The sequence below is a fragment of the Methanohalophilus euhalobius genome, from assembly GCF_900215215.1.
In the GTDB taxonomy this organism is placed as follows: domain Archaea; phylum Halobacteriota; class Methanosarcinia; order Methanosarcinales; family Methanosarcinaceae; genus Methanohalophilus; species Methanohalophilus euhalobius.
This window is the reverse complement of sequence record NZ_OBDR01000001.1, coordinates 172,738-403,423: the sequence shown is the minus strand read 5'-3', so window position 1 is coordinate 403,423 and position 230,686 is coordinate 172,738. Positions and strand designations below refer to the sequence as shown.

238 protein-coding genes, 8 tRNA genes and 6 pseudogenes (1 of these 252 cut by a window edge) are annotated in these 230,686 nt (G+C 41.6%); 144 read left to right on the top strand and 108 right to left on the bottom strand.

Features of this window, described 5'->3' with window-relative positions; genetic code table 11:
• From glyS to CP947_RS02090, 3 genes are all read right to left on the bottom strand, one after another.
• Nucleotides 1–1,464, bottom strand: partial view of a glycine--tRNA ligase gene (gene glyS / locus CP947_RS02100; RefSeq protein WP_096711587.1) — the 5' portion only. It extends 288 nt beyond the left edge of the window; the window shows 1,464 of its 1,752 coding nt (coding positions 1–1,464); the start codon lies at nucleotides 1,462–1,464; the stop codon falls past the left edge of the window.
• Between the two features lie 285 nt (nucleotides 1,465–1,749).
• Nucleotides 1,750–2,541, bottom strand: a complete 792-nt coding sequence (locus CP947_RS02095; RefSeq protein WP_096711586.1) for a 2-amino-3,7-dideoxy-D-threo-hept-6-ulosonate synthase — start codon at nucleotides 2,539–2,541, stop codon at nucleotides 1,750–1,752.
• Between the two features lie 45 nt (nucleotides 2,542–2,586).
• Complete coding sequence (locus tag CP947_RS02090; RefSeq protein WP_096711585.1) at nucleotides 2,587–3,105, bottom strand: deoxyuridine 5'-triphosphate nucleotidohydrolase; 519 nt, start codon at nucleotides 3,103–3,105, stop codon at nucleotides 2,587–2,589.
• 246 nt (nucleotides 3,106–3,351) lie between these two features.
• Between CP947_RS02090 and CP947_RS10355 the strand changes: the two genes are divergently transcribed.
• The 7 genes from CP947_RS10355 (at nucleotide 3,352) to CP947_RS02055 (ending at nucleotide 8,305) form a co-directional block, all read left to right on the top strand.
• Nucleotides 3,352–3,582 carry a hypothetical protein gene (locus tag CP947_RS10355; RefSeq protein ID WP_128753961.1) on the top strand — a complete coding sequence of 77 codons (231 nt, stop codon included), beginning with the start codon at nucleotides 3,352–3,354 and terminating at the stop codon, nucleotides 3,580–3,582.
• Nucleotides 3,583–3,698: 116 nt separating this feature from the next.
• On the top strand, nucleotides 3,699–4,064 hold the full coding sequence (locus CP947_RS02080) for a prefoldin subunit beta (protein WP_072562211.1): 366 nt from the start codon (nucleotides 3,699–3,701) through the stop codon (nucleotides 4,062–4,064).
• Between the two features lie 64 nt (nucleotides 4,065–4,128).
• Complete coding sequence (locus CP947_RS02075; protein WP_096711583.1) at nucleotides 4,129–5,094, top strand: DHH family phosphoesterase; 966 nt, start codon at nucleotides 4,129–4,131, stop codon at nucleotides 5,092–5,094.
• Between the two features lie 68 nt (nucleotides 5,095–5,162).
• Nucleotides 5,163–6,467, top strand: a complete 1,305-nt coding sequence (locus CP947_RS02070; protein WP_096711627.1) for a phenylacetate--CoA ligase family protein — start codon at nucleotides 5,163–5,165, stop codon at nucleotides 6,465–6,467.
• Between the two features lie 49 nt (nucleotides 6,468–6,516).
• Complete coding sequence (locus CP947_RS02065) at nucleotides 6,517–6,954, top strand: ACT domain-containing protein (protein ID WP_096711582.1); 438 nt, start codon at nucleotides 6,517–6,519, stop codon at nucleotides 6,952–6,954.
• Nucleotides 6,955–6,995: 41 nt separating this feature from the next.
• A complete protein-coding gene (locus tag CP947_RS02060; protein WP_096711581.1) occupies nucleotides 6,996–7,322 on the top strand; it encodes a DUF2103 domain-containing protein in 327 nt (108 codons plus the stop codon).
• An 8-nt stretch (nucleotides 7,323–7,330) separates the two neighbouring features.
• On the top strand, nucleotides 7,331–8,305 hold the full coding sequence (locus tag CP947_RS02055; protein WP_096711580.1) for a methanogenesis marker 12 protein: 975 nt from the start codon (nucleotides 7,331–7,333) through the stop codon (nucleotides 8,303–8,305).
• A 3-nt stretch (nucleotides 8,306–8,308) separates the two neighbouring features.
• On the opposite strand, the gene CP947_RS02050 is transcribed toward CP947_RS02055, so the two are convergent.
• The 4 genes from CP947_RS02050 to radC are packed head-to-tail and all read right to left on the bottom strand — an operon-like array spanning nucleotide 8,309 to nucleotide 12,239.
• Nucleotides 8,309–9,091 carry a nitrilase-related carbon-nitrogen hydrolase gene (locus tag CP947_RS02050; RefSeq protein ID WP_096711579.1) on the bottom strand — a complete coding sequence of 261 codons (783 nt, stop codon included), beginning with the start codon at nucleotides 9,089–9,091 and terminating at the stop codon, nucleotides 8,309–8,311.
• 11 nt (nucleotides 9,092–9,102) lie between these two features.
• Nucleotides 9,103–10,602, bottom strand: coding sequence for a thiamine pyrophosphate-dependent enzyme (locus CP947_RS02045; protein ID WP_096711578.1), 1,500 nt, complete (start codon nucleotides 10,600–10,602; stop codon nucleotides 9,103–9,105).
• A complete protein-coding gene (gene mmp11 / locus CP947_RS02040; RefSeq protein WP_096711577.1) occupies nucleotides 10,599–11,510 on the bottom strand; it encodes a methanogenesis marker protein 11 in 912 nt (303 codons plus the stop codon). The genes CP947_RS02045 and mmp11 overlap by 4 nt, the downstream gene beginning before the upstream one ends.
• A 39-nt stretch (nucleotides 11,511–11,549) precedes the next feature.
• Entirely contained in the window at nucleotides 11,550–12,239 is a 690-nt protein-coding gene (gene radC / locus CP947_RS02035) for a RadC family protein (protein WP_096711576.1), read from the bottom strand.
• Between the two features lie 111 nt (nucleotides 12,240–12,350).
• Here radC and CP947_RS02030 point away from each other — a divergent pair, with 111 nt between their 5' ends.
• Entirely contained in the window at nucleotides 12,351–13,175 is an 825-nt protein-coding gene (locus CP947_RS02030) for a molybdopterin synthase (protein WP_096711575.1), read from the top strand.
• Nucleotides 13,176–13,187: 12 nt separating this feature from the next.
• Here the strand turns inward: CP947_RS02030 and CP947_RS02025 are convergent, their stop codons facing one another.
• Nucleotides 13,188–14,432: a nickel-dependent lactate racemase family protein gene (locus CP947_RS02025; protein ID WP_096711574.1), complete on the bottom strand. Its 1,245-nt coding sequence runs from the start codon at nucleotides 14,430–14,432 to the stop codon at nucleotides 13,188–13,190.
• A 168-nt stretch (nucleotides 14,433–14,600) separates the two neighbouring features.
• On the opposite strand from CP947_RS02025, the gene CP947_RS02020 reads away from it, so the two are divergent.
• Nucleotides 14,601–15,728 carry a DUF2117 family protein gene (locus CP947_RS02020; protein ID WP_096711573.1) on the top strand — a complete coding sequence of 376 codons (1,128 nt, stop codon included), beginning with the start codon at nucleotides 14,601–14,603 and terminating at the stop codon, nucleotides 15,726–15,728.
• 228 nt (nucleotides 15,729–15,956) lie between these two features.
• On the opposite strand, the gene CP947_RS02015 is transcribed toward CP947_RS02020, so the two are convergent.
• Nucleotides 15,957–16,493 carry an ammonia-forming cytochrome c nitrite reductase subunit c552 gene (locus tag CP947_RS02015; RefSeq protein WP_241645789.1) on the bottom strand — a complete coding sequence of 179 codons (537 nt, stop codon included), beginning with the start codon at nucleotides 16,491–16,493 and terminating at the stop codon, nucleotides 15,957–15,959.
• On the opposite strand from CP947_RS02015, the gene CP947_RS10465 reads away from it, so the two are divergent.
• Nucleotides 16,431–16,736, top strand: coding sequence for a hypothetical protein (locus CP947_RS10465; protein WP_164908979.1), 306 nt, complete (start codon nucleotides 16,431–16,433; stop codon nucleotides 16,734–16,736). The genes CP947_RS02015 and CP947_RS10465 overlap by 63 nt on opposite strands.
• Nucleotides 16,737–16,739: 3 nt before the next feature.
• On the opposite strand, the gene CP947_RS02010 is transcribed toward CP947_RS10465, so the two are convergent.
• From CP947_RS02010 to CP947_RS02005, 3 genes are all read right to left on the bottom strand, one after another.
• On the bottom strand, nucleotides 16,740–17,012 hold the full coding sequence (locus CP947_RS02010) for a hypothetical protein (protein WP_096711571.1): 273 nt from the start codon (nucleotides 17,010–17,012) through the stop codon (nucleotides 16,740–16,742).
• Nucleotides 17,013–17,024: 12 nt separating this feature from the next.
• The gene (locus CP947_RS10345; protein WP_105460541.1) at nucleotides 17,025–17,243 is read right to left on the bottom strand and encodes a multiheme c-type cytochrome; all 219 of its coding nucleotides are present in this window, start codon (nucleotides 17,241–17,243) and stop codon (nucleotides 17,025–17,027) included.
• Nucleotides 17,244–17,642: 399 nt separating this feature from the next.
• Nucleotides 17,643–17,719 (bottom strand) — tRNA-Val (locus CP947_RS02005).
• 101 nt (nucleotides 17,720–17,820) lie between these two features.
• Here CP947_RS02005 and CP947_RS02000 point away from each other — a divergent pair.
• The 3 genes from CP947_RS02000 to CP947_RS01990 all read left to right on the top strand — a co-directional run bounded on the left by CP947_RS02000 (nucleotide 17,821) and on the right by CP947_RS01990 (nucleotide 20,270).
• Nucleotides 17,821–18,438 (top strand): magnesium transporter, encoded by a 618-nt coding sequence (locus tag CP947_RS02000; RefSeq protein WP_096711570.1) that lies wholly within the window; start codon nucleotides 17,821–17,823, stop codon nucleotides 18,436–18,438.
• On the top strand, nucleotides 18,435–18,995 hold the full coding sequence (locus CP947_RS01995) for a magnesium transporter (RefSeq protein ID WP_096711569.1): 561 nt from the start codon (nucleotides 18,435–18,437) through the stop codon (nucleotides 18,993–18,995). Before CP947_RS02000 ends, CP947_RS01995 begins: the two co-directional genes overlap by 4 nt.
• A 72-nt stretch (nucleotides 18,996–19,067) precedes the next feature.
• Nucleotides 19,068–20,270 (top strand): potassium channel family protein, encoded by a 1,203-nt coding sequence (locus tag CP947_RS01990; protein ID WP_096711568.1) that lies wholly within the window; start codon nucleotides 19,068–19,070, stop codon nucleotides 20,268–20,270.
• 1 nt (nucleotide 20,271) lies between these two features.
• On the opposite strand, the gene CP947_RS01985 is transcribed toward CP947_RS01990, so the two are convergent.
• From CP947_RS01985 to mbhE, 9 genes are all read right to left on the bottom strand, one after another.
• Nucleotides 20,272–20,511 carry a hypothetical protein gene (locus CP947_RS01985; RefSeq protein ID WP_096711567.1) on the bottom strand — a complete coding sequence of 80 codons (240 nt, stop codon included), beginning with the start codon at nucleotides 20,509–20,511 and terminating at the stop codon, nucleotides 20,272–20,274.
• A gap of 6 nt (nucleotides 20,512–20,517) precedes the next feature.
• Entirely contained in the window at nucleotides 20,518–21,576 is a 1,059-nt protein-coding gene (locus CP947_RS01980; RefSeq protein WP_241645721.1) for an L-threonylcarbamoyladenylate synthase, read from the bottom strand.
• A 61-nt stretch (nucleotides 21,577–21,637) separates the two neighbouring features.
• The gene (gene mnhG, locus CP947_RS01975) at nucleotides 21,638–22,018 is read right to left on the bottom strand and encodes a monovalent cation/H(+) antiporter subunit G (protein WP_279387840.1); all 381 of its coding nucleotides are present in this window, start codon (nucleotides 22,016–22,018) and stop codon (nucleotides 21,638–21,640) included.
• Nucleotides 22,019–22,041: 23 nt separating this feature from the next.
• The gene (locus CP947_RS01970; protein ID WP_096711564.1) at nucleotides 22,042–22,311 is read right to left on the bottom strand and encodes a cation:proton antiporter; all 270 of its coding nucleotides are present in this window, start codon (nucleotides 22,309–22,311) and stop codon (nucleotides 22,042–22,044) included.
• Nucleotides 22,308–22,802, bottom strand: coding sequence for a Na+/H+ antiporter subunit E (locus tag CP947_RS01965; protein ID WP_096711563.1), 495 nt, complete (start codon nucleotides 22,800–22,802; stop codon nucleotides 22,308–22,310). The genes CP947_RS01970 and CP947_RS01965 overlap by 4 nt, the downstream gene beginning before the upstream one ends.
• Entirely contained in the window at nucleotides 22,799–24,337 is a 1,539-nt protein-coding gene (locus CP947_RS01960; protein ID WP_096711562.1) for a proton-conducting transporter transmembrane domain-containing protein, read from the bottom strand. Before CP947_RS01960 ends, CP947_RS01965 begins: the two co-directional genes overlap by 4 nt.
• A complete protein-coding gene (locus CP947_RS01955; RefSeq protein WP_096711561.1) occupies nucleotides 24,334–24,753 on the bottom strand; it encodes an NADH-quinone oxidoreductase subunit K in 420 nt (139 codons plus the stop codon). The genes CP947_RS01960 and CP947_RS01955 overlap by 4 nt, the downstream gene beginning before the upstream one ends.
• The gene (locus CP947_RS01950; RefSeq protein ID WP_096711560.1) at nucleotides 24,750–25,166 is read right to left on the bottom strand and encodes a monovalent cation/H+ antiporter subunit B; all 417 of its coding nucleotides are present in this window, start codon (nucleotides 25,164–25,166) and stop codon (nucleotides 24,750–24,752) included. Before CP947_RS01950 ends, CP947_RS01955 begins: the two co-directional genes overlap by 4 nt.
• Nucleotides 25,163–27,532, bottom strand: coding sequence for a hydrogen gas-evolving membrane-bound hydrogenase subunit E (gene mbhE / locus CP947_RS01945; protein ID WP_096711559.1), 2,370 nt, complete (start codon nucleotides 27,530–27,532; stop codon nucleotides 25,163–25,165). The genes CP947_RS01950 and mbhE overlap by 4 nt, the downstream gene beginning before the upstream one ends.
• A gap of 309 nt (nucleotides 27,533–27,841) precedes the next feature.
• Between mbhE and CP947_RS01940 the strand changes: the two genes are divergently transcribed.
• From CP947_RS01940 to CP947_RS01930, 3 genes are all read left to right on the top strand, one after another.
• Nucleotides 27,842–27,915 (top strand) — tRNA-Val (locus CP947_RS01940).
• 57 nt (nucleotides 27,916–27,972) lie between these two features.
• Nucleotides 27,973–28,049 (top strand) — tRNA-Phe (locus CP947_RS01935).
• An 11-nt stretch (nucleotides 28,050–28,060) separates the two neighbouring features.
• Nucleotides 28,061–28,132: transfer RNA gene (locus tag CP947_RS01930), tRNA-Gly, on the top strand.
• A gap of 259 nt (nucleotides 28,133–28,391) precedes the next feature.
• Here CP947_RS01930 and CP947_RS01925 read toward each other — a convergent pair.
• The 4 genes from CP947_RS01925 to tnpB (CP947_RS01910) form a co-directional block, all read right to left on the bottom strand.
• Nucleotides 28,392–31,181: a DEAD/DEAH box helicase gene (locus CP947_RS01925; RefSeq protein ID WP_096711626.1), complete on the bottom strand. Its 2,790-nt coding sequence runs from the start codon at nucleotides 31,179–31,181 to the stop codon at nucleotides 28,392–28,394.
• Nucleotides 31,182–31,271: 90 nt separating this feature from the next.
• Nucleotides 31,272–33,197 carry a hydantoinase/oxoprolinase family protein gene (locus CP947_RS01920; RefSeq protein ID WP_096711558.1) on the bottom strand — a complete coding sequence of 642 codons (1,926 nt, stop codon included), beginning with the start codon at nucleotides 33,195–33,197 and terminating at the stop codon, nucleotides 31,272–31,274.
• 127 nt (nucleotides 33,198–33,324) lie between these two features.
• The gene (locus CP947_RS01915) at nucleotides 33,325–33,780 is read right to left on the bottom strand and encodes a DNA polymerase ligase N-terminal domain-containing protein (RefSeq protein WP_096711557.1); all 456 of its coding nucleotides are present in this window, start codon (nucleotides 33,778–33,780) and stop codon (nucleotides 33,325–33,327) included.
• A gap of 97 nt (nucleotides 33,781–33,877) precedes the next feature.
• Complete coding sequence (tnpB, locus tag CP947_RS01910) at nucleotides 33,878–34,990, bottom strand: IS200/IS605 family element RNA-guided endonuclease TnpB (RefSeq protein WP_096711556.1); 1,113 nt, start codon at nucleotides 34,988–34,990, stop codon at nucleotides 33,878–33,880.
• A 196-nt stretch (nucleotides 34,991–35,186) separates the two neighbouring features.
• Between tnpB (CP947_RS01910) and pap the strand changes: the two are divergent.
• Nucleotides 35,187–36,698 (top strand): annotated as a pseudogene (pap, locus tag CP947_RS01905) (polyphosphate:AMP phosphotransferase).
• On the opposite strand, the gene CP947_RS01900 reads toward pap, so the two are convergent.
• The 3 genes from CP947_RS01900 to CP947_RS01890 all read right to left on the bottom strand — a co-directional run bounded on the left by CP947_RS01900 (nucleotide 36,699) and on the right by CP947_RS01890 (nucleotide 41,363).
• A complete protein-coding gene (locus tag CP947_RS01900) occupies nucleotides 36,699–37,586 on the bottom strand; it encodes a Ppx/GppA phosphatase family protein (RefSeq protein WP_096711555.1) in 888 nt (295 codons plus the stop codon).
• Nucleotides 37,583–39,655, bottom strand: coding sequence for a polyphosphate kinase 1 (gene ppk1, locus CP947_RS01895; protein ID WP_096711554.1), 2,073 nt, complete (start codon nucleotides 39,653–39,655; stop codon nucleotides 37,583–37,585). Before ppk1 ends, CP947_RS01900 begins: the two co-directional genes overlap by 4 nt.
• Nucleotides 39,656–39,764: 109 nt before the next feature.
• The gene (locus CP947_RS01890; RefSeq protein ID WP_096711553.1) at nucleotides 39,765–41,363 is read right to left on the bottom strand and encodes a CHAD domain-containing protein; all 1,599 of its coding nucleotides are present in this window, start codon (nucleotides 41,361–41,363) and stop codon (nucleotides 39,765–39,767) included.
• 206 nt (nucleotides 41,364–41,569) lie between these two features.
• On the opposite strand from CP947_RS01890, the gene CP947_RS01885 reads away from it, so the two are divergent.
• Nucleotides 41,570–41,944, top strand: a complete 375-nt coding sequence (locus CP947_RS01885) for a hypothetical protein (RefSeq protein ID WP_096711552.1) — start codon at nucleotides 41,570–41,572, stop codon at nucleotides 41,942–41,944.
• 16 nt (nucleotides 41,945–41,960) lie between these two features.
• On the opposite strand, the gene CP947_RS01880 is transcribed toward CP947_RS01885, so the two are convergent.
• A complete protein-coding gene (locus tag CP947_RS01880; protein ID WP_096711551.1) occupies nucleotides 41,961–43,004 on the bottom strand; it encodes a phosphate signaling complex PhoU family protein in 1,044 nt (347 codons plus the stop codon).
• Nucleotides 43,005–43,402: 398 nt separating this feature from the next.
• Here CP947_RS01880 and psmB point away from each other — a divergent pair, with 398 nt between their 5' ends.
• Both psmB and CP947_RS01870 read left to right on the top strand, forming a co-directional pair.
• Nucleotides 43,403–44,035 carry an archaeal proteasome endopeptidase complex subunit beta gene (psmB, locus tag CP947_RS01875; RefSeq protein WP_096711550.1) on the top strand — a complete coding sequence of 211 codons (633 nt, stop codon included), beginning with the start codon at nucleotides 43,403–43,405 and terminating at the stop codon, nucleotides 44,033–44,035.
• 78 nt (nucleotides 44,036–44,113) lie between these two features.
• On the top strand, nucleotides 44,114–46,027 hold the full coding sequence (locus tag CP947_RS01870) for a beta-CASP ribonuclease aCPSF1 (protein ID WP_096711549.1): 1,914 nt from the start codon (nucleotides 44,114–44,116) through the stop codon (nucleotides 46,025–46,027).
• A gap of 4 nt (nucleotides 46,028–46,031) precedes the next feature.
• Here CP947_RS01870 and CP947_RS01865 read toward each other — a convergent pair whose 3' ends face one another.
• Nucleotides 46,032–46,700: an HAD family hydrolase gene (locus CP947_RS01865; RefSeq protein ID WP_096711548.1), complete on the bottom strand. Its 669-nt coding sequence runs from the start codon at nucleotides 46,698–46,700 to the stop codon at nucleotides 46,032–46,034.
• Nucleotides 46,701–46,786: 86 nt separating this feature from the next.
• On the opposite strand from CP947_RS01865, the gene CP947_RS10895 reads away from it, so the two are divergent.
• On the top strand, nucleotides 46,787–46,912 hold the full coding sequence (locus CP947_RS10895; protein ID WP_258082578.1) for a hypothetical protein: 126 nt from the start codon (nucleotides 46,787–46,789) through the stop codon (nucleotides 46,910–46,912).
• 169 nt (nucleotides 46,913–47,081) lie between these two features.
• Here CP947_RS10895 and CP947_RS01860 read toward each other — a convergent pair whose 3' ends face one another.
• From CP947_RS01860 to CP947_RS01840, 5 genes are all read right to left on the bottom strand, one after another.
• The gene (locus CP947_RS01860) at nucleotides 47,082–47,444 is read right to left on the bottom strand and encodes a transcriptional regulator protein (RefSeq protein WP_241645728.1); all 363 of its coding nucleotides are present in this window, start codon (nucleotides 47,442–47,444) and stop codon (nucleotides 47,082–47,084) included.
• 460 nt (nucleotides 47,445–47,904) lie between these two features.
• Nucleotides 47,905–48,276 carry an IMPACT family protein gene (locus CP947_RS01855; RefSeq protein ID WP_096711546.1) on the bottom strand — a complete coding sequence of 124 codons (372 nt, stop codon included), beginning with the start codon at nucleotides 48,274–48,276 and terminating at the stop codon, nucleotides 47,905–47,907.
• 183 nt (nucleotides 48,277–48,459) lie between these two features.
• Nucleotides 48,460–48,672, bottom strand: coding sequence for an adenine nucleotide alpha hydrolase family protein (locus CP947_RS01850; protein WP_181079267.1), 213 nt, complete (start codon nucleotides 48,670–48,672; stop codon nucleotides 48,460–48,462).
• 143 nt (nucleotides 48,673–48,815) lie between these two features.
• Nucleotides 48,816–49,616, bottom strand: coding sequence for an ABC transporter permease (locus CP947_RS01845; protein WP_096711545.1), 801 nt, complete (start codon nucleotides 49,614–49,616; stop codon nucleotides 48,816–48,818).
• Complete coding sequence (locus tag CP947_RS01840; RefSeq protein ID WP_096711544.1) at nucleotides 49,609–50,253, bottom strand: ABC transporter ATP-binding protein; 645 nt, start codon at nucleotides 50,251–50,253, stop codon at nucleotides 49,609–49,611. Before CP947_RS01840 ends, CP947_RS01845 begins: the two co-directional genes overlap by 8 nt.
• Nucleotides 50,254–50,660: 407 nt before the next feature.
• Here CP947_RS01840 and mtaA point away from each other — a divergent pair, with 407 nt between their 5' ends.
• The 10 genes from mtaA to lysA all read left to right on the top strand — a co-directional run bounded on the left by mtaA (nucleotide 50,661) and on the right by lysA (nucleotide 58,400).
• Complete coding sequence (mtaA, locus tag CP947_RS01835) at nucleotides 50,661–51,677, top strand: methylcobamide:CoM methyltransferase MtaA (protein WP_096711543.1); 1,017 nt, start codon at nucleotides 50,661–50,663, stop codon at nucleotides 51,675–51,677.
• A 42-nt stretch (nucleotides 51,678–51,719) separates the two neighbouring features.
• Nucleotides 51,720–52,778 (top strand): CobW family GTP-binding protein, encoded by a 1,059-nt coding sequence (locus tag CP947_RS01830; protein ID WP_096711542.1) that lies wholly within the window; start codon nucleotides 51,720–51,722, stop codon nucleotides 52,776–52,778.
• A 56-nt stretch (nucleotides 52,779–52,834) separates the two neighbouring features.
• The gene (locus CP947_RS01825) at nucleotides 52,835–53,098 is read left to right on the top strand and encodes a hypothetical protein (RefSeq protein ID WP_096711541.1); all 264 of its coding nucleotides are present in this window, start codon (nucleotides 52,835–52,837) and stop codon (nucleotides 53,096–53,098) included.
• A gap of 151 nt (nucleotides 53,099–53,249) precedes the next feature.
• Complete coding sequence (locus tag CP947_RS01820) at nucleotides 53,250–53,471, top strand: sulfurtransferase TusA family protein (RefSeq protein WP_072357887.1); 222 nt, start codon at nucleotides 53,250–53,252, stop codon at nucleotides 53,469–53,471.
• A 14-nt stretch (nucleotides 53,472–53,485) separates the two neighbouring features.
• Complete coding sequence (locus tag CP947_RS01815; RefSeq protein WP_096711540.1) at nucleotides 53,486–53,905, top strand: DsrE/DsrF/DrsH-like family protein; 420 nt, start codon at nucleotides 53,486–53,488, stop codon at nucleotides 53,903–53,905.
• 8 nt (nucleotides 53,906–53,913) lie between these two features.
• Nucleotides 53,914–55,080 carry a cysteine desulfurase family protein gene (locus CP947_RS01810; protein WP_096711539.1) on the top strand — a complete coding sequence of 389 codons (1,167 nt, stop codon included), beginning with the start codon at nucleotides 53,914–53,916 and terminating at the stop codon, nucleotides 55,078–55,080.
• 10 nt (nucleotides 55,081–55,090) lie between these two features.
• Nucleotides 55,091–55,726, top strand: a complete 636-nt coding sequence (locus tag CP947_RS01805; RefSeq protein WP_096711538.1) for an iron-sulfur cluster assembly scaffold protein — start codon at nucleotides 55,091–55,093, stop codon at nucleotides 55,724–55,726.
• Complete coding sequence (locus CP947_RS01800) at nucleotides 55,723–56,349, top strand: flavodoxin family protein (RefSeq protein ID WP_341539160.1); 627 nt, start codon at nucleotides 55,723–55,725, stop codon at nucleotides 56,347–56,349. Before CP947_RS01805 ends, CP947_RS01800 begins: the two co-directional genes overlap by 4 nt.
• 141 nt (nucleotides 56,350–56,490) lie before the next feature.
• A complete protein-coding gene (locus CP947_RS01795; protein WP_096711536.1) occupies nucleotides 56,491–56,952 on the top strand; it encodes an arsenate reductase ArsC in 462 nt (153 codons plus the stop codon).
• Nucleotides 56,953–57,137: 185 nt separating this feature from the next.
• Entirely contained in the window at nucleotides 57,138–58,400 is a 1,263-nt protein-coding gene (gene lysA, locus CP947_RS01790) for a diaminopimelate decarboxylase (RefSeq protein ID WP_096711535.1), read from the top strand.
• A 43-nt stretch (nucleotides 58,401–58,443) separates the two neighbouring features.
• Here the strand turns inward: lysA and CP947_RS01785 are convergent, their stop codons facing one another.
• Nucleotides 58,444–61,476, bottom strand: coding sequence for a tetratricopeptide repeat protein (locus CP947_RS01785; protein ID WP_165868957.1), 3,033 nt, complete (start codon nucleotides 61,474–61,476; stop codon nucleotides 58,444–58,446).
• Nucleotides 61,477–62,144: 668 nt separating this feature from the next.
• Between CP947_RS01785 and CP947_RS01780 the strand changes: the two genes are divergently transcribed.
• Genes CP947_RS01780 through CP947_RS10890 form a run of 3 tightly spaced genes read left to right on the top strand, consistent with a single transcriptional unit; the run spans nucleotide 62,145 to nucleotide 64,075 of the window.
• A complete protein-coding gene (locus CP947_RS01780) occupies nucleotides 62,145–63,467 on the top strand; it encodes a DUF92 domain-containing protein (RefSeq protein ID WP_096711533.1) in 1,323 nt (440 codons plus the stop codon).
• 39 nt (nucleotides 63,468–63,506) lie between these two features.
• On the top strand, nucleotides 63,507–63,902 hold the full coding sequence (locus tag CP947_RS01775) for a Mov34/MPN/PAD-1 family protein (protein WP_096711532.1): 396 nt from the start codon (nucleotides 63,507–63,509) through the stop codon (nucleotides 63,900–63,902).
• A gap of 47 nt (nucleotides 63,903–63,949) precedes the next feature.
• Nucleotides 63,950–64,075, top strand: a complete 126-nt coding sequence (locus tag CP947_RS10890; RefSeq protein ID WP_277749672.1) for a hypothetical protein — start codon at nucleotides 63,950–63,952, stop codon at nucleotides 64,073–64,075.
• 9 nt (nucleotides 64,076–64,084) lie between these two features.
• On the opposite strand, the gene CP947_RS01770 is transcribed toward CP947_RS10890, so the two are convergent.
• A complete protein-coding gene (locus CP947_RS01770) occupies nucleotides 64,085–64,276 on the bottom strand; it encodes a hypothetical protein (RefSeq protein ID WP_128753999.1) in 192 nt (63 codons plus the stop codon).
• Nucleotides 64,277–64,286: 10 nt separating this feature from the next.
• The gene (locus CP947_RS01765) at nucleotides 64,287–64,613 is read right to left on the bottom strand and encodes a hypothetical protein (protein WP_132130891.1); all 327 of its coding nucleotides are present in this window, start codon (nucleotides 64,611–64,613) and stop codon (nucleotides 64,287–64,289) included.
• A gap of 148 nt (nucleotides 64,614–64,761) precedes the next feature.
• On the opposite strand from CP947_RS01765, the gene CP947_RS01760 reads away from it, so the two are divergent.
• Both CP947_RS01760 and CP947_RS01755 read left to right on the top strand, forming a co-directional pair.
• A complete protein-coding gene (locus CP947_RS01760) occupies nucleotides 64,762–65,484 on the top strand; it encodes a PAS domain-containing protein (protein ID WP_165868956.1) in 723 nt (240 codons plus the stop codon).
• Nucleotides 65,485–65,532: 48 nt separating this feature from the next.
• The gene (locus CP947_RS01755) at nucleotides 65,533–66,228 is read left to right on the top strand and encodes a DUF1614 domain-containing protein (RefSeq protein ID WP_096711528.1); all 696 of its coding nucleotides are present in this window, start codon (nucleotides 65,533–65,535) and stop codon (nucleotides 66,226–66,228) included.
• On the opposite strand, the gene CP947_RS01750 is transcribed toward CP947_RS01755, so the two are convergent.
• Both CP947_RS01750 and CP947_RS01745 read right to left on the bottom strand, forming a co-directional pair.
• Nucleotides 66,205–67,113: an RAD55 family ATPase gene (locus CP947_RS01750; RefSeq protein WP_096711527.1), complete on the bottom strand. Its 909-nt coding sequence runs from the start codon at nucleotides 67,111–67,113 to the stop codon at nucleotides 66,205–66,207. The two genes, CP947_RS01755 and CP947_RS01750, sit on opposite strands and share 24 nt — an antisense overlap.
• A 72-nt stretch (nucleotides 67,114–67,185) precedes the next feature.
• Complete coding sequence (locus CP947_RS01745; protein ID WP_096711526.1) at nucleotides 67,186–68,553, bottom strand: dihydroorotase; 1,368 nt, start codon at nucleotides 68,551–68,553, stop codon at nucleotides 67,186–67,188.
• A 166-nt stretch (nucleotides 68,554–68,719) separates the two neighbouring features.
• On the opposite strand from CP947_RS01745, the gene CP947_RS10460 reads away from it, so the two are divergent.
• From CP947_RS10460 to CP947_RS01690, 11 genes are all read left to right on the top strand, one after another.
• The gene (locus tag CP947_RS10460) at nucleotides 68,720–68,875 is read left to right on the top strand and encodes a hypothetical protein (protein ID WP_165868955.1); all 156 of its coding nucleotides are present in this window, start codon (nucleotides 68,720–68,722) and stop codon (nucleotides 68,873–68,875) included.
• A 305-nt stretch (nucleotides 68,876–69,180) separates the two neighbouring features.
• Nucleotides 69,181–70,068, top strand: a complete 888-nt coding sequence (locus CP947_RS01735) for a PstS family phosphate ABC transporter substrate-binding protein (RefSeq protein ID WP_096711524.1) — start codon at nucleotides 69,181–69,183, stop codon at nucleotides 70,066–70,068.
• A 178-nt stretch (nucleotides 70,069–70,246) separates the two neighbouring features.
• Nucleotides 70,247–71,155 (top strand): PstS family phosphate ABC transporter substrate-binding protein, encoded by a 909-nt coding sequence (locus CP947_RS01730; RefSeq protein WP_096711523.1) that lies wholly within the window; start codon nucleotides 70,247–70,249, stop codon nucleotides 71,153–71,155.
• A gap of 33 nt (nucleotides 71,156–71,188) precedes the next feature.
• Nucleotides 71,189–72,082 (top strand): phosphate ABC transporter permease subunit PstC, encoded by an 894-nt coding sequence (gene pstC, locus CP947_RS01725; protein WP_096711522.1) that lies wholly within the window; start codon nucleotides 71,189–71,191, stop codon nucleotides 72,080–72,082.
• On the top strand, nucleotides 72,083–72,934 hold the full coding sequence (gene pstA / locus CP947_RS01720; protein ID WP_096711521.1) for a phosphate ABC transporter permease PstA: 852 nt from the start codon (nucleotides 72,083–72,085) through the stop codon (nucleotides 72,932–72,934).
• Between the two features lie 17 nt (nucleotides 72,935–72,951).
• Nucleotides 72,952–73,719 (top strand): phosphate ABC transporter ATP-binding protein PstB, encoded by a 768-nt coding sequence (gene pstB, locus CP947_RS01715; RefSeq protein WP_096711520.1) that lies wholly within the window; start codon nucleotides 72,952–72,954, stop codon nucleotides 73,717–73,719.
• A 4-nt stretch (nucleotides 73,720–73,723) separates the two neighbouring features.
• On the top strand, nucleotides 73,724–74,374 hold the full coding sequence (phoU, locus tag CP947_RS01710) for a phosphate signaling complex protein PhoU (RefSeq protein WP_096711519.1): 651 nt from the start codon (nucleotides 73,724–73,726) through the stop codon (nucleotides 74,372–74,374).
• Between the two features lie 106 nt (nucleotides 74,375–74,480).
• Nucleotides 74,481–75,608, top strand: coding sequence for a methanogenesis marker 9 domain-containing protein (locus CP947_RS01705; RefSeq protein WP_096711518.1), 1,128 nt, complete (start codon nucleotides 74,481–74,483; stop codon nucleotides 75,606–75,608).
• 11 nt (nucleotides 75,609–75,619) lie between these two features.
• Nucleotides 75,620–76,540, top strand: coding sequence for a triphosphoribosyl-dephospho-CoA synthase (locus tag CP947_RS01700; protein WP_096711517.1), 921 nt, complete (start codon nucleotides 75,620–75,622; stop codon nucleotides 76,538–76,540).
• Nucleotides 76,540–77,163, top strand: coding sequence for a DUF447 domain-containing protein (locus tag CP947_RS01695; RefSeq protein WP_096711516.1), 624 nt, complete (start codon nucleotides 76,540–76,542; stop codon nucleotides 77,161–77,163). Before CP947_RS01700 ends, CP947_RS01695 begins: the two co-directional genes overlap by 1 nt.
• On the top strand, nucleotides 77,120–77,617 hold the full coding sequence (locus tag CP947_RS01690) for a nucleoside deaminase (protein WP_253247319.1): 498 nt from the start codon (nucleotides 77,120–77,122) through the stop codon (nucleotides 77,615–77,617). Before CP947_RS01695 ends, CP947_RS01690 begins: the two co-directional genes overlap by 44 nt.
• 6 nt (nucleotides 77,618–77,623) lie before the next feature.
• Here the strand turns inward: CP947_RS01690 and CP947_RS01685 are convergent, their stop codons facing one another.
• On the bottom strand, nucleotides 77,624–78,490 hold the full coding sequence (locus tag CP947_RS01685) for a tetratricopeptide repeat protein (RefSeq protein WP_165868954.1): 867 nt from the start codon (nucleotides 78,488–78,490) through the stop codon (nucleotides 77,624–77,626).
• Nucleotides 78,491–78,555: 65 nt separating this feature from the next.
• On the opposite strand from CP947_RS01685, the gene CP947_RS01680 reads away from it, so the two are divergent.
• The 12 genes from CP947_RS01680 (at nucleotide 78,556) to CP947_RS01625 (ending at nucleotide 87,782) form a co-directional block, all read left to right on the top strand.
• A complete protein-coding gene (locus tag CP947_RS01680; RefSeq protein ID WP_096711514.1) occupies nucleotides 78,556–79,035 on the top strand; it encodes a DNA-deoxyinosine glycosylase in 480 nt (159 codons plus the stop codon).
• Between the two features lie 142 nt (nucleotides 79,036–79,177).
• Nucleotides 79,178–81,700: a PAS domain-containing protein gene (locus CP947_RS01675; RefSeq protein WP_096711513.1), complete on the top strand. Its 2,523-nt coding sequence runs from the start codon at nucleotides 79,178–79,180 to the stop codon at nucleotides 81,698–81,700.
• 72 nt (nucleotides 81,701–81,772) lie between these two features.
• A complete protein-coding gene (locus tag CP947_RS01670) occupies nucleotides 81,773–82,648 on the top strand; it encodes a hypothetical protein (protein ID WP_096711512.1) in 876 nt (291 codons plus the stop codon).
• A gap of 214 nt (nucleotides 82,649–82,862) precedes the next feature.
• Nucleotides 82,863–83,225: a 50S ribosomal protein L7Ae gene (rpl7ae, locus tag CP947_RS01665; RefSeq protein ID WP_096711624.1), complete on the top strand. Its 363-nt coding sequence runs from the start codon at nucleotides 82,863–82,865 to the stop codon at nucleotides 83,223–83,225.
• A 29-nt stretch (nucleotides 83,226–83,254) separates the two neighbouring features.
• A complete protein-coding gene (locus CP947_RS01660) occupies nucleotides 83,255–83,470 on the top strand; it encodes a 30S ribosomal protein S28e (protein WP_013037328.1) in 216 nt (71 codons plus the stop codon).
• A 6-nt stretch (nucleotides 83,471–83,476) separates the two neighbouring features.
• Nucleotides 83,477–83,665, top strand: a complete 189-nt coding sequence (locus tag CP947_RS01655) for a 50S ribosomal protein L24e (RefSeq protein ID WP_072357968.1) — start codon at nucleotides 83,477–83,479, stop codon at nucleotides 83,663–83,665.
• Between the two features lie 14 nt (nucleotides 83,666–83,679).
• The gene (ndk, locus tag CP947_RS01650) at nucleotides 83,680–84,129 is read left to right on the top strand and encodes a nucleoside-diphosphate kinase (protein ID WP_096711511.1); all 450 of its coding nucleotides are present in this window, start codon (nucleotides 83,680–83,682) and stop codon (nucleotides 84,127–84,129) included.
• Nucleotides 84,130–84,173: 44 nt separating this feature from the next.
• On the top strand, nucleotides 84,174–85,949 hold the full coding sequence (infB, locus tag CP947_RS01645; RefSeq protein WP_096711623.1) for a translation initiation factor IF-2: 1,776 nt from the start codon (nucleotides 84,174–84,176) through the stop codon (nucleotides 85,947–85,949).
• 28 nt (nucleotides 85,950–85,977) lie between these two features.
• Nucleotides 85,978–86,382 carry a 30S ribosomal protein S6e gene (locus tag CP947_RS01640; RefSeq protein WP_096711510.1) on the top strand — a complete coding sequence of 135 codons (405 nt, stop codon included), beginning with the start codon at nucleotides 85,978–85,980 and terminating at the stop codon, nucleotides 86,380–86,382.
• Nucleotides 86,383–86,533: 151 nt separating this feature from the next.
• Complete coding sequence (locus CP947_RS01635; protein ID WP_207891984.1) at nucleotides 86,534–86,878, top strand: DUF4389 domain-containing protein; 345 nt, start codon at nucleotides 86,534–86,536, stop codon at nucleotides 86,876–86,878.
• 181 nt (nucleotides 86,879–87,059) lie between these two features.
• On the top strand, nucleotides 87,060–87,452 hold the full coding sequence (locus CP947_RS01630; protein WP_164908986.1) for a helix-turn-helix transcriptional regulator: 393 nt from the start codon (nucleotides 87,060–87,062) through the stop codon (nucleotides 87,450–87,452).
• Between the two features lie 18 nt (nucleotides 87,453–87,470).
• Entirely contained in the window at nucleotides 87,471–87,782 is a 312-nt protein-coding gene (locus tag CP947_RS01625) for a transcriptional regulator FilR1 domain-containing protein (protein WP_096711508.1), read from the top strand.
• A 7-nt stretch (nucleotides 87,783–87,789) separates the two neighbouring features.
• Here CP947_RS01625 and CP947_RS01620 read toward each other — a convergent pair whose 3' ends face one another.
• The 5 genes from CP947_RS01620 to CP947_RS10680 all read right to left on the bottom strand — a co-directional run bounded on the left by CP947_RS01620 (nucleotide 87,790) and on the right by CP947_RS10680 (nucleotide 91,089).
• Nucleotides 87,790–88,197 (bottom strand): pyridoxamine 5'-phosphate oxidase family protein, encoded by a 408-nt coding sequence (locus tag CP947_RS01620; protein ID WP_096711507.1) that lies wholly within the window; start codon nucleotides 88,195–88,197, stop codon nucleotides 87,790–87,792.
• A 76-nt stretch (nucleotides 88,198–88,273) separates the two neighbouring features.
• Complete coding sequence (gene pdxT, locus CP947_RS01615; protein ID WP_096711506.1) at nucleotides 88,274–88,873, bottom strand: pyridoxal 5'-phosphate synthase glutaminase subunit PdxT; 600 nt, start codon at nucleotides 88,871–88,873, stop codon at nucleotides 88,274–88,276.
• Between the two features lie 19 nt (nucleotides 88,874–88,892).
• The gene (gene pdxS, locus CP947_RS01610; RefSeq protein ID WP_096711505.1) at nucleotides 88,893–89,789 is read right to left on the bottom strand and encodes a pyridoxal 5'-phosphate synthase lyase subunit PdxS; all 897 of its coding nucleotides are present in this window, start codon (nucleotides 89,787–89,789) and stop codon (nucleotides 88,893–88,895) included.
• Between the two features lie 217 nt (nucleotides 89,790–90,006).
• Nucleotides 90,007–90,939 (bottom strand): RNA-guided endonuclease InsQ/TnpB family protein, encoded by a 933-nt coding sequence (locus tag CP947_RS01605; RefSeq protein ID WP_241645739.1) that lies wholly within the window; start codon nucleotides 90,937–90,939, stop codon nucleotides 90,007–90,009.
• Between the two features lie 12 nt (nucleotides 90,940–90,951).
• Nucleotides 90,952–91,089, bottom strand: a complete 138-nt coding sequence (locus CP947_RS10680) for a helix-turn-helix domain-containing protein (protein ID WP_241645742.1) — start codon at nucleotides 91,087–91,089, stop codon at nucleotides 90,952–90,954.
• Between the two features lie 53 nt (nucleotides 91,090–91,142).
• Here CP947_RS10680 and tnpA point away from each other — a divergent pair, with 53 nt between their 5' ends.
• The gene (tnpA, locus tag CP947_RS01600) at nucleotides 91,143–91,559 is read left to right on the top strand and encodes an IS200/IS605 family transposase (RefSeq protein ID WP_096711504.1); all 417 of its coding nucleotides are present in this window, start codon (nucleotides 91,143–91,145) and stop codon (nucleotides 91,557–91,559) included.
• 206 nt (nucleotides 91,560–91,765) lie between these two features.
• Here tnpA and gyrA read toward each other — a convergent pair whose 3' ends face one another.
• Together gyrA and gyrB are read right to left on the bottom strand one after the other, a co-directional pair.
• Nucleotides 91,766–94,240: a DNA gyrase subunit A gene (gene gyrA, locus CP947_RS01595; RefSeq protein ID WP_096711503.1), complete on the bottom strand. Its 2,475-nt coding sequence runs from the start codon at nucleotides 94,238–94,240 to the stop codon at nucleotides 91,766–91,768.
• 11 nt (nucleotides 94,241–94,251) lie between these two features.
• Nucleotides 94,252–96,156: a DNA topoisomerase (ATP-hydrolyzing) subunit B gene (gene gyrB / locus CP947_RS01590; RefSeq protein ID WP_096711502.1), complete on the bottom strand. Its 1,905-nt coding sequence runs from the start codon at nucleotides 96,154–96,156 to the stop codon at nucleotides 94,252–94,254.
• 254 nt (nucleotides 96,157–96,410) lie between these two features.
• On the opposite strand from gyrB, the gene aspS reads away from it, so the two are divergent.
• Both aspS and rpiA read left to right on the top strand, forming a co-directional pair.
• On the top strand, nucleotides 96,411–97,742 hold the full coding sequence (gene aspS / locus CP947_RS01585) for an aspartate--tRNA(Asn) ligase (RefSeq protein ID WP_096711501.1): 1,332 nt from the start codon (nucleotides 96,411–96,413) through the stop codon (nucleotides 97,740–97,742).
• A gap of 12 nt (nucleotides 97,743–97,754) precedes the next feature.
• Nucleotides 97,755–98,447: a ribose 5-phosphate isomerase A gene (gene rpiA, locus CP947_RS01580; protein ID WP_096711500.1), complete on the top strand. Its 693-nt coding sequence runs from the start codon at nucleotides 97,755–97,757 to the stop codon at nucleotides 98,445–98,447.
• On the opposite strand, the gene CP947_RS01575 is transcribed toward rpiA, so the two are convergent.
• From CP947_RS01575 to CP947_RS01560, 4 genes are all read right to left on the bottom strand, one after another.
• Nucleotides 98,448–99,767: a signal recognition particle protein Srp54 gene (locus CP947_RS01575; RefSeq protein ID WP_096711499.1), complete on the bottom strand. Its 1,320-nt coding sequence runs from the start codon at nucleotides 99,765–99,767 to the stop codon at nucleotides 98,448–98,450.
• Nucleotides 99,768–99,853: 86 nt separating this feature from the next.
• Nucleotides 99,854–100,705: a DMT family transporter gene (locus CP947_RS01570; RefSeq protein ID WP_096711498.1), complete on the bottom strand. Its 852-nt coding sequence runs from the start codon at nucleotides 100,703–100,705 to the stop codon at nucleotides 99,854–99,856.
• A gap of 104 nt (nucleotides 100,706–100,809) precedes the next feature.
• Nucleotides 100,810–100,884 (bottom strand) — tRNA-Met (locus CP947_RS01565).
• Nucleotides 100,885–100,946: 62 nt separating this feature from the next.
• A tRNA-Met gene (locus tag CP947_RS01560) sits at nucleotides 100,947–101,021 on the bottom strand.
• A gap of 131 nt (nucleotides 101,022–101,152) precedes the next feature.
• On the opposite strand from CP947_RS01560, the gene CP947_RS01555 reads away from it, so the two are divergent.
• From CP947_RS01555 to CP947_RS01540, 4 genes are all read left to right on the top strand, one after another.
• Nucleotides 101,153–101,851 carry a phosphoribosyltransferase gene (locus CP947_RS01555; RefSeq protein ID WP_096711622.1) on the top strand — a complete coding sequence of 233 codons (699 nt, stop codon included), beginning with the start codon at nucleotides 101,153–101,155 and terminating at the stop codon, nucleotides 101,849–101,851.
• 15 nt (nucleotides 101,852–101,866) lie between these two features.
• Nucleotides 101,867–102,727: an S-methyl-5'-thioadenosine phosphorylase gene (mtnP, locus tag CP947_RS01550; protein ID WP_096711497.1), complete on the top strand. Its 861-nt coding sequence runs from the start codon at nucleotides 101,867–101,869 to the stop codon at nucleotides 102,725–102,727.
• Nucleotides 102,728–102,788: 61 nt separating this feature from the next.
• Nucleotides 102,789–103,217, top strand: a complete 429-nt coding sequence (locus CP947_RS01545; protein ID WP_096711496.1) for a Zn-ribbon domain-containing protein — start codon at nucleotides 102,789–102,791, stop codon at nucleotides 103,215–103,217.
• Between the two features lie 27 nt (nucleotides 103,218–103,244).
• The gene (locus CP947_RS01540; RefSeq protein WP_241645746.1) at nucleotides 103,245–104,006 is read left to right on the top strand and encodes a heparan-alpha-glucosaminide N-acetyltransferase; all 762 of its coding nucleotides are present in this window, start codon (nucleotides 103,245–103,247) and stop codon (nucleotides 104,004–104,006) included.
• On the opposite strand, the gene dinB is transcribed toward CP947_RS01540, so the two are convergent.
• Nucleotides 103,967–105,097 carry a DNA polymerase IV gene (gene dinB, locus CP947_RS01535; protein ID WP_096711494.1) on the bottom strand — a complete coding sequence of 377 codons (1,131 nt, stop codon included), beginning with the start codon at nucleotides 105,095–105,097 and terminating at the stop codon, nucleotides 103,967–103,969. The genes CP947_RS01540 and dinB overlap by 40 nt on opposite strands.
• Before the next feature lie 138 nt (nucleotides 105,098–105,235).
• On the opposite strand from dinB, the gene CP947_RS01530 reads away from it, so the two are divergent.
• The 6 genes from CP947_RS01530 to CP947_RS01505 all read left to right on the top strand — a co-directional run bounded on the left by CP947_RS01530 (nucleotide 105,236) and on the right by CP947_RS01505 (nucleotide 111,775).
• The gene (locus CP947_RS01530) at nucleotides 105,236–106,288 is read left to right on the top strand and encodes a M42 family metallopeptidase (protein ID WP_096711493.1); all 1,053 of its coding nucleotides are present in this window, start codon (nucleotides 105,236–105,238) and stop codon (nucleotides 106,286–106,288) included.
• Nucleotides 106,289–106,486: 198 nt separating this feature from the next.
• Nucleotides 106,487–107,968, top strand: coding sequence for a (R)-citramalate synthase (locus CP947_RS01525; RefSeq protein ID WP_096711492.1), 1,482 nt, complete (start codon nucleotides 106,487–106,489; stop codon nucleotides 107,966–107,968).
• A 34-nt stretch (nucleotides 107,969–108,002) separates the two neighbouring features.
• Nucleotides 108,003–109,703, top strand: coding sequence for an acetolactate synthase large subunit (locus CP947_RS01520; protein WP_172425441.1), 1,701 nt, complete (start codon nucleotides 108,003–108,005; stop codon nucleotides 109,701–109,703).
• A complete protein-coding gene (gene ilvN, locus CP947_RS01515) occupies nucleotides 109,700–110,185 on the top strand; it encodes an acetolactate synthase small subunit (RefSeq protein WP_096711490.1) in 486 nt (161 codons plus the stop codon). The genes CP947_RS01520 and ilvN overlap by 4 nt, the downstream gene beginning before the upstream one ends.
• 29 nt (nucleotides 110,186–110,214) lie before the next feature.
• On the top strand, nucleotides 110,215–111,222 hold the full coding sequence (ilvC, locus tag CP947_RS01510; protein ID WP_096711489.1) for a ketol-acid reductoisomerase: 1,008 nt from the start codon (nucleotides 110,215–110,217) through the stop codon (nucleotides 111,220–111,222).
• A 34-nt stretch (nucleotides 111,223–111,256) separates the two neighbouring features.
• On the top strand, nucleotides 111,257–111,775 hold the full coding sequence (locus CP947_RS01505) for a nitroreductase family protein (RefSeq protein WP_096711488.1): 519 nt from the start codon (nucleotides 111,257–111,259) through the stop codon (nucleotides 111,773–111,775).
• A 3-nt stretch (nucleotides 111,776–111,778) separates the two neighbouring features.
• On the opposite strand, the gene CP947_RS01500 is transcribed toward CP947_RS01505, so the two are convergent.
• Nucleotides 111,779–112,222 carry a GIY-YIG nuclease family protein gene (locus tag CP947_RS01500; protein WP_096711487.1) on the bottom strand — a complete coding sequence of 148 codons (444 nt, stop codon included), beginning with the start codon at nucleotides 112,220–112,222 and terminating at the stop codon, nucleotides 111,779–111,781.
• Between the two features lie 9 nt (nucleotides 112,223–112,231).
• Nucleotides 112,232–114,562, bottom strand: coding sequence for a DNA topoisomerase I (locus CP947_RS01495; RefSeq protein WP_096711486.1), 2,331 nt, complete (start codon nucleotides 114,560–114,562; stop codon nucleotides 112,232–112,234).
• A gap of 224 nt (nucleotides 114,563–114,786) precedes the next feature.
• On the opposite strand from CP947_RS01495, the gene CP947_RS01490 reads away from it, so the two are divergent.
• From CP947_RS01490 to CP947_RS10455, 3 genes are all read left to right on the top strand, one after another.
• On the top strand, nucleotides 114,787–116,745 hold the full coding sequence (locus tag CP947_RS01490; protein ID WP_096711485.1) for a PAS domain S-box protein: 1,959 nt from the start codon (nucleotides 114,787–114,789) through the stop codon (nucleotides 116,743–116,745).
• Between the two features lie 112 nt (nucleotides 116,746–116,857).
• Entirely contained in the window at nucleotides 116,858–118,138 is a 1,281-nt protein-coding gene (thiC, locus tag CP947_RS01485) for a phosphomethylpyrimidine synthase ThiC (RefSeq protein ID WP_096711484.1), read from the top strand.
• A gap of 219 nt (nucleotides 118,139–118,357) precedes the next feature.
• Nucleotides 118,358–118,498 (top strand): hypothetical protein, encoded by a 141-nt coding sequence (locus CP947_RS10455; RefSeq protein WP_164908987.1) that lies wholly within the window; start codon nucleotides 118,358–118,360, stop codon nucleotides 118,496–118,498.
• A 3-nt stretch (nucleotides 118,499–118,501) separates the two neighbouring features.
• Here CP947_RS10455 and CP947_RS01475 read toward each other — a convergent pair whose 3' ends face one another.
• A complete protein-coding gene (locus CP947_RS01475) occupies nucleotides 118,502–118,783 on the bottom strand; it encodes a MarR family transcriptional regulator (RefSeq protein WP_096711482.1) in 282 nt (93 codons plus the stop codon).
• Between the two features lie 142 nt (nucleotides 118,784–118,925).
• Here CP947_RS01475 and CP947_RS10675 point away from each other — a divergent pair, with 142 nt between their 5' ends.
• The 8 genes and pseudogenes from CP947_RS10675 (at nucleotide 118,926) to CP947_RS01440 (ending at nucleotide 121,873) form a co-directional block, all read left to right on the top strand.
• A complete protein-coding gene (locus CP947_RS10675; RefSeq protein ID WP_241645751.1) occupies nucleotides 118,926–119,225 on the top strand; it encodes an AsnC family transcriptional regulator in 300 nt (99 codons plus the stop codon).
• The gene (locus CP947_RS10670) at nucleotides 119,222–119,437 is read left to right on the top strand and encodes a response regulator transcription factor (RefSeq protein WP_241645754.1); all 216 of its coding nucleotides are present in this window, start codon (nucleotides 119,222–119,224) and stop codon (nucleotides 119,435–119,437) included. The genes CP947_RS10675 and CP947_RS10670 overlap by 4 nt, the downstream gene beginning before the upstream one ends.
• 87 nt (nucleotides 119,438–119,524) lie before the next feature.
• A complete protein-coding gene (locus CP947_RS01465) occupies nucleotides 119,525–119,866 on the top strand; it encodes a hypothetical protein (RefSeq protein WP_096711481.1) in 342 nt (113 codons plus the stop codon).
• Nucleotides 119,867–120,019: 153 nt separating this feature from the next.
• Nucleotides 120,020–120,289: pseudogene (locus CP947_RS01460) on the top strand (IS5/IS1182 family transposase); the annotation flags it as partial.
• 49 nt (nucleotides 120,290–120,338) lie between these two features.
• Nucleotides 120,339–120,848: a hypothetical protein gene (locus CP947_RS01455; RefSeq protein ID WP_096711480.1), complete on the top strand. Its 510-nt coding sequence runs from the start codon at nucleotides 120,339–120,341 to the stop codon at nucleotides 120,846–120,848.
• 46 nt (nucleotides 120,849–120,894) lie between these two features.
• On the top strand, nucleotides 120,895–121,203 hold the full coding sequence (locus CP947_RS01450; RefSeq protein WP_096711479.1) for a hypothetical protein: 309 nt from the start codon (nucleotides 120,895–120,897) through the stop codon (nucleotides 121,201–121,203).
• 12 nt (nucleotides 121,204–121,215) lie between these two features.
• Nucleotides 121,216–121,530 (top strand): LysE family transporter, encoded by a 315-nt coding sequence (locus CP947_RS01445; RefSeq protein ID WP_096711478.1) that lies wholly within the window; start codon nucleotides 121,216–121,218, stop codon nucleotides 121,528–121,530.
• 58 nt (nucleotides 121,531–121,588) lie between these two features.
• Nucleotides 121,589–121,873 (top strand): nucleotidyltransferase family protein, encoded by a 285-nt coding sequence (locus tag CP947_RS01440; RefSeq protein ID WP_241645759.1) that lies wholly within the window; start codon nucleotides 121,589–121,591, stop codon nucleotides 121,871–121,873.
• Nucleotides 121,874–122,126: 253 nt separating this feature from the next.
• Here CP947_RS01440 and nadA read toward each other — a convergent pair whose 3' ends face one another.
• Entirely contained in the window at nucleotides 122,127–123,032 is a 906-nt protein-coding gene (gene nadA, locus CP947_RS01435; RefSeq protein ID WP_373420709.1) for a quinolinate synthase NadA, read from the bottom strand.
• A gap of 88 nt (nucleotides 123,033–123,120) precedes the next feature.
• Between nadA and CP947_RS01430 the strand changes: the two genes are divergently transcribed.
• The 8 genes and pseudogenes from CP947_RS01430 to CP947_RS01395 all read left to right on the top strand — a co-directional run bounded on the left by CP947_RS01430 (nucleotide 123,121) and on the right by CP947_RS01395 (nucleotide 131,492).
• Complete coding sequence (locus tag CP947_RS01430) at nucleotides 123,121–123,321, top strand: heavy-metal-associated domain-containing protein (protein WP_096711475.1); 201 nt, start codon at nucleotides 123,121–123,123, stop codon at nucleotides 123,319–123,321.
• A complete protein-coding gene (locus tag CP947_RS01425) occupies nucleotides 123,302–126,058 on the top strand; it encodes a heavy metal translocating P-type ATPase (protein WP_243641477.1) in 2,757 nt (918 codons plus the stop codon). Before CP947_RS01430 ends, CP947_RS01425 begins: the two co-directional genes overlap by 20 nt.
• A gap of 2 nt (nucleotides 126,059–126,060) precedes the next feature.
• A complete protein-coding gene (locus CP947_RS01420; RefSeq protein ID WP_096711473.1) occupies nucleotides 126,061–126,270 on the top strand; it encodes a hypothetical protein in 210 nt (69 codons plus the stop codon).
• Between the two features lie 173 nt (nucleotides 126,271–126,443).
• The gene (locus CP947_RS01415) at nucleotides 126,444–126,995 is read left to right on the top strand and encodes a helix-turn-helix domain-containing protein (RefSeq protein ID WP_096711472.1); all 552 of its coding nucleotides are present in this window, start codon (nucleotides 126,444–126,446) and stop codon (nucleotides 126,993–126,995) included.
• Nucleotides 126,996–127,024: 29 nt separating this feature from the next.
• Nucleotides 127,025–128,704 carry an AMP-binding protein gene (locus CP947_RS01410; protein WP_096711471.1) on the top strand — a complete coding sequence of 560 codons (1,680 nt, stop codon included), beginning with the start codon at nucleotides 127,025–127,027 and terminating at the stop codon, nucleotides 128,702–128,704.
• A 60-nt stretch (nucleotides 128,705–128,764) separates the two neighbouring features.
• On the top strand, nucleotides 128,765–129,004 hold the full coding sequence (locus CP947_RS10665; protein WP_096711470.1) for a 4Fe-4S dicluster domain-containing protein: 240 nt from the start codon (nucleotides 128,765–128,767) through the stop codon (nucleotides 129,002–129,004).
• 3 nt (nucleotides 129,005–129,007) lie between these two features.
• Nucleotides 129,008–130,065: pseudogene (locus tag CP947_RS01400) on the top strand (3-methyl-2-oxobutanoate dehydrogenase subunit VorB).
• Nucleotides 130,066–130,067: 2 nt separating this feature from the next.
• Nucleotides 130,068–131,492, top strand: coding sequence for a 2-oxoacid:acceptor oxidoreductase family protein (locus tag CP947_RS01395; protein WP_096711469.1), 1,425 nt, complete (start codon nucleotides 130,068–130,070; stop codon nucleotides 131,490–131,492).
• Nucleotides 131,493–131,930: 438 nt separating this feature from the next.
• On the opposite strand, the gene CP947_RS01390 is transcribed toward CP947_RS01395, so the two are convergent.
• The 4 genes from CP947_RS01390 to lonB all read right to left on the bottom strand — a co-directional run bounded on the left by CP947_RS01390 (nucleotide 131,931) and on the right by lonB (nucleotide 137,456).
• Nucleotides 131,931–132,755 carry an ATP-binding response regulator gene (locus CP947_RS01390; protein WP_096711468.1) on the bottom strand — a complete coding sequence of 275 codons (825 nt, stop codon included), beginning with the start codon at nucleotides 132,753–132,755 and terminating at the stop codon, nucleotides 131,931–131,933.
• A gap of 132 nt (nucleotides 132,756–132,887) precedes the next feature.
• A complete protein-coding gene (locus CP947_RS01385) occupies nucleotides 132,888–134,204 on the bottom strand; it encodes a TldD/PmbA family protein (RefSeq protein ID WP_096711467.1) in 1,317 nt (438 codons plus the stop codon).
• Complete coding sequence (locus tag CP947_RS01380; protein ID WP_096711466.1) at nucleotides 134,204–135,538, bottom strand: TldD/PmbA family protein; 1,335 nt, start codon at nucleotides 135,536–135,538, stop codon at nucleotides 134,204–134,206. Before CP947_RS01380 ends, CP947_RS01385 begins: the two co-directional genes overlap by 1 nt.
• A gap of 25 nt (nucleotides 135,539–135,563) precedes the next feature.
• Complete coding sequence (gene lonB, locus CP947_RS01375; protein ID WP_241645762.1) at nucleotides 135,564–137,456, bottom strand: ATP-dependent protease LonB; 1,893 nt, start codon at nucleotides 137,454–137,456, stop codon at nucleotides 135,564–135,566.
• A gap of 281 nt (nucleotides 137,457–137,737) precedes the next feature.
• Here lonB and CP947_RS01370 point away from each other — a divergent pair, with 281 nt between their 5' ends.
• A complete protein-coding gene (locus CP947_RS01370; protein WP_096711465.1) occupies nucleotides 137,738–138,451 on the top strand; it encodes an RAD55 family ATPase in 714 nt (237 codons plus the stop codon).
• Between the two features lie 58 nt (nucleotides 138,452–138,509).
• On the top strand, nucleotides 138,510–139,358 hold the full coding sequence (locus tag CP947_RS01365) for a methanogen output domain 1-containing protein (RefSeq protein ID WP_096711464.1): 849 nt from the start codon (nucleotides 138,510–138,512) through the stop codon (nucleotides 139,356–139,358).
• A 4-nt stretch (nucleotides 139,359–139,362) separates the two neighbouring features.
• Here CP947_RS01365 and CP947_RS01360 read toward each other — a convergent pair whose 3' ends face one another.
• The 12 genes from CP947_RS01360 to trmY form a co-directional block, all read right to left on the bottom strand.
• The gene (locus CP947_RS01360; protein ID WP_096711463.1) at nucleotides 139,363–139,755 is read right to left on the bottom strand and encodes a 5-(carboxyamino)imidazole ribonucleotide mutase; all 393 of its coding nucleotides are present in this window, start codon (nucleotides 139,753–139,755) and stop codon (nucleotides 139,363–139,365) included.
• A gap of 14 nt (nucleotides 139,756–139,769) precedes the next feature.
• A complete protein-coding gene (locus CP947_RS01355; RefSeq protein WP_096711462.1) occupies nucleotides 139,770–140,054 on the bottom strand; it encodes a chorismate mutase in 285 nt (94 codons plus the stop codon).
• Nucleotides 140,055–140,075: 21 nt separating this feature from the next.
• Nucleotides 140,076–140,933: a shikimate kinase gene (locus CP947_RS01350; protein ID WP_096711461.1), complete on the bottom strand. Its 858-nt coding sequence runs from the start codon at nucleotides 140,931–140,933 to the stop codon at nucleotides 140,076–140,078.
• A gap of 18 nt (nucleotides 140,934–140,951) precedes the next feature.
• Nucleotides 140,952–141,497, bottom strand: coding sequence for a hypothetical protein (locus tag CP947_RS01345; RefSeq protein WP_096711460.1), 546 nt, complete (start codon nucleotides 141,495–141,497; stop codon nucleotides 140,952–140,954).
• A gap of 56 nt (nucleotides 141,498–141,553) precedes the next feature.
• The gene (locus tag CP947_RS01340) at nucleotides 141,554–143,503 is read right to left on the bottom strand and encodes a hydantoinase/oxoprolinase N-terminal domain-containing protein (protein ID WP_096711459.1); all 1,950 of its coding nucleotides are present in this window, start codon (nucleotides 143,501–143,503) and stop codon (nucleotides 141,554–141,556) included.
• Nucleotides 143,504–143,688: 185 nt separating this feature from the next.
• Nucleotides 143,689–144,282, bottom strand: coding sequence for a HemK2/MTQ2 family protein methyltransferase (locus CP947_RS01335; RefSeq protein ID WP_096711458.1), 594 nt, complete (start codon nucleotides 144,280–144,282; stop codon nucleotides 143,689–143,691).
• Complete coding sequence (rsmA, locus tag CP947_RS01330; RefSeq protein ID WP_096711457.1) at nucleotides 144,282–145,085, bottom strand: 16S rRNA (adenine(1518)-N(6)/adenine(1519)-N(6))-dimethyltransferase RsmA; 804 nt, start codon at nucleotides 145,083–145,085, stop codon at nucleotides 144,282–144,284. The genes CP947_RS01335 and rsmA overlap by 1 nt, the downstream gene beginning before the upstream one ends.
• An 11-nt stretch (nucleotides 145,086–145,096) precedes the next feature.
• The gene (locus tag CP947_RS01325) at nucleotides 145,097–145,693 is read right to left on the bottom strand and encodes a DUF655 domain-containing protein (RefSeq protein ID WP_096711456.1); all 597 of its coding nucleotides are present in this window, start codon (nucleotides 145,691–145,693) and stop codon (nucleotides 145,097–145,099) included.
• Nucleotides 145,694–145,763: 70 nt separating this feature from the next.
• Nucleotides 145,764–146,117: an RNA polymerase Rpb4 family protein gene (locus tag CP947_RS01320; protein WP_072361120.1), complete on the bottom strand. Its 354-nt coding sequence runs from the start codon at nucleotides 146,115–146,117 to the stop codon at nucleotides 145,764–145,766.
• 134 nt (nucleotides 146,118–146,251) lie between these two features.
• Nucleotides 146,252–146,545, bottom strand: coding sequence for a 50S ribosomal protein L21e (locus CP947_RS01315; protein WP_072361122.1), 294 nt, complete (start codon nucleotides 146,543–146,545; stop codon nucleotides 146,252–146,254).
• Nucleotides 146,546–146,583: 38 nt separating this feature from the next.
• On the bottom strand, nucleotides 146,584–147,876 hold the full coding sequence (locus tag CP947_RS01310) for a tRNA pseudouridine(54/55) synthase Pus10 (protein ID WP_096711455.1): 1,293 nt from the start codon (nucleotides 147,874–147,876) through the stop codon (nucleotides 146,584–146,586).
• Between the two features lie 25 nt (nucleotides 147,877–147,901).
• The gene (trmY, locus tag CP947_RS01305) at nucleotides 147,902–148,504 is read right to left on the bottom strand and encodes a tRNA (pseudouridine(54)-N(1))-methyltransferase TrmY (RefSeq protein WP_096711454.1); all 603 of its coding nucleotides are present in this window, start codon (nucleotides 148,502–148,504) and stop codon (nucleotides 147,902–147,904) included.
• 137 nt (nucleotides 148,505–148,641) lie between these two features.
• Here trmY and CP947_RS01300 point away from each other — a divergent pair, with 137 nt between their 5' ends.
• Together CP947_RS01300 and CP947_RS01295 are read left to right on the top strand one after the other, a co-directional pair.
• Nucleotides 148,642–149,400, top strand: a complete 759-nt coding sequence (locus tag CP947_RS01300; protein ID WP_096711453.1) for a TIGR00266 family protein — start codon at nucleotides 148,642–148,644, stop codon at nucleotides 149,398–149,400.
• A gap of 9 nt (nucleotides 149,401–149,409) precedes the next feature.
• Complete coding sequence (locus CP947_RS01295) at nucleotides 149,410–150,060, top strand: metallophosphoesterase family protein (RefSeq protein WP_172425440.1); 651 nt, start codon at nucleotides 149,410–149,412, stop codon at nucleotides 150,058–150,060.
• A 2-nt stretch (nucleotides 150,061–150,062) separates the two neighbouring features.
• Here CP947_RS01295 and CP947_RS01290 read toward each other — a convergent pair whose 3' ends face one another.
• Nucleotides 150,063–150,824, bottom strand: coding sequence for an MBL fold metallo-hydrolase (locus tag CP947_RS01290; protein WP_096711452.1), 762 nt, complete (start codon nucleotides 150,822–150,824; stop codon nucleotides 150,063–150,065).
• A gap of 101 nt (nucleotides 150,825–150,925) precedes the next feature.
• Here CP947_RS01290 and CP947_RS01285 point away from each other — a divergent pair.
• Nucleotides 150,926–151,010, top strand: a tRNA-Leu gene (locus CP947_RS01285).
• Between the two features lie 199 nt (nucleotides 151,011–151,209).
• On the top strand, nucleotides 151,210–154,257 hold the full coding sequence (locus CP947_RS01280; protein ID WP_096711451.1) for a DUF2254 family protein: 3,048 nt from the start codon (nucleotides 151,210–151,212) through the stop codon (nucleotides 154,255–154,257).
• 62 nt (nucleotides 154,258–154,319) lie between these two features.
• On the opposite strand, the gene CP947_RS10450 is transcribed toward CP947_RS01280, so the two are convergent.
• On the bottom strand, nucleotides 154,320–154,475 hold the full coding sequence (locus CP947_RS10450; protein ID WP_165868952.1) for a hypothetical protein: 156 nt from the start codon (nucleotides 154,473–154,475) through the stop codon (nucleotides 154,320–154,322).
• A gap of 156 nt (nucleotides 154,476–154,631) precedes the next feature.
• Between CP947_RS10450 and CP947_RS10660 the strand changes: the two are divergent.
• From CP947_RS10660 to CP947_RS01260, 3 genes and pseudogenes are all read left to right on the top strand, one after another.
• A pseudogene (locus CP947_RS10660) lies at nucleotides 154,632–154,739 on the top strand (CRISPR-associated protein Cas1); the annotation flags it as partial.
• 27 nt (nucleotides 154,740–154,766) lie between these two features.
• Nucleotides 154,767–155,252 (top strand): Csac_0668 family 2Fe-2S cluster-binding (seleno)protein, encoded by a 486-nt coding sequence (locus CP947_RS01265; RefSeq protein WP_096711449.1) that lies wholly within the window; start codon nucleotides 154,767–154,769, stop codon nucleotides 155,250–155,252.
• 64 nt (nucleotides 155,253–155,316) lie between these two features.
• Nucleotides 155,317–155,694 (top strand): DUF2283 domain-containing protein, encoded by a 378-nt coding sequence (locus tag CP947_RS01260; protein ID WP_096711448.1) that lies wholly within the window; start codon nucleotides 155,317–155,319, stop codon nucleotides 155,692–155,694.
• A 527-nt stretch (nucleotides 155,695–156,221) separates the two neighbouring features.
• On the opposite strand, the gene CP947_RS01255 is transcribed toward CP947_RS01260, so the two are convergent.
• A complete protein-coding gene (locus CP947_RS01255; RefSeq protein ID WP_096711447.1) occupies nucleotides 156,222–158,372 on the bottom strand; it encodes an ATP-binding protein in 2,151 nt (716 codons plus the stop codon).
• Between the two features lie 515 nt (nucleotides 158,373–158,887).
• Between CP947_RS01255 and CP947_RS01250 the strand changes: the two genes are divergently transcribed.
• The 4 genes from CP947_RS01250 to CP947_RS01235 all read left to right on the top strand — a co-directional run bounded on the left by CP947_RS01250 (nucleotide 158,888) and on the right by CP947_RS01235 (nucleotide 165,840).
• A complete protein-coding gene (locus CP947_RS01250; RefSeq protein WP_096711446.1) occupies nucleotides 158,888–159,106 on the top strand; it encodes a transposase in 219 nt (72 codons plus the stop codon).
• Between the two features lie 341 nt (nucleotides 159,107–159,447).
• Nucleotides 159,448–161,490: a type I restriction-modification system subunit M gene (locus CP947_RS01245; protein ID WP_096711445.1), complete on the top strand. Its 2,043-nt coding sequence runs from the start codon at nucleotides 159,448–159,450 to the stop codon at nucleotides 161,488–161,490.
• On the top strand, nucleotides 161,487–162,857 hold the full coding sequence (locus CP947_RS01240) for a restriction endonuclease subunit S (protein WP_096711444.1): 1,371 nt from the start codon (nucleotides 161,487–161,489) through the stop codon (nucleotides 162,855–162,857). Before CP947_RS01245 ends, CP947_RS01240 begins: the two co-directional genes overlap by 4 nt.
• Complete coding sequence (locus CP947_RS01235) at nucleotides 162,850–165,840, top strand: type I restriction endonuclease subunit R (protein ID WP_096711443.1); 2,991 nt, start codon at nucleotides 162,850–162,852, stop codon at nucleotides 165,838–165,840. The genes CP947_RS01240 and CP947_RS01235 overlap by 8 nt, the downstream gene beginning before the upstream one ends.
• 36 nt (nucleotides 165,841–165,876) lie before the next feature.
• Here CP947_RS01235 and CP947_RS01230 read toward each other — a convergent pair whose 3' ends face one another.
• Genes CP947_RS01230 through CP947_RS01225 form a run of 3 tightly spaced genes read right to left on the bottom strand, consistent with a single transcriptional unit; the run spans nucleotide 165,877 to nucleotide 167,213 of the window.
• The gene (locus CP947_RS01230; RefSeq protein WP_096711442.1) at nucleotides 165,877–166,776 is read right to left on the bottom strand and encodes a hypothetical protein; all 900 of its coding nucleotides are present in this window, start codon (nucleotides 166,774–166,776) and stop codon (nucleotides 165,877–165,879) included.
• Nucleotides 166,777–166,792: 16 nt separating this feature from the next.
• A complete protein-coding gene (locus tag CP947_RS10885) occupies nucleotides 166,793–166,921 on the bottom strand; it encodes a hypothetical protein (protein ID WP_279387814.1) in 129 nt (42 codons plus the stop codon).
• Nucleotides 166,914–167,213, bottom strand: a complete 300-nt coding sequence (locus CP947_RS01225) for a nucleotidyltransferase family protein (RefSeq protein WP_096711441.1) — start codon at nucleotides 167,211–167,213, stop codon at nucleotides 166,914–166,916. Before CP947_RS01225 ends, CP947_RS10885 begins: the two co-directional genes overlap by 8 nt.
• Before the next feature lie 371 nt (nucleotides 167,214–167,584).
• Here CP947_RS01225 and CP947_RS01220 point away from each other — a divergent pair, with 371 nt between their 5' ends.
• Nucleotides 167,585–168,484, top strand: a complete 900-nt coding sequence (locus CP947_RS01220) for a hypothetical protein (RefSeq protein WP_132130888.1) — start codon at nucleotides 167,585–167,587, stop codon at nucleotides 168,482–168,484.
• The gene (locus CP947_RS01215) at nucleotides 168,481–169,116 is read left to right on the top strand and encodes a hypothetical protein (RefSeq protein WP_096711439.1); all 636 of its coding nucleotides are present in this window, start codon (nucleotides 168,481–168,483) and stop codon (nucleotides 169,114–169,116) included. Before CP947_RS01220 ends, CP947_RS01215 begins: the two co-directional genes overlap by 4 nt.
• Before the next feature lie 15 nt (nucleotides 169,117–169,131).
• Here the strand turns inward: CP947_RS01215 and CP947_RS01210 are convergent, their stop codons facing one another.
• The 5 genes from CP947_RS01210 to CP947_RS01190 form a co-directional block, all read right to left on the bottom strand.
• Nucleotides 169,132–169,311 (bottom strand): hypothetical protein, encoded by a 180-nt coding sequence (locus CP947_RS01210; protein ID WP_096711438.1) that lies wholly within the window; start codon nucleotides 169,309–169,311, stop codon nucleotides 169,132–169,134.
• Nucleotides 169,312–169,370: 59 nt separating this feature from the next.
• A complete protein-coding gene (locus tag CP947_RS01205; protein WP_207891983.1) occupies nucleotides 169,371–169,640 on the bottom strand; it encodes a hypothetical protein in 270 nt (89 codons plus the stop codon).
• A 29-nt stretch (nucleotides 169,641–169,669) separates the two neighbouring features.
• Entirely contained in the window at nucleotides 169,670–169,909 is a 240-nt protein-coding gene (locus CP947_RS01200; protein WP_096711437.1) for a minor capsid protein, read from the bottom strand.
• A gap of 18 nt (nucleotides 169,910–169,927) precedes the next feature.
• Entirely contained in the window at nucleotides 169,928–170,314 is a 387-nt protein-coding gene (locus tag CP947_RS01195) for a hypothetical protein (protein WP_096711436.1), read from the bottom strand.
• 66 nt (nucleotides 170,315–170,380) lie between these two features.
• Entirely contained in the window at nucleotides 170,381–170,701 is a 321-nt protein-coding gene (locus CP947_RS01190; RefSeq protein WP_128754049.1) for a hypothetical protein, read from the bottom strand.
• Between the two features lie 110 nt (nucleotides 170,702–170,811).
• On the opposite strand from CP947_RS01190, the gene CP947_RS01185 reads away from it, so the two are divergent.
• Together CP947_RS01185 and CP947_RS01180 are read left to right on the top strand one after the other, a co-directional pair.
• Nucleotides 170,812–171,306, top strand: a complete 495-nt coding sequence (locus tag CP947_RS01185; RefSeq protein WP_096711434.1) for a winged helix-turn-helix domain-containing protein — start codon at nucleotides 170,812–170,814, stop codon at nucleotides 171,304–171,306.
• 9 nt (nucleotides 171,307–171,315) lie between these two features.
• The gene (locus tag CP947_RS01180; protein ID WP_096711433.1) at nucleotides 171,316–171,648 is read left to right on the top strand and encodes a DUF3467 domain-containing protein; all 333 of its coding nucleotides are present in this window, start codon (nucleotides 171,316–171,318) and stop codon (nucleotides 171,646–171,648) included.
• A 217-nt stretch (nucleotides 171,649–171,865) separates the two neighbouring features.
• Here the strand turns inward: CP947_RS01180 and CP947_RS01175 are convergent, their stop codons facing one another.
• The 3 genes from CP947_RS01175 to CP947_RS01165 form a co-directional block, all read right to left on the bottom strand.
• Nucleotides 171,866–172,243, bottom strand: coding sequence for a hypothetical protein (locus CP947_RS01175; protein WP_096711432.1), 378 nt, complete (start codon nucleotides 172,241–172,243; stop codon nucleotides 171,866–171,868).
• 333 nt (nucleotides 172,244–172,576) lie between these two features.
• Nucleotides 172,577–173,623, bottom strand: coding sequence for an arsenite methyltransferase (arsM, locus tag CP947_RS01170; protein ID WP_279387813.1), 1,047 nt, complete (start codon nucleotides 173,621–173,623; stop codon nucleotides 172,577–172,579).
• 200 nt (nucleotides 173,624–173,823) lie between these two features.
• A complete protein-coding gene (locus CP947_RS01165) occupies nucleotides 173,824–174,552 on the bottom strand; it encodes a redoxin domain-containing protein (RefSeq protein WP_096711619.1) in 729 nt (242 codons plus the stop codon).
• A gap of 198 nt (nucleotides 174,553–174,750) precedes the next feature.
• Here CP947_RS01165 and CP947_RS01160 point away from each other — a divergent pair, with 198 nt between their 5' ends.
• The 9 genes from CP947_RS01160 (at nucleotide 174,751) to CP947_RS01125 (ending at nucleotide 183,284) form a co-directional block, all read left to right on the top strand.
• A complete protein-coding gene (locus CP947_RS01160; protein WP_207891982.1) occupies nucleotides 174,751–174,960 on the top strand; it encodes a hypothetical protein in 210 nt (69 codons plus the stop codon).
• Nucleotides 174,961–175,492: 532 nt separating this feature from the next.
• Complete coding sequence (locus tag CP947_RS01155; protein ID WP_096711430.1) at nucleotides 175,493–176,080, top strand: TetR/AcrR family transcriptional regulator; 588 nt, start codon at nucleotides 175,493–175,495, stop codon at nucleotides 176,078–176,080.
• Between the two features lie 144 nt (nucleotides 176,081–176,224).
• Nucleotides 176,225–177,277 (top strand): MBL fold metallo-hydrolase, encoded by a 1,053-nt coding sequence (locus CP947_RS01150; protein ID WP_253247317.1) that lies wholly within the window; start codon nucleotides 176,225–176,227, stop codon nucleotides 177,275–177,277.
• A gap of 119 nt (nucleotides 177,278–177,396) precedes the next feature.
• Nucleotides 177,397–177,552: a hypothetical protein gene (locus CP947_RS10620; RefSeq protein WP_207891981.1), complete on the top strand. Its 156-nt coding sequence runs from the start codon at nucleotides 177,397–177,399 to the stop codon at nucleotides 177,550–177,552.
• Between the two features lie 3 nt (nucleotides 177,553–177,555).
• Nucleotides 177,556–178,566, top strand: coding sequence for an iron-containing alcohol dehydrogenase (locus CP947_RS01145; protein ID WP_207891994.1), 1,011 nt, complete (start codon nucleotides 177,556–177,558; stop codon nucleotides 178,564–178,566).
• Between the two features lie 410 nt (nucleotides 178,567–178,976).
• A complete protein-coding gene (locus tag CP947_RS01140) occupies nucleotides 178,977–180,179 on the top strand; it encodes an aldo/keto reductase (protein WP_096711428.1) in 1,203 nt (400 codons plus the stop codon).
• 155 nt (nucleotides 180,180–180,334) lie between these two features.
• On the top strand, nucleotides 180,335–181,126 hold the full coding sequence (gene larB / locus CP947_RS01135; protein WP_096711427.1) for a nickel pincer cofactor biosynthesis protein LarB: 792 nt from the start codon (nucleotides 180,335–180,337) through the stop codon (nucleotides 181,124–181,126).
• Nucleotides 181,127–181,131: 5 nt separating this feature from the next.
• Complete coding sequence (larC, locus tag CP947_RS01130) at nucleotides 181,132–182,322, top strand: nickel pincer cofactor biosynthesis protein LarC (protein ID WP_096711426.1); 1,191 nt, start codon at nucleotides 181,132–181,134, stop codon at nucleotides 182,320–182,322.
• Nucleotides 182,323–182,999: 677 nt separating this feature from the next.
• Complete coding sequence (locus tag CP947_RS01125; RefSeq protein ID WP_096711425.1) at nucleotides 183,000–183,284, top strand: hypothetical protein; 285 nt, start codon at nucleotides 183,000–183,002, stop codon at nucleotides 183,282–183,284.
• 62 nt (nucleotides 183,285–183,346) lie between these two features.
• Here the strand turns inward: CP947_RS01125 and CP947_RS10650 are convergent.
• Nucleotides 183,347–183,883, bottom strand: a pseudogene (locus tag CP947_RS10650) (GNAT family N-acetyltransferase).
• A 118-nt stretch (nucleotides 183,884–184,001) separates the two neighbouring features.
• Here CP947_RS10650 and CP947_RS01110 point away from each other — a divergent pair.
• Complete coding sequence (locus CP947_RS01110; RefSeq protein ID WP_096711422.1) at nucleotides 184,002–184,565, top strand: class I SAM-dependent methyltransferase; 564 nt, start codon at nucleotides 184,002–184,004, stop codon at nucleotides 184,563–184,565.
• Nucleotides 184,566–184,617: 52 nt separating this feature from the next.
• On the opposite strand, the gene CP947_RS01105 is transcribed toward CP947_RS01110, so the two are convergent.
• On the bottom strand, nucleotides 184,618–185,175 hold the full coding sequence (locus CP947_RS01105) for a flavodoxin family protein (protein WP_096711421.1): 558 nt from the start codon (nucleotides 185,173–185,175) through the stop codon (nucleotides 184,618–184,620).
• A gap of 217 nt (nucleotides 185,176–185,392) precedes the next feature.
• Here CP947_RS01105 and CP947_RS01100 point away from each other — a divergent pair, with 217 nt between their 5' ends.
• The 4 genes from CP947_RS01100 to CP947_RS01090 all read left to right on the top strand — a co-directional run bounded on the left by CP947_RS01100 (nucleotide 185,393) and on the right by CP947_RS01090 (nucleotide 187,833).
• Nucleotides 185,393–185,800 carry a GerW family sporulation protein gene (locus tag CP947_RS01100; RefSeq protein WP_096711420.1) on the top strand — a complete coding sequence of 136 codons (408 nt, stop codon included), beginning with the start codon at nucleotides 185,393–185,395 and terminating at the stop codon, nucleotides 185,798–185,800.
• Nucleotides 185,801–185,887: 87 nt separating this feature from the next.
• On the top strand, nucleotides 185,888–186,451 hold the full coding sequence (locus CP947_RS01095; protein ID WP_207891980.1) for a DUF2953 domain-containing protein: 564 nt from the start codon (nucleotides 185,888–185,890) through the stop codon (nucleotides 186,449–186,451).
• Nucleotides 186,452–186,512: 61 nt separating this feature from the next.
• Complete coding sequence (locus CP947_RS10880; RefSeq protein WP_277749676.1) at nucleotides 186,513–186,644, top strand: hypothetical protein; 132 nt, start codon at nucleotides 186,513–186,515, stop codon at nucleotides 186,642–186,644.
• 112 nt (nucleotides 186,645–186,756) lie between these two features.
• Nucleotides 186,757–187,833, top strand: a complete 1,077-nt coding sequence (locus CP947_RS01090; RefSeq protein ID WP_096711418.1) for a (Fe-S)-binding protein — start codon at nucleotides 186,757–186,759, stop codon at nucleotides 187,831–187,833.
• A 2-nt stretch (nucleotides 187,834–187,835) separates the two neighbouring features.
• On the opposite strand, the gene pyk is transcribed toward CP947_RS01090, so the two are convergent.
• From pyk to CP947_RS01075, 3 genes are read right to left on the bottom strand one after another with little or no spacing between them, the layout of a single operon-like run.
• A complete protein-coding gene (pyk, locus tag CP947_RS01085) occupies nucleotides 187,836–189,269 on the bottom strand; it encodes a pyruvate kinase (RefSeq protein ID WP_096711417.1) in 1,434 nt (477 codons plus the stop codon).
• Between the two features lie 34 nt (nucleotides 189,270–189,303).
• A complete protein-coding gene (locus CP947_RS01080) occupies nucleotides 189,304–189,501 on the bottom strand; it encodes a hypothetical protein (protein WP_096711416.1) in 198 nt (65 codons plus the stop codon).
• On the bottom strand, nucleotides 189,494–191,446 hold the full coding sequence (locus CP947_RS01075) for a diphthine--ammonia ligase (RefSeq protein ID WP_164908991.1): 1,953 nt from the start codon (nucleotides 191,444–191,446) through the stop codon (nucleotides 189,494–189,496). The genes CP947_RS01080 and CP947_RS01075 overlap by 8 nt, the downstream gene beginning before the upstream one ends.
• Before the next feature lie 445 nt (nucleotides 191,447–191,891).
• Here CP947_RS01075 and mpgP point away from each other — a divergent pair, with 445 nt between their 5' ends.
• The 3 genes from mpgP to CP947_RS01060 are packed head-to-tail and all read left to right on the top strand — an operon-like array spanning nucleotide 191,892 to nucleotide 194,498.
• Nucleotides 191,892–192,716, top strand: a complete 825-nt coding sequence (mpgP, locus tag CP947_RS01070) for a mannosyl-3-phosphoglycerate phosphatase (RefSeq protein ID WP_096711414.1) — start codon at nucleotides 191,892–191,894, stop codon at nucleotides 192,714–192,716.
• A 22-nt stretch (nucleotides 192,717–192,738) separates the two neighbouring features.
• On the top strand, nucleotides 192,739–193,269 hold the full coding sequence (locus tag CP947_RS01065; RefSeq protein WP_096711413.1) for a hypothetical protein: 531 nt from the start codon (nucleotides 192,739–192,741) through the stop codon (nucleotides 193,267–193,269).
• A gap of 5 nt (nucleotides 193,270–193,274) precedes the next feature.
• A complete protein-coding gene (locus CP947_RS01060; RefSeq protein WP_096711412.1) occupies nucleotides 193,275–194,498 on the top strand; it encodes a glycoside hydrolase family 15 protein in 1,224 nt (407 codons plus the stop codon).
• A gap of 84 nt (nucleotides 194,499–194,582) precedes the next feature.
• Here the strand turns inward: CP947_RS01060 and CP947_RS01055 are convergent.
• The 4 genes and pseudogenes from CP947_RS01055 to CP947_RS01040 form a co-directional block, all read right to left on the bottom strand.
• Nucleotides 194,583–196,007: pseudogene (locus tag CP947_RS01055) on the bottom strand (ribulose-bisphosphate carboxylase).
• A 61-nt stretch (nucleotides 196,008–196,068) separates the two neighbouring features.
• The gene (locus tag CP947_RS01050; protein WP_096711618.1) at nucleotides 196,069–198,894 is read right to left on the bottom strand and encodes a DEAD/DEAH box helicase; all 2,826 of its coding nucleotides are present in this window, start codon (nucleotides 198,892–198,894) and stop codon (nucleotides 196,069–196,071) included.
• On the bottom strand, nucleotides 198,894–199,730 hold the full coding sequence (locus tag CP947_RS01045; protein ID WP_096711411.1) for a metallophosphoesterase: 837 nt from the start codon (nucleotides 199,728–199,730) through the stop codon (nucleotides 198,894–198,896). Before CP947_RS01045 ends, CP947_RS01050 begins: the two co-directional genes overlap by 1 nt.
• Complete coding sequence (locus CP947_RS01040; RefSeq protein WP_096711410.1) at nucleotides 199,731–200,144, bottom strand: hypothetical protein; 414 nt, start codon at nucleotides 200,142–200,144, stop codon at nucleotides 199,731–199,733.
• A gap of 232 nt (nucleotides 200,145–200,376) precedes the next feature.
• Here CP947_RS01040 and CP947_RS01035 point away from each other — a divergent pair, with 232 nt between their 5' ends.
• The gene (locus tag CP947_RS01035) at nucleotides 200,377–200,676 is read left to right on the top strand and encodes a hypothetical protein (RefSeq protein ID WP_096711409.1); all 300 of its coding nucleotides are present in this window, start codon (nucleotides 200,377–200,379) and stop codon (nucleotides 200,674–200,676) included.
• A 120-nt stretch (nucleotides 200,677–200,796) separates the two neighbouring features.
• Nucleotides 200,797–200,870 (top strand) — tRNA-Val (locus CP947_RS01030).
• An 8-nt stretch (nucleotides 200,871–200,878) separates the two neighbouring features.
• On the opposite strand, the gene CP947_RS01025 is transcribed toward CP947_RS01030, so the two are convergent.
• Nucleotides 200,879–201,529, bottom strand: a complete 651-nt coding sequence (locus tag CP947_RS01025) for a YggS family pyridoxal phosphate-dependent enzyme (RefSeq protein ID WP_096711408.1) — start codon at nucleotides 201,527–201,529, stop codon at nucleotides 200,879–200,881.
• 418 nt (nucleotides 201,530–201,947) lie between these two features.
• Here CP947_RS01025 and CP947_RS01020 point away from each other — a divergent pair, with 418 nt between their 5' ends.
• The 6 genes from CP947_RS01020 to CP947_RS00995 all read left to right on the top strand — a co-directional run bounded on the left by CP947_RS01020 (nucleotide 201,948) and on the right by CP947_RS00995 (nucleotide 206,897).
• Entirely contained in the window at nucleotides 201,948–203,726 is a 1,779-nt protein-coding gene (locus tag CP947_RS01020; RefSeq protein WP_096711407.1) for a thiamine pyrophosphate-dependent enzyme, read from the top strand.
• 88 nt (nucleotides 203,727–203,814) lie between these two features.
• On the top strand, nucleotides 203,815–204,159 hold the full coding sequence (locus tag CP947_RS01015; protein ID WP_096711406.1) for a hypothetical protein: 345 nt from the start codon (nucleotides 203,815–203,817) through the stop codon (nucleotides 204,157–204,159).
• Between the two features lie 147 nt (nucleotides 204,160–204,306).
• The gene (gene thiM / locus CP947_RS01010; protein WP_096711405.1) at nucleotides 204,307–205,098 is read left to right on the top strand and encodes a hydroxyethylthiazole kinase; all 792 of its coding nucleotides are present in this window, start codon (nucleotides 204,307–204,309) and stop codon (nucleotides 205,096–205,098) included.
• A gap of 27 nt (nucleotides 205,099–205,125) precedes the next feature.
• Complete coding sequence (gene thiE, locus CP947_RS01005) at nucleotides 205,126–205,797, top strand: thiamine phosphate synthase (RefSeq protein ID WP_096711404.1); 672 nt, start codon at nucleotides 205,126–205,128, stop codon at nucleotides 205,795–205,797.
• A gap of 58 nt (nucleotides 205,798–205,855) precedes the next feature.
• Entirely contained in the window at nucleotides 205,856–205,993 is a 138-nt protein-coding gene (locus CP947_RS01000; protein WP_132130885.1) for a thiamine S protein, read from the top strand.
• On the top strand, nucleotides 205,983–206,897 hold the full coding sequence (locus CP947_RS00995) for a TIGR00269 family protein (RefSeq protein WP_096711402.1): 915 nt from the start codon (nucleotides 205,983–205,985) through the stop codon (nucleotides 206,895–206,897). The genes CP947_RS01000 and CP947_RS00995 overlap by 11 nt, the downstream gene beginning before the upstream one ends.
• Nucleotides 206,898–206,943: 46 nt before the next feature.
• On the opposite strand, the gene CP947_RS00990 is transcribed toward CP947_RS00995, so the two are convergent.
• The gene (locus CP947_RS00990) at nucleotides 206,944–207,429 is read right to left on the bottom strand and encodes a LabA-like NYN domain-containing protein (protein WP_096711401.1); all 486 of its coding nucleotides are present in this window, start codon (nucleotides 207,427–207,429) and stop codon (nucleotides 206,944–206,946) included.
• Between the two features lie 215 nt (nucleotides 207,430–207,644).
• On the opposite strand from CP947_RS00990, the gene tnpB (CP947_RS00985) reads away from it, so the two are divergent.
• A complete protein-coding gene (gene tnpB / locus CP947_RS00985; protein WP_096711400.1) occupies nucleotides 207,645–208,757 on the top strand; it encodes an IS200/IS605 family element RNA-guided endonuclease TnpB in 1,113 nt (370 codons plus the stop codon).
• Between the two features lie 324 nt (nucleotides 208,758–209,081).
• Here the strand turns inward: tnpB (CP947_RS00985) and CP947_RS10335 are convergent, their stop codons facing one another.
• Nucleotides 209,082–209,312, bottom strand: coding sequence for a hypothetical protein (locus CP947_RS10335; RefSeq protein ID WP_132130884.1), 231 nt, complete (start codon nucleotides 209,310–209,312; stop codon nucleotides 209,082–209,084).
• A gap of 266 nt (nucleotides 209,313–209,578) precedes the next feature.
• Here CP947_RS10335 and CP947_RS00980 point away from each other — a divergent pair, with 266 nt between their 5' ends.
• Nucleotides 209,579–210,424, top strand: a complete 846-nt coding sequence (locus tag CP947_RS00980) for a YihY/virulence factor BrkB family protein (protein WP_096711399.1) — start codon at nucleotides 209,579–209,581, stop codon at nucleotides 210,422–210,424.
• 33 nt (nucleotides 210,425–210,457) lie between these two features.
• Here CP947_RS00980 and CP947_RS00975 read toward each other — a convergent pair whose 3' ends face one another.
• The 3 genes from CP947_RS00975 to CP947_RS00965 all read right to left on the bottom strand — a co-directional run bounded on the left by CP947_RS00975 (nucleotide 210,458) and on the right by CP947_RS00965 (nucleotide 212,343).
• The gene (locus tag CP947_RS00975; protein ID WP_096711398.1) at nucleotides 210,458–210,778 is read right to left on the bottom strand and encodes a hypothetical protein; all 321 of its coding nucleotides are present in this window, start codon (nucleotides 210,776–210,778) and stop codon (nucleotides 210,458–210,460) included.
• A gap of 106 nt (nucleotides 210,779–210,884) precedes the next feature.
• Entirely contained in the window at nucleotides 210,885–211,064 is a 180-nt protein-coding gene (locus CP947_RS00970; RefSeq protein WP_096711397.1) for a PLDc N-terminal domain-containing protein, read from the bottom strand.
• A gap of 79 nt (nucleotides 211,065–211,143) precedes the next feature.
• A complete protein-coding gene (locus tag CP947_RS00965) occupies nucleotides 211,144–212,343 on the bottom strand; it encodes an MFS transporter (protein WP_096711396.1) in 1,200 nt (399 codons plus the stop codon).
• A 337-nt stretch (nucleotides 212,344–212,680) separates the two neighbouring features.
• On the opposite strand from CP947_RS00965, the gene CP947_RS00955 reads away from it, so the two are divergent.
• Nucleotides 212,681–213,982 (top strand): phenylacetate--CoA ligase family protein, encoded by a 1,302-nt coding sequence (locus CP947_RS00955; protein ID WP_096711394.1) that lies wholly within the window; start codon nucleotides 212,681–212,683, stop codon nucleotides 213,980–213,982.
• 16 nt (nucleotides 213,983–213,998) lie between these two features.
• Nucleotides 213,999–214,847: a methanogenesis marker 8 protein gene (locus tag CP947_RS00950; protein ID WP_096711393.1), complete on the top strand. Its 849-nt coding sequence runs from the start codon at nucleotides 213,999–214,001 to the stop codon at nucleotides 214,845–214,847.
• Between the two features lies 1 nt (nucleotide 214,848).
• Here the strand turns inward: CP947_RS00950 and CP947_RS00945 are convergent, their stop codons facing one another.
• Genes CP947_RS00945 through trxA form a run of 5 tightly spaced genes read right to left on the bottom strand, consistent with a single transcriptional unit; the run spans nucleotide 214,849 to nucleotide 217,758 of the window.
• Entirely contained in the window at nucleotides 214,849–215,247 is a 399-nt protein-coding gene (locus CP947_RS00945) for a molybdopterin dinucleotide binding domain-containing protein (protein ID WP_308736806.1), read from the bottom strand.
• Nucleotides 215,244–216,485 (bottom strand): formylmethanofuran dehydrogenase subunit B, encoded by a 1,242-nt coding sequence (locus CP947_RS00940; RefSeq protein ID WP_096711392.1) that lies wholly within the window; start codon nucleotides 216,483–216,485, stop codon nucleotides 215,244–215,246. Before CP947_RS00940 ends, CP947_RS00945 begins: the two co-directional genes overlap by 4 nt.
• A 16-nt stretch (nucleotides 216,486–216,501) precedes the next feature.
• A complete protein-coding gene (locus CP947_RS00935) occupies nucleotides 216,502–216,963 on the bottom strand; it encodes a (Fe-S)-binding protein (RefSeq protein WP_096711391.1) in 462 nt (153 codons plus the stop codon).
• A gap of 32 nt (nucleotides 216,964–216,995) precedes the next feature.
• On the bottom strand, nucleotides 216,996–217,316 hold the full coding sequence (locus tag CP947_RS00930; protein ID WP_096711390.1) for a ferredoxin-thioredoxin reductase catalytic domain-containing protein: 321 nt from the start codon (nucleotides 217,314–217,316) through the stop codon (nucleotides 216,996–216,998).
• Between the two features lie 16 nt (nucleotides 217,317–217,332).
• The gene (gene trxA, locus CP947_RS00925; protein WP_207891979.1) at nucleotides 217,333–217,758 is read right to left on the bottom strand and encodes a thioredoxin; all 426 of its coding nucleotides are present in this window, start codon (nucleotides 217,756–217,758) and stop codon (nucleotides 217,333–217,335) included.
• Nucleotides 217,759–217,904: 146 nt separating this feature from the next.
• Here trxA and hdrA2 point away from each other — a divergent pair, with 146 nt between their 5' ends.
• The 7 genes from hdrA2 (at nucleotide 217,905) to CP947_RS00890 (ending at nucleotide 230,290) form a co-directional block, all read left to right on the top strand.
• Nucleotides 217,905–220,259, top strand: coding sequence for a CoB-CoM heterodisulfide reductase HdrA2 (gene hdrA2 / locus CP947_RS00920; RefSeq protein WP_096711389.1), 2,355 nt, complete (start codon nucleotides 217,905–217,907; stop codon nucleotides 220,257–220,259).
• Nucleotides 220,256–221,569, top strand: a complete 1,314-nt coding sequence (locus CP947_RS00915) for a 4Fe-4S binding protein (protein WP_096711388.1) — start codon at nucleotides 220,256–220,258, stop codon at nucleotides 221,567–221,569. The genes hdrA2 and CP947_RS00915 overlap by 4 nt, the downstream gene beginning before the upstream one ends.
• A gap of 51 nt (nucleotides 221,570–221,620) precedes the next feature.
• Nucleotides 221,621–223,522 carry a Glu-tRNA(Gln) amidotransferase subunit GatE gene (gene gatE / locus CP947_RS00910; protein WP_096711387.1) on the top strand — a complete coding sequence of 634 codons (1,902 nt, stop codon included), beginning with the start codon at nucleotides 221,621–221,623 and terminating at the stop codon, nucleotides 223,520–223,522.
• A gap of 8 nt (nucleotides 223,523–223,530) precedes the next feature.
• Nucleotides 223,531–224,628 carry a TolB family protein gene (locus CP947_RS00905; RefSeq protein WP_096711386.1) on the top strand — a complete coding sequence of 366 codons (1,098 nt, stop codon included), beginning with the start codon at nucleotides 223,531–223,533 and terminating at the stop codon, nucleotides 224,626–224,628.
• Between the two features lie 94 nt (nucleotides 224,629–224,722).
• Nucleotides 224,723–225,820, top strand: coding sequence for a glutamine-hydrolyzing carbamoyl-phosphate synthase small subunit (gene carA / locus CP947_RS00900; protein ID WP_096711385.1), 1,098 nt, complete (start codon nucleotides 224,723–224,725; stop codon nucleotides 225,818–225,820).
• Nucleotides 225,820–229,056 (top strand): carbamoyl-phosphate synthase large subunit, encoded by a 3,237-nt coding sequence (carB, locus tag CP947_RS00895; protein ID WP_096711615.1) that lies wholly within the window; start codon nucleotides 225,820–225,822, stop codon nucleotides 229,054–229,056. The genes carA and carB overlap by 1 nt, the downstream gene beginning before the upstream one ends.
• A gap of 49 nt (nucleotides 229,057–229,105) precedes the next feature.
• Complete coding sequence (locus tag CP947_RS00890; RefSeq protein ID WP_096711384.1) at nucleotides 229,106–230,290, top strand: argininosuccinate synthase; 1,185 nt, start codon at nucleotides 229,106–229,108, stop codon at nucleotides 230,288–230,290.
• Nucleotides 230,291–230,304: 14 nt separating this feature from the next.
• Here the strand turns inward: CP947_RS00890 and CP947_RS00885 are convergent, their stop codons facing one another.
• Nucleotides 230,305–230,628: a DMT family transporter gene (locus CP947_RS00885; protein WP_096711383.1), complete on the bottom strand. Its 324-nt coding sequence runs from the start codon at nucleotides 230,626–230,628 to the stop codon at nucleotides 230,305–230,307.
• Between the last annotated feature and the right edge of the window lie 58 nt (nucleotides 230,629–230,686).

Sequence of the window (230,686 nt, the reverse complement as noted above, 5' to 3'; positions counted from 1 at the left end):
ATCACTGTTTTTCATAAGTGGCAGGACTGCTACCTGGATTGGGGCGATTTCGCTTTTAAATTTGAGAAGAATGCGCTCCTCTTCCTTTTCGTCCTCAGCTGTAGGGGCCATTTCGGTTTCATAAGCATGTTCCAGTAATGTGTAGAATATCCTGTCGATTCCATAGGACGGTTCGATCACATGGGGTACCACAGTTTCCCCGCTTATTTTTTCTTCCACTTCTTCAGCTGAAACAACATCTTTTGGTACTGAAACTTCTTCGCCGTTGACTAATACTTTTATATCGTCATCTTTTTCGAGTTCTTCAGGCCCGAGTTGCTTGAGGGCTTCTGCAACATCCTTTGCTTTTTTCCTGAATAGGGGGCCTAGTTTTCCCATATCCGGTTTTACAGCAAATTTTTTCACCATTTTAGGTTCATCATATTCAATATAGACAGCCAGCTCATTTTTGCTCATTTTTGTATGCGCATTCAGGTCATAGTCGGTCCTGTCAGCAATACCCACTGTTTCTATCCATCCAAAACGAGATGTCTTGATTTCGCCATCCCAGCAATCGATTGCATAATGTGCCATTTCATCTTTTTTATGCTGGCGGAATCTCAGTTTATCAGGAGATATACCAATACGTTTGAGGAAACGGTTGGTAAGAGCGATATGGTATGCAAGGAATTCATGGGCAATGATATTATTGTCAATTGCTTCCCGGATTGTCATTTCCTCCAGTTCCCCTCTTTCCTGGGCTTTATCGGAATAAAGTATTATCAGGTCATTCTCCACTGCAGTAATTTCTGGATGTGTTTTTTCTTGTGGATGGATGAATATTTCAGCTTCAGCCTGGGTAAATTCCCTGAGTCTTATGACACCCTGCCGCGGGGATATCTCATTACGATATGACTTACCGATCTGGGTTACACCAAAAGGCAGTTTTTCCCTGTAATAACGCGCCAGCCTCTGGAAATCAATGAAGATTCCCTGAGCGGTTTCCGGACGCAGGTATCCGGGTTTGCCATTGCCGGGTCCTATACTCGTCTCAAACATCAGATTAAATTCCTTGGCCTTTCCGAGTTTCCCCTCGCATTCCGGGCAGCAAATATCATATTTGCTGATCATCTCATCTACTTCTTCATTGGTCAATGCATCCGCAACCGCTACATAGTCTTCAATCAGGTGATCTGCCCGGAATGCCTCTCCACATTGTTCACACTCACACAGAGGGTCGGAGAAACCACCTACATGACCGGAAGCCACGAAAATGTCCTCAATGCCGATGGTGGGAGTTTCGATTTCCATGAAACCTTCCCGGACGACATAGAATTGTCTCCAAATGTTTTCTATTCTGCGTTTCAGGGTACTTCCCAGGGGTCCGTAGTCATAGAATCCGGCAGTACCTCCATATAATTCAAAAGAGTTCCACAGGAATCCCCGTCTTTTTGCCAGTTCTATAACCTGCTCATATTTGTCCATAATTGAATCCTCGATAAATGGGATAATATATCTATGAAAGTGATCTCATTCTCCATATTTCCATGACATTTAATTCTATCGAACTATTTCAAAATTGCACTATAATTATGAACAGAACAATTAAAGCCCAGTAACATTTATTCATTTATTGGGGATGTGTGACCTGTCTATAGAGGACTATATATACACTATCATATACAAGACCATTTTCATATCGTACCACTACCTAACATATCTTCATTTGGCCATATCACTCACATGGTCTTGCTCTCTTCTTTTCAAATATTATCTATTGAGGACTTCTTCTACAGATTCTCCCCCATGTACAATGCGGGATATTTTAGATACGGTAACAACCGGGTCTTCGGACTGGAATACATTTCTGCCGATTGCAACACCTCTGCCGCCTGCCTCCAGTGAATCATGTATCATTTGAAGGAGATCTTCTTCGGTTTCCATCTGGGGACCACCTGCTATAACAACAGGTACCGGGCAGCCTTCCACGACTTCTTTGAATGAATCAATATCTCCTGTGTAATTTGTTTTTACGATATCTGCTCCCAGCTCGGCACCCACTCTTGCAGCATGTTTCACATACTCTGCATCATGTTCTGATGCTACGCGGGGTCCTCTGGGGTACATCATTGCAAGAAGGGGAATTCCCCATTCATCACAGCCCTTTGCAATTCTACCAAGGTCCTGCAACATTTCTGCCTCATCATCTGCACCTATATTTATGTGGACTGATACTGCATCAGCGCCCACCTTTATGGCTTCCTCAATGGTGGTAACCAGTACCTTGTGGTTTGGATCAGGGCCAAGGGATGTTGAACCGGAAAGATGAATTATCAATCCCACGTCCTTTCCATATCCTCTGTGGCCATGTTTGGGAAGACCCATGTGCCCCAATACTGCGTTTGCACCACCTTCAGCGACTTTATTTACAGTAGTGGGCATATCTGTCAGTCCTCTTAGAGGCCCGGCCCCGACTCCGTGGTCCATTGGTATTATTATTGCGTTTTGTGTATTACGATCGAATATGCGTTCTATCCTTACGGATTTGCCAATTTCACTCATGTGTCCTCTCCTGTACATATATGCACATGTATTTTTTATAAAAAATTATTGTAAGCAGGTATTCTCATTCTGGTATTTACCATTGTATCCTTCATCCACTTCTGTGTGCAGAGTATAAAACACAAGTTGTATAAGACGCGCATTTTTTTGCAGTTTCAGGCCATCGGGGTTATATACAACAAGTAAACATTCGCTTCTGCCCCGGTATCCGGCATCCCATACAGCAGTTTCCAGAGTCGCTCCGGCACGTATCAGGCTTGACCTTGGTGTTGCGAGTGCTGCAATATTTTTGGGAATATTAACGATTTCGTTGAAGATAATTTTGTATATGCCCTTTTCAAGATCAATCCATTCCTCATAAAAATCAAGAGGTATACTTTCAGGAATTTGCCTTTTTGAATTATCAAAATCGATGGTACCCTCTCCATTTAGTCTGTGCACACTCTCAAGTGTAAGTTCGATACCATTGGGTTGCACCTGAAATTCTTCATCCACAAAACCTTCTACAAGAGGCTGCTCACCCTCCAGTAGTTTGTTAAGTTCTTTCCTTGATAGCATTGCCATATGTTATATACCTCTTTTTTGCATTTCTATTGTAAGACAGTCTTATATCATTCTGTTCCAATCTTCAGTAAGACACTTTGGAGGGGATATTTTATGTTAAACCTTATTTTTCAAACAATTCTGATAACTATTATACTTGTTTCAGTATATCTTGTTCGTAATAATAAAACTAAACTCCATTGTCGTATAATGGGTTTTGCTTTGTTTGCACAGCTTTTGTCGACAGTATTTTTTATGTACCCCGCTATGTCTGGTGTAAGATCTACTTATTACTTTAACACGTTTTTCAATATTGAACTGCTTTTCCATCATGGGTTGGGCCTTTTTATCCTTCTTTTGGGCCTTTATGTAGAATTACTTTTTATGGGCAGGGTCAAGGATATTCTCAATAGGTTAATTGCAATGAAACTCATAGCTGCATTATGGTTCCTTTCTTATCTGCTGGGGGTACACATCTATCTTGTGATGTACTATTGAATCTCAGGTTGCTTGGACTCTCTTCCAATAAACAACTGCAGACATCTTTTCAGGTGAATGAACCATAGAAACATTAAAATCATTTTAGGTTTATTGGATGCTCAGGTGAAACTAAAATGAGTTCAGAACTACCCCCACAGGTCCAGAACCAGCTGGCACAGTTGCAGCAGGTTCAACAACAGGCCCAGACACTTGCTATGCAAAAAAATCAGATCGAAAGTACACTGAAAGAAACGGAAAATGCTCTGGAAGAACTTGAACAGTTATCAGGAGATGCAGTTGTCTACAGGACTGTTGGGGATATGCAGATCCGTACGACCAAGGATGATGCTATCGAAAAGCTCAAAGAGAGAAATGAAACCCTTTCCCTGAGATTGCAGTCTATTTCTCGTCAGGAAGAACGCATATCCAAACGTTTCAACCAGCTTCAGGAACAGGTCAAACAGGCTATGGGTACCCAGGGCGGTTATCAGGCACAGTGAGCCTGACCTGCCTGCCAACTATCATTTGCCGGCACAATTGCGGGTAGTGATAGTAGAGGTTGAAATGAAAGTAGATGAAGAGGGATTCTACAACAAACTTCTTGACTACCATAATATCCTGTATCTATGTCATCGCAATGCTGACCCCGATGCTGTAAGCAGTGCCTTTGCTCTATCTGAAGCTATTGGAGGCAAAGTAGGGCTGGTTGATGGTTGCAATCGTGTTGCTTCTTTGCTGGTTGACAAACTTGAGATTGATGTTGTGGAAAACCCAAACCCCGAAGCCTACGATCTTACGGTTGTAGTAGATACTTCAACAATTGCACAATTAAATGATATTGAATTATGTCACTATGGCGTGATTGATCACCACGCCACAACTGCTCTTACAGAGAATGCAGCATTTTATCTGCACCGCAATAAGACATCTGTTGCAGAAATAGTTTATGATGTACTGAAATGCATGGGTGCCCCTATTATGAACCGTACTGCTGTGGGGCTCATGACAGGGATAGTGACCGATACCGGGCATTTCAAACATGCAACAAGTGATACTTTCCGCACATTTTCTAATATTATTGAAAGCAGCGGTGTTGAATATGCGGAAGTACTGGAGCTGATGGCTTCCACTCCACAGGATGTGTCTATGCGTATTGCCATGCTAAAGACGGCCAATCGTGCGGAGATTGAAAGAGTGGAAAGTTGGCTTGTGGCTACCTCTCATGTAAGCTCTTTTGGAGGTTCTGCTTCTTCAATGCTGATCAATATAGGTGCTGATGTTGCATTTGTAGGTACGTTGAAAGAAAACTCTATCCGGGTTAGCGGAAGGGCAAAGAGAGATGCTGTAAATGCCGGAGTAAATCTGGGTCAGATCATGGAAGATGTGAGTGCTGATTACAATGGCACAGGTGGAGGACATGCAGGTGCTGCGGGTATCGATGTAGTTGCCGATATGGATGAGATACTTTGGGCCTGCAAACAAAAGGTTATTGAAGTTCTCCGGAATAAGAAGAATCCGTCTAGTTTATAAATCTTAATTTCAAATATTATATATAATGATGTACTTTGTACATGACAAAATATCTGTTATGTGATAACATGATCGAATACTGGAACCCACAGATTGAAAGAATGCCCCTTGATGAGCTGGAACAGATTCAGGAGGAGCGGTTGCGCCATCTTGTAGACTATGTCTATACTCACTCTCCTTTTTACAAAAAACGTTTTGATGAAGCCGGGGTGAAACCGGAAGATATCAGGACTCTGGAGGACCTGCAAAAGCTTCCGTTTACCTATAAACAGGACCTCAGGGATAATTATCCTAAAGGAATGTTTTGTGTACCTGATACACAGCTTGTACGCTATCATGTTTCTTCAGGTACCACTGGCAAACCTACTGTTGTGGGTTATACCAAAAATGACATTCATGAGTGGGCAAAGTCCCTGGGAAGAGCATTAACATCAATTGGTGTGGGCCGTGGGGATGTCCTTCAGGTAAGTTATGGCTACGGTCTTTTTACAGGTGGACTCGGACTGCATTATGGTGCTGAAGAAGTGGGTTCCACCGTCCTGCCGATTAGTGTTGGTAACACCGATAAACAGCTTGAACTGATGCAGGATCTTGGTACCACAACGCTTGCATGTACTCCTTCTTACTTCCTTTACATGGCAGAAGAAGCAAAGGATAAGGGTATTGATTTCCAGGAGGATACCGGCCTGAAAACCGGTATATTCGGAGCCGAGCCCTGGACTGAGGAAATGCGCAAGCGTATGGAAGACGCTACAGGCATAAAGGCATATGATGTGTTTGGTACCTCTGAACTCAGTGGGCCACTTTTTACTGAGTGTACTTGCCAGGATGGAATTCATATCTGGGGCGACCAGTTTATTGTGGAAATAATCGATCCTGAAACTGGAGATACTCTACCAGAAGGAGAAAGGGGAGAACTTGTAATAACCACTCTTAAAAAAGAAGCCCTGCCTCTTATCCGATACAGGATAGGAGATTGTACAATTCTGAACAAGCAACCCTGTGAATGCGGGCGCACACATCCCAGAATAATGAGGGTGACCGGACGTGTGGATGATATGCTGATTATCCGTGGAATCAACGTATTCCCGGGACAGGTAGAATCCGTGCTTATGAAAATACCCGAAGTTGAAGAACATTTCATGATACATGTGGATCGTATCAATGAAATGGATACAATGAAAATACAGATTGAAATGAATGATGAAGCATTCAGTGACAAGGTCAATGACATAATCTCACTGGAGAAAAAAGTTGCCTCTGCTCTAAAGAGTGTGCTCAATCTTTCTGTTGGTGTCGAACTTGTAGAACATGGGACAATTCCGCGGTCTATTGGTAAATCCAAAAAGATAATTGATAATAGAAAGCTATAAAGAATTTCAGGATAATTTATAGACCATAACACCACAGGTTGATGATTCCATGGATGAGAAATTTATCAAACAAATATCACTCTTTGCAGAGAATAAGCCAGGCCACCTTGCAAATATTGCATCCAGCTTCAAAGAGGCATCCGTCAATATAAGGGCATTTACTATCGCTGAAGCAGGGGATTTCGGAATTATAAGGATGGTAGTAGACAAGCCGGAAAAAGCACATCGTGTATTGCATGATGCAGGTTTTACAGTTTCCGAAACAGATGTTCTGGGTATACAAATGGAAGATGTACCCGGCCAGCTTGCAACAATAGCAGAGGTACTTGGCAAAAAAGGTGTCAACATCGATTATGCTTACGCTTTTGTTACAAAAACAGAAAAGGCGTTTCTCATAATACGCGTTAATGATTTGAAAACCGCTGTTGAAACGCTTTATGAACAAGGAATTTCATTGCTGGATATGGGTGATGTGCAAAGCATCTAATCTTTCTTTTTTTTTGAAAAGTAAAACCACGGCTCCTATATATGACTCCTAATTCAACCTTACAAAGCAAGCTTGGGGGTTCGCATTCCACCATCATAGGTGGTAGACATGGCAAGAAACTGCTCAAAATAATCAGTAATCATCCAGATGTCAAAAGAATAATCCCTTCAGTAATTACTGTTAAAGGAAAGAGTGCACCCGGGGGGAAGATAGATGTAAAACTTCTTCGTCCGGATAGTAGAGGCAATTTGAGGGCTCTCCTGACACATGGTACTTCTTCCCAGGAGGTAAGAATCGTTACAAGCGTTGGGAAAGAAGAAGAAGGGGAAAGAATAATGCAGGAAATAAATGCAATGTTTATGGAGTGATCCCGGGTATGTATCTGGGTATTGATCACGGCACAAATGCAATGCGTTTTGCAGCTCTTGATAAACATGGAAAATCCTTCTATTTTGAAGTTCCCCGAACAGACATGAAGGAAATGGAAGACAGTCAAATTCTTGAATTAATCCAAAAGCAATTCAATATCAATATCAAACAGATTGAAATGATTGCCCTGACTTATTCTATGGGAGATGGAATTGTCAATATTATGGATATACAGGATGTCCACAATCGTGGAGTAAGAAGTATTGAAGGAGTCGGTAAAAAGACCGGTGCGGGAACTCTGGTGTTTGATACTATCAAGAAGGCACAAATCCCCACAGTTGTAATACCCGGGATACATTCACAAAGCCATACTGATTCTCGAATGAACGTATTTTCTCATTCCACAAGCCCTGAAAAACTTGGAATTGCCTATGATGCATTATCCAGGGGTATTAATAATTTCATTGTATCAGATATCAGTTCAAACACTGTAACTCTGGCTGTTGCAAACGGCGTGGTTATAGGTGCCCTTGATGCCTGTATTTTCGCACCCGGTACCGTACACGGCCCTCTTGATCTTGAATCAATAAGGCAGGTTGATGCCGGGACATGTGGTGCGAATGAGGCTTTCATGAACAGTGGTGTGGTGAAAAATACATCTTATAAAAACACTGCAGATTTGCTTGATGGATTAAAAGATAATGAAGATCAGGCAAAATTTGCAATTGATACTCTTGCTCTTTTTGCATCCATGGAAATAGAAGCTATGAAAGTTTTGCTAAAGGATTATTCAACATGTGATTGTCTTTTTCTTGCAGGTTCTATGGCAGAAGTGGATCCTCTTGTGGAAAAAATACATCACTATCTGGATATGAAACCCTGGATTCTGGGAAAATGGAGTGCAGCTACTGGATGTGCCCGAATGGCCAGGGATATTGCAAAAGGCAAAAAGCAAATCCTGGGTATCGAAGTTAGTATCTGAATTTCAATTGGAATACAGATCTCTCCTACGGTCTTCCAGTACAGGTATTTTACTGGATAGTTCTTTGGCAAGTGAGAGGTCGATGTCTGCTATGATTATGCATTCATCGCGGCCGGAATCTGCAAGAGTATTCCCCAGGGCATCAATAATCATGGAACTTCCAGGGAACGATTTGGTAGGGTCTTTTCCTGTGCGGTTACACATCACATGAGGAATCTGGTTTTCCACTGCCCTGGCAGGACCCAGGATTCTCCAGTGATTGCCCCGCGGATCCGGAAATTGGGCAATAGTCACCAGTAAGTCGGCTCCTTCAAGCACAAGTTTGCGTGCCACTTCAGGAAACCTTATCTCGTAGCATATTTCCAATCCGATACATATATTCTCAAGTTTTATGGGCTGAATGGAATCACCCGGGGTAAAGTGACCTTTTTCTTCCCCGAAGGGGTGAATTTTGTGATAGGTTCCCCGAATTATACCGCTTTCAATACAGAACCCAAGATTGGCATAGGGTTTGGTTTTAGCATCCAGTTCTTCCACTATTGAACCGATAAGGATGCATTTATTTTTTTTTGAAAAATCCGCAAGTTGTCCTACTGTGGGGTAGGGGGACTTTTCAGCCAGTTTATCCATCTGTTCATAACAGAAACCTGTGGAAAACACTTCCGGGAATACAATTATTTCAGCACCCATGGCAAGGCCCCGATTAGCCATAGCGAGGGCTTTTTCAATGTTTGTTTTCTTATTACAATGCTCAATGTCCATCTGGATACAGGCAACTTTTACCATAGAGTATCTCCTCAGTATTTGGGACATGTACCTTTTGCAAGTATTATGGATATTCCTTTTTTTTCCATTTTTTCCATCAGAAGGGCCTGCAATTCTCTTTCTTTGATTTTTTCTGCAAAATCTACCACTTCAATGTCATCATGAAGTGCTTCAAGAACATGAGTAAGGTCCGCTACATCCTGTCCTCCCGTCATAGCTGCAACATCATTTTGCAGTATAATAACCAGCAGGTCAAAACCGTTGGATTTTGCATTGATCAATCCCTGCATTCCTGTATGTGCCAGACCAAAATCCCCGATGACTGCAATACCTTTTCCTTTGAAACCACAGGCGACCGATATGGCAGAGCCAAGTGCAAAACCTGTATCCACGGCCTGAAGAGGTGCAGAAGTACTTAATATGGAACAGCCCATGTCCCCTGCAATTGGTTTATCTATTGTACCAAGCACTTTGTAGAGAGGCAGATAGGGGCATGTATCACAGATAGAACGTGGCCCTCTCTCTTTAATAGTCTCGGGGTTGACCACTTTATCCATATGTGTTTTTTTGATATTTTCAAGAGCATGCAGTATATGTTCTTTTTCTATTTTACCATGGGGTATATGTCCTGTGGATTTGCCCTTTATGGTGTCTTCGATTGAAATATGAGATTCGATGTAATCTTCTGTTTCCTCAACCACAAGCACATATTCATGGTGATCAATAAATCTTTTCAATTTTTTAATTGGCAGTGGATAAACCATGTCCAGAGCCAGATGTGAAATCCGGGAATTGCTTTCTTCAATGAATTTTTCCACAAGGCAGGCAGGATAACCTGAGGAAATAATGCCTGTTTTTGTTGTATCGATATGACACAGACAATCCTGTGATTGGGAATAATCTCCCATTAAAGGGTATGACATTGAATGGAAACGCTGATGCTTCCCCTTCATGGTGTAGTCCCATACAGACCTGTCAAATTCAGGTGGTACCGATCCTTTTGGTCGCAATAAAGCACTTTCACAAAACGATTCCAGAAGACGGGAAGTTACTCTGACTATAACGGGAATACTTGCCTTTTCCGAAAGTTCGATTGCTTCTTTCAGTGAATCAAACAACTTTTCAGGAGTTGCAGGATCAAAGACAGGTACTTCGGCCAGGGGTCCGAAATAGCGTGAGTCCTGTTCATTCTGGGAGGCTTTTGCGCCGGGGTCATCCCCTGCGATTATCACTAAACCTGCGCCTATTGTATGGGTGGCGGATGTAACCAGAGGGTCACAGAGTACATTCATGCCCACATGTTTTGTCAGGACAAAAGACCTGCGTCCGGCAACCGAGGCCCCCAGGGCAGTTTCAAGAGCCACTTTTTCATTAATCATCCAGAAAGTATTGTCTGCCCAAAAATCATCATTTCTGAATAGATTCACAATCGAAGTAACAGGATAGCCGGCAACCGCACTGACCAGCTTAACTTCCAGCAGGCCGGCAGCCTTTAATATCACATCTTTGCCGCTTATTTGACGCTCATTCATGGGAGTTCAGCATCCATTATTACCGAATCATCCGGTCTGGCAAACCAGGGTAGGGCAGCAAGGGCACCTATTACGCCTTTACCATCAATCCAGACATCCACACCATGATTTTCAGCATACTCCATTGCAAACTCATAGGTCAGCTCAGCAGACCTGCACAATCTGCTGTATTCCTTAATGCTGGAAGCATTAAAGGAGTCGAGGACAACCATTCCCGTATCCTTTGATACACTGTACTTTTCCAGTGCACTGCGGATATTTTCAAGGAGTGCATTCTGTGCCCTTTCATTCACACATCCAAATTCCAGGACTGTTGAAACACAGTTCTGGGTTTTTGCCGATACAGGGAAAAGTTGCACCAGGGAGTGGGAGAGGTACACACTTTCCACACAATCCAGTTCTTTTGCGATGTTGTGGGTCAGACACCAGGTAGCACCTGTTTCTTTGTTGTCAGTATCATCAATTCCCACGAGTACACGCTTGCGTTTTGGGACAATGATGGTACCTTTTGCCGCCTTCCCACCTCCAGAGGGAGTAGTTTCTGAGTGTAGGACCCCGGCTGCCTGTGCACGACAACGCGTGGCACCGACGCCTCCCCCACCCAGTCCGGCATAGGTAATTGCAACCTCATTATCTTTGATTTCCACCGCTTCAATACCTGCAGCGGCAGACGATGGCTTTAGTTCAAGGGGTACATTACCGGTTTTTACAAGATAGCGAGTCATATTTCCCAGTGTCCTTACCTGCCGGACAATAGGGGAGTGGGAATAATGGTGCCTGGCCCATGCAGCACCACCATAACAATTACTATGTTCAATTATCTCCGCACATTCATCCGTTTCATCACATATGGCATAGATTGCCCTGTAAGGGATGGAGTATGGTTCATCAAGTTCTATCTCTTTCATTCGGCTGGATAATTGTCGGAAAATGCTTTAAATCTTTTGTCAGGAAATATATCCTTCATCCTTCAAACTCACAAATTTTCCTTCCCCGATTATCACATGATCCAGTACATCAATTCCGAGTATTTTCCCTCCGTCTACGAGTTTACGGGTAATATTTATATCTTCCCTGCTTGGTGTGGGATCTCCCGATGGATGATTGTGTGTAAGAATTACAGAGGCTGCTGATTCCAGAAGGGCTGATTTGAATACCTCCCTTGGATGAACAATATTGGCATTGAGGCTGCCTATTGATACCACATCTTCCCGTAGGACCTGATTTTTGGTGTCAAGGTGAAGGGTTGTAAGATGTTCTTTTTTCTGGCACCTCAACTGGGGATACAGGAGTTTGTACACATCATCCGGGGAACGGATACGTGGCAGTGGCTCATCTGAATGTTTCTCAAGCCTGCGAGCCAGTTCGAATATAGCAGAGATCTGGGAAGCCTTTGCAATCCCTACTCCATGGATTTCGGTCAGCTTTGTGATATTGGCCTGACTTAAATTTTTGATAGAATAATTTGCAAAAATACGACTGCACAGGTTGATCACATTTTCCTTCGCTGTACCGGTTCGCAGGATTATTGCAAGCAATTCCGTATTGGAAAGGTTCGAAGGCCCATATTTTGCAATTCTCTCCCTTGGCCTTTCTTCCAATGGCATATCCTGTACCCTTAATTTCTGCTCATCCATACATTGAGTAAATAATCCTCTTATATATAAATAATACGTAATATTTCTTAATTATCAAATTATGTCAGTCTATCCAATGCCTACTTATATTTATAATTCCATGCCATAATTATGAAAGTCGTAGCTGTTATTGGTTACAAAAATACCGGCAAGACAACTTTTGTTTGCAGGCTGGTGGAAAAACTTGCTTTGAAGGGTAAAGTTGGTACTGTCAAAATCATGCATGATCATCGCTTTGATTCCCCAAAAAAAGATACGGGTAAACATTTCGATTCTGGCGCTGAAAACGTGACTGCAGTCTCAGAGGAAGGTATGGTTTCTATTCAGCGTGGGGCAGGCCTGGATGAAGCTCTTGAAGTCCTTGCAGGCAGAGGGATGGATTACGCTATCGTGGAAGGCGCTACAAATAGTGATTTGCCCAAAATAATGCTGGGAGAGATGGATGAGGAAGCAGGGAATGTTGTACTCAGGCTTGCTCCTTGTTCGGACTGGGATATGGACGAAGTTGCAGGAATTGTACAGCAAACATCGGAATTCGTAACCCTGAACAGTATGATTGACAGAATACGTCATATGCCTGAATTTCCTCTGACTGGAAGTATCGGTACTTTCACCGGTGTGGTAAGAGGGGAGACAGATGATATCAGCACAAAAATGCTCGAATTTGAAAAATATGAGAGTGTTGCTGATGAACGTATAGAAAAGATATGTAATGACCTCAAACAAAGAGAAGGAATTATCGAAGTGTTAATCCATCACAAAAGTGGCCGACTAATGCGGGGAGAGGATATTGTGTATATTGCTGTAGCATCGGCCCACAGACAGGAGTTATTTAAAGCCCTGAGTGATGCGATTGAAAGAGTAAAGTCAGAGGTGCCCATATGGAAAAAAGAAGTTACCATGGAAGGTGATTTCTGGGTACATGATCACGCATAAGTAAGCAGTCTCTTAAATTCTCGACTTTTGAATCGGCAGGGTACTCTGGCCATGGGGCATGAAATGGATTCTCACGGCCGGATTTTTTGCAATGATTGAATCAATCGCCTGCTGGATGTCTGGTACAGGCTTGAAAAACACGTCCTGTACATCCTTTTCAGGCATTTCTGAATACATGAGCAAATCATGTTTCATTGCAAGCTGTGCTATAAATGCCGCTTTATGTCCCCCAAACTCAAAATTTGAGTTGAATTTTTCAATTGTTTCCACAGGACAACTGCATTGTCGGCTCCAGCGCTCAAATATTTCATGACCAAACCCTTCCCTGCATGGGGCTGCAAGCAGGATGGTGCCTCCGTCAATAACTGCCATTTTTGCATTGTCCAGCGGTTTGTATGCCTGATAGAGGTTCATCCCTTTTGAGACATCGGTTGCTGTAATGACAACATCTGCAGGTTTCACTTCCACCTTGTACATCTTATCCACACAGTCAACTCCTTTTCGGTGGGCATCTATAATATCACCGGCTACAGCCCTGACGATTTCCTTTTTGCTGTTGAGGACCACATTGAGTAAAAAATCCGGGCCGAATATTTGAGCCGCTTCCTCCATATCCTGTCTTACAGGACTGTCGATATTGCCGGTAGTTGCCTCTTCAATAGTCATCATCTTATGGTTTGTAATAACAGAATTATTGGAACTCACCCCGGGAAGGATTGCTTTTGCACCTCCACTGTAACCTGCATAATAGTGGAATTCAATATTACCGGTACACACTACTATATCAGACTCATAAACTTCTTTGAATATTTCGACCGGAGTCCCTCTGGAAGTTGTTCCCACCTTTACACAATTTTCTTTATTATGTTCAACAAATCTGACGTTTCCATAAAGAGGGCCCAGTATTTTTTTAATCTCTTCTTCAGTTTGCTGGCGATGAAGTCCCAGAGCACAGACCACCGTTACATTTTCTTCGGTACATCCTCCGGATTTCAATTCTTCAAGAAGTGTTGGGAGCATTGTTGCAGAGGGGGATGGACGGGTAATATCACTGACTATGATGGCTACATTGGAATTCGGTGTTACGATTTCTGAAAGTTTTTTGCTGTTTACCGGATTTGCAAGAGCATTTTTTACAAGTTCCTCAGGGGTAGATTCTACTTCCATTTCACAGGGCATCAGGATATCACCCATATTGGAATCCGGAATGTTGACATCAATACTTTCGTTACCATAGGGTACAGTGATTACGGTCATTTTGTCGGTCCTCATTTATTTGCAATGAAGACAAAAGTCGCATATGAAGGTAAAACGGAGGGGATGGATATTACTCAGAATAGACCGACTTTTGTCAGGTTGATGGTTTGAATCGATAAGATATAAATTTATCTTCACTTATGAGACATTAAGTATAAGGATGACAGGATGAAATATGGAATTATAATACACGGCCCGGAAATAATAGACAGTGGCTGGGCAGGGAAAATAATACAACTTCTTTCAGCAAGAGCAGATGTGTATGCCGTAGCCGCCGGGACTATGTGTAAACTGGCCGTGCTGGATTCCTTTCTTGAAGATTTAATCGACATCTGGAGTTTGAGCAAACCCAGTGAGGCGATCACTGAACTTGCAAAAGAGTGTGACTGTGTATTCCTGCTAAATCATGGTAAAACCATTGAAAGCGGGATTGTTTTTGGAAATATGGTGGCGGATAGAGTGGATATTGAAGTCCCCCTTGTACATGTTGAAAGACCCGGGAATTTGGATGGGAAAGTTATTCACAGGGGACAAAATGTAAACTCCGATGTATACTGGCTATGCAGGAAATTGGGTATGCCACTGGTGTACCCTGAAATTGCAAGGCAACCATCTATCAGAAAAAACGATAATAAAACGATACGTATGATTTCAGGGGTCCTGCCCGGAGAATCCATAATGGTCAACGGCCTTGTAATCGGTTACGCCAATACTGAGGATGTGGAATTAATATTTGAGGATGGGATTATTATTGCTATCAAGGGCGGACAATTGAAAAAACATGGTGTGGAAAAACTTGCTTCATACATCGGTAAGATTGACCCTGAAAATGCGTGGATAAAAAGTGGAAATTTACGCCGCACTCCTGTTCTGGAATCAATGAACAGGGAAAGAATTGATGTTCATAAGCACCAGTTATGTAGGGCCGTAATTATTAACCATGAAGCGGAAAGGACATTCGAACTTGCAAGAAAAGCGGACCTAGCAATTTCAGTTGGGGATGACACAACGGCTATTGCAGGAAGCATCCTGAAACGTCTGGAAATACCATTGATAGGAATTACTGATGGGGACAGGGATAATGTGCTTGTTGATGCTGAATATTGCGAAGGTTCTACGATAATACAGGTTGAAAGAGGTTGTGACGATATAGTGGGAGAACAAATAAAGGATTCATTCTTTCCTACATCCCTCCCCGAATTTCCCTCTAAATCTTATCTGGAAGAACAGATTCTTGATCTGGCAAAATTTCACATAAGGCATGTGATCTTCTATCCAATTGAATCTAATTATTAATCTGTATCCCTCCAGGTATTTCCAGATAGTTACATACACTTATTACTGAAGATATTTTATTTTTATTAGGGAGTTTTGGAATTGCCAGCTTGAAATGATGTGAAGCCGGCGTATAAAATGCCCTTTACAGGTGATATAATGGTGAGGGTTGAAAAAGACACAGTAGGTATTAAGGCACTCAGAGAGCAAATTGAAAAGAACAAAGAAAAGTAAAAGTTAAGGGATAATTCAATCCCTTTTCTTTGCTATCCAGAACATAAACATCAGGCCAAAGACTGCAACAATTGCTTCAAATCCGGGTTGCTCAACAGGCTCTTCAGTTTCAGTTACAGAATTGAATAATTTTTCTGATTTGTCCAGATATTCATTGGCCTTTTCCATGTTGTGAATGCCAAGACATCCGTCCTCTTCAACAAAATGCATGTAAAAGACTGCATTGTTGTAGTCTTCAAGTTTTGTCTCATAGGAAGCCGTACCATTGAGATTTTCCAGAGCAACACTGGCATTGTTCTGTACACTTTTAAGTTCTTCAATCCTTTGCGCAATCAAATCCTGTCTTGTTTCAATAACTTCTGCAAATTCTTCATCATGGCAATCATAACATTCCCCGGATGATTCCAAACTGAATAGCAGTTCGGGTTCATAATCGAAGGTATGCCCGGCTATTTCATGTGTGGTGTCATTATACTCCCTTGAAGCCATATGACAATCCAAACACCCGACCTCAGGGTGGTTGCCTGTGTTATAGATGGAATCGTTATACATCTCCCAGTTGGGATGGTGGATTTCCGTAGTCATGCCATCTGCCGTGGCACCCATGCCGTTATGACAATTCCCACAAAGAAGAGCCCCCTCTATACGGTATTCAGCGGAATGTGGTTCATGGCAGGCTACACAGGTAACACGCCATTCTTCTACATCTTCAGGTTGTGGAACTTCATCCAGGTTCAGACCATCGATACTTTCATCTTCCAGAGAAACAATGGCACCATCGGTGCTTTTGAATGAGACTCAGGAATTATCCCTTTCAAGAATGAAGGTTTCCGCCACATCAGTGGGTTCGGAATGACTTGCCATCGATTCCATATCAAATTTTTTGTAGGAATACTCATCCCATTCATCAATAATAGGATGATGTGAATCCGTATGGCAGTTGCCACACATCCCGGCGGAAAGATTCACTTTTGGTATATGGCTGGACGGATTGTCAATATGTGAATCATAACCTGTTTCAGGAGGCCGATGGCAGACTTCACACGTAATTGGCTCAATAGTTGTCTCCACATCTTCTCTTCCCTATGTTTCCTTTATTGAGGATTCAACGTGGCATTCCGTGCAACTTTCAATGTCAACAACCGACCCTCCTGCCGCTTTCAGGGAATCCGCGTGTGCCGAAGAATTCCATATAATGTATTGTTCATTGTGACATTGCTTGCATGTCTCCGGTTGCCAGGCCCCTGTCATGCCTGCTGATAAGAATAACAAAGTTAGTGCTACAATTACAATTTTGATCAACTAATACTCCCACGTTAATCTTTTGATAAGATTAGCTATGATTGTATTTAGTATAATCGGGTAAAAAAGTATTCTATTTGTTGCGATTTTAGTATTGGTGTGGAGCTTTTGGGATTCCACTCCTTATTGTAGATTTTTATCATCGGGGCTTAAGGGAAGGTTGAATCCGAATATACTGTATTTGCCGTATTGACTTTCTACCCACACATTTCCGCCATGTAATTCAATCAGTTGCAACAAAGGCACTCCATTATTCATAATCTCGCTGGACGAAGATTTTGATAGTGAAATAGAAGTTATACAACCAACTACCAAATCTGACCTCACGACAAGAGTAGAAAATCTGGAAAATAAGCTTAAAAATCTTGAAAAATCAATACCATAAGACGATAAAAGGTCTGGTGGGCCCGCTGAGATTCGAACTCAGGATCCTCGCCGTGTAAAGGCGATGTCATGACCGGCTAGACCACGGGCCCCAGCCTGTGTTTGCATCCCGTAAATGTTACAAGTTGTATATATCATTTTTGATGTATGGAATGCCATTCTTTTTATAATAGTAAGATTTGATTAGGTTTTGATGGATTCAGACCCTGAAAATTATGAATATGAAGAAGATATAGAAGCCTATTATCTCGGGGATTATGCAAGTATCGGTTCGATTGTAAGGGAAGTTCTTCCCTTTGAGCTTCTTGCTACTGTAGGAGGTGTTGTTGCAGGCCTCATTCTTTCCGGTATGACAGAAGAACTTCAGGTAATTCCCGGGCTGTTAGTGATAACTCCGGCAGTGCTTGGAATGCGGGGTAACATCTCCTCTACCCTGGGCTCCCGTCTGGGGAGTGCAATACATATGGGTCTGATTACAAAAATAGAGCGCAACCCCGAATTGCTCAACAATATTGGCGGTTCTCTTTTGCTCAGTTTGTTGCTCTCTTTTGTACTGGGTTTGTTGGGTCATTTTATGACAGTTGCTCTGGGTCTGGAAAGTGCAGGTGCCTTTACCCTTACATTAATAGCCGTTATAGCAGGTTTGTCTTCAGGTTTAATTCTCTCTGTAATAGCAACGTTTTTTGCCATAGGTATGTTCAGGTTTGGTTTTGACCCGGATAATGTAGTCACACCCTCTATAGCAACTATAGGTGACATCGTATCCATGTTCATGCTGTTTCTTTCCGCAAAGGTGGTGTTGGCAATATGAGCTATTATTCCATTGGAAGTATAGTGAAAAGCAGTGCACCTATCCTTTTCCTGACTTCTTTCATCGGCCTTTTTGCAGGTCAGATCATGAACTCGCATCTGGATAGTTTGATCTCATATCCCATCCTTTTACTCCTGATACCCGCATTGATAAAAATAGGAGGAGATACAGGCAGCATGCTTGGAGCAAGGCTGGCCTCGGCATTTCATATGGGTCTTGGTACCACACGTATCCATAAGAATCCTGTTGTACGCAATAGTCTGGTAGCTGCTTTTATTGTAGGTATTATCGCTTCCTGCTTCCTGAGTGTAGTGGTATGGATTGTGGGGATGATTGTTTACAATGGTATAGAGTTTACAAGTCTTTTCAGTATCTCTGTAATGGCATGCGTGATAGAATTGGTCATAGTATATGCAGTAACACTGGTTGTAGCAGTTGCCTCTCACAAATTCGGGCTTGACCCGGATGATACCGTTATTCCTATAATTGCAACTATCGGTGATGTTGTAGGGATCTCTGCCATATTTGGAGTTATAGCATTGTTGGAGTTTGTCTGACACTAATAATGATTAAATGATTATGTTTTTATATTCGCGAATTAGTTTAAGTTAACAAAGGTAGAACGAATCATGTGTCCCAAAGAGATCAAATATAGCCCTACTAATCTCAAAGATCTTCTTATTCAAATGAAAGACACCTCAGAACTTATGGTAGATCTTGCTTACTCTGCTATGGTTTATGATGATGAGGATATTGCTGAGGAAGTCCTCCGCTTAGAAGAGAGGATGGATACTTACTACTATCACATGAACATGGCTGCAATGTTAAGTACCCGTCGTGTTGAGGAAGCCGAAGAAATGACGGGGGTGCTTCAGGTAGCTTCATCTTCTGAAAAAATCGCAAATGCAGCTGCTGATATCGCCCAAATTGTCCTGATGCAAATGGGTATTCCGCTGGAACTAAAAATGGCACTCAGAGAAGCTGAAGAAACCATTTTAAGGGTAACAGTAAGCGATGATTCCAGCATGAATGGTTATACACTGGGCGATCTTGAACTGGATACTGAAACAGGGATGTGGATTATTGCTATCCGACGCCAGAATGATTGGATATACGATCCAGATCACTCAACACGCATACGTTCTGGAGATGTCCTGTTTGCACGAGGGCATGATGAAGGGGTACCTCTTCTGATCAAACTTGCCACCAACAAAGAGTATGTTTTACGGGATAATTCACACGAGCGACTATTAAAAGACCTGGAAAAGGCCGTAGATATCATCGTAGACATGAAAAACATGGCTGAAATGTCTGTAGGACTTGCCTATTTTGCAATACTCTATGACAATAATGATATAGCAGAAGAGGTGCGTGCCATTGAGTCTGAGATGGATGTCATGAAATATGATCTCCAGCACTGGGTACTTGAAACCGCAAAACATGTCTCTGATGTTGACGAACTCAAGGGTCTATTACATCTTGCCAATGCATCTGAAGCCATCTCTGATGCTGCGTATGGTATTGCTGATACGGTGCTCAGGGATATAGAACTGCACCCCATAATTACTCTTGCTGTTAGAGGTTCGGATGAAGTTATCACGAGGGTTGTAGTGGAAGACTGTTCCCCGATTGTCGGTGATACGCTCGGAGAATTGCAGCTTGCCACTGAGACAGGGGTCCACATAATGGCCATAAAAAGAGCCGGGAGATGGCTTTACAGTCCAAGTGCCCGCACTCGTATTGAGGGAGGAGACATCCTTATAGGACGAGGTTCTCGCACCGGGGAAGAGGCTCTGCTGGAAATGTGCGCCTGCCCCGTGAGAGAGGATTGATTCACTTTGGCTGGTGCTTTTGCATTTCTTTTTTTGCCAACATGTTGGAGCCGAACGTATACAGAAGGATTACAATTCCCAGCCAGATAAAATGCTCTCCGATATCCGGTCTGCCTATATATTTTAATGCAAGACCTGTAGCCAGGACAAACATGTTTGCCAGGCCGATTTTCTTGTTTCTTTTAACGGTACTTTGATACATCTGCTTGTGTACAAGATATTCTTTTTTCTCATCCTTCATAGGTGTTCACATCCGTGGTGTAGTTATAATCATATCAGCTGCTTTTTGCAGTCTCTCAAGGACTGCAGTTCCAATCCCTTTTTCAGTAAAAGACCCGTCTACAATTATCAAATCCATACCCTTTGAATCCATCTCTCTTAATCCTGCAAAAATACGCTTTGCTGCTGTCTCGGGTTTAGTTGCCTGGCCTATAGATAATTTTTCTTCCAACAGGAAATCGTTTTGGATCTCTTCTGTAAGTAACAATCCTGCCCTTTCCTGTTCCTTTTTAGTCTTTCCAACAAGGTATGCAATTTTTGCAGATACGTCTTTTGCTTTTCCCTGCACAAGTATAACCTTTGCAGAAGGTGAATAATGGGTATATTTCATGCCGGGTGAAAGGGGTTTTTTCGTATGATCCATTTTTGCATATCCAATACATACTTCTGAATTTGTGCATTGCTGTATATCTTCGGCAGAAATCTTTCCCGGGCGCAATATCACCGGGACCTCTCCGCGTGCATCGACTACAGTAGATTCTACACCAATTTCTACTTCCCCTCCGTCCACAATTGCATCGATTCGGCCTTTAAGGTCTTCCTCGACATGGGACGCAGTTGTAGGACTGGGCCTACCGGAAAGGTTTGCGCTGGGGGCAGCAATAGGTTTGCAGGCTGCCTCTATAATATTTTGGGCAATCTGGTTTGCAGGCATGCGGATTGCTACGGTTTCAAGTCTTCCCGTAGTTATATAAGGCACCATATCTGTTTTTTCGAGAATTATTGTCAGGGGTCCTGGCCAGAAGCATTCTGCAAGTTTTCTAGCAATAGGGGTAAAAGTGCTCACAAGTTGTCTGCATTGATCCTGATTTGATACATGGACTATAAGAGGATTATCAGCAGGCCTGCCTTTTGCTATAAATATTTGCTCTACAGCTTGTGGGTTAAGTGCATCGGCTCCCAATCCATAAACCGTTTCTGTAGGAAAGGCAACAGTTTTGCCTTCTCGCAACAACTTTCCTGCCTCTTTGAATATATCGTCTGCTGTCTTTTCAGCAATCCTCATTATCTCTGTTTTTTTTTGCATACGGGATACTTGTTCCATTCCTTCACTATATCAGGACAGGCTTATCTTATATCTTTAACTTTCACATCTTCTCATGATCATCTTCAATAGTTTCTTCATGTTTAACCGGGCAGCTGGAATTTATTATACAATAGGTTTTACCGTAGTCATCTACAGTTGATTCTTCACAAAGTCCAACTCCGTGCCTGTGAGCAGCCCTGCTTATCATGTGAGCTGCTACGGGAGCTGTTAACAGAAGAAAAAGACCAACAGTAATTGCTTTGATTCCCATGGGTCCGAACCCAAGTTTTACAACGATTCCCATCATTACTCCAAAGGCTCCAAGTGTTCCGATCTTGGTTGTTGCGTGAAGCCGGTTGTATACATCAGGGAGCCGATAAAGTCCCAGCATTCCCAGGAATACAAAGAACATTCCCGCGAAGAAGAAAAAATTGCTAAGAATATCCTGTATAAATGTTATGTTATTCAGAATACCACTCCCTCATCCAGATATTTTGCGATTGTGACAGTTCCAACAAAGGTTATAATAGAAATCACAAGAGCTACATCCATAAAAAACACAGATTCATGGACAAAAGAATAAACACCCAGCATAACCGCAATTACTGTTGTAAGGGCATCCACCGCGATTACTCTGTCTGGAATTGTAGGACCTTTGATAATCCTGTAGATACAGGGAATAATTGATAATACCATAAATACAAGCGCTATGTCAAGCAAATGGATTGTGTTCATTCGAAGGCCTCCAGTACATATTCTTCCAGATCGTCCCTTATAGAATCACGTATTTTTTTTGCATCGTCGATGTCGATACAGTGTACATACAATGTAGATTTGTCATTAGATATATCAATAGTAAGGGTCCCGGGCGTCAGGGTGATGGTGTTTGCGATAGCTGTAATACCAACATCTGTTTTTGCCCTGATGGGAACTGCTATAATTCCGGGTTTTATATCGATTTTTGGTTGCAGTACGATTTTTGCTACAACAATACTTGCCTTTACAATCTCAACTATGAGTATGGAGAGATAATGTATCTGTTTTGGTATGCGGTTTAATTTATCCCTGTATGAAATTTCCTCTCCGAAATTATAGAGTTCCTTAAATGGCCTGATCAGGAATGGTCCGATCATGGCACCTATGAGGAAATTGCTCAGGTTTACGACACCGTGAACAAAACACCAGACAAAACCAAGTGCAATTGAATACAGAACATATCTTTTCATCTTACGCTCCCTCCCAGGACTGCGTTAATGTATGGTTGCGGATTAAGAAGCTGATTTGCAATCTCACTTGAAAGGGATATCAATGGTTCTGAATACACACCAAGGATGAGTACAGCTGCTGCAAGTATAATTATTGGTACTGTTATCATTGGTGAAGGCCCATGTGATGAATAAGGGCCATATTTTTCAAAATCCCTTGCTTCACCCCAGAACATGAGTAACCATGCCCTGAACATGTAGAATATTGTAAAAACTGCGAATGCAAATCCTATAAGCACTGGCAAATAATATTCTCCCAACATAGCCGCGTCAAAAAGGACAAATTTTGCTATAAAACCTCCCAGTGGCGGCATTCCTGCAATGGACATCGCTCCTATAAGGAACATGCTACTCATTAGAGGTGCACTTTTGACCATTCCTCCCATATGATGCATATCCCTTGTTTTGGCATGGTGAATAATCCCTCCGGATGTCAGGAAAAGCATGGATTTGGCAATTGCATGATTAACAAGATATACCAAAGAAGCTGCAAGGGCATAAGCTGTTCCCATTCCAATCCCCAGGAAAACATAACCTATCTGGCTGACACTGGAATAGGCAAGGAGGCGTTTGACATCTTTCTGGCCGACAGCAGCAATGGCCCCTATTGCTATGGTGATCAATGCAAGCAGGATAATAATTGGTTTTAGTAAAAACAGTGCATCTTTAAAGACCAGGAAATATACCCGGAGAATTCCGTATGCTCCCACCTTGATCATAACACCGCTAAGCATGGCACTTATGGGTGATGGGGCTGTCGGGTGGACATCCGGCAGCCAGTAATGAAGAGGGAATATGGCTGCCTTATTACCAAAAACGATGAGAAATAATAAAGCAATGAAATAGATATGCCAGGGCATAGTTCCTGCATCACTCAGTGCGGATATTTTCACTGAAAGGTCTGCCATATTCAGGGTTCCCATTGTTGCATATAGAGAAGCGACTGCAATCAGCATTACCATTGAACCGATCATATTCAAGATGAGATACTTGAATGTCGCCTCCATTTTATCGGAAATTGTAGTGACACCTCCGTTTTCCGAAGCTACTACCAGTCCGCATGATGAAAGCAGCAGTATTTCGAAAAACACAAACATATTGAAAATGTCCCCTGTGAGGAATGTTCCATTTAAGCCTGCAACAAGCAAGTTAAAAAGAGAATGATATGTTGTGTTCAGGGACTTGCCTTCGATGTAATCCAGGGAATATATAAGCGCAAGCAGGGATATCCCTGAACTCAATACAACCATCCCGGAGCCCAGCAGGTCGGCAACGAGTATTATTCCATATTTACCCCATTCCCCAACTTCGTAAACCAGTATTCCGCTGTTCCATACTTGCAAGAGGAGAATAATACTCATCAATAATATGGAAGCTGATACAATTATGTTGAGGGTCTTCTGGAAAGTTGGTCTGGAACGCAACATTATCATTAATGCTGACATAAGTATGGGTATTGCAACCAGTAGTATTGGGAGGTGTTCCTGAATATTCATCCCCTCAGCCTCCTGAGTTTCTTTACATCGGTGGTACCGTATTCTTCATGGATGCGGTAGGCCAGTATAAGTATAAATGCAGTAGTCGCAAGGCTGATTACAATAGCTGTTAACACAAGAGCCTGGACAAGGGGGTCTACGAAAGGGGTTTCCGTTCCAGGAGGCACTATTGGTGCAAGTATACCTTCAGATAATTTATCTGTAAAAATTATCCCGCTGCCAGAACCATGATAGCCCTCTGCTATTATAGGAGCTTTTTCACCATCAAATACTCCGGTTGAAACTATTAGCATATTTACTGCATGAGAGATGAGGGACAAGCCGATGATGATTTTTATGATATCCCTGCGTAGGATTAAAAATGTCCCAATTCCAAATATAAGGGCTATTGTTATTGATAATATTGTATTGTTCATTCGTCTTCACCCACGTTTTTGAATATGTATAGCAAAGTGCCGATTACGACAAAATATACACCAATATCAAAAAGAGCAGCTGATACCAACTCTATTTCACCGTAAAGTGGTATCTCTACAAATTTGATTAAACTCCTAAAGAAATTATGTCCATATACAATTGCCCCAAAAGCAGTTAGTGAAGAAAGAAGTAATCCAAAACCGAACCATTTATCCCATGAAGGGTTAAAGAAGGATTTGATATATTTCAAACCAAAAACAACATAGGTCAGGGAGATTACCGAAGCAAACATTACGCCTCCTATAAATCCTCCCCCCGGATTATTATGTCCTGCAAGTAAGAGGGATATTGAGAACAGGATAACAAGGGGAATGCAGATCTTGGTAATTGTTTTTGTAATTAATGTTGTCATTTTCCTTCACCTCTGCTGTGTATTAAGTTATAGACTCCCAGGGCTGCCAGACATAACACTGAAATTTCTCCCAACGTATCATAACCACGGAAATCTACAAGGATTACATTTACAACATTATGCCCTCCTGCAAGTGGAACACTGTTTTCCAGGAAATAATAGGAAAGCGATTCAAAGGGTGAAACAATACCTTGGGTTGCATTGAGAAGCAAGATCAGCACTGTAACTGCGACAGCAGATGAAATTACTAAATCCCTTGCCAGAATGGTTTTTGGTATTTTTTCCTTGAATGTCTGGGGAATCTTTGCTATTACAAGCAGGAATATTATTGTGGAGAGGGTTTCCACAAGCACCTGTGTAAGAGCAAGATCGGGTGCTTTGAGATATATAAATACCAGACTGACAAAGTACCCAACCGCCGAAAGTGCGATGACAGCAGCCAGGTATCTGTGAAGGGTTGCTGCTGCAATTGCTGCGATGATCATGAGGATCAGTATCAGTGCCTCGTAAAGGGGAATATCAAAATTAAGGTTGGCAGGGAACACCTGTGTTGCCATCATGAATGCTGGTATGGCAAACAGTATGACCATTAAAAATAATATAGCATAGATGTAGAGCTTTATGCTACCGGGCTGGGCAAAATTGGCAAATCCTTTTGCACTTCCCTTTGCTCCATCAACAATCCTGTCATAGTAATAGTTCACACTTACCCGGGGGTATTTTACATTAAACCTATCCTGCCAGGCCGCTATACTATCATAGCGTGTGTAAATTGTCAGGCCTGCTATGAAAGTGATTACTGTCATGAGAAGGGCCGGTGTAAGACCATGCCAGAGTTTGACATGCAGATGTACTTCCTCGAGCACGATTCCTGCGGTTGCGGGTTCAATTATATTATGGATCGGAATCGAAGGGACAAGGCCAAACAGGATGACAAGACCTGCAAGGAATGCTGCAGGAATAAGCATTGTATACGGTGGTTCATGTATATGCTCGGGCAGGAGATCATGGTGTTTTTCCCCCAGGAATATCCCGTCGATAAGTTTGATGGAATAAGCAAAGGTAAACACACCTCCCAGTACTGCTGCTGCCGGTATCAGGAATGTGAACGGTCCTCCGAGAATATGTCCCATCTCAACTGAGGTTTCATAGAACATTTCCTTACTAAGGAAACCATTGAGAGGTGGAATTCCTGCCATTGCAAGGGCTGCTATGGATGCAATGATAAAGGTAATAGGCATGTCTTTTCGCAAACCACCGAGTTTGCGTATGTCCCGGGTGGCTGCTTCGTGTGCAACAATGCCTGCTACCAGGAAAAGACACGCTTTGAAAGTTGCGTGATTGAGAAGATGGAAAGTTGCTGCTGCCACTCCTAAACCGGGTTCGTGGTAGGATGTGTAACCATACATTGTCATCATGTATGCCAGCTGGCTGATAGTTGAATATGCCAGGATTGCTTTGATGTCTGTCTGGCGGAATGCCAAAAATCCCGCAAGCAGCATTGTGAATATGCCAATTCCACTTACTAAGATAAACCAGGCTTCTGTACCTGAAAATATGGGGTGTATCCTGGCTACCAGATATATTCCGGCCTTAACCATTGTTGCTGAATGCAAAAAAGCACTGACTGGTGTGGGAGCCTCCATTGCATTTGGAAGCCATATGTAAAAGGGCCCCTGTGCGGATTTGGCAGCTGCACCTATCAGGATAAGTATCAGTGTTATTAAGAAGAAAGGATGAGCTTTGATGTTTTCAATCATCGCGGGGTTCTGGAGAATAGTAGCGATATCATAGGAACCTGTAATAGTATGTAGCAGGATAAATCCTGCCAGCATGAAAAGACCGCCACCTGCTGTGAGCAGCAGGGATTTTGTGGCTCCGTAGATGGAAGCGGGTTTATCTCTCCAATAACCGATAAGCATGAATGATGTGATACTGGTAAGTTCCCAGAATATGAAGAGCTGGAGTGTATTCCCTGCAAAGACCATACCGATCATGGACCCCATGAATAAGAGCAAGTACTGGTAATAACGGGGGAGGTCTTCCTTGTGGGACATGTACCCATTGGAATAGGACATTATAATTACACCGATACCGGATGCTATGAATCCGATCATCATAGCCAGTCCATCGGCATAAATGCTGAATTCTGCACCGATGCTTGGCATCCACTCAATTGAATGTTGTATTATATGTCCATGAATTATTTCGGGAGCTACTATACCTATTAATGCAAAGCTCAGGAAGGCAATTCCTGCTGCAAACCAACCGATCCTGTGCTTCAGGAACTTTTCCAGCAGCGGTATGAATATCGCCGCGGCAAAGGGTAAAAATATAGCCAGTATGATTACCGTAAAGGAGTCCATGTCTCTCCTTAATTAAATTCCAATATATAACTGTTGTTCATGATCAATAAATATTTTTATTAAGTCCATTTGATCATATTTATCTATTGTTCTTCTTCGTTTGTTATTTGTTCAAGTCAGACCGCGGTTCTTAATCATTATTCATTTTGCTTTGTCAGATTTTATGGCCTGGCGGCGCTGTCTTCTTTACATATACCTCTCTAGGGGGCAACAAAATATATATAGGTTTAATCTGTATAGGGAGAGTGCTTCAGGGTGGCCCTGAGGTACAGGGCGTCTGCGTTTTTGTAGATGTCTGATAAACAGAATGGGCCCGTGGTCTAGTAGGTTATGACATCGCCTTGACATGGCGGGGATCCTGAGTTCGACTCTCAGCGGGCCCACTTCCGAAATTGCGATATACTTAAATAAAAAAACCGCATGTATGTGGTGCTCCCAATGCCCAGGTAGCTCAGTTTGGGAGAGCGCTGCCCTGAAGAGGCAGTCGTCCCCGGTTCGAGTCCGGGTCTGGGCACCAATTCAGTATGAACATCAGTAGTGTAGTGGTTATCACCGGGCGTTGCCAACGCTCGAACCCGGGTTCGAATCCCGGCTGATGTATAACTATTTTTTTCTTTTATCCTTTGGCCTTATTTGATATATCGTCCTTCAAATTACCGGGTGTAATTTTTTCTACTATAATGTATTTTAGTATACTTTTTGAAGTTGTATACCAGGATTTTGCTATCAAGTCATTTATCCACGGATAAAAATATACTTCAGGGTGAATGACTATCTACTAAAAATATAAAGGTGAATGATATAAATTTTTATATGCATAAATAGCCAGATGATAAAATAATGTTCGAGATCCCCATTATCAGCCATTTACGCTCTTTCGTGCCTTCCCAAGCAACTCCTGAATCCGCTTTATATCATCTTTATCTTTTGGATGCAATCCAAGTGCCTGTTTGTACATCTGTATGGCCATACCGTAATTGCACATTCCATGAAAAGCCCGCCCCTTCATTTCCCAGATTACCGGTTTGTTCATGCCTTGCTGCACAAGGGTATCAAAACACCTGTTTGCCTGTGAATATTTGCCAAGCTGTATACAGGCCACTCCTTTGTTAAACAGGGCATTCTTGTTGGACGGTTCCATCTCCAGTGCTTTGCTGAACAATTCATAGGCTTTTTTGTGGTCTGTCCTGCATTCCTGGCCCTGTATTATCAGTTCTTCAACACTCGCTTTTTTCTTATTCCGCAATTTACTTCGGGCACGGTTTAATGCATCTGTGTTGCTTGTATTATTTGTAGAAAGTTTGCCCTGCGATTTTGAGACGGTTTTTCTTTCCTTCTTTGCAGGTGGTATGTATTTCTCCAATCCAAGTATTTCATGCATTATCATTATAGCTGCATGTTTATCCAGTGGCTCATTGTTATTGCCACATTTCGGGGACTGGATACATGAAGGACATCCCTCTTCACAGGGGCATCCCTTGATTGCTTTTAAGGTAACATCAAGCATTTCTTCAATTTTGTCAAAACCGTTCTCTGCAAAACCAACACCTCCTTCATGACCATCATAGATGAATATCCCGCTTCTTCCCTCCAGGTCTCCATGTGATGGCGTGGATACTCCTGCGACATCGTTGCGATCTGCAAGCAGATGTACCGGATACATTGCTATCATTGCATGTTCAATTGCATGCAGGCCACCGGCAAAATCCCGCTTCTGTTTACTCACCATCTCCTCATAGCCTGCAGGCAGGTCTATCCACAAACTTTCGGTTTCAAGGGATGAAGGGGGCATTTCTATTTCCTTCCTGCCCATCTCTTCATCCGATCCGTGCCGTATTCTCCGGAAACCTGTCACCTGTTCGACAACTTCGACCCTTCCCAAACCGACGGTAATATCGTCCAGTTTCCCGGGTTTTTTTTCTTCGTACTTTTCCCTCAGGAATATCTCGGAAGCAACCATTGGTTTGGTATAATAATCAGCTTTACCTTTCTCAACAAGGATTTCTTTCTTGCTGTGGTTCATCATTTGCACAACATAGGGATTTCCCATATGGATATAGATGGCTCCTTCAAATGCTTCCCTGAAAGCCATTGAGCGTTCCAGGTCTTTTTCAATAATCTTCCTCTTGCCACCTGTGGTATCTATAAGGCAATATCCGTTCCTACCGGCTCCCCTTATGTTCACCTGTCCATGGGGATGGTTATCAAGACAGATTGTACCCTTTTCATTTTCTGCAAGCAATTTTTCTTCCTTCAGGACTCCAATAACATCCCGTATTCCGCTACCGAAATACTTCTCGTCCTCCTGTTGCAGGGGTAATTCTTTTGCTGCACACAGTATATGTCCCGTTTGTATGTAGGTATTTTCAGGATTAATGACAGCATCTTCGCAGGATTTTGCAAAAAATTTCTCTGGATTGCGCATGTAATATTGGTCCAGGGCATTCTGGCCGGCCACAAGTACCACCATGCTTTCGTTCTCTCCTCTGCCGGCCCTTCCGGCCTGCTGTCGGGTGCTCATTATAGTGCCGGGAAATTCATCAAGGATACAACCATCGAGTCCTCCGATATCAATTCCGAGTTCTAAGGCATTTGTTGAAAGGACGCCTTTAAGAGTACCATTCTGCAATTGTTTTTCTATGAGAATCCTGTCTTCTGGACTATATCCACCGCGATAAGGGGCGATCCTTTCTTTCAACCCCCGGTTTTGCAGTTCCTTTTTTGATTGGAGGTACATTCTCTCCATTTTCTGGCGGGAACGGGTAAAAAGAATAGTTTGCAATCCTTCCTGTATTAATGTGGTAAACAACCGGTTTGAATCTGCAAAACTGCTTTTGCGCAGGAAGTAACCCTTTTTGTTATAGTATGCCGGCGGGTTCCAGAATACAAACTTCTGTGCTCCCCTGCCTGAACCATCCCTGTCAATGACCTCCATGTTTTTTCCAGTCAGGTTGCATGCATGTTTGCCGGGATTGCCAATGGTGGCGCTGCAGCATATGTATTGGGGATTGGATCCGTAGTGATCGCATATTCTCTGCAGCCGGCGCAAAAGATTTGCCATGTTGCTGCCGGTGACTCCGGTGTAATAATGGCTTTCATCGAGGATTATGTATTTCAGGTTGGATAATACTCTGTACCACTGCTGTTTCCAGCCCAGTACACTCATATGCAGCATTTCGGGATTGGTAAAAATAATATTTGCATCGGCTTTTGCCTGCCATCTCTCTTCTTTAGAGGACGGCCCTACAAAACGGCCAATGTCAATCCTTTCACCCAGTATATCTCTCAATTTCACAAAATTTGAATACTGATCATTGGCAAGGGCATTTAGAGGTGATATATAAAGGACAGTAGAGGCAGGATGGTCCATTATTTCTTCAAAAACAGGTATTGTATATGCCAGGGATTTTCCGCTGGCCGTACTGGTTGCCAGTACGATGTTTTTACCACTTCTGATCTTCTCAATGGCTTCTGTCTGATGGGAATATAGTCTTTTAATTCCTCTTTCATGCAGGGCAAACCTGAGCAATGGCTTGATATCAACATTATCATACTTTCCCTGTCTTTCTTTTATGGATTCACTGTGTACGATTTGCCCTTCGTAGCCCCTGGATGATGTTATTTTGGAAAGTATTTTTTCGATATCCATTGTTTTTTCCTCTTCCATGCCCCTGAATAAATGTGTATATCCTGACGGCAAACTTGTTGGGGTCGTATAGAGGATTGTTTATTCTTATGTTTATCCGATGTTTGGGGTACCTACACCCATCACTATCAGGCGTGTTTCCATTGGTGGGTGATGCCAGCCATCCGGGACCACAGTTTTCTTTTCAAACGTGATTTTCACCCTCTCAGAATCTATACGGCATTTGTTCATGTATCCTTTAACAATACTCTCTCCGGTTTTTCTTGCAAAATCCAGGGCATCCACATATTTCTTGAACTGCTTTCTTTGCCCGGGTGCAAATACAAGAAAATTCTCTTCGGGCCGTTGCAGGGAATGTGGCCGGATCATAATATCCACGCGTTTGATCCCTTTTCCCATAAGTGCTCCTACCGCATTACCAACTTCAAAATTTTCAGGTACCTTTATGTCTGCGATCAATATTTTTTGTATTTCATCCACGTAAGCCTTAACAGGTCCCCCAACCAGGGCTACAGGAATATCCAGATTCAAACGTGCCGGATATTTGCCGTTAAGTATGTCCGTGATCACTTTTTCATCAACATCCGGCAGCAGGAAGTGAATAAGTTCTTTTGACATATTTTTTGCAAACATTTCTTTGATATTTTTACAAAACTCTATCTTGTTCTTCCTGAGAAGTTTTGAAAGCATCTCTGCCCCTTTTTCAGAAGCTTCTGCATTCCACTCCGTATAATCTCCCAGTACATGCAGGGCATCTGTCGGAGTGAATCCTATTGCCTGGACAATTCTTTTCTGTATCAGGGAATCCAGTACATTGGCAGAAGGTATCCCATTTAGTTGATGAGAAATAGTCTGTATGGAAACCGGCTGTTCACCCAGTAAGTCCAGGATTTCTTTCTCTTGTGGATCAATATGCTGGTGGTCCGATTGATTCTTTATAAAAAAGCGGGTTGGCTGGAAATTTTCATTTTCCATTACACGGAAAGTAGGTGCCTGTTCGCTCAGGATTTCCATAAGTTGTGGGTGATGTGTAGCAGCCATACATAGAGGTATTACTCTTCTGGGTCCGATATTTATGCTCTTTTTAGTAACCCAGATGTGACTGTCTCCTCCCATAGCAGAAGTTTCCATGTCGATTGCTTTGACCCTTGTTTTCCAGCCACCAACTGTAGCCCCTTCTGCTTTTAACTCCGGTAGTCCTTTGTAGATAGCAGAAACATCGGTGCTTGTGCCTCCAACATCCATAACGGCACATGTATCCAGGTTTGCTAGGTATGAAGCACCCACAAGACTTGCTGCAGGTCCGGAAAAAATAGTTTCGATTGGCCGATGCAGAGCATCCTCTATATTGACCACAGATCCATCACAACGCAACATCAGCATTTTTTCCTTTATTCCGAGTTTTTCGATTTCATGGATGACTGACCGGATGAATTTTGTAGTAACAGGAATAAGCTGGGCATTGAGGAGGGCAGTGACAGCTCGTTCATAGGCTCCGAGTTCCTGGGAAAGTTCATGGCCGCATACAACCGGTTTGCCGGTAAGTTCGAGGATTTTATCCTTTACTTTAAGTTCATGTTCCGGATTACGGGTTCCAAAATAGGCAGAAACTGCGAATACCGAAACCCTGCCTTGAACTTCTTTGATATATTCTTCCACTTTTTTCATGTCCAGGGGTGTCGACTCTTCACCGTTTTGGTCGTGTCCTCCGGCTATGAATACATAATTCTCTGCAGCAAGTTCTCTTTCCAGGGGATGGTCACCGATCAGGATTAGGGAGGCGGATGCACCGGTTTTTTCCAGAAGGGTATTTGTGGAAAGTGTTGTGGATACGGACACCAGGTTTATGTTTTCCATATATTCCCGGTTCAACAATTCCAGGACGTTATGTATGCCCATAATGAGGTCCGGATAGGTAGTAAGGGATTTAGCCCAGTCTACGACTTTCCCATCCCGGTTACGGATAAAAACTGCATCTGTGTACGTTCCGCCAGCATCAATTCCCAGACTGTATTGCATTTTCCTTTCACTCCAAAACGAGATTTTCCGGTTGGTATAAATGCTTTTGTATTTAACTTCAGGGTTCAATGCGTTTTTATAGCCGGGATGGGTGTATTTTATGATTATTTGTATGGGATACCCGGATTCAGTTATCTGCTTTCTTCTTGAAAAATAACCAGCCCTTATCGTTCTTGCCGTACTTCGTCTTAATAAGAACATAGTCGCCAGTCAATTGTTTTCCTTTTAGTGTGACGATGATTTCCTTGTCTTCAATCTTTATTGCTTTGTAGTTTCCCCTGTCCCATATTTCAACTTTGCCGGCTCCGTATTGTCCTTCAGGTATTTCTCCCTCAAAATCGGCATATTCCATTGGGTGGTCTTCCGTCTGTATGGCAAGTCTCTTGATTCCGGCTTTTTTTGGAGGTTGTTTGGGAACTGCCCAGCTTTTCAGTACGCCATCAATCTCTAGCCTGAGATCATAATGCAGATTGCTGGCATCATGTTTCTGTATTACAAAAATAGGCTCATCGGATCTGGAAGTCTCTTTGGCTTCAGGTTCAGATGTCCTGTTAGAATCTCTTTTTTTCCTGTATTCTTCCAGCGTGAACTACCACCCTCTGAATAGGGTGGCTTCCTGCTTCATAGCCCTTCCCATTGAAAACAACTCCACAGGCTCTCCCCGTAGTTCCTACGGTGCTTCAAATACCTATCAAATTCTGTTTATTTAAAGCAAACTTCTTAATATTAATTGCAGCATTGACATCTCTGTCATGGGATGCACCACAATCAGGACATTGCCATTGTCTTTCTACAAGTGTAATGTTGTTGTTATGATACCCACAGACATTGCATATTTTCGTGGATGGTTCAAATTGTCCAATTCTCAATATGCTTTTCCCATACCATTCTGCTTTATATTCCAATTTGGTTACAAAAGAACTCCATGATACATCACTAATGGATTGTGCAAGTTTATGATTTTTCAACATTCCAGATACGGTTAATGTTTCCAGTGCAATAGCTTGGTTTTCGCTAATTAATCTGGAAGTTAATTTATGCTGAAAATCATTTCTCTGATTTGCTATTTTCTCATGAAGTTTGGCTATCTGCTGTTTTGCTTTATCTCTATTTTTTGAACCTCTTTGTTTTCGTGAGAGACGCTTTTGTAATACCTTCAGTCTTTTCACTGAATTATTAAGATGCCTGGGGTTATCTATTTTTTCACCGTTAGACATGATGGCAAAATCTTTGATACCAACATCAATACCAACCGCACTATTTTCATCAAAATCCTGTTTATCAGGTAATTCTTTACCATCATCTACAAGAATGCTGATGAAATATTTACCAGACGATGTTTTTGATACTGTTGCGGTTTTCAAGTTACCATCAAAGTGCCTGTGCAACTTAGTTTTAATCCATCCAATTTTGGGAAGTTTGACTTTATTCGTCTCAAAATCCACTTTATAATATTGTGGAACAGAAAATGATTGTACTGGATTTTTCTTTGATTTAAATTTGGGAAAACCCGTTTTCTCACGGAAAAACCTGGTAAAAGCATTATCCAGATTAAGAGTAGCTCCACGTAAAGATTGTGAATTGACTTCTTTCAGCCATTCCATATCTTTATACAATGTTGGAATTGTTTTATTCAATGTAAATCTGGAAATTGCTTTTCCGTCTTGCTCATAGGATTTAATTTTTTGTTCTAAGGCCCAATTATAGATTACCCTCACACAACCAAAATGCTTGCTAAACATTTCTTCTTGCTGTTTTGTTGGATACATTCTATATTTGTAGGCTTTCAACATATATATCCACCTATGCACTTGACACTATTTATACTTTGTGCCAAAACCACAAAAAGACGCATTCATCTCCTGCCTTATGGAAGGAGTCTTCTGCTTATTTAGGTAATTCATCCACCGTTTGAAAACGGTGGTCTTCTTACTCTATCATGATAAATAAAAATATGAGTAAAGAGCTATAATAGGATATTGCAATTATATGGGGTTTTCAATGCTGGAAAAAGTTGATCTCTCAAAAAGAATAGACGATAAGGAGTACAAGGATTTAGTCGATAAACTTGAGATCAAAATGGGGGAATTACAGCGCAAAAGCTGGAAAATGCAGGTTCCCATAATTGTTGTCTTTGAAGGCTGGCATGCTTCGGGTATGAGTGATATAATAAATCGTTTCATTCTTCCCATGGACCCCAGGGGTTTCCGTTTCCATACAACTACCAGTCCCACAGATGAGGAAAAACTCCGACCTCTTTTGTGGCGTTTCTGGACCAAAGTTCCTGCCCGCGGCCAGGTAGCAATCTTCGATCGCAGCTGGTACAGGCGAGCGATTATAGAACATATTGAAAAAAATAATGGAAAAGGACTTGAAAGATGCCTGCAGGGAATCAGGAGTTTTGAGAGGCAACTTGCAGACGATGGTTACCTAATAATCAAGTTCTTCCTCCACATAAGCAAAGAGAAACAGCAACAACGGTTTAAAGAACTGGAAAAGAATAATGGGGATCTTTTTATTGTGGGGGAAGATGAAGTGGATTATGCAAGTGAATATGAAGCCTATCTTCACACCGTAGAAAAAATCCTGGAAAACACGGATTCTTTCAGGGCTCCCTGGACAATTGTGGAATCAAATAACAGGAATTTTGCCACTGTCAAAATAATGACGGCTTTTATAAATGCAATAGAGGATAAACTCAAAGAGGTAGACCATAAATCCGTTACTGAAACTACTGTGGACCTTTTCCCTAAAGAGGATTTACCGGGAATACCATCCCTTAAAACTTCTATACTGGCACGCATTGATATGAATAAAACGATCGATAAAAAAGAATATAAAAGTAAGAAAAAAGAGTATCAGGAACGTTTGAGGCATTTGCAATATGAATTGTTCAAGCGTCAGATCCCTGTGGTTATTGTTTATGAAGGCTGGGATGCATCAGGTAAAGGGGGTAATATCCGAAGGCTTGCGCGCCGGCTCAATCCACGTCTCTATTCGGTAATTCCCATTGGCGCTCCCAATGATTATGAAATCTCACATCATTATCTCTGGAGATTCTTAAAGGAAATTCCACCTGCCGGTAGAATTGCTATTTTTGACCGTAGCTGGTATGGCAGGGTCATGGTAGAACGGGTAGAACAGCTATGCACTGAAAACGAGTGGAAACGCGCTTATAGGGAGATTAATGAATTTGAAGCGATGCTTACTGACTGGAATGCTGTAGTTGTCAAATTCTGGTTGCATATAGATTAGGATACCCAGTTTGAAAGGTTCCAGAAAAGGAGTGAAACACCTCACAAACAATGGAAAATCACTCCAGAGGATTGGCGAAACCGTGAAAATTGGGATGCCTATCGTGAAGCTGTAGATGAGATGCTTGAAAAAACAAGCACTACTTATGCCCCATGGACAATTGTAGAAGCTAACGATAAAAAATATGCCCGTATAAAGGCCCTGAAAACCGTCACAGAAGCAATTGAAGAAAAACTTAAAAGTTAATCAGACAAAATTTTCTTTATGTTTTTTGTACATTACATGTACCATACCATCTACAAGCCCAATCTTTGGGACATAGATTTTATTGATATTTCCCCACTTCATAGCTGATAGGTAAACCTTTGATGCCGGTACGATTACATCAGCACGATCTGGTTTCATATTGAATTTTATTATGCGCTCTTCAACAGTAAACTTGCCCATGTAGTTTGCCGTTGTTTTGAGTTTTTTATATTTCAGAGGTTTGCCTTCCTTTTTTCCGGCATGTTTGAATAACTTGTTTATATTTCCTCCAGTACCGATTGCGCAAACATTTTCTTCCCCTTCAAGAGTGTCTTTGATCCATTTTTTCATTTTCTTCCAATTCCTCTTTGGCACCAACCCTTCTTTTATACGGATTGTTCCAATGTTAAAAGAGCGGGATCTTATCGCATGTTTTCCCTTGAAAAAAGTAATTTCAGTACTCCCGCCGCCTACATCTATATAAAGGTAGGATCCATTCCTGTCCAGCATTTTTTCTATATGATTGGAATAAATTACTTTTGCTTCCTTTTTTCCTTCAATGACCTGCAGATCGATATCACATTCTTTTTTGATCCGGTTTACTATTTTTTTGTGATTTTTAGCCTCGCGCATTGCTGAGGTTGCATAAGCCATGTATTCTATAGGCTGGTAGACATTTATGAGGTGCCTGAAAGCCTGCATTAATTCTACAAGTTTGTCGGCTTTTTCTTCGGATATCTTCTTGTTGATGAATGCATCATCTCCCAGCCTAAGGGGTATCCTGAGTAAGGATACCTTTTCAAAAAAGGGTTGGCCGGTTTGGTCCTCCACTCGTGAAAACAGGAGTCTGATAGCATTGGATCCTACATCAATAGCAGCAAATTTCATTTATTAGCCTGCCCTGTCTTTCTGGCCAGATAATCATATATTTCGTCCTGGCATCTGACTTCTTTATCGTCAACACTTATCAGGTAGGGATTGTCCTGTTTCTCATTGATTATCCTTGCTTTTTTCCTGTCATTGAACTGCATTTTTATGAAGTCCCGGATTTCTTTCTGTATATCCGGATCATATATGGGGGTGGCAACTTCTACTCTTTTGTCAAGATTGCGTACCATCCAGTCAGCAGATGAAATGTAGTATTTAGTATCTCCCTCATTGCAAAATACAAAAATTCTTGAATGTTCAAGATATTTATCTACAATACTAATGGCATTGATGTTTTCGCTCTGTCCTTCAACTCCGGGGACAAGGGAGCAGATACCTCTAATTATCAGATCTATCTTAACGCCTGCATTATTTGCTTCATAAAGTGCATCTATCATTTCCTTGTCCACAAGACTATTCATTTTTGCACAGATGAACGCTTCCTTTCCCATGGATGCATTTTCTGTTTCCTTTCGAATAAGGTTCAAATATTTCTTTCTAAGCTGGTGGGGAGCTACCAGCAAATGCTGGTAATCATAAACTTTGTAGTTATGTTCAAAAAACTTAAATAAGTTGTTAATTTCTTCATTGATTTGACTGTTAAAGGTAAAAAGACAGTGGTCACTGTATAATTTCGCGGTTGATTCATTGAAATTACCTGTTGCCACGGCACTATAAAATACAGATTCATTCCCTTCTTTGCGTTCTATCTGGCAGAGTTTGGCATGCACCTTCAATCCCGGGACACCGTCGATTAAGATAGCACCAGCATCTTCCAGCATTTGTGTCCAGTAAATATTGGCCTTTTCATCGAACCTGGCCTGTAATTCCATTACTACTGTTACGTTTTTGCCGTTTTTGATGGCGTTTGTCAGGGCATTGATAACTTTTGAGTTCTTTGCAACCCTATACAGGGTAATTTTTATCGAGGTGACCATCGGGTCAATAGCCGCTTCCCTGAGCAGGTCTATCATATAATCAAAAGAGTGGTATGGATAGTGAAGAAGAATATCTTTTCTTTTGATTGCTTTTAAGATACTTGTATGTGCCTCGATCGAGGGGTGTGTCAATGGAGGCGAATTCGGGTATCCAAGTTCTTTCATTCCCATGCGCGGGAAATCCATAAAATCTCTGGCGTTATGGTAGCGACTTCCGGGAATCAGGTTTTCAAAATTATTCATTTTGCTTTTTCTGAGGATAAAGTTAAGCAAGTGCTCGGGAATTTCCCTATCGTATACAAATCGTACAGGCAGTCCACGTTTTCTTTCTTCCAGACTCTTCATCACTTTTTCAAAGAAACTTTTTGTTACATCTTCTTCAAAATCGAGCTCAGCATCCCTTGTAAGTTTTATTGTATAAGCGTCGATCCTGTCATAGTTAAATATTGCAAAAACATCTTTCAGGCCAAACCTTATGATATCATCCAGAATTATAACATACTTCTTGTCATCTTTTGAAGGCAGGCTGATATATCGGGGTAAAATATCAGCAGGAACTTCTATTAGGGCATATTTATAATCAGCAGGATCCTCTTTCCTGTACATGTGAATTGCAAGATATATTACATGATTTTTTAGGTAGGGGAACTTTTTGTTTTCATTGAGCATTAAGGGAACAAGCAAAGAGTGAATCTTTTGTTTGAAATACTCTGAAATGTAGTCTTTATGGTAATCCTTGAGGTTTTTTTCATCAAGTATGTATATCTTATTCTTCTGGAGTTCCTTACTAATTTCCTTGAATACATCATCAAAATCATTTTGCAAAGTCAGAACTGTACTCTGTATTTTTTGCAACACTTCTCTGGGAGATCCTCCAAACATCACTTTTTCTTTAATGTCGGCATCAATCATTCTTCTGATTGTTCCCACACGTACACTGAAAAATTCGTCAAGGTTTGATGAAAAGATGCCCAGGAACTTGAGCCTTTCCATCAGGGGTACCCGGGTATCGGCAGCTTCTTGCAATACTCTTTCATTGAAGGATAGCCAGCTAATTTCCCGATTGATATATTTAAGTGATTCTCTTTTCATGGTATCCCATTGTATACAATTCCGAATGTATCTGTTTGTGGCATTTTAGTGGTCGGAGAATATATATCAATTTTGTATGGATTCTATATATTAGTACTAAAAATATTAATCAAATATTCTTTGAATACATTCCTGCAATGGATTCTGCAAACATCTTCCCAAATTCCGGTTCGGTAATACTTTCCCATTCAGCAGGGAATTTATCCCGCAGTTTTTTTATTTCTTCTTCTTTGTAATGGATGAATGCATCAATGTGGCCATCAACAGCATTGTTTTCCTTTTCTCCCCATGAGGTACTTTTGTCTCCCCAGTGTCCACTTTCCTTGAACCCGTTCAGAAGTTCGACAGCAACGGCTGCATCGTGCATGTCTCCCAAATTATCCTGAAGACTCTTCAGCCGCTTTATTGTCTGTTTGGCTTCGTCTCCCAGGACTTCCTGGAAGAATTCAAAGGTATAACGCAGGATTTTCACATCTATACGTAATCTGTGCAGTACTTCCAGGGGTGCTTCATGGGGGTCAGGACCTACTTTGTCTTCATAAGCAAGAACATTTGCATATTGGCCATAAACAAGTGTGGGAAATACTTCTCGTACACTGGTAGGACGGGGAGTTCCTTTGCTATTTTCATCTTCCATCTTCCAGTAATTCTTTTTCCCCAGGGCATCCTCAAACTTTTTCTTGAACCTGTTGTACCTTTTGCTATCCAGGTATTCCAACATATTCCCTCTTTCTTTGGCCCTTTCTATCTCGATGTTATCTTTCAGGAAATCGAGTTCCCTTTTACGTTTTTCTGGTAACTCTTCACAATAATGGTCAATACGTTCAAGGAATACGTCCATGTCCCTTACATTACCTAGTGCTTTACGGGTGCGTTTTATTCCTTTGAGGTATCGGCCAAGTTCTTTCATATCAAGGTAGGGATTGAGAACTTCAAAACCGGCTTTGATACGCATTGCAGCCACCCGCATGTCATGTAGCTCTTCTATGTCCCTTCCAACTTTTGTTCCCGTTTCATGCTTTTGCATTTTCTTGAAATGTTTCTGGAAGATCTTCCGAGCGGCTTCGGCCATTGTGTCATCGGTTTGGATTTCAATCTTCTTTTTTGATTTTTTGTTATCTTCTTTTTCTTCTTCAGGAGCGGCTTCTATCTGTTTTTCTTTCAGTTCCTCTGTAACTTTTAGTTCTTCGTCATCCTGATTCATAATGTATTCTCCCCCAATCTTGCTTTGGTATTCTTCCTCTTGATTACCTGTAAGTTCCATCATTATAAGTTGGGCCAGGGCAATAAAAAATGAATTATTTTTAGAGTTGTTTTTTAATTTATTGATCTCTAAAAGATGATTAAGCATTTCTTTGAAGATCCTTGTTATAAGAAAGAGTGTAGTGGCTAGATACCCCAGTGCAATATAGGACACGTTTGGATATATCCATTTTTCAGGATAGAGGGAAATAAACCCGCCTATAATGATTGCATATAAGATGGCACTTATCAGGGTGTAACCGTTTTCCTGTTTTATTAATAGATTCAATCCCAGCATTATGAGTGCTAGCCCTGTTGCAAATGCACCCATGGTCACCAGTATTTCCCCTGCCGGAGAATAACGGTTCAATTCCATCAACATAAGGGCCACAGCGCCCCCGATCCCCAGTGTTGCGCCTGCTATTACTGCAAAAAGACCAATTATCAATGATTTGCCCGAGCCCATGATGCTCTATGTATATTTGATTACTTTAAAAACTTCCCATCGTAATCAGAACTATTTTCGATGCAGGTTTGAATTTCATGGCCTTGTTGTAGGTCGATATTTGTGTGCTCATTCGTTTGTATGGTTTTTTTTGTAAATTTCATGAACATTATTACTTAAATGTGTGTACATCAAGTTAATAGCAATGTACATGCAAGCTTTTATTTATGGAATTCCCGTACCGGTCTACCTTTAAGTATCCAGAAAAGGATTTGATTGTTTTCCTTTCTGACATCAAATATATTATCCTATTCTATGTCTTCGGGGATTTCCTAACCACCATTGGAGCCTTGAATTTTGGGGTCGAGCAAAACGGATTTATAGCATTCGTACTGGCGGAATTTGGCCTGGGAGCCTTTTTGCTTTTGAAACTTCTCTTTATTGTGGCGGTTTATTTGAACTACAAACTCATCAGGCAATCCGGCCTGTCCTGGAGTTCATTTCTGTGGAATACCTCCAAATTTGCGATTGCTTTTTTGGGTGTTGTACTTGTAGTAAATAATTTGATGATTATGCTGAACCAAACCAGTTTAATCGTCTAATTCCTGAAAAAGTAAATTATGTGTTCAAATCCTTTGTACTCATATTAATGGAAATTTCTGCAATATCACCACTGTATTCAGCAATCCTTTGCAGGCTTTCCACAATGAAGCCAAATTGGTGTGAGTTGGTGTCTGCCTGCCTGTTCTTGTATAATGCAGTACCTCCCCGGGAAATATTCTTTGCATTCTTTATGACCATGTTTGCTTCCATGGGATCGAGATTTGAAAGCAGGGCTATGGACTGCTTGAAGATAGTCTGGACATCTTCTGCCATCTTGAATATGGGGTCATCAGGTTCCACTTCGTTTTCCATTTCAATCAGGTTCTTTGCAATCCTGACCACATGGTCTCCGATTCTTTCCATGCTTTTAGTAACAAGCCGATAGCCCAGGCACTCCCCGGGTCTTTCGATACCAATCTTTTTTGAAAGGTTGCGGTCTTCAATGGCTGCTTTCAACTGTCTTACAGTTAAAAGGTAAAACCTGTCAACTTCGTTGTCCCTGAGTATTATATCCTGGGCGACTTCTTTATCATTTTTCTCAATTGCTTCCATTATGTCGCTTAACATTGAGGTTAATAGGCCGGACATATTTTGCAGAGCCCTATGGAGGGAAAGGTCCCTGTAATTGAGCAGGCTTTGCAGCACAAGTTCATGGTGGCTTTCTTCCACCACTTCAAGACCTACAAGCCTTTTGCGGGATGCATCTTTTATGAATTTACGATCGGCTGCACTGAATCCCTCTTTTGACTCCATTTTGATTATATCATAGCCAGCAAGATAATGGGAAATGAGTATCCTGAAAATGTCTTCCGGCTCGGCTACAGGAGGCTGATTATACATTTTTCCTTTGTTAGGGATCAGGCGATTAATTTCAATTTTGGTTTCGTATCTTTGATTCTTGTTGAGTGTATCAGAGGATATCAGGAGTGAGCTTTTATTCTGTGGTGCAAGGATTACGCTATCTCCAGCTTCAAGACCGGCCCCCCTCACCCAGTTTATGGGGAGGGATACTATAAAGGTGGAGCCTCCCGTGAGTTGTACTTTTCTTCTTTCAGACATGATAGTTTCCTTTGATTTTCATAAAAATATTTTTCAATTAATAATAGTAAGTGTTTTTTGATATAATGGTTGATTTGCCTGAGTGTTGTTATTGTTGGTTAGAAATATCTCAATGTGTATTCATATGGTTAGTAAATTATATATTTTGTCAATATATAATATATATTGATATTTTGTATATGTATTTTAATTACATAACACTAATACCTGTGTTTCTGGGGGTCAGTAGCAGTTGAGCAATTACTATTGGTTCATCTGTGCGATAAACTAAATTATAAGTGCAATATCTCTTCAACAGAAACTCTTATATAGCTAAATTGCCAATCATTTACTGTATTACCCTATACCATAGGTGTGTTTTTACAAATTAATTTCTCGTTTTTTGCTGAGGTATACTGATGGATAATGACAAACATTTAAAAGGCACGACCACTGTAGGCATAGTTTGCAGTGATGGAGTTGTTCTTGCCACTGAAAAAAGGGCAACTATGGGCAACTTCATAGCCAGCAAGACCGCAAAGAAGATTTACCAGATCGATGACCTGGTCGGGATGACCACTGCTGGCTCGGTAGGTGATGCCCAGCAACTTGTGCGGATGATTAGTGTGGAATCCAAACTCTATAAAATGAGGAGACAGGAATCAATAACCATCAAAGGCCTCACAACTTTACTCTCCAACATCCTTGGTGGGCAACGCTATTTCCCTCTAATGGTCCAACTCCTGGTAGGTGGCGTAGATAAGAATGGACCTGCCATATTTTCACTCGATGCGATGGGTGGAAATATTGAGGAGACAAAAGCCGTTGCTACGGGCTCTGGTTCACCGATGGCTTATGGTGTTCTTGAAGACCGCTATCATGAAGGTATCAATGTCGAAGAGGGTATGGAACTTGCAATCCGTGCTCTTTACAATGCCATGAAAAGAGATTCAGCTTCTGGAAATGGTATCGATGTTGTCAAAATAACTGCGGATAGCTATAATAGGCTTGATACCGGAGAGGTGGACAAAATACTTGAAAATCTGAAATAAGCTACCTTATTCATCTTATTTTTTAAAATACTCTTTCCCACATTTTCTACTTTTTTATAATACAGGAAGGCATTTTTAATGGTCATAGAAGATATCCTAGAAGGATTAAAGAAAAAAATCGAGAAGAATCTTCCGGCTGGCACTACAATTTCAAATGTAGAATTTGAGGGTCCTCAGCTTGTGGTATATACAGAAGAACCCCGGAAATTTGCTGATAATGGAAACATCGTACGGACCCTGGCCAAAAATTTAAGGACCAGAATAGTTGTTCGTCCTGATCCAAAGGTACTTTTGGCACCAGAAGAATCTATCGACCTTATCGATCAAACAGTTCCCGAGGATTCAGGAGTCACAAATTATGATTTTGCTCCGGATGTCGGGGAAGTGATAATTGAGGCGGAAAAACCCGGCCTTGTAATAGGCAAGCATGGGGAAACCCTTCGTGAAATAACCAAGAAGATAGGCTGGACCCCGAAAGTTGTCAGGACTCCGCCGATAAAATCCCGTACTGTGAAAAATATACGGGAATTTATGAAAAAGAACCATTCCGATAGAAAGAATATCCTTAAAACAATTGGGAGGAAAATTCACAGGGAATGTACTTCCAAGGACCAATGGGTACGTCTTACGTCCCTTGGTGGCTGTCGTGAAGTGGGTAGAAGTTGTTTCCTGCTCTCCACTCCGGAATCCAAGATTATGATCGATTGCGGTGTCAATGTAGGTTCCGACGATGACATGACTCCTTATCTTTACATTCCTGAAGTACAGCCCCTAAATCAGATTGATGCGGTTGTTATTACCCATGCACACCTTGATCATCAGGGTCTTGTGCCTCTTCTCTATAAATATGGTTATGATGGGCCAATTTATTGTACCCACCCAACCAGGGATATGATGGTCCTGCTTGAACTGGACTTTATCGACGTGGCTGCCAAAGATGGAAAGCGGGTCCCATATGAATCTGCGGATGTACGTAATGCACTAAAGCACAGCATCGTACTGGAATACGAAGAAGTGACTGATATTGCACCTGACATCAAGCTTACGTTCCACAATGCAGGCCATATTATTGGATCTGCAATATCCCATTTCCATATAGGGGACGGTTTGCATAATGTGGTAATAACCGGGGACTTCAAGTATGGGCCGACACGCCTTTTCAATCCTGCAGTAAACAAGTTCCCCCGGGTTGAGACCGTTATTACGGAATCAACTTATGGTGCCTCTAATTCTATGCAGCCTGCATTAAAAGATGCCGAAAAGAACCTGCAAAAGATTATCAAGGAAACTATAGATCGACAGGGTGTTGTGCTTATTCCTGCATTTGCTGTGGGAAGAAGCCAGGAGGTTATGATTGTCATAGAGGAAGCTATCAGGAAAGGAATTATTGATGAGGTTCCGGTTTATCTCGATGGTATGATATGGGAAGCAACTGCCATCCATGCTACCTATCCGGAATATCTAAATAATGATCTGAGACGCCTGATTTTCCAGAAAGGACAGAATCCATTCCTCTCTGAATGTTTCAAACCTGTGGATTCTAATGAACTCAGGAGAAATATTATTGAAAATCCACATCCATGTGTGATCCTGTCCACTTCCGGTATGATGAGCGGTGGGCCGGTCATGGAATATTTCAAAGCCTTTGCACCGGGTGAAAGAAATACTTTAGTGTTTGTTGGTTATCAGGCCGATGGAACTTTGGGTCGCCGTATCCAGAAAGGCTGGAAGGAAATCCCCCTGTCTTCCGGAGGCAAGGGTTCAGAAACTGTGCGAGTGAACATGGATGTTGAGATTGTGGATGGTTTTTCCGGTCACTCGGACCGCAGGCAACTCATGGAATTTTTCAAGCGCATGAAACCACAACCAGAACATGTGTTCACAGAGCACGGCGATGAACGTTCGTGTATAGACCTTGCAAGTTCTGTCCATAAAAGAAAGAAAATTGATACAAGAGCTCTTACCAATCTGGAAACTATAAGACTGGTATAAAGCTTTAATCAAGGAGACTGCGGAGGTACTCTACAAGTTCCCTGTGGTCTCTTACAACAATATCTGCCTTGTGGAGATGATCAGCGCTGACATAGGTTGGAACTGCAATGCAAAACAATCCTGCATTCTTTGCGGCTTCAACTCCCAAGGGTGCATTTTCCAGGACAATACATTTATCTTTTTGTACTGCAAGCCTTTCCACAGCAGTCAAATAAGGCTCGGGGTCAGGTTTGCCTTTTTCTACATCTGTTCCTGCAATCATTGTATTGAATATTTTGGGATAGAATTTTCTCATCAGCGTTTCTACAATGGCACGGTCGGATCCTGAGACTACTGCAAGTTTGAACTTTGCTTGCAGGGATTTGAAAGTTTCATCCATTCCATCAAATACACATGCTTTCTGGTTCTTGAAAAAAAGTTCTTTTTTCCGTTCATGTATCTGCTCAATATCCTCTTCAGTAGGCACCATTCCTTGCTTTTCAAATATTTTTTCTATAATCCCTCTGTGATTTGATCCTTCGAGAATGTATATTTCTTCTTTTTCGATATCTATCCCTGCTTCTTTGAAGGACGTTTTCCAGGCATGTGCATGGAATGGCATCGAATCTACCAGCACTCCATCGACATCTGATATGATTGCCTCTAAGTTTTCAGGTATTGCAGTTTTATCCATGACGGTTGAGTACTATTTTAGCTTATTAAAAGGTTGTTCGAAAAGATTATAACGATACAGGTCCCATGTTATTATGGTGAATTCGCATGTCTAAGTTCAACAAAAGGGATACAGAGAGAAAGGGTGCGAAAAAAAATGAAAACCTTGAAGAAAAACTCATTCAGGAAAATCTGAATGACCTTAAATCGGAAGGTGATGATTTTTCGGAATAAAAGCTTTTTTGGTGTGAGGTTATCCCTTTTGCAGTCTGTTATCTGCATTTCAGGATGGCCTGTGAAAAGTAGTTGAACATTCTTGACATATATCAAGAAACATTATTGATTCAAAAAAAGCCCAACCGGCCACTTATGGGCCGGTTGCCTCTCTACTAAATATAAAAAATTAGTCTTTGGAAAGTGATCTCAGCCTCTTGACGAGGGTGATCCTTGCATCGTTTTCTTCTTTAACTTTCTCTTCAAAATGTCTGACGATCTTGTTGAGAGGAGCTGCAAGACTGTAAATCTTTGTAGGCCTTCCTTTGCCGTTTAGTTTTTTGCTGCTTTCCTCTATCCAGTTATTCTTTCTCATGGAACGCATTGCAACACTTACTTCAGGTTGTCGCAATCCTGTGTTCATTTCAATATCCTGAGATGAAGCTTCGTCAACATTTTTTAAGTAAGCAATAGTAGTTGCCAGGTTTCTTGAAACTCCAAGGCCTCTAAATGCTTCTATCATCTCTTCATCTGACTCGTTTATTCTTGTCATGTACATCTTTAATCCTTCCTTTCATATCATTTGTCGAAGAGTCATACCCTACGGTAATTGGAATATTTTATTCTTCGATACCACCACTTCTATATAAATACTATATTACACATAGTTTATATATTTTACGTTAAATTGGCATTCATATAAAAAATTTAATGAGAAACGCAATTTGAATATTTCATCTCTGCGTTTGATCCCAACAGGCGGATAGCCTTTGTCTACTCATCCTGCTATTCATATACGATGATAGCATCGTATGCATGTATACATAGCAGTAAAAAAATTGTATGGATATTATAACATAATCCTGGGTGCTGGATTATTTGCCAAATGTTGGTTGTAGATCTATTATAGAGGAATTTAGTAATTATTGTTCTTCAAATAAGAGTTTGTATTTCCTTTTTATGGGTGAATTTATTTTCTTTTAAAGTCGGGTTATCTAAGTGTCTGGAATTTTCTAATTAATCAGTTTTTCCAATTCACCAATTTTGTCTTCTGCAACAGCAACTACTATTTCCACTATATCAGAATAGTGTTCATTCAGGATTGTGGCACAATTTTCAAGCATATGTTTTACAAACTGAATATTCCCATAGTCCACTATGATTTTCATTTCCTTTGTGGGCCTCTGCTCAACAACCCCGGCATCGTCTATAGCCTCAATAGCGGTTTGTTTGTAAGCACGGGATAGTCCGCCAAAGCCAAGTTTGATTCCACCAAAATACCGGCTGATTATAACCACAACATTATCAAGCCCCTTCAGTTCAAGGACTTTGAAAACAGGTTTACCAGAACTTACTGAAGGTTCTCCGTCATCATCATATTTCATAATCAGGTTTCCGTCACCTGTGATAGGTATGCAAATACATTATGGTTGGCGTCGGGATATCTTTGTCTGATGTCTTTCACAAAACGCTGTGCTTTAGTTTCGTCTGCAACCTTATAGTGCTTACACGTACGGCTTTTGGAATATAAGGAAGAAAGTCAAGAAGTCCCAACATTTATACTTTTTTTAAAGCATATCCCTGAACTTAACCCATCTGCGAGTCATGATAACAGTTTTATCAGTGCCACGAATGACCTGTTCAGGGAAAACATCCTTCATGAAGTTCTTGAAGAATGGGTGGGTAGTTGAGCCCAAATAAATCACATCATGATTCTCTGCTTCTTCATCGATAACAGAGACTGCATCATCACCAACAATAAACTTGCTTTCTGTTTCCACTCCCGATAAATGAGTGAAAACTCCCTGAAATACCTTGAAGAGAAAGGAGAAATACTGGGTAAGATTTTCTCTTTATGTGTTTGTATTGTTCGATAACAGAGGATAACTGATATCGATTTTTCAACTTTTCCATACAGATTTCTTCATGAAACATCCGGTGTATTTCGGAACACCTGATCATTCAATATCCCGTATTCATCAAAACAAATACGTGATGTCAGGAAAATTGCAAGTGTCACACATGTAACAGTGGATACATAAACAGAAACCATTACTGCAATCTGGTACTTGATTGCCAGGATCGGTGATGCTCCGGCTATCAACTGGCCACTCATCATGCCGGGGAGGTGAACTATTCCTATAGTAGAAATATCTCCTACAGCCGGTTTCAGGGAAGAACGGAGGCCTTTTCTTACATAGGGCATAAGTGCCTCATTCATTCCGGCACCAAAAGAAAGTCTGGATACATAGCGGTTTTCATTCCTTTTCAGGCTGCTGTAAAAATTTCCTACACCAATGATAGTTCCGCCAAGGGAATTACCAAGCAATATACCACCTATGGGTATGAGGTAAGGGGCTTCAAATACATTGGCCAGGTCAATTACAAAGAGGTTCACATACATAAGAATCAGGAACGTACCTCCCAGGAAAGCGCCAAGTGTAGGAATATAAAGGGATTTGAGATCCATTTCCTGACGCTGGACGGACTCAAATGCTGCAAATGAAACCATCAGGAAAAACCACAACAAATTCAATACAGGATTGTTCATATCAAACACAAATGTCAGGAATAGACCGGCAAGGAAAAGCTGTATCGTCATCCTGAAAATAGCTGTAAGGGATTCTTTACCCATATTCAGCCGTACATATCTCATTATCAATAAAGGAATAATGAGCAGAAGAAAACCAAAGAATAAACCTGTGTAGGAAATCTCATCAGGCATTTATTTCACATCCGTCAACAAATATTTCATCCATAGCTACTCTGTCCCATGTGTTGTCGTGGGACACAACAAGAAGTGTCCAGTCTTCATTTTCAAGAAAAAAATCCACAACTTTTTCCTTAAGTTCGGGATCCAGTGCCGATGTAACTTCATCAAGCAGGAAAATCTCCTTGCCCAGTAACACAGAAATTATTATGCATATTCTCTGTTTCTCCCCGCCTGAAAGATCCTCAAACTTCTTGTACACAATGGACCTGTCCAGCCCAAAGTATTCAATCAGGGAATTACGCTTCCTGTGATACTTTCTTCCCCGGTTATGGTCGAAAGAAAATATTTCGTTGATCAAATCCTTAACAATTCCCTCACCGATATCAGTATCCTGTGATACATATGCGATTTCTTTCCTGATGTCCCATATGTTAGAGGCCGAAACTTTCCTCCCCCTGTAAAAAATCTCCCCATCGTCGACATGTAAAATTCCCAAAAGTATTTTGAGAAGAGTTGACTTACCGCTTCCTGACCGCCCTTTAAGTATCAATTTATCACCCTGATTGACAATCAGATTAAATTTAGAAAAAAGACGAGAACCATGAAAATCAACACATATATCCTTATAACGTATCAGTTCTGAACTCATTTATAAGCACCTCGCTCAAAAATCCTCCTTTCAGTAACACTTAAATCATAAATTGGAAACTTAATCATTCAATACAACATACCTATTACTTCTGCCATACATTTTGTTTTTTGTAAATTCGAACAATTAAATCCACTTTATTTGTTTTAATAATTAGATCATTTCAATTAAGAACCTATTATGCGCACATTAAATATGAATCTTGTTGATTATTTTTAACACGAAAGTTGTACTTGATTCTAAAAGAATCCATTATAATAACACCCATATTCCACATCGACAAAATACTGTCAATGAAGCTAAAAACAAAAAGATTGAAGGATAACACTGAAGTACTAACCAAACTAAATCTAAAGGAAATAGAGAATAGAATAACTAGAATAGAATAACTTATACAAAGGTCAACCATGCAACAAAAACAGAGAATCATCAATGCACTGGAACGTAAACCAGTAGATAAAATTCCTGCAGGATTGTTCACAACCGCTGCTCCGCTGGAAATTATGGATTCATGTGGTGTTGCCAGACCCGAAGCTGACTTTGATGCTGAAAAGATGGCTGAGCTGGCAATAGCCACCCAGAGTATCCTTGGATTTGAGACTATACGCTACCCCTTTGACTTAACAGTGCTGGCAGAAAGTTTCGGCTGTAAGATTCACAGGGGATCAAAGGACATACCTCCTGCTGTACTCGAAGGACCGGAGATCAACATTGAAGGCATAGAAGTCCCTGAAGATTTGATGCAAAGAGGAAGAATGCCTGCAATTCTTGAAGCCACACATATTATAAAAAGGCAAGTCGGGAATGAAGTTCCACTTATATGTGGTTTTGCCGGTCCTGTGGACCTTGCTGTTAATCTGATGGGCATGAAGCCATTCCTGTTAAAAATACTGAAAGAACCACATAAAATAGAAAGATTAATGGAAGCCACTAGCCGGGCATGCATAAAAGCTGCTAATGAAAGCCTGGAAGCAGGAGCAGATGTAATATGTTTCGGAGAAGCAGTTGTTTCCCCTGACATTGTTCCACCGGCTATGTTTAAGTCCGTCATAAAACCATACTATAGACAACTTGTAGATTCTGTTAACGGTAAATGTGTAATCCATGTATGCGGAAAATCTGATCCCGTAATAAAAGATATTGCCGAATGTGGATTTTGTGGTATAAGTGTTGAAGAAAGTGTTGAAGATCTGCAATACGCCATAAAAATGGCACATGAAGGCGGTGCTGCACTGATAGGCAATGTTTCAACTTCCACTACCATATACAATAAAAATGCTGAAGAAGTAAAAGCAGAAGCTTTGAAATGTCTGGAGGTAGGCGTGGACATCCTGGCCCCAGGTTGCGGAATCGCACCACAATCACCCATAAAAAATATGCAGGCCCTTACACAGGCACGGAATGGATTCTGCGGGGAAAAGTAAAAGGGATCAAGAAGTAACTTACTTTTTCAAAAGGTGTAATAAATGAAAGTAATAATCATTGGCGGATTTCTGGGCAGCGGTAAAACTACTACCCTGCTTAAGCTGGGAAAATATCTCAATGATAAAGGCGAGAAAATCGCTATTATCGTAAATGAGATAGGTGAAATCGGAGTTGATGGGACAACACTGGATATAGAAGGAGTGGAAACCAGGGAAATCACCAACGGATGTATTTGCTGCACTTTGAAAATCGATATGGAACAGGCGCTTGACTCCCTTGCCGAGGAATATGGACCGGACACGGTAATTATTGAACCTACAGGTGTTGCGTTCCCCCGGCAGATCAAAGAAGAAATTGAATTGATGAAAATTGCAGATATGGAGTTTTCCCCAATAATAAACCTGATCGATGGCAGCAGGTTCGATCTGGAAATAGAACAGGTTCCAATATTCATAAAGACCCAGATAGAGGATGCAGACATCCTGGGCATTAACAAGATAGACGTCGCGACAGATGAACAGATCAGTAAAGTCAAAGCGTTATTGCAACACTATAATACTGATGCAAGAATTCTGGAATTTTCTGCAAAGGAAAATGAAGGAAATTTTGAAGAATTAATAGAAACCATAAGTGGAGAAGGAAAACAAAGAGACCATTCTATAAAACAAAATTCTATTGCCGAATCAAATGTATCATCACATGCTATTGAATTTGCAATTGAGACAAATGATCTGGAAATCAAGAAAGGGCACAAACTGGCAAATGAAATTGTTGATTCCATACATAGCCAGTTCATTCAATTGAATCCGGATTTTATAGGCCATATAAAGATGTCCATGGACCTACCGAAAACTTTCCTGAAAATCAGCCTCACATCCTCTACAAACAAACCTGAAATAGAAATTTTTGAGAGGGAAAATGTTGCAAACCAAAAAGTTAGAGCATTGGCAGCTGTGACAAATATCAGACAGGATGATGTAGTCAAAATACTGGAAAACACTATTGAGGAAATGTTTGCGGAAACAGGAATTGATCTTCAGAGACTTCAGCAACATACAGACACAAAAAATATCATTAACCTGTGTGATATTTCTATATAAACAGAACCGGGGGTCTAATAATAACTGATAACAAATCGGAGCAAAATCAGAGAGTGATGCCTATATGGGTATCTGCAGGATCTATTGCGGGTGCACTCTACGGCAACCTGTTACTTGGACCGTCTATAGGAAGCGTGGGGCTTGGCACTATAATGGGTATAGCAATAGGGTCACTTGGTGGTGTTTCTTTCGGATTATCACAGATACGAAAGCAGGAAGGAGATGATAAATATGCCTTTGAAGGTGAAGAAAATCTCATGAAGATCATGGGAGCGGTCGCTATCATCCTTTTTGTAATTACTCTTGCTATGTTGTTCTGACCAGAAGAATGCCGATAAGGGTGATCGACATTCTTCAAATGAGCCATGCAGCCTGTTATGCTATGCGAGAAACTTATATATCATTTGCAAACATATAAACATGTTAACAATTGTGAAATTGCAGATATGATAGATATTCAGGGGAAAAGAAATGACAAAAATAGAAGTAGATACAAGGGGAGAGACCTGCCCGGTACCGCTAGTTGAATGCAGGAAGGCACTGAGAAAAGCTACACCGGGAGACGAAGTCATAGTCACCGGCACACATCCAGCTTCAAAGAAGGAGATACCAATGGCCTGTGAATCCATGGGGCTTGAAATTATAGGTATCGATGAAGAAGCTGATGAGTGGAAAATCAGAATTAAGCGTTAAAAGGGTTGGTTTCTGTGAGCAATAAAACCGTCATAATAGTCCATAGCGGAGACATGGACAAACTGTACAGTGCACTCATTATTGCAAATGGTTCACTGTCGATGGGAATGGAAGTTTCCCTGTATTTTACTTTCTGGGGCCTTGAGCGGTTGAAAAAAGGAGGACTCGAAAAGGGTCCCTTCTCCAAAATGAATTTCCTGGGGCTTGGAAAATGGATGGTCAAAAGCAGGATGAAAAAGGCCAATGTAGCTCCTCTTGAAAAAATGATGACCGATTTCAAGGAACTGGGGGGTAAAATAATTGCCTGTGAAATGACCATGGAAATTATGGGAATCAAACAAGAACAGCTACGTACCGAATGGATTGATGAATATGGTGCTGTGGGCACCTATGTCCATGAAGCAAAAGATGCAGAGATTACATTGTTTATCTGAGGAATTGTATGGAAGACAAAACTGCTTATTTTGATAATTCCGCAAGCACACGGTTGGATGAAAGAGTGTTTGAGGCAATGAAGCCGTATTATTTTGATACTTATGCAGTGGCAACATCAGAGTTTGCCTATTCGATGGGTATTGATGCAAAGGAGGCGCTTGAAGAAGCAAGGTCCACAATTGCAGATTCATTAAATGCTTCGCCGGGAGAAATTGTTTTCACATCCGGAAGCACCGAATCAAGCAATATGGCAATAAAGGGAGTAACATCTGCGCTCAAAAAGAAGGGGAAACACCTTATTGTCTCAAAAATCGAGGATTTCCCCGTCCTGAACACCGCAAAAGCACTGGAAAAACAGGGTTTTGAAGTCGATTTCATTGAAGTGGATGACACTGGTCGGCTAAATACAGAACAACTTGCCGAGACGATCACAGACGAAACTGTTCTCGTCTCGATACAGCATGCCAATCAGGAAATAGGTACGCTGCAGGATCTGGAAAGCATTTCAAACATATGCAGGGAGAAAGGAGTACTTCTGCATACAGATGCCACCCATAGTTTCACACGCGTTCCAATAGATGTACAAAAAATTCCTGTGGACCTGATAACGGTTGCATCACATACCATACATGGACCCCGTGGTGTTGGAGGGCTCTATATACGCAAAGACACACCTATCAATAAATGGATGGACGGTGGATTCCAGGAATTCAACCTCAGGGCGGGCCTTGAAAATATACCGGGGGCCGTAGGATTTGCAAAAGCAGTAGAACTTGTGACAGAAGAGGAAAACAGGCAGATCAAAGCACTTAGAGACCATCTTATAGAGAGAATATCCAGTGAAATTACGGATGTAATATTAAACGGAAGTAAGGAACACAGGAGTCCACATAATGCCAACATAACGCTCCATTATGTAGAAGGTGAATCACTTACCCTACATCTGGATATGCGTGGATTTGCGGTCAGCACTGGTTCTGCGTGCTTTAGCCGCTCCCTTGAAGCAAGTCACGTTATACTGGGCATAGGGGGAGACCATGAAAGGGCCCATGGGTCATTGCGCTTTACCTTCAGTCGTTACAATACCCTTGAGGAAACCGATGCCATGGTGGATGCGATAAAGGAAATCGTTGCTCAATTAAGAGAAATTAGTCCATTGTACGAGAAAAAGTGAGGTGTTTAATGTGAAATTCCCTTACAGTGAAAAAGTTCTTGATCACTTTAAAAACCCCCGGAATGTGGGTAAAATAGAAAACCCGGATGGCAAGGGGCTGGAAGGAAGTCCGGCATGTGGTGACATGGTGGCAGTATACCTGAATGTCAATTCCGAAACCCTGGTGATAGAGGATATAAAATTTGAATCCTATGGATGTGCATCCAATATCGCTACAGCTTCCATAATTACCGAAATGGCCAAGGGAAAGACCCTGGAAGAAGCCAAAAATATCTCATGGAAGCAAGCCACCGAAGAACTAGGGGGGCTGCCCACAGTAAAAGCACACTGTTCAGTACTGGCTGTGGAAGGTTTGAGGGCGGCAATTAGGGATTATGAAGAAAAGCATGGCCTTGTGAGTGAGAAAGAAACTACTACTGAAGAAGTCGTCAGAAGGCGCCTGAAACATGTCATGAATCCCATGGCGGGGCTGGATATAGTCAGGACGGAACTTGTGACAAAGATAGAGATAAATGAGGGTTCTGTGAGAATACTTATAGACCTTCCTTCAGATCACCAGTTCGCATCGGCTATTAAAGAGGATATTCTGGAGAAAGTAGAGTCACTCTGGGATATCGAAGAAGTGAAGGTCGTTTTCACAGAATAATTACAGAAGAGGAGGAATATAGTATTACAATAGATATCCTGGGAATCTGTGCAAGCCCCAGGAAGGCAGGCAATACTGACGTATTGCTGGATGAGGTAATGGAAGGCGCAAAAAGTAACGGTGCTACAGTCGGGATAGTACATCTGCGGGATTACAGTATTGAGTCCTGCGTGGGATGTGAAAGATGTCACCAGGATAAGACCTGTACCCGCTTCCATGACGATGACGGGATGAATTTACTGTATCCGAAGATCGAAGAAGCAAAAGGTATGGTGCTTGGTTCCCCTACCTACAATTACAACGTTACCTCCCTTATGAAAACCTTCATAGATCGCCTCTATCCTTACTACAATTTCACAGATGACAGACCACGTGAGTATTCCAGCCGGCTGGCAGGACAGGGAAGACGTGCCTGCGTTTTCACCATTGGAGAGCAACCTATCATTGAAGATATCGGGTTCAGCCTGGAAGCCATGAGTTATCCCCTGGAAGCCCTGGGATACACAGTGGATAAGGCGATGTCTGTGCTTAACCAATTTGACAGGGGAATTATCAAAAAGGATGAAGCAGCGCTTAAAAAGGCTTTCGAAATGGGCGAGGAACTTGCAGGGAAATTAAAGTGAAGTATGGCCTGTTGGATTGATAACTAAAATACAGGTTTGTTATTGAAAAATCACAGGCACAATTAATCAGTACTGCTTGATATAGAATCTACATAATCTATGTAGGTAACACTTATTGCCACATCAGCTCCTCTACATTTCATGAAAGAAAGCAACGAAAATATCAAAGTACTTTTCATTTGTGTGCACAACAGTGCAAGAAGCCAGATAGCAGAAGAATACCTGAAAAGACTTGGAGAAGGCAAGTTCGAAGCTGAGAGTGCGGGTTTTGAACCCGAACAGATTAATTCACTCGTCCTTGAAGTAATGAAGGAAGATGGATTCGACCTCACAAAGAAAAAGACCCAGGATGCATGGGACCTTTTCCGGGCAGGTAAATTTTTCCATTTCGTAATCACTGTTTGCGACAGAGAGCACGAGAAGAGATGTCCTATATACCCAAAACCCTTTGCAAAATTATACTGGCCATTCCCGGAACCTGAAAATTTCACAGGCACACATGAAGAAAAGCTGGAACAAATGAGGAATTTGAGAGACACAATAAAAAAGAGAGTTGAACAATTCATAGAAGAAACAAGCGGATTTTCACAAGGCTCAAAATAATTCAATTCCAGAATACTTTTTAGGTGGAGGGCATAAATCACCCCACATAATGCTTTTTTTGTTTCTTATTCAGATAAGGATAAACTATATAAGAAACCTTCATCACAGCAATAGCAATAATCATCTTAATAAAAATACACCACTGAGTGTATCTTCTTTATTTTACAATTATTGAGGAGAAAAAAATGGTATCAAAAGAAGTACCTTTTACTAAAGAAAAAGTACAGGAGATCGCGGAAAAATATCCTACTCCTTTCCATCTCTATGATGAGAAAGGCATACTGAAAAATGTGGAAAAACTTAAAGAAGCCTTCGGGATTCTGGAAGGTTTTCAGGAATACTACGCTGTAAAAGCCCTCCCCAATCCATATATACTCAAAATCTTGAAAAACCAGGGATTTGGTGCCGATTGCAGTTCCCTTCCCGAACTTGTACTTGCTGAAAAAGCGGGTATTGTTGGCGAAAATATTATGTTCAGCTCCAACGATACACCAGCAGAAGAATTCGTCAAGGCAAAAGAACTGGGCGCTATAATCAATCTTGACGACATAAGTCATATCGATTACCTTGAAAAACATGCAGGCCTGCCTGAAATGATATGTTTCCGCTATAATCCCGGTGCATTAAAAAAAGGTAACAAGTTCATAGGCAATCCTGAAGATGCAAAATACGGTTTTACCCGGGAACAGCTCTTTGAAGGATATAAAAAACTGGCCGATAAAGGGGTCAAGAGATTCGGTATCCACACAATGGTGGCATCCAATGAACTGGATCCTACCTATTTCATAGAAACTGCCAGGATTCTCTTTGAAGTTATCGCTGATATTTCAAAGGAACTCGGTATCAAATTCGAATTCGCGAATATGGGAGGCGGTATAGGAATACCCTACGAACCAGACCAGGAACCAGTTCCCTATGATGTTGTAGCAAAAGGTGTTAAGGAAGAATATGATAAAATAATTTCCGCAAACGGCCTTGGCCCCCTCAATATCTACCTCGAATGTGGGAGAGTAATCACCGGACCCTATGGATACCTCATCAGTAAAGTACGCCATCTCAAGCATACCTACAAGGATTTTGTAGGAATGGATGCCACAATGGCAAACCTTATGAGGCCGGGTGTTTACGGAGCTTACCACCATATAACTGTATTTGGCAAGGAAAACCAGCCTCATGACCATACATATGATGTGACAGGTTCTCTTTGCGAAAACAATGACAAATTCGCCATAGACAGGAAACTGCCTGAAATCGAAATCGGTGACATCCTGGCAATGCATGATGCCGGAGCACACGGCCATTCAATGGGATTCAATTATAATGGAAAATTGCGCTCTGCTGAAATTTTGCTCAGGGAAGATGGCAGTGCTGTACAAATCAGAAGAGCAGAGACCATGGAAGACTATTTTGCCACACTGGATTTTGAAGGTCTTGAGAATTTTAAATGAAATAGCCTGGAAAAAAAACAAATATAATCGGGTATAAACCCGATTATTCATTATACCATCGTGAAGGCAGCTCATATCCCAGATTGGGGTCGTATTCCTTTGGCAGGAAGAATTTCGTTCCCCTGTTGTCCAGAGCCTCTTCAAAACCCGGATCTATGGAATCAAGTTTCAATTTGGTTGTCTTTGCCTCTGAAGATTTACCTATCCTATAAAGGGCAAACCGCTTATTATAAAGTACAGAAGGATTGTTCGGATCAATCGAAAGGGCTTGATCATAGCATTCGATTGCCTCATCGACATTACCCATCATGTTATTGGCAAATCCTTTGTTGTACCATGCAGTAATGCAATTGGGTTTCACCTCAAGTAGACGGTCATAATATATTATTGATCCTGCATAGCTACTCAACAGGTACTTGATAGTAGCCTTGTGATAGAGAGCGTCAGCGTTGTTGGGCTGGAGCGTTAGAATCTGGTCGTATACAACATCGGCTTTATTGTACTCTCCAAGAAGGTATAGATTAAACCCTTTATGCTCCATTGCAGTAACATGCTGTGGATTAACGGCAAGTAACTGTTCATAGCATTCGATTGCTTTCTGGTACTGTCCGATATTTTCAAAAGCCAGCCCCTTATTGAACAATGCATCCTGATTTTCGGGGTCAGAATCCAGAATTTCATCATAAACAACTATTGCATCACTGAAACGGCCCATTTTTTCAAGGTTGTCAGATTTGAGGTACAAAGCATCCTGATTTGAAGGCTGATTATTAATGACAGTATCAATTGCACTCAGGGATACATCATACATCCTTGCCTTGTGTGCGGATTGAGCTAGCAGATACCATGCATTCATGTCTTTTGGCTCCAAACTGAGATATTTCTGGTAAGCGTTGGCTGCATTCCTGAAACTTCCCAGTTTATCGTATATCAATCCCCTGTTATACAGAGCATCCTCATTATCCGGATCATTCTTTACTACTCTTCCATAAGCATACAGAGCAGTCTGGAGGTCATCTGCCTTTTGTGATACTATTGCGTATTTATGCCACAATTTCACAGAATCGGAATTAACTGAAAGAGCCTGTTTAAACGCATCTGAAGAATTGTCCCATTGATTGTATTTTTTGAAAAGATCCCCTTTACCTTCCCAGGCAGCTGCATAATCAGGTTCTATCATTGTAGCCATTTCAAATGAAGAGAGGGATTTATTCGTATTATTTACGGCTGACATTGTCATGGCGCGTGAATACCATAGGTATTCGGGAGCTGGCAGCTCACCATCTTCAATAGACGCAAGGGAGTTGACAGACACATCTGTCCCACTTCCCATGAAAGTCAGATCAAATCCGTTACTTTTAAGGAAATCAAGGAACGGGGAATTGCCTGTATAATGAAAATTATTCCTATGATCAGATTCTTTTTGATTGGATTGCGATAGCTTACTCTGATCAGTCCTTAGTTGATAACTGGCTGCTGAGTGACCAGGATTCAGTTCAAGGACTTTTTCATAAGAAGTGATAGCTTCATCATACCTTCCAAGTTCATCCAGAACGGCCCCTCTCTCATACCACACCTGTGCTGAGGATGGCTCAAGTTCACAGACTTTATCATAAGCCTCTAAAGATTGCTCATATTTACCCAGTATTTTCAGGTCAACAGCCATCTCATACCAGGCAAGGGTATAGTTCCCATCCCTTTCTGTGGCCTCCTCATAGCTCTTAACTGCTTTTCCATACTCGCCTATCCTGTCTAACAATACCGCCTGTTCATACCATACAGCAGGAGCATCCGGCTCAATGCCAAGGGCTTCTCCATAGCTATCGATAGCTTCTGAAAAATCACCATAGTTTTTAAGAATAGTAGCTTTTCGGTACCATACGACGGCATGAGGTTCTGTTTCAAGTACGTCATTGTAGCATTCAAGTGCATCCTCATATTTTTCCAGCCTGTAGAATGCTTCACCTTTATTGAACAGTATCTGGGCAGACTCTGAATCAAACTGGGGTGTTTCATAGAAAACCTCATGGGAATCGGTTTCAATCATAATTGAGGGAGCCTCTGAAACACGTCCGATACCACGTGCATGATCCGGATTTAATTTAAGGGCCTGGTCATAACATTCAATCGACTCCTCATACCTTCCAAGTTCATCCAGTAATTGCCCCTTCAGGTTCCATAGTGTTTTATTTTCCGGATCGTATTCCAGTGCCTGATTGTAACAGGTTAGTGCATAATTATTCTGACCCAGTTCTTCAAGACTGCGGGCTTTGTATCTCCATGAATCCACATTGTATGGTTGTATTTCAAGCACCCTGTCATAATATTCAATGGCTAGGTTGTAATCATCCATTTTTTCTGCAACAAGACCATACTTCAATAATAATTCAGAATTATTTGGATCCCTTAGGAGGGCTTTATCATAATTATCCTGTGCTTTCTGATACTCTCCCATGGCTTCATAGCATTCCCCCAGCTGTGTCCAGGAATCTGTTTTGGAGGGATTGATACGCAAAGCAGCCTGGAAATGTTCGATTGCATCCTCGTACTTGCCTTCATTTTTGTAATACAGACCTTTGTTATAGAGGTCCTCAGAATGATATCCATAAGCACTTAATGCTGCATCCTGATATGTAAGCGAATCATTATAATTACCCTCTAAATGGCTTATTTTTCCTTTAAGGAATAGAATTGGCAACACTTCCAGATCGGGATTATTGACCATTTCAGTTATATTTTGATCAGCGTCCTTCAGGTTCAAAAGAGCTTTTTCATAGTACTGTGTGGCTTCATTCTCACGAGCCAGATTTTCGAGACTCAGGCCAGCTATATAAAGGGCATAAGTAGAATTGGGATTGGAATCTAGAACCCTTTTGGAAACTTCCAGAGATTGATCATAGTTTCCTGATAAATAAAAAGATGAAATGTTCTCATATGTGTCACTATAAAGGTACTGAGAATCATTTGTCTGTGTAATATTTACTTCCTGTGTAATATTTACTTCATCCGAATAAAGGGATATACCATCATTCAAATTGTCAACAGCAACAGCTGGATGACATAGAGTAATTGCCAAAAATAAGACTAAAGTAAACATTGATAAAATGTTTTTGAACCCCATCACCATTTAAACCTATCACCACGGTCCATTAAATCAATTAATATAATACAATGCTTACTAAAATTTAAAATTATTGTTTGGATATAAAATCACCACAGGACAATAAAAAAAGACATAAAGATTTAATCAAAGGGGTTTGGCAGTCCACATTCTTATTTGTCTATAATCAATGTTAGCACCTATTGATTTTGCTTTTTGCTATTTGGCACATTGTAAACCTTCATGTTAGCATATCAGAATTGAATCTATTCTAGCCTGGCCTTTTTGAGTCCAGTAATGGCAGCATTCACATATCTGATAATCATTGTTTTCCCTGAGATCTGTTCCGCAAACCGGGCAATTTTTTAAGAGATAGTCATATCGGTTCATTGTACCACTCCTTAATGGTCCTAAGGCAGGAACATTAATATATAGTTTTGGAATGTAAACTATAAAAATAGTGAACTAATATATAGTTGGTATGCATGATTTCTGGTTACACCTGGAATCTGAATCGTCTCATTCAAATCTTCAAAAATTAATTTTACCATTTGTGCACAAATACATATATAAAAACAAATTAAACTAAAAGATGACTTTTATAAATAATCAGTGCTTTATTAAACAAAAAATCTCTGATTTTCATGACAGGCTGGCCAAAATGCTTTACCGGAGAAGATATAGGGAAAAACTATACCCTCTATTTAATAACTATCGCATTAGTTTCCATGCTCATATTTCCATTCTTAAGCAGGGAAATCTTACTCCTGATTTTTGCAGGTGCGGGTGTATATGGCTACATAACCAGTAGCAATCGGAATATAACCAATCTTATTGTCTCAGTAGTTTTGCTACTTTTGATAAGTATTACTGCGAATCACTATTCCTATTCCCTACCAAAATACATAATTATATCAGCAATCCAGATCTCCACCATTGGCTTCACAAGTGCAGCCATAGTGCGCCGGGGCACCAAAAAGGACTCACAAGAAAATACTACCAATCTCCCATCAAGCCTTGCTTTATTAATAGCAGGGGCCGCTTCTGCCTTTATAGCAGGTTCATGGTATGCATACTGGACAGCCGCTGTATCATACGAACTTATATTTTTCATAGCAGTAATCGGAGCAATTACAGCAGCTCTATTTGAATCCATACCATCCTCCGTAGATAGGCTTTTTTCAATGACCCTGGGTTCGGCAATGGCAATGTGGATTCTTGCATCCTTTGGTTACACAGTTGCTCCTTTCCATTTATTGATTGCATTCATTTTTGCACTCTTTTTGGGGTATCTGGCATATCGCACCAATATAGCCGATATTTCCGCAGTGTTGAGTGCTACACTTATGGGAGTTTTGATAATTGTTTTTAGTAACATCCTCTGGTTTGTTTTGCTACTTACCTTTTTCATACTCGGAGGAGTATTCACCAAATACAAATACAACTATAAGCTCGATCTGGGTATCGCACAGGAAAAGGGAGGAGTAAGGACTTATGAAAATGTATTCAGCAACAGTACTGCTGCCCTTGTGCTTGCCATTGCATGTGGCATATATCCCCAACATAGCAATCTAATAACATATGCTTTTCTGGGAACCGTAGCAACAGCTGCAGGGGACACCCTTGCAAGTGAAATCGGAACAACTGCACGCCAGTCACCCAGGATGATAACAAACTTAAAACCTACAAAAACCGGTACTGACGGGGCTGTAACTTCCCTTGGAGAACTTGCAGCCTTTGGGGGAGCACTGGCAATAGGAATACTCGGAGCAGCCTTTGGGTTTGTGGAGCAGATAATTCCTGCCATACTTATTACATGTGCAGGCGGATGGGGAGGTACAAATATCGATAGTTTACTTGGTGCTACATTCCAGAAAAATGGTTACCTGTCCAATAGTGGAGTCAATTTTGTAGCAACTGCCATAGGTGCCCTCATATCCGGTATACTGTATATTCTTGTCCTGTAATGACAAAAAAGATATACTTACCGCAACTATATCTAATACATGAAAGTAGAGGGGATTGCCCGGGAAACACTGAAATTTATATTGAAAAGTAGTGAATCAACATATCCCCGGGAATTTGTGGGTTTACTGGAAACAGAAAAAGGCATAATAAGCAATGTGATGATTCTGCCTGGAACAGAGAGCAGTGAAATGAATGCAGTAATCAAATTATTCATGATGCCAAATGTACAATCCGTAGGTTCGGTGCACAGCCATCCGGGACCCAGTTATCGGCCCTCAAATGCCGACCTTATAATGTTTGGTAAGACCGGGGACTGGCATATAATTGTTGCCGAGCCTTTCGATGAGAACAGCTGGCAATGCTATAACAGGAAAGGGTATCCTGTAGACCTGCCGGTTCTTGATGTAGAATTGGACCAGCCGGAACTGCCCTAACAAAAAAAATATGAAACGAAATCGAACTCTTTAAAGGGTTGATAAATATGGAACCTGAAGACTATGTGATAAAAGAAGGACCAACACCACATGAAAACGCTAAATTTGGAGCCGGCCTTGTAATATTGATTCTATATATTATTGTGCTTGGAAGATGGCTGGGAGTATTTTAATCCCCTTACTTATTTTTCCTGCAGGACCGAATATGTAACTCCTCCAAGCCAATAGCCGATCATTCCAAAAAGAAAAGCTGCAGGTATTAATACAAGAGACTCATAGCCCAAGTCCAATATCCATTCAAAAGCCATTATTACAAACAGGATTACAAAAAGAACATATCCTGCATACTTAGCACTTTTTTTACCCCGATACATTTGGATCACTTTAAATCATCTGGCAGGCAGATTTTCCAAACCCACATCTGGACATCATAGAGTCTATTTGCTCTTCAGAAGAAAAATTATCATATGCCTTATTCGCCTCCTCCACACTGGAATAGAGGCGTGCAAAGATACAATCCCAGTACTCATCATCACTTTTTACAATTGCATGATATTGATTTGTTTCAGCAGGTGCCCATATCAGCACCTGACCACCGGTTTCCTCCTGGGACTGGACTTCAATCTTCAACCTTCCAAGAGCCTTTGTTTCATGATTAATATTATTATTATTATTATTATTATTATTATTATTATTATTATTTTCTGCCATAGCGTTCCAATATAATTCCATCATTTTTAACCTATTGGGTCACCGGAAATACTTTGTACTTAAGAATTAATAAACAATATTCGACAGGTACTTAAAGAAGATAAATTAAAGAGGAAATGTAAAAGAAATAATGGGGGTAATTATTCCTATGCAGGACAAAAATCAAGAGTATGAAAATCCCATAATAGTTTTCCTATGGAATGCAGAAAAGGACTGGCCGGTTGAATTTGTATCCGATAACATACAACAATTTGGGTACAATGCCGATGATTTTATATCGGGAGGAAAGACCTATGCACAAATAATCCATCCACACGATATCGATGAAGTCAGAGAAAACATACACCGCATCTGTAAGAAAGGCATTAAAGAATACACCCATCGATACAGGATACTAACTGCTGATGATGAGGAAAGATGGGTTCTGGAAAAGACCCTTGTGGAAAGAGACATCGAGGATGAACCATGCCATTTCCAGGGTTTTGTAATGGATATCACTGGCCAGATGGATTCTGAAGAGATGAGTGTGGATATGATATCTACAAAAAGTCCTGTTGTAGCATTTGTCTGGAAAGTAGAAAAGGGGTGGCCTGTAGAATACGTATCAGATGAAATTGAAAAGTATGGCTACACAACCGAGGAATTCCTGTCAGGTAATCTTAATTACGGGGACATTATCCACAAAGACGACCTGAAAAGAGTAGAGGACGAACTGAGCAGGAGATGCCGGGAAGGATACAATGATTTTTATCAGGAATATCGGATATACACAAAAGAAGGCCAGATACGCAAAGTTGCTGAAAGGACCCTTATAATTCGTGATGAGAATGGCAATCCTTCAAAATATCAGGGAATCATTGAAGACCTCTGATTCCCAGATAAATTATATATAAAATAATATTATATTTTGATAGTAAGCATGCGCACCTACATCAACAGAATAGGTTTGAGAGATTACATAATATACATACTGGCCTTGCTTCCCATGGCCATGTTGTGTTACAAGCAACAGCTGACTCTTGGACCAATTTCATCATACCCTCTCTTTTTAATCTTACTCCTGATGCCAGTTGCATCAAATATAGAAATACCTATAACCAAAATCAGAACTCGCAAAAACCAGCACATGCACAGGGACGCACTCCTTCTGGAGGAAACATACGGCGTGCCCGTGATAAAAGAACTTGCAACAGGCACAAACCTGATCTATGACACAAAAATCACACTTAATGTAGGCGGATTTATAATTCCCATGTTAACAATTCTGTATCTGCTTTTCAGTAAAATGGATTTTGTCGCTTTGGAAATAATGCTCATAGTGCTGGTTGTCGTTGCATTACTGGCTGATTTTGTTGACGGGGTCGGAATAGTGATACCTTCATATGTAGGAATATTTACAATTCCACTGGCATTGATATTAGCCCCTCAGAATGCAGCTACTATCATATTCATCGCCGGGACCGGCGGAATCATAGCAGGGTCTGTGGCATCCCTGATGGCCCTGAAAAGAGAAGAAAAAGGAAGTGCCTATATAGATATTGGCGGTGCAGCCTGTTTTCAGGCAATATATGTAACAACACTACTGGCAGCATTAATATCCGGGTTCATTCCTTGAATAAGGACTACTATTACCTTGATTTCCAATTTTATTTTGCAGAACTTTTGATGTTTGGATGGAACGATATTTTTCAATCCCTTTCTCACCGAACCTGAATGATTGAGGCGTGGGATCTATTTTTGTAGCCCTCATTTTTTGTATGGCCATAACAGGAGTTAAGGTGGTATCAATATCATTTAATTGCATGGAATCAAGAAATATGATACCATCACCCAGAAAATCATATTCATCAAAATCTTTGGTATCAATACCATGCTTTTTTTCAGTTATTAAAAATGAAGTTATACCCCTATTTTTAATCGTCCTGTGTAACGAACGCCAGCCTCCGGAATTGCGGAAATTTTCAGGATTGCTAAAAACATTAAGGGAATCAAACACTATCCTGCAGGGCTTATACGTCTCAATAATCTCTGTGATCTCTTCAAAGGTCAGCATCGACATCCCAAAAACTTCCAGGTAGCCATCATCGATGTATTTTGCAACATCCCAGCCAAATCTCATAAATTGTTGCACTAGCTGTGGAAGACGTTCTTCAAAGGAAAAAAGGACACATTTCTCTCCTTTGGTTACACCCTCCATAAGATATTGCATGCAAAGAGTGGTCTTTCCCGTTCCAGGAGGACCTGTAATAATCACTGAGAAGCCTTCCGGTATACCTCCTTCCAGCATATCATCCAGCCCAACAATACCGGTACTTATCCGTTTTATTGAACATTGCAAATTACCGGCATCCATTTTTGACCTGAAGCGCCCCTTGTCAAGCGAGAGTAAAGCTTTCTCGAGTACAAGGTTTTTAGCACCAAGTTCTTTTTCATACCTATCAAGAACTTTAATGGCATCCGAACTGAGTGTCGTATGAACCGGGTATTTGTTACGTACCATGCTTTAAGAATATAGTCCATAGTGCATATATAATTTTGCGCACCATGGACATAAAAAAAGAAAGTATGTACATCAATCGTCGTCTTTAACAGAACCGGCACCCGGAAGGAAATTACCTCTTCCTCGCCTCCCCACAATATCACCATCCCAGATAATCTCCCCGCGGGAAATGGTATATTCGGGGAATATGCCTTCCATCCCTTCATACGGAGTCCATCCTGCCTTACTGTGCAACATATCTGAATTAATAGATTTCACATTTCTTGGATCCATGACTATTAGATCAGCATCATAGCCTTCAGCAAAAACACCTTTTCCGTGGTTGTCAAGTCCGAATATTCTTGCCGGATTGCTGCTTGTGACTTCAATGAGACGTTTGAGAGGAAAAAGATTTCTTTTAACTCCCACCATCATAAGGGGCATAAGAGTTTCCACTCCCGGTACACCCGAAGGAGCGCTCTTAATGTCTCCCTCCTTCTCCGACATCCTATGAGGAGCATGATCCGAAGCTACAACATCCACAGTACTATCATTTATTCCATTAACAAGCGCTTTCACACTTTGTCGGTTCCTAAGGGGAGGATTCATTTTGCCGAAAGTACCAAGCCTATCCCAATCACGGTCTGAAAGGAAAAGGTGATGGGGAGCTACCTCAAAGCTTAAATGACGCGAAGCTTTTTCTTTTTCAAGAATGTATTTTTCCCTTTTTAGCTGACCAAAAGCTTCCAGGGTACTGATGTGGCAAAAATGAGTATTTACGGAGGTTAAACCAGATAACTCGAGCGCTTTCTTAACTGCCATTGCCTCACATTGATTGGAGCGAATCCGGGAATGGGATAGGGGAGTGAAGTCTTTCTTGAGTAAGATTTCATTATCGCATTTGATATTTTCATCCTCAGCATGGATACAGGCCAATGCTCCAAGTTGCTGGATTGTTTCAAGAGCCTCTTTTAGCAAATCTGAATCCAATCCCAGATCGGCAGTTGATTCTGCCATGAAAATCTCCCCAAAAGCCGTAATACCCAGCCCCCAGAGACTTTCCAGCTTTTCAATGTTCTTTCCTACACCACCATTAATTCCAAAATCAATGATGGATTTACGATTTGCCAGTTTGAGCTTTTCCCTGAAAGATTTTCTGTCAATAACCGGCGGCAATGTGTTGGGGTGTTCCACAACTGTCCCGATACCACCTGCAGCTGCTGCACAGCTTCCTGAGTACCAATCTTCTTTGTGGGTCATACCGGGTTCCCGGAAATGTACATGTACATCGATGCCTGCAGGAATAGTAAGTCCCCCGTGTGCATCAATATGCCTGTCCGCATCCTCCCCCTTCAGATTTTTGGCAATTTTTTTTATTTTACCCTCATCTATAAGCACTTCACCGGATTGCAACTGATTTTTATAAAAAACTTTAGTGTTCTTAATTAATATATCATTCATACTCTTCCCTTCGACCAATTATGGATAGACATGCATATTATTTTTCCTATTTTACATCTTCCGGCCAGATGAAATAATGATTTAAAAATGGATATATGGATATTAGGGATAAAGTATATATTAATGAAATACAATATTTGTTTTGGTGGAGGAAGTGATAGACAATATGAAATGCATTGAGAAAAATGAAAAGGTACTCAAATCCCAAAACGGTAATCCGGATCTTTCCCATACAATATACAGAGGAAGGATCAACGGAAACCTCGACAATGAAGAAATGGACCTTTACAGATTCCTCATAGGTGGAATCGAAGGAAAATGAGTGCAAAAACAATGGCTAATGTTGTGCCAGGCAATATACGATGTTATTTTTGCAGCTCATATCTTGAGAACAGGCGCCTGGGAAATATGGCCATATACTTTTGCAACACTTGCAATCATATAGTACCAAAAGAGATTGAACAATACTAAATGTTCAATTACTTTTTTAGATTTTATACGTGAAGAGTAAGTCAATATGCTCACAGCATGGAATATATATACATATATAGAATATATTAACAAATATTTATAAATGGCTAGTTCACTTATTTTAAAAAGAAACTTTACTTACATTAGAGGGTTAATATGATAAAATCACACAAGCCATTAATAATTATACTTATCTTATTGTTGGCATTGTTTGCTGCAGGATGTCTTAATGAAAATGATAACACACAAGACGAGAAGACAAATGAAACAGTAACAGAACATACTAAAGTCGAAAAGATCAACATAGAAGGATCCACAACTGTCTTCCCTCTTGCACAGGCAGCTGCTGAAATATATATGGAAAATCATCCTGAGAAGTCAATAAATGTTATTAGTGGGGGATCAACCACGGGCATAAAAGCCCTGATCGAGGGTGAAGTCGATATTGCAATGGCATCCAGGAAAATGAAATATTCCGAAAAAAAAGCAGCAGAAGCAAACGGAATTGACCCTGTTGAACACGTAATTGCATGGGACGGACTCACAGTAGTTGTAAACCCGGAAAACCCTGTAGATCAGCTGACCTATGAGCAAATAAAAGGGATCTACGATGGGTCCATAAGCAACTGGGCAGAGGTAGGTGGAGAAGACCAGAAAATAATAATACAGAACCGTGACCCCAGTTCCGGAACATATGGCTATTTCAAGGACGAAATATTAGGAGATGTTAAATTCCGCCCGGATTTAGTATCCCGGGATTCAAACGGAGCCATTGTCCAGGCAGTCACCCAGGAAGATGCAGCAATTGGATACATAGGATTTGCATATCTGGATGATAGTGTGAAGGCTGTAGATATAGATTCAGGGAATGGAATGGTTGAGCCTACTTCCGAAAATATCCTTTCAGGCAAATATCCACTTGCCAGACCCCTGCACTTCTACACAGACGGACAGCCTACCGGTCTTGCTGCAGACTTCATAGGATTTATCCTGAGCGAAGAAGGTACAATAACTATAAATGATGTGGGGTACTTCCCCGCCTAAAAAGGCCTGCTCTTAGCCCTCTATTTTTAAGTATCCTGAAATTACATACACAATATATCTATATAGACTATATGTTGAAATATAGTGTAGCATAGAATATTGCGATAAAGACTATAAGTACGGTATCCATTACTTTTTCCGAGGCTTAAGCCTTCAAAAGGAAAAGGATAATGTAACTATGGTAGAAAGGTCAAAGATACTTTCAATAGCACTTACTTTAGTAATGGTACTGGCGTTATTTACCGCCGGCTGTGTCAGCAATGACGAAGAACCAACCGAAAGTTCTGGTGATGAAGGTTCAACCGGTGCTGAAGAAGCTGCACAAGCAGAACAAATCAATGTAAAAGGTTCAACAACTGTACTCCCCCTTGCACAGGCAGCAGCTGAAACTTACATGGCAAATCATCCTGAGGCTTCAATCAGTATCAGTGGAGGCGGCTCCGGTACAGGCATCGCAGCCCTGATAGATGGGGATGTAGATATTGCAATGGCTTCCAGGAAGATGAAAGACTCCGAGATAGAGAATGCTGAAGCAAACGGAATTGACCCTGTTGAACACGTAATCGCATGGGACGGACTCACAGTAGTAGTAAACCCGGCAAATCCCGTAGACCAGCTGACCTACGACCAGATTAAGGGAATCTATGACGGTTCCATCAGCAACTGGGCAGATGTAGGTGGCCCTGACAAGGAAATTGTAGTAATTAACCGTGACAGCAGCTCCGGTACATACGGCTACTTCCAGGAAGAAGTACTCGGTGAAGACAACGAATTCCGTGAAGACGCAATCGCACAGAGCTCAAATGGTGCTGTGGTACAGGCAGTTTCACAGAACGATGCAGCAATCGGTTACATCGGTTTTGCTTACCTCAATGAAAACGTAAAGGGTGTAGATGTCAACAAGGGTAACGGGATGGTCGCACCAACTTCCGAAAACATCCTTGCAGGCGACTATCCACTTGCCAGACCCCTTCACTTTTACACAGACGGACAGCCTACCGGCCTTGCTGCAGACTTCACAGAATATATCCTGAGTGAGGAAGGTACAGAGATCGTCTACGATGTAGGATACTTCCCTGTTGAGTAAATGATTTGAAGCATGAACCCTTAGAGGTGAGCGATGTTTCACAGAAGACTTAAAGAGAAGGGCATTGAGATAGGCCTGTTCTTAGCAGCGGCAACGACTGTCGTTGTCCTTCTCTTCATTTGTATTTTTCTTTTTAGAGATGGATACCTATTATTCGAAACAAGTTCTTTTACTGGTTTCATAACCGGTAGTTCATGGTACACCGCTTCAACCCCACCACGTTTTGGAATACTCCCCCTTTTATTCGGCTCATTTCTGGTCACAGCAGGCGCAATAGCCATAGCTGTACCCCTGGGCCTTGCTGCAGCAATATATATTTCAGAGTTGGCAAGCCCAAAAATCGCTGACTTACTGAAACCATTCATTGAAATCCTTGCAGGCATACCTTCCGTTGTATACGGTTTCTTTGGTCTGGTAGTCCTGGTTCCTCTTATAAAAGATATTTTTGATATACCCACAGGCCAAACAGCCCTTACGGGTTCTATAATGCTTGCAATGATGGCACTACCCACAATAATTTCAATTTCCGAAGACGCTATTAATGCGGTACCACTGGCACTTAAAGAAGGTTCATTAGCTCTGGGGAGTACACAATGGCAGACAATTTATAAAGTAACATTGCCGGCTGCCCTTTCCGGAATATCCGCCGCAGTGATATTGGGAGTAGGCAGAGCAATCGGTGAAACAATGACAGTATTGATGGTAACAGGTAACATGGCCATAATACCTGGATTCCCCGAAGGATTTCTTGATCCTGTCAGGACAATGACAGCAACTATTGCACTTGAAATGGGAGAAGTACCCAAAGGCAGCCCGCATTTCCATGCATTGTTTGCAGTTGGTTCAGTATTGTTTATTACGACTTTCATAATAAATATGGTTGCAGATAGGATAAAGAGAAAATATAAACTCAAGGAGGGGCTCTGATTGGATCCAAGAACGACTGAAAAATTAGCATTTTGTTTCCTCAGAGCATGTATATGGATTGTTGTTGCATTTGTAGCAATTCTTATACTCTACATTGTAATACAGGGATACAGCATAATGAGCTGGGAGTTCCTGACTGAGATGCCCAGAAACCGGATGACTGAAGGTGGCATCTATCCCGCTTTGATGGGGACAGCATATCTTGTTGGCATATCCATGGCTGTAGCAATCCCCCTTGGCGTTCTTTCAGCTATCTACCTAAATGAATATGCAAAGGAAAGCCGTTCAACCTGGATCATTGAAATGGCAATCAACAATCTTGCCGGAACCCCTTCCGTAGTGTTCGGATTGTTCGGATTGGCATTGTTTGTTAAATATTTAGCATTTAAACCGTCAATTATCTCGGCATCCCTTACCCTTTCCCTCTTGATATTGCCAGTTGTAATCAGAGCAAGCAAAGAAGCCTTGATAACCGTTCCTCAGGAACACAGGGAAGCTTCTCTTGCCCTTGGTGTAACAAAATGGAAGACCATAAGTAGTATAGTATTACCAGAAGCATTACCCGGAATAGTAACCGGAATTATCCTGAGTATTGGAAGGGTTGCAGGTGAAACCGCCCCTATAATGTTCACAGGTGCAGCTTTCTTTTTACCACGTCTGCCGGAGTCTGTATTTTCACAATTCATGGCTTTGCCCTATCATTTGTTCATACTGGCTACCTCCGGTCTCAACCCCATGGAAACCAGGCCCATACAGTACGGAACTGCTCTTGTGTTACTGATATTGGTACTGCTCATAAACAGCATAGCAATTATTATCAGAAAACATTACAGGAAAAAACTTCACAGATAATTATTCGAGGATAAGAGATGAGTGAAATTAATAATTTCGCAGACATAGAGGTTGAGGATCTCAACCTATGGTATGGATCCAATCAAGCCCTCCAGGACATAAATATAAAAATTCCCAGCAAAAGTGTAACCGCTCTTATAGGTCCTTCAGGATGTGGAAAATCCACATTCCTGCGCTGTATAAACAGGATGAATGATCTTATAAAAGTATGTCATATCGAAGGCAGGGTAAAAATCGACAATAAAAACATCTACGATGAAGATGTGGACGTAGTTGAACTCAGAAAGAAGGTTGGTATGGTTTTCCAGAAACCAAACCCATTCCCCATGTCAGTTTTTGATAATATTGCCTACGGTCCAAAAATCCACAAAGTTCCCAAAAAAGATATAAAGGGCATCGTTGATAAAACCCTGCAGGATTCAGCTCTTTACGGAGAAGTATCTGACAGGCTGGATTCATCAGCCCTGGACCTCAGCGGAGGACAGCAGCAGAGACTCTGCATTGCAAGGACCATGGCCGTAGAACCGGAAATCATACTTTTTGATGAGCCATGCAGTGCCCTTGATCCCATATCTACAAATAAGATAGAAGACCTGATTCTTGAATTAAAAAAGGATTACACAATTGTAATTGTTACCCACAATATGCAGCAAGCGGCCAGAATTTCTGACTACACCGCATTTTTCCTTATGGGAAAAATAATCGAGTTTGGAGAAACAAACCAGATATTCGAAAATCCCAAGGAAAAACGTACTGAAGACTACATCACGGGAAGATTCGGGTGATTAAATGGTTCGTGAGAAATACCATGCTGAACTTGATGAACTAAAAGAAAACATCTCTGATATGAGTGCCGTGTCCCAGGAAATGTTCAGGAAATCTATAAAGGCACTTGCAAATATTGATAAAGAACTTGCTCAGGAAATCATTGAAATGGATCAGACAGTAAATGATTTTGAAGAGAAAGTTGAAACCCGAATCACAAGATTACTGGCATTACAGCAGCCAATTGCCAGTGACCTGCGACTTATAACGGCTTCTTATCGAATATCAATCGATCTGGAAAGAATGGGCGATCTGGCAGTGGATGTGGCCAAAAGAATAAAAAAGATGGATACTGAGAAGGCTCTTTCAATTTCTGAATGTAAACCTATTATAGCCACATGTGAAGAAATGATAGAACAATCCATTAAAGCCTATTCAGAACTGGATACTGAGCTGGCAAAAGGTATCACTACAAAAGATGACATCGTCGACAGGAATGTCTACGCAGGCTGGCAGGATCTGGTCCAGATGATGATCGACAACTCAACGGTTATTGAAAACGCAGTGGAAATGATGTTTGTTCTCAGGTATCTGGAACGTATTGCAGACCATACATGCAATATATGTGAAAGTATTGTATACATTGCAACTGCTAAAAGGGTCGATCTGAACTGATTGATCCTTTATTTTTCATTGTTCATCCTATTTTTCAATTCGTAAAATTAATATGCTGAAGTCTCTTCTATTGACCCCTGAATAACGAGAAATAGAGGCTTTCAACGTGACCCAAGAACTTTTTGATCTAAATATAGGATATATCCACTTAAAAAATCCAGTCGCCATCGCTCCAATGGCGGGTATTACAGACAGTTCATTCGTAAACAATTATGGCAAAAGTGCCGCACTTGTGATAATGGGCGGATACAACCTTGATGAGAAAACCAATGCTGCAGCATGTGAACTCATAGAAAGGGGAAGAAAAGAATTTGTATCACAGGAGCCAATCGAATATATCACAAAAGAGCTAAATGCCGTTGATTTCAATGGGACAGCGGGAATAAACCTGCGCAGCAGTGAACTTAAACCCTTACTTGATGTGGCAGAAATCATCAGGGATGCTGGTACATTAATGGAACTGGACGCACACTGCCGCCAACCTGAGATGAAAGAAATAGGAGTTGGAGAGGCCCTGATGGAAGACCTCCCACGTCTTACAGAATGGATAAGGCGGATAAAAGAAACTGGTGTCGTGCTTTCAGTCAAGATCAGGGCAAATGTTGTTGATGACATACAACTTGCAAAGGCAATTGAAAGTGCAGGTGCTGATATAATCCATGTCGATGCCATGAAAGAAGGTGCAGGTGCCGATCTTGACACTATCCGCCGCATCCGGGATGCAACACGTATTTTCCTGATAGGCAATAATTCGATACAGAGCTTTGATGATGCAAAAGAGATGTTTTCCAGAGGTGCAGATATGGTATCTGTGGGAAGACAGGCAATGGACTCTCCGGAAATTATAGATTGCCTTGTAGATGCTGTTTCTGAATTTCAGGAAAGTACCGGCTGGTATAATGCTCCAAAACATATTTGCAGAGGACAGGGCGATCTGCGAGGACTGACTTTCTGTTGCCTCCCGGTAAAACCCTGTGCTGTACATAATAAGGCCAAACAACTGGGATTCAGTCCCCGGGAATTTGCAAACCTGAAAATGGAATTTGTAAAAGGTACCCCCCTTGAATACGGTGACAGTACCTGCTTTGGTAGTCTTGCATGGTGTTGTAAGATCACAAAACCGTGTTTCATGAGAGATGGTGTGCTGGACCTTATAGACCTCCCCCCACAGGAGTACATGAAACTCAAAAAACAAATGGCTGACTACATCCTCGACCACGCCAAAGAAAAATAAACGGTGGGGATATGAATTCCTGTTACAAGATACAGCCCTCCGAAGTTGCCCGCAGTGCCCAACTTGCAATGATATTGGAGGTATCGGCATCACCAAAACCCGGAAATATTGACAGGACGCATGATTATGTCGATACCTGTTATGAACATTTCCTCGCATCTGCAACCGGTGTTTATCCAGTAATTGAAAGGGCTGCTTCTGGAAAAGAAAAGATAGGGCAATTGCTCAAAGAAGCCGTGCTTGAAAGCAATAAATGGCAAAAAGGAGGAAACACACATTTTGGTGCGTTCTTACTCCTTCTTCCCCTGGCAAAAGCTGCAGGTCAGCTGAGTCAGGAAAATGAAACGTTTGATATGAAAAAAATGGTTGAGAGGGCTCACTGGATAGTTAAACATACAGATGTAGAGGACTCGATTAATTTCTATCAGGCTTTTGGAAAAGCAAATGTCTGTGTACAGGATGTAGAAGATCTTGATCTCAATGATTCTGATTCCATCACAATCTTAAGGAAAAATCAAACCAGCCTTTTCGAATTGATGGAAATATCCGAAAACTACGACATGATAGCTAAAGAGTGGACCCATGGTTTTGAACTGTGCTGCCGGTGCAGCGAACAGATCACTGACCTTATGGAAGAAAAAGGGACTTGTACAGACATAAATTGCTCCATTGTTTACACTTTCCTCAAGTTATTGTCGAAAAATCCCGATACATTCATACAAACCAAGTTCAACCGGGAAACTGCAGTCGAGGTTTCAGAAAAGGCAACCGCTATTGTCACACAGATAGAAGCATGCGGGTATGAAGCAACCCTTCCTTCAATAATTGAACTTGATGAAGAGTTACTCAAAAAGAAAATAAATCCCGGTTCAACTGCAGATATAATTATAGGCGGGCTTTTCCTTTCAATCATGGGAGGCATGCGGTTTTGATGGAAATCTCAGAACTTGACAAATACGGTATATGCGATGGAATTTCCGAGATCATATTGACATCGGGCATAAAAAACCCCAACGCTGCTCCAATTGGCCTGATTCGCAAAGATAACAGGATTTTCATAAGACTTTATAAAGGTTCTACAACTTATGAAAATGTGAAACAGGATAAAAATTTTGCCGCCAATGTGACCTGTGACCCTTTACTTTTTGTAAAATCGACTTTTTCGAATCTCAAAAATGAGAATTTCAAATACTATTCCCTGAATTCAACAAAAATACCACTGCTAAAAAATTCAGCCAGCAGTGTTATTTTCATATGCGGTGAAATAAAACATACAGAACAGGCCATGACAGCAGAAATCATCCCAATGGATGCGGTAGCCAATGATTATAGACCAAAGGCCATCAACCGGGGCCTTACAGCAGTTATTGAGGCAGCAGTGCATGCTACTCGTTATGAATTAACAGGAGACAATAAGTTTCTCGACTTGATTGACCAGTGCATGGAAACTACCTACAAATGTGGAGGACAGAGGGAAAAAGATGCCGCTGACATTCTCTTATATGAAATTGATGAAATTAAGAAACATGTATCCGGGGGCAAAGACACTGAATAATTTCATGGAAATTGCCATTGAGCAAGCCCGAATGGGCATGAAACACAATCTGGGAGGGCCCTTTGGAGCTGTAATTGTAAAAGATAAAACTGTAATCTCCAGAGCACATAACAGAGTACTTGATTTTAATGATCCGACGGCTCATGCTGAAATAATGGCAATCAGGATAGCCTCATCAAATCTGGAAACATTTGACCTGTCTGGCTGCGAAATATATACCACCTCTTATCCATGCCCTATGTGTATGTCAGCTCTGTACTGGGCACGCATCAAAACGCTTTATTATGGGACAACAACAGCCGAGGTAGAAAAAATCGGATTTGACGACGGACAGATATACAGGGCTCTCTGTAAAGGTACTGATACAGAAATGAATGTGGAAAAGCTGGACAGCAAAATATGCCAACAATTGCTGTCCGAATGGGAAGAAAAAGAAGACAAGTATATGTACTGAAGATCTTTACTCTTTATCTTCAGCAGGACTGGCAGGTTTTATGTGATCTTGTGCCTGAGAGTTTTCAGGATCAAGTTCCAATAACTTTGCAAAGGCCATGTCGGCCCTATCATTGTTTCCAATTTTCAGGTAAGTATTTGCAAGACCCTGCCATATTTGGGGAGATTCTGGCTCTATATCAATGGCTTCTGTAAATGCTTCTATAGCCTCTTCAAATCGTTCCAATTTGAACAAAGTATTACCTTTCCCATATAAAATGCCTGCAGCATCTTTTTTAAGTTTGGGTTTGGGATTTATGTTCAAAAATGAATATTGTGGAAATGCAAAATCCTTCACATTTGAATGTTGTGCCGCTCTATCATAGCATTTGAGAGCTTCTGTAAATTCATCATTCTGATAAAGAAGAGTGGCTTTACAATACCAGGCGTCTGAGAAAGCAGGATCCAGGTCCAGACATTTCGAAAAGGATTCAATCGCTTTTTGATGCTGTCCTATCGATTGCATTACAAATCCATGTCCAAACCATTTACCGGCATCTTGCGGATCTTCTTCAAGAAAACTATCAATTACTTCAAGAGCCTCTTCATGCCTTCCCATCCTGTAAAGGACAAAACAACGGCTATAAAGAACATTCTGGCATTTTTTTCTCAAAGTGTTCAGGTCATCTTCCATATCATCTTCAAGCTCACTTAATTTATTTTCCAGTTCACCCCATATAGCGGCCGCCTCATTGTATTTTTCCAGCGCCTCTTCATAATTGCCCATTTCAAAAAGTACATATCCATTCCCATAGATTTCCTCACCGCGTCTATAGAGAGTCGTGAATTGTTTTTTCCGGGAAACTTTATCGTACCATTTTTTCAGAAAACTCATGGCAATAGAATAAGCCTTCTCTGTATCATATATCTTTTGTAATATAAGGCACATCAAATTTGTAGATGGCAAAAAAAGGACTTGAGCCGATAATTCATCAGGACACCGAAATCTTAATTATGGGATCCCTGCCAGGAGAAGAATCCCTCAGACAACAAAAATATTATGCCAATAAAGGAAATGATTTCTGGAAGCTCACAGGTGATGCTATCGGAGAGGAACTTGACAATAAGGAATATCCAGAAAAATTAAGAATTCTAAAAGAACATAAAATAGGCCTCTGGGATGTTTTCAGGCAAGCAGAAAGAAAGGGAAGTGGTGATTCTGAAATCAGGTATGAGGTTATCAATGATTTTTCCCTGCTTGAAGTGATAGCACCTAACATACGTAAAATCCTTTTCAATGGAAAAACAAGAGCCGGGAAATATGAGTATTTGTTACAGGAAAAGGGATACGATACAGCAGTATTGCCTTCATCCAGTGGAGCCAACAGACAAAACAGAATTGAAAGAGAAAAAATATGGAAACAGCAATTGCAATGCTGATTCGGTACAGTATATTATATAAGTGTTCAGATACCAATTTTAATATGTAAGATCAATCAGTAGAAGTGATACCATCGCAACTCCCAATCATCCATCCCCCAAAAATTACAGTTCTTTTTCTGCAGGTATTGACACACCAACCATGAAAAGCGTACTTGAAGATATTGTCAATGCAAGCCCTGTTATTGTTTTTGTATGGAAGGAAGAGGACAGATGGCCTGTGGAGTTCGTCTCGAAAAATATTTCTCTTTTTGGCTATACTCCCAATGATTTTATTTCGGGCACCTTAAGGTATAGTGACATAATCCATCCGGACGACCTTGAAATGGTAACTGAAGAGGTGGAAAAACATCTGGAAAGCGGAGATGAAAAGTTTAATCTTACCTATCGTGTCCTCACCGGGAAAAAAGATGTACGCTGGGTCGAAGAACGTACCATGATTCATCATAATCCGGATAACACCTACTATGAAGGAATTATCATGGATATTACTTCCAGGAAGATGGAAGAAAAAAAGATCATTGATGGTGCCCTGGAGATGAAAAAAGCCCTCGAGACAGTAATCAATGCAAGCCCTGTAATTGTTTTCCTGTGGAGAGCAGAAGATGATTGGCCAGTGGAATTTGTCTCGGAAAACATTACACAATTCGGATATGAAGTTGAAGAATTCACATCAGACAAACTGGTGTACGGTGATATCGTTCACTCTGATGATATAGAGAAAGTGCGCCAGGGGATGGCCCGATGTGTCGCAGAGGGTAACAGAGAGTTCACCAAAGAATATCGTATCCTGACAAAAGATGGAAATGTACGCTGGGTGGATGAACGCACAAAAATCCAGCAAAATGATACAGGTGATGTGACATATCTGCAGGGTATAATTGTTGATATAACAGATAGAAAGAATGTGGAAAATGCTCTCTATCTTGAAGAAAAACGTCATGAAGCTCTTTTAAAACTATATGCCATGTCTGATTCTTCAATTCAGGAAATAATGGATTATGCGCGTGAACAGGCAGTCTCACTAACTGAAAGCAAGATTGGCTTTCTGGCATTCCTGGATGAAACGGAAACAAACTATGCGGTTATTTCCTGGTCAAACGGCAAACAGAGTTCCGATAAGGCTCCGGCAGAGAGCTACAGTATATGGGATGAAGCACTTTACCATCGCACTCCCATAATGAACAATGAATATTTAACTGAGAAAGATACTGATCCTAAATTAATCCAGAGAAATCTGAGCGTCCCCATTTTTGAAGGCGGTAGAATTGCAGGTATTGTGGGTGTTGCCAATAAGGGACAGGATTATACATCTACAGATGTGAGGCAGTTAAAATTACTCATGCAGGGAATGTGGAATATAATCCAGCAAAAACTGGCTGATGAGGAATTATACCAGTATATGGAAGATTTGAAAAAATCAAGTGAAATAAAATCAGTCCTTTCTGATGTCATTAAGAACAGCCCTGCAGTCGTATTTATATGGTGGGCCGAAGAAGACTGGCCTGTTGAATTCGTCTCCGAGAATGTAACACAGTTCGGTTACACTGTGGATGATTTCCTTTCGGGTAAACTGGTCTACGCTGACATAGTACACCCTTATGACCTGAAAAGGGTCCAGAACGAACTCGCAAAAAGAATCGATGCGGGACAGACTGATTTCAATCAGGAATACAGGATAATGACGAAATTTGGAGATGTCAGGTGGATAGATGAAAGGACTTTTATCAAATATGATGAAAATGGAACAGTAACGTATCTGCAAGGTATCATTGTAGACATCACAGAAAGAAAGCATTCCGATGATTTCATGCACCTGCAGTATGATCTTGACAGTGTTCTCAGCTCTGCCACATCAAATGGCGAGATCTTCAACAGGCTACTGGATCTTGCACTGAAAATCACACCCCTTGATTCAGGAGCCCTGTACCTTGTTGACGATAAAACAGGAGACCTGAACCTGGTAGCTCATCACGGGCTGTCTGAGCAGTTTGTGAATAGTACCTCCCACTATGAAAGGAATTCAGTACATACACGCCTTGTTATGAGCGGACAGGCGGTGTATAAACATCATTCCGAACTCAGCGCAATCACCACAGGCAAGAACCTCCGGTATGAAGGCTTGCATGGAACTGCAATAATTCCGATTCGATACCACAACGAGATAATAGCTGCTCTCTATCTGTCCTCACATTCTGAATATGAAATCCCCGATAAATCCAGACATGATCTCGAAACGATAGCAAAACAAATCGGGAAAGTCCTATCAAATATGCACAAAGAAGCATCCGCACAAAAGGAGATCAGTGATTTGCAGATATTGATTGACAATGTAAAAGAAGGTATCACTGTAACCGATAAAAAGGGAGCATTGCTTTATACAAATAAGATACTTGAGAAGTGGATACGATACTCTGCAGATGAGCTTAAAAAGATGGACATTACAGATATATATCCGCTGAGATACAGGCATGTCCTGGATTCCGTAAACAAGCCAATAAACCAAAACAGGCCTTATAGTGAAGATATCAGGTTATATTCCAGCACAGGAAGAGAAATTCCCTGCAGAGTAACTTTTAAGAATATAAAATGGAACGAAAAGGATTGCATACTTGGAATCTACGAACATATCAATACATCAGCAACCTCCATTCATGATACATAAAGTCCGAAGATATTTATATATTAGAAGGACTATCGTAGTTAAATTCAACAGGGATGACTGCGGAGTGAATTCATGAGTCCTAGAAAAAAAGATGAAAAAAAATATACAAAATATGTAGGTATATTCCTTGCAGTAATAATGGTCGGGTCAATCGGCATGTTCTTTTTCAGCGGCGGGTCAACCAACAACAACAATGAACAATCTGAAAATGTTCAGGTATCTGGTTTTGAGAGTGTGCCGGGTGAACATATAGGGATAAAATTAAACTCCATTCAGGATGGTCTGCAGGTAACTCCAGATAATGTTACTACAGCCAGATACATGAACATCGCCTACCTGAACGGTACGCCACTGCAATATCTTATAGGTAATACATCCGTTTACAATAATTTCTACGGGTCAAATGTAACCAAACTGTATTCAGCAGGATATGATAATTCTTCATGGATAGAAATGCATGAGATCGACCCAAAGGTTGTGGCATTCCAGTACTATACTGCTCCTGAAACATATAAGGGATACCAGCCCCTTTCCAGAGGACAGGGTATCTACAACGTCATAGGAACTCCCATGCTATTGGGAGAACAACAAAGTGTTGAAGACACAATAGATGTAATTGAAGGAGATGCAAAATCCGCCCATAAATTCAATGAAATATTCCAATTCGCAAGTACAGATGCCCCTATACAGCAAGTTGTCGATCTGGAAAATGAATTCGCAGACCAGTATTATGTTGAATGGGCTATTGAAGATGGCAGCAGTTTCAGAAGAACTGCCCTGTATGCCGATCCCACTGAAAACACAATGACCAACCTGACAATAAGGGCATCCAACACAAGCCAGAGAGGCCTAAATTACAACATTACAGATTACGGAAATATTACCAAGGTGGACATCACTGCCAATGCATCTAATTTCTATGCACTGGCTATGGAACCCATCCAGTAATTTTCCTTTTACTTTTTTAAATCGATACCAGAAGTTTTATAATCGATAGGCATCTTCAAGAAGTGCAATCGAGTTGTCGCAAGTTATATATGTACCAGTGGCGATTCATACCAAATACTCCAACGAATGTAAACAGTATGGTAGAATTGACCATTGTTTGCATCTATACAATGAATAATGACAAACCGCGGTGTAAACCGTGATTTCGAAGGAGATAGAAATTATGGCAAAATTTGATGTTCCAGATGAACTAATAGATAAAGCTCTTGAAGCAGTAGAAGTTGCCAGAGATACTGGCAAGGTAAAAAAAGGAGCTAACGAAGCTACAAAGGCTGTAGAAAGAGGTATTGCAAAACTGGCAGTCATTGCAGACGATGTTGAACCTGCAGAAGTAGTAGCTCACATTGGCCCCCTTTGTGAAGAAAAGAATGCACCTTACATCTACGTGAAACAGCAGAAAGAACTTGGAGCTGCCTGCGGAATAGGCGTTGGCTGTGCTGCAGTAGTAATTACAGATGCAGGTAAGGGCGCAGAGACCATCGAGGACCTGGCCGAAAAAGTCAGTGCCCTCAAATAAACTTACCCATAAAAAAGGAGTAATTCTCCATGGCAGATGAAAACTTAGGATATGCCGCGGAGGTCATAGATGTCATCGGCAATACCGGCATGCATGGCGAAGCAAGCCAGATCCAGTGCAGGGTACTGGATGGCCGGGACAAGGGCAGGATCATCACCCGTAACTGTATGGGCCCTGTTCGTATCGGCGATGTGCTGATGCTGATGGAGACTTCCAGAGAGGCAAAGAAACTTACAACAAGGTGATGCGCAATGGAAACCAAGAAATGCTCTTTCTGCGGAACTAAACTGGAACCTGGAACTGGTATCCTTTTTGCAAAGAAGGACGGTTCTACCTACAATTTCTGCTCCTCTAAATGCAGGAACAATTACAAGATGGGTAGACTTCCAAGGCGTACTATCTGGACCGAAACGGGCAGAACCTACATGAAAAAAGCCTGATGAGGAATTAATCAATGGAACGCACATATGTTATGATCAAACCAGATGGTGTCCAGAGAGGACTTATTGGAGAGATCATAGGAAGAATCGAAAGGAGAGGTCTCAAGATAAGTGCAATGCGCATGAATGTTATCGATGAGAATGATGCAAAGGAACATTACAGCGAACACTGTGAAAAGCCATTTTTCGGTTCACTTATATCCTATGTGACTTCCGCTCCTTCAGTTTCAATGATTGTTGAAGGTAAGGATGCAATAAAATCCATGAGGACAATAAATGGCGCCACCAATCCATCCGAAGCAATGCCCGGTACAATCAGGGGCGATTTTGCTCTTGAAACCGGTAGAAATGTGGTACATGCATCCGATTCAGTAGAATCAGCTGAAAGAGAAATCAGCATCCATTTCAAGGATGATGAGACAAACGAATATTGTCGTATAGACGAAGAATGGCTCTATGAGTGAGTACCCTTTTGCTCACTCCCCTGTTTCTTAAGGAAGGGATGCATATTACCGATAACGAAAATCTCAGGACACCCATTGTATGCGTTATGGGACATGTGGATCACGGTAAGACCACACTGTTAGACAGGATACGCGGTAGTTCTGTGGCTGCAGGAGAAGCCGGTGCGATCACCCAGCATATCGGTGCAACGGAAGTGACGATCGATTCCATAATAGAACATAGTGGTGCTTCCGGGATGAAGAACAATTTCATAGTACCCGGTCTTTTATTCATAGATACACCGGGACACCATGCATTCACATCCCTGCGTAGCAGAGGAGGAGCACTTGCAGATCTGGCAGTGGTAATTGTAGACATTAATGAGGGCTTCATGCCCCAGACAAAAGAAAGTCTGCAAATACTCAAGCGGTTCAAAACTCCCTTTGTGGTTGTTGCAAATAAGATCGACAGGATACATGGTTGGCAACCACATGAAAGCGCGAGTTTTCTGGAAACTTACAACAAACAAAGTGAACGTGTAAGAGCCGATCTTGATAACAAGTTCTATGAAATTGTCGGGGAACTATATAACAGTGGTTTTAATTCCGAACGCTATGACCGTGTATCTGATTTCCAGAGAAATATAGGAATAATACCTATAAGCGCGGTTACCGGCGAAGGTATACCTGACCTGCTTATGGTATTACTGGGGCTGGCCCAAAAATTCCTCGAATCTAATCTTCATTATAACGCAAGTGGACCTGGTGAAGGAACAATACTTGAAGTAAAGGAAGAAAAGGGATTGGGAACTACCATCGATATTATTCTCTATGATGGAACCCTCAAAAAAGGGGATACTATTGTAGTCGGAAGTCTTGGGGAGCCTATTCAGACCAAAGTGAGGGCTTTGCTAAAACCCAATCCAATGGGAGAAATATCCGCCGAGGAAAAGTTCCAGAATGTGGAATCAGTTACGGCTGCTATTGGTGTAAAGATATCTGCGCCAAATCTTGATGGTGCCCTGTCAGGAGCCACTGTAAGAGCGGCCAACCCGGAAAACCTTGATACGATTGTCAAAGAGGTTCAAGAGGAACTTGACGAGGTACAGATTAGTACGGGCACCACAGGTGTGACTCTTAAAGCAGATACAATCGGATCACTGGAAGCGCTTGTTAATGAACTCCAGAAGGAGGATATACCCATCAGAAAAGCCGAAGTAGGAGACATATCCCAGAGGGATATTATCGAGGTTTCGGCTATCGAAGATCCTTTTAATGCGGTTCTTATTGGCTTTAATGTAAAGATGTTACCTGATGCAAAAGAAAAAGCAAAGGGTGGCGATCTTAAAATATTCCAGAATGATGTTATTTACAGGCTTATTGATGATTACAAAGACTGGGTCAAAGAAAAGAAGGAGAAATCCGAACAAACAATATCCCAGCTCATAGTAAAACCTGCAAGATTCCTGCTTCTTCCAGACTGCACGTTCAGACAAAGCAAACCTGCTGTTGTTGGTGTCAGAATCACAGGCGGAAAGGTCAAAACTAACATCGGTGTTACAGATAACAGTGGCAGAGTTGTAGGCACAATCAAAGGACTCCAATTAGAAGGAGAAAACATCAAGGAAGCCAGTGCAGGGATGGAAGTTGCAATGGCGATTGATGGACCAACAATAGGTCGCCAGATCAAAGAAGGTGATGTACTTTATTCAAATATTCCCGAAAAGCATGCAAAGGTGCTTGAAACGGAGATACTTGACTCACTTTCGGCAGATGAGATGGAAACCCTCGATGCTTTCCTTGAAATCAAACGCAGGGATAATCCGTTCTGGGCCAAGTAATAATATTAATTGATGTTGGAGGTAAATAATGGTAGATTTCAAAATTGTCGTATCAGATCCAAAAGCCAAAGCATACCAGTTCGATGTGAGTGGTGCCGAGGCAAATAAGTTCATAGGAAAAGCAATAGGCGAAACTGTAGAAGGAACAGTAGTCGGTCTTCCCGGTTACACCATCCAGATTACTGGCGGAAGTGACAGAAGTGGTTTTGTCATGCGCAAGAACGTACCCGGTCCCAAAAGGCAGAGGTTACTCGTAGCCGAGGGTGTCGGATATAAGCCAAAAGACAAGGGAATGCGTCGCCGTAAATTCCTCAGAGGAAGAGAAATAGCTCCGGATATTGTCCAGATCAACACAAAAATTGTTGGATACGGAGACAAAACCATCGAAGAAATTCTCGGTGGCGGTGAAGAGGGAGAGACTTCCGATGAGTAAATCTCCCGCCCTTTTTTATTTCAATTGATATTTCACCCCTGAATATTCCTTGTTGGCTACACATTATTATATCTTCAATTGCATTTAATACAATAGTTATTTATAAAAATTAATTATATTGTATATATAGAGAATTGAGGATAGATGTGACATGGACATCCGAAATCCAAATGTGAAACAACTTTTCTCTTATGAGAAGAAAGCCAGCATACTTGAATTATTTTACAGGGTCATTTATTCCATTCTTATAAGAATTGTACTCTATATACGGGATATTTACAGGAATCTGTCTTGTCTTTCAATGGTTTGTAATCCTTATGCAGGAAGGAAAATCGAGAGACTAAACCGGTATCATAAAGGGCTTGAGTACTACACTCATGTCATAGGATATCTTTTTCTCACAACTGATGTCAGGCCTTCCATAAAACCGCCTTCAATAACAATATTTGAAAAGAAGCTGTACTATGACAGGGATACAGTAGAGATACTAAAATGATGCTTACTCAAAAGTATAAATAGATATAATCTAATTGACATATATAAAATATATAAAAGAAGTCGATGTGTAGACAGATTTTGTACCAATTAAAAGCAAAGCAGGAAGAATAGATATGAGGCGCTCACTTATTGACATTACATGTTTTTCCGAAAAACGTAAGCGCCTTCTTCTCCTGCTTATGGAAGGCAAGAAGGATATTGATGAAATAAAAGAGATTCTTGATGAAACTTCGCCTTCAATTCTTCCCCAAATAAAAATATTGAAAGAAAATGGCCTCATAGTTCAGGAAAATAGTACGTATTCATTAACCAGAATTGGCATATTGCTGGTGCACATGCTCCAGGAGGTCTTTAAAACATTTGATGTACTTGAACATCATTTCGATTATTTAAATGAACATGATTTAACTCCTATTCCAAAAGAATTATTGCACCGTATCGGAGAATTAAATAATAGTGAATATATCGTACCTTCACTTACTGATGCATTCGATCCTTTCGCAAAAATAAAACCACTTACAAAAGCGTCTATCTGGATTAAAGCTTTTATTGCAGTCTATCATCCGGCATAGCCTCCGTGTGCCTCTGAAATGGCCTCAAAAGGAGCAAACTTATCGTTGATAATGACAGAACCGATATTTGAAAAAATGAAAAATGATTATCCTGAAGCAACCCGGATACTCAAAAATTCAGACAATTCCCGGATATTGATCTACAAAGGAGAAGTTAAGCCCTCCTTAATTATTGCTTCTGACCAATATTTCCTTTTATCCCTTATGTTGAATAACTGTCGTTATGACAACAGTTACCTTATGGGTACAGAAAAAGAAGCCATCGAATGGGCAACCAAGCTCTATGAATGGTATGAAAAAAATTCAGAGTTAGTCCCAAAAAAGGACTAACATCATTTCAGAGCAACTTCTTTCCAGCTTCAGGGCCACTTTTACACTCAAAGACATCGGTAATTTTCATGACAATCAGGGCTTTGGCAGGATATTTCTCTCCTTTTTCCTTTGCCATGGCATATGCAGCGTCGTAATCATCACCTTCAGTCTTAATTTCCACATCGCCTTTTATCTGGAAACAGCCTTTTGAGCCTTCACCCCATACATAAAGTGATGCTTTAGGATTTTCTTCAAGGTTATTGCGGGTTTTCAAAAAATAATTGTCCACAATCCAGATAGTTGCATCATCCACAAGTTTGCACATACCAATTGGAATTACATTTGGTATACCGTCTTTTGAGGCGGTGGCAAAGGGAAGTGGCCTGCTGACATTGGCAATTGATTCTTTCATGTCTTCTGTGAGTTTTACCATGTTTAGATCTCCTTGTTAGATAACAAAAATAGTAAGGTAGAGGTATATTACATTTATGATTCTTTAATTTCTGACTTCAGGTAACCGAAATCATATCCAGGAAATAATGATGCAACCGTAGATCAGGCGTCAGTTCCGGGTGGAAAGCCAGAGCAAGTACATTGTTTTGTCTTGCTGCTACAATTCTCCCATTAATTGTTGACAATACATCAACCTCCGGGCCCGCATCCATGATTGCAGGGGCCCGGATAAAAATTGCTGTATAGGGAGAATCCAGGAATGCAAGATCTAAATTAATTTCAAAGGACTCCCGCTGCCTTCCGAAAGCATTTCGATTCACTTTTACATCCATCAGACCGAGAAGATGCTGATGGGTCTTATGCACCTGTTCGTCCCCGCGGGTTGCAACAAGGATCAAGCCGGCGCAGGTGCCAAGTACAGGAATGCCGTTCTTTGCAGCATTCTGAATTTCACCTGCAATTCCTTCTCTTTCAATCAGACGGCCCAATGTTGTACTTTCCCCTCCGGGTAATATGACCGCATCACATCGGGGCACAATGCCTTCATGACGGATTTCCAGCACTTCACCTCCAATGTCCCTCTCACAAAGGGCACGTTCTACGGCATCAATATGTTCGGAAACATCACCTTGTATGGCGATTATACCGATACGCATCAATTTCACCGTTGATAATTTACCAGCCACGTGTCTGCAAAGTTTCTTCAGGGAGTATAGTGTCAGCACTCATGCCCTTCATTCCTGAACCGATTCCCCTGGAAATTTCTGCCAGTTTTTTGGGGTTATCATAATTATTAACTGCTTCAACAACTGCTTTAGCCATCATTTCAGGATTTTCAGCTTTGAAAATTCCAGAGCCTACGAATACACCATCTGCACCCAGTCTCATCATTAGGGCAGCATCTGCTGGAGTGGCAACACCCCCTGCTGCAAAGTTTACCACAGGCAAACGCTGTAAGTCTGCAGACTCAAGAACAAGTTCTATGGGTGCTTCGATGTCACGGGCAACCTTGATGAGTTCTTCTTTGTCCTTGCCGGCAAGTTCACGTACTTCCCCCATGATCTTTTTCATGTGGCGCACAGCCTCACGGACATCCCCGGTACCTGCTTCACCTTTGGTACGTATCATTGCCGCACCTTCATTGATACGTCTCAGGGCTTCCCCAAGGTTTCTTGCACCACATACAAAAGGAACAGTAAAACCGGTTTTATCAATATGGTACATTTCGTCTGCAGGAGTCAGGACTTCAGACTCATCGACCATATCAGCTCCCAGGGATTCAAGGATTTCAGCTTCCACAAAATGACCGATCCTGGCCTTTGCCATTACAGGAATTGTTACAGTATCAATAATCTGCGCAACGATTTCCGGATCTGCCATCCTGGCCACTCCACCGGCCTTACGGATATCAGCCGGAACTGCCTGCAGGGCCATTACAGCCACAGCCCCTGCTTCTTCGGCGATTCTCGCCTGCTCGGGGTTGGTTACATCCATAATAACCCCGCCTTTCTGCATTCTGGCAAAACCTCTTTTAATGAGTTCAGTACCGTGCCTTAAGTTTTCAAGTTCCATCTCATAAGCCTTCTTTTTTTTAATCGGATATAGGGTCAATAGTAAGTATATTTACATAAAAAGATTTGGTCGCAGCATCCTTCTGCAAAATTATATTGAAATGTCTCACGTGCCCTATATTCTTTTTGGGTAATTCAATAGCTTGCGTGAACTACCGCCCTATGAATAGGGTGGCTTCCTGCTTCATTATTGAACCTATTAGTTCAATTCCACAGGCTTAAACTGTAGTTCCTACAGCACGATTCAGAATATTAATTGCAGCATTATGGTCGCGGTCAATAATTAATCCACAATGGGGGCAATTATGTGTCCTCGTTGCTAATGATTTTTTAACGTTTTGACCACAATTGCTGCAGATTTGAGATGTATTACATGGGTTAACTAATTTTACAAACTTACCAGCTTCTTCCGCTTTGTATTTTGTAAACTGAATTAGATTACTCCATGATGCATCATGTATAGATTTTGAAAGTCTTGAATTTTTTACCATATCCTTTATATTCAAATCTTCAAAAACTATACAATCGTAAACATTAATCAATTCTCTACTTAACTTATGGTTAAAATCATTTCTTTGGTTACGTATTTTTCGATGCAATTTGTTTACTTTATCGCATTGCTTTTTCCAGTTATTAGAAAACTTCTTTTTTCTACTAAGTTCATGTTGTTGCTTTTTTAATTTTATTTCTGTATTGCAATAATATTTTGGAGAATTAACTTGTGCACCGTCACTTAACGTTACAATGGAATTAAGTCCCACATCAATTCCAATGAAGGCAATAGGTTCTACAGGTTTTACATTGTTTTTAATTACAACAGAAAATGTTGCATACCATTGTTTTCCATCTCTACGAATGGTACAAGTTTTAATTTTACCTTCAATTTCCCGATGTTGAACTATCCTAATTTCTCCAATTTTCGATAATTTCAATTTCTTTCCAGAAATACTAAAACCAGATTGAGGATAAGTAAAACTGTTATATCTATTTTTACCTTTGAAACGTGGATAGCCTACTTTTGTCTCTCCTTTCTTACATCGTCTAAAGAAACTATCAAAGGATTTTCCTAATCTCCTGATTACATCCTGCTTGACTTGTGAATGTACTTCTGTATCAAATTTAAGGTATTGAACCTGATACAATTGTTCCATTGTAGATATTCCCTAATTACATCTTTCGTATGCATTTCTACGGTCTGCAAGAAATTCATTATAGATACATCTACAAACATCAAGAGTTTTATTCAATTTGATTTCTTGTTGTTTTGTAGGATATAACCTAAACTTATATGATTTTTGCATTAAATACCTATAGGTAAGGAATGATTAAATACTTTTCGAACCTATAGGTAAATATGCCTTATTCAAGTTCTGCTGTATATGAAATTAATTATCATATTGTATGGTGTACGAAATATCGAAAACAGGTTATGAATGATGAATTAAAGCAATTTCTTGATGACCAGATAAGAACAATTGCTGAATCTAAAGAATGGGAAATACTTGAACTGGAAGTTATGCCTGAATATATCCATCTTTTCATAACTGCACCTCCATTCATAGCACCTACAGATATTGTCAAAATTATGAAAGGCGTTACTACAAAAAGAATATTTCAAAAATTCCCTGAACTGCGAAAAAAAGAATTTTTGGGAAAGCATTTGTGGTCTCCAAGTTACTACATAGGAACACACGGTCAAGTATCTGCTGAAACGATTCAGAAATACATAGATGGTAACAACAATAGAGGGTGTAATTTATCCACCGTTTGAAAACGGTGGTATTCTTACTCTATCATGATAAAAGAGGAACAAGCGAAATTCATATTCGCAACGGATACTCTCCTGACAGGCACCTGGACAGTTGTGGACCCGATTTTCGTTGCAACCCCTTGCAGTAAGTTATATGACAAAACCCCACATCTACACAACATCTGAAAAAATGCTACGGGAAATAAGTGTAACCTTAAAGGCTACACTTACTCCTCTTTTTTAATTCTGGCCAAACTAACCAATTTATCCTTCTCCCTGATATTCATAATTTTTACACCCTTTGTATTACGTCCCTGCACCCTAATATCTGTCACAGGGATACGTATCACAATGCCGGCAGAGCTTGTAAGGATGATCTCATCATCATCTTCCACTGTTTTTACAGTGACCACGGGACCATTGCGCATATCAGTGAAAATGGTTATCACTCCCTGCCCTCCACGACGAAGGGTGCGGTACTCATCAAATGGCGTGCGTTTGCCAAAACCATTCTCTGTAACAGTCAGCAGGGTAGCATCAGAATCTACAACATCCAGGCTTACAATAACATCCGCACCTGTCAGTTTCATACCCCTCACACCACGTGCCGTCCTGCCCATCACACGCACATCTTCTTCAGAGATACGGAGGGCTTTACCATGCCTTGAAGCCAGCATTATATCCTGATTTCCGTCGGTCTGGAGAACATTTACAAGTTCATCCCCCTCTTTCAGGGAAATCGCAATAATACCGGCACGGCGTGGATTACTGAAATCCGAAAGACTGCAACGTTTTACGGTCCCATCACGTGTACCCATGAAAAGGTAGCGATCCTTTTCAAAATCATGTACCGGGATCATGGCATTTACTGATTCACCTTCAGCAAGTTCAAGTAGGTTAACAATAGCCTTCCCTCTGGACTGGCGACTTCCCCTGGGAATATCATAGACTTTTTGCCAGTAAACCTTACCGTGATTTGTGAAAAAGAGGATGTAATCATGGGTAGAAGCCACAAAGATGCTTCCCACAGTGTCATCTTCCTTTGTTTCCATACCTCTCACACCACGACCGCCCCGATGCTGCATATTATATGTCTGGAGAGGAATATTCTTGATATAACCACTCTGGGTAGAGGTTACAACCACTTCTTCCTCGGGTATCAGGTCTTCATCCGCAAGTTCTTCACGGCTACCCTGAATAAGGGTTCTGCGCTCATCACCATATTTATCTTTCAACTCCAGAACTTCATCCTTAATAATCGCATATTTACGCTCATCATTTGCAAGGATGTCCTTAAGATCGGCAATCATATCGATTAGACCATTATACTCTTCATCGATCTTTTCCCTCTCCAATCCAGTCAGCCGCTGCAGCCTCATATCCAGAATGGCTTTAGCCTGGGTTTCATCCAGATTAAAATTACTTATAAGCCCTTCTCTTGCCTCCTCTGTGGTGGCTGAGCCTCTTATCAATTTGATAACTTCATCAATGTTATCCAGGGCTATTTTAAGCCCCTGGAGAATATGTGCTCTTTCCTCGGCTTTTCTTAGATCAAAAGCTGTACGTCGAGTGATAACATCTATACGATGTTTGAGATATATCTGGATCAGTTCCCTGAGATTAAGAACGCGGGGCACCCCGTCAACCAGAGCCAGGTTTATGATACCAAATGTGGTTTCAAGCTGGGTCTGTTTGTAGAGCTGGTTGAGCAGGACTTTGGGATTGGCTCCTTTCTTAAGTTCAATAACCACCCGCAGACCTTCCCTGCCGGATTCATCTCTCAAATCCGAAATACCCTCAATTTTTTTATCCCTTACAAGATTGGCGATGGATTCCACAAGACGTGCCTTGTTTACCTGATAAGGAAGTTCGTATACCACAATGCGGTATTTATCATTCTTCATCTCCTCTATCTCGGTCACAGCACGCAGATGGATAGGGGAGCGTCCTGTCTCATAGGCACTCTTGATCCCACTGGTACCCATTATGATACCACCAGTAGGGAAATCCGGTCCTTTCACGATCTTTAGAAGTTCTGAAAGTTCAGTGTCAGGGTCATCAATCAATTTGACAGTAGCATCCACTACTTCCCGGAGATTATGGGGGGCCATGTTGGTAGCCATCCCCACAGCAATACCGGTGGAGCCGTTCAAAAGCAGGTTGGGCAACTTTGAAGGCAGGACTTCAGGTTCCTCCAGGGAACCATCATAGTTAGGCTTGAAATCAACAGTTCCCTTCTTGATATCCTCAAGCATTTCAGTTGTTATCTTATCCATGCGGACTTCTGTGTAACGCATTGCTGCAGCAGAATCACCATCAACAGACCCAAAGTTACCCTGGCCGTCTATTAACGGATAACGCAGGGAAAAGTCCTGGACCATACGCACCAGACTGTCATACACAGCAGTATCGCCGTGCGGATGGAACTTACCCAATACATCACCCACTACACGGGCAGATTTCTTGTATGCCTTATCATGGGTTATCCCGGCTTCATTCATCGAATGAAGAATACGACGATGAACCGGCTTCAAACCATCACGGGCGTCAGGCAGGGCCCTTCCCACAATAACACTCATCGAGTAATCAATATAAGAACGCTTCATTTCATCCTGGATAAGCACCGGAACTACACGTCCACCTTCCCCGTCATGCTGTTCGATACTTTTATCGAGAGGATTTATATCATTATCGTCTGCCATTTTCTACCACCTCATATATCCAGGTTGATAACATCCTTTGCATGCTCCTGTATGAATTTACGTCTGGGAGCAACTTCATCTCCCATCAGAATGGAAAACATCCCATCAGCTGCGACCGCATCCTCCATTGTTACCTGCAAAATAGTGCGTGTCTGAGGATTCATGGTTGTCTCCCACAGTTGATCGGGATTCATTTCACCAAGACCCTTGTAGCGCTGTATACTTACACCCTTTTCGCCAATCTCTTCGATTATTTTGTCCTTTTCTCTTTCCGTATAGGCAAACCGCTGGTTCTTACCTTTCTTTATACTGTAAAGAGGAGGCTGGGCAATGTATACATAACCTGCATCTATCAGTGGAGTCATGTAGCGGAAAAAGAAAGTGAGCATCAGGGTACGGATATGTGCTCCATCCACATCAGCATCAGTCATTATGACCACTTTGTGATAGCGGGCCTTTGAAAGATCATACTCATCCCCTATCCCGGTTCCCATTGCAGTAATCAGGGAAAGGATCTCATTGTTTTTCAGTATCCGGGACAAACGGGATTTTTCCACGTTCAGTATTTTACCCCTGAAAGGCAGGATGGCCTGAAAACGCCTGTCACGTCCCATCTTTGCCGAACCACCCGCAGAATCACCTTCCACAAGGTAAATTTCAGATACAGACGGATCTTTTTCAGAACAGTCCGCAAGTTTGCCGGGAAGAGTGCTGACTTCCAGGGCACTTTTACGCCGCGTTAATTCCCTTGCCTTTTTGGCCGCTTCCCTAGCTCTGCGTGCATCCATTGCTTTTTGCAGGATAGCAGAAGCAATCTTGGGGTTTTCTTCCATGAATTCCGAGAGACCCTCAGAAACCATGGATTCCACAATACCCTTAAGTTCACTGTTTCCAAGTTTTGTCTTTGTCTGCCCCTCAAATTGAGGGTCCATCAATTTAACACTGATGATTCCTGCCAGACCTTCCCGGATATCATCACCGCTGAGTTTGATGTCTCCTTTGGCAATGTTGTTGCGTTTGGCATAATCATTGGCAACCCTGGTCAGGGCTGACTTGAAACCTGCCAGATGAGTACCCCCCTCGTGGGTATTGATATTATTTGCAAAGGAATAGACATATTCACCATAACTGTCTGTATACTGCATGGCGATTTCAACCCGGGTATCTTCCTTTTCCCTCTCAAAATATATAGGTTGTTCATGCAGTACATTGCGGCTCTTGTTCAAATATTCAACAAAAGAGACGATACCGCCATCATACTCAAAAACTTCCTGCAGGGGTTCATCTGATCTTTTATCGGTTATTACAATTTTAATTCCACGATTTAAGAATGCAAGTTCTCTTAACCTTGTGGCCAGGGTTTCAAAATTGAAATCTACTGTTTCAAAAATGTCGGTATCCGGTTTGAAAGTTATCGATGTACCGGTACTTTCAGTATCCCCTTTCTCGATAACATCATCAAGAGGTTTTCCTCTTACGTAACGCTGATAGAAAATTTTGCCATTCCTGTGAACTTCAACATCGTTCCATTCAGAAAGAGCGTTTACAACAGAGACACCTACTCCATGAAGACCACCTGATACCTTGTAGGAACTCTTATCGAATTTACCCCCTGCATGCAGAATGGTCATTACAACTTCAAGTGCCGATTTTTTGTATTGGGAATGTATATCCGTGGGAATTCCCCTGCCGTCATCCCTGACCGTAACCGAGCCATCCCTGTTTATAGAAACGTCAATTGAGGTACAATAGCCTGCAAGGGCCTCATCTATACTGTTATCCACTACTTCATAAACAAGATGGTGTAAACCCCGCCCATCAATGCTTCCGATATACATGCTCGGTCGCTTGCGTACGGCTTCCAGTCCTTCCAACACCTGAATATGGGTCGCATCATAGACATCTCTGTCACTCATTGCGTTCTGTCTCCATGAATCCATTTAAATAATAAATGCAAAAAAATAAACAAAAAGAGAACACAAAAACTGTAGCTAGCGTCTCCTATTGAGTTTTGCTCCTCCTATGTGTTCATTTATTAAATAGTTAAGTATAATCTGTTACGGGACCCTTTAACTAATGGTTAGATATATTTACAGGAATGTTTTTTAAGAGGAAAACCGATAATGACCAGAAATCATATTCACAATATCAATAAAATCAAGGTGAACAAATGTCATTGGCAAATTTAAGGACGCATTATACGACACAAATCGATCCCGGTAAAATCGGAGACGATAAGGTTGCTCTTGCAGGTTGGGTACATGAGGTACGTGATCTTGGAGGAATCTGTTTTGTTGTATTAAGGGACAGACAGGGAAGAGCCCAGGTTACTCTTGTAAAGAAGAAAATTGACAGGGAACTGTTTAATTTCGCCAGAAAACTTATCCGGGAATCAGTTATCTCTGTCAGGGGCATTATTAAGCCCGAAGAAAAAGCTCCTAATGGTTATGAATTGATACCTGATGAGATTGAACTGCTCAATGAAGCAGAATCTCCCCTGCCTCTGGACACCACAGGAAAAGTGGATGCTGAACTCGACACAAGACTGGATTCACGTTTCATAGACCTGAGAAGAAGCAGAACAAATGCCATATTCAGGATAAGACATGAGGTTCTGCATGCTGTCAGGAATTATCTTGCAAAGGAAGGATTTCTGGAAACATCAAGTCCCAAGGTAGTGGCCACAGCAACCGAAGGAGGTACTGCCCTTTTCCCGATTACTTATTTCGACAGGGAGGCTTTCCTCAACCAGAGCCCCCAGCTTTTCAAGCAGATCCTGATGTCCGGTGGAATGGACAGGGTATTTGAGATCGGACCGATCTTCCGTGCAGAGGAACACGACACCCGTCGCCACCTGAACGAAGCTACATCTATTGATATAGAAGCGAGTTTTGTCGACCACTTCGATGTAATGGAAATCCTCGAAAACATGGTGGAATATGTTTACACCCGGGTAATAGAGAACGTACCCGATGCTCTTGAAGTACTGGGAATTGAACTCAAAGTCCCGAAAACCCCATTCCTCAAACTGACATATCAGGAAGCGATAGAGATTGTCAATTCCCATGGTGAAGAGGAATTGAAATGGGGAGACGACCTGTCCACCCTTTCCGAACATACCATCGGAGAACATGTATTTCAGGAAACCGGGGAAGAACACTATTTCATCATAGACTGGCCTACCGAAATAAAACCATTCTATGCCATGCCCTACGAGGAAAAACCTGAATTCTCCAAGTCCTTTGACATGATGCACAGGACCATGGAACTCTCCTCCGGTGCACAGCGCATACACTTTCCGGAAATGCTCAAAAACAGGATAGCAGATCAGGGACTTGATCCAGAAGGCTTTGATTTCTATCTCCGTGCTTTCAGTTACGGAATGCCTCCCCACTCCGGCTGGGGTTTGGGTTGTGAAAGATTTGTGATGACTATGCTTGGCGTGGAGAACATCCGCGATGTCGTACTGTTTCCCAGAGACCGCAGGCGTCTTTCCCCATAAGAAGGCAGGATAATGACAGATAGAAACACAAAAAGTCATCATCCGGGCAAGGAGGCCGCCGGCAGGGCCGCAGCAGAACTTGTGAAGGACGGAAATATTGTGGGGCTAGGTACCGGCTCCACAACTGCCTATGCAATAAAAGCTCTCGGAGAAAAGGTCAAAAAGGGACTGGATATAAGGGCAGTTGTCACATCCTACCAGTCGGAAATGCTGGCGATACAGGCAGGCATACCCCTGACAAGCCTGGCTGAAAATCCGGTCCTTGATATTGCAATTGACGGTGCCGATGAAGTCGATTCAGATCTCAATGTGGTAAAGGGAGGCGGAGGTGCTCACTTTCGGGAAAAAGTAGTATCCCTTTCTGCCAACAAATTCATTGTAGTTGTGGACGACTCAAAGATAAGTGAAACAATATCAATGGCTATTCCACTGGAAGTCCTGCCTTGTGCCCGTGAACTTGTACAGCAACAGGTTGCTCAAATGGGCGGAGAAGCCAGTATACGTCCTGCATCCAGAAAGGATGGGCCTGTTATATCTGATAATGGTAATTTCATTATGGATGCTGCTTTCGGAGAGATCCCAAATCCACAGGAATTTGCAGATAAACTGACAAATGTTGTCGGAATCGTAGAACACGGAATATTTACCAATACCGATAGGGTGTATATTGGTTACAAAGACGGAAAAATAGAACTGAGGGAATGATTACATTCCCATTTTTTTCATCATTTTCTTCATATTAAATTTGCCTCCACGCATACCTTTCATGGCGTTTTGCATCTGTTTATGATATTTCAGCAGCTCACGAACGGTTTCCGGAGTGGAACCAGCACCTATGGATATCCTTTTAATGCGGGAACTTCCTATTATACGTGGATTTGTCATTTCTTCTTCTGTCATTGAATCCATGAGGGTTTTGTATTGTGCCATTTTCTGCCCTGTAACTTCATAAGCATCATCGGAAACTTTCATCCCCATGCCGCCCAGTGGCAACATTTGCATGATCTGCTTCATGGGGCCCATCTTGTTCATGGCTTCAAGCTGTTTGTACATGTCCTTGAGGGTAAATTTTCCCTTCATCATGGATTCAACATCGAGTTCATCTTCTGAGAGGGTTTCTTCGGCCTTTTCCATCAGGGACCTGAGGTCTCCCATCCCGAGCAGGCGGGAAATGAACCTGTCCGCCTCGAATCTTTCCAGGTCTGCTGGTGTTTCACCAACACCAATGAAGGCTATCGAGGAATCGGTTGCGGCAACAGCAGACATAGCACCGCCACCTTTGGCGGTACCATCAAGTTTTGATATCACAACACCGGAAATCCCAACTGAGTCGTTGAATGCTTTTGCCTGTTCGCTTGCCTGTTGGCCGATACCGGCATCAAGTACAAGCAATTTGTAATCAGGATTGGAAATTGCGTGGATTCTCTCCATCTCATCTATAAGATCGTTTTCAAGAGAGTGGCGACCTGCCGTATCAATGATCTTCACATCATACTTGTCTATTTCAGCAAGGCCCCGTTCAACTATACCCACAGCATCAGGATTGCCTTCTTCACCATAGAACGGCACATTCAGGGATTCACAAAGGGTTTTAAGCTGCTGGTAAGCCCCGGGCCTGAAAGTATCAGCACAGACCACAGCAGGTTTGAGCCCTTTACGCTGGAAATAGCGGGCAAGTTTGGATGTGGTTGTAGTCTTACCACTACCCTGCAATCCAATCATCATTATTTTTTGGGGTTTTAGCGGGATATCGGTACCTTCACCCACAATTTTCATTAGTTCCTCATAAACGATGCGTATCACATGTTCCCGGGGATTCATACCCTGGGGAACATCCTCATCAAGAGCTCGCTCCTTTATGCTCTTGGAAAGCTGCATCACCATCTTGACATTAACATCGGATTGAAGAAGTGCCCTCTGGATATCCTTTACAACATCGTTTACCGTCCGCTCATCAATGCGTCCGGCACCCACGAGTTTTTTAAGGGCATCCTGCAGGGAATTACTGAGTTTGTCCATTACCATAATAGGGATCGTCCTTTTTTAATTTCTGCTTCAATAATACTCGATTGTTTTATATAATTATTTTGTGACAAATGGTCAGTACCCTATCAAACAGATAGCAAAATAACTGAAAACAAAGCCATCAATACGCCCATCCATTGTCTGGACGATAGATATTCACCAAGCACTATCCAGGAAAGCAGGACTGTGCCTGCCGGGTAAAGAGCAGATGTGATCGTGGCAATATCCAGCCTTCCTACCTGACTTGCTGCTGTGAAAAAGATACTGCCTGCAGTGTCACCAATACCTGCGATAAGAATAGGCAGAGCCGCTTTTCTAGCCGGTATGCATAGATGGCCTTTTGAGAGTAGAAACAATAGTAATATTGTTGCACCTTCAATTTTAGCGACTGCCAGTGTCCAGAAGATTGAGACTCCACTGAAATTGCTTATCGAGATATAAGCCAATCCAAATCCCAGTCCTGCAAGAAAAGGGAGTTTGAGAGCATCTGTATTGATTTTAGCCAGACTGCTGCTGCTTGAGACCAACCACACACCCACAAGAGCAATACTAAATCCCAAAATTTTATGGAATGCAGGTAACCCTTCTGTAAAAAGGCTATAAATAACAGGAACAAGAACGGCAACAACCGCTGAAACAGGTGCTACAAGTCCCATTTTCCCCGATGAAAGGCCTTTGTAGAGGGAAAGGATTCCTACATTCCCAAATATCCCTGCCAGAAGGGCCCATAAATAATCAATTTCTAGAGGAAAGGGTTCCGAGGTTATATGGCCTGTAGTAACAAGTAAGAAGAAACCTATGAACTGGGTTATCATAACAACTATGTAAACACTGGTCTTTCTGGTTGCAATACCGCCACTGAAGTCTCCCGTACCCCAGGACATAGCAGCTGCAAGACCAAAAACTACGACTAGCAATTCAGCAGGAAATGGAAACATATTCCCTAGAATGAGTCTGGACCCTTAAATTTGACGATATTAAACAAACTGGCAATGCTCTTTAAAGTTGAAATGAAAGGTGATATGATCAAAAGAAGAGTGTATAGCGGGGGATGGATTCGAACCATCGGTCTACGGGTTATGAGCCCGTCGGGATCTCCTGGCTACCCCACCCCGCTACGGGTGGATACTTCAACAACACAATACAGCAAAAATCAGCCGTCTTCAATTAAAAGAGGTATAGCGGGGGATGGATTCGAACCATCGGTCTACGGGTTATGAGCCCGTCGGGATCTCCTGGCTACCCCACCCCGCTACGGGTGGCTTATATTGCGTCGAGGAACCTGATAACGGTATTATGGTACATAAAGGTTGTGCATGGAAAAACTACATGAAAAAAGATATAATACAGCACGGTTAAACCAGCCCATTGCAGGAGGAAATTTAATGGCATTACCTGATAAATTCAAATGTGTTATTACAAACTGGGATTACATCTATGATCTTTGCAGGGACGTTTCTGAAGACGTTAAACATTCTGGTTATGAACCTGATATTATTATTGCACTGGCCAGGGGCGGATGGTTTGCCGGTCGCGTGATGTGTGACTTCCTGGGACTGGATGATCTTACAAGCCTTAAGATCGAACACTATACAGGAACTGCCGTTGCAGGGGACGAACCTCTGATACGCTACCCATTGGCAGAAAATGCCGCTACCGGCAAGAAGGTACTGATTGTGGACGATATAACAGACAGTGGCCAGAGTATGCTTCATGCAAAGGATTATATTCAGAAGCAGGAACCAAAAGAGATCAGGACCGCTACTCTCCAGTACCTCTATAACTCTGCTATTGATCCTGATTATTGTGGTGAAAGATTGGAGGAATGGGCATGGATAGTCTATCCCTGGAATTTCATCGAGGATATGACCGACATCATTAATGGCACCATGGAGCGTGAAGAAGCCGAATACTGGGACATTCCCGCTCTGAAACATATTCTTTATAAACACCATTCAGTGGAATCCATATCTTTTGAAATAGCCCAGCCCGGCCGTCTTGTTGAAGTACTCAGGGAGATGGAAAGAAGAGGAATTATAACTTCCGAAACCATAAGGGGCAAGACATTCTGGAAAAAAGTTTGAAAAAAAGGTGATATATTGAAAGGACATGCAGACATTGCAATTATCGGCGGAAGCGGCGTATATGACGCAAATATGTTGGACAACATACACCAGATAGAGGTGGATACCCCTTTTGGCAAACCGTCTGATTCGATTACAGTGGGAGATTTTGGAGAAAAGAAGGTCTGTTTCCTACCACGACATGGAAAAGGACACAGAGTATCTCCAACAAACCTGAATGCCAGAGCCAACATCTTTGCCCTGAAAAAACTTGGTGTCAAACAGATAATAGCCGCCTCAGCTGTTGGAAGCCTGAAAGAAAACATAAAGCCTCTGGACATTGTAATTCCTGACCAGATATATGACAGGACAAAACTTCGTCCTTCAACTTTCTTTGATCAAGATATAGTTGTTCACACTGGTTTTGCTGATCCTTTTTGTTCCGGGATGTCAGATTTGCTCCATAAAATTGCAATTGAAAACGGCTACAACAGTCATCCCGAAGGAACCTATGTATGTATCGAAGGCCCCCAGTTTTCAACCAGAGCTGAATCAAATGTTTATAGGTCACTGGGTTTTGATATAATCGGAATGACTGCCACACCTGAGGCAAAACTTGCACGGGAAGCCGAAATCTGCTATAGCACCATTGCAACTGTGACTGATTATGATGTATGGCATGAAGAAGATGTGACTACGGAAACAATCATTGAAAATGTAATAAAAAACGAAAAAGCAGTTAGAACTATTATTCGTCAGGCACTTGAATCCCTTGATATTGAGCAGGATTGTGAATGCAGACATGCTCTTGATGGAGCAATAATGACTGATTCTGGGATGATACCTTACGAAACACAGTACAGATTAAAAACTCTTATTGGCAAATATATTGACTAAAATAAGCCATTTACTCGTAAGGGTTAAAAGACAGATAGCCAAATAGTAAACCGGTGAACTAATGCCTCACAAATGTACTAAATGTGAGACTGTATTTGAAGACGGAGCCGAAGTTATCCTCAATGGCTGCCCTAACTGTGGATGGAACAAATTTCTCTACGTAAGCAATGAGTCCGAAAAGGAAACTGATGAAGTTGAGAAGGGTAGTGAAACCACAAAAGAAGTTACTGAGGAAAAAGAAAAGACAATTCCTTGCGAAGAATTCATTCATGAAGTTGATGAATTTATAGGAATTGAGCATAAAGAAAGCACCATTATCGAAGACGATGGGGAGAAAGTTGAATCTGTACGTATTATTGGGCCCGGGTCCTATGAGTTGAACCTTGATTCCCTGCTTGAACGCGATGAGATCATCATGGCAATCAAGGAAAACGGGACCTATGCAGTAGATCTGGCCTCCACATTCCACGGCAAGCGCAAGAAAAAATGATATTATTCCTTTTTCATGGTAAAACCAATGGTACTGCCTGAACAACGTTTCTGGGAAGTTGACCTTTTACGGGGCTGTGCCATTGTCCTCATGATTATATATCATACATTCTATGATCTGGACCTGCTGGGCAATTTTTCTTTCGCGATAAATCAGGGCAAATTATGGATAATCGGCAGAAGTTCAGCTGTTCTTTTTATATATACTGCAGGGATTGCCCTGAGCCTTAGTTATTCACGATACCGTTTGAAACATCCCGAAAACAGAAATCCCTGGCACAAATATGTAAAGAGGGGAATTCGGATATTTCTCTGGGGAAGTCTGATTACTTTAGTCAGCTGGTTTGCGTATCCCTCTATGCCAATCGTTTTCGGGATTCTGCATTTTATGGGAATCTCAATAATAATTGCCTATCCGTTGATTGAAAAGAAACATGCCAACCTGATTGTCGCGGGAGTTGTAATCGCAATTGGATTCTACCTGAAAACAATACGTGTGCCAAATGACTGGTTTTTGTGGCTGGGAGTGCATTCCACATCATTCCAGACACTGGATTACTTTCCCCTGCTTCCCTGGTTTGGCCTTGTACTGGTAGGAATTGCCACCAGCAATCACCTGTATCCGGCCTATGAAAGAAAATTTGATGTTCCTGATATGACAGGCTTTGCCCCGGTAAGACTGCTCACTGCAATGGGAAAAAGGTCCCTTGCAATGTACCTGTTGCACCAGCCGGCCATAATTCTCATCCTTTACCTGTTGGGTCTGATCAGGTTTCCATTTTCATTCTGATCCCCTCTTATGAAATCTTCCAGGGTAGTCTGTTGGGAATCAATCTTCATCAGGCTCGAAACCCCTATCCCGATAAGCCTTACCTTCTTCTTGCAGCTGAATTCCTGTAACATACGGTTACCTACCTTGCATATCACAGAAAGGTCATTGCTGGTTGCCCTGAGAGAAAAAGCCCGTGTGTATGTAGTAAAATCCTCGAACCGTATCTTTAGGTTGACAGTACGGAACACATAACCGTGCCTGACCAGCCTGCTGTGTACCTGTTGCGCAAGCCTGTCCATAGTTTCCCTTAATAGTTCCATATCCCCGACATCTTCTTCAAAGGTATCCTCCTTGCTGATGGATTTCACCTCACTTTTACCGGCCACCTTACTGTGATAATTACCCAGCGCCATCTGGCGCAATTTAAGGGCGGATTTGCCCAGACGGGATACTAACAGTTGCACATCGGTGTGTGCAAGGTCCCCAATGGTCCGGAGACCCATCTTTCTCAGGATCTCACGGGTACGCCTGCCTACACCGGGGATGGCAGATACCTCCAGAGGAAACATGAATTCCTGTACATTTTCAGGCTTCACAACCGTCAGACCGTCGGGCTTCTGGTAATCAGAAGCAATCTTAGCCACAATCTTGTTGGGTGCTATCCCGATAGAACAGGTGAGATCCTCATCATCATACATTTCTTTCTTTATCCTGAGAGCAAGGTCCTGTGCCTCAGTGTAGGTTTTCACAATATCAGTAACATCCAGATATGCTTCATCCACACTTACCTGCTGGAAAACAGAAGTGTAGCGCTGCAGTAGTAGCATTATATTTTCCGATGCCTGCTTATAGAGGGGCATATTCACCCGCAAAAAGACCGCATCCGGACAAAGTATGTAGGCTTTCGAAATAGGCATTGCCGAATGGATGCCGTACCTGCGCGCCTCGTAGGAACACGTACTTACCACACCCCTTCCTTCCCCATTTTTTGGGTCAGACCCGACCACGACCGGGAGGCCCTTAAGGGATGGTCTCTCACGCACTTCTACCGAGGAGAAAAAACTGTCCATATCAATATGGAAAATTATTCGGGATGGAGGCATCTGCATATCTTCTGTTGTCCAGAATTAAAATGTTTCCACCATATATCATGATACCTGTAAATTAAATAATCCTTTCAACACTTACTCAAAACTATTTATCTCTGGAGGACTATTAAACCTGAAAGAAACAAGGAAGGTATACAAATGGAAATAGAAAAACTTCTTGAAGAACTGGCTAACGCCCACGGAATTTCCGGCAATGAAGAGAGTATTCGCAAAATCATGGAAAGGGAAATCAAACCCTATGTCGATACCATAGAAGTAGATAAAATGGGAAATCTCATAGGTACCAAAAAAGGCACAGGTCCTTCCATTATGCTTGCTGCACATATGGATGAGATAGGGCTTATGGTAAAATACGTCGATGAGAATGGATTTCTCCGATTTGTGACTATCGGTGGCTGGTTTGACCAGACCCTGCACAGCCAGCGTGTCATGGTGCACACCACCAGGGGACCTATCCCGGGTGTCATCGGTTCCAAACCCCCTCACGTAATGAAAGATGAGGATAAAAAGAAACCGATAAAGGCAGAAGAAATGTTTGTGGATGTCGGGGCAAAGGACAAGGAAGATGCAGAAAACTTAGGAATTGAGGTTGGTACACCCATTTCTATAGACAGGAACTTTGTGGCATTGCAAAATGGTCTCTACACCTCCAAAGCCTTTGATAACCGCGTTGGAGTGACCATGGTGATCGATGCCCTGAAACAAATTTCCGAGATGGATATTGATGCCACTATTTATGCCGTGGGAACGGTTCAGGAAGAGGTGGGGCTTAAAGGTGCACGCACATCTGCTTTCGGTCTGAATCCGGATATTGCAATTGCAACAGATGTCACCATCCCGGGCGATCACCCCGGCATAGAAAAGAAGGATTCAGCCCTGGAAGTGGGCAAAGGTCCGGTAATTACTGTAGTTGATGGTGCCGGCAGGGGCCTTATGGCAGATAAGCAGGTTGTCAAATGGCTAAAAGAAACAGCACAGGAGAATGATCTGCCCCATCAACTTGATGTGGGAGACGGAGGAACCACCGACGCAACCGCAATACACCTGACAAGGGATGGTGTGCCCTCAAGTACTATTAGTGTGGCTGCAAGGTATATTCACTCACCCGTAGAAGTGATTTCCATTGATGACCTTAAAGCAAGCGCCTCTCTTGTTGCAAAAGCAGCTAAAAATATAGGGAAGTATTTCTAATACTTCTCCACTTACTTTCTCACATTAAAAACGGCTTATACCATCAATTATTTTAATAATAGAATGCTACTTTTCACAGCATTTCATGATTATACCTTTTGTATGCATGAAAGTCTGACAGACATGTGGACTAACGCGAACTTATATTTAATATGAACGTGTCACATGGTTGCACAATATTCATAAAAATCGTGAGGGATTGTATTATTCGAAAATGTACGCTTTCTGGACACTACCCTGAGAGACGGTGAACAAACACCCGGTGTAGCACTGACTTGTGAAGAAAAACTCTGGATCGCCCGTAAACTGGACGAGATGGGAGTACACATCATCGAAGCAGGCTCTGCCATCACCTCCGAAGGTGAGAGAAACGCTATAAGAGGAATCACTGCTGAAGGTCTTGATGCTGAAATATGCAGTTATTGCCGTATAATGAAGCAGGATATAGACTACGCCCTGGAATGCGATGTGGATTCCATCCATCTGGTCGCACCTGTATCAGATCTGCATATCAATGTGAAATTGAAAAAGGACAGGCAAGCAGTCAGGGAAATGTCAACCCGTGTCATTGAATACGCCAAAGACCATGGCCTGATTGTTGAATTCAGCGGGGAAGATGCATCCAGAGCAGATTTTGATTTCCTGAAGACCCTCTACCAGGACGGAATCGATGCCGGTGCCGACAGGTTATGCTATTGTGATACTGTGGGAATGCTGGTTCCCGAAAAAACGGAAGCTATTTTCAGCGAACTTTCCAGCGAATGCAGTGTACCGGTAAGCATTCACTGCCATGATGATTTCGGATTATCAGTATCCAATACCATAGCTGCCCTGAAAGCCGGGGCAGGGGAAGCCCATATGACCATAAATGGGATCGGTGAAAGGGCCGGGAATACCTCACTGGAAGAAGTTGTGATGATTCTGGAATGGCTTTATGATCACAGAACTGGTATAAAATCAGAAGAAATTTATAAAACATCCAGACTGGTCAGCCGCTTGACCGGCATACCTGTGGCCATCAACAAATCGCTCGTGGGAGGTAATGCATTCACCCATGAAGCAGGCATTCATGTACACGGACTGCTGGCAGACACTTCTACATATGAACCCCTGAAACCCGAAATTCTGGGCAGGGAAAGAAAAATAGTTCTGGGCAAACACGCCGGCAAAAGCTCAGTAACCCTGGCATTGAAAGAACTAGGACTGGAAGTAGAAGATTCCCAGCTCAATGAGATTCTCACCAGGGTCAAGGAAATAGGTGACCATGGAAAACATGTCACAGATTCCGATTTACAAACAATTGCTGACACCGTACTGAACATATACAGGGAATCCCGGGTCAAACTCAAAGATTTTACCATAGTATCCGGTAACCAGGTTATGCCAACCGCATCGGTAAGGATAACCGTGGATGGTGAGGAAGTTGTGGAAGCCGATATCGGGGATGGTCCCGTAGATGCAGTTGTAAAAGGAATCCGCAAGGCTGTATCAGGTATAGGGGATGTACAGCTGGAAGAATACCATGTCGATGCGATAACCGGCGGTACTGATGCGCTGGTGGAAGTGCGTGTTAAACTTTCAAAGGATGGAAAAATGGTTAGTTCCCGGGGTGCCCGTACAGATATAATCACAGCATCCGTTGAAGCTGTGATAAATGCAATAAACCAGCTAATGAAGTGAAGTTAGAAGCAAGAGAAGAAAACGAAGGGATATAATGAGTGAAAATAACAACAAGATGACAGGTGCACGCGCAATCATCGAGTGCCTCTATGAAGAAAATGTGGAGGTTATCTTCGGCTATCCCGGTGGTGTCCTTCTTCACATATATGATGAGATATACAAATCCGATCTCAGACACATTCTTGTCAGGCATGAACAGGCAGCAGCCCATGCCGCAGAAGGATACGCAAGGGCAACCGGCAAGGTTGGTGTATGTCTTGCAACCTCCGGACCCGGAGCCACCAACCTTGTAACAGGTATTGCAAATGCCTACATGGATTCTATACCAATGGTCGCACTCACAGGACAGGTGCCCCGTTCAATGATAGGCAACGATGCGTTCCAGGAAGCAAATATAACCGGCATCACAATGCCAATCACCAAGCACAATTATCTTGTGCAGGATGCAAAGGACCTGCCCCGTATAATCAAAGAGGCTTTCCACATTGCATCAACAGGAAGGCCCGGTCCCGTGTTGATAGATCTGCCCAAGGATGTCACAACCGAGGAAATCGAATTTACCTACCCGGATAAAGTGGACCTGAAAGGTTACAAGCCAACCTACAAGGGTAATCTCCAGCAGGTAAAGCGAGCTGCATCAGCGATTGAAAAGGCCCATCAGCCTCTGATATATGCAGGCGGCGGAATATTGGGCTCCTGCGCAAGCAAGGAACTGATACAGTTTGCCGAGAATCTACAGGCACCTGTAACTACAACCCTTACAGGTATAGGCGGTTTCCCTACACAACATCCTCTTTATTTGGGAATGCCCGGCATGCACGGAACTAAATATGCCAACTACGCCATACAGGAATGTGATCTTCTCATAGCAGTCGGTGCCAGATTTGACGACCGTGTGACAGGGAAACTTGCATCCTTTGCACCCAACGCAAAAATCCTGCACATTGACATCGATCCTGCCGAGATTTCCAAGAACATAACGGTGGATATACCGATTGTAGGGGATGCAAAGAACATCCTTGCCTCCCTTAACAAATATGTAAAGCCTGTTGAGAAAGAAACCAGAAAAGAGTGGCTTGACAGGATAGAGGGATGGAAAAAATCCTATCCCCTGCACTATGTTGGTGAACAGGACGGGCTCAAACCCCAGTACATTATTGAGCAGATCTATGAAGCATGCAAAGATGCTATCATAGTTACTGAAGTCGGCCAGCACCAAATGTGGGCAGCCCAATATTACAAATTTAGCCAACCTCGCAGTTTCATCACATCCGGGGGACTTGGGACAATGGGATACGGCTATCCTGCATCAATCGGTGCCAAGGTCGGAAAGCCGGATAGAGTTGTCTTCAATATTGCAGGTGATGGTTCTTTCCAGATGAATTCCCAGGAAATCGCAACTGCTGTCCAGAATGACATTCCGGTGATCGTAGCAATAATGAACAACGGTTATCTGGGAATGGTCAGGCAGTGGCAGGAATTATTCTTTGAAAAGCGTTATTCACATACCTGCATCCGGGACAGTGTTGATTTCGTGAAACTGGCCGAAGCTTATGGTGCGGTTGGTATCAGGGTCGAGAAAACTTCAGAAGTCAAACCGGCTCTTGAAAAAGCGATGGATTCCGGAAAACCGGTAATTATAGACTTTATTGTGGAATGTGAAGAGAACGTATCGCCAATGGTGCCTGCAGGTGCACCTATCAATGAAATACTTGACCTGGAGAGGAAAGAATGAGACACACACTTGCAGTTCTGGTAGAGAACAAGTTCGGAGTGCTGTCAAGGGTGGCAGGGCTCTTTGCAAGACGCGGTTATAATATCGATAGTCTTGCAGTAGGAGTTACCGAAAATCCTAACGTCTCCAGAATGACCCTGGTGGTCCGCGGAGACGACCATGTCGTAGAACAGGTTAGCAAACAACTGAATAAACTGATCGATGTGATTCGTGTTACCGATATTGGTGCTGACGAATCCGTGGAAAGGGAACTGGCTCTTATCAAGGTTAAGTCCGATAAGGATACAAGGGCTGAGATAATCCAGATAGTTGATATCTTCCGTGCACGTATTGTTGACGTGGCTTCAAAATCCATTATCATTGAAGTTACCGGTGATGAAGAAAAAATTGCAGCTATCGAGAAACTTCTCAAACCCTTCGGAATCAAGGAACTTGTCCGAACAGGAAGAATTGCCCTAACAAGGGGCTCAAAAAATTCATAACTATAATATGTAACAGGAGATTGAAATAAATGGTAGACCTATATTACGATGAAGATGCTGATTTTTCAGTGATGGATAGCAAGAAGATTGCAGTTATCGGTTATGGCAGCCAGGGACACGCCCAGGCACAGAACCTTCATGACTCCGGTCTTGATGTAGTGGTCGGCCTGAGGGTTGGTAGCAGACGCTGGAAACAGGCAGAAGAAGACGGCCTGAAGGTTATGTCTGTTGAAGATGCTGCAAGGGAAGCCGACATTATCCAGATTCTTATGCCCGACGAAGTACAGGCTGATGTATACAGGGATAAAATCGAGCCGGGGCTTGAAGCAGGTAATGCACTTGTCTTTTCCCATGGGTTCAACATCCACTACAATCAGATCATCCCCCCTGCAGACGTTGATGTCTATATGGTTGCTCCAAAGAGTCCGGGACATCTGGTCCGGAGGACCTACATGGACAATGCCGGTGTGCCCGGTCTGATCGCTATCTACCAGGATGCTACAGGCAATGCAAAGAAACTGGCCCTTGCCCATGCCCGGGGTGTGGGATGTACCCGTGCAGGTGTCATTGAAACAACTTTCCGCGAGGAAACCGAGACCGATCTTTTTGGTGAACAGGTAGACCTCTGTGGTGGCGTTGCTTCCCTGATCAAGAATTCCTTTGAGGTTCTTGTCGAAGCAGGTTACAAACCGGAAATGGCCTATTTTGAGACACTGCACGAAGTCAAACTTATCGTAGACCTCATCCACGAAGGCGGACTGGAAAAAATGTGGTACTCTGTCTCCAACACAGCAGAATACGGTGGAATGACAGTGGGACCCAGGGTCATCAACGATGAATCCAGACTGGCAATGTATGAAGCCCTGGAGCGCATCCAGAATGGTGAATTTGCAAAAGATTTCGTACTGGAAAAAAAAGCCAACAATCCTGTCCTCAAAGCAATGGAACGGCAGGATCGGGAACACCCGGTGGAAGAAGTAGGCAGGAAACTGCGTGCCATGATGCCCTGGCTCAACAGTGAACTCAACGAAAAATAACCCCATTTTTTCTTTTCCTTTTTTGGAGGAAAACATGAACACGTTAGATAATATATACAACCGCAGAAGTGTACGCCGTTTTACGGAAAAGGATGTGGATGATGAGGCCATCACAACTCTGTTAGAATGTGCCCGCTGGGCTCCTTCAGGACTCAATAACCAGCCCTGGAAGTTTGTGGTGATTCGCAGGGAAGATACTATCGAGCAACTAGCCGGTTGTACCCATTACAGTGACACTGTGAAAGGAGCTAAAGTACTTGTTGCATTCTATTATGATAAGGAAAGCGGATACAATCGTACCAAGGACATCCAGTCCATAGGTGCTTCGATAGAGAACATGCTCCTTGCATGCAATGAACTTGGCCTGGGTGCTGTCTGGGTGGGAGAAATACTCAATCAGGAAGAGAAAGTGAACTCAATTCTCAAAGCACCGGCAGTTATGGAACTTATGGCAGTTATCGCAATAGGCCATCCGACAGATGAAGAAAGGTCATCCACGAGGAAATCCCTTGCAGAAATTACATACAGGGATAATTTTGAGAATGAATGGTGATTCTCAGAAATCATCATTTTCACTCAATATTTTTGGTTTTTGCCCGATATCCTCGATTGCTGATTTTATTTCATTTACAGGACAGGTTAACCTGTGGAAGAGATGGGATTGACAGAAACAATCCGAACAACCGAATTTCGACACATAAGTTCCCTGCAGATTGGCAGCAATGCCACATTCGATATGTTTTTCAGCGCAGGTGTAGACAACATCCACATATTCAAAATCCGAATGGGTAAGTAAATAATCAATATGCCATCTGGGTTTTTTGTCCTTTTGACGGGCAAGCTTTTGGTGGCGATGCATACGTTTGAGTCCGCCGGGGCCAAGTGCAGACCCCACATAAATATAATAGCCTGCTTCAAATACTATGGATTTGAGACTGCCTACACCAACAGTACATCCATCCGTTTTCAGTATAAGGCAGTAGGTCCCTTTGGCACACATAATATAACCTCAAAGAAGATTCTTGAATTTTTTATTGCATTTGCGGTTAATGCAATAATGCCTGGCATCCTTTTTGGGTTCCTTTACTCTGACTATTTTCCACCCACATTCTTCACAGATTTCCTTGCGCAGTGTAACACGACCCTTTTGGGGATATGAACATGTAAAACCACAGCGTCTTGCACATCCCACGAATTTCGAATCCTTGGTCTCAATCAATATCATGTCACAGCCACAGGAAGGACATTTTCCTATCACAGTAGGCGGGAAGCATAGTTTTTGCTTTTCACAATTAAAGCATGGACCTACTCCAACACTCCAGTAATATTTTCCACCACCGACCTTGAGTACGGCAAATCCGCCCATTTTGCACTCCCGGGAGCGCATTACATCCAGGGAACCTTTTCGGGGAAGAGGATACGTGTTGCGACAATCCGGATAGCCGCTGCAACCTACAAAACGACCCTTATCAGTACGTATAATGCTCAGTGTCCTGCCACATTTATCGCATTTGCCAATGTGATTATTCTTATCTTCAGCCAGTTTTTCATCCTTTATAGAACCTGCAATACGCAGCACAATATCGCCTTTACCGGACTTGAGCCGGGTATACATTTTCTGTATAAGGACAGTACCTTCACTGATGGCCTCGTCAAAGGATTTCTTTCCCTCCTCGACATCTTCTATCAACCCTTCAATTTTTGCCCTGATTTCAGGTTGTATCAATATAGGTACTGAAATCCCCAGTGCATCCATGAGATTAAAGCCGGTATCCAGCATAGAAATGGTTTTGCCTTTAATCTCAAAATAGCCTCTTTTCTTGTTTGTTTCGATGTGTGAAGGGGCTGTTGCCTTGGTTCCGATACCATGTTTATCCATAAGGGTCAGAAGTTCGGCTTCAGTTAGACGTTTGGGGGGTGTGGTCTGGGATTTGGTGTTTGTGATCTTATTTACAGCCACCTTATCCCCTTCTGCTACCGGAGGAAGAAGTTTTTCTTTTGATATTTCAAACGGATAGACCTGTTTCCACCCTTCGGATTTCATAACCGAACCCTTACAATCAAAAGGTTCATCCTTCACATGCACTTCCATGTGAGTTTTTTCAAAGAGGGCAGGATCCATAAGATTGGCAAGAAAATGACGCACAATCAGGTCATATACCTTCCAGGAATTATCCAGTTTAACTGCATTTTTGACCTGTTTTTCGGAAACTGCCTTTATAGGATGGATAGGCGGGTGATCATGGCCGTCCTTTGTCCCGTTTCGGGGAGATACTGTCGTTTTGAGTAAATTTTCTGCAAAGAAGGAATATTCCCCTATCCGGAGAAGGTTTTTAAGCATGGATTTAAAGTCGTGATCTTCAGGATATCGGTTTGTTTCTGTCCTGGGATAACTGATAAAGCCGGCCAGGTAAAGCTGCTCTGCTATTTCCAGGGCTTTTTCCGGACTGATATCCAGGAATTTGGAAGCCCGTTTGAGGAATTCATTCGTATTTAGAGGATAAGGAGGATTGATCTGTTTTTCTTTGATATTGAGGCGAAACACGGTTGCTTCTCTGGTACCCTGCAGTTTTTCATATATCTGTTTTGCAAGTCCAACATCCCGTATGTTGCCTTTACGGTGCACACCCTCAAATTCACTGGATCCTGCCTGGAAAACCGCTTCTATCTTCCAGAAATCCTCAGGTTTAAAATTACGGATGGCTTTTTCTCTTTCATATACAAAACCACATGTTGGAGTCTGGCAGGGACCAATTGACAGGATACTTTTGGTGTATGCCTTCTCCCGGACAGCAAGGGTCATAAAACGGGTAAAAGCCGCACCCATTCTCAGGTCAAGTATCTGGCGGGTATCCGCAGACAGGGCCAGATTGGTATCCGGCTCTACAAGATTACTAAAAGCCTTTTGGACCTCATTTGCAGACAGGGAAGAAAACCTGGCCCTTTTTACCGGTACTTTTTTGACCTGCAAAGCAATATCACGTGCCTCAAAACCGATATTCTCTCCTTCCCGGTCATAGTCACATGCAAGTACAATGGAATCTGCCTGTTTTGCAAGTTGCCTGACAGCCCGTTCATAATTTTTCTTGGTGATATTTTTGATCGGGTCAGCTGTCAGCAGGACCGCAGGGTCAATTGCCTTCCAGTCCCGGTAAGCCGGATCAAAATCATAGGATGTAATGTGTCCGGCAAGACCGATTATCTTGTATTTATCTCCTTTAGCTACAAAGGAATATACCGGCAGGTCAGCCACATGTTCTCTCGTACTATTTCCTCCGCTCAAAATAGTCGCAAGTTTGGCTGCAGCCTTGTTTTTTTCAGCAAATACAACAATAGTCATATACAGGGCAACTAGATGTTGCCATGATTACATAAAGGTAGCTGGGAACGGTTCTTTTGGTATTCATTAAGATAAAAATAACAATGTGCACTTATATATAAACAAATGCAATATAAATTAGAAATGATATAAATTTTTGTATATACAAAACATAACCAAAAATATAGTTATGTAAAATATTATATGCCTATAAATAGTTATTCTCTCACCGGAGAGTGCTTTTAGTGGAAAAGGAAAGACTTCTAGTCCTCCAAAGGGATATTGCTATTGAACTTGGTTCATCAAATAATTTACAAACTGCTTTTCATTCCCTCTCAAAACATATTCTTTCCCTGAAAGATATTGATGCCACAGCGATATACCTTAGATCAAAAAATGGTGGATTTGACTTCATAGCCTGTGGGGGCGACATTCCTGAAGATATATTGAAAAATATCCAGCATTACCCTGCGGATTCATTACAGGCAAAAATCGTTAAAGAAGGTAAAATTCGTTATATGCCACCTGAAGAAATTGCAGGAACCCTTCAGGAAAAAGAGTATATCAAAAAAATGAAAACAATTGGCATAATCCCCATAAAAAAAGAAAATGGAGAGGCAATATCTTCATTTGTCGTCTCTTCTTTTACTCAGGAAGGAATTGCTGAAGATACAAAAATAATTCTGGAATCAATTGCCCGTCAGATTGGGAATTTGATTTTGAGACTTGCAAGTGAAAATGCCCTAAAGAAAAGTGAATCGAAGTTCAGGAGTTACATTAATAATGCTCCTGATGGTATTTTTGTCGCAGATAAAAACGGAGATTATATTGAAGTCAATAAAGCAGCCTGTGAAACAACAGGATATTCGCAAGAGGAACTCCTCTCGATGAACCTCATGGACCTCATACCCCCAGAAGATCATGGAAGGGTCATTGAAACTTTTGGAACCTTCGGTAAAAAAGGATTTGCTGATACTGAATTCCATTTTGTAAGGAAGGACGGAAACATAAGATGGTGGCGTGTAACTGCTACTAAACTTCCAGATACCTATTATTTAGGTTTCGCAAAGGATACCACAAAATCCAAACTCATGGAAGAGGAATTGATTAAGAGCAAGTTGTTCCTGAACAGCATCATTGAAAGCATAAAGGACGGGGTCAGCATACTTGATGCAGACATGAATATCGTACATGTAAATGATGCCATGAATAAGTGGTACGCAAGGAATACACCCCTTGAAGGCAAGAAATGTTATGAAGCTTATCATGACAGGGACTGCCCATGTAAACCCTGCCCTATAATGAGATGCATGGAAACAGGAGAGACAGAAAGAAATATTGTACAGGGTTTGCCGGACTCAGAACCACAATGGTTTGAACTCCTGGGGTATCCATTGAAAGACTCCACCACCGGTGAAATTACCGGTACGGTCGAATTCGTAAAGGACATTACAGACCACAAGCGTGCAGAGGCAGAACTTGCAGAATCCAGGCTTCATGCCAGGGAAGTAAGCAAAACCAACTCTGAGTTCAAGGCCAATTTGAGTCATGAAATTAGAACTCCATTAGGTAACATAATTGGTTTTAGCCAGATGCTTCGTAATGATATATATGGAAAACTCAATCCAAAACAGCAAAAGCACATTCATGATATACAAAAAAGTGCGGAACAGTTGATAGGTTTAATTGATGCCATTCTGGAAATATCAGATGTTGAAGCAGGAAAGATGGAACTCAATATTGAAATGGTTTCCATTGGTGAGTTACTCAGTGAAATTTTAAAATTCCTTAAACCTTTTGCAGAGGATAGGAATATTGAAATAACTATTGATGTACCTGAATACATACCGGAAATGAGTGTGGACAAAGTAAAAATCAAGCAGGCAATGTATAATCTCGTCGTCAATGCAATACACTTTACCCCTGAAGGAAGAGATGTACATATCAGTATGGAATACAGCAGTTATGACCTGAAGTTCGAAGTAAATGATTCCGGACTCGGCATTTCCCCGAGCCATTTAGAAGAATTATTCAGACCTTTTAAAGAAATATATTCCAAATCCGGAATGAAACCACATGACAGTATTCTGGGCCTTTCACTTGCTAAAGAGTATATAGAATTACATGGTGGAGAGATAGAAGTGGAAAGTAAACCCGGGGCGGGAAATACCTTCATTTTCACAATTCCAATCCAACCTATTTAATGGAGCGAAATGTTAACGATAGAGTTTCATTTTAATTCCTTTTTTACCTGTGAAACCTATATATGCGAATACGGATTATTCTGGAATGAATTAAGCACGGCAGGCGTTAAAAATGACATTGATGGATGAAGCAAAGAAGGGAAACATTCCCCCTCAGATACATAAGGTTGCAGAAAAAGAGGGTATTGATCCCGAAATCGTAAGAAAGTATGTTGCAGAGGGCCTTATTACTATTCCAAAAAATGTGCGCAGAGATGCATCTCCAAAAGCCATCGGAAAATGTATGGGTGTCAAGGTCAACGCCAATGTCGGAACCTCAAGAGATTTTGTTGATGTGGAAGATGAAGTTGAAAAGGCAAAAACTGCTGTTAAGTACGGGGCAGACAGCATAATGGACCTCTCCACAGGGGGAGACCTTGATTCCACCCGCAAACTTCTCATGGAAACCGTAGATGTACCGTTTGGTACAGTGCCAATCTATCAGGCGGCTTCATCCCAAAAAACTGTAGTTGATATGACATCCGATGATATCATCAATACTGTGCGCAAACATGCAGAAGACGGTGTCGATTTTGTGACAATTCATGCAGGAGTGAACCAGAACGCTCTGCAACGCCTGCGTAAAGGGGAAAGGGTGATGGATGTTGTCAGCAGAGGAGGTTCATTTACAATTGCCTGGATGATCCACAATGAGCAGGAAAATCCCCTCTACAGTGAATTTGACTACCTGATAGAGATAGCAAGAGAATATGATATGACCCTGAGCCTGGGTGACGGAATGCGTCCGGGTTGTATCCATGATGCCTCGGATAATGCAAAATTCATGGAATTCATAACCCTGGGTGAACTTGTAAAAGAGGCACGTAAATCCAATGTCCAGACCTTTGTGGAAGGGCCCGGTCATGTGGCAGCTGACGAGGTGCAGCTGAGTGTGCAAAGCATGAAAAAACTATGCCACGAAGCTCCCCTCTACCTGCTTGGACCACTTGTCACAGATATTGCACCCGGCTATGACCATATTACAGGTGCAATTGGTGGAACCATTGCCGGCATGTCTGGAGCGGACTTCCTGTGCATGACCACTCCCGCGGAACACCTTGCCCTTCCCACCGCAGATGATATCAGAGAGGGAGCGATTATCACAAAGATAGCAGCACATGCTGCCGATCTTACACGGCAGGGACAGCGTGAAAAGGCAAGAAAAACAGACTTCCAGATGGCACAAGCCAGACGTGACCTTGACTGGGAGAAACAATTTGACATTGCAATTGACAGTGAAAAACCTGCTGCCATACGCCAGAGCCGCAAGACAGGAAGTGATGCATGTTCCATGTGTGGTGAACTCTGCGCCCTGAAAATAGTACAGGATGCCCTGAAAGTTAATACTAAATAACAGGCCCACAATTTTTCTTTATGAGAATCACAGTGCTTGTGGATAATAATACTCTGATAGACAATTATTTTGAAGGAGAACCTTTACACTTATAATACTGACTATCTGCTTCACCCTGATCGTTGGACTTATATTCGCACCGCTTACCACTATCTACTGGTAGTCAGGAAATTCAGGAATCCTGATAGACAGTTTGCCGAGGCACTTCTAACCTCCATTATGGAAATAATAATTGCATTCTATACACTTCACATATCCAATATCCTTGCGGCCATATCCGGCAGTCTTGCAAGAATTATGCTTGGAAAGAATAACAGTAGCGTACATCCGGACACATTGGATGAACAAAAATATTATTAAGAATCAATCGGCAAACTTGTGGATATGATCATAGAATTCAAGGACAAGCTGTGTCAATTCACTATCCATATTGAGACTGAAAGTGCGTATCTGTTTTCCCAGGGGTTTCTCCTTAACAATACCTGTTTCTACAAGAGGTGCTATTACACGGGCAACACTCGAATGAGACAAGCCTGTCTCTTCTGCAATTCCTGAGAGATAGGTAGAGTCCCCCTTATGGGATATCAGGTTTTTGAGAACAGTCATCTGTGCAGTCCTGCCGAATATCTTTTCGAGAACATCCATCCTGCTTACTTACAACATTATATTTTATAAGTCTTTCTAATTATGGTCAACTTATATCTCTGAATAACAGGTCTTCCATATATTTGGAAAGGCTTTAATGGCATAGACTATTTGATGGGAATACTATTATTTAGTGGTCATTATGCCCGAAAAAGAACTTGACGATAAAATACTCAGTCTTCTTGAAAAGAATCCGGCCCTTTCTGCAGTCGAACTGGCAGATGTACTGAAAATATCTGAAGAAACAGTACAAACAAGACTTGAAGAGCTGGGAGATTCCAGGCAAACCATCCTGATAATAGATGACAAGCCCGATGCCATAATTGCTGCAAAAAGAGCATTGCAGGCAGAAGGATATAATGTTGTTGAGGCATATAACGGGAAAACTGGTCTTGAAGATATTGAGGAAAAACACCAGACCTTATTCTTCTGGATGTCATGATGCCGGATATGGATGGTTTTGAAGTGTGCAAACACCTGAAAGAGGATGAACTGCATAACCACATCCCCATAATAATGCTTACCGCAAAAGGGGAAGTTGATGACCGGGTAGAAGGAATCGAGACAGGTGCAGACGATTATATTGCAAAACCTTTCAACCTGAGAGAACTGAAGGCCCGCATTCGAATGGTATTGCGCCGGGCACAAGACTGATCATTCCCATGTTTTTCAGTAATCGACGATATAACACAATAATCATAACTTTCATTACCCTTCTTTTTATAGGTTCTGTTGTTTTTTTTGGGGGTACGTTTAAACCTCGGGGTCCAGGAAATCTGTGAGGAACAATATACAGAACAACAGACCCTCAATACAAAACAAATATCATCGGCTGTCACAGAGTTTCTGAATGAGAAGGTCGTAGCCCGGGAAGTAATAGCAGGCGCTGAAAATGGAGTTCCTGATGACTTCTATATGAGGTTCTTCAAAGCCCTGTACGAAAGGTCGCAGGGATTTTATGCTCTTGAGTATATCGATGAATGCGGCACCATTGTCTCCGGCTATCCTGAAGATCGAACTCCTCTGGGATATAATCTGTATGAAAAAAACATGGATCAAGCTTTCCAAAAAACGGCTCTGTAGAAACCCTTTCCTCTAACTTCCACTAATACATTATCATTTTTATAAGAAGAGGTCCCCAATGTGATTCTGGATAGACAAAACACAAAGGGGATGGATATATTTTGTTCCAGATTGGAAATCTGGAACTCCCATTAAATCTGTGATTTAATGGTATACCGTCGTAGAATGAGAGATGAATTTGATGAAGACATCTATCATTACAGAAATCTGGTAGAGACGATGTTTTCTGTTTTGAAAAGGAATATGGGGAAGAACTGAGAGCAACAAAATACAGAAATCAGGTCAGAGGTCAAGTTCAAATTATTAATCCATAATATAGACAGGGTGATCTCTGCTTTAATAATTATTCAAATGATAATTTCTACAGAGCCAAATAGTTATAAAAATAATAATTACAAAAATAATTATTATACGCTTCTGTAACGAGCAATCAGAAAGAAACATAAAGGACTACCAGCCATTTTTAATTACAATGGATACTCCAGAAAACAAGGATTTCGAGATTATACCACCAGAACCCAGGGCAGGAGATGATGTCATCATACGTGGCACATCCTCTGCGGAATCAGTGGATGTAGCAATGACCTTTACCAAGACCGTGCCGGTGAAGGGTGGAAAATACAAATGTCGTATGCCTGACACAGAAGTACCAGAAAGGCCCAATCGTTTAACGGTGAGAGCCGAAAGAGTGAAGGACCTGAAGGTCAGGGTAAAGATATTGTTATGGATAACCAGACGTGCAAGAGCTTCAGAGGGTGTAGCGGAAATCTGCGAATGCGATGTACCTTCAGGCAAATACGATATCCGGATCGAAGGTAATGCTGCAGATGGCCAGTCTCAGGTGAGTCTCACGGTAACCGCCAGCAGGAACATAAAGGTTGAGAGCGGCAAATTTGAAGAAGTCCTTTCTACCAGGGCCATTCCCGCAGATGAATTTGAACTGACAATCGCAGAACAGACTGAAATTATCAAACTACACTGAATTTTCACGCCGGTAAATGGCTTCCTCCCGTAAATAAGAAGAGAGAATGATGTATGAATTTGCAGAAATCCTGATGACAGGGACCCTTCTTGGTTTTGCTGCAGGCATATCTCCGGGTCCACTGATGGTCATAACAATTTCCGGAAGCCTGCAACACGGGTCAAAAGAAGGTTTTAAGGTTGCTATTTCTCCTTTAATAAGACTTCCTGATAGTATCAGCTGTGATTTACATACTAATACATTTCCAGTAGCAAAATTCGGTGATCGCCTTTATAAGCCTGGCAGGGGCACTTTACCTGATGCATCTGGGAATTACTTCTTTAAGGACCAAAAATATCAATATCGAGATAACTAACCAGAAAAAGGAATCCCAGAAAAAGGCATACTGGCAAATTTCCTGAACCCCCATCCCTACCTGCTTTGGATTGCAATCGGAGGACCGATTCTCTTCAGGACTGCAGAGGTTGACAGGCTCGCACGGATAATGTTTATTATCGGATTCTATGCCCTGCTTGTAGGTTCTAAAGTTATGATTGCCTTGTTTGTAGGCAAAAGCAGGGATTTTTTGAAAAGCAAGTACTATCTTCATCTATTTCGAAGTCTGGGAGTGCTGTATCTCCTCTTTGCTTTGTTTTTCATAGAACAGGGACTGGAACTGCTGGGCTTGCATATTTGGCGATAATGAGTGCAGTTATGGAGCAAGTTTCTGGACGAGGAGAAGCAAAAGAATCCCACCAAGATTGGATGAGATAAAACTCCTGATTAAAGAGCACCGGGGAGAGACCAGGCAGGAGTACAAAGCCGAAGTTGTCGGAATCTTCTGGTCCTATGCAAGGGGAGAAGAAAAGCCGGGAAGTGATGTTGATGTGCTGGTCAATTTTGATACCGAAGCCACCCTGTTTGACCTTGTGGGACTTGCCGACTACCTTGAAGACTTGCTCGAATTGCCTATGGACGTGGTGTCAAAACGAGCCCTGCATCCCAGGATGCAAGATAATTTCCTGAAAGAGATGGTGGTTTTATGAGAGTTCTTTACTTTATATCTCAGAGATGATCGATGCATTTCTTTCCATTGATGAGTGTCAGTTATTTCTAATAAGCAGTAAACTCAAAAAACAAACTGTCGTAAGGGAGGATAATTACTAAATATCTGAAATAAACAATGCTATATACAATCCCAAAAGTGATAATCGCTTGAGATGATAAGTACATGTTGATCGAATATATACAGGCGGCCCTTGAAAAGCGCCTGATGCCCTTTAAGTACAAGAATGCAGATTAAATTTCAAGCATTCGATCAAGGGATTTTTTTGCCTTTTCCCTTATACTTTCTTCTACATTCACTTCATATTGCATTTTTTCCATTGAATCCAGCAAAATGGAAGGTGTAACCATTTTCATGTTTGCACATGAGGCAAAGGCAGAAGCAAAATAGAACGTTTTATCAGGATGCTGCTCCTTGAGCCTGCAAAGAATACCATTTTCCGTCCCGATTATAAATTCATTTACATCTGTTTTGCCCGCTCTTTCAATAATTCCCGAGGTACTGAGTACTGCATCTGCCATTTCAACAACTTCAGGCCTGCATTCCGGATGAGCCAGGAATTCAGCATCAGGATGCTCCTGTTTTGCCATTCTGATTTCTTCCGGCATTATCTGGTGATGAACCGGACAATAACCTTCCCAGGGGATTATTTGTTTTTCTGTGTGAAGGGAGACATAATGTGCCAGGTTCTTATCCGGCACAAATATCACTTTATCTTCTTCAAGAGAATTTACCACATTGACAGCATTTGAGGAAGTACAACATATATCGCTTTCTGCCTTGACAACCGCTGAGGAATTAACATAACATACAACTGCAGCATCGGGGTTGTTTGCTTTTGCTTTCCTGAGGGATGGCACATCAACCATTGCTGCCATGGGACAATGAGCATCCTTTGCAGGCAGTAGTACCTGCTTATTCGGGGAAAGAATGGCCGCACTCTCCGCCATGAAATCCACTCCGCAAAAGACAATGACATCACAATCATGTTCCACTGCCTGACGGCTCAGTCCAAGTGAATCACCAGCATAATCTGCCAGTTGCTGTATTTCACATCGCTGGTAATTATGGGCCAGAATAACAGCATTCATTTTTGTCTTCAGTTCTTCGATTTTAGCAATTATTTGATCCATATAAATCATCTTAATCTCTAATTCACGGCGTTAACTATATTTGAGAGGCAAATATATTAAATTGTTGGACGATAACCTAAACAGGTGATATTTTATGGAAAAGATAGATATTAAAGTCAAAGGAATGACATGTGGCCATTGCAAGATGGCAGTTGAGAAGGCTTTACAAAATATTACTTCAGTATCCAGAGCGGAAGTAGATCTTGAAAAAGGCGAGGTCCACGTGGAATATGAACCTGATATAAATGTAGAAGAGCTGAAAAAAGCTGTCAGGGATGCAGGTTACGAGGCATAATATAACCATGGCTGAGATTTTTTTACATATAAGCGGTATGAGTTGCGGACACTGCACAAAAAGTGTCCGCGATGCTCTTGAAAGCCTTGAAGGAGTGAAATCTGCAGAGGTGGACCTTGAAAGTGGTATTGCTAGAGTGAATTATGATCCTTCATCCACCAGTGTTGAAACCATGAAGGATACTATTAGCCAGGCCGGATATTCTGTCGAAGGCCAGGAAGAGAATGCATGTGAAGGAACCTGTCCTGTAAACATTGAAGAAATATCAACCCGAGATTCCGATAGGACCCTGACATTGAATATTTCAGGTATGTCCTGTACTGCCTGTGCCAAACGTATCGAAACAGGCCTTGCAAAAGTAGATGGAATTGGAGAAGTCTCAGTTAATTTTGCATCGGAAAAAGCCTCTATAACATATGATGTTAATAAGCTGGATTTAAATGACATACGTGAGCAGATCGAGTCCCTGGGGTACGGAATTCGCAGTGATCGCCTGACTCTGGATATTACCGGGATGAGCTGCACCTCCTGTGTATCCAACGTAGAAAAGGCGCTTAAAAACCAAGCCGGCGTATTTGAAGCAAATGTAAACTTATCCCTGGAAAAAGCGGATATAATTTTCGATAGTTCCGTAATCAATCAGGAAGGTCTCATCAAAGTCATAGAAAACGCAGGTTACGGCGCTTCAATACCGGATGGTACACAAAATAATTTGAAAGACAAACGAGAACAGGAAAGAATTGAGCAACAAAAAAATGTTTTGATAGCCTTTGCTATGACATTACCCCTGACGCTTGGTGCCATGCAGGGAATGCTGAGGATTGACCCTTATGTGCCTGATATTCTCGCTAACAATATTGTTCAATTCACCCTGGCAACCCTCACTTTGACTTTTCCCGGCAGACAGTTTTTCACCGGAGCTTTTAGGGGATTGCAGCACGGATATGCCGACATGAACTTATTGGTGGCCTCGGGTACCGGAGCCGCTTTTGTTGCAAGCACTGCAGCAGCCTTCCTGAATCTGGGGGCGGGATATGAACATACGTACTTTGATTCGGCTGCCATGCTTATTACATTCATCCTTTTCGGACGTTACCTGGAAGCCAAAAGCCGGGGTAAGACCTCGGAAGCGATACGTAAGCTTATGGGGCTGCGGGCAAAAACTGCCCGGATAATCGTGGATGGGGAAGAAAAAGATATTCCTGTCGAAGAAGTAAAACCTGGAAATGTCATCGTTATAAAACCCGGGGAAAAGATACCGGTTGACGGTGAAGTCATAGAGGGGGATTCTGCTGTTGATGAATCCATGATCACGGGGGAAAGCATCCCTGTTGAAAAAAGCACAGGAGATACAGTAATCGGTGCAACGATAAATAAGACTGGTTCATTCAGGTTCAAAGCTACAAAGGTCGGTGCTGATACCGCCCTGTCACAGATCATAAAAATGGTAGAAAGAGCCCAGACATCAAAGGCACCCATTCAGCGCCTTGCAGATATTGTAGCAGGATACTTTATTGTCATTGTGATGTCCATTGCCCTGATGGCATTTTTATTCTGGTTTTTCATAGGCTACGGAACATTTAATGTTGCTGAACTTACAGGTGTTGCCAGTCCTTTCCTCTTTGCCCTGCTGGCTGCCATCACGGTGCTTGTAATTTCGTGTCCCTGTGCATTGGGGCTTGCCACACCGGTTGCCATAATTGTAGGTACCGGAATGGGTGCTGAAAATGGAATCCTCATACGCGATGGGGAAAGTCTGGAGACTACTCCAAAAATAGACACTATCGTGTTTGATAAAACCGGTACCCTGACAATCGGTAAACCTTTCCTTACAGATGTTGCAACAACAGGTAATTATGAAGAAAACTACCTGCTTCAGGCAGCAGCTTCAGTTGAAATCCTTTCCGAGCATCCGCTGGCTGAAGCAATTGTGGAAGGAGCAAAATCCAGAAAACTTCAGCTAAAAAATGTATCCGGTTTTGAATCATTATCCGGCAAAGGAGTTGTAGGAGAATGGGAAAATCATTCTGTATTTATCGGCACCAAACGTCTCATGGAAGAGAAAGGAATCGATATGGGAGATGTATCCCGCGATTCGAATAAGTTTGAAGATGAAGGAAAAACAGCAATAATGGTTGCCCTCGATGGTACAATTGCCGGTGTCCTGGCTGTTGCTGATGTATTGAAAGAGGAGGCACCATCAGTAATATCCCGACTGCAGAAAGAGGGGCTTGAAGTTGCCATGATTACAGGTGATAACAGCAAAACTGCACATGCAATTGCAAGACAGGCAGGAATTGATACAGTCTTTGCAGAAGTGCTACCTGCAGATAAGGCTGCGGAGGTTGAAAAGCTGCAAAGCCAGGGCAAAAGAGTAGCAATGGTTGGAGATGGCATCAATGATGCACCGGCCCTTACCCAAGCTGATGTTGGAATTGCTATGGGTGCAGGAGTGGATGTGGCCATCGAGTCTGCGGATATCGTCCTTATTAAAAATGATATGAAGGATATTTTAAAGGCCCTGAATTTAAGTAAACTGACAATGAAAAAGATCAAACAAAACCTTTTCTGGGCATTTGGTTACAATACACTTGGTATACCTATTGCAGCCGGTGTACTCTTCCCAATATTTGAGCAAATACTCATTACACCGGCAATGGCAGCAGCATTCATGGCCCTGAGTTCGGTCTCTGTGATGACAAATTCCCTGTTAATGAAAAGGAAAAAGGTAGATTAATTATGGATAAGAAAAATGAAAATAAAAACCGAATCCTGGCTCTTGCAAGTTCCATGATTACAACAGCCCTTTTTGCGGGAGTTGCCATCTCAATCAATAATGGAAATCCGGACAAATTTGCAGATGTTGATATTGTTGCAGGGTCGATTTTTGTATTTCTATTAAGTTTTATCATTTTCCTGCTCATCTGGCCGATACTGGCTGATAAATAATCCAGATTTAGTTTTTAGTTTGTTACATTTTGGATATGCAATAAGTGCTATTACTGTTACTTGTTAGCATGAGTCACGCTTCCACAATTCACAAATATATTTAAGATATTGTTGTGAAAATGATTAAAACTTAAATCATGGATAAACATGACAGTTTAAAAGGTAGGCTCAAAATGCAGGAAAAAATAAAAGAAATTTCATTACGTGTCAAAGAATTGCGTGGATTATCCGGTATAAGTGCAGAGGAAATAGCCTCCTCCCTTGATATCGCATTAGAAGAATATAGTAAATACGAATCAGGGGAACTTGATATCCCTGCTAGTATCCTCTTTGAAATTGCACAATTGCTCGAAGTTGATATGACGGTGCTACTTACCGGTGAAGATCCAAGGATGCATATTTTCACCATTACCCGTAAAGATGAAGGAGTAAGTGTAGAAAGAAGAAAACAGTACCAATACGAAGGACTGGCTCCAAATTTCATTCACAAAAAGGCAGAACCATTCGTAGTTACCGTTAAACCCCAATCCAACCAGGATTCCATCCCCAATTCCCACCCCGGCCAGGAATTTGATTATGTACTTGAAGGGTCCCTGAAAGTTATCATTCATGATAATGAAATAATTCTCAATGAAGGTGACTCAATATACTTCGATTCAAATTACAACCATTCAATGCAGGCAGTCGGAGACAAAACTGCAAAATTCCTCGCAATAATCTTCTAAATTCCAAAATGAACAAAACGGGTGCAAGAATGACCTCACTTATAAATAATTTCCTGGAACAAATCGATTTTGAATCATACGATGCCTTTTACGCTAATTTTAAGATCAATATCCCTGAAAATTTCAATTTCGTATATGATGTTGTTGACCGGTACGCAAGGGAACAGCCTGAAAAAAAGGCTCTTGTCTGGTGTAACGATGATGGCGAAGAAAAGATATTCACTTTTGCTGATCTGAAATATTACAGTGAAAAAGCTGCCAACCTTTTCAGTGAGTATGGAATAAAAAAGGGTGATGTGGTAAAACTTACCTTAAAGGGAAGATATGAATTCTGGATATGTATATTGGGATTGCACAGAATTGGTGCCATCGCTCTTCCCGGCACCCATATGTTAACAACCAGAGACCTTAAGTATCGTATTGAAAGAGCAGACATACAAATGGTCGTCAGTGATGCTGATGAAGGGCTTTTGGATCACATAGATGAGGCACACAAGGATTTCAAAGATGTGCTCAGGCACAAATTTGTGATTAACCACAATCGTCCCGGCTGGATTAACTTTACAGAAAAACTGGAAAATTCACCCGCTGAATTTGTACGTCCAAAAGGAAAGGAAGCAACACAGAACAATGACATATCCCTGATGTATTTCTCATCCGGCACGACCGGTTTCCCGAAAATGGTACAACATGATTTTACATATCCCCTTGCCCACATACTCACAGCCGGCTACTGGCAAAATGTAATGGACAATGGTCTGCATCTTACAGTAGCAGATTCCGGCTGGGCAAAATGTGCCTGGGGTAAACTCTACGGTCAATGGATTTGTGGCTCAGCTGTCTTTGCTTATGATTATGCACGATTCGATGCCCGGAATATGCTGGAAAAAGCCAGCCATTATGGTGTTACAACATTCTGTGCACCACCTACAGTATATCGCTTCCTGATAAAGGAAGACATAAGCCAGTATGATTTTAGCAGTCTCAATTACTGTGTGGTTGCAGGAGATCCGCTGAATCCCGAGGTTTATGAAAAATTCCTGGAATATACCGATCTCAAACTAATGGAAGGATTCGGCCAGACAGAAACTGTTGTAGCCATTGCAACCTATCCATGGCTGAAACCAACCCCCGGCTCTATGGGAAAGCCCTCACCCATCTATGATATCCAGTTGATGCGTCCTGACGGAAAACTTGCCGATGTCGGAGAAGAAGGAGAAATTGTAATCGATACATCAAAGGGCAGGCCTACAGATTTGTTTGCAGGTTATCGTGCAGATCCTGAAAAGACAGAGGCAGCCTGGCATGACGGGTATTACCACACCGGTGACATGGCATGGAAAGATGAAGACGGATATATGTGGTTTGTAGGACGAGCAGATGACATCATCAAGAGTTCCGGTTATAAGATAGGGCCATTTGAAGTTGAAAGCGCACTTATACAGCATCCCGCAGTCCTGGAATGTGCAATCACTGCATCCCCCCATCCTGTACGTGGGCAGGTTGTAAAAGCCACCATTGTACTTACTAAAGACTATGAAGCAAGTGAGCAGCTCAAGAAAGAGTTGCAGGACCATGTAAAGAAGGTTACTGCACCCTATAAGTATCCGAGAATAGTGGAATTTGTACCCGAACTTCCCAAGACCATAAGTGGCAAGATTCGCCGGGTGGAAATCAGACAACACAACGACGAAAAGGAAGACAATTGATTTATATTTCTTTTCCTTTTCTACTCTTCAGATAATAAGAAGGCATCAAGAGTTGATTTTATGAAGGAAGAAAAAGCAGAACCATATCCTCTAATCAATATTATTGAATGCAAAGGCTGTGCCAGATGCATTACTGCCTGTCCAAAAAACGTGCTGGAAATGAGTGATGAACTCAACAGAAGAGGTTACCATTATGCTCAGTATAAAGGTCAAGGGTGTACCGGCTGCACTAATTGTTATTACACATGCCCGGAGCCTCTTGCAATAGAAATACACATCCCTGCTAAAAAGAGGTGTTAAGATATGGCCACACAACTTACAAAAGGTAATGATGCAGTGATAATTGGGGCACTCTACGGAGGATGTGACTGCTACTTTGGTTACCCCATAACCCCTGCAAGTGAAATTCTCCATGAAGCATCCCGAACCTTCCCCCAGGTCGGGCGTAAATTCGTACAGGCTGAATCCGAAGAAGCTGCAATAAACATGGTGTTCGGAGCGGCTTCTGCTGGACACAGGGTTATGACCGCATCCTCAGGCCCGGGAATCAGCCTGAAACAGGAAGTGTATCCTATCTTGCAGGTGCACAGCTTCCCTGTGTAATCGTTGATATTATGAGAGCGGGACCCGGTCTGGGGAATATCGGCCCGGAACAGGGCGATTATAATCAGGTCGTAAAAGGTGGCGGACATGGGAATTATCGCAACATCGTGGTTGCACCCAATTCAGTCCAGGAAATGTGTGATTTGACCATCAAGGCATTTGATTTGTCTACAAAATACAGAAATCCTGTAGTGGTATTGGCCGATGGTGTACTCGGACAGATGGTCGAACCACTGAAATTCCCTGAAAAAGTAGTCAAACCGGAAATTGATACTTCATGGGCTGTTTGTGGCAATAAAGAGACCTACCAGAACCTTGTAACTTCCATTTTCCTTGACTTTGATGAGCTGGAAGAATTCAATTATGAGCTGCAGGAAAAATACGAAACGATAAAGAAAAGGGAAGTCGATGTCGATGAATACATGATGGATGATGCCGAAATCGTCCTTGTATCCTATGGAATTAGCAGCCGGATATGTCGTTCTGCTGTTGAGCTTGCCCGCAAGGAAGGTATCAAGGCAGGACTTTTCAGGCCAATTACCCTTTTCCCGTTCCCTGAAAAAGAACTGGCTGAACTTGCCGGAAAAGGTGTCAATTTCATTTCAGTGGAAATGAGCAACGGACAATTGATGGATGACATAAAACTGGCAACATGTTGCAAAAAACCTGTGGAATTGGTTAATCGCATGGGTGGCAATCTCATTACAATGGACCAGGTACTGGGTAAAATAAGGGAAGTCGCAGGCAAGGAGGAATAAAAATGGAAGAAAAAGTTATAAAGAAACCGGATTCCCTCTACGATGAATTCACACGCAAGGGCGGAGCCGCTCCGACTGCTACCCACTATTGCCCGGGTTGTGGACATGGCATCCTCCACAAACTTATTGCTGAAGCCATGGACGATCTTGAGATACAGGAACGTTCAGTTATGATCAGCCCCGTGGGATGTGCTGTTTTTGCCTATTACTATTTCAATTGTGGCAATCTCCAGGTAGCCCATGGCAGGGCACCTGCAGTCGGAACTGGCCTATCCAGATCGGAAGGGGATGCAGTTGTTATTTCCTATCAGGGTGACGGTGATCTGGCCTCTATCGGTATGAATGAAACAATCCAGGCTGCCAACCGCGGGGAAAAGATGGCGGTTTTCTTCGTCAACAATACCGTATACGGAATGACCGGAGGCCAGATGGCACCTACCACACTTATCGGCGAAAAAACAGTGACCTGCCCCACAGGCAGGGACCCCAGGTTTGCAGGATATCCCCTGCATATGTGTGAACTGCTCAATAACCTGGACGGGCCTGTCTTTATCGAAAGGGTATCGGTGTCAGACATCTCCCATATCCGCAAGGCGAAAAAAGCAGTCAAAAGGGCTCTTGAGATCCAGAAAGAAGGCATAGGTTATGCATTTGTGGAAGTACTTGCTGCCTGTCCGACAAACCTTAAACAAAATGCCGAGCAGAGTACTAAATTCATTAATGAGGAAATGGAGAAGGAATTCCCTCTGGGTAATCTCAGGGACCTGGCTGAAGAAAGGGAGCCTCTTCCCTCTCCGAAAAGTGACTTCTCAAAGGAAAGTATCGATCATATTTACAAGATCGACGATTCCACATCTCCTGACGCTGTGGAAGATCCTGAATTTACACGTGTACTTGCCAAGATTGCAGGTTTTGGAGGCCAGGGAGTACTCAGTATGGGCCTGATCCTGGCCCGTGCAGGATGTAGTGCCAAACGATTCACTTCCTGGTATCCATCCTATGGTCCTGAACAGAGGGGAGGTACCTCAAATTGTTCTGTAGTCATTTCAGGAGAGGAAATCGGCTCCCCTGTAGTGTATGAATCGGATATCCTGGTGGCCATGAACCTGCCGTCACTGGAAAAATTTGCCTCTGATGTCAAACAGGGTGGAATTATCCTTTATGATACCACGATAGGTGACTTCAAGGCACCTGAAGGTGTAAGGGCAATTAAGGTGCCTGCCACCCAGATTGCAAAGGAGGGAGGCTCTGAAAGGGCTGCCAATACTGCAATAATAGGTGTGTTGATGCATCTTGGGGTAACAGGTCTTGATGTTGAGGACTATATGAAAGCCATTGAGGAGACTTTTGCAGCAAAGCAGAAACTCATACCTCTCAACCAGCAAATATTGAAAGAAGGAGCAAAATGGGCTTCTGAGAACCTCTGATATCACCATGGAAATTATATCAGCCCTTTCACGACCACCCATTGATATGGATTATCCGGCCAACCGGATAATCATTTATCTTTCTACTGCGATATTTATTGCATAGATCTCATATCAGATTTTTTCAGGAGAACATCTGAGTGAAGCGATTATAGGGGCTGGTAGATCTGCTCATTCTATCTTTTTTGCCTGGGCACTTACAAAAGAGATTGATCCTGATAATCCACATGCAGCATTAATTGCCCATATGTGGATGCGCATGTGTATGGGAAAATAATCAAAATAACAAACTAATAAATATATCAGAAGAAGCAGAGAAAAATACATTGGGTTCAGAAAAAATAATGGACAAAATGTTTACTGTATGGATTTTGATAATAGCGTTTATTGTAAGAAGAAAATTGGTATAAAGGATAGAACTCCTTTATTTATATAAGATCATATGTCTTTACGACTATTCTGGTCATAAATCATATTCTCGACACGTTTGCGGTCAGAGATATCATAGAACAACACCAAAGTACCCAGTAGTTTACCTGCTTCATTACGAATGGGAGAGCCAATTACATCTACAGGAATCCGGGTTTTGCTTTTAGTAACAAGCACTGTATGACTTCCAAGGCCGTAAAACATACCTTCCTTCATGACTTTCTGGATCGGGTCATCTGTCTTTTCACCAGGAACTTCATTCTCAACTACAAAAACTTCTGACAAAGGCAAACCAATTGCTTCATCCTGATCCCAACCGGTTAGAGCTTCTGCAAATGGGTTAATGAATTTGACCAGGCCTTCTTCATCTGTTGCAATTACTGCATCCCCGATACTATTGAGCACAGCAGTAAGCCATTTCTTGCTTTCTTTGAGCCTGCGTTCCATTTCATATTTGTATAACGCAATTTCTATGTTTGTACGCAATTCGGACTCTTCAAATGGCTTGAGGATATAACCAAAGGGCTCCGTGAGTTTGGCCCTTCGCATTATATTGTCGTCTGCATAAGCCGTAATATAGACTAAAGGAATATCATAATTGAGTTTTATGAAATGAGCAGCTTCTACACCATCCATACCATCTTTGAGCATTATATCCATGAGAATAAGATCCGGCAGGTCATCCTCACAGGATTTCAGTATGTCCAGTGCTTCACTACCACTATAAGCAGGAATAATGTCATAATCATTCAATAGATAAGCCGTAAGTAATTCGACATTATCAGGCTCATCGTCGACTACAAGAATTTTTGTCCTTATCCCCTCATCTGTCATATTGACACCTGGTTATTATAGTTCCGTATGAACAGCATTTATCAAGTAAATTTGAAAAACTTTTGGTACTTGATTTTATATATACATAGTTAGAGAGGGTTATATATAATGATTACTGATTATAATCAGCAGTCAGCCTATTACATTCATATTAGATACCCATATTGAAGGAGTAATAATACTACCAACCATACGGACATCATCTCCGGCACCTTTCACATTCCTGAGCAACTCAAAAATATTGCCGGACACCATAAGGGACTTGATCGGTTTTTCTATCTGGCCATCCTTGATCACAAAAGCATTGCGGCCTTCCACTGAAAAATCCCCGGATATCGGGTTTGCAGTGTGTGCACCTATTACATTTGTAATAAATACCCCATCTTTTATTTCAGAAATTATGTCAGATGCTGGATGATCAAAGACAACATTGCGGGTGCCAACACTGGGTGTGGAAGTATATGAACCTCTGACAGCATTGCCGGTACTGTATCTTTCTTCTTTACCAGCAGTATAGGAATCATAGATGTAAGATTTGAGTAAACCATCTTTGATTATTCCGGTGGATTGTGAAGGAGTACCTTCATCATCAGAAACCGAAGATGCAATACCACCATCCAGGATACCGTCATCAGTTACTGTAAGACCTCGGGCTGCAATATCGGTGTTCAATTTTCCCGTTAGGCTGGACCTGCCTTTCTGTATATTATCCGCTTCTATTGAAGATAAGAATGAAGATTCCATTATGTCCGAAAAGGCAAAGGGATGAAATACGACATCTTTCTGTCCACTATTCACAGAAACGCCATTTTTGCAGGAATTGGCCAGGTTTGCGGCTTCTTTCCCGATCCCATAAAAATCAATATCCATATCCCGGGATATACGGAAATCGTATGCTGTAGATGGAATACCGGAAGTTGTGATCACATCAATAAAACCCGATACTGCAGTACCCTTTTCCTCAACTTCAACACCGTTAGTGTTCATGATAAGCTGGTTGGAATTCATACGGGAAAAAGAACCTGAAGGAGCTATTATATCGCTAAAAGAACAAACACCATCAATCATTTCCTTTGTCAGGGAGATGCAATCCTCAAGCTCAAGTTCATTGACTTTCTTACTGAAAATGCCATTTACGGCAGGATATTTACCACTTGAAGGCAGGTTTTTCCAATCTTCATCTGAATCGCGTACCTTGGCCATTGCAATAGCACTTTTCACAGTTTCCTCAAGCCGATTGAAAATGTTAGTACTTGCAAATCCCACTGCACTATCTTTAACAACCCTTACACCCAATCCCTGACTTTGTTGATTCCTGGCACTTTCAATAAGGTTGTGACGGACACTTGCAGAAGTCACTTGATTTGCTGAGATGAAGACCTCAGCCTCATCGGCTCCATATTTATTGGCAAATTCAAGGACTTTGTTGCCAATATCGTAATTCTGCATTATTGGACACCTCCCACAAGGGCATCTGAAATAAGAAGATGAGGAGACCCGTCTGATACCGGAACTGCCTGACCGCTTTTGCCACATCTTCCCGAATGCATTTTAAGATCATTTCCTACCAGTAAAACATTTTTCAGGATTTCCAGAGTATTACCAGACAGGGACACATCACGCACAAGGTCTCCGATTTCCCCATTTTCCACAATATAACCTTTTTCGGCATTGAACTGGAAGATTCCTTCACCTGTATTAACCTGTCCTCCACGGGTACCCGCAAGGTACATTCCGTCACCCAGTTCTTCCAGCATTTCATCAAGATTTGAATTTCCGTTGTCAACATATGTATTACTCATTCTGACAACAGGTGCAGAATATCCCTGGCTGCGACTGTTACCTGATGTACCACCAAGTTTACCTGCGGTTTCCCTGGAATGCAGATAGGAATTCAATACTCCATCCGTGATAATATCTGTTCTATGAGATTGCATTCCTTCTGCATCAAAGGGATAGTAACCGAATTTATGAAGGGTAGGGTCATCTACGATATTAACAAGTGGTGAAGCGATTTCTTCACCTATTCTGTCTGCCAGAATTGAACTTCCTTCCAGCACCAGATCGGCTTCTGAAGCATGCCCAACTGCTTCATGGGCAAATACTCCGGCAAGTTCAGGATCAAGAATTACAGGACCCTTTCCTCCTTTTGCCTGACGGGCACCCAGCAAATCCACCGCTGTCTTTCCGGCAGATTGTGCCTTTTCCAGAATTCCAGGGTCACGGAACATTTCATAACCGCATACGTCAAAATTGCTTTCTCTTCCTACCTGATAGGCTGCACCATCTGAAGCAATGGCTGAAATTGCAAATCCGACTCTGGTAAGTTCATATTCGCAATCCGCACCTTCAGAATTTGTATAATGAACCTTAAAGGTTGATTCAGAGTATGATGCGGATGTACTGCTAATTCCCTTGCATGAAGCATTATTGGAAAGGTCTTTCAACAACTCAACTTTTTCTTCAACCGGAACATCCCGGGGGGTTTCCTTTATAGACGGCAGATTGTCAACATTGGGTTCACAGTAAGATGCAAGAGTTACTTTTTCTCCTGGACTGTGTTTATTTACATCAGAAGCCAACTCTCTCGCTGCATTTATTGCAGTATCAATACCATCAACCCCTTCAGATGAAGTATAACCCCATGAGCCGCCACAAAGAGCACGTACCCCACAACCACTACCGTAGTTGGTATTTATGTCTTCTATTTTACCGTTATCGAGAAGGATAGAAGTTGATTCACCCTCAATCCACCTCACATCATAAAATTCTGGTTCTCTCATTTACTGGATTCCCTTTAAATGTTGTTTAACCGGGAATGGATTCGGGAATTTCCAGATCAACTTTCATATCTGTCAGCTCCTTGAGTTTTTCCCTAATTCCTTCCTTTTTGGTGCCCACAAGACTGTGCTCTATAACTTCGGATATTGTTTTGACAGGAATTATTTCAACCTGATCCTTGTAAGCTTCTTCAATCAAGACATCATCCTTATTGGTCCAGGGTATAATAACTTTTCTAATTCCACTCTGGGCTGCGGCTTCAATCTTGTAGGTTACACCACCCACCGGCAATACATCACCTCTTACAGACAGGGAACCTGTCATCGCAACACTCTGATCAATAGGTATGCCTTCAAGTGCCGAAATCACGGCCGTTGCAATGGACACAGAAGCACTGTCTCCTTCAACTCCTTCATAGGTACCGATAAACTGGATATGAATATCCTTATTCATTATGTCCTGGCCTGTCACCTTTTTGATCACAGCTGACACATTGAGGACCGCTTCCTTGGCAATGTCCTTGAGCATACCGGTGGCAATTACTTTGCCTTCAGCCTGTGACTGTGGAGGAGTTACTTCTGCCATTATAGGCAAAACGATTCCAGAATCTCCGCCCATTACAGCAAGCCCATTGACCTTACCGACAGCAGCACCTTTCTTGGAAAACAACTGGTAATCTTTTTTCCTTTCCAGATAACTGTCAGCAAGCTGTTGTTCTATGGAGCGTGCCATATTCTTGGCTGCAAGTACATGTTTTGCAGAGGTGATGTTTGTACCCTCAGCATGTGCAATATCTCCTGCTACTCTCACAAGTCCTCCAAGATCACGTAATTTCAAAGTTAGATGGCCTTTTCTTCCGGCCCGCCTGCGTGCTTCCTGAATGACTTCTTCAACAGCGGACTGATCGAAATCGGGTATATGGCCGTCCCGCTTAACTTCCTGTGCCACGAACCGAACAAGATGCTTGCGGTTATCAGCAGTGTCTTCCATGGTGTCACGCATGTAGAGCTCATATCCATAACCCTTTATACGTGACCTGAGTGCAGGATGCATCTTTTCCACAGCATCCAGATTACCTGCAGCTACCATTATAAAGTCACATGGAACCGGTTCTGTTTTCACAAGGGCACCTGAACTGCGCTCTGACTGACCTGTAATCGGATATTCTTTCTCCTGGATTGCCGTAAGCAGGCTCTGCTGGGATTCGATCCTGAGAGTGTTTATCTCATCAATGAAGAGTACACCTTTGTGGGACTTGTGAATATCTCCACTCTCTACCCTGTCATGAGACGGGGTTTCCAGTCCTCCTGACTGGAATGGGTCATGCCTGACATCCCCAAGGAGGGCGCCTGCATGGGTACCGGTGGCATCAATATAGGGAGCATTGTCCTGCTCATAATTTGAAACCAGCAGCTTTGGGATCATCATTTCTTCTTTTGGCATAAATTGCCTGCTAAGAATTAGCATCATTATAGCTGCAATGATACCCCAGAGAAGTTGACCCACATAGAAAGAATACATCACAATACCAAAAATAAGGAACATCATCAACATGTTCCTTGATTGAGATTTCTTTCTGGCCTCCATTTTATGAGCCATAATAATCTCCCTGCCCTTTCCGGCAGGGACGGTACGGATACGTGGATTGTTGTTGTCTTCAACATTGGGATATGCAAGGATATCCTGCAGTTCCTCCTTTGGAAGCAATTCAGCCATTGCCTTTGCAAGCATGGATTTACCGGTACCGGGAGTACCGATCATCATAACATGTCTCCTCTGACTTGCAGCTTTCTTGACAACCTCCACCGCATGATCCTGACCAATGATCTGGTCGATCAATAGTTTAGGCACTTCGATGGAACTGGTGGTGTCAAATGATTCTTCCAATTCCTCATCTTTAGAAGCCATTTCTTCCGCCATAGTTTACTCACGTTTAAATCAATATTAAAAGTTCACAATCTCCAGAGTCTATCAAAAGTATATAATCAGTAGATTGGTATAATGCATGAAATAAACTCATTCCTGATAAATATATTTAACCGTCCAACCTGTCCTTTTCGGGAAAAAGTGCCTGACATATTGTGACAATTATATTTGTTCATTTCCAGACTCATAACATAATTATAATACGTGCAGGGATTTAGTTAAGGGGAAGAAACATTCTATATATAAAGACTTGTATAGTAATCAACGGTGTACCAATGGAAAGGCTATCTACAGGAATTCAGGGTCTTGACAAAAAGATTGGTGATGGATATCCGGGGAAAAAAGGGATTCTTATCACCGGTGCTCCTGGCTCAGGTAAAACTATTTTTGCAATGCATGCAATAAACCAGGCATGTACAGATGGAAAAAAATCTGTAATAATGGCAACAGAAGAGACCGAAGAAGATATTACCGAACAGGCAAAAATATTTGGTTTTCCTTTTGATGAATATATAAAAAGTGGTTTACTTGAAATTGTGAAAATCCTGGAAATGAGAAGCCGGAGCGTAACTAAGGCTGCTGAAATGATAGATGGGTTGAGTTTTAAACAGGTTGACCTCATAAACATGCCTGAATTGATACCTTATGATGCCGAAGTAATAGTAATGGACAATATTGGAGTTTTCGCAATTGGTTTAACACCGCGTGAATTTCGTGACCAGTTTGATACATTGAATCTTTTACTTTCACAAAAGGATGTTACAACACTTTTTGTGATGGATGAAGCTGCCCACCAAATGACCCATGAAGTTGCAGATTACTCGACTTTTGGAAACATCAAGTTAATGGTTAAGGAAAATCCCTACACAGGGAAAATGGAGCGTTTTATTTTCATACCAAAGATGAGAAATACAGCCATTTCTCTTGACCCCGTTCCGTTTGAGATTACATCAAAAGGCATCGATATAAAGGGCAAGAAAGATACTTGATAGCATCTTTTGCTAAAAAGACTTATTAGCCAGTACCCCTAACGTAACACAGAAAAATATGGAAAGCGAAATCACACCCAAAATACTCATAGTGGATGACGAACCACAGAATCTGGATTTAATGGAAGCATACCTCTCACACTTATACGAGCTTACTCTGGCTGAAAGTGGAGAAGAATGCCTCCAAAAAGTAAAAGAAAATGACATAGATATTATTCTTCTTGACATTATGATGCCGGGTATGAGTGGCTATGATGTTGCTAAAAAATTAAAAGAATCAGAAAATACACGCCATATCCCGATTATTATGGTAACTGCACTATCTGAAAAAGAGGACCGCATTAAAGGTATTGAAGTTGGTGCAGATGATTTTCTTACAAAACCTGTAAACCGGGTGGAACTTCTAACCCGTGTAAAGTCATTGTTGCGCATCAAAAGCCTCCATGATGAGCTGGTGGCTGAAAAAGAGCACCTTAAAATGCAAAATCGCATTCGAAAAGTTTTAACCTCAATTATTCCCTCCCTACTTAGTAGTGCACCACCTGAACAGAAGAAAATAATTATTCGTCAAATGGTTGATATGGTGGAAGATATTGTACGTAGTGATTGTGAGAGGAAAACTGCAGATTCGCAAGATGTAGCCGAAATTTGCTGCGGGGCTATGAATCAACTGGGAGCCAGTTATTTTGTAGAGGATGACAGTGACAATAATGGGTGTTCGATCATAAAAGCACACAGGTGCCCATGGGGAGAAGAATGTAAGATAAACCCCATAATGTGCAACCTCACCACCGGAGTTTTCTCAAAGATGGTTAACGGAGTCACCAACGGCGAAGTTATCGTAGATAAAACAATGGGTAATGGGGACGACCACTGTTGTTTTCATATTTGTTTAGAAGAAGAATGAAAATTCATTCTCCTTTGAGTTTCAGGATGCGGATTGCCATATGAGCTGCATTTGCACCGTTATCAATACCAACAGTTGCAACCGGTACACCCGGTGGCATCTGTGCTGTGGACAATAATGCATCCAGTCCCCCAAGTTTGGCACCCACAGGCACCCCGATAACAGGCTTGTCAGTCTTTGATGCTATCACGCCGGGAAGTGCGGCAGAAAGTCCGGCTATCGCAATGTAAACGATAGCCTCGTCCTTACCTACATATTCATCCAGTTCATCGGGATTGCGGTGGGCAGAAATTACCTGTACATCATAACTGTAATCTGTGTTGTCCAATACATTGGTTACACGATTCGAAATTGCCCGGTCCGATTCAGACCCCATCACTATTGCAATATCTACCATTTTTGTACCTCTTATTAAGGAAGATTACCTTCACCGCTTAATTCATGTTGCCTTTCTATATTCATTTGTATAAGGAGTTTGAAAATCTGTTTTACCACTGTGGAATCTAAACCTTTTTCAGTAGCAATAGAAACAGCTCTATCTATTACCACATCATTTTGCGTGTCGTCATTGATAGGAAGATTGGCCTGGTGTTTGTACTTTAAAATATCATCTGCAAATTCAACTCTTTTTGCAATGAGTTTCACCAGTTCCCTATCAATATTCTCGATCTCCTGTCTTACATTTTCGATTGTCATAAAAACCAACAATTACCTGGTTTAAATTGCTCCTTCATTATTGATCTTCGTCCTTATCACATTTCCGCCTGTAATACGCTTCTCCCAGGCCTTTGCAAGTTTGTCCAGATCGGAGCTATCCCCAATTGCCACATATGCAGGACCTGTGCCAGAAAGGGTGACGCCTTCAATACCACTTTCAAGGGCTACCATCATTGGTTTGGTATCAAAACCCAAAGCACCACAATAAAGAAAACCATTTAATGTCATTGCTTTCTCAAATTCCCGATGGATTACAAGGTCATAAGCCATGTCTATCCAGGGTCCAATTAATTTTGATCCTGTTACGTCAGTCTCCGAACTATATGCCTTTTGAGGAGGAACAAAAACAAGTACTTCACTGTTTTTCTTGATGCGGTTGAAAAGAATATCTTCTTTGTTATCAGTTACTACCACACCACCAAAAAAAGATGCACAGGCATCATCGAAAGCCCCTGTGATTGTCACTCCGGATTTTTTAGCTGCCTGGACCCCTAATTTTACCATCTCCAGAGGTTCCATTGATTCTTTTATGGCATCCAGAGTAGCAATAATAACAGCGTTAGCCGCAGCACTGCTACTTTTTAGTCCGCTAGCATGGGGAATTTCACTTCTTGTTTGTACCGTGCCCTGCATTTTCAAATTAAACAGGTCAAGAGTTATACCAACTGCATTCTCGATCAGAGTGGTATCCATATCCCCATTCTCTTCAATGATACCTTCTATAGGACCATCGCCCTGTGATAATTCAACCCTGGCAAATGTCTTGAGGTCCAATCCAAAAGCTGCACCTTTCCAGGTAGAAATTGCATTGAGGATGGTACCTGCACCCAAAGCTTGCCCATATCCTGTTACAGTCATGAAAAATATCTCCTTCTATCAGAGTTGCTGTTCAAACATTTCTTTAAGTTTACTAATATCAGCAATAATTGTATCCCGTTCTAATTCAACGGAATTTTGCTCCCTGCTGTATTTATCCGTCAACTTATCAATAAAATCCAGTTCGACATGAGCAGAAGTAAATTCCGGATGGTATGAAGACAAATCTTCAAGAGGTATTACTGCAACACTTCCCTTTGTAGTCTTTGCATCCAGTCCTTTAACTATAAGTGAATAATTGAATTCCAAAAAACCATATGTACGAGCCAGGTTTTTGGATGTATCCTGAACCTGTTGTGCCCGTTTTGCATTCATACGCCGATAGGCAGCAGTTGAATCTTTATATTCCAGAAAACAGACCCTGTTTTCCCTCCACCAGACTGCATCATATTCTGCAAGAGTGGATGAATTGCGGGAAGCCAGAACGTTGAACAATACACCATTTACATCCGAAATGTCCAGATTTTGTCGAAAATCATATTCAGATTCTACAATATCGGGCCTGGTACGCAGACTGTAAGGCTCTTGTTTTCTAAATTCCAGCATAGATGGAAATAAAGCTACCTTTTATTTAAAATTGATCAAGGGAAGAAAAAGGAAAATTATATTCTTATATCCTTCTTCCCCATTTTAATATCCCCTACACCCAGAAAAGTAAACCTTGTTTCCATTGGAATACCGACTCCATGCACCTGAACATCCTTGCGATCAACATCTATAGTTATTTCACCTTCGTCCAGTTCAGCTTCATGCATGTAATCCATTATCAATCTATGACCGATCTCCCGGGCAGCCTCCACAGCTTCTTCATGGGACTTGAAATTTTCATTTCCGCCGGGATAGAACAATGATATTGAAGAAGGACGCAGATTATATTTAGATTCACCAAAATTCGGGCGAATTAGCACTTCAATACGCTTTATCCCCTTACCTGCAAGCGCTCCTACTGCATTACCCACATCCGCATATTCAGGCAGGACTATTTCCGCATCTACTAGCTTTTGCATATCATTTACATAGGCCTGTACAGGACCTCCAAGCAGTACCACGGGAACATCCACATGAAATCCGCCATAATGATTGCCACGGACAACTTTATTGATCTGTGAATCCTCGAGGTCATTAAAGACATAGGAAAGAAGGTTCTGTGCCATGTTCTTTGCAACTTCATCTTTAACTTTACCGGCAATTTCATCAGCATCCAGATCTGCGAAGTATCCAAGTATTTCTGCACCGACCCTGGAAGCTTCACTGTTCCACTCATTATATTCCCCAAGAACATGAAGGGCATCGGTTGGAGTAAAACCTATGGCCTGTACCAGACGTTTCTGGATCAGGCTTGCCATGACCATAGGCGATGGCAATGCTTTACTGTCCCAGTAGATGTCACTCACGGTCAGGGGTTCATCCTTTATGCGGGAAAGAAGGTCTTCTTCGCGATCTGTAAGTTCAATGGGTTCCTGTTTGGTTCTAATAAAGAATTTTGTGGGCTGGATATTTTCCCCTAGCTGGCTTTTCAGTATACTCTGTCCTTTCTTGAGTTTTGTAGTAATTGCCGGATATTTACTGGCAGCCACACAGAGAGGAACGACCCGGCGTGGACCTATGAAAACATTATGATTCTTAACCCACACATGACTGTCTCCACCCATTGCAGAGGTTTCCATTCTTATGGCTTCCACCTTGGTTGGCCAACCCCCAACAGTTGCCCCTTCATCGGTTATTTCAGGTAGATTGTCAATAACCATAGCTACATCGGTACTTGTACCTCCGACATCAATGACCAGGCAATCTTTGCTTTTGGCAAGATATGAAGCACCAACAAGGCTTGCTGCAGGACCGGTAAATATTGATTCGATCGGGTGTTTGAGAGCTTCTTTCATACCCACTATGGAACCATCACATTTGAGCATCATAAGTTTTGCATCGATTCCTCTTCGATCTATCTCAGATGCAACTGTTTCCATAAACCGGGTCGATATGGGCAAAAGCTGGGCGTTTAGATAGGCTGTAACACCTCTTTCATATGCCCCCAGGGACTGGGAAAGTTCATGGCCACAGATCACAGGCAAACCGGTCATTTCATCTATAACTTCCCTTGCCTTCAATTCATGGTCCGGGTTTCTTACACTAAAATAGGCAGAAACCGCAAATGCTGATACCTTATCCTGAACTTCTCCTACAAATTCTTTTATAGAATCCATGTCAAGGGATTGTTTTTCGTTCCCTCCGGAAGAATGGCCGCCCTGTACAGATATTGAATACTTGATTGATGAATCGTTTGGAACCTCTCCCCCTATCATGATAAGAGCTACCGGATAACCTGTACCTTCCAGAATAGTGTTGGTTGCAAGAGTGGTAGAGACCGATACCAGAGAGACTTTTTCCAGAAATGACTGATCCAGGCCGTCAAGTACTTCCTGAATTCCATCCAGCAAATCAGGATAGGTCGTGCGGGCCTTTCCATGATCAATAATCTTCCCATCCGAATCCCGCAGGATTACGGCATCTGTATATGTTCCACCGGCATCTATACCAAGACTGTATTTCATTTGTAATCCTCTGGCAATTTTTAAATATAAAACTATTATATTCAATTTAAGATTAACTTTTTTAATTTCTATTACGCAACAATACCGTCAACCTGCACAACAATAAACCTTTCGTTTTGCTTTGAAGTAACAAAAGGTGGTTTTTCCTTTTAAGCATAATGAACTACTGAAAATATACCTGTATTTCAGCGGTTGTGTGTACATTCAATAACCATCAATTTTTCAAAAAAAGACCGGGTCTCAGCTACCACATAGCCAGTAAACATCTCTTGCTCCATAATATCAAATACTTCCCCTTTACCTGTAAGGGAAGAAATGAATAACAGAACACTCCCTTCGGGTTTGAGATAGTCAGATACTTCAGCAAAAAAGGTTGCTATAGTATCCCTTCCCTCAACTCCTCCATCAAAAGCATAATTGAGCCAACCCTCTAACTTTTCGTCTTCGGAGGTCGGGAGATAGGGAGGATTGAACAGTATGACATCAAAATATGCTTTTTTCCTGAGCCCTGCGAAAAGGTTACTGCGGAAAACCGGGATGCCGTTTTTATATGCGCATTCAAGAGCATCAGGATTTATGTCACAACCTATGGGTTCTACATTCTTATTAGCAGCAACCACTGCAGAAACAAAGCCACTTCCCACACCCATTTCCAGCACATGCATACCGTCACTGATACGGTCTATCGCAACATCTGCAAGCAGGAAAGAATCTTCCGCAGGTTCATAAACATCTTTTTCAATGTTAACATAAGCATTGCGATATGAAATGGGAGCCATTAGTCATCCCTTGCTTCATAGAGAATATTGGATATGGTTGCAAAATCTTCAGGAAAAAGCTGTTCAGCACGTTTTCCCAGGAAATCTTCAGGAATTAAACGAAGAATGGATTCCTGGTTTGCCAGGGGCGGATTGAATTTCGTAAGAGCATTTTTCATTTTCTTGCGCCTCTGGCCAAATGCAGCCTCGACAACCCTAAAAAAGAGTTGCTCATTCTTCACCTCAAAAGCCGGTGGCCTGGGTACCACTTCAACTACTGCAGACCAGACTTTTGGAGCAGGAGTAAAAGCAGAGGGAGAAATTTTGCGAAGGAGCCTGACATCAGCAAAATACTGTGTGTCCACTGAAAGCCGACCATAATTCTTAGAGCCCGGCACTTCTACCATTCTTCTGGCAAACTCGTACTGATACATTAAAATCCCTTTTTCAAAACCGTGGTTAAGAAGACGGAATGTTATGGGAGAAGAGATTGAATAAGGTAAATTTGCTACAACTTTATTGAAGGCAGGGAGTTCAACTTTCATTGTATCCCCTTTAATTATATCAATATTGGATACGTCGTGGAACCTGTCCTGCAACACTGTCACCAGACGGGGATCCCGTTCTATAACAATAACCCTGCCTGCCCTGGCTACCAGACGCTCTGTCAGATTTCCGATACCGCCGCCTATCTCAAGAACGACATCATCACCTTGCAGGTCTGCAGCTTCTGCTATTGAGTCCAGTATAGGTTCATTTACCAAAAAATGTTGGTCAAGGGAACCACCCCTGATCCCATATTTTTTAAGAATAGAGTATACCACATCTATACCCTTTATTCATTGTGGGGGCGGCGATGTGGTCTTGTGAAGAGTCTGTACTTGATATTATCATCTTTAAGTTCTTCCATGATACGATTGACAATAGCCTTCTGGGGCGTATGTACTCCACCCACACGTTCATGGAGTTCTTCAAGACTTTTGAACTCACCCTTCTTACGTTCATCGATTATCGCCCACATGAGTTTTTTGCCAATACCGGGTAAAAGCTCTAGCATGTGCTGGCGAGTCGTTATGGGATGAGCTTCATTGAAAAACTTTACAAAACGCTCCTCATGATGTTTTACCGATTGCTCCAGTACATACGGAAGCTCAAGTTGTGCACCACTTGTAAGATCATTGTAATGAATCCGATGCTTGACATGATCAATTACTTCCCTGTCACCCTCTCCGATATAAACTCTGGACTGTATCTGAGGAGTGACTTTTTCCTTGGGGACAAGTTCCATGAGTACGAATTTAGAATCACCTACTGCCTGGGCTAAGGGTGTTTTCTGGTATGTGGGACGTGGATCATTAGGATTTCCATAAGGAAGATAATCCAGAACCCATGCGTACTCTTCTCTTTCAGTTTTATTCCCCTTTGTAGTCATTATATCCTCCATGGTGCACGTAAGACTATTGATATTATCTAAAAGAAAAAGTCGTATATGGAATATAAATTTATTCCATATAATCCATTACGAGTTCAAGGATGGTGTCAAGCTCTTCATCTGAGAGAGTGTATCTCTCTTTGGCATAAAGGGTACGGAGTTCATCCCTGGAAAGTGGCATTGTGTCCACTATCCGAATTGCAATCTCCGGTTTCATTTTCTCCACTTCAAGCAATTTGTTGACAAACTCGCGTGCTTTTTCAGCACTTGTCCTTGAGAACATGTCTGCATGGTTTATGGCTTTACGCAGCTCATATCCAAGCTCTTCTTCGTTATTGACACGTTCTTCCAGAATCTGGTGGAGAATTCCCCTGACCTCAGGTAACGTAAGTAATTCTTCATCAAGAACTTTTTTAACTATCATTGGAAAGCACTCATCCATTCTGCCTTAAGTTAACCTGCCTTTAAGGCAGGAATAATGCAACAGACAACTATCAGAGGCAAAGCAGATATAGCTATTTCTGCTTTGCCTCTGATATTTATATTTCTTACCAGAAATCAGTATTTCTGGGGTTTAAGGTGCTGTGGCAGGACAATTACCTGCTTATTGGCATTTCCTTCACGTACTTCAAGGATATAGGCACGCCCGCGCTGAGAGAGTACCTTACCGGTTTTACCCTGGTATCTGGGATTTGGCATTCCTTTCTGGACACTGGGATCAATATCTATATGGACTCTCTGTCCTTCACTGAAACTCTGGATGGCTTTGCTCACAGGAGAGAGTCCTCTTTCCCTGATTGACTTTTTAAGCTTGTATCTTGTACAGTATCTTTCACCATTTGATTTTGGCATAATGTTCCTCCGTTGATGATATATAAATTATAATCCGGTTAAATCTTCACATCGACCACATCAAGTTCTTCAACCACTGCATCAATTCCAAGCAGACCGGTGAGGCTCGGAGTCGTGCGTCCCTCGTCACTGGATATAAGCTCTTTCACATAAAGCCCGCCTTCACAATCAACCCTGATTATTGCATGATCCTGATGATATTCGAGAAGTTCTATCGAATGCACCTGACGTTTCCTTACAAGATCAGCCCTTCGATGCGACACCCTTTGAGGCGTGCGCTGTTCGATTAGATTACCCTGGAGGTCCTCAAGAGCAGTCCTGATGGCGTCTTCCGTAACAGGGGCATTGAATGTAACTTTAAGCTTATAAACTTTATCCGCCGTAGAGTTCTTGAGGGTCTGAACTCTGGCCTTGTCCGCAAATTTGAGACCTTCAACTTCAATTTTCCCGTCAGCTTTACTGTTTATTTGCTCTTCCAGATCAGAAAGATTGTAGTTACGCTTACCCGGATTTATAGCTTCAACTACAAATGGGCGACCTGCACCGAGCATTAAGGCGTCTATGTCTTCCCTTCCAGCACCGTGGAATTTAGTATCATCACTGTCAAATGCTTCAATTACAGGTTCACTAACCAATTCATCCACGGATTCGGGATATTGTTTTCCTGTATTATCACAGCTCTGACATCCCTTTCCCTTGCATTTGCGGCAGGGCCATCGGGTCTGGGGTATGCCACGCACAAGTTTGCGATAGCGACCTTCAACATAAACCGAGCGGATTTCCAGTATAATATCTTCTTTTGCTATGTCAAGAATAACAACAACATCGGGCATTTTGATGTCTACTTCTTTGCCGCTGCGGGCTGCCAGGCGTTTTCCGATCTCCCTGTTAAGTTCAGTTTTCAGCTGCTCGGCATAATCAGCCCCGCATTCAGCCCAGAGGATCTCTTCATTCTCAGCCAGCAGTCCGCTAACCTTTGTACCCACGACAAAAGTGGAATACTCGATTCCTTCAAGAGCCTTTATAGCTCTGTCCACCCATTCATCCAGATTATCAAAAAGCCCAATGCATACCCAGCATTCCTCTTCCTCACAGGAGGCATCCAGTGTCTTACATGCGTAGGAGTTGGAAAGAGCGAGTTTTTCAAGTAAATCCTTATAGCCTTCTTCTTTCATCAGGCGTGCAGCTTCTAAAGAGAGGGATAGTTTGATAGCCTCTCCTCTTTCAGCATTTGTCAGGCCGGTAAGCAAGCGGGCAAATTGCCTGCCCATACAATTGTCGCATATTGGACCTTCCTCAATGATTCGGGCTGCTGTTTGCATTATGGTCATGTATTCACTTCCAATAGCAAAAAGGTTAATATTCTTTTTCCCTGCGGTCAAGTTCGTTGTGTAAAATTGTAATACAATGGTCCGAATGAAGCGAGATCGGGCCTATATTAAGTTTTATTGCACCGGCTTTTTCTATCTCTGCCTCTTCTTCTTCGGTAACACCGCTGTGATCACCCAGAATAAAGACCATATCCCCTCTGGGAAGGGTTTCTTCACGGATTTCCTTGCCGTCTTCAAGCAGATAATAAAGAGAGCAACCCTGCTGCTTGAATTCCGAAAGGAGAGTGGATAGGTTTGCATCACGCACGGTGACACCGGGTGTGGAGCGAATCTCAAAGTCAGAAGAATCCTTATCCAGGGCTTTTTTGATAAGAGAGCCACTACTTCGTTCATCCGGATTCAGGTAACGTACGGTCTCCCCGTCAAATTTGATAACCCTGCCAGGGTCGGGTTCTCCGAGGAGCAGGAGGTGAATCTGTACGTCCCGGCGCAGGTCATGGGAAAGAAAAAGGGCTGAATTTACGCACCTGCACAGTATATCCATCCTGCCGGCAGAACCAGGCAGGTCATTCAGGGAAAAATCATCGGCGGTATGCGCCTTATGAGCAATAATGAGAAAGTGTTTCATGATATGTTATCCTTTCAATTTCTGATGCCGATAAAATGTGCAGTACTATTTAAATCTGATTATGTATTTTGCCAATGAAGTAGGTATATAAATTTAAAGAATATTAAATTATTGTAAATTCAACAGGAGTCACACAAATGGCAGACGAAATCGATTACGATATTATTGGGAATGACATGCAGCTTGTGGAGATCGAACTTGACCCTTCAGAAAGTGTGAGGGCAGAGGCTGGAGCTATGATGTATATGGGCCAGGACATCAAAATGCAAACATCAACAGGCGGTGGACTTTTCAAGGGACTCAAGAGAATGGTTACCGGTGAGAGTTTCTTCATCACTTCCTTTACCAATGACGGAGACGGTAAGGAAAGGGTCGCATTTGGTGCACCATACCCGGGCAAGATTATTCCTATAGACCTGTCAGAAGTAGGTGGAAGTTTCCTGTGCCAGAAAGATGCTTTCCTTTGTGCTGCCAACGGTATAGAGGTGGGCATTGCATTTTCCAAGAGAATCGGTGCCGGTCTTTTCGGGGGAGAAGGTTTCATTCTCCAAAGACTTGAAGGAGACGGTTTGGCTTTTGTGCATGCCGGTGGAACGATAATCAAAAAAGAACTGGATGCAGGAGAGACCATGCGTGTGGATACCGGCTGTCTTGTGGCTTTTTCTGAATCTGTGAACTATGACATTAAATTGGTAGGCGGATTTAAGAATGCACTGTTTGGCGGAGAAGGAGTGGTCCTTGCTACGGTATCAGGTCCCGGTACGGTGTATCTGCAGAGCCTGCCATTCTCCAGGCTGGCTGACAGGATTGCAGCTGCCACAGGCCTTGGTTCCCAGAGTAACAGGGGCGAAGGTGGCGGTTTGAGCGGTATCCTCGGTGGCGATAAGAACTTCTAAGGAGCATAAATGATGCGTATACTTGCAATGTCTGATGCACACGGGAATTTTACACGCATCCCGGCCATACTTGAGAGGGCAGAGGATGTGGATTTGATACTGGTTGCAGGAGATATCACCAACTTCGGGCCGGATGAGCAGGCCCTGGAGATGATGAGAATGTTTGACAAACCAACCCTGGCCATTCCGGGCAACTGTGACCTGCAAAGTATCTGCAATCTTCTGGATGAGTCAAAGGCCATAAATCTCCACGAGCGTTTGTGGATCATGGAAAATGTGGCTTTCATAGGGATGGGCGGATCCAACCCCACACCCTTCAATACTCCCTATGAAATCGAAGAAGAGGAAATTGCAGCAACCCTGGACAAACTGGCTGCTGAAGGAAGACAGAAGGGCGATTACCTGGTGCTGTTGTCCCATTCACCCCCTTACTGCACACTGGATCGCATCGAAGCCGGTAATGTGGGCTGTAAAGCTGTAGCCGACATGCTGGGCAAGGTGGACCTGATCGTCTGTGGCCATATCCATGAGGACAAGGGAGTCATGGAAGTGGCCGGTACAACTGTCGTGAACACCGGTATGGCTTCGGAAGGATCGGCTGCCCTTATCGAACTGGATGAAAAATCGGGCAAACTGGATATCGAGATGCTGCAGGTCTGATCTCAGGGGTCGATTTCCAGCAGGTCCGAGGCGATGTGCACTTCACCTTTGAATCGGCTGCGCAGGTATTCCAGTGATTCCTGTTCATGGCCCTGCATTTGCGGGTAGAGATGGGTCAGGTAGAGTTTGCCTGCATCAAGTTTTTCGAGATAGGGGGCCAGCATATTCGGTGTGGTGTGGCAGTCGACGTCAAAGCCTGGGGGAAACGAACATTCGTGGATGAGAATATCGGCTCCCTGTGCCAGTTCCATGAGGGAGTCACAGGGTTCGGTGTCCCCGGTATATACCATTATTTTCCCTCCGTCCTCGAGTCTGTAACCCAGGGAGGGTACGCTGTGCACTCCTGCGGCACAGCTGAGCCGGCAGTCACTACCGTCAAGTACGATTTGCCGGTCGGGTTTGAGTTCGGTGACGGAGAGGTCAAACCTGCCCTGTAAATAGGGATACAGCCCGAACAGGCCGTCCAGCCATTCCCGGGTGCCCTGTGGCCCGTAGATGACACAATCGTTTTTCTCGCACAACCAGCGGCTTTTGAGCAGGGGCAGGACATCGGCCACATGATCCAGGTGCAGGTGGGTCAGGATGATTGCATCAACATCCCGGGGATCACGCCCGCTCTCAAAGAGGCGCTGCAGCACCCCGGCCCCGCAGTCAAAAAGTAATAAACGGCCGTTTTCAGTCTCAACTGCAATCCCGGACTGCACCCTGCCGGGCCGGGGGATTGCCACACCGCTACCAAGGAATTGTATTTTCATGCCTACCATAATAAGGTTTAAGTAACTTAACTCTAATTATGGATTCCGAATGGCTTTATAAAGCTCGTTCATCCAACCAACCGGCAAAGGCTAATTCTACACATCTTCCTGCGAGGGTTGCCCAGCCCGGTCAAAGGCGCCGGACTTAAGATCCGGTTTCGAAGGAATTCGAGGGTTCGAATCCCTCCCCTCGCACTTGTTTTTAGGGATATAGGTAACTCAGAAAAATGCAACTTTTAAAATTTAAAAATAATGAAGACTTCCTTAAGAATATGCTATTTCATATTGAATTAGTCTCTGAATGTTTTATCAAAGCTACTTTGAACATTGATTACTTAATTAATAGCATTTTAAACAGATAGTTCTAAATATTTGTAAATTGTGTAGAACTCTTATGGATATTTACAGAAAATGGAAATATGCCCATGAAAAGAGAAAAGATTTGGGCGAAAATAATCCTAGTAAATTAAATTTAATGGATAAGATTGTATATCGAATTGAAACGAGCTTATTTACCAAATTTCTTATATCGATATTCTTATTACTTTCATTTATAGTACTTTTTAAATATGCATTTGACAATTTATTCGAAATTTTGACATCATATCTTGGGATATCAAACATTGAATCTCAATTCCCAGATAATGATTCTGCCAGATATTTTTATAGTGCAGTAGCACAAAGTTTAGCAGCATTGTTGGCAATATCATTTTCAATATTGCTAGTTTACATGCAAATGATTGCAGATAAATATTCAATACAAACAATAAAACATGCATTTAGTAATTGGAAGGCAGTATCTATTTTTAGTATTTTTTTAATAACTATGGTTTATTCTCTTTTTGAGCTCTGTCTTATAAAAAATAGTTCGGAAACATCAGTTACAATTTATTCAAACTTATCTTCATTGATATTAGTTTTCATGTTAGTTGTTTTTTGTGTCTTACTCTTGATTTTCTTCTTCTTTTTTATAGTAAATAGGATTGAACCAAGCAATTATATTCGAGAAACATACAAACGAATTGAAAATGCATACCTTCTTAGATTAGGTTTCGTCCGAGACAAATACATCGAATACAATTACATTAAAGATGGGGTAAAGGATCTTGAAAATATCAAATTAAGTACTTTTTTTGAGATATCAAATTCAGAATATCAAATAAAAACCAAAAAATGTGGTTTAATTCGAAATATTAATCTTTCAAAATTAAAAAAATGCTCAAAAATACTTGAAGAAAAATCTCCTGAATCTAGTCTTAAAATCTGTATTCCATTTAATTGGGAAATAAAAAACTCAAATTTTGTATTAGGTTCTATTGAATCTGCTAATGATGCAAATGCAAATGAAATAAGCAAATTAGTTACAAGTGCTTACAGTATAAACAACCATAATAATAATAATTTTGTAACTGATTGCAACAATCTATCCCCAATTTCAACCTTTATAATTGAAATGATTAAAAGTTCTGAAAGAGATGTTTCTGATGAAGCATTAAGAGAATTCACCAACTTGGCACTAAAATCTATAAAATATAGAAAAGATTTTGGCCTCATTGGTGTTGATTCTCAGTTAGATGAAGCTATGTTAAGATTCGAATTCTTAAGTCAATTTTACCAATCATTTGAAAATATAACCAAAACATCTATTGATCAAGCTGACTTAGAAACCATAAATTGGATTCTTCATTATAATAAAGAAATTGGTTTTGAAGCTATAGATGCACTCGACGCGAGAAGTCTTCACAGAGCTACATCTTTTTACTTAAGGCTTATATATAATTTTGGAGATAATCACTTAGATAGAATTTTTCATGAGTCAGATAACTTAGAAACAAAAGCTATCTATGATTTACGATACCAAAAAGAAGATGAGAACTATGTCAAGAAATCAGAAGAAATATTGTCAACAATTATCGATTACTATGAGGAATTGACAAAACTATTAATTGATAGGCACTCAACCTTATCCACAAGGTGCTTTTATAAGCTTCTAGACATCAGTAAAAACATTAATGATTTTGCTTATAGCAACGAGAAATACAAATTAAAGCATGAACTTGAAAATTTAGACAAAACTAGTAAAAATTATTTACTAGTTCAAAATGAAATAAAAGTTATTGAAGAAAAAGAGAAGTTAAGTAGGAATGTACAGATCTTTTTAAATAAAAAAGTCTATGGTCTAGGCATTTACTTTATGATTAATTTAGAAAACAATAATTATAAGCCTGAATTCGTACAAAAAACTTTAGAAGTTATTACTGAATTTTTCAACCTTAACAACGTATATGAAACATTCGAAAAAGTAGTCTTTGAGAAAAAAACTCTTTTTAAGATAGAACATTGGTTAGATAAAATAGAAGATTATCAGGCACATGTATTAGATACAAGCTACAATGAGAGATTTTTGATATTGATATCAGCTTTAATTTACAAAAAACATTCTAGGTTAAGTAAAAGCACTAATCTAAACTGTTTTACTAAAGCAAGGATTGTAACATTTGAAGAAGAGTTGAATAAACTAAATGAGAATATTGATGTATGGAATTCAATTTTGGATTCAAATGCCAAATTTTACTTTGATGAGGTACTAGATAAATTTAAAAACTTCACAATCGAGCAAGAAAATGCTTTACTGGATAGAGTACAAAAATCAAGCTTGTCAGAAGAAAAGCTCAAATCAACAATTTTAGATATTACTACTTCTGCTGAACAAAATTTTGAAATTAGAGATTTTGTTAGGGTGGAACCAATTGTGGAAAATAAAGAGCTTATGACATTCCATGATTTATGGAGAAAGGCGCGACAAGGGCTTGTGGAACCAATTGAGAATAAATGGTTTATCGAAAAAATAAATTTTGTTGATGATGATGTCGATCCACACGTATATCATGGTCTTGAATACCTTGGGAAGGGTATAGGTGAGCAAATCGGAATTAATAGATCAAACTATGTACTCAAACAAATTTATGCCAATTTAAATGTGATAGAAAATATGTTTGTTTTTGAAACATTTTCAGTTGAAAATTTGAATATTATAAAAGATAAATTGGAAGCACGTGGATTCGCTCCAAATACTATAATTGCTTCGCCAGATCTAGATATAAATTTTGCGATGTTCGGTTCTAATCATTGGATCGAAGAAATAGATATTCGTGAAGATGGTGCTTTGCCAGACAAAACTATTATTCTATATGACAAAAATCGTATAGGTACATTAAAGATAATACAAAAATTAAAGCCTCTCATTAAAAGTGATTTTGATAAAGATGCTATCATTAAAAAAGAGTTAAATGATGGAAAAATTAGAGACGATCAAGTTGATGATAGACTAAAATATTTGGATCTATTAGTGAAAATTGAAGTCTTTGACAAGATTAAATTTAAATTTGACAATAAGGATGCAGGTGTTGTAATGTCAATAAAATCTTCTCCACATCATTAATTTGAACAATTTATTATTATGTTGAAAATTATTTATGTTACGAAAAATTACAGGTTTCTAATTTAGGATGAAAGACACTGAACTAATTTTTCTACAGCATCCGTATTCAAATTAACATCCTTATTCACCAGAATCCTATCCTTTATCCTCTTGAAAGTACCTCTGTTTATACCTAATTCTTCATCTTGTGATTGAGACAATTCAAGTATCTTTCTCATTATTTCCTGCTTGTCAATGAACACCTGTGACCGCTTAACATCCAAGGCCTGTTCATAAATATTGTTGGCCTCCTTGCCAATGTAAATAACACCACCAGCATGAAAATGCTTCCTTGCAAGAATCCAACATCACCCTCAAACTTATGTTCCGGATGGTTCTCTAAGGGCACTTTGCATCACATGAAGCAGAATGCTAAAATTGATAAGCCATTTACTCTTAATACTCATGTTAAGGAAAGGTTGGAGATGTGGGAAGAATGTTAATGACAGGTACAAAAGGAGATCCAAAAAATGAACGGAATTAACCTTAATGTCATACCATGTGAAACAAATTTAAAAACCGATATAAAGGACAATGGTAGTCCGTGTCCTGTTTGTAACGTTCCAGGTAGTTTTGTAAAAAATATTACTGTAAGACATATGATATGTGATGACTTGTTAGAAAATATAGGTGATTTTGACTATTATTTATGTATGAATGAAGATTGCAAGATTTCTTATTATAACAATGATTTCAGAGTTAAATTCGAAAAAAGTGATGTAAAAGTACCAATATGGTTTAAAAAAGGTGCAAAACCGAAATATGCCTGTTATTGTAGTAAAGTAACAGAAGAACAAGTTATAAACGCTGTGATTAATGGTAAGGCAACTAATATGAAAGAAGTTTTAGAAATCACAGGAGCAATGACTAACCCAAATTGCCAAATAAATAATCCGTCAGGTAAATGTTGCCATCATACAATACAGGGAATTATAGATAAAGCATTAATTGATTAATATAATTTAAAATATTTCATTGGTGACATGTTTTCCACAGGAAGTTGAAAGGAGGATCAAGTAAATGAGCGGCGATGTAGTTCACTATGAACATAGTCATTTTGATTACGATTGGCTAAATGACAGTATGTACATCTATCCTCAGGACCGCAAATACAAATCCTCATTGATGTTAGATGATATCATCCTTGACGTGGACGAAAACAACAAGTTTGTCGGGATTGAGATACTTGATGCATCCAGGAAATTCAATATCAGTAAATATGAGATGCGTGAACCTGTGGAACTGAATGTTAATTTTGAAGTAGAAGACGGTAAACTTACTCTCAATCTGAAAATGACTTTTGTAAAAAGGAACCATCCCGTTGCAAAAACTGTTTCCGTTACAGGTAACAACGAGATGAATTTGTCCCCGGGGTCAACCACCCTGGCACTGGCATGATTTTTACTTACCTTTCATTGCTAGTGTTTCGATCAAAAAATATAGCACTTGAGAAACCCGAACTGCTGAATCCACCCGATCCAAATTTGGATTTGATATTTATCACTTCACTTGAGATCTGTTTTGGAAGGAGTTTGAGGGTTTGAATTCCTCGCATCGTGTCGCTTTTTTTGGGATATGGCAGGTTGCATTATTTGTACGCACAGTATTAGGGTTTAATAATATTTTAAAAAAATTTGAACATAAGTAAATGCTTTATAATTTACAAATTATTGCTAAAACCAATTTTTTTGTATGCTTTTTAGTATAAATATATTAGAATTGTATTATATTCACGCAATGAATTCTCTCAATAATTTTGTACTATTAAATAACTCATCTGATATTGCAAATAATAAATGAGCAGATAATATTACAACAAAAAATCGAAACCAAAAATTCAAAAAAGGAATACATTAATAAAAGAATTAATATGTATAGATTGAATATGATTGAAAAGTTATAAATGTTAGGTTCTTAACTATGATTCATAATGCTTTAACATCCTTGTACAAATCTTTTAAATTTGCTGATGAAATATCAATTAGTGGTTCATACATAAAAGAATTAAAATGTATATTCTCTGGAGTCATAAGGTTCACTCCATCAATTACAGCCAAATTTTCATCATTTGGATTAATTTCTTTTAATTTTTTAATAAGTGTGGATGTTTGATTGCTAGTTATGTTATTGACAAATTGTTGATCATTGATTTTTTTTATTATATATTTCTCTGTCAAGAGTCGAATTGCAATTGCCAAAATTAATTTCGTTTCTAAATTAATGCTTTCATCAACAGGTAAACAAGCTTCAGCTTGATTAAGAATGATATCAATTACTTTATCATCTTGTATTGTGAAAGTATTATTGAAGATTTTGTTATAGATTTCTAAGATATCAGATGTACGGATTGATTCTGTATCAGCTTTATAATGTAATAAACTTGTTAGCTTTAAAAAATCGGAGTCGTCTACTCCTTTAGTATATTCAATAAGATTTCTTACGAAAGGAATTAACGATACAAATACTTTAGGATTTTCATGATATTGACGTTGCCACTTTTGAATAAATTTAGAGGGATTTAAAAACTCAGATGGTTTAAGTTCAACTTTAGTATTGTCAATTAAAACCATGTAAGTTGAATTTCTCGGTATTCCTAGTCTACTTTGAATCGTACGAAAGAAATCAAAGTTATGTGATAGAATAATTGCTAAAAAGTTATCATACTTTACTATATCATCAAGGTACTGGATTATCGCATATTTATTCTTATAATCGAATGAATCCGCTAAATCATCTATTACTAATAAACAATCATTTCCTTCAATTTTTCTTGCTTCTACCTCAAATATAATGTCAAGTATGTATAATGCTCTTTTTTCACCAGTACTTAAAGAACGAACTAGTTCAGATCTAGGAAGTCTCTTTTTATCTATTTGATCATTATATTCAAAATGAATTGTTGGTACCTCATCTTGTAAAATAACATCCTCTTGGTTTACCACTGATAGAGTATAAGGGACGCTGAATCTACTATTAAATATTTCGACAACACGTTTCCATTCAGTATTTTCTTTTTTTGCCTGTTCAATCATCTCTGCAATTGGTTTTTTACCCTCTTCATATAAATGTACAAGATTTGAAATTTCTTGACTAATTTGTTTGAAATAGGAAATCCATATCTTCTTTCTATACTCAGCTAAATTTTTCAACTCTGGTAATATACTTGGTTTATTTTCTAAAAATTCTCGGAATGCCTTTAGCTCTGCGTTTTTAGTTAATGCTTGATCAATTTCTTCAAACCGCTTTTGAAGCTCTTTATCTTTAAGGATTCGTGTAATTTCTTCATTCAGAATTTCTTCAAATTTCTTCGGATCATCTACTTCAATCGGATTGCCAGAATTATCCAACACGATTTTATGATTTGCTTCAAAATATTTATTTGATTTTAATTGCTTAGCAACATCAGTAGCATTAGTATGATTGAAAATTCCTTTTTTCAAGAAACCAGAAGATTCGATCAGTTCGTTATATTTTTTTATATATTCATCAATTTGTTCTTTCGATTTTTCATCATTTAGGAATGCTACTATTTTGGGATTATAATAACTTTTATATTTTCCTTCATCTATTAGCGGTTGTTCATCATTATTTATAATAGGTAATATTGTTGTATAACACTCCAGAATATCTGAGAAGCCAAATGTTTCACATATTTCTTCTTCGATTCCATTCCTCATTCCTGATATTTTTTGTAGTTTTTTCCTTACCTCAGCATTACTAGTGGTAATATCCTTACGAGTCTTTTCATATTTTGATCTTAGTTGCCTATTTGCCAATAATAAGGGCATTTTTTCTGAAGAATATTCTGATCTTTCTGATTCTATTACAAATATTGTTTTTGGATCAATTTCAGAGCCAGTTTCATCTGTAATTCGACATGTGGTTATTCTTTCTTCAAATATACCATCTTTTGGACTTATACCCCTGGAGGTGTCCAAAAATGTTTTTGCAAAAGATGTTTTCATAGTTCCATTTGGAGCATAAATTAGATTTGATTTTGACCCTTCGAATGAAAAGGTATGAGTAAGTTCACGAATACCATAACAATTTTCTAATTCAACGTTTAATTTTTCCATTTAAACCACTTCACTACAATCACCATGAAGGCGATTGTGAAATCTCAAAGTCAACAGAAAATATAATTTTCTTCATACTGTGCCTTATGTACTCACAGATGAAAGTATATATAACTTTCTCTTCACGGTGCATTTTTTTATTCTTAATAATGCCCAAAATTTCAATACAACGACTGTTATTACGATTCAGGTACCCAGTAGATGCACAAATATTCCATCCCGCAGTCACCTATACCCTTAAGTACCGAGGCCTGCAATAAACCTCCCCATATCGATTTCCTACCTTGTCCGTCAATACACTTCCTCGCCCCTTCCCACCAGTTACCAATAATATCCCTAAATTCATTTTTCATATCGAATCCATTCAATTCCCAATATAATATCACTTTAGTGAGAGTCCTGTGAAAGTATTATCTGTCACATAAACAACAAAATCCCCTCCCCAACCACCACATAGGAGTCCATTTCAAAAGTATGAATACAACCTCGTACAATAATTGTATGAGGGGAAATTTATGGAGTTTATAGAACTCCCTGATGAACAATGGAAATACATCAAACAGTTTTTACCTCCACAGCCAATAACTGGAAGAAAGAGGGCTGATGACCGTAAGGTCATCAATGGAGAACATGACAGAAACCACTTTGTTGAGGTCATGGAAAATATAAAGATCAAAACTGAAGGAAGACCCAAGAACCAGACCGTTAGAAGTACTTGCAGATTCTGCTTATGATGAGATAAACATCAGGAAATATCTGAGGCGCAGAGCGATAAAAAGTAACATCCCTATTAATATCAGGAATCGGAAATATCCTAAAAGAGGAAGACCTACAAGACTTGAATATGAGTCATATAGGAAAAGGAGACAATAGAACGAGTCTTTGCATGATTGAAAATGGGATTCAGGAAAATAGCAAGCATATATGAAAGACGAAATGTTGTTTTCAAAGGACTACTGGACATAGCATATTTTCTAATGTGCTGGAAAAAGTTTTAACAGGAGTTTTGAAATAGGTTCGGATTAAAATCATCAAATATATAATAAACAAATGCATACTGAAAGGCAGTGATAATGTGAGCAATTTCCAGGAAAAAGCGAATTTCATTTGGAGTGTGGCGGACGAGGTTCTTAGGGACGACCTGAAGGCAGGAAAGTACAGGGACCTCATTTTACCCTTTACCGTAATCAGACGGATTGAATGCGTCCTTGAACCCACTAAGGAGGATGTACTTGAGAGAAATAAAATACTGGAAGGGAAGGTCAAGGACAAGTACAGTGCCCTGTGTGATGTAGCAGACTGCCGATTCTACAATACTTCTCAGTATGATCTGAAAAAACTGCTTGATGATCCGAAGAATATAAAGAAGAATTTCCTGGCATACATGGACTCATTTTCGGATAATGTCAAGGAGATCCTGTCCAAATTTAATATTGACAATTACATCGATTTCCTGGATGAGAACAATCTGCTCTACATGCTTGTGGAGAAGTTTGGGAATGTGGACCTGCATCCCGATGCTGTCAGCAATATGGAAATGGGATATATTTTCGAGGAATTGCTGAGGCGGTTCAATGAGAACATGAATGAGAATCCTGGAGAGCATTTCACCCCGCGTGAGGTGATAACCATGATGGTGCATCTGCTGTTCCATCAGGATATGGATATCATCGGTCACAATCATCCTGTGCGGACGGTTTACGATCCTGCATGTGGTACTGGAGGGATGCTGACCGTATCCAAGGATTATGTGCATGAAGAGATCAATCCCAATGTCGATATGCACCTGTACGGGCAGGAAGTCAATCCCGAGACCTATGCGATTGCCAAGGCAGAACTGTTGCTCAAGGGTAATGGCAGGGATTCTGAGAATATTATGCTGGGGTCAACGTTATCCAATGACCAGCACACCGATAGGACCTTCCATTACCAGCTTTCCAATCCACCCTTCGGGAAGGACTGGAAGAAGGATAAGAAGATAGTGGAGGCTGAAGCGAACAGGGGATTCAGTGGCAGGTTCGGTGCAGGACTGCCCAGATCAAGTGACGGTCAGATGCTGTTTTTGATGCATATGATTTCAAAGATGCGTCCTCTTGGGGAAGGAGGAGGCAGAATGGGAATTGTCATGAATGGTTCGCCGCTGTTTACGGGAGATGCAGGTTCGGGTGAAAGTGAAATTCGACGCTGGATTCTGGAGAATGATATGCTGGAAGCGATCGTGGCATTACCTGACCAATTGTTCTACAATACGGGAATCAATACCTATGTCTGGATATGCACAAACCGTAAGGATGAAGTCAGGAAGGGCAAGGTCCAGCTGATCGACGGGACTTCCTGTTATATTAATATGCGGAAGAGTCTCGGGGATAAAAGACATGAAATATCTCAGGAACAGATCGAGACCCTGACACGCCTGCATGCCAGGTTTGAGGAAAATGAGTATTCCCAGATCTTTGATAATACTGCGTTTGGTTATCGCAAGATCACAATTGAGCGACCCCTGCGCCTGAAATGTCAGATCACCGAGGAACGTATCGAGGAGTTGAAGGAGCAGAAGGCTTTCCAGAGTCTTGCCACAAGCAAAAAACGCAAGGATACTGCAGAGAAGGAGAGGGAAGAGGCTGCAGGCAGGAAGTTGCAGGACTTAGTTATTGACGTGCTTGCAGGAATGGATCATGATAAGATATACATGAGCCGCGATGAGTTTCTCAAAGACCTCGAGTCATCTCTCAAGCGGGCAAAGGTGTCGATAAAAGCACCTGTAAGAAAGGCTATACTGGCTGTGATGTCCGAACAGGATGAAAATGGCGAGATCTGCAGGGACAATAAAGGCAATATCGAGGCTGATACCCAGTTGAGGGATTATGAGAATGTACCGCTGGATGAGGACATCCATGAGTATTTCGAGAGGGAAGTCCAGCCCTACGTTCCCGATGCCTGGATCAATGAATCCGTGACCGATGAGAAGGACGGAGAGATTGGCAAGGTCGGTTATACGATCAATTTCAACCAGTATTTCTATGAATACCAGCCTCCACGTCCCCTGCAGGAGATCGAGGCAGATATCAACAAACTGGAAAACGAGATCCTGCAGATTCTGGAAGTGATGAAGCAATGAGTTCCTCCCAGGTAAAGTACATGGATTCCTCAGGGATGGACCCATATCCCGATTACAAGGATTCGGGAATTGAGTGGATTGGAGAGATTCCAGAGCACTGGGATGTAACAAAACTAAAACATATGTGCAATAAATATGCATTGTATGGTGCAAATATATCTGCAGATGAATATACAGGCAGCGGAATTCGATTTTTAAGGACTACAGATATAGATGATTATGGAAATCTACATGGTGAAGGAGTTCATGTTACTAAATCTGCTGTGTCAAATTACATTGTTGAAGATGGTGACATATTAATCTCTAGAAGTGGAACTATTGGTAGGTCTTTTCTTTATGATTCTACCAAGCATCCAATTTGTGCATATGCTGGATATTTAGTAAGATATAAGTCAAATTCATCTACTTACTCAAAATTCATATTTTACTTCACAAAATCTGCACCTTTTATTCATTGGATAAATCAAATTTCTTTAGAATCAACAATCGGTAATGTTAATGGACAAAAGTATGCAAATATGGAAATTCCATTTGTTCCACTTCCAGAACAACAAGCCATAGCCACCTTCCTCGACCGTGAAACATCCCGCATCGATGCTCTTGTGGAGAAGAAACAGCAATTCATCGAACTGCTGGAGGAGAGGCGTTCGGCACTGATCAGCCATACGGTCACGAAGGGACTCGATCCAGATGTGCCGATGAAGGATTCGGGGATTGAGTGGATAGGGGAGATTCCCGAACACTGGGATACCATTCGCATAAAACATGCTACTTATGTAAAAGGAAGGATTGGTTGGCATGGTTTAAGGTCAGATGAATTTATTGATGAGGGACCTTTTTTGGTTACTGGCACCGATTTTGTCAATGGAATAGTGAATTGGAATTCTTGTTATCATGTTAGTAAAGATCGATATGATCAAGACCCGTATATACAACTAAAAGAAAATGATTTGCTGATTACTAAAGATGGAACCATTGGGAAGGTTGCACTAGTCAAAGGATTAAAATCTGAAGCTACATTGAATAGTGGAATATTTGTAACAAGACCTCTATCAAACAATTATATCACTGATTTTATGTACTGGATATTAAATTCTGAAGTCTTTACTGCCTTTTTTGAATATATGTCCAATGGTACTACAATACAGCATTTGTATCAAAATGTTTTTAATGAATTTGCATTTCCAATTCCACCTCTCCAAGAACAACAAGCCATAGCCAATTACCTCGACAGAGAAACATCACAGATTGACAACTTAATCGAAAAAACAGAACAATCCATTGAATACCTGAAGGAATATCGTACTGCACTCATATCCAGTGCTGTCACGGGGAAGATTGACGTCAGGGGGACTGTAAGTGACTGATCCAGCCGAAGAAAAATTCGAAACCGATATAGTGGAATCGCTTGTAAGGGACCAGAAGTATATCCAGCGCTCAAATCAGGACTATGATAAGGAACTCTGTCTGGATGCTGATATGCTCTTTGATTTCATTCGCTCCACCCAGTCCGAGGAATGGCAGAAATTAAAGGACAGGCATGGGGATGACAGGGTAAAGGACAAATTCCTGAACAGGCTTACCAAGGTCCTCCAGAAACAGGGTACACTGGATGTACTCAGAAAAGGGGTGAAGGATACGGGCTGTCATTTCGATCTCATATATTTCAAACCCGAAACTGCACTCAATGAAGCCCATCAGAAAAAGTACAGGAACAACAGGTTCTCCGCAATCCGTCAACTTCACTACAGCAGGAAAAAGCCCAATAAATCTATAGACCTGTGTCTGTTTATCAACGGGATTCCCATTATAACTGCTGAACTCAAGAATACCCTGAACGGGCAGGATGTGGATAATGCGATCAAACAGTACAGGACCAACAGGGATCCAGCAGAACCCCTGCTGCAGTTTGGTAGGTGTTTCGGACATTTCGCAGTCGATCCGCATCTGGTATACATGACCACCAAACTGCAGGGTGAGTCTACGGTATTTTTACCTTTCAACAAGGGATATCAAAATGGTGCAGGCAACCTGCCCATGTATGACGATTACGATACATCCTACCTCTGGCAGGAGATCTGGAACAAGGATCTGTTGCTGGATATAATACAGAACTTCCTGCAGATAGTGGACAAAAAGGATGAACAAGGCAATGTATCCCGCCAGTTGATCTTCCCTCGCTATCATCAACTGGATGCAGTCAATCTGGTTGTGGAAAACACAAGGATCAATGGTGTCGGTCGAAAATATCTCATCCAGCACAGTGCAGGAAGCGGGAAAAGCAATTCCATTGCCTGGATGTGCAACAAACTTGCTGGATTACATGACGAAAACAATGAGAACATCTTCGATTCCATTATAGTGATAACCGACAGGCGGGTACTTGATGAACAGTTGCGAAACACCATCATGGCACATGAGCAGGTCAGGGGAACGGTGGAAGCCATTGACAGGGACAAGTCAAAAAGATTGGCTGAAGCCATCGAAGCAGGCAAGAAGATCATAATAGTGACCCTGCAGACATTTCCCTTTGCAATCGAACTGTTCCACAAGACCCCTGGCAAACGGTTTGCAGTGGTGATCGATGAAGCCCATTCCTCCCAGACAGGAAATACCGCCAGAGATGTCAGAAAGGTGCTGGTGACCGAGGATACCGTGGAGTATGAGGACGAGCAGGTCAGGGATGTGGAAGACACAATCAATGAGAAGATGGATGAGATCACCACCGATCTCAAGCTCCAGCCCAAAAACATCAGTTTCTATGCCTTCACCGCCACTCCCAAGAACAAGACCATGGAGATGTTTGGGGAAGAGCAGGCAGATGGTACTTTCGAACCCTTCCACCTGTATTCGATGAAGCAGGCAATCGAGGAAGGCTTCATCATGGATGTACTGCAGAACTACACCACATACACCACCTATTTTGAACTGATGAAAAGCATCGAGGACGATCCCAGGTACCAGAAGATGGCTGCCAAATCCCTCCTGAAAAACTATGTGGGCTCAAGTGAGTATGCTATCAGGCAGAAGACCGAACTCATGCTCAATCATTTTGCAACCAATACCATAAACAGGATCGGCGGCAAAGCAAAAGCCATGCTGGTGACAGGTTCCAGGGCCAATGCAGTCCGATACGAACTGGAATTCAAGAAACAGATCGCAGAAAAGGGCTATCCTTTTGATGTGCTTGTGGCTTTCTCGGGAGTTGTGCAAGGAGAAGATGTCTACAAGAAATACACAGGCAAGGAATTCACCGAATCGGGAGAGAACGGTTTTCCCGACTCGCAGACTGCTGAGAAGTTCAATGAAGATGAATACAGGATAATGATCGTGGCCAACAAGTTCCAGACGGGATTCGATCAACCTCTGCTGCACACCATGTATGTGGACAAGAAACTCGGTGGAGTGGATGCAGTACAGACACTGAGTCGATTGAACCGTATCCATCCAGAAAAATCAGATACGATGGTACTGGACTTTGTCAACGAGGCAGAAAAGATCAAAGAACCTTTCGAAAGGTATCATGTTAAAACCACGCTCACTGAAGCAACCGATCCCAACAAACTCTATGATTATGAAAGTCAACTGCGGGACTTCGGTGTTTTTGATGATACGGACATCAACAACTTCGCTGCAGAATATTTCTCTTCCAGAGGAAAGCAGGCAAATCTCTATACAGCCCTGCACCAGCCAATCAGGAGATGGGGAGAACTGGAAGAAGATGAGAGGCGGGATTTCAAGAAGAAAATGACCACCTTTGTACGCCAGTATGCCTTCCTGTCCCAGATAATATCTTTCTTTGATGATGATCTTGAGAAACTCTACCAGTTCTCCAGATTCCTTGTGAAAGAGTTGCATGTGGAGTATGATAGACTGCCAAAAGAGGTCACCGACAAGGTCAAGATGAGTTCATTCAGATTGCAGGAAACCAGCAAGGGAAGAATATATCTGTCAGATGATGAAGGAAATCTGGAACCTGTACCCGAGCCAGGAGCAGCCATAAAACCAGTAGATGAGATGACACCGCTTTCCGAGATCGTTAAAGAGATCAACGAAGCCAGCGGTGCAGAAATGCTGACAGATGAGGATAAGGTTGCCCAGGTACTTGGAAATATGCAATCCAATATGATCGCAAACCAGCGTATGCGTCAGGCTTCAGCGTCTGAAGTGAATGAAAAGAAGGATGTTAAACTCATCTATAACGAGATTTTTGGAGAAGAACTAAACAAGTTGATTGATGTCAATTTTGAATTATTCTCCAAGATCAAGAATGAGGAGGAATTTGCCGAAATTATCAAGGAGAAGTTGTTCAACAACGTCTATCAGGCAATTACTGAAGAGTACAGCTGAATTCTGTAAATCCCCTTTATTATAACTTGCCGCACATTATCCTTGTGGAATACAAAAACCATGCCTGTGAATCTTCAGTTGATTTACCCTGTCCAGCATTTTATCAAATTTTCTTTTCATCTGGTCGGCTTCTTTTCGGGAAGCAAGTCCATTATTTAATTGCCATTCTAAATCAAATGCGAATGCAGGTGCAACTGGAGAAATTGCTTTTTTAGTATTGTTATCAGTTAGTTGTACGGGGGACGTAGCTAAAATTGTAATATAATCATAATTTTCATAGAAAGATATTGAATTTTCTGTAACGTTATCATCATGGTATGGTTTGAATATTAAATTAAAGTCGCTAAAAGAGGTATTCATTTCTCGACACACTTTCGGTCCAGCATTTAACATATTTAAGAAACAATCACTTAATTCCGGCCCACTTATAAGATAATCCATTCTTGAAGTTTGCCATAATATATCATAAGTTGGCCATACTTTACTGATATTCAATTCCTGATCCTTTGAAATTATAAATATTTCTACGGTGTTGCACTTAAAGTAGTCTTTATTACTAAAATCAAACAGAACATGCTCATTTTTTTGAGTATATTCTTTGACACCCGGTTCTTTTACAGAGATCTTACACAATGGCATCGGAAATTCAGAACTCGGTTTCATATCTATTATATTATGAAAGGAATGTTGGTACACAATTTCTGAGGATTTATCTTTGATGTGTACTACTGGTTTCTTCTTTTTGTCTCTACTGGATGAGTGGTATGATATTTCAGAAGTTGTAGGACATCTTTCAGGTTTACTTTTTCCTAATTGCCAGTAAGAGATCTGGAAATAATTCCCAAGTAAAGAAAATTTAAAGTCGATGGTGTTTCCTTTGGAAATAGGAATTATCCGAAGGATATCTATATTATCATGAGTCAGAGCCAATTTCATAATTTAATTTGTGCAGTTATTTTATTTGAATTGTGCCATCTAAGCATGTATAAGAGATGTTGCTGAAATCTTCAATCTCATCAATCGCTTCAACAATGTCAGTTAAAAACAACCTGTACTCACGCATGAAAACCATCTCATGCATGCGCATAAACCACTTCTGAAAAAATCCTGCTTTTCAATTCATCCCTTACGGCACGTTTCGAGATGATATCTACCTTTGTCCCGAACTCGTCTTCAAGAAAAATTCCAAGAGCTGCGAGATCAAAAAGATCCGCACCTTTCTCAAACTCAACAAGGAAATCAATATCGCTGCCGGTTTTGTATTCATTCCTCACCACCGACCCAAAAAGGCCTATTTCCTTTACTTTATAGTTCTTTTTCAATTCCAAAAGCAGCTCATCCAGTCTTCCCAGAATAATATCCCTTTTGATCATATTAATTCCCTTGTGAGATCTCTGATACACATTTTGGAGGGTCTTTTTATATTATTGCTTTGGTTGTGTTGTCTGATCATTCCCATGAATTCATTAGGCAGATCCTAACTGTAGTTCAGTGATCTTATATTTGCTGCCTTGATAAAGGTCCGGTCAAAAAGAGATATTATACGCTGCTCGAGTTGATTGATTTCGACTGCCTGCAGCAGGGAAGTTGCCATATATTCTTGGCGGATGAATGGCAGGAGTATATAGGGTTTATGGCAAAAATCGATTATGAAATTAATTCAAAAGGTTTATACCAAATGCTTCCAATACTCACATGTGAGTATTGATAACAATTAGACGAAATACTTTTTTTGTGGTGAAAGATGGTAACAAAACCGAATCCAATATTGGAGTATAGTATAGATTCCCTGTTAAAAGCCTTCAATACTTATAGAAAACCGGTCTTAAATCATTCTCATTTTTCTAAATTGATGAATTTACTTGACACGAGATTGAGGAAACAAGGAATTGATATGGAACTACCAGGATATTGGTATAAATATGGGTTTTATATAGAACCCCGATTTCTGGATAGTGCTCTTCCCAGAAAATTTACTGAATATTATACTTTAGACGACACAGTCGTCCCACCCATGCACCCAAAAAGAGATTATGGACTTAAAGCAGATATAAAAAAAACGATCGATTCAATAGTTCGTTATCTTTGGAAACAATATGGATACAAATCAGATTACGGTAAAAAGGTCAAAAGAGATTCATATCAAATAAACAGTCCATATGATTTCAATACTATTTTTCAGGATTATATTGATGTTGTGAATCGTAAAGAAAGGGGATTTGGTTCAAGAAAGGATCAGCTGGAACCGTTGTTGGATGATTTACTCAACAATTTTCCTGAAGATGATTTCCCTGAACTATTTGATTTGTATCTCGAATGGGATGACACTGTACGTCTTATTTTGGATTGTACATCTTCCGAAAAACAATATGGTCTTATTGTTGACCTAAGGGACAAATTCTGGGATGTCTTTTCAAATTGTGTCAGAATAATACATCACCAAAATATTCCTGATGAAAAAAGCATCATTGATGAATGGGAGAGAAAATATGAACAATCAATTCCTGCTTTTTATCATGAACTGGAAGATCTAAGAGAAGAGATTCTTTCTGACAATTATGAATTTTCAAATAAAAACGAAGATACTGTTAAGAAACTACTGAAATGCGCATACGAAAATCATAAGGGGGAAGCGCATGGATGAATCTTTTTCTTGATAACAATGTGTTAATTGGTTATATTTTTGAAACCGATAACTGGAATCTAAAATCTCTAGATGTGATGCGTTGCTCCTTAGATCGATATTCAAGTAATACCGTTTGTCAGGAATGTAGGGATATATACAAAAAGAACTTGGGAATTATAAAGAAAGAATTTAAACACATTATCCGAGAATTTAACAGAAAACAATCATTCAGCTTAAAAAAAGCATCATCTGTATTAAAAAGATACCAGATCGGGGATTGCTTAATTGAGTATTTTAAAAATAACCCCGTAGAAAATATAAAAGAAGCCAAAAATCATTTGAGAAATCTCCAGCGAGACATGGAAAAAAGATGTCTTGATAATTATCAGAATATAAATAAATTAGTAAAAGTATGTGCCCGTGATAATCCCTATAACGACATTTATAGGTTATTGGAAGCAGATGGTTTGGCAGAAGAAGAATTTATGGACCTTGAAATTATTATCGACGCACATCATGTTGGTTTGAATGTTGAACAGATGTTTTTTATTACTGGTGATTACAGGGATATTGTTTCAAGAAAAAAGTTGATAGTGGCCAATACTTCCTTAGAAGATGTTATCTATTTGAAATATTTTGATTTCCAGTAATCGAGTTACAATATTTCAATTATTTCTTATATCACTGCTCGCCTTCCTGCGGGAATCCTGCACATCAAGACTGCCGTTTGCGTCCAGTGTCTTGATACCAAGCCCGACTGCAGCGATATCCTCGTTCTCTGACAGGTACCTGTGTTCTTCAAGCCAGTCAACAATAATGTTCTGCGCCTGCTCGAAACCAAACATATCCTAGTTCCACGTTTCAAATCATGTAGAGTTCCCTTTGAGAAACCCAATTTTTTCCACTAAAAATAGAAAATATAAAGTAACAACTGCCTGATTTCCATGTTGTCCTGTCTTTCGATTTCATGTACATGAGACATGAACTCAACACTTTTGCGTTTGCCAACAAAGTATTGAGCCAGTCCTCTTGTCTTCAGGAGCAATATAGCACTCCATGTATGCTGTTTATCCCTGTATTCAGCACGTTTATTTAACCATTGATTTACTTCCTCTGTAATCTTCCTGGCCCCTGTAAGCTTAAGCCTTAGCGCATAGGTTTCTGTCCGGGTCAACAGAACGACTAACCGGCACAGGCAACAGATCACTGCGGCAGTCTCATTCTGCTTGCTTCACCAGAATTGGCATCGAAAACCGTGCCATGCAGGGCCCTGCACTGTGGTGAAGTCCGGTCATCGATCTCTGCAAAGAACTCAACCTGCACGCCACGCTTAGAATACCTGTATAATTCCGAATTAAATGCTACATCTGCTGTAAATGTCCTGGCAAATCTGACTGCAGGAAAGGGTTCGTTTATCCAGTATTTCTTGATGTTGTTGGCCAGTTGGTTGGAATTCCTGTATTAGATCTCCTCATTGTCCAGCATAGCAATAATGCTTTTTGCGACTTTACCAGTCAGATCGGTGGAGAGCCGGACCGCTTCGGCTGTCAGGGGATATGGTTTATCGGCTGCAGATTTGCTTATATGGGGAATAGAGGCAGCAACCTGTGCCTCCTGCAGGTTCGCATCGGCATGTGACAGTGCGAGTCTTATTATTTCAGTCAGCAGGAGATCGAACTGGATTTCAAAGGTTTTTGATTGGAACCACCTTCGTGTGTTCCGTAGCAATTCGTCCCGATAATCCAGTGTACTGACATTCGCAGCCTTGTTGAAAGTTCTGTCAAAAAGAGATATAATGCGCTGTTCTAGTTGTTTTATCTCAATAGACCGCATCAGAGATGATACCATATAAGTTCCAGAGGAATGGCAGTAGTATATGGTATTTATGGCAAAAATGAGTGAAATACAGAGTAATCATTTGATGAAATCTAAATATTGAATAAAGCCCCAATCTTCCTCATACTTTTTTAATATATCAATTATTATTTCTCTGTTTGGCTTTGGCATACAATAATCTTCACGACCTTGTTTTTTTTGAGCTGCTATTAACCCTATGTTTTTTAGTTCTTTTGCAGCATATTTAGCTTTATCTAAATCGTGTTTTGGAATACCGTTTGTGATTTTATTGATATTAAGGTGTTTATCGCACCAGGTTCCTTGACGACACATATTATAAAGAATGCGTAATTCGTATTGGGAAAATTCGCGTTCCATATATTCGTCATTTGGAGACATCATTTGATAAATGATAATAATGTATAATAAAGTTAGTGTTAAACTGATTGGACAGTAAACCAACAGTTTTAAGTATAATCCATAATATGGGTTGAATAGGAGGAAATGAAATGGCATTGGAAGACTTTTTAGGAAAAACTTCCGAGATTAAAATCATTGATTTTTTATCAGGAAATGGTGACATTAATTATAATCAATCTGAAATAAGTGAGTGCACAGGTCTTTCAAGAACTACCATCAATCACAAAATTCCATTTTTAATTTACAATGGAATTTTGGAAATAAAAGAAACAAAAGGAAATGTCAACTATTATCAATTAAAAGATAATAAAATCATCAAAGGGTTAATTGGATCTGTTTTTGCAAACAGTTTTTTCATTGCTGAACAAGATGGGGAATATAATGAAATTTTGAATAACATTAAACAAGACGTTGGTCCAATTGTATATGAAGAAATAAATTGCTTTTATTATTCAGAAGATACATCAATGCATGTGGTTGAAGATACTAAAAAATTCTGGAATAAAGAAGAACGTGAGTGGCCTACTATACCATTTTCATCAATGTATTCAGAGGACATGAGTAAATTTGCAGTTTCAGCGTGAGTGATAATAATGACCAAAAATGAAAAAGTAGGTATAGTAAACCAAGAAGAAAATGAGGAACAAAAAGAAACAGTAAGCATCAACCGCACTCCTATATTTGGTAGGACTTACGCTACAAACCTTATAGTTTCTATGACAGACTCAGATTTCAGAATTGAGTTGTTAAATGAAAAATTCAAAACCAAGAATGGCTGGGTATATCACAGTGACCACATGGTTATATTGACAGCACAGGCAGCCAAAAAGCTTCTTCAAGATTTGGAAAAGCAAATCTCTATCTATGAAAATGAACATGGAGAAATTGAAGTAAGCGAAGAAAGAGATCGAGTAGGGAGCCAGTAATTCCTATTTTTAATTTTTTATTTAATTCAAATTTAAATGTGTATATAATAAAATCTCTGAAACTCATCCATAATCCATCGGTGAACGTTGAGTTTGGAGACTTGTTTTCATTAAGAAGAGATATGGGACAGGAAGCCACTTGGTCTTCAATCAAATGATAGTACACAAGATCATGTTACTATAAAGAGTAGAGGACAGATTTTCTACAGAGACTTTATTAACGTACTCCACCCTGTGGGAACCCACCCCATTCAAGCAACTGCTCCCTGCTCAGGACACCAGAATTGTACCACTCAAGTACTTCTGCAGCGGTCATCTTTGGTCTCGAAAGTTCCTCAAATTCCACCCATACACTACCTCCAGGCCAGCCTTTCTTTTGCAACCTCATATCAATGAACTGCTGCACAATATTCCGGATACTGTGCTGCAGGCCTTCCAGTACAACCATCCGGTCAGCCTCAGAAACATATCCTGCAGCATAGGTGGATCCTTTAGTATCCCCCATGGAAAATGGTGTCTGGAACAAACCGACCTGAATCTCTGCTTCCAGGGATCTCTTGAAAGCCTGCACATCGAGACTGCCGTTTGCATCCAATGTCTTGATATCAAGCCCGACTGCAGCGATATCCTCGTTCTCCGAAAGATACCGGTGTTCTTCCAGCCAGTCATCAATAATGGCCTGTGCCTGCTCGACACCGAGTATATCCTGATTCCACGTTTCAAATCATGTAGAGTACCCTTTGAGAACCCCAATTTTTTCTACTCAACATAGGAAATATCAAGGATCTTCTGCCTTAATTCCCCTGGATCATCCCTTTCGATCAGATTCCAAATAAAATTAATATATACCTCAAAATACAACACCCGAAGAGTGCATTTAATTGAGGCATTCAATTTCGCTAAAACAAGTCACATCAGAATCTCGCAATCAATCCAGGCCCGCATCTGCTTTGAAAGCCTTTAGTTTGAGACTCATAACAGGGTAACCTGAGTACTGATTCTCACCAATCTCTTTGTCTTGATCCATTATCTCGACATTGAATCCAGCATCTTTTATCATTCCCAGATAATCATCTTTAAGCAATGCACCACCTATACAGGCACATATAAGATCTTCATCATTCCTCTGCTCGGGGGTCAGGTCATTCAGAAGAACAATATCTGAAACATACATCCTCCCATCATTTTTGAGAACACGGTATGCTTCCCTGAATACTTTGGATTTGTCAGGTGCGAGATTGATCACACAGTTGCTTATAATGACATCAATCGACCCCGTTTCAACAGGTAGAGACTCGATATCCCCCTGCTTGAACTCGACATTATCGAATTCATATTTTTCAGCATTCTTTCTTGCTTTTGCAATCATATCTTCTGTCATATCCACGCCAATGACTTTCCCGGTCTTGCCCACTTTCCTTGCAGCGATAAAACTATCAAATCCTCCGCCTGAACCAAGATCAAGAACGATATCGCCTTCTTTTATCTCACCGATTGCCGTAGGATTTCCACATCCAAGCCCCAGATTCGCTGCAGATAATGATTGTATATCTTCAGATGAATAGCCAATGGATGTTGATATTTCTTCCTTTGTGAGATCCCCGCAGCATCCACATCCCTGTACAACATCCAATGCAATTTTTCCGTATTTATCCTTTACAACTTCTTTCTTAGAAACTGCATCTGCTGCATTATCAGGACAACATGAATCAAATTTTTCAATTCCGCAATTTTCAAGTTTGTCTTTCATATTATCATCCATTATGCTGTAAATTACGTATCTACCCTCTTTTTCGTACTTCAGGATTCCCGCTTCACAAAGTATCTTGAGATGGCGGGATACAGTGGTTTGATCTTTGCCCGTAATTGCTGCAAAATCACATGCACAATGATCATGTTTTAACAGGCATCCTATTATTGCAAGACGCGTTTGGTCACCCAATGCTTTGAAGAATTTAGCCTTTTCATGAAGCATTAGTTGTATATATGTGCATTTATGCATATATGCTTTTTGCAAGCAGTTCTTGGAAAACGAAGCACAGAAAAGAAAAGCAAATACAATAAATAATTGATAATTTTTTTCGTGAGTTTATACTTATTACTTAATTGACTGTGATGGGGAAGTCCAAAAAACAATTTTGGCATGTAAACCGATTTAGGTGGTAAGTGGGCGAATCAGGGTTTATCCTTCTTAAGGCAAATGTACCAATCGGAACATTTCAATTCTTTATCTTCCATGCGCTTCTTTGCATCTTCATAGGAAAGAGGAGTACATACTATAACATCATCACCAGGATTCCAGTTAACAGGAGTATCTACATTTTGTGAATCTGTTTTCTGGATTGCCTGCAGGATGCGTTTTATTTCATCAAGGTTTCTGCCATTGGAAATTGGGTAAAAGGCAATATAACGGATGCGTGACTGCGGGTCGATTATGAATATTCCCCTCACAGGTTGGGTATTTATGATTTCGTTTTCATCAGTTGCCTTATCTGCCTGAATATACTGGATATCGCGCATATATCTTTTGTTCTCAGAAGGCTGGAGCATCCCATATTTTTTAACTATTGACAACCCCTTGTCTTCTACTATAGGAAATTCCACATCCATGCCCGAGAGGCCATTAAATTCCACCTTTTCCTTTATAGACCGCAACCAGGAAATGTGTGATTGGACACTGTCAACTGACAGGCCAAGAAGTTCGGTATTGAGTTGCCTGAATTCTGCCTGCATCTTTGCAAACACCATGAACTCTGTGGTGCATACGGGTGTAAAGTCTCCAGGATGACTGAAAAAAATTACCCATTTACCTTCATAATCTTTTGGAAAATTCACTTCCCCATGTGTGGTACGGGCCCTGAAAGAAGGAGCAATTTCCCCCATCATTGGAATTCTGATAGTCATATATTCATTTTGTTCCACAATAACACCCCATTTGTCATTTGTCAGATTATTCTTATATTTAGTTTGTAGTTGTATATTTAGGTTTTTGCAATTTTTACTTCGTCCATTTATAACAAAGGTTGTATATTTTTATCTTATCGATCGCCCGTACTTCAAAAAAGTGAACGTGCCATTTTTGATTTTACTATCTTGCAATTCATGCATGTAGAAGGAGCTGAGGTCTTTACTCCATTGCTTAGAGGATTTTTGTTCCTGATAGTAAACCACATTGCACTGGACACCATGCTTGTGGACACAGGTATTCTATATACATTCCTGGAACCATGGGGATGGGGTATCGCTGTAGTAGTAGCTTTTAAGTGGGGTGTAATGGACGCTCTTGTGGAATACGCAAAGCAAAAGAAGTAAAAACCCCTCTTTCTTTTTATTTCAAATAACCTGAGCTCTATTTAACGCAAAGTACCCTTAGAGGATCTTGCTTTTTTTCATTGCATAAACTCTGTATTATCTGTAAAGGTGCACGCCTTGTAACAGTCTGTGCAAAACACTACAGAACATCGAATTGAGAATAACAGGCCCGAATGCTGTCCGTGGGGTAAGGCTGGAACTAATTACTATGGTGTCACGCCTGACCAGCCAATCTCAATGTAAGAAAGGTCGTTGCTATAATCGGGCTGAAGCTATCTATTCAGATTACTATCCCAAAAAAGACGTTCTTACGAAATAAATAGTACCAGGTACAAAAATAAAATTTTACGATAATCAATGAAGAGATATTCCTTTTACTGATGGATACCGAATTTTTTGTTGATTAATTCTTGGGGGGTATACTTTACAAATACAACATTTCAATTTTTCTTTTTATGTGTGCAAAAAGTATTTAAGTAGCAAATCATTTTTAGTACATAAATGACTAAATAGTCAATTCCAGCGATAACTCATGAAAAAACAGGTAGAAAACAAAAAAGCAGCCCTTTTGCAAGCGGCTCTAAAGCTCTTTACTGAAAAGGGCTTCCACGGCACATCCACTGCCCAGATATCAAAAGAAGCAGGTGTAGCCACAGGTACTTTATTCAATTATTTTCCTACAAAAGAACATCTCATCAATGACCTGTATTTCGAGGTAAAAGAAGAATTAAGCAGTAGAATGGGACAAGATGTCCAGATACAGAAAACTTACAGAGAAAAATTAAGGAAGATGTGGTATAATCTGGTCGAATGGGGAATAGAGAATCAGGAAAAATTCCATTTTGTCGGACAGTTCTGTTCTTCTCCTTCCATAACAAGCCATACCCGTGAAGTAGTTATGGAAGAGTATGTTTTCTTCCATGATCTTGTGATGGAAGGATTAGCAAATGGTGAGCTTGGGGACTACCCAGCAGAAATGATAACAACAATGTTCTATCAGTCAAGCAGAACAATAGTTGACTATATTCTTTACTCAGAACCACAGGACAGGGATAGAGCTATAGAAAATGGATTTCAGGTTGTATGGAGCGGGCTGACCAGGAATAATTTATTATTTTAATGACCGATCACTTATATGGCATTCTGTATCTAGTTCATATTTTAGGATAAATGTAAAATAGTGATATAAATGGTCAAACTCAAAAAGATCGCATTACATTCATTCTTGTTTTTTATTCTGTTTTGTGTCGGCATAATAGTATTTATGAATGTAAATCCGGCTTTCGGCGGGGATCCAACAACAGAACAAAAAGAAACATATCAACATTTAAGTAACTATGTTGATGGACATTTTGTAAATGAGTTGCCTACAAGTGTATTCGGAGATCCATCAGATACTCTACCAGCAAATAATTCTTCAGTTTCCGAGTTTGCAGACCGTGATCCTGCAAGTCCAATCCCTGTTTATACGATAGACTGGGAACAGATAAAAAGTAAAAACGATAGTTTGACCTGGTTAGGACACTCTGCTTTTCTGCTTAATATTGATGGCAAAAAGTTATTGCTTGATCCTATGCTGAGCCCTGTTGCTTCCCCTGTCTCATTTGTGGGAATTAACAGATACGAATATAGCGAAGATATCATGCTGGATATAATTGATGAAATGACGCCAATCGATGCAGTTCTTATTTCGCATGACCATTACGACCACCTGGATTACCAATCAATTGTAAAACTAAACAGCAAAGTTTCGCATTTCTTTGTTCCTCTCGGGTGTAGTGCTCATCTGATCAAATGGGGAATTCCCGAAGAGAAGATCACAGAACTCAACTGGTGGGAAGAAACGAAGTACCAGGATCTGACTGTTGCTCTGACACCTTCCAGACATGGTTCCGGACGAGATCCATTCAGCATTGATACTACATTATGGGGTGGCTGGGTCATTCTGGGAAACAAAAGCCGAATATATACCAGTGGAGACGGTGGATACGGTCCGCATTTTAAGGAGATAGGAAACAAATACGGACCTTTTGACATCACCCTGATCGAAGGAGCCCAATATGACCAGAGATGGGCTGAGATTCATATGCTTCCGGAACAAGCAGTACAGGCTAATCTGGATGTAAATGGTGAGACAATGATGCTGATGCATTGGGGAGCATTCACGCTGGCTAATCATGCCTGGGATAAACCAATAGAAAGGGCGCTGGAAGAGGCAAATGAAAGAGATATGAACATAATTGCTCCAATGATCGGTGAGACTGTTCTGTTAGATTCAGACCTGCAAATGCCTTCTACTTCATGGTGGGACTTCTGACATAAAAATGTATTAATCAAAAAAAAAGCACAGTATGCAAAATATAATGACTGATTGCTCAATCATATGAGTTATTGAATGTATAAGACTTTTCAGGAAAGGAAAATTGAGGATTTGATATGAGTTATAACATGTATGTACCTACCAGAACTTTGTTCGGTGCAGGTCAATTAAATAATCTGCATGAGCAGAAAATGCCTGGCAAAAAAGCTATGATCGTTATCTCTAAAGGCAAGTCAATAAGAGAGAACGGCTATCTTGCAAGGACTGAATAGCAGCTGAAACTGGCAGGTGTAGAAACAGTAGTTTTCGATAAAGTTGAAGCAAACCCTTTAAGATCAACAGTTATGGTTGGCGGTGCTTTTGTAAAAGAGAACAATTGTGACTTTATTGTTGCTTTGGGTGGTGGAAGCTGTATGGACGCAGCAAAGGCAATTGCTGTAATGGCTACCAATGAAGGTGATTATTGGGACTATATTCCTTCTGGTAGCGGAAAAGGAATGCCCTTAAAGAACAGCCCTCTGCCGGTCATAGCCATTACAACTACAGCCGGAACAGGTTCAGAGACCGATTCGGGTACAGTGATCACTCACGAAGAAAAGCATGAAAAGACCGGGTTTGTACATGAGGAACTGTTCCCGGTCCTGGCTATTGTCGATCCTGAGCTTATGCTGACCGTACCACCGAAGTTTACCGCATACCAGGGATTTGATGCATTATTCCACAGTGTTGAAGGGTACGTTTCCAATGGTGCCAATCTTATGAGCGACATGTATGCCATCACCGCAATTGAGAATATCGCAAAAAATCTTGCAAAAACTGTGAAGAATGGGAATGATCTGGATGCACGTGAAAAGGTTGCTTTCGGGAATACACTTTCCGGTACAGTGATGTGCGTAGGTATTCTCACCAGTCAGCATTCACTGGAACATGCAATGTCAGCCTATCATCAGGAACTTCCGCATGGTGCAGGTCTTATCATGATCAGCAAAGCGTATTTTACTCATTTTATTGACAAGCATGTCTGTGATGACAGGTTCGTACAAATGGCAAAGGTCATGGGAATGGAGGATGCCAAAGAGCCGATGGATTTCATCAAAATGCTGGTGAAATTGCAGGAAGACTGTGGAGTTGCAGACCTCAGGATGTCCGATTACGGTATCACACCGGACGAATTCAAAACAATGGCTAAGAACGCAAAGGATACTATGGGCTTTTTGTTTACATGTGACAGGACCGAACTTAGTATTGATGACTGTGTTGCCATCTATGAGGCTTCCTACAAGTAAGGATTCTCAACTCATTATTTTTTACAACTGAACAATTATCAGAATAAAATCGGCTCTAAATTCTTTTTGGCATCGTCTATGAGTGATCGCAATCCGCTTTTGGGAATGGCACATGTCTGAATAATGCAAAAATGTTATAGTATAAATCATGGGTTAATATGTTCTTGATTATTTTCAGAGAGACTAATCATTACTTTTGGATTTATGCTGGACAATTTGTTGATTAAAGGAGAGTCATTAGAGCATGGTCAGCAACATAGGATGGTTCATGACCGAGTATCAATTTGGCGTCGTCTGTGAGTGATTGGTCAATCAAAGCAAATATATACTAGCAAATCCATTTATGACTGACTGTTCAGTCACCCGCAGTTTTATTATCTTGTGCAATTCAAAACCTAAGGAGAACTAGAATGTTATACAGAAAAATGCCAAAGAACACAGACGAGCTTTCAATTCTTGGATTCGGATGCATGCGCCTCGCTTCAAAAGAAGACGGTAGTATAGATGAAGAAAGGGCAACTAAGCAGCTGCGCTATGCGATCGATCAGGGAGTGAACTATGTTGATACTGCATGGCCATACCACATGGGAGCAAGCGAGCCATTCCTGGGTCGTGCTCTTGCTGACGGATACCGCGAAAAAGTGAAAATCGCAACAAAGCTCCCTTCATTCCTTATAGAAACGAGAGAGGATATGGATAAGTACCTGAATGCCCAGCTTGAGAAACTGAACACCGATCATATTGACTATTATCTCTTACATTCTCTTGTTGGTGACCTGTGGGACAGTATTGAAAAATTAGGTGTAGCTGATTTCCTTGACAAAGCCAAAGCTGATGGTCGCATTATAAATGCAGGTTTTTCTTTTCACGGAGCATCAAAGGATTTCAATCGCATAGTAGATGCTTATAACTGGGACTTCTGCCAGATCCAGTACAACTATCTGGATGAAATGAACCAGGCAGGTAAAGAGGGTCTGAAATATGCAGCTTCTAAAAATCTTGGTGTTATAGTAATGGAACCTCTTCGTGGAGGAACCCTTACAAAAACTGTACCACAAGATGTGGAAGAAATATGGAATGAGGCACCAAAGAAAAGATCACCTGCTGAATGGGCTCTTCGCTGGGTATGGAACCATCCGGAAGTTACTGTGGTTCTTTCCGGTATGAACGAAGAAGCCCATATTGAAGAGAATCTCAGGGTTGCAGGAGAAGCACATCCAAATTCACTTACAGAAGAAGAACTACAACTTGTGAAAAGAGTGGAAAATAAATACCGTGAATTGATGAAGGTAGAATGTACCGGTTGTCAATATTGCATGCCTTGCCCGTCAGGTGTGAATATTCCAGTTTGTTTTGATCTGTACAACAACCTTTACCTGGAGGATGATCCCGAAACAGTAAGACTTATGTATGCTGCACGTTTAGGCGGTGCTGTTGGTGCAGGTAGAGGCGGTTTTGCATCCCTTTGTATCCAGTGTGGACAATGTCTTGATAAATGCCCACAGCATATTGACATACCAAATATTCTTGATTCCGTAGTTAGCGAACTTGAAGGGTCCGATCTTGAGCAGAGGATTGCCATGGCAAAGGAGATGTTTAATGGAGATGTTTAAGCATGTGTAAAACAGCATAAATTATCTGCCACAAAAATACAACAAGGAATATTGTTTCAGGTTCTTTACTGAAATACCAGACAATATTCCGTTTTTATTTATTCATTATTTCGTGAACTTTGAATTATTATTTTTTTTAGTAAAGGGGTTATCACATGGAACTCACAGATCTCTTCAAAGATGTCAAAGATGGAAAAATAGATATTGAGACTGCGGAACAGCATGCACGTGGTCTTGGTTTTGTATCCTACTCGGATATAGCAAAAATTGATTCTCACAGGAAATGCAGAACGGGAGTTGTCGAGGCTGTTCTTGCCGATTGTAAAGAGCCTGATGATGTTGTGGAAATTGCAAGGGTCATGGTTTCACAGAGCAAGCGAGCCCTTATCACTCGTGTATCTGAAAAACATTTTGAAGCCCTGAGGGCGGCATTCCGCGAAGATGAGTTTGAATGGAACAGCCGATCCCGTACGGTTGTGGTCCATGATGGCACTCATGCACCCGCAACCGGTGGAGTTGTAGGTATCATTTCCGCAGGCACGGCAGATATTCCAGCCGCAGAAGAGGCAAAGGTTGTGGCTTCTGAGATGGGATGTGAAACTGTTACCGTATACGATGTAGGGGTTGCAGGAATCCACAGGTTAGTTCCCGAACTTCAGAATTTGAAATCGAAGTATCCTGGGGCTATAGTAGTTGCAGCCGGAAGGGAAGGCACACTTCCCACAATAGTTTCAGGACTTGTTGATGTGCCTGTGATAGGTCTTCCTGTTTCCACAGGATATGGTGCAGGTGGCAAAGGAGAAGCTGCTCTGATGTCAATGCTCCAGTCCTGTTCCACACTTGCAGTCGTAAATATCGATGCAGGTTTTGTTGCAGGAGCATATGCGGCGAGGATAGCGAACATGATCGCATCCGCAGGAGCAGGATGTAAACAAGAACAGGAATAAAAATTATGAGATCACTAATATTCAATCCTTTTTCCGGAGCCGCTGGAGATATGATCCTTGGATGTACTCTGGACCTCGGAGCTGACAGGCAAGCCCTAAAAGAACTTATAGAAGCCTCTGCTCCTGTTTCTGTGGATATAAGGGAAGTAGTGAAAAAAGGAATAAAAGCTATTGATGTCAAGATCAATGTACCTGAAAGAGAACATTCACGCACATATCCAGAACTTTTAGACACGATAAAGGAGGCAAAACTGCCTCCCAGGGTGGAGGCAAGTGCCCTTGATATCTTTTTAAAGATGGCAGAAGCTGAAAGCTTGATTCATAGAGTAGATGATCTTGAGAAACTTCATTTCCATGAGGTAGGCCAGAGTGATGCACTTGTAGATGTCATCGGGTCTTCGGCAGCTATTCATTCTCTTGGATGTGATTCTGTTTACTGCACTCCTATCAATGTGGGAAGCGGTACAATAGAATGCGCACACGGGACCCTGCCTGTACCAGCTCCGGCTACACTTGAGGTGCTCAGGAAAGGAAAACTCTATTTCAGAGGTGGGAATGAGCAAAAAGAACTTCTGACTCCCACAGGAGCTGCGATCCTTTCTCACTTTGCAAGACCTGTGGAGACTTTTCCCCAGGGCAGGGTAATTTCAACAGGGTATGGAGCTGGAGATGCCGAGCTTAGAGGACCAAACGTGCTCCAGGGAGTGATTTCTGAGCTGTATTCCGGCCTGGTCCCGGATATGATAGAAGTACTTGAGACAAATGCTGACGATGTAAGCGGAGAAGTGTTGGGTAACCTGTTCGAGGAATTGCTTGCTATGGGAGCAAGGGATGTTGCAATCGTTCCGGCAACAATGAAAAAAGGCCGCCCAGCCCATATTATCAAGGTCATTGCAAAGCCTGAGGATACTGCAAAACTCGCACGGAAGATCATTATCGAGACTGGGTCCCTAGGAGTACGGGTAATACCAACCCGGCATAGGTTAATGGCTGACAGAAGGATAGAGTCACTTAAATTTGAAATTGAAGGGGAAATCTATGAAACCGCGGTGAAGATTGCCAGGGATTCAGAAGGTGTCCTGCTCAATATCTCTGCTGAGTTCGAGGATTGTAAAGTAATTGCTAAAACAAGTGGTATCCCTGTAAAGGAAGTTATAAAATGGGCAGAGGAGGCAGCAAGAAAGCTCTTCTCTTGATATTTCCAAAAAGCTTCGTTAATAAAAACCAATGAATTTGATTACCCAATTACTTTTGAGTGATTACTCAATCAGGCATAAAGGTAACAGATTGATTTGTCTTAAAAAGAAGGATTCAATCAAAGATTAATGAGAATCAAGCTAATAATTCAAAAATGCGGGAGGAGTTTAATGTTATACAGGAAAAGCCAAAGAACGGGGATGAACTTTCAATAATCGGTTTTGGAGCCATGCGCCTTCCGACCCATAGATAATTGAAAGATTAGATCTTCAGCTACAGGCATAGCTATATCGATAAAGTTTAAGTAATCATTTGACAGATTATTAAATCATAGATTTAATGGGAGTATCAGATTTTCATTCTGGAATAAATCACATACATTCCTTTTATTTTTATTTATACCCACATATTTTTTACTATGAGTTATTACATTTTTATTATTGAATGCCCCAACCTGTTCTTTTAATATTTTTTTGCAGATTAAAAGTTAATTTGTTTGAGATTATAAAATGTCGGCTCTGTTGATGTACACCCCACCGTTAAGGGTCAGTGAAGCAATTAATCTTAAGGTCAAAGATATAAAAATTGAAAATACAAGCCCCGAAGTCCAAACCTGTCGCTATGCTTAATAAATTAGAAAATCAAATATGTAGTTGGAATTGGAGGTGAATAACAGATGAGACATGGGGAATTTTATAAGAATAATGAAACTGGCAAAGTTGGGAAGATTGTAGAAACAAATCCACTGGCAATTTTCTTAAAAATAGCTGGTAATTTTGTCGAATTTGAGAGGGATATATTTTTGGATTATTGGTCCAGAGTCAAGGGAGAATCGGAATACGAAATGGAACTTATTCTATTATATGATGAAATATGCCAGATCGCAAACAAGCAGAATGTGGACACTAAAAAATTAATCGCCGATTTAAATCGCCTGTCTACAAAACAAAATCCTGCTTAACTTTTTTGAATCGATTTTTAATCAGTTCTTTTAATTGAAATTGGTCGATTGAATGTCCATATTCAATATTGACAATTGTCCAGTGTATAGCGCAGGGGTCTATGTTTAACCCCTTTTACCTTTGTAGGTCCTTCATTTTTCATACCGATTTTTTTAGCAACTTTCCTGGAAGCAATGTTATCCTCATGCGAAAAAGCGATGAACTGCTTGCAATCCAGTTTGCGGCAAGCGTGATGCAAGAATATTTGGATAGCCTCGGTTGCAAATCCCCGGTTCCAGTGCTTTGGTAAAATGGACCAGTAAACCTGCTAAGCTCCCTTATCCGGGTCAGGAAGCATTCCAACAGAACCGACAAATTCATCACTGCTCTTTTTTGCAACAGTATAGGCATAGACCTGATCTGGTTCATCGTAGTTTTTCATTGTTTTACGGAAAAACCTGCGAGTATCTTTATAGGATGCAGGTTTTTGGCTGAAGAAAAAATATTTTGTAGCTTTATCATTTGAAATAAACCTGTGAAAACCAGTAAAATCTTTCTCCTCCAGCGGCCTTATGATAAGCCTTTTGGATTCTATGATTTCATGTATTCTTGCTGGCATGGATATACACATGGTTCAAAGACTTATGTATATTACCGTTGCTGATATCAAAGAAAATTATATTGCAATGTTTGGGATTTGGCGAAAAACTAATGAAATAGATTATTGATTATATTACATGAGCTTTGATAACCCTGGCTTTTTTGAAAAGTTGCGAATGGAAGTGCTCTGGAACCGTCTGGGAAGTTTCCGCTATAAGCAATATATTCAGGGTCTACAGTTGAAAGGTGATGAAAATATTCTGGATTTTGGATGCGGAGGAGGCGCTGTTTCAAAGCATATAGCAAACGCCCTTTCAGACAGCGGCAATCTGGTTTGCATTGACACCTCTGCTTTCTGGCTGGAGAAAGCAAAAAAACGGATGAAGGACTTTTCCAACGTTGAGTTTATCTGTGAAAAGATCGAAGATGCAGATCTGCCTGATAATTATTTTGATTCCGTTTTCATTCATTTTGTCCTCCATGATATTGAGGAAAAGGACAGACAGGAAATATTAAACTCCCTTGCAGGCAAACTTAAGGGAACCGGTCTTGTCTACATCAGGGAGCCAACCAAGCATGATCATGGTATGTCCCCTGTAGAAATTGTAGAACACATGAAAAAAGCAGGTCTTTCAGAACTTTCCGGCAGGCATGGGGAGTATTTCAGATGGCCACATTATACCGGTGTTTTCCGTAAGTAAGAAGTAAATTTATGCCTGTGATATGAAAATACACAGGCAGGAATGTTGGTAATCAGTCGAGCAATTCTTTTCCGGCAGTTTTTGCCTCATCCATTAATTCAGTGTTATCTTTGACTGCTCCGGGCTCATAGTATCCGGTACCAAGCAATGTATTCTTGATTTCCATTCCGAAAAACTGGTTCATCAGCCCTCCCAATTCTTCAAATACCGGTTTGTACTGATTCTTTTCGGGGAACCCCTGGGAACCCACCAATACAAGTTTTTTACCGGCATTGATACGCGGAGAGAAATCCGGATTAATCAGGGAATATAACCTGTCTATGAATGAGCGTGCCTGTCCGGTAAATTGGCCGAAATAAATGGGTGAGCCAAAAACAATACCATCAGCATCAATGATTGCATCCAGAGCTTTTTCCATATCATCATCGAGTTTGCATCTTTCATGGACTTTACAGTAGCCGCATGCCTGACATCCCGTAAAATCCATCGCATTGATGTTGAATTTCCTGACATCTGCACCGTTCTCAGAGGCACCGTCAAGAACTTGCTGTACAAGTACATCTGTATTCCCATCTTTACGTGGGCTTCCTACAAAACCTACAACTTTCATTGTTCCACATCCATCTGGCTTTAATAATTATTTTCAATTTCTTTTAGAAACATAATATGATGTGTAAGTATGTGTTTATATACTTAAGTTTTATCACATACTTCTGTTTAACATGTAACTATAAGTTTTTCACCTCCAGAAAATGCTGGATTATCTTTTTAAGTAACAGTACCCATCTTATTATATCAAAAACTATCGAATATCAGGGAGTGTCAATATGGGAGTAGAAGATGTAATGAAAGAGGTCTCTGAGGAACTTGAGAGACTGGTCAGCACTAAAACCGTTGTAGGGGAAGCTATGGAAGCAGGTGGAAAAACTATCATACCCATCAGCAAAGTATCCTTTGGTTTTGGTAGCGGTGGCGGTGAAGGTAAGAAAAGTGCAACCGAATCGAGCTTTGGTGGCGGCGGCGGTGCAGGTGCAAAAATAGATCCTGTTGCATTTCTTGTTATATCTGAAGAAGACGTAAAGTTGTTGCGTGTATCCGGCAAAGGCGATATTGATAAGGTCATTGAAGCAGTTCCGGAACTAATCGGGAAATTCAAAGGAATGAAAGGGAATAAGCATGCCTCTGACAGACCTGAAGAAGTAAAAGACGAGTCAGATAATGAGGAAAAAGACTAACCTGTTTCCGTTAGGAGACGGGCAATTTAAGTATCCGGGTCTATGTGGCCTATGATTATTTTTTCTGTAATTTTGCTGCTTTTGGTAGTGGCAATTTTATTCCTTTTTGTCGCATTTGATGTAACATTCAGGTTTACATTAGAAAGAAACAGTTACAAAACAAACCTGAAAATAACCTGGTTGGGAATCTCCAGAAATATCAAACCTTCCAGCAATAAAAAAAATGAAGAACAAGAGGATGAAATTAAAACAGATCGTTCGGTAAAATACAATCCAACGATTGTAAATGATCTGTCATCGTATTCTTCTATTTTCTTTGAGATAAAAAATCCCCTCTTCAGGTTTGTATCAGATATCTTAAAAGCTATCCATTTTCGTTCTCTTTCTCTTGATATGAGATATGGTTTTGATGATCCCGCATATACAGGCATTCTGTGTGGATTTTTACATGCGGCTCTTGGAATAGTTAAGCGCAGTTGCCCTCAATGTAATTATCAGATTGTTCCCTGTTTTAATAATGAAATTTTAGAAATAGATGCCTCTGGAAGTTTTCGTATCAGGCTGTACAGATTTATGCCGGGATTACTACGGTTTTTTTCCAGAAAGGTTGTGATCAAAAACCTGTGGATATCTTTGAAGAATAAATATTGACCCATTAAATGCCAAAATTTAAGCAGCATATTTATAATTCTACAGGACACATTATTTTGTAATGGACATTAAGGGGGATTATGTGAAAAAGACAATGATTGTACTTGAAATCCTGTTGAGCCGATTTTTGGTAATAGGTTGTACAGATTACGGCAATGGTGACGAAACTGTCAGGAAGGCACATCATCAGTAACTGGGGCTGATGTATATTAACTGATATTTTTTCTTATTTTTGTACAAATAATTACTTATTTATTAATATACGAAAACATAATTTTATAACAGAATATATTCGGAGGTAGCTTATGATAAATTTACAGGAACTTGCAGATTCATGTATCGAATGTAACAAATGTCTTGATGTATGTCCTGTTACAAAAGTTACGGGTAATGATTCTTTTACGCCCCGGGCTAAAATATCCCTGCTTGACCGTATTGAAGCAGGAAAAGAACTTACAGAAGACGAAATGAACAATGTGTATCTTTCGACACGCTGTGGTGCCTGCGATGATGTCTGTCCTGTGGACATTCCAATCACGGATATTATACAGAGGGAAAGACAACTGCTCGCAGAGCAGGGCAGGGAACCGGAGAAAACCGGAAAGATCTGTCAGAACATTCTTGTAAATAATGTGCCGGGACATATGGACGATGCTCATCGTTTTGACTGGGTAACCAATGATCTGGTAATCGCTGAAAAATCAGAAATTGCTTACATGGGTGGCTGCTGGGCATCCTTTGCTCAGCCGGAGATTGCACGCTCAACGATCCGATTACTGAATGCTGCAGATATCAAACCCATGTTACTTAAAGAGGAAAAATGCTGTGGCCTTTTCCTGATTGATAACGGTCATCTGGATGAAGCTGCAGAACATGCACGTAAATATGTGGATTACATCGAATCACAGGGAATAAAAAAACTGGTAGTCTCATGTCCGGGATGTTACGAGGTCATCGGGAAAGAGTATGCAAAATTAGGCAAAAAACCGGAATTCAAAGTGGTATTTTCTCTTGACCTCTTCAGTGAGCTTGTCAGGGAAGGCAGACTGCAGCCACGTAAGACCACAGGTACGGTTTCTCTGAGGGATGCATGTCCCATGAGGAAAGAAAAGAATGTTCCCAGACAATTGATCTCAGCTATGGGATATTCCATAAAAGAACTGTTTGAAGGTACGGTTTGTTGTGGTGCACCGGCAGGTGTCAAACCCAATTTCCCGGAAATTTCCGGTAAGATAGCAAATCTAACCCTTGAAAACCTTCAGGAAGGCAAGACACTTGTAAGCTACTGTCCCTTTTGCCAGTATCATCTGGAAAGTGTTTCAGGAGAACCAAAACCAGCGATAAAAGACATCTCTACGTTACTTGCAGAACAAACACTTTAAAATCATTCAATCTGAAAAATTTTCAGCATATTGGTCCCTCCCGGCTTACCGGGAGACTGGCCTTCTGTGAATACTATAAGATCACCAACCGATGCTATCTGATTTTCTTTCAGCAATGTAGAGGCAGTTTGTTCCCAGCTGCCACCTTTATTCGGGGAATATATAGGATAAACCCCATATGAAAGGGCAAGGGTTTCACATATTTCCTGGCTTCTGCTCATAGCGAATATCCAGCAATCGGGTTTAAATCGGGAAATCCTGCGCGGAGTCTGGCCGGAAATGGTGGGTGTTACAGTGTGGTCTACTTTCAAACGTTTGATGGCCTGGTAAACCTGCAGGGCAATAACATCACTAACTGACATGGTAAGTTCATCAATGCCTTTTGTAAGCAATTCAGTTCCCCAGCCAGTTTCATTCCTCCATTTTTCGGTCCTTGAAGCGATTCCAGTCATCATCAACACGGTTTCAATCGGGTATTTTCCGACTGCCGTTTCCCCGGATAACATCAGGGCATCGGTTCCGTCAAGTATTGCATTGGACACATCAGTGGCCTCTGCACGTGTCGGACGAATATTTTCTGTCATTGACTCAAGCATATGTGTTGCAGTAATGACAGGTTTGCCCCGCAGGTTTGCCTTATGTATAATCTCTTTTTGCAAAACCGGCACTTGCTGGATCGGAGTTTCCACTCCCAGATCCCCTCTTGCAAGCATTATGGCATCGGTATGCTCAAGAATATCATTTATGTTTTTTACCGCTTCTTCCCTTTCTATTTTTGCCACGACATAAATGGACTCACCATGCTGCTGGGCAAATTGTCGCAACTTTTCAATATCAGATGCACTTTCTACAAATGAGAGGCTGAATATGTTTACTCCTTCCTCCAGGGCAAACTTCATGAATCTCAGGTCATCATCCGTAACAGCATCCAGAAAGATCCGGGAGCCTGGCAAATTCACTCCTTTGTGGGATGTGAGATAACCCCCGATTTCAACCTTGCATTCTACCCCTTTATCGGTATTACCCAGACATCTAAGCTGGATAAAACCATCATTGAGAAATACATTGCTACCCGGGCTTACACTCTCATAAAGCCTTTTGTAATTTACCGGTATGATGTTTTTCCCACCATCTATATCCAGAGGGGTAAGATAAACAGTATCTCCCTTTTCAAGAGTTAAAGGTTCATTTTCCAGGTCTCCAACCCTTATTCTGGGGCCCGGCAGGTCTGCAAGGATTGCCACAGTTACTCCCAACTCAGTTGATAAACTACGTATCCTTTGGATAACTTCCCTGTGTTTTTCCAGATCACCATGAGAAAAATTAATCCTGGCTACATTCATCCCCTTAAGTATCAATTGCCTGAGTACGGGTTCGGGACTGGAAGCCGGGCCAATCGTGCATACAATTTTGGTACGGTGATCTGGTAGTTTCATATTTATACTCATGTGTTTGTAGGAAGGGGAACCATTACTTTTCTTCCTTTTTGGATGTAGTTCCCTTGCACCATTCTTTCATCTCGCGGTCAGTTTCTGTTGCTTCCTGTTCATCACCGCTTACAAGTTCACACCAGTCATCGATTTCCTCATCAGCAGTTTCCCCCGGCTCTTCTTCTTTTTTCTTAATCTGTTTTGGTTCATTTGATGGTGTAGGCATATAATCACTCATTTTGTGTCCTGTCCTTTTGTACAAGTATAGCATCCTCTATATTAAGGCGTGCAGTATACTCATCAATATTTATGACAGTGCTCTTTTTTATTTCTATCCTTCTGGAATATAAGGGACAGTCAAGAACAAAACTTTCAAATTCTCCTCCTTCTCCGGCGACATTCAGCCCTATTTTATCATTTAGTTTTACCAGTTCATCGATCTCATTTTTGGTAATTTCTTTACCCAGCCACTTGTTGTTTAAACCATAAGCTGCTATGCTACTGAATAGAAAATGAAATTTTTCTTCCAGCAATTTGTGCATTTCTTCTTCCTGGTCCATATGCCATAGAGGTGAATACACATACATTCCGAGTTCTGAACAGATACCTTCTATTCGCTCTTTCTGGTAAGTTGAATACAGGGCACCGGTTACAACTCCTTCGGTCCCATATTCTTTTTTTGCCTTCTCGATTGCTTTTTTCAAATCATCAAGCTCAACTTCCTTTTCCCCTGCTGTCTCCTGTTCAAGAAGGGGAATCCCCATGGCTTCGGATTGCAGGGATGCCATATTGATATTGGGTGTATGGAACATATAGGAATCCGGATTTTTGCTTTTTACTGTTATCAGGCATTCGATCGGATATCCTGCCTCTTTCATTTTGTACATTGCAAAGTGACTATCTTTTCCCGAACTGAACAGTACTCCAAGTTTGGGTTTGTAATTTTTTTCCATGTTCTTCAGATAATCCGTTTTATTTTTATAACCAGTTCGTTTTGCAAGTTTTTCGATAGCCCTGTCAAACTTGCTCCCATACTGGGCAGCCTTTTTATTCCTGAGTGCAAATTCTGCAGGAATTCCAGCCCTTTCAGCCACCTGGCGCAGTATCATCTTATTGCCTTTTTCATTAAGCTTAAGGGCAGCAGGGATTCCCAGAGCGTATTCTGCAACGTGCCTGTTCAGAAAAGGGGAGCGTAAGTCCAGCTCCAGTTCGGATGCAATCAAACCGTCCCGATAAGTATCTTTTAGATGGATGTTGAGTGTATCCTTCAGACATTCACTGTTCAGGTCAGTTGCTTTTTTGTGCCTGTTATAGCCACCGAACATTTCATCTGCCCCACTACCTGTAAAAAGAACGTTGATCCCATCCTCTTTTGCTGCCCGACCTGCTATATAAGTTGGCAGGGCAACCCCCGCCATGGGTACACTTGTAGTTTCTATCAGGGGAACGATTTTTTTCAGGATTTCTTCTGTTTCCTCGAGAGATACTTCAATAATTTTCAGAGGCAACTCCAGCTCGTTTGCTATTTTTCGTGCATGCTGTACATCGGGTGCTTGTATCTCATTCTCAAGTCCTGCTACATAGCAACAGATATCTTGCTTGCTATATTTTTTGCACAGCATGCTTACAAGTGTGGAATCCACACCTCCGGAAAACAAAATTCCTATCCTGGAAGGAGGAAGACACCTGCTTACAGATTCTCCAAGCAGCCGATATAATTCTTCTATGATTTCATCAGGTTGCTTTGTTGCAGGTTCAACTGATGGTTTCAGTTCATAGGTACTGTATGTATGTAATGTTCCCTCTTCGGTATCATAACTAGGGGTACTTCGCGGGTCAACTTTTTCAATATTATAGTAACCAGTCATTTCAAGATATTTTTTTTCAGATGCAACTGCAAAGCCATTTTCTGTAGAATACCATAGAGATTTCACTCCTAGCACATCAGTTGCACAGGTAATCCACTTATTGCTTCTTGTTATGAAAGCAAAACCACCAATTAAGTCTCTCTTTAAATCTTCGATATACAGTCCCGGATCTTGCAGTTTCCCATTATCATCTTTCAGGAGAGTGTCCAGTTTCTCTGCAAGGACATGAGATTTACTTTCACATAAACCATTATCTACAATAGTTATAGCTGATTTTTTATTTCCATTTGTATTGGATTTTCCTTGTATTTTCATTACTAAATGATTTGCAGTGGGCATTATAATTTCAGTTTGTCCTTTCCCGATTTTATTAATGATGTTACTTTTTGTTGCAATACCCATATGGGGGTTGAATATTGAAATTAGCTTTTGCATCATGTGAAGTAATACCTGTCCACTTATTATTTCTTGTCCATGTAATTGGTAAACGTTGTCTTTGTTTATCTGAATAAGCAGAAGACTCCTCCCCTAAGGGAGGAGATGAATGCGTCTTTTTGTTGTTTTGGTACAAAGTATAAATAGTGTCAAAGGCATACGTGAATATAAGTTCAAAGAATGAAGCAGGAAGCACCATGCGTAAGCGTGGTGTAGTTCACATACTTCTTCTAACAAATGAAATCTACAGAGATAATAATAGCAATCAGATATGTTTACAGAGCTTTGGTACTATAATGTGATACCTGTGAGGGAGTGTTTAAAAATGAAATATATTATTTTTACCGATCTTGATGGTACGTTGATCGATCATGATACCTATTCATATGAAGCTGCCCTTGATGCAATAAAATTGCTTGATCAAAAGGACATTCCCCTGATTATCTGTACCAGTAAGACCCGCGCTGAAATAGAGGTTTATGTTAAGGAACTAAATATTCATCATCCTTTTATTTCTGAAAATGGGGGGGCTATTTTCATCCCCCGTGGCTATTTCAATGTAGACTTTGAGTATACAAGCGAAAATGAGGATTATGAAATAATTGAACTTGGAACCCGCTATGAAGAGCTTCGCAGGGTACTTTCGATTATTCGAGATCGTACCTCTCTCCCAATTACTGGTTTTGGTGACCTTAACGCTGAAGAGGTAAGTGAGGATACGGGTCTTGGCATTGAATCTGCAACACTTGCCAAAGAAAGGGAATATGATGAAGCCTTTAAAATGGAAGATGATTCAGGAACAGAACTGCTCAAAGAGCACATTCTTGCGCAGGGGTTGAATTTCACCAGAGGCGGAAGATACTGGCATTTGATGGGAGATAATGATAAAGGAATGGCAGTTTCGATATTGACTGAATTATACAGGAAAATTCATCCCTCTGTGGTAAGTGTGGGGTTGGGAGATAGTCAGAATGACCTGCCCATGTTACAGACGGTGGATGTGGCTTTCCTTGTCCAGAAACCAGATGGTAAACATGATCCTTCCATAGAGGATGATGATATAAACAGGGTTGAAGGCATAGGGCCTGAGGGATGGAACCGTGCAATTATTAAATTAATCGGATCTAATGAGAACAGAGATATAGTTTGATCTTAGAACAGGGGGAATTATTGTGATACGACTTGAAAATATGCTTCCCAAGGCTTTTCTTGTGGGCATTATAGAAATGGTGGATATGGTAGGGCCGGAAAAGACTTACCACTGGATTGAATCCATTGGTTATAGGCTTGCTGAGATTGAAGGTCCAGGATTTGAGGGTGCAAGGGACGACAACATAAACTATTTGCCTGTATGCCCATTTGGCAATGACCTTGTAGAATTTATAGAAATATATGGGGAAAGGCCAGAAGAATACCAGCAACTAATCGATTTTGTCAGGAATCAGAAACACCAATCTGAAGAAGGCTGGAACTATCCTGCACTTTCCAGTGCCGTGGGTATATTGCATAATAGCTATAGTAAAAGACGTGCTGAGCTGGCAGGTGCCAAACTCCTTCATCTGGGTAGCAAATCACCTGTAAGTAATACAAAAGAATATAATGAGCAGGCTATTGCTAGGTCCGGCATCTCTAAGGATGAAGTTTCCGGCTATCTTGATAAATCGTTTTCCGTATTTAAAATCGAATATCCTGAAGAGGAGTGATCCTATTGAATTATCTGGAAGCCCACAGGCTTTATGAAAACAGTGTCAAGATTCTCAGTGAAAATCAGCATGAAAAGGGTGGATTTTATGCAAGTCCTCCCGGTACAAGATATCCTTTCATCTATCCCAGGGATCATTCGATGGATATCCTTGGTGCAATAGATGCTGACCTTATGGATCAGGCCCGCAGAGGGCTCGAATTTATATTGAATGCGCAAAAGCCTCTGGGTGAGTTTTCCCAGCGGTATGATATAGACGGCAATGATGCAAGTTACAAGGATTTGCAGATAGACGGAAACGGTCTTATCCTTTATGCGCTGGGGAAGTATTTCGAGGCCACGGGTGGCTCATTTTTTGATAAGATGGCTGATAAGAAGTTCATCGAAGAATACTGGCCCATTGTCGAAAAAGCAGTCGGTTTTATCCTGATGAATAAAAATGAAGAAGTTGATCTTATTCATACAGTTAACAGTATTCATGAATATCCGGCTTATGAGCATGGTTTTGAGATTTATGCCAACTGTGCATGCTGTGCGGGTGTACTGGAGGCTGTGAAGATGGGCGAGGCCCTGGGCAAGGACGTCTCAAAGTGGAAGGAAGAAGGAGGAAAGGTCAGGAATGCCATCATGACACGACTCTACAGTCCCCGAAGGCGTTCCTTTATAAAATGTATCCGTGTGAAGGATAAGAGCAGTAATCCAATAGGTTATGATGCATTTGCCTCCAGTGTTATTGATGTGGATGCTGTGGAATATGCACCTGCTTATTTCGGCCTTCTCCCGGATTCGGATGTCAAGATAAAGTCCACTGTAAAACGAATCCATGATAATTTATGGGATAAGGAAATTGGCGGCCTGAACCGTTACCCTGAACACTGGGATCGGAATAATGGTGGCTATGGCCCCTGGTGTCATTTTACCTGTGAGCTTGCAAACCATTTCATAAATATTGATCAAAAAGAAATGGCAGAAATGTACCTGGGATGGGTGGTTGATATGGCTCATGAGTACCAGTTGCCTGAACATATATCAACTATAGAACGGTTTGAGTTGTGGCTGGAGGATTATACCAATGCCAAAATTCTCAGGGACAGCAAGATGAAAATGATAGAACATGTCCGTGCTCACCCCAAGTGGAAGGATGGACTTGCATATGTCACGACTCCTCTGATCTGGCCCCATGCCGAATATATCCGGGCCTATAAAAATTACATGAATAAGTACGACTGATTATTTCTGGCAAATTGCTGCGAAGCCGTCATTTTAGGCCCGCAGCAATTGCACGCACAGGAAGCACTTCCCAATTATACGATTTTATTTTTCCGGGAAGAATTCAATAGCCTGGGCAAGTTCCCTGTGATTTTTGGCATAATCCCTGATATCGATTCCCTGCAGGTAGGCATCACATGCCTGTACCAGTGCTTTGGCTCCTGATCGTGTTCCTTCCGGATGTGCATGTACTCCTGATCCCATGGTCGTGATGAAATCAACGTTACCCATTACATCGATGAAAGGCTTCAGCCTGACGGGGTTCAATCCTCCGGAAACAATTGGACAACATTTTTTCATGCCTCTCCAGCTGTCTTTTTCCAGGATGACATGATGGGCTATGTCTTCATTCACAAGCTATATAGCATCCTTATCCGTTTCCATGATCTTGGCCCAGCTCTGTTCGAAGAAATGGCCATGTGAACTCAGGTACTGAATACCGTGGGCTGCAACTACATCTTCCTCTGGAGTTCCTTTCATTTTTCCGACTCCTGCAGTACCCGTGTGGATGCCGGAGGCGCCTGCCAGACGTGCGAATTTAGACAGTACCAGCACGGAAAAACCTATGGGATTCTCTGGGCGTGTGAAGGCACCATGGGCAGCCCTGTGGAAATGCAGGAAAACATCGGGATACCGCCTTCTGATTGTCTGGATAGCCATCCATCCGGCGGTAATACCATCGATGAGGAAAGCATAACTTCCAGGCTCAAACCCTGCATTCCTGATCATTTCGCAGCGCTCGATCATGGTGTCAAAGTCCGGTGCCGAGACGTTGAATGAATGGACTTTTTTCTTCCCCGTTTCCTTTACTGCCTTGTCCATGGCTTCTTTAACATGTTTTACCATCTTGTCGTAGGGACAGAAGTCCTGATTGGCCTGTGGTTCGTCATTCTTGACAAAATCCCCACCGCCTGCCCAGAAGTCATAGCAGACTTCAGCATATTCGGCAGAGGTCAACCCCATCTTGGGTTTTACGATGGTACCGAGAATTGGCCTGTCGTAAACTCCGAGATAACTGCGCATGTCATCGACTGTGAAACCGGGGCCGTCATATTGTTCAAGCATTGAGGGAGGAAACCAGACATCCAGCAGTTTGAGGGCAGATATTTCTTTCATTCCCAGGACGTTTCCCACGATATAGGTCAGGATGTTCTGTACATTGCCTCCCCTGTCAAATAGTCTCCAGGGATAGGCTATCCACACAAGTTCTCTTTCCAGATCCATCTGATAGACCAGGGCATTCATGACCTTTGAGAACTTCGTCTCGGTATTTACCCTGAAATTCGTACCAGTTGATGATTCCGCTGCGATTTCAGCAGCTGCCTGTAGCATATTCATCTCCCCTCCGGGAACAAGCCTGAAAACAGTAAGCAGGTATTCACCGTTGGTCGGGTCGGGCAATTCGAGGTTCACATAACCTTGCTGTTTGGGATTCAATGACTGGACTAACTCTTCAATAGTTGAGCTCATGGTAAGAATAACAGTTTGTAATGTATTTTAGTTTTTGGAAGGAAACAAAATGCAGAATTTATTAACCCCAAAAACGTTTCGTTTTCGCATAGTTGCGTTCGGCTTCCATGATGTCTTTGTAGAAACCTTCCTCATCCACCTGCATCTTCTGGATAATACGGGTGGCGGTTTCAGGACCTACTCCACGGCTTGCCAGGGCCACAACCGCAGTCCTTCCCTGTGTCATTACGATGTTGGCATTACGAAATACTTTCTGGATGCGTTTTTGGTCCTCTTTTGAATCTATTCGATCTTTTTTCTTAACCAGTTTGATTTCCTCTTCCTCCCAGGGTTTCAGGGCAGCCACCATTTTAGATTCACATATAGGACACACAATGTTCTCAGGCACATTTTTCACTTTGCGACGGGATATCCATTTAGTACAGTGTACACAGAACAGGATTACCCTGTCATTTTCAATACGGTTTTTCAGTGCTGTTATGATCGAACCTTCAGCTCTTTCCGGTGCTATCAGGTCTTTTTTCGCATCGAATCCCGCTCCTCCCAGAGGAGATGGAGGGCCTGTTGCGATGTTGATTTCTCCCTGCTGCACCTTTTCCAGTATTTCCTTTGTGCGACTTACATCCAGCATATTGTGGAAAATTTCTCGTAATACCTCATCGTACATAGCCGAGTTTTCGTAAATGTCGATAAGTTTTTTCATGCTGATCTTGTCGTAGTCCACGTCTTTACTGATGGCACCGAATTTACGGGCTACCTGTACCATCTTCCATTTCAAAAGGGAGGTATTTTTCAGTGTCATCTCCAGAATGGGTTCCACATGTTCGGGAAGTGTATCGACTATCATGGAGCGTACCTGTTCGGCACGAAAACTTACCGGCAGGGCTAGTTTAATGCGATAGGGGTCTGTTTCCTGTCCCACACTGCTACCAAAACGGGCCGCAAGCAGGGCTGTCAGTACCTTGCCCAGGGTTTCGTTGGTATTGTGCCCGAAACATGCATTGATAACCATTCCATCCTCTTGCTTCTCGATAATGACCTGTCGGTCATGTGGCATCGGGCATTCCTGATCCACATGTTTTTTGATTAGCCGGAAAACCCCATCTGCTGAATATTTGTCCACAGGATAGCGTTCCATCAATGTATTGATGATTTCCTCCTCTTGTGCACCTGTTGCAATAAGGTCTGCAGTTTCCCGGCGTAGTTTCCCGACTTCCTGTGCCACCTCGAAGGGAACGGGTATTTCTTCTCCGACCCAGCTGGGGATCTCCCCCATACTTCGCACCGGTTCAACCTTTATGCGCCCCCGTTCAGGATCGAGTTCCAGTACTCTCCACACCTCTCCCCGGGTTATGAAAATAGCCCCTGGATTGGCAAAGTTTACCACAAAGGCCTCATCCAGTGTCCCGACCGCCTTACCGGTGACGATATCATAAACCTCGAACTTTCTCTCATCCGGGATCATGGAAAGGTTCTGGTAGTAATACTGCCAGCTCCTTTTACGCCGACTGATGATACTGGAACCTTTATCCCGCCACACAAGCCTGTTATATGTTACCTGCTCCACGATCTTTTCCAGCGCCTGCAGGCTTAAATCTTTGAAAGGATAGGTTCGCCTGAGAATGGAAAGTATACGGGAAATCTCTATATCCCCGAAGTCCAGCACGATACCTGAAAGCTGATTGGCGATTACATCCAGGGCACCGCTCTGGGGAGAAATATCCTCCACCCGACCTTCCCTGGCAGCTCCAACGATGGCCATACTTTCGGCGATATCATCAAATTCCAGTGCAATGATCGTTCCTTCCGAAATTTCATGAATGCGATGTCCCGCCCTGCCAACCCTTTGCAGCAGCCGGGCAACCTGTCTGGGAGAGCCATACTGGATTACATGATCCACGCTACCGATATCGATTCCCAATTCCATCGAGGATGTACAGATCAGGCCTCTCAAATCCCCGTTCTTGAAGTTCTCTTCCGCTTCCAGACGGGCTTCATAGGAAAGGGAGCCGTGGTGTACCCCGATGGGCAGGTCCAGCATCCTGAAACCCGATGCGAGCACTTCGGCACTTTGACGTGTGTTGACAAAAATCAGGGTGGATTTTTTCTGCATTACAATATCCTGAATGCAGCGCAGATGTGTGGCCAGTTCCGCAGAACATCCTATGTGGTGTGCGGTTTTGAGATCTTCATCCTCCATGTGAGGGGTTACCATGTTGAACTTGAGCAGGCTGAGCATCTCCACTTTTACTATCTGCATGTCCCTTTCTGCCCCTGCAAGGAAAGCTGCCACAACATCGGGATTGCCGACAGTTGCAGAAAGGCCTATTCTCTGGAATTCACCTGATAATTCTACCAGTCTTTCCAGCCCGATAGCCAGCTGTGCTCCTCTTTTGGATTCGGCAAGTTCATGGATCTCATCCACCACGATAAAACTCACATATTCCAGATTTTTGCGCAACCTTTTACCTGTAAACATTGCCTGCAGGGTTTCAGGAGTGGTAATCAATAAGTCCGGAGGGTTTTTTGATTGTTTCTGGCGCTCATACTGGCTGGTATCCCCATGTCGCACCATCACCTTGATATCGAGTTCCTGGCCCCACCATTGTATGCGGTGCAGCATATCCCGGTTCAGTGCCCTCAGGGGTGTTATGTAGAGAGCAGAAATGCCTTTCCTTTCCTCTGGGTTTTTGGAAAGGATGTGATCAAAAAGAGGCAGGATGGCAGACTCAGTCTTTCCCGAACCGGTGGGTGCAATAAGCAGGACGTTCTTGCCTTCCAGTATGGGTGGAATAGATTCTTGCTGGGGTTGGGTGGGTGTATGGTATTGCTGTTTTGCAAGGGCCTTTCTGATATGAGGATGCAACTGGCTAAAGACGGTATCCATCATCGCCCTCGCCTCCTTTTTCCTTTGCGCTTTTTTGTAATACTGAGTTTTTTTATATCCTTCAATTTGCCCATGTACATTCCATCAAGCAGGTAGATGTCCGCATTTGCTATATCAATGGAACCAGAAGAGAATGCAGGCCCGAGCAGGTCATCAAGAATCGCTTCGTTAAAAGCTACCCCTCCGCAGAGTTCATTGAATGCGGGGATCACTACAACATCGGGTTGTGTGTCACTTTCCGGCATTTCAACACCGATCTTTTCAAAATGGTTTTTTAGTTTTTTATGATTCAATTTAGTTTTAACCCAGACCTGTTCGGATGTGGAATACCCCAGGCTGTCGGTGATTCTCAGTGTAGGATGATTGTGGGCTACAATTAAATGTTGTGCTGTGAGGAGTTTTGGCTCGGGCCATGTATGGCCGTGGAAGTATCCAACCCCCTCTATTATGTCACCTCTGGAGGGGTGGAGGTGAATACGTTTGTTTTTTGGCAGCAGGAATTCAATTCCACCGTCATGATTGCCCGGGAAAATATCGATTTCTGCATGCAGGGCGAGTTTTTCGAGAAACATGGGTATTTCATCCCGCTCCTGCCATGAAATTTGTGGGACATTGTGTTTTATATCACCCAGCAGTACTATCCTGTCGGGTTTGGTCTGTTCGATATAACCCTCTATCTTTTTGAGTCGCCTTTCAAGACCACTGGGAACCAGGAAACCACTGTTGTAGAGGTCCCATTCGATACCTATATGGAGGTCTGAGAATACAAGGATGCGGGATTGGCCCTTTACCAGCAGGGCAGGTTCATCCAATAACGGCTCGATATCGATTGTCATTTATTCTTTTCCCGGACGCTGGTTTTTTTCAAGTTCATCAAGTCTGTCCGATAGGTCCTGCAATTTACTGTCAATACCTTTGAGGTCTTCATGTACTTCTACCAGACGGTTATACATCGGACTGCGTGCATCCTTTACTGCCTGCTGTTGGGAGAATTTTTGTTTGCTGGGAAGGATATAAACATAGGCAAACCACATACCTGTGAATGCCACGAGGAATAGGGCTATTACAAATAATAAATAGTGAGGAAAGAGAGTGCGTATGAAAGAATCCCCTTCGCTGTAATATTGCAACCTTGTGATCATCAGGAAGTTCATCAAGGAGAATAGGAACATTGTTTCTCCTACAAGTACAAGTAATCCGCCTAATTTTGTGGACATGCTTTTTTGTTGTGGTAATATTTTATCGAACATAATCCATTTCTCCCTTAGTAATAATGACACCTGTTATATGATTATTTTTTCAGAAAGTGCAAATCTGGCTATTATCATTTTTCCCGATGGTATATTTGATTGTCGTGCATAATATTGTACCGGATTGATAGACCTTACCATTGATTCACTTATTATCTAAAGGCACCAATCTATGGCTATGAGGAAGAAAATGACCGCTATCAGGTAGTCAAATCCAGAATTGAGGAAGAACTTGGCCCGGCTCCTGAAACATATGCACTGGGCTGCATATGATGTTCTCTGGCTGGCTACATTCGTGGATCTCGATGCAGTGCCTGAGAATGATGAAAGTACTAAACTGGCAATGAATACCCTTTCTGATACTTACTTCGGTGTCACCGGCTGGACAAAGCTGGATGAAAATGGTGACAGGGTACACTGGGATTACGACATCTGGGCAATCAGTGAAAACGATGGAAATTACGAATGGAAACGTGATGCCAGGTATCAGGTAGACCCCGGAGAAGAAGGTAAATTGATGTATGTTGAATAAAAGTGGTGTCTCTCACCACACATTTTCTTTTTTACATTTCTATAAATTGTCTTCTCCTATTTTCTAATTTGTCGAAAACCTTATATTTTATTGTGGTTCACTTAGGTGAATATCTTTCATGGGCCCGTAGTCTAGCCGGTTATGACGTCGCCTTCACACGGCGGAGATCCTGGATTCGAATTCCAGCGGGCCCATTGAATTCTCAATACTCCCTCTCCCCGAATATGGCCGAACCCACACGCACCATTGTAGCCCCTTCCTCGATGGCTACCATGTAGTCATTGGACATTCCCATTGACAATTCCTGAATTTCGATGTTGCCGCGGTTTTCCTGCTTTATTTCATCAAACAGGGCTTTCATCTTTTGGAAATAGGGACGGGTTTGTTCGGCAGGGACAAAAGGAGGGATGCACATCAGGCCTTCCACACGTATATTTTGAAGGGAGCAGATTTCTTTTATCACTTCTTTGATCCGATCCAGCCTGAAACCATGTTTCTGTGGCTCATTGCCTATGTTTACCTGAAGGAAGACCCTTTGTACTTTATCGATATCCCCGGCTCTACTATCAATATTATTTATTACTTTCAGGGAGTCGACTGACTGGATAACATCAAAAAACTCAACAGCCTTTTTGACTTTATTTGTCTGCAGGTGACCTATCAAATGTGTCTCACAGGGCAGGATTTCCTCGCGCTTATCTTCATATTCCTGAACCCGGTTCTCTCCGATTATGGTAGCCCCGGCCCGGATGGCTTCGTTGATCCTTTCGGGTTCTATTGTCTTGGTGACACAGATGAGTGTCCTGTCACCGATTTTTTCGAGAATCCTCTTGATATTTTTATCGACTGGCATTGATGTCCCCGTAATGCTTCATTCAAAATTTGGTATATTTAAATCATTCTGATTGTGAATTTTGTTTTCATTATCCTTATATTTCTCTTCAATTCCATCGAGGATTTGAACTGGATAAGCATAGAAAGCATCCCCGGCAGATGCCGTTAATATGTAGTAATAAGAACAATCAATAAAAAGTTTTTATGCTATATTTCTTCTTTTTCAAGGCATTTTGATAAACCCACAGGAAAAATTATCATTCACTAGTACCAACATAGTTTCGGCATATAATTATCAGACTTGCAGCTATTGACAATTTGAGGGGAGATGTTTGCCTCTTATGCAAGGGAAATTCATTGTTTGGAGTTCTCTGCATTTGATAAACAATCCTGTCACATGAATACCACATATAATAGGGGAATTTTGGAGGAAATGCATGGCAAAATACAGATGTTCGGTTTGTAACTGGGTTTATGATGAGGAGGTTGAAGGGCAGGATTTTGATTCACTGCCTGATGACTATACATGTCCGGTATGCGGGGCTCCTAAATCTGCTTTTGTTCCTGAAGGCGGGGAAGAAGAAGACGAATCAGTAGAAACGACGGTTGCCGACAAGATCGTCGAACAACTGGAAGTCTTCGGTGTCAGGTTTGTCTATGGGATTCCCGGGGATTCCAACCTGCCCCTGATAGACTCCATCCGCAGGAGTGACAAAATAAAATTCATTCTCACAAGACACGAGGAGACCGCTGCTTTCATGGCTTCTGCACATGGGAAGATCACCGGCGGGCTGGGCGTCTGTATCTCCATAGCAGGTCCAGGTTCTACAAACCTTATCACCGGTTTAATGGATGCTGCCACCGACAGGAGTCCGGTGCTTGCCTTTGCCGGTCAGGTGGCAGAGGTCTATCTCGGCAGTGAAGCTTTCCAGGAAATCGACCAGATAGAACTGTTCTCCTCCTTTGCTGAATTTACAGAAACCATTGCCCGGGAGAACCAGGCACTCGGTCTGGTCACAAGGGCTACTAAATATGCCTTCAAAAAACCCGGTGTTTCGGTACTCAGCACACCCACTGATATCCTGGCCGGCAAACTTAGCGGGGATGTATATTCCGCTGAAAAGAGGCTGGTTTCAAACCAGACTGCTCCCAGGTTTGAAGATGTGAAAAGGGCTGCAGAATTGATCAACAATCACGAGAAAGTCACTCTCTTTGCAGGTTGGGGCTGTCGTCACAGTGGTGAATTGCTAACACAACTCTCACAAAAAATCAAAGCCCCTATTGCCACTACTTCCAGGGCTAAGGGTGTGGTATACGAAACCGATCGTTATAGTCTGGGTGTACTTGGTTCCATAGGGTCAAAACATGCGGCAAAAGCTGTACAAAACAGTGAACTTATAGTTATCATAGGTTCGGGATTCAGACAGGCCAACCTTGTTCCTTCAGGAATCAGGATTGTCCAGATAGATATCGATCCGACCAAAATCGGAAAAACCTTTGATGTAGATGCCGCTATTGTTGGGGATGCGGATCTTGTACTTAAAGACCTTCTTCCTCTTGTTGATGAAAAGGAAGAAAACACTGGGTTTTTAGAACATATAGATCAGATGAAACAGGAGCATTATGAGGAACTAAAAGCCGATGCACAGGACCTCTCCATCCCTGTAAATCCCGGTTATGTGATACAGGCCCTTAAACGCCATGCAGACACTGATGCTATAATTTGTGTAGATGTGGGCGACCATACCTACTGGTTCTACAAGAAATTCATGTGTGAAGGCCAGGAGACTTTCATGTGTGCCAATATTGCCAGTATGGGATTCGGACTGCCTGCAGCCCTGTCGGCAAAACTTGATAATCCTGACAAGCAGGTAATTTGTGTCACAGGAGATGGCGGGTTTGGAATGCTTATGGCTGATTTCACCACTGCTGTGCGCGAAGAGTTAGGAATCAATGTCATTGTCTTTAATGACGGCAAACTCAAGAACATAAAAGAGGAAGAACTAAGGTCCGGTTATCCTGAATTTGGTGTTAGTTTCCCCAATCCCAATTTTGCGGAATATGCTAACACTACCGGAGGCGAAGGCTATAGGATAGAGGATCCGGCAAAACTGAATGAAGCCCTTGAAGAAGCATTCAAATCCACCAGACCTTCTATTATCGATGTGGTTGTAGATCCCGATAAGACTGCTGCAAGTACCAAAAGAGTGGATTGAATATTATAGGGATGCTACCGGCAAAATTCATTTTCCTGGTTTTGGTAAAACACACCTTTTTAACCAATAATTCCCAAAAAAGAACTATATGGCACGCAAACTAGATGGAAAAGACATAGAGTTACTGAAAAAGCTTGCTCCTGAGTGCAGTGATCTGGAATGCAGCAGTTCAGGGGTCAATTTCAAGTCAATCTTACCACCGGTTGCAAATCATTTTTCCAAAGATATATCTGATTTTTCCCATCGTCTGGAATCACTTTCAGAAAAGGAACTGGAATATCTACTGAACCTGATAAAAGATGGCAGGGAAAGCCTTGGTTGCTTGAGACCGGATTATGTCATGGCTTTTCAGGAAATGGTGGCCAGTAGGGCGGGAGAGGAACAGGCTGGTGAAATTATCAAGATTTATACTGCTAATAATGTTTGTGAATAAATTGTAGAAAGCCAATAGACCTGCAAGGTTTGGTCTGTTATCTTAATCTTTTTTCATTCATCTGGCTGACGTAAGGTTTATTAGATATTATGCAACATCTATTCACGATTGTGAAAAACAGTAATGGGAATTTTACGGAGGAAGGCAATGAAAGATGCATTAAAAAAACTGAGAGAAACAAAACCATTGGTCCATCATATCACCAACTGGGTTACAATTTATGACTGTGCAAATATAACAAGGGCCTTTGGTGGACTTCCCGTAATGGCTCATGCTGTAGAAGAATGTGCTGATATGACTAAAATTTCCTCTGCTCTTGTACTTAACATTGGAACCCTGACGTCTGAACTTATTGAATCCATGATAATTTCCGCAAAGGCTGCAAACGAAAAACAAATCCCTGTGGTACTCGATATAGTAGGGGTAGGGGCAACTCAATTCAGAAATCAAATGGCTGCAAAGATCCTTGACAGTGCTCATGTTGATATCATTAAAGGCAACTATTCTGAGATTGCAAAACTGGCAGGTGAAAATGCCCGCACAAAAGGAGTTGAAGCAACTTCTATCAATGCTGATCCTTTCTGGCTTGCAAAAAATTTGGCCATCTCAAGATCATGTACTGTTGTGATGACCGGCAAAGAAGATATAGTCAGTGATGGTTCAGGGATCTTTTCCATAAAAAACGGCCATTCAGAAATGGGTTCAATTGTGGGCACCGGTTGCATGGCGGCTTCAATAATAGGTTCATTTGCAGCCCTGAACGATGATTTCTGTGATGCAGCAATAGATGCTTTGTCTTTCTTCGGGGTTGCCGGGGAACTTGCGGCTGCCAAGTCAACCGGCAGTGGCAGTTTCAAGATGCATTTGTATGATGAAGTGTCCGGGCTTACTGATGAAAAAGCAGGACCTATGATAAATATTGAGAGTGTTGATGGCTGAAATTACAGATCTATGAGGGCTCAATTTATGCCATTCTGGAAATCTTTGCTTAATGATATTGATTTCTACCTTGTGACAGATTCCGGCCTATCCAGGAAAGGTACATTGTCCGATATAAAATGTGCAGTAGCGGCCGGGTGTAAGATTGTGCAGTATCGGGAGAAAGACAAGACCACAAAAGAGATGATCGAAGAAGCTATCCTGATCAGGAAAATATGTGGGGATAATGCTATCTTTCTGGTAAATGACCGTATCGATGTAGCCCTGGCTGCAGGAGCTGATGGGGTACACATCGGACAGGACGATATGCCGATTGATGCTGCGAGAAAGATTCTGGGTGAAAATAAGATAATCGGCCTTACAGTTCATGATACAGATGAAGCAATCGAGGCAGAAAGAAAGGGAGCTGATTACGTAGGTTTCAGCCCGATTTTTGACACTACTACTAAAAAGGATGCAGGTATGGGTGTTGGACCTGAAAGGGTTCAGGCTGTCAAAACTATAATTGATATTCCGATTGTTGCCATAGGGGGTATCAATAAAGACAACTGTGTGTCAGTTGTTGAAAATGGGGCCGATGGTTTGGTTGCTATTTCCGCAATCGTTTGCAGTGATGATGTAAAGAGAGAAACAAAGTATTTTATTGAAACTATCCGGAAAATAAAGCAGAATTCCTCAAACAGAGTTAATGTAAAGTGATAAGATGATCCTGAATTTATCGGACAATTATATAGAAATCCTCGCTGATAGTATACCGTTGAAAGATGTGTTGGAAATGGCAGATATAAATCCTTTATCTGTTATCGTGGCAAGGGAAGGAACCGTAATACCAGTCGAAACGACTGTTTATTCTGAAGATACCCTACAAGTATATCGGATATCCCATGGCGGCTGAAACACCTCTTCTATGCAAAACCTGTGGAGCAAACGCAGTATCAGGAGGGGAATATCTCCTTTGTACAACTCATTTCTGTGAAATGGTAGAAAAGAAAGTCAGGACACATATTGCAGATCAAAACCTTATTCTGGATAATGAGCATATAGCAGTTGCATTATCAGGGGGTAAGGATAGCACAGTTCTTTTGTACATCCTGTCCAAAATACTTCCGTACTTTGAGAGAGTGAAACTTACTGCTATTACGGTTGATGAAGGGATACCGAATTACAGGGAACAAACCCTTGCTTATGCACAGGAAGTTGCAAATTTTTTGAATATTGAGCACAGGATAATATCTTTCAGGGAAACTTTTGGTGGATCCCTACCCAGCCTTTTGAAAAAAAGAAATGTTTCAGCGTGTACTCTTTGTGGTGTTCTACGGAGAAAAATACTGGAGCAGGAAACCTTTAGCATAGCTGTCCCAAAACTTGCGACAGGACATTCTCTAGATGATGAGGCCGAAACCGCCATGATGAACATACTTACCGCAAATATAGATGCAATAATTAATACTGCATCCCCGAATTCCGGTAAGGAATCATTGAGGATAAAGCCTCTTTCAGTTTTAAATGAGTATGAAATTGCATTATATGGAATCCTCAAAGGCATATTTCGTGAGTTTCCAGAATGTCCTTATGCAGGACCTTCGCTTCGTGCAGAAGTCAGACAAATGTTTTTGAATATGGAATCAACATATCCAAATATAACCGGGCAGTTTGCGGATAATTATAATTCCTTACTATCTTCGATAGCAAATGTAGAGAATCCTTCTGGTAAAAGTAAAAAAGAGTGCAATATATGTGGTGGGCCCACATCAGGTGACATCTGTCGTGCCTGCATTCTGATCGACGCAAAAAAATAATTTTTGTTAAATCAGCCAGCTTCAGTGAGTAATTGGAGGTTTTTGTTCATCTATCCAGTAACATCCTTCTTTCAATTGGATAATGGGCTGTAGCGGCATTAATAAGTTCTTCGGCTGTACTTTCTTTAAAAGAGTGGACTTCAACCCGTACACCAACAGCTTTCAGGTGATTTATCAGATCGACAAAATCGCCATCTCCACTAACAAGCACAATGGTATCTACTTTGGGTGCAATTGAAATCGCATCAATTGCTATCCCCATATCCCAATCTCCTTTGGTGGAACCATCAGGTCTTACCTTCAGGGCCTTACTTTTTACTTCCCAACCAATTGAACCAATAAAACTTTTAAAACCTGACTGGTCGATATCCGGGGTTTCTACAAGATAGGCTATTGCCCTTGTCAATTTTCTTTCCATTACGACAGCACGTAAAAGTTTTTCGTAATCAAGTCTCCCGTAATGGATATTTCTGGCAGAATAAAACATATTCTGCACGTCTACAAAAACCGCTAATTTTTGGCTGTTAAACATGGATTACCTGTAATATTTTATGTTTAATTATTTATTGTCTTCCTTTCTCTTTTGGAGTAATGTTTTTAGTGTTTTTTATGTTTCATAATATAAAAAATAGAGGTTCAAATTTATCTAATTAAGCAGAAGACTACTTCCGTGAGGTGGGATCTGAATGCGTCTTTCATTGTTTTGACACAGAATACAAATAGTATCAAAGACACAGGTGAATATATATGTTGAAAGCCTGCAAATATAGAATGTATCCAACAAAACAGCAAGAAGAAATGTTTAGCAAGCATTTTGGTTGTGTGAGGGTAATCTATAATTGGGCCTTAGAACAGAAAATTAAATCCTATGAGCAAGACGGAAAATCAATTTCCAGATTTACATTGAATAAAACAATTCCAAAATTATATGAAGATATGGAATGGCTGAAAGAAGTCAATTCACAATCTTTGCGTGGAGCTACTCTTAATCTGGAGAATGCTTTTACCAGGTTTTTCCGTGAGAAAAAAGGTTTTCCCAAATTTAAATCAAAGAAAAATCCAGTACAGTCATTTTCTGTTCCACAATATTATAAAGTGGATTTTGAGACGAATAAAGTCAAACTTCCCAAAATTGGATGGATTAAAACAATATTACACAGGCACTTTGATGGAAAATGTAAAACCGCAACAGTATCAAAGATACCGTCTGGTAAATATTTCATCAGCATTCTTGTAGATGATGGTAAAGAATTACCTGATAAACAGGATTTTAATGAAAATAGTGCGGTTGGTATTGATGTTGGAATCAAAGATTTTGCCATCATGTCTAATGGTGAAAAAATAGACAATCCCAAATATCTAAATAATTCAATAAAAAGACTGAAGGTATTACAAAAGCGTCTCTCACGAAAACAAAGAGGTTCAAAAAATAGAGGTAAAGCAAAACAGCAGATAGCCAAACTTCATGAGAAAATAGCAAATCAGAGAAATGATTTTCAGCACAAGTTGAGTTCCAGATTAATTAGCGAAAACCAAGCAATTGCACTGGAAACATTGAATGTTAATGGCATGTTAAAGAATCATTGTCTTGCCCAATCTATCTCTGATGTATCATGGAGTTCTTTTGTAACTAAATTGGAATATAAAGCAGAATGGTATGGCAAAAGCATATTGAGAATTGGACAATTTGAACCATCCACGAAAATATGCAATGTCTGTGGGTATCATAACAAAGACATTACACTTGCAGACCGTAAATGGCAATGTCCTGATTGTGGTGAAACCCATGACAGAGATGTCAATGCTGCAATTAATATTAAGAAGTTTGCTTTAAATAAACAGAATTTGATAGGTATTTGAAGCACCGTAGGAACTACGGGGAGAGCCTGTGGACTTGTGAACATAAGTTCAAAGAATGAAGCAGGAATCACCATGCGTAAGCGTGGTGTAGTTCACTTGTTGCGTACCATTGGTTAGTACCTGTGGTTCAGAAGATTTATACATATATACGACTGTATACTACATCAAGGATAAAAACGGTTGAATACAAGTCTCAATTGGGGATAAAGGTATGCATACCAAACATTTGCCTGTCAGCATGATAGCACTGGCATTACTTTCATCAGCAGCAATGGCGGTTGAAATTACTGTGGATGACAGTGGTAGCGGAAATTATACAACAATTCAGGCTGCTGTAAATGCGGCAAATGACACCGGATTATTGGCTACGTCCGGATGAGTTTCTGTTATTCTCCAGGATTCGTCCACTTCATAGGTTATTCTGAGGGTCGGCTGGTTATCTACACATATTTCCGACAGGTTTACTATTCCTACGTCTATATGTTGTCCTGCATAAAGTGTAACCGTTTTCTGGCAGTCATCTCCGGCAAGAACACCGCCTACGGACATTGTCATAAGGACAATGAATGCAATAAGTAATTGAATTTTGGTTTCATAATCTCATACCACCTTTACTTCTATTGAGCTGTAGAAGGTAATCCATTACTCAATGGATTCAGCTCATATCGCACCATAATGATATAAACTGACAAGATATAAATAAATATATAGATTACAATAAAATTATATTTACGATTTTTCATAACACATAGTTCTTGTTGAAATTGTCTTTTGGATACAGGACAACGAAATATATACGTCAGTAAACCAATTTGGTATTAATGAAAGTGCTATCCGGCCTTTTTAGGGAAACACTGATGCAGTGGAATGAAGATGACGGTATAACCAGCAGTGCGGCTCTTTCATTCTATCTTATCCTAAGCCTGCCTGCTATACTCTTGTTCTCCGTGTCCGTAGGGAGTTATTTATTGAAGGCACGTCATCTGGAGTCTGCCATAATCGGCTACATCGATCTGGTAGCAGGAGAGACATTGATATATCTGGTGGAAGGTCTCCTTTACCAGATACCCGATATTGCATCCCTTACCGCCGGGGCAGCTATAAGTTTCCTTCTCCTCGTATGGGCCGGTGGTAACCTTTTCAGGCAGTTCAAGAAGATAATTGATAATATGTGGGGTTTCCCCGGTCCTGAATCTGACTGGTTGCATCATTTCCTGAAAAAAAGTTTTGCGTCTGTGATAGGAGTATTTGTGGTTGGTTTTTTGCTGGTATTGAACACATTCGTTGAAGCATTTTTCCTGATGGGATATGGTTTACTGAATGAGCTGGTCCCTTTTAACCTGAAAATCATACAATATGCCAGTTCGTTTTCGAATTTCCTCATCCTCCTGGTGTTATTCATATATATTTACAGAGTGTTGCCTGAGGCCAGAATCGGCATGAGATATGTACTGGAGGGTTCACTTTTTACGGTATTACTGATTACAATAGCCAAGTATTTTTTAGCCTTTTACCTGTCTTATGGCAATATAACCACAGTTTACGGAGCCATAGGTTCCATAATTGGATTTTTGCTCTGGGTATATTTTTCATTCATAGCAGTAACCTTTGTAGTGGAGATGATCAATGTACGCTCAAAGAATGCCAAAAGTAACAAATCTGCCTAAAAAAGAGATAGCAAGATGTTTGCCATCTGAAAATCAGATATAATCATACTTTTTCAGGATAGTTTGCAAATCCATTATCAGATCACCGCTTTTTTTGGCATCTTCTATTTCCTGAAGTAACAGCTGTATCAATTTATCCGCATCCTGGCATTTTTTGTAATACTCGGGATCCAGAAGGACATCTTCAGGAATTTTTTTGCTTTTAACCACCCTGTGCAAATCATTTGTATATATTATTGTCTGGTCGCAATATATTCTCAGGAATCGTGCATTGCTTCCTTCTACTTTTTTATATATTGTCCTGATCTTGTCAGAAGCCAGGTATTTACCCTCTTTTACTTTAATCCATACCATGTTGATGAACCCTGAACGGTACACATCCTTTCAACTAAATATAGTTTTTTAAGAATAATTAATAATGAAAATATCATTTTAGCAAGTAAGCGATATTATCTGATAATCATCGTTTTTTGCCAATGAAATAGTAAGCTATAGCTCCAAGTACACCAAACAACAATGCAGCTACTACCCATATGACTTTCATCATGGTACTAAGTCTTCTATTATTGGTAAATACATCGTATATTACCCATATGGTAGCCAGTAAGGTCACGATTCCCCATATTTGTTCTAATACCATTTACTTTTCCTCCAGTATATTAGATATGTCTATAACTTTGTTTGTCTGATTATATAAGGCTATGTGGAAAATTAGTTTATTATGGCGTCCTTTCTCTAATGTTTTCTGTATGGACCCCTTTCAGTATTAAAACCCCCGAAGCCAATATCAATATCGCACATATATGGAATGGTGTTTCGAAGGATACATAGCCGGCCAGTATTCCTCCAAACAGGGGTCCGGTTGCCATACCTGCCGCCTGTGCACCTGTTATTACGCTTATCCGACTGCCTGTTGAATGCCCGCCTGTCATATCCACTGCCAAAGCCATCAAGGGCGTTTCGACTGCGGCCATTGAGATTCCCTGCATTATTCGCAGTATTATTAGCTCTTCAATATGTATTACATGTCCCAATCCGACAACAATCAGGGCATTTACTGCAATACCTGAGATAATTATCCATTTGCGTTCTATGCGATCGGACAGAATTCCCATTGGTGTCTGGAAAACAATACGGGATATTACATAGGCTGAAACTGCCAGGCTGAGGAAAAACTCCCCTGTCTGAAGCCTCTGCTGGTAGGCCGGTAGAAGGGAAAGGACGATGGTAATTCCCACCATCATCATGAAAATTGCAACTGCAAGGACATAGTACTCCTTCTGGTTTGCATGGTCCGCCGTTTTTGGTTCTTCGGGTTGTGGTGGGGGTGCTGTTTCTTTTACGAAAAATTGTACCAATAACAAAGTTGCAAGTACAAGAAATCCACATATATAGAATCCAACATCAAAGTTTGATATCGCCAGTATTCCTCCGGCGATGATGGAACCTATCCCGAAAGCAAAACCCCTCAGGCTTGAGTATATCCCGATTGCCTGGCCCCTTACAGATGAAGTGGAAAGGTGGGTAACCATTGCTACAATCGCAGGAACTGTAGCTCCAATGGCAATTCCCTGTATAACACGCAGTACTGTCAGGCTCTCAAGTGAGGAAGTATAGGGATAGGATAAACAGAGAAGGGTATAAATGACATATCCCACAACAAGAAAATCCTTTCTCCTGTTGAGTCGGTCACTCAAGCGGCCCATAAAAGGCTGGGATATTGAATTTGCAATTCCAAAAGCTGCAGTTGCAATCCCGGCTTTCAGTACTGCAGGCATCTCTGCTATTATTCCTGCATCAAGCCGGGCCGCATATAGAGGTATAAAAAACAGTAGCATACCTGTTGCCAGATCTTTAAATACCTTGGAAAAAGACAGGATGTAGAGTTGTCTGTCAATAGAGTGCTGGTTTTCTTTCATGACATGATCCGGATATCTTTATGGGTTATCTATTAAAGGGAATATATCTTTATAGATTTCCGGAGTACAAAATGTTTATCTAATTAAGCAGATTGGATGAAGTCTGCAGGAAATTCACACATAGATTACCTGATTGGATAAGGAGTGCCCAAAGAATAGGTTCACAGGCTGCCATCATGTAATTCTCTGTAACATTTTTCTCCTTTCTTATTTGATTTATATAACTGAATTCATAAAAGAAAATTACCAGTATCATAATACCGTTAAATTTGCAAATTTTACATGGTAAATCTTTATAAATATTGAATCCAATCAAAAACGAAAAGGTGATCCTGTGATGAAATACTGGCAGCCAGAATATGAAACCATGCAAAAAGATGAAATGCGCCAATTACAGTTAAAACGACTAAAAAAAACGGCTGCAAACGTCTATGGAAACGTTCCTTTCTACAAAGACAAATTTAAAGCACTTGATGTCTGCCCTGAAAATATCAATACAGTTGATGATATCACAAATCTTCCCATCACAAAAAAATCCGATCTCCGTGCCAACTATCCTTTCGGACTTTTCGCAACTCCTAACAAAGATGTAGTCCGTATTCATGCATCCTCTGGAACCAGTGGAAAACCCACGGTTGTCGGATATACAGAAAATGATATTCGTACATGGGCAGACATGATGGCCCGTGATCTCAAAATGGTAGGAGTTGGACCGGATGATGTTTTCCAGAATTCCCTGAATTATGGACTTTTCACCGGAGGGCTTGGCTTCCATAACGGTGCTGAAAGACTTGGTGCAATGACCGTCCCTGCGGGTACCGGCAATACTGCCAGGCAACTTGAAATGATGCAGGATTTTGGAGTAACTGCAATTAATTGTACTCCTTCTTATGCTCTTTATCTTGCTGAAACCGCAGAAGAGATGGATATTCTGGATAAACTTTCATTACGTATAGGCACCTTTGGAGGAGAACCCTGGTCATCCAACACACGAAAAGATATTGAGGATGTCTTTGGAATGAAGGCTTATGATTCCTATGGTCTATCTGAACTTATCGGTCCCGGGGTTGCTTTTGAGTGTGAAGAGCAGGATGGGTTACATATATGGGATGACCATTTCCTTGTAGAGGTACTGGATTTAAATGGGGAACAGGTGTCCGAGGGGGAAAAAGGTGAACTTGTCCTGACATCCCTCACCAAGGAAGCCTTTCCTGTAATACGCTATCATACAGGTGATATTACCCGACTGCTTGAATCCGAATGTGCATGCGGAAGAACAAGCACCCGAATTTCCCGTATAATGGGCCGGGCAGATGATATGTTAATCGTACGCGGGATTAATGTGTTCCCATCCCAGATTGAGGATGTGCTTGTGGGTATTAATGAGATTACCGATCAATTCCAGATACTGCTCAAACGTAATGCACATAAAATGGATGAAATTACTGTCAGGGTGGAACTATCCGATAATGCTTTTACAGGGGAACTGAAAGATCTGGCTGCTGTTAAAAAACATGTCGAAAATGAACTTAAAAGTGTACTGAATATACGCACCAATGTTGATCTTGCGGAAAAAGGTACTATTCCTCGCACCACCGGAAAAGCAAAACGTGTAGTCGATCATCGTGAAGCACTCTAAAAGGATGTTTAAACATATGCCACATGTAATGGAATTGTTGGGAAAGACCCGGATTGTTGTAAAGAATGGCAAAGTTATCGAGGTTGGGGAACCTACCGTGAAATGGTGTCCCATTTTTGATAAGGTGCATGGAATCAAGGAAATTACTCCAGAAGCTGCGCGGAAAAATATGGAATATCGGATAAAGGATTTTGGTCTTTTCACATCCGAAAGGAAACTGGAGCAGGATGTATTCGTAGGATTCGGTGCTTCTGAAGTCATGATGACCGGCCTGAATCGGGATATGCTTGATACTACTGTCACCGTGTGCGATGGAGCGGGCACTGTGATCACAAACAACCCTAAACTTGTACAGGGAATGGGTGCCCGTATCTCAGGACTGATTGAAACAGAACCCATTGATGCTGTAATTAATGGTATAGCAGAAAAGGGCGGAATTGTACTGGATCCATCAACTGCTGAAATAAACCCGGAGGGTGGTGTGCTGAAAGCAGCTAAACTGGGCTACAGGAGAATTGCAGTCACTGTGGTCCATTCCGAAAATGCAGCACGCCTGAGACAACTTGAAGCTGAAGGTGAATTGGACCTGCTTATCGTTGCGGCACATACCACAGGTCTGGGAAAAGAGGAAGCAATGGAACTTTTCCAGCATGTGGACATTACGACAGGGTGTGCTTCCCGCCAGATACGGGAATTAATTAAACCCCTTGCACAGGTAGGCACGGCAGTACCGCTTTTTGCATTAACACAAAAGGGTAAGGAAATGCTGCTTGAAAGGGCAAAGGAAGTGGAATCCCCTGTCCTTATAAATACAATGCCCCTGCCGGTGTTACCGGAACATAAACAGCCCCGGGAACTGGTTTGAATTATTCAAAGGAAGTAATTGAACTTTCCTTTGATTTTTTCATTTTTGCTTCTATATATTTGAATGCAGGTACTCCCGTACCGCTTGTTTCAGCAGATACAAGTGCATTTACCCAGGGTCCGTTTACCATATAAGCGGTGCCAGGATGTGGTTCTTCATAGGTGGATTGGAGGGCTTTTACAACTACTTTCCCTGCACTATTTTCAATAGTTACAAGATTTCCTTCCTTCAGTCCAGCTTTTTTCATGTCCTGTTTATCAAGCCGGATTATTGCTGTAAGGTTTGCATAATCATCTGAGAAACGGCTATCACTATTTGCTGCACTCTGGAAGATATCACGATGAGTGATAATGAGGATTTCCATTTCAGGAGATGAAAGGAACTGATCAAAACCCATCATATGGCCTCCATTATTTTTTCAATGATATCTGCATCGGCCATTTTATCCGATTTTCTCATTTGTGTTAGTTCGACTTTGACCCCATCCATCCGAATTGCTTCCCCTTTACATTCCACACCAGTAACGGCCGACGGGATTGTCACATTTGCAATCTGGGAAGTGAAGGTCTTACAGGGGTCAATTACAATGGTTGGGATTTCTTTGAGATTTGCAGCTATACTCCCGGGCAGGCTGGAAAGGGGGTCTGAACCGATGATAAGGGCAGCGTCTACTCTTTTCTCTTTCAATACCTCCACAACTGAGTATTGGGGCCCATGACCTATATCTTCCCCATCAAAACTTACCCTGTTAATATAGCCTGTTTGGTCAAACAGGGTATGGTTGAAGCCACGCATGTTATACTGCCCGACCATAGGCATCAAATGGAAGTCTGTCTTCTTGTTCAGGGCTTCCAGAAGATCTTCCATGGGTGATAGGTCGTGCATGGAATAAACCAGCCCCAATCCTGCAAATATCACACCGAATTCTGCTTTTTTCAGCACGTTTGCAAGTTCAAGAATTTCTTTTGGTTTCATACCAAAGGTTACTTTCGGTACTTTTCCTGATAGGGCTTCTGTCAGAGCCCGGGCAAATTCGGCGTCTGCTTTTGGAGGAATCCGGTAAAAATTATCTTCACATATTATTGCTGTATCCGATTTGCGTACATCAATTGCTATTGCCGTCCTGTCTTCTTCCCACCCCCTCTGGCGCATTCTTCCCCTGGGAAAATAAGAATATTTAGAAAGATGTCTGGGATGGGAATTTGAAGGATCACATCCCCAGTATACAATTACATCAGCCTTGTCCCTTACTTCATCCAGTGTACAACTTTTGATTTTATCATTGAGAATTGCTTCAACAAAAGGACCCTGGCAGAACGATGAGGTGTCATCAATGCAGGCATTGGATTTTTTTGCCAGTTCAATGGCTTTTTCCTGGGCTTTAAGACTCGAATTTCCCATACCAAATATGAGGGGATTTTTGGCACTTTTCAGAATTTCAGCTGCCTTTTCAATTGCATCCTGAGATGTGGCATCTTTTGCATCCACAGTACACTCTAGAGGATGCTGGCAATTTTTTATCCACGCAACCCCTTTGCGACAGGCACTATCTATAATGGTCTTGTTTTCTTCTTCCCTCAGTTCTATATCGTCACACAAAAGAGCGCATCCTGTACAAACATGGTATTCTCTTTCCAAAGGCTCCCTCCTAAAATCAGACAAATTCAATTGCTTTTGTGGGGCAGGTAACTATGCAACCGCTACAAAGTATTTTATTCTCTCCGAATCTGCGGCAATCTTCCACATTGGATAGACGTACAACACCGTCTTCAACTTTCAGGATTACCCTTTCGTTAGTAGGTGCGTTTCCACTACCTGCACCTTTTGGGTCTTCTGCGACATTTACAGGACAGGCGACAACACAATTGCCACAACCTATGCATAGCTCCTCATGTACAATCATGCCGGTTTCTGACGCCTCTTCTGCAGGTGAAATCAGACCTTTAAGTTTTGTGTAATTTTCACTGTATTTTTCCTCTTCCAGCATCGGAGTACATTCATCAAGTTTATTCTCCCTGGAAAGCAAGGCTGCAGCAAAGGCCATACATGAGGATTTGCCACATTTCTTGCAGTTAGTCTTCGGGAGAAGCTGGTATATCTCCATCGCATTGGCCATTGTTTCACCACTCTGGAGGACAAAAGGAAATCTTAGTCTTCTGAATCATTTTGTTGCTCTTCTTTTATACCATTGTCTTCGTTTTGGAAGAACAGATCACAGTGACATGAACCATCAACTGCAATTTCATCCTTATGGTAGATGCAGGGACATATTATTTTCCTGTCTTCCTTCTTATCCCCTGAAGGTATTCTGCAGGGACAGTAACCTTTGCCGTACTTTATTTTGTTGTTCGCCAGCCCCTCAATTACCAGATCCAGCATTTCAGGATCGGGGTTTAGTTTGTATCCTTTCTTTTGAGCATATTTAGTAACCCAGTTTTTTGTTTTTGCTTTGTCTTCTTGACTGACCATAGTTTTTTCACCTTAATCATTCAGATTTGATTTTGAATACCTCTTCGATTGATGCTCTAAGTTTATCTTTTGTGGTATTGCCTACCAGTTTTTCTTTTACTTCCCCACTGTCAAAGAGCAAAAGTGTCGGGATTCCAACTACATGGTATTGTTTGGCAATATCCTTTGATTGATCGAGGTCAATTATTACAAATTTGACCTGGTTCTCATATTCGGCAGCGACTTCTTCGAACACAGGGGCCATTTTCTTACAGGGTGCACACCATTTTGCAAAACAATCGACAACTACAGGAGTTTCTGCTTTCACAACTTCCTGCTCAAAAGCCAGGGAATTAACTTTATAGAGATTTGTATTTATAGCTTCTGTAACAGGCTCTGACGTTGACATTGAGGGTGCGCCTTTGCCGAAAAGTCCTTTGATAAAATTTCCCAGTCCCATCATTGATCACCTTTCAATGGTTTAGTTATATTCTCCTTCTATATTATTTCTTTTGTGCACAGTGTTCACACAATCCACACGACCGTTTTTTATATCCAAAGGTATATCATGTCTAAGATGAAATCAGAGAGCCACAAAGGGGCACTTTTATGAGAATAGGAGTATACATTTGTCACTGCGGGCTCAATATTGCAGGTGTAGTCGATATTGAAGCTCTTCTAAAACAGGTAGAATCCCTGGATGATGTTGTGATCGCATCAGATATCCAGTTCATGTGTTCGGATTCCGGGCAAGAAAAGATTGCAAATGATATTGAAGAACATAATGTTGAACGTGTGCTTGTTGCAGCCTGTACTCCTAAACTTCATGAAACTACTTTCAGGAAAGTACTGGAAAAATCAGGTATCAATCCATTCCTTCTTGAGATAGTTAACATCAGGGAACAGTGTTCCTGGGTGCATATGGATAATCCAAGAATGGCCACCCAGAAAGCGTTTGATCTTATCAAGATGGGTGTGGCAAAACTAAAGTTTCTGAAACCCCTCAAGATCCAGAGTACACCTGTTAGTAAGGAGGTACTTGTAATAGGTGGGGGCGTGGCAGGTATTGAAGCAGCTCTGGATCTTGCAGATACGGGCTATAAAGTTCATATGATTGAAAAAGAGCCCACGATTGGTGGAAAGATGGCTCTGTTGAATGAAGTATTTCCTACAAATGACTGTTCCATCTGTGTCCTTGCCCCAAAGATGACCGAAGTTGTTAACCATCCTGACATCGAACTTCACACCCTTTCTGAAATTACTGCAATTGAAGGTTCGGTCGGTAACTTTGAGATTACCGGTACCACTCAGCCCCGATATGTATCCGAAGAAAAATGCAAGGGTTGTGTGGATGAATGTTCAAGGGTATGTCCTGTGGAAATTCCTTCCCGGTTTGATAGTGGACTTGGTAAAACCCGGGCAATCAATATTCCTATTCCGCAAGCTGTTCCACAGGTTGCATATATTGATAGTGATTATTGTGTTGGCTGTGGCCTCTGTGCGCAGGCATGTCCTGCAGATGCAGTGGAATTTGAGCAGCAGACCACCCGATTCCAGCTGAATGTTGGAGCAATAATTATCGCCACAGGATATCGCTTGTTTGATGCATCCAGGAAAGAGGAGTACGGGTATGGCATATATCCCGATGTCATGACAAATATGGAACTTGAGCGGCTACTGAATGCTTCAGGACCCACCAGGGGCAGGGTTACCTGTCCTTCAACAGGTGAGGTTGCAGAGGAAGTGGCATTTATACAATGTGTTGGTTCGCGGGATGAATCTGTGGGAAATCCCTATTGTTCCCGGGTTTGTTGCATGTCAGCAATGAAAAATGCCCAGTTGCTAAAAGAGCGCTATCCGGAGATTCGAATAACTATTCACTATATTGACATACGTGCCTCAGGAGAGATGTACGAAGAATATTACACCAAGACCCAGGCGATGGGGGTAGATTTCGTACGGGGCCGAGTAGCTGAGATTGTGCAGGAACACGATGGTTCTCTTTCCCTGCGGTATGAGAATACCCTGGAATCCAGAATAGAAGAAAAACAGTACGATCTTGTCATATTATCCACCGGCATGGAAGCTGACACGTCCGCAAAACCAATTGGGAGTATGCTGAAAATGGCAAGCCGGCCTGACAGGTTCTTTGCTGTGTCCCATCCCAAGATGAAACCGGTGGATTCACATATCAACGGTGTTTTCCTTGCAGGCTGTGCCTCAGGACCCAAAGAAATTCAGGTTTCCATTGCACAGGGTAGTGCGGCTGCATCCCGGGCTATGAGACTGCTTCAACCTGGTGAGCTTCGCACGGAGCCCTCAAGCGCTCATGTGGATTCTGATACCTGTATCGGATGCGGTATCTGTGCTGATGTTTGTGATTACGGTACAATCAAAATCGAAAATGGCAAGGCATTTGTTGATGAGGTTTCCTGCCATGGTTGTGGTACCTGCAGTGCAGCCTGTCCGGTGGATGCTATCTCAATGCATCAGCATACCGACGAACAGGTAAGGGCACAGATAAAGGCAGCTCTGGAAGTAAAAGATGAGTTTCCCCTGATTGTTGCATTTCTGTGCAACTGGTGCAGTTATGCTTCAGCAGACCTTGCCGGAACATCCCGAATCCAGTATCCCACCAATGTAAGAATTATAAAGGTAATGTGTGCGGGCCGTGTAGATCCTGATTTTGTGATGGAGGCCTTCGACATGGGTGCAGACGGCGTACTTGTTGCTGGTTGTCGTCTCGGGGAATGTCATTATGTGAATGGTAACTATCATGCACAAACTCGGATGGAAAATCTGGGAGAGGTTCTTACGGAATCAGGTTTTGATTCCGGCAGGTTGCGTGTTGAATGGATATCAGCTGCAGAAGGGGAAAAATTTGCCAATATAATTGAAGATTTTGTTGATTACCTGAAAGTAATCGGTCCAATCGGCTCTGAACTAGAGGGGGCTGACAGATGAGTGAGGAGCTGGAAGAAGAATGTGCTGTAGAACAATCTCTTTCCGTGGAAAAGGAAATGGATGTGGAAGACAGTCACATATTGTATCGGCAAAAAACCGATAAGGGTACCAGAACACTTGATTACGATTACAAAAGGTGTATTGGTTGTGGTCTTTGTGTCAGGATATGTCCCACTGAGGCCCTTGAAGCCGGCCCTATACATGAGATCGCAACTGGAATGGATGCCCCTCCTGTAATGCTGGATCTTGATAAATGCACATTCTGCTCCATGTGTGCCAACTTCTGTCCGGTAAATGCATTTCGGATGTCTGCAGAAGGTGATTTCCCGGAAGATGACCTGTTCCCTGTTTTGGAAGGAAAGGCAACGATAAATGAAAAATGTCTTCCGTGTCTGCTTTGTGAAGTAACCTGTCCCGAAGATGCAATTGATCTCGAAATTGAAATGCAGACCAAGGAGGAACTCGCCCCGTTTAAAGAGGGTGAAGAAGGCGAGATCATCATTGATGAGGATAAGTGTACACTTTGTGGCCTTTGTGCACGTTTTTGTGATGCTTTCATGCTGCTTGAAAAGGAACCGGGGGCGGTCGATCCCATGCCTTTTGAGCAGCTACTTGTGGATGAGGACCAGTGTGATTACTGTGTCTTGTGTGCAGACCTCTGTCCGGAAGATGCTATCGAGGTGAAGGGGACAAGACGCGGGGAAGCACCCGTAATAGAGGGTGGTGCCCGGATTGATCCGGAGAAATGCACGGTATGCGGTTGGTGCGATATTGTTTGTCCCTATGATGCAGTGGATATTACCAAACCTTTTGAGGGTGAGTTAAAGCTTATCGATGCAAACATAAACAAATGTGATCCTACCGGTTGCCATGCCTGCTTCAATGTCTGCCCTTCCCATCTCTGGTATATTCCCGAAAGCGGGCAGAAAATAGCCGCCAGGGATGATCTCTGTACTTTCTGTGGTGCCTGCGAGAAAGCCTGTCCTGATAATGTAATGGAAGTTAAAAGAGATAGTGTGTGCCATTCTCCAATACCCGATACCCCCTGGTCAAAACAATGGGAAGATGCTATTGATGCGCTGGTAAGCGGCAAACGTAAAAGACCGGATACCTCAAGAGTCCTGGAAATGCCTGAAGAAAAGGCAAAAGAGCACATTGATATCGAATTCCCGGAAATTGATGAAAAATTGCAGGAAAAGGTAAAAGAGAAAATGGAAAAGCTGCGCCCTACCCTTAAAGATGTGAAATTAAGGCGCAAATGGGAAAAAAGAAAAGAAGGTACAGAGCAAATCTCAGATATCGAAAAATAACTACTTTATACCTTTACATGTTCTTGTTTAGCAGATCTTGGTGATATCCATATGAACAATGATGATTATTACAGGGAACTTGGCCTGAAGTGCGGACTGGAGATCCACCAGCAGCTTGATTCAAAAGAAAAACTGTTTTGCAGGTGCCCGACTACATTGCGTGATACTGAAGAGTCCAATGTAGAATTCTACAGGTATTTGAGGGCCACTGAAAGTGAAATGGGTGAAAAAGACCGTGCGGCTGTGGAACAGACAAAGGTCAACCGTAAGTATGTTTACAAGGGCTATGATACTACCTGTCTTGTAGAATATGATGAGGAACCACCCCGCAAACTGAATACCGAGGCCCTGGACATTGCCCTTGTGGTTGCAAAACTGATGAACATGCGACCAGTGGAGCAACTTCATGTAATGCGTAAAATAGTTGTTGATGGTTCCAACACAACCGGTTTTCAACGTACTGCTTTCCTTGCAAATGACGGAACGATACCCACAAGTCTGAATGAGGTGGGTGTTGATGTACTGTGTATTGAAGAAGAATCTGCCCAGAAGATTGAGGATAAAAAGGATAGCATTGTTTATTCCCTTGACAGGCTGGGAATCCCTCTTGTGGAAATCGGGACTGCTCCCGATATAATAACCCCTGCCCATGCCAGGGAAACAGCCCGGATTATAGGTATGTTGTTGCGTTCTACCGGGAAGGTCAAAAGGGGACAGGGGACCATCCGCCAGGATGTGAATATCTCAATTGCTGAAGGTGCAAGGATCGAGGTTAAGGGTGTACAGGCCCTGGATATGATCGAAGCCATTGTCGAACTTGAAGTCGAAAGACAGGTTAACCTGTTACGTATCCGTGAAATGCTGCAACAGAGGTCTGCGGGCGTACATAATGAAATATTTGATGTAACTGATGTTTTCAAGAAAACCGAATCCAAGGTTATCAAACGTGCACTTAAAAAAGGAAAAGTCCTTGCTATCAGGTTAATCGGTTTTGATGGTATCATAGGAGAAGAAGTGCAGCCTGGAAGAAGGCTTGGCACGGAGTTTTCAGACAGGGCAAAACCTTCCGGTGTGGGTGGAATTTTCCATACCGACGAACTCCCGAAATATGGCATCACTGCAGATGAAGTGGAATCCCTGAGAACATCTGTGGGAGCTGCTGATGGGGATGCAGTTGTACTGGTTGCCGATTCTTACAAAAAGGCACACGGTGCGATGGAAAGTGTACTTATAAGGGCTCGCGAAGCCCTGGAATTTGTACCCGAGGAAACCAGACGGGCTCTGCCTGATGGAAATACTGCATACATGAGACCACTGCCGGGTGCTTCACGTATGTATCCCGAGACAGATGTTCCCGTAATTGATATATCCTCTTCTTACTTTGAATCCGTTGAAACCCCTGAACTTCTTATCGATAAAAGTAAACGGTTCACAGAAGAATACAATTTAAACGATGAACTTGCTGAAAAAATCGTTTACTCAAAGTATCTGCTCCTTTTTGAAAAAATCATGGATAGATTTTCTTTAAATGGTTCAATAGGTGCTACTCTGGTTGCCCGTACTTTTACAGGCAGGTTGCCTGAACTTCGCAGGGACGGGATTGATGTCGAAAAACTACAGGATGATCACTTTATTGCCTTGTTTGATGCCATAGGAGAAGGCAAAATTGCCAAGGAAGGTATTGATGAATTACTGCGCCTGCTTGCTGAAAAACCGGATTTAAGTATAGATGAAGCCTTGAAAGAACTTGGTTTTTCAGGTATAGATACTTCTGAAATAGAATCCTTTGCAGTCAATCTTGTCAGGGAAAGGGCTGATTTTGTCAATGAAAAGGGATTGGGAGCTGTTGGCCCTCTCATGGGGATTGTCATGGGCCAGTTCCGTGGAAAAGTTGATGGTAAGGTTGTAAGTAACATCCTGAAGCAAAAGATTGAAGAACACATAAATAGTTAATAAGAGTGATGAAAATGCTGAAAACAGGACTAATGGCTTTTTTTTGCCTGGTCCTTATCATTTTTTCCGCAACACCGGTATTTGCCGGAATAGAGGTTGCGGATATATATCCTCTCACTGATGATTATAGCAGTGACTATCATTATCCTGCATGGAGTCCGGATGGAAAGCAGATTACTTACATGAATGGTCAGGCAATCGGGATTATGGATGTAGATGGTAGTAATCCACATATTATTTATGATGGAATGAAATGGGACGGTGATCCCTGTTTTTCTGCAGATGGGAAGGAAATTTATTTCGCGTCAGAATCCCGAAAACCGCGTTCTTCTACCTACATCAATCTCTTTAAGATGAATGCCAACGGATCCAATATTACACAATTAACTGATGGTGCAGACCGCCGCTCACCTTCAATAAGTCCGGATGGTTCAATGCTTGCATATCGATCCAATATTGCGGGTAATTATGACATCTGGGTAATGGATATAACAAACAAATCACATAGGCAGTTGACTTTTACTTCAGAAGATGAAGGTAAGCCTTCCTGGTCTCCTGATGGGAGCGAAATAATTTACTCTTTAAAGGGTAATTTATGGCTGACAGATGTAGAACTTGATACATCCTGGCAACTTACCCATGGTAATTCCAATGATGTCGATCCTTTTTTCCTGCCATCAGGTGAAAAGATAGTCTTTGTTTCTGATCAGGGAGGAGAAACCAATCTATGGTTGATTGATACTGAGGATGATGAGAGACAATCACTTACCGACAACAGGAAAGTTGAATTTTCTCCTGCCGTAAGCCCTTACGGTAAAAAAATAGTCTTTGGAACCAAAGCAAATGGAACCTTTGATCTCTGGATGTTGGAAATGGAAAATCCTGAAGGCACAGATGAGATTTCCGGTATTAATGTAGAAGATACTAATGTAAATGTAACGGAGAATGAGGATGTTGTATTAACCTCCGAAAACAATCAGGATATGGATGAAGGCTCTATTGGACTATTAGGCAAGATAAGTAATAATCTTGCTTTGTTTGCCGGAGGGCTTGTACTTGGCATAGTTTTATTCCTGATAGCCAGATTAATTTTCAGGAAAGTGTAATTTATATTTGTAACTACTTGTACTTTGAATGAATCTTTTCTTTCATCCATCGAAATACTTATAGCCTACTTTTTACATTTATAGGCAGGTTCCGATGATGAGTGCAGTAATTGGTTTGGAAGATGGGACAATTGTCACAGGCACCGGTTTTGGTGCCGAAGGTACAGTTTGCGGAGAACTCGTTTTTACTACTCAATATACCGGTTACGAGGAGGCACTAAGTGATCCTTCCTATAAGGGTCAGATCCTTATGTTCACTTATCCCCTTATTGGTAATTATGGTGTCAGCGATGAATGTTTTGAATCAGATGGTGTAAAGGCCGAAGGCCTTGTAGTCAGACAAGCATGTCCTGACCCTTTTCATCACAGTTCAAAACGCACCATTTACAGACTCATGGAAGATGAGGGAAAACCGGCTATTGCCGGGGTTGACACCCGGATGCTCACCCTAAATAACAGGGAGCATGGTACAATGAGAGCTGCCCTTATTAATGGAAGTGATGACGGCGAAGCAGCCGTGCAGCTTGCAAGGGAGCAACCCAAAATATCAGATATTGACTTAATTTCCAAAGTAACATGTAATGAAGCATATAATGTAAAAAGCAAGATTGATACCTCTGATAAAAAACATATTGTACTTATTGATCTGGGTATGAAAGCCCATATTATGGATAGCCTGCTTGCAAGAGGCATGGATGTAACAGTAGTCCCTGCATCAACACCTGCTTCAGCAATAAGTGATTATGAACCTGATCTTCTTTTCCTTTCCAATGGTCCGGGAGATCCACAGAATGCGATAGAAGCCACAAAGGCTGTGAACTATTTTGCATCGGAATTACCCATTGCAGGTATATGTCTGGGTCATCAGGTTATTTCAAGGGCTATGGGAGCAGATACATACAAACTCAAATTCGGGCACCGGGGGGCCAACCAGCCGGTAAAGGACCTTTCAAGCTCAATTGTACATATTACTTCCCAGAACCATGGATTTGCTGTTGATAATGATTCTCTTGAGGCAACCGATCTCTACACTACCGAGCTCAATACCAATGACAACACGATCGAAGGTGTGGCACACCGGGACCTTGATATCCTGAGTGTACAATATCATCCGGATGCGCATCCTGGACCAATGGATACTGAAAAACAATTCTTTGACAAAATTTACAAAATGGCAGGGGGCGATAAATGATGCCAATAAGGACTGACATAAAAAAGATAATGCTCATAGGTTCCGGTCCAATTATGATAGGACAGGCTGCAGAATTTGACTTCTCGGGAAGTCAGGCCTGCCGCTCCCTGCGGGAAGAAGGATTTGAAGTCGTACTTGTAAATTCCAATCCGGCAACTATTATGACAGATCCTGAAATGGCGGATTCTGTTTACATTGAACCCCTGGAAGCCCCACTAATCGGTGAAATCATTGAAAAAGAGCGGCCTGACGGTATAATTGCCGGATTGGGTGGACAGACGGGTCTTAATGTTACAAGTGAACTTGCAGAGCTGGGTATTCTTGAAAAATACGGCGTAGAGATGCTGGGTACGCCTCTTGATGCAATCACAAATACCGAGGACCGGGAACTTTTCAAGCAGACCATGGAAAACATCGGGGAAAAAGTTCCCCGCAGCAAGGCTATTTCCTCTTTGCAGGAAGCAGAAGAAGTGATAGAGGAACTTGGTCTTCCCATTATTGTCCGCCCGGCCTATACCCTGGGAGGTGCAGGCGGAGGAATTGCCCATACAAAGGAAGAATTATTGCAGATCGTAGAGAGGGGCATAAGGCTGAGCCGCATTAATCAGGTACTCGTGGAGGAAAGTGTCCTGGGCTGGAAAGAATTTGAGTATGAAGTAATGCGTGATTCCAATGATACCTGCATTGTTATCTGTAATATGGAAAACATTGACCCCATGGGTGTCCATACAGGTGAATCAATAGTAGTTACCCCTTCCCAGACACTTAATGATGAAGAGCACCAGATGCTCAGGACCGCAGCTATCAAGATAATTCGGGAATTGGGTATTGAGGGTGGATGTAATATCCAGTTTGCAACAAAGGACGGCGAATATCGTGTTGTGGAGGTCAATCCCCGTGTGTCCCGTTCCTCGGCTCTTGCCTCCAAGGCGACCGGTTATCCGATTGCCCGCGTAACCGCCAAGATTGTTGTGGGAATGACACTTGATGAAATCCTCAATGATGTCACAAAGAAAACCCCTGCATCTTTTGAGCCAACCATTGACTATGTGGTTACAAAGATACCCAGATGGCCTTTTGACAAGTTCGTAACTGCAGACAAGACTCTTACCACAGCAATGAAGAGTACTGGTGAAGTTATGGCCATCGGAAGGACGATTGAAGAGTCCATGCTAAAGGCCATCCGTTCCCTGGACAACGATATGGATTTTGAGTTTAAGGGCAGGGATGATCCGGAGATTGTCACATTACTCAAAACGCCGACAAGTGAGCGTCTTTTTGTTATCTATGAAGCCCTGAAGAAAGGTTACTCCATTGAACAAATCTCTGAATATACGGGCATCGACCGTTTCTTCCTGCAAAAAATGGCCAACATTGCAGATATGGAGTCACAGGTTGCAGAACAACTTTTCAAAAATGGAGAAACAGACATTGATCTCCTTATAAAAGCCAAGAGAATGGGATTTACTGACAGCAGAATAGCCAAATGTTGTTCAAAGACCCGGGAAGAAATAAATGATATACGCAGGGACGGGGCCATCACTTCCACTTACAAGATGGTGGATACATGTGCAGCAGAATTTGCTGCAGCAACTCCTTATTATTATTCATGTTATGAAACGATGTGTGAATGTAAGCCCACAGACAAAAAAAAGATCCTGATTCTGGGTGCCGGTCCCATACGTATCGGGCAGGGAATTGAGTTTGATTACTGTACGGTGCATGCAGTCCAGGCCATACGTGAAGAAGATATAGAAGCCCATATCATCAATAACAATCCTGAAACGGTTTCTACTGACTATGATACTTCGGATAAGTTGTTCTTCGAACCTCTGACCCTTGAAGATGTAATGAATGTCATTGAAAGGGAAAATCCGGATGGGGTGCTCGTACAATTCGGAGGCCAGACTTCGGTTAACCTTGCAATCCCCCTGCAGAAGGAACTTGCCAGGCGCACAGACCTGAAGACGAAGATAATGGGAACTTCCCCTGAAAATATGGATGTGGCAGAAGACAGGGAAAAATTCAACCAGCGTCTTGCAAAAATGAAAATCAATCAGCCGGATGCAGGTTATGCAACATCCGAAAAAGAAGCCCTTAAGGTTGCAAATGATATTGGTTATCCGGTCCTTGTCCGTCCCTCCTATGTACTTGGGGGAAGGGCAATGGAGATTGTTTATGATTCCACAGATCTGGAGCGTTATATGAAAGAAGCTGTCAGGGTATCACCCGAACATCCCATCCTTATTGATGATTTCCTTGAGGGTGCGGTGGAAATCGATGTGGACGCTGTGAGTGACGGCAATGATGTCCTGATCGGTGCTATCATGGAACACATCGAAGAAGCAGGAGTACATTCCGGTGATTCTGCCTGTGTGATTCCTCCTTATGATCTCTCTGAGAACATTCTTGAAACGGTTCGGGATTATACCAGAAAGATTGCTATGGCGCTTGAGGTCAAGGGTCTTATAAACATCCAGATGGCAACAAAAGATGGCGAGGTTTATGTCTTGGAGGCAAATCCAAGGTCCAGCCGTACGATTCCCTTTGTATCAAAAGCTTCCGGGCTTCCTCTGGCAAAGATCGCTGCACAGGTTATCATCGGCCACAGTCTTAAGGATCTTGGTTACCTGCAGGACAGGGAACCTTCCCTGAAGCATTATTCTGTCAAGGAAGTCCTCCTTCCGTTTGACAAATTACCCGGTGCAGATCCTGTGCTTGGCCCTGAAATGAAAAGTACCGGTGAAGTGATGGGTATTGATTATGACTTTGGAAGAGCATTTTTCAAGGCCCAGCTAAGTGCTGATAATCTCCTTCCCCTGAATGGAAAAGTATTCCTGTCCATCAGGGAGCGAGATAAGGAGGCGATTGTAGAAATTGCCCGCAGGTTGCAGGAAATGGGACTTGAACTCATGGGTACAAAAGGTACTGCACGTTATCTTTCCGATAGAGGTATCAGTATGGAGGCAGTCATGAAGGTGCATGAAGGCAGTCCCAATGTCATTGATATGCTCAGGAGAGGCGATGTTGCCTTTATCATAAATACCCCGACATCCCGCCAATCCAGGAAAGATGGTTACCATATACGCAGGGCAGCAGTGGATTTCAAGGTTCCGTACATTACAACCATACAGGCTGCGCGTGCTTCAGTTGAAGCCATTAAAGCAATGGCTGAGGGCAGCAGCACGATTAAATCAATTAACGAATATCATGAAGAGATCCGCCGGAACAATTAAGTTTACGGCTGATTTTATTTCTTTTTTATTTTAGATTGAGGTATTAATAATGGTCAAAAAGGCAGTACTGGCTTATTCAGGTGGTCTGGACACATCAATATGTGTTCCTTTACTTAAAGAAAAGTACGATTGTGATGAAGTAATAACCGTAGCGGTGGATGTAGGCCAGCCGCGGGAAGATGTTGAGGAGGCTACTGAAAAAGCCCAGAATATAAGTGATCTGCATTTTACCCTTGATGTCAGGGAAGAATTTGTAAATGATTATATTTTCCCTCTCATAAAGGCAAACGGGGATTATGAAGGATATGTAATGGGAACATCCATTGCACGTCCCCTTATTGCTAAAAAGGTCGTGGAAATCGCAGAAAAGGAAGGAGCTTCAATGCTTGCCCATGGATGTACCGGTAAAGGTAATGACCAGTTGAGATTTGAGGCAGTGTTCAGACTTACGGATATGGAAGTAGTGGCTCCGATGCGTGACATGAACCTGACACGTGAATGGGAGATAGAGTATGCAAAACAACATGGTATTCCTGTTTCTGTAACATCTTCCAAACCCTGGAGTATCGATGAGAATATCTGGAGCCGCAGTATAGAGGGTGGCAAACTGGAAGATCCGGGTTATATCCCGCCGGAAGAGATCTACAACTGGACAGTGGACCCGGCGCAGGCCCCGGATGCACAGACCATAGAAATCGGTTTTGAGAACGGAGTTCCTGTGTCCCTTGATGGTAAGACAATGGATGGAGTAACTCTTATCGAAAAGATGAACAAAATCGCCGGGTCCCATGGTGTCGGAAGGACCGATATGATAGAGGATCGTGTGCTGGGATTGAAAGCCAGGGAGAATTATGAGCACCCTGCAGCAACAGTTTTACTGACTGCACACAGGGATCTGGAAAAACTTGTGCTTACCCGCTCTGAACTCAAGTTCAAGGCTATGGTGGATGCTGAATGGTCCGAACTTGCCTACCTGGGTCTTGTTGATGAACCCCTGTATGAAGACCTGAATGCCTTCATAGATTCCACACAGCAGCGTGTTACAGGTACTGTAACTGTGAAGTTGTACAAAGGTAATGTCTACATTATGGCCAGGACTTCACCCAATGGTTTGTATTCAGAGGACCTTGTATCCTTTGACAGCAAGGTCATCGACCAGCAGGATGCTGAAGGTTTTTCCAAATACCATGGTTTCCAGGCACGCCTGTATCGCAGGTTTGTTGCCAATAAATAATTTTAGTGGAGGATTTAATGTCCTCCTCCACTTATATTCAGGCCTACTACTCCAATTACTACAAACACTATAGATATCATTTTTACTGCTGTGGCAGGCTCTTTGAACCAGAGGATTCCAATAACCGTTATCATTGCAGTCCCCATTCCGGCCCAGATTGCATAAGCTATGCTTACGTCTATTCCTTTCAATGCAATCGTTAACGAGGTAAAGCTGATTCCATAAAATAGGAATATTCCAACAGAGGGTAGTATATTTGAAAAACCATCAGATAATTTCATGCATGTGGTGCCAAACACTTCAAATATTATGGCTCCTATCAGATAGATATAACTCATAATTCTATTTTGGAGTTATACCTTATAAATAGATATTCCTCAAAGTAAGGATTAATAG

Coding starts and splice junctions, on each gene's coding strand:
- CP947_RS10895 (WP_258082578.1), top strand. CDS start 46,787: ATGTCTAAGTTCAACAAAAGGGATACAGAGAGAAAGGGTGCGAAAAAA.
- CP947_RS02015 (WP_241645789.1), bottom strand. CDS start 16,493: ATGTATAACGATTCCATCTATAACACAGGCAACCACCCTGAGGTCGGG.
- CP947_RS02045 (WP_096711578.1), bottom strand. CDS start 10,602: ATGAATGAGCGTCAAATAAGCGGCAAAGATGTGATATTAAAGGCTGCC.
- CP947_RS10465 (WP_164908979.1), top strand. CDS start 16,431: ATGACAATCCAAACACCCGACCTCAGGGTGGTTGCCTGTGTTATAGAT.
- CP947_RS01675 (WP_096711513.1), top strand. CDS start 79,178: ATGAAAAGCGTACTTGAAGATATTGTCAATGCAAGCCCTGTTATTGTT.
- CP947_RS01505 (WP_096711488.1), top strand. CDS start 111,257: ATGAACACGTTAGATAATATATACAACCGCAGAAGTGTACGCCGTTTT.
- CP947_RS10680 (WP_241645742.1), bottom strand. CDS start 91,089: ATGCAAAAATCATATAAGTTTAGGTTATATCCTACAAAACAACAAGAA.
- CP947_RS02090 (WP_096711585.1), bottom strand. CDS start 3,105: ATGGCAATGCTATCAAGGAAAGAACTTAACAAACTACTGGAGGGTGAG.
- psmB (WP_096711550.1), top strand. CDS start 43,403: ATGGATAATGACAAACATTTAAAAGGCACGACCACTGTAGGCATAGTT.
- mpgP (WP_096711414.1), top strand. CDS start 191,892: ATGAAATATATTATTTTTACCGATCTTGATGGTACGTTGATCGATCAT.
- CP947_RS02055 (WP_096711580.1), top strand. CDS start 7,331: ATGTATCTGGGTATTGATCACGGCACAAATGCAATGCGTTTTGCAGCT.
- CP947_RS01420 (WP_096711473.1), top strand. CDS start 126,061: ATGGATAAGAAAAATGAAAATAAAAACCGAATCCTGGCTCTTGCAAGT.
- CP947_RS01985 (WP_096711567.1), bottom strand. CDS start 20,511: ATGAAGGATGAGAAAAAAGAATATCTTGTACACAAGCAGATGTATCAA.
- CP947_RS01015 (WP_096711406.1), top strand. CDS start 203,815: ATGGCACGCAAACTAGATGGAAAAGACATAGAGTTACTGAAAAAGCTT.
- CP947_RS02070 (WP_096711627.1), top strand. CDS start 5,163: ATGATCGAATACTGGAACCCACAGATTGAAAGAATGCCCCTTGATGAG.
- CP947_RS01530 (WP_096711493.1), top strand. CDS start 105,236: ATGGAAATAGAAAAACTTCTTGAAGAACTGGCTAACGCCCACGGAATT.
- CP947_RS01430 (WP_096711475.1), top strand. CDS start 123,121: ATGGAAAAGATAGATATTAAAGTCAAAGGAATGACATGTGGCCATTGC.
- CP947_RS01950 (WP_096711560.1), bottom strand. CDS start 25,166: ATGACAACATTAATTACAAAAACAATTACCAAGATCTGCATTCCCCTT.
- CP947_RS01300 (WP_096711453.1), top strand. CDS start 148,642: ATGGCAGACGAAATCGATTACGATATTATTGGGAATGACATGCAGCTT.
- CP947_RS01195 (WP_096711436.1), bottom strand. CDS start 170,314: ATGGTATCATCTCTGATGCGGTCTATTGAGATAAAACAACTAGAACAG.
- CP947_RS10670 (WP_241645754.1), top strand. CDS start 119,222: ATGATGCCGGATATGGATGGTTTTGAAGTGTGCAAACACCTGAAAGAG.
- CP947_RS01845 (WP_096711545.1), bottom strand. CDS start 49,616: ATGCCTGATGAGATTTCCTACACAGGTTTATTCTTTGGTTTTCTTCTG.
- gyrA (WP_096711503.1), bottom strand. CDS start 94,240: ATGGCAGACGATAATGATATAAATCCTCTCGATAAAAGTATCGAACAG.
- mtaA (WP_096711543.1), top strand. CDS start 50,661: ATGCAACAAAAACAGAGAATCATCAATGCACTGGAACGTAAACCAGTA.
- CP947_RS01980 (WP_241645721.1), bottom strand. CDS start 21,576: ATGCAAAAAAAAACAGAGATAATGAGGATTGCTGAAAAGACAGCAGAC.
- CP947_RS01700 (WP_096711517.1), top strand. CDS start 75,620: ATGAATTCCTGTTACAAGATACAGCCCTCCGAAGTTGCCCGCAGTGCC.
- ppk1 (WP_096711554.1), bottom strand. CDS start 39,655: ATGAAAAGAGAATCACTTAAATATATCAATCGGGAAATTAGCTGGCTA.
- CP947_RS01880 (WP_096711551.1), bottom strand. CDS start 43,004: ATGTCTGAAAGAAGAAAAGTACAACTCACGGGAGGCTCCACCTTTATA.
- CP947_RS00955 (WP_096711394.1), top strand. CDS start 212,681: ATGAAATACTGGCAGCCAGAATATGAAACCATGCAAAAAGATGAAATG.
- CP947_RS01425 (WP_243641477.1), top strand. CDS start 123,302: ATGCAGGTTACGAGGCATAATATAACCATGGCTGAGATTTTTTTACAT.
- larB (WP_096711427.1), top strand. CDS start 180,335: ATGGAACTCACAGATCTCTTCAAAGATGTCAAAGATGGAAAAATAGAT.
- CP947_RS01500 (WP_096711487.1), bottom strand. CDS start 112,222: ATGTGTGCCAAAGGGACCTACTGCCTTATACTGAAAACGGATGGATGT.
- CP947_RS00970 (WP_096711397.1), bottom strand. CDS start 211,064: ATGGTATTAGAACAAATATGGGGAATCGTGACCTTACTGGCTACCATA.
- CP947_RS01795 (WP_096711536.1), top strand. CDS start 56,491: ATGAAAGAAAGCAACGAAAATATCAAAGTACTTTTCATTTGTGTGCAC.
- CP947_RS01225 (WP_096711441.1), bottom strand. CDS start 167,213: ATGATCAAAAGGGATATTATTCTGGGAAGACTGGATGAGCTGCTTTTG.
- CP947_RS01625 (WP_096711508.1), top strand. CDS start 87,471: ATGGCCTCAAAAGGAGCAAACTTATCGTTGATAATGACAGAACCGATA.
- CP947_RS01855 (WP_096711546.1), bottom strand. CDS start 48,276: ATGAAATATGATGATGACGGAGAACCTTCAGTAAGTTCTGGTAAACCT.
- thiE (WP_096711404.1), top strand. CDS start 205,126: ATGCCATTCTGGAAATCTTTGCTTAATGATATTGATTTCTACCTTGTG.
- CP947_RS01770 (WP_128753999.1), bottom strand. CDS start 64,276: ATGTATCGGGGTAAAAAAAGTGCTAAGTATGCAGGATATGTTCTTTTT.
- CP947_RS01090 (WP_096711418.1), top strand. CDS start 186,757: ATGATAAATTTACAGGAACTTGCAGATTCATGTATCGAATGTAACAAA.
- CP947_RS00945 (WP_308736806.1), bottom strand. CDS start 215,247: ATGATGGGTTTTGATCAGTTCCTTTCATCTCCTGAAATGGAAATCCTC.
- CP947_RS01160 (WP_207891982.1), top strand. CDS start 174,751: ATGCATGTAGAAGGAGCTGAGGTCTTTACTCCATTGCTTAGAGGATTT.
- CP947_RS01965 (WP_096711563.1), bottom strand. CDS start 22,802: ATGAAAAGATATGTTCTGTATTCAATTGCACTTGGTTTTGTCTGGTGT.
- trmY (WP_096711454.1), bottom strand. CDS start 148,504: ATGAAACACTTTCTCATTATTGCTCATAAGGCGCATACCGCCGATGAT.
- radC (WP_096711576.1), bottom strand. CDS start 12,239: ATGGATGAGCAGAAATTAAGGGTACAGGATATGCCATTGGAAGAAAGG.
- CP947_RS00950 (WP_096711393.1), top strand. CDS start 213,999: ATGCCACATGTAATGGAATTGTTGGGAAAGACCCGGATTGTTGTAAAG.
- lysA (WP_096711535.1), top strand. CDS start 57,138: ATGGTATCAAAAGAAGTACCTTTTACTAAAGAAAAAGTACAGGAGATC.
- CP947_RS01385 (WP_096711467.1), bottom strand. CDS start 134,204: ATGCAGAATTACGATATTGGCAACAAAGTCCTTGAATTTGCCAATAAA.
- CP947_RS01685 (WP_165868954.1), bottom strand. CDS start 78,490: ATGAGTTTTCTGAAAAAATGGTACGATAAAGTTTCCCGGAAAAAACAA.
- CP947_RS02000 (WP_096711570.1), top strand. CDS start 17,821: ATGGATTCAGACCCTGAAAATTATGAATATGAAGAAGATATAGAAGCC.
- CP947_RS02060 (WP_096711581.1), top strand. CDS start 6,996: ATGACTCCTAATTCAACCTTACAAAGCAAGCTTGGGGGTTCGCATTCC.
- CP947_RS01540 (WP_241645746.1), top strand. CDS start 103,245: ATGGTACTGCCTGAACAACGTTTCTGGGAAGTTGACCTTTTACGGGGC.
- CP947_RS01340 (WP_096711459.1), bottom strand. CDS start 143,503: ATGAAATACAGTCTTGGTATAGATGCCGGTGGAACATATACAGATGCC.
- CP947_RS02020 (WP_096711573.1), top strand. CDS start 14,601: ATGAAATATGGAATTATAATACACGGCCCGGAAATAATAGACAGTGGC.
- pstC (WP_096711522.1), top strand. CDS start 71,189: ATGTTTCACAGAAGACTTAAAGAGAAGGGCATTGAGATAGGCCTGTTC.
- CP947_RS01830 (WP_096711542.1), top strand. CDS start 51,720: ATGAAAGTAATAATCATTGGCGGATTTCTGGGCAGCGGTAAAACTACT.
- CP947_RS02080 (WP_072562211.1), top strand. CDS start 3,699: ATGAGTTCAGAACTACCCCCACAGGTCCAGAACCAGCTGGCACAGTTG.
- CP947_RS10620 (WP_207891981.1), top strand. CDS start 177,397: ATGAGTTATAACATGTATGTACCTACCAGAACTTTGTTCGGTGCAGGT.
- CP947_RS10450 (WP_165868952.1), bottom strand. CDS start 154,475: ATGAGAAAGATACTTGAATTGTCTCAATCACAAGATGAAGAATTAGGT.
- CP947_RS02050 (WP_096711579.1), bottom strand. CDS start 9,091: ATGGTAAAAGTTGCCTGTATCCAGATGGACATTGAGCATTGTAATAAG.
- rpiA (WP_096711500.1), top strand. CDS start 97,755: ATGACAGATAGAAACACAAAAAGTCATCATCCGGGCAAGGAGGCCGCC.
- CP947_RS01210 (WP_096711438.1), bottom strand. CDS start 169,311: ATGTTTGGTTTCGAGCAGGCGCAGAACATTATTGTTGACTGGCTTGAA.
- tnpA (WP_096711504.1), top strand. CDS start 91,143: ATGCCTTATTCAAGTTCTGCTGTATATGAAATTAATTATCATATTGTA.
- CP947_RS01860 (WP_241645728.1), bottom strand. CDS start 47,444: ATGACAAGAATAAACGAGTCAGATGAAGAGATGATAGAAGCATTTAGA.
- CP947_RS01620 (WP_096711507.1), bottom strand. CDS start 88,197: ATGGTAAAACTCACAGAAGACATGAAAGAATCAATTGCCAATGTCAGC.
- CP947_RS01820 (WP_072357887.1), top strand. CDS start 53,250: ATGACAAAAATAGAAGTAGATACAAGGGGAGAGACCTGCCCGGTACCG.
- CP947_RS01045 (WP_096711411.1), bottom strand. CDS start 199,730: ATGACAATCGATATCGAGCCGTTATTGGATGAACCTGCCCTGCTGGTA.
- CP947_RS01105 (WP_096711421.1), bottom strand. CDS start 185,175: ATGAAAGTTGTAGGTTTTGTAGGAAGCCCACGTAAAGATGGGAATACA.
- CP947_RS00980 (WP_096711399.1), top strand. CDS start 209,579: ATGAAAGTGCTATCCGGCCTTTTTAGGGAAACACTGATGCAGTGGAAT.
- CP947_RS01735 (WP_096711524.1), top strand. CDS start 69,181: ATGATAAAATCACACAAGCCATTAATAATTATACTTATCTTATTGTTG.
- CP947_RS01900 (WP_096711555.1), bottom strand. CDS start 37,586: ATGAAATTTGCTGCTATTGATGTAGGATCCAATGCTATCAGACTCCTG.
- CP947_RS01365 (WP_096711464.1), top strand. CDS start 138,510: ATGGAAAGCGAAATCACACCCAAAATACTCATAGTGGATGACGAACCA.
- CP947_RS02030 (WP_096711575.1), top strand. CDS start 12,351: ATGAAAGTCGTAGCTGTTATTGGTTACAAAAATACCGGCAAGACAACT.
- aspS (WP_096711501.1), top strand. CDS start 96,411: ATGTCATTGGCAAATTTAAGGACGCATTATACGACACAAATCGATCCC.
- CP947_RS10890 (WP_277749672.1), top strand. CDS start 63,950: ATGGAACCTGAAGACTATGTGATAAAAGAAGGACCAACACCACATGAA.
- CP947_RS01970 (WP_096711564.1), bottom strand. CDS start 22,311: ATGAACACAATCCATTTGCTTGACATAGCGCTTGTATTTATGGTATTA.
- hdrA2 (WP_096711389.1), top strand. CDS start 217,905: ATGAGAATAGGAGTATACATTTGTCACTGCGGGCTCAATATTGCAGGT.
- CP947_RS10455 (WP_164908987.1), top strand. CDS start 118,358: ATGGAAATAATAATTGCATTCTATACACTTCACATATCCAATATCCTT.
- CP947_RS10675 (WP_241645751.1), top strand. CDS start 118,926: ATGCCCGAAAAAGAACTTGACGATAAAATACTCAGTCTTCTTGAAAAG.
- CP947_RS01775 (WP_096711532.1), top strand. CDS start 63,507: ATGAAAGTAGAGGGGATTGCCCGGGAAACACTGAAATTTATATTGAAA.
- CP947_RS01635 (WP_207891984.1), top strand. CDS start 86,534: ATGGACATCCGAAATCCAAATGTGAAACAACTTTTCTCTTATGAGAAG.
- CP947_RS01660 (WP_013037328.1), top strand. CDS start 83,255: ATGGCAGATGAAAACTTAGGATATGCCGCGGAGGTCATAGATGTCATC.
- gatE (WP_096711387.1), top strand. CDS start 221,621: ATGAACAATGATGATTATTACAGGGAACTTGGCCTGAAGTGCGGACTG.
- pyk (WP_096711417.1), bottom strand. CDS start 189,269: ATGAAACTACCAGATCACCGTACCAAAATTGTATGCACGATTGGCCCG.
- CP947_RS01780 (WP_096711533.1), top strand. CDS start 62,145: ATGACAGGCTGGCCAAAATGCTTTACCGGAGAAGATATAGGGAAAAAC.
- CP947_RS01350 (WP_096711461.1), bottom strand. CDS start 140,933: ATGACTGTAACAGGATATGGGCAAGCTTTGGGTGCAGGTACCATCCTC.
- CP947_RS01475 (WP_096711482.1), bottom strand. CDS start 118,783: ATGGATGTTCTCGAAAAGATATTCGGCAGGACTGCACAGATGACTGTT.
- CP947_RS01320 (WP_072361120.1), bottom strand. CDS start 146,117: ATGATAGTTAAAAAAGTTCTTGATGAAGAATTACTTACGTTACCTGAG.
- CP947_RS02025 (WP_096711574.1), bottom strand. CDS start 14,432: ATGACCGTAATCACTGTACCCTATGGTAACGAAAGTATTGATGTCAAC.
- CP947_RS01885 (WP_096711552.1), top strand. CDS start 41,570: ATGGAATTCCCGTACCGGTCTACCTTTAAGTATCCAGAAAAGGATTTG.
- pdxS (WP_096711505.1), bottom strand. CDS start 89,789: ATGGAACTTGAAAACTTAAGGCACGGTACTGAACTCATTAAAAGAGGT.
- phoU (WP_096711519.1), top strand. CDS start 73,724: ATGGTTCGTGAGAAATACCATGCTGAACTTGATGAACTAAAAGAAAAC.
- CP947_RS01315 (WP_072361122.1), bottom strand. CDS start 146,545: ATGCCAAAATCAAATGGTGAAAGATACTGTACAAGATACAAGCTTAAA.
- CP947_RS01155 (WP_096711430.1), top strand. CDS start 175,493: ATGAAAAAACAGGTAGAAAACAAAAAAGCAGCCCTTTTGCAAGCGGCT.
- CP947_RS10335 (WP_132130884.1), bottom strand. CDS start 209,312: ATGACAATGTCCGTAGGCGGTGTTCTTGCCGGAGATGACTGCCAGAAA.
- carB (WP_096711615.1), top strand. CDS start 225,820: ATGCCAATAAGGACTGACATAAAAAAGATAATGCTCATAGGTTCCGGT.
- CP947_RS01410 (WP_096711471.1), top strand. CDS start 127,025: ATGACCTCACTTATAAATAATTTCCTGGAACAAATCGATTTTGAATCA.
- CP947_RS01075 (WP_164908991.1), bottom strand. CDS start 191,446: ATGAAAATACAAGGAAAATCCAATACAAATGGAAATAAAAAATCAGCT.
- CP947_RS01925 (WP_096711626.1), bottom strand. CDS start 31,181: ATGGATATCGAAAAAATACTTTCCAAAATAACATCATCCAGGGGCTAC.
- CP947_RS01545 (WP_096711496.1), top strand. CDS start 102,789: ATGCCTCACAAATGTACTAAATGTGAGACTGTATTTGAAGACGGAGCC.
- CP947_RS00890 (WP_096711384.1), top strand. CDS start 229,106: ATGGTCAAAAAGGCAGTACTGGCTTATTCAGGTGGTCTGGACACATCA.
- CP947_RS01755 (WP_096711528.1), top strand. CDS start 65,533: ATGCGCACCTACATCAACAGAATAGGTTTGAGAGATTACATAATATAC.
- CP947_RS01025 (WP_096711408.1), bottom strand. CDS start 201,529: ATGCCAGTCGATAAAAATATCAAGAGGATTCTCGAAAAAATCGGTGAC.
- CP947_RS01810 (WP_096711539.1), top strand. CDS start 53,914: ATGGAAGACAAAACTGCTTATTTTGATAATTCCGCAAGCACACGGTTG.
- CP947_RS00935 (WP_096711391.1), bottom strand. CDS start 216,963: ATGGCCAATGCGATGGAGATATACCAGCTTCTCCCGAAGACTAACTGC.
- CP947_RS01415 (WP_096711472.1), top strand. CDS start 126,444: ATGCAGGAAAAAATAAAAGAAATTTCATTACGTGTCAAAGAATTGCGT.
- CP947_RS01605 (WP_241645739.1), bottom strand. CDS start 90,939: ATGGAACAATTGTATCAGGTTCAATACCTTAAATTTGATACAGAAGTA.
- CP947_RS01760 (WP_165868956.1), top strand. CDS start 64,762: ATGCAGGACAAAAATCAAGAGTATGAAAATCCCATAATAGTTTTCCTA.
- CP947_RS01765 (WP_132130891.1), bottom strand. CDS start 64,613: ATGGCAGAAAATAATAATAATAATAATAATAATAATAATAATAATAAT.
- ilvC (WP_096711489.1), top strand. CDS start 110,215: ATGGTAGACCTATATTACGATGAAGATGCTGATTTTTCAGTGATGGAT.
- CP947_RS10355 (WP_128753961.1), top strand. CDS start 3,352: ATGTCTGGTGTAAGATCTACTTATTACTTTAACACGTTTTTCAATATT.
- CP947_RS01290 (WP_096711452.1), bottom strand. CDS start 150,824: ATGGTAGGCATGAAAATACAATTCCTTGGTAGCGGTGTGGCAATCCCC.
- pdxT (WP_096711506.1), bottom strand. CDS start 88,873: ATGCGTATCGGTATAATCGCCATACAAGGTGATGTTTCCGAACATATT.
- CP947_RS01450 (WP_096711479.1), top strand. CDS start 120,895: ATGATGTATGAATTTGCAGAAATCCTGATGACAGGGACCCTTCTTGGT.
- CP947_RS01370 (WP_096711465.1), top strand. CDS start 137,738: ATGGAAAGGCTATCTACAGGAATTCAGGGTCTTGACAAAAAGATTGGT.
- CP947_RS01100 (WP_096711420.1), top strand. CDS start 185,393: ATGGGAGTAGAAGATGTAATGAAAGAGGTCTCTGAGGAACTTGAGAGA.
- CP947_RS01680 (WP_096711514.1), top strand. CDS start 78,556: ATGGCAAAAAAAGGACTTGAGCCGATAATTCATCAGGACACCGAAATC.
- CP947_RS01960 (WP_096711562.1), bottom strand. CDS start 24,337: ATGAATATTCAGGAACACCTCCCAATACTACTGGTTGCAATACCCATA.
- CP947_RS01190 (WP_128754049.1), bottom strand. CDS start 170,701: ATGTCTCCAAATGACGAATATATGGAACGCGAATTTTCCCAATACGAA.
- CP947_RS00930 (WP_096711390.1), bottom strand. CDS start 217,316: ATGGTCAGTCAAGAAGACAAAGCAAAAACAAAAAACTGGGTTACTAAA.
- CP947_RS01865 (WP_096711548.1), bottom strand. CDS start 46,700: ATGGATAAAACTGCAATACCTGAAAACTTAGAGGCAATCATATCAGAT.
- CP947_RS10885 (WP_279387814.1), bottom strand. CDS start 166,921: ATGCATGAGATGGTTTTCATGCGTGAGTACAGGTTGTTTTTAACTGAC.
- ilvN (WP_096711490.1), top strand. CDS start 109,700: ATGAGACACACACTTGCAGTTCTGGTAGAGAACAAGTTCGGAGTGCTG.
- CP947_RS00990 (WP_096711401.1), bottom strand. CDS start 207,429: ATGTTTAACAGCCAAAAATTAGCGGTTTTTGTAGACGTGCAGAATATG.
- CP947_RS01310 (WP_096711455.1), bottom strand. CDS start 147,876: ATGACCATAATGCAAACAGCAGCCCGAATCATTGAGGAAGGTCCAATA.
- CP947_RS01260 (WP_096711448.1), top strand. CDS start 155,317: ATGAGCGGCGATGTAGTTCACTATGAACATAGTCATTTTGATTACGAT.
- CP947_RS01990 (WP_096711568.1), top strand. CDS start 19,068: ATGTGTCCCAAAGAGATCAAATATAGCCCTACTAATCTCAAAGATCTT.
- lonB (WP_241645762.1), bottom strand. CDS start 137,456: ATGGCGGAAGAAATGGCTTCTAAAGATGAGGAATTGGAAGAATCATTT.
- CP947_RS01360 (WP_096711463.1), bottom strand. CDS start 139,755: ATGGTAGATATTGCAATAGTGATGGGGTCTGAATCGGACCGGGCAATT.
- CP947_RS02075 (WP_096711583.1), top strand. CDS start 4,129: ATGAAAGTAGATGAAGAGGGATTCTACAACAAACTTCTTGACTACCAT.
- CP947_RS01520 (WP_172425441.1), top strand. CDS start 108,003: ATGAGTGAAAATAACAACAAGATGACAGGTGCACGCGCAATCATCGAG.
- CP947_RS01185 (WP_096711434.1), top strand. CDS start 170,812: ATGGCATTGGAAGACTTTTTAGGAAAAACTTCCGAGATTAAAATCATT.
- CP947_RS00885 (WP_096711383.1), bottom strand. CDS start 230,628: ATGAGTTATATCTATCTGATAGGAGCCATAATATTTGAAGTGTTTGGC.
- CP947_RS01890 (WP_096711553.1), bottom strand. CDS start 41,363: ATGGGCTCGGGCAAATCATTGATAATTGGTCTTTTTGCAGTAATAGCA.
- CP947_RS01220 (WP_132130888.1), top strand. CDS start 167,585: ATGGTAACAAAACCGAATCCAATATTGGAGTATAGTATAGATTCCCTG.
- CP947_RS01295 (WP_172425440.1), top strand. CDS start 149,410: ATGATGCGTATACTTGCAATGTCTGATGCACACGGGAATTTTACACGC.
- CP947_RS01180 (WP_096711433.1), top strand. CDS start 171,316: ATGACCAAAAATGAAAAAGTAGGTATAGTAAACCAAGAAGAAAATGAG.
- thiC (WP_096711484.1), top strand. CDS start 116,858: ATGACATTGATGGATGAAGCAAAGAAGGGAAACATTCCCCCTCAGATA.
- CP947_RS00995 (WP_096711402.1), top strand. CDS start 205,983: ATGGCGGCTGAAACACCTCTTCTATGCAAAACCTGTGGAGCAAACGCA.
- carA (WP_096711385.1), top strand. CDS start 224,723: ATGATGAGTGCAGTAATTGGTTTGGAAGATGGGACAATTGTCACAGGC.
- larC (WP_096711426.1), top strand. CDS start 181,132: ATGAGATCACTAATATTCAATCCTTTTTCCGGAGCCGCTGGAGATATG.
- trxA (WP_207891979.1), bottom strand. CDS start 217,758: ATGATGGGACTGGGAAATTTTATCAAAGGACTTTTCGGCAAAGGCGCA.
- tnpB (WP_096711400.1), top strand. CDS start 207,645: ATGTTGAAAGCCTGCAAATATAGAATGTATCCAACAAAACAGCAAGAA.
- CP947_RS01280 (WP_096711451.1), top strand. CDS start 151,210: ATGGATATTTACAGAAAATGGAAATATGCCCATGAAAAGAGAAAAGAT.
- CP947_RS00965 (WP_096711396.1), bottom strand. CDS start 212,343: ATGAAAGAAAACCAGCACTCTATTGACAGACAACTCTACATCCTGTCT.
- CP947_RS01080 (WP_096711416.1), bottom strand. CDS start 189,501: ATGAGTGATTATATGCCTACACCATCAAATGAACCAAAACAGATTAAG.
- CP947_RS01870 (WP_096711549.1), top strand. CDS start 44,114: ATGGTCATAGAAGATATCCTAGAAGGATTAAAGAAAAAAATCGAGAAG.
- CP947_RS01555 (WP_096711622.1), top strand. CDS start 101,153: ATGGCATTACCTGATAAATTCAAATGTGTTATTACAAACTGGGATTAC.
- CP947_RS01955 (WP_096711561.1), bottom strand. CDS start 24,753: ATGAACAATACAATATTATCAATAACAATAGCCCTTATATTTGGAATT.
- CP947_RS01110 (WP_096711422.1), top strand. CDS start 184,002: ATGAGCTTTGATAACCCTGGCTTTTTTGAAAAGTTGCGAATGGAAGTG.
- CP947_RS01390 (WP_096711468.1), bottom strand. CDS start 132,755: ATGACAGATGAGGGGATAAGGACAAAAATTCTTGTAGTCGACGATGAG.
- CP947_RS01455 (WP_096711480.1), top strand. CDS start 120,339: ATGGATACTCCAGAAAACAAGGATTTCGAGATTATACCACCAGAACCC.
- CP947_RS01250 (WP_096711446.1), top strand. CDS start 158,888: ATGGAGTTTATAGAACTCCCTGATGAACAATGGAAATACATCAAACAG.
- CP947_RS01040 (WP_096711410.1), bottom strand. CDS start 200,144: ATGTTCGATAAAATATTACCACAACAAAAAAGCATGTCCACAAAATTA.
- ndk (WP_096711511.1), top strand. CDS start 83,680: ATGGAACGCACATATGTTATGATCAAACCAGATGGTGTCCAGAGAGGA.
- arsM (WP_279387813.1), bottom strand. CDS start 173,623: ATGCTTCATGAAAAGGCTAAATTCTTCAAAGCATTGGGTGACCAAACG.
- thiM (WP_096711405.1), top strand. CDS start 204,307: ATGAAAGATGCATTAAAAAAACTGAGAGAAACAAAACCATTGGTCCAT.
- CP947_RS10880 (WP_277749676.1), top strand. CDS start 186,513: ATGGACATTAAGGGGGATTATGTGAAAAAGACAATGATTGTACTTGAA.
- CP947_RS01630 (WP_164908986.1), top strand. CDS start 87,060: ATGGAAGGCAAGAAGGATATTGATGAAATAAAAGAGATTCTTGATGAA.
- CP947_RS02065 (WP_096711582.1), top strand. CDS start 6,517: ATGGATGAGAAATTTATCAAACAAATATCACTCTTTGCAGAGAATAAG.
- mbhE (WP_096711559.1), bottom strand. CDS start 27,532: ATGGACTCCTTTACGGTAATCATACTGGCTATATTTTTACCCTTTGCC.
- CP947_RS01695 (WP_096711516.1), top strand. CDS start 76,540: ATGGAAATCTCAGAACTTGACAAATACGGTATATGCGATGGAATTTCC.
- CP947_RS01165 (WP_096711619.1), bottom strand. CDS start 174,552: ATGACTATCAGAATTCCAATGATGGGGGAAATTGCTCCTTCTTTCAGG.
- CP947_RS01495 (WP_096711486.1), bottom strand. CDS start 114,562: ATGACTATTGTTGTATTTGCTGAAAAAAACAAGGCTGCAGCCAAACTT.
- CP947_RS01325 (WP_096711456.1), bottom strand. CDS start 145,693: ATGACTACAAAGGGGAATAAAACTGAAAGAGAAGAGTACGCATGGGTT.
- CP947_RS01050 (WP_096711618.1), bottom strand. CDS start 198,894: ATGGATACCGTCTTTAGCCAGTTGCATCCTCATATCAGAAAGGCCCTT.
- CP947_RS01825 (WP_096711541.1), top strand. CDS start 52,835: ATGCCTATATGGGTATCTGCAGGATCTATTGCGGGTGCACTCTACGGC.
- CP947_RS01730 (WP_096711523.1), top strand. CDS start 70,247: ATGGTAGAAAGGTCAAAGATACTTTCAATAGCACTTACTTTAGTAATG.
- CP947_RS01395 (WP_096711469.1), top strand. CDS start 130,068: ATGGAAGAAAAAGTTATAAAGAAACCGGATTCCCTCTACGATGAATTC.
- CP947_RS01355 (WP_096711462.1), bottom strand. CDS start 140,054: ATGACAATCGAAAATGTAAGACAGGAGATCGAGAATATTGATAGGGAA.
- tnpB (WP_096711556.1), bottom strand. CDS start 34,990: ATGTTGAAAGCCTACAAATATAGAATGTATCCAACAAAACAGCAAGAA.
- CP947_RS01670 (WP_096711512.1), top strand. CDS start 81,773: ATGAGTCCTAGAAAAAAAGATGAAAAAAAATATACAAAATATGTAGGT.
- CP947_RS01150 (WP_253247317.1), top strand. CDS start 176,225: ATGAATGTAAATCCGGCTTTCGGCGGGGATCCAACAACAGAACAAAAA.
- gyrB (WP_096711502.1), bottom strand. CDS start 96,156: ATGAGTGACAGAGATGTCTATGATGCGACCCATATTCAGGTGTTGGAA.
- CP947_RS01640 (WP_096711510.1), top strand. CDS start 85,978: ATGGTAGATTTCAAAATTGTCGTATCAGATCCAAAAGCCAAAGCATAC.
- CP947_RS01570 (WP_096711498.1), bottom strand. CDS start 100,705: ATGTTTCCATTTCCTGCTGAATTGCTAGTCGTAGTTTTTGGTCTTGCA.
- CP947_RS01745 (WP_096711526.1), bottom strand. CDS start 68,553: ATGAATGATATATTAATTAAGAACACTAAAGTTTTTTATAAAAATCAG.
- CP947_RS00915 (WP_096711388.1), top strand. CDS start 220,256: ATGAGTGAGGAGCTGGAAGAAGAATGTGCTGTAGAACAATCTCTTTCC.
- CP947_RS01255 (WP_096711447.1), bottom strand. CDS start 158,372: ATGGAAAAATTAAACGTTGAATTAGAAAATTGTTATGGTATTCGTGAA.
- CP947_RS01020 (WP_096711407.1), top strand. CDS start 201,948: ATGGCAAAATACAGATGTTCGGTTTGTAACTGGGTTTATGATGAGGAG.
- CP947_RS01690 (WP_253247319.1), top strand. CDS start 77,120: ATGAAATTAAGAAACATGTATCCGGGGGCAAAGACACTGAATAATTTC.
- CP947_RS10460 (WP_165868955.1), top strand. CDS start 68,720: ATGAAATGCATTGAGAAAAATGAAAAGGTACTCAAATCCCAAAACGGT.
- dinB (WP_096711494.1), bottom strand. CDS start 105,097: ATGCAGATGCCTCCATCCCGAATAATTTTCCATATTGATATGGACAGT.
- CP947_RS01335 (WP_096711458.1), bottom strand. CDS start 144,282: ATGGCTCCCATTTCATATCGCAATGCTTATGTTAACATTGAAAAAGAT.
- CP947_RS00975 (WP_096711398.1), bottom strand. CDS start 210,778: ATGGTATGGATTAAAGTAAAAGAGGGTAAATACCTGGCTTCTGACAAG.
- CP947_RS01230 (WP_096711442.1), bottom strand. CDS start 166,776: ATGAAATTGGCTCTGACTCATGATAATATAGATATCCTTCGGATAATT.
- CP947_RS01575 (WP_096711499.1), bottom strand. CDS start 99,767: ATGGTAATGGACAAACTCAGTAATTCCCTGCAGGATGCCCTTAAAAAA.
- CP947_RS01840 (WP_096711544.1), bottom strand. CDS start 50,253: ATGAGTTCAGAACTGATACGTTATAAGGATATATGTGTTGATTTTCAT.
- CP947_RS01345 (WP_096711460.1), bottom strand. CDS start 141,497: ATGCTGGAATTTAGAAAACAAGAGCCTTACAGTCTGCGTACCAGGCCC.
- CP947_RS00905 (WP_096711386.1), top strand. CDS start 223,531: ATGAAAATGCTGAAAACAGGACTAATGGCTTTTTTTTGCCTGGTCCTT.
- pstB (WP_096711520.1), top strand. CDS start 72,952: ATGAGTGAAATTAATAATTTCGCAGACATAGAGGTTGAGGATCTCAAC.
- CP947_RS01380 (WP_096711466.1), bottom strand. CDS start 135,538: ATGAGAGAACCAGAATTTTATGATGTGAGGTGGATTGAGGGTGAATCA.
- CP947_RS01265 (WP_096711449.1), top strand. CDS start 154,767: ATGAACGGAATTAACCTTAATGTCATACCATGTGAAACAAATTTAAAA.
- CP947_RS01655 (WP_072357968.1), top strand. CDS start 83,477: ATGGAAACCAAGAAATGCTCTTTCTGCGGAACTAAACTGGAACCTGGA.
- CP947_RS01920 (WP_096711558.1), bottom strand. CDS start 33,197: ATGCAATACAGTCTGGGAATTGATGCTGGCGGAACGTACACAGATGCA.
- CP947_RS02095 (WP_096711586.1), bottom strand. CDS start 2,541: ATGAGTGAAATTGGCAAATCCGTAAGGATAGAACGCATATTCGATCGT.
- CP947_RS01750 (WP_096711527.1), bottom strand. CDS start 67,113: ATGGTACGTAACAAATACCCGGTTCATACGACACTCAGTTCGGATGCC.
- CP947_RS10665 (WP_096711470.1), top strand. CDS start 128,765: ATGAAGGAAGAAAAAGCAGAACCATATCCTCTAATCAATATTATTGAA.
- CP947_RS01125 (WP_096711425.1), top strand. CDS start 183,000: ATGAGACATGGGGAATTTTATAAGAATAATGAAACTGGCAAAGTTGGG.
- CP947_RS01215 (WP_096711439.1), top strand. CDS start 168,481: ATGAATCTTTTTCTTGATAACAATGTGTTAATTGGTTATATTTTTGAA.
- CP947_RS01240 (WP_096711444.1), top strand. CDS start 161,487: ATGAGTTCCTCCCAGGTAAAGTACATGGATTCCTCAGGGATGGACCCA.
- mmp11 (WP_096711577.1), bottom strand. CDS start 11,510: ATGAAAGAGATAGAACTTGATGAACCATACTCCATCCCTTACAGGGCA.
- CP947_RS01140 (WP_096711428.1), top strand. CDS start 178,977: ATGTTATACAGAAAAATGCCAAAGAACACAGACGAGCTTTCAATTCTT.
- CP947_RS01995 (WP_096711569.1), top strand. CDS start 18,435: ATGAGCTATTATTCCATTGGAAGTATAGTGAAAAGCAGTGCACCTATC.